Here is a 225,023-nt window from a genome sequence, read left to right as displayed (position 1 = left end):
CCCGTTGAACGAGGCCGGGCGCCTGAGAAATCTGTGGGATCATTCGCTTTTTTGACCCTGTCCGTCTATTTTTTATGCGCTGATGTACGCTGAATCGGGCCTTTAATTCAGACCCACCCTATTTTTTAGTGACACTAAAAACTAACATACTCGTTTAGTGAAGGCATTCACATTATTACCGCCCTGCGAGCGCCGCCACAGGCGGCCGCCCGGCGATGATAAACCGACCGACAGGCACCCAGATTCGCCGGTGCCAGGGATTTAATTGACCAGGATGAGAACCCACTGATGCCACTCTCGCAATCGCGTTACGACTTACCGCGAATTATTTTCGGCGTGCTGTTTATCGCCATCATGATCGTTGCCTGTTTTTGGGTGATCCAACCGTTTATTCTCGGCTTCGCCTGGGCGGGCATGGTGGTGATCGCCACCTGGCCGTTGCTGCTCAAACTGCAAAAGCTGCTGTGGGGCCGTCGCTCGCTGGCGGTGTTGGTCATGACCCTGCTGCTGATCCTGCTGTTCATTCTGCCGATTTCCCTGCTGATCAGCAGCGTGGTGGATAACAGCGCGCCGCTGATCGCCTGGGCCAGTTCACCCGGCAAGCTGCACATTCCCGATCTAGCCTGGCTGCAGTCCGTGCCGATGATCGGCGACAGGCTCTATACCAGCTACCACACATTGGTTAACGCCGGCGGCGCTGCGCTGCTGGCGAAGGTTCAGCCGTACTTCGGTCAAACCGCCACCTGGTTCGTGGCGCAGGCGGCGCATATCGGCCGTCTGCTGCTGCACTGCGCGCTGATGCTGCTGTTCAGCGCCTTGTTGTATGCGCGCGGCGAGCAGGTGGCGCTGGGTATCCGTCACTTTGCGGTACGCCTCGGTTCCAAACGCGGCGATGCGGCGGTGCTACTGGGCGGCCAGGCGATCCGCGCCGTCGCGCTGGGCGTGGTGGTGACGGCGTTGGTGCAGTCGGTGCTGGGCGGCATCGGTCTGGCGGTGAGCGGCATACCAGCCGCCACCCTGCTGACGATGCTGATCTTTATCTGCTGCGTGGCACAATTGGGGCCGCTGTTGGTGCTGGTGCCGGCCATCATCTGGCTGTACTGGCACGGCGACACCACCTGGGGCACCGTACTGCTGGTCTGGAGCTGCGTGGTAGCGACGCTGGATAACGTGCTGCGCCCGGTGCTGATCCGCATGGGCGCCGACCTGCCGCTGCTGCTGATCCTGTCCGGCGTTATCGGCGGTTTGCTGGCCTTCGGTATGATTGGCCTGTTCATCGGCCCGGTGGTATTGGCGGTATCTTATCGCCTGCTGACCGCCTGGATGGATGAAGCGCCAGAGCCGACCACCGCGCCGGAGCAAGTCATCGAAGATCTGGAAAAACGCTAATCCCCCCCTTCCGCCCGCATCGTCGGGCGGAACATTTCACTCAGGTCATTATTCCTACCTCATTCGAGTAATATCTCCGCCAAATATAATGCCGCCCTATATTGATTACGGTACAGCGAATGAAAGGTGCAATGTAAATCCCTGTTTGTTGCAAGCGGCAAAAAGAGATAACTCCCACAAATAAAATGTGATGGCGCTATCGATTAGGATGATTCTTAATGACTAGTCGCGTTCAAAAATCTAGTATTATGACCATCTATTGCTTCAAATCACTGATTTTAAAGCAACCTTTCTGAACAATGTAATGCCATACATGTGAATTGCTGTGTGTAGTCTTTGCCCATCTCCTACGGTGGGCTTTTTTTTATTCTTTTTTCGTCGAATTGATTATTTTACGCGCCGTTATTTACATTCGGAAATAAAAAGGCCGCAGCGTTAACTGCGGCCCGGCGTTAATGCCTCAGCGAGGCCGAGACATTATTTCTTTTTCGACAAATTGATCCAGGTCTGCACCACGGTGTCTGGATTGAGCGACAGGCTGTCGATGCCCTGCTCCATCAGCCACTCGGCGAAGTCTTCATGGTCAGACGGGCCCTGGCCGCAGATGCCGACGTATTTGCCGTGGCGTTTGGCCGCCTGAATCGCCATCGACAGCAGCGCTTTCACCGCCTCGTTGCGCTCGTCGAACAGCTCCGACACCACGCCGGAGTCACGATCCAGCCCCAGCGCCAGCTGGGTCATGTCGTTGGAACCGATAGAGAAGCCGTCGAAGTGCTCGAGGAACTGATCCGCCAACAGCGCATTGGACGGGATCTCGCACATCATGATCACTTTCAGCCCGTTTTCACCGCGCTTCAGCCCCTGACGCGCCAGCTCCGCCACCACCGCTTCCGCCTGGGCCACGGTGCGCACGAACGGCACCATGATTTCGACGTTGGTCAGCCCCATTTCGTTACGCACGCGTTTCACCGCCTCGCACTCCAGCGCGAAGCAATCGCGGAAGCTATCGGCCACGTAACGGCCGGCGCCGCGGAAGCCCAGCATCGGGTTCTCTTCGTGTGGTTCATACTTATCGCCGCCCACCAGGTTGGCGTACTCGTTGGATTTGAAGTCGGACAGGCGCACGATCACACGCTTCGGCCAGAAGGCGGCACCCAGCGTCGCGATCCCTTCTGTCAGGCGGCCAACGTAGAACTCGACCGGGTGGTCGTAACCCTGCATTAACGCGCGAATTTCGTTTTGCAGCGCCGGCGTCTGCTTATCGAACTCCAGCAGCGCGCGCGGGTGCACACCGATCATGCGGTTGATGATAAATTCCAGCCGCGCCAGGCCCACGCCTTCATTTGGCAAACGCGCAAAGTCGAAAGCGCGATCCGGGTTGCCGACGTTCATCATGATCTTCAGCGGCAGATCCGGCAGCTCGGTCACTTCGGAGCTCTGCACGCTGAAATCCAGCATGTCGCTGTAAACGAAGCCGGTGTCGCCTTCCGCACAGGAAACGGTGACTTTCTGGCCGTCTTTCAGCACATCGGTGGCGTGGCCGCAGCCTACCACCGCCGGGATGCCCAACTCACGGGCGATGATCGCCGCGTGACAGGTGCGCCCGCCGCGGTTGGTGACGATCGCGGCGGCCTTCTTCATGATCGGCTCCCAGTCCGGGTCGGTCATGTCGGTCACCAGCACGTCGCCCGGCAGGATGCGATCCATTTCGCTGATGTCGTGGATCACTTTCACCGGACCGGCGCCGATGCGATGACCGATGGCGCGGCCTTCCACCAGCACCGGGCTAGTGCCATTCAGCTGGTAGCGCTCCATGGTTTGTTCGTTGGAGCGAACGGTTTCCGGACGCGCCTGCACGATCAGCAGCTTGCCGGTATGGCCGTCTTTCGCCCATTCGATATCCATCGGGCGGCCGTAATGTTTTTCGATCAGGATCGCCTGCTGCGCCAGCGCCTGCACTTCGTCATCCGTCAGCGAGAAACGGCTGCGCTGCGCTTCCGGCACGTCTTCGATGCGCACCTGCTTACCGTGATCCTGCGACGGTGCGTACACCATGCGGATCTTTTTCGAGCCCAGGTTGCGGCGCACGATCGCCGGCTTGCCTTTTTGCAGCGTCGGTTTGTGCACGTAGAACTCATCCGGGTTCACCGCGCCCTGCACCACCATTTCACCCAGACCGAAGGCGGAGGTGATGAACACCACCTGATCAAAGCCGGACTCGGTATCGATGGTGAACATCACGCCCGAGGAGGCCAGATCCGAGCGCACCATGCGCTGTACGCCCGCCGACAGCGCCACGCCGCGGTGGTCATAGCCCTGGTGCACGCGATAAGAGATGGCGCGGTCATTGAACAGCGAGGCGAACACGTGCTTGATCGCCACCATTACGGCGTCGATGCCCTGCACGTTGAGGAAGGTTTCCTGCTGGCCGGCGAAGGACGCGTCCGGCATGTCTTCCGCCGTGGCGGAGGAGCGCACCGCAAAGGAAGCTTCCGGTTCGCCGTCGGCGAGCTGTTGGTAAGCCTGATGAATTTCACGCTCGAACTCGGCGTGGAACGGCGTGTCGATCACCCATTGGCGGATCTGGGCGCCGGCCTTGGCCAGTTGGGCAACGTCGTCAACGTCGGTCTGATCCAGTAGCTGATAGATGCGCTGGTTAACACCGCTTTGTTCGAGGAAATCGTTAAACGCCTGTGCGGTGGTGGCAAAACCGTTCGGCACGGCCACGCCCAAATCGGAAAGATTGGTGATCATTTCACCGAGGGAGGCGTTTTTGCCGCCGACACGGTCAACGTCGTGCATGCCAAGCTGGTTGTACCAAAGCACATTACGCAAGTCTGGGCCATTGTTGGACATCGAGACAATCCTTATTGCTATCAGTAGGGTAAAGACGGATTTAATTCGCTTGCTTTACGGCGCCGCTAACACGGAGCCGAATCAGACTAGCACACTGATCTGGGGAAAATGGAAAGGTGAATCGATCAACCCACTGAAGAAAGTGGTTTTTAAGAGAATGTCCTAACCGGCTGATTTGGCAGGGAACCGTTCCCAATCGCACGAAAAGCTTAGTTCTCAACAAATTACGTTCTTTTTAAACTTCTGTTTTAATGACCGCGCAAACGCTACCGTTTTTGGTGAAAATAACGGCAAATTTACGTTTCGGGTCGAAAAACCTCGTTGCGCCACAATTTTTACCGCCGGCAAAACGCGCTTTTCTTCACGCGCCGGCGCAAAGCGCTTTACCGTCCCGCCGTCACAATTTTTTCCCTCCCCCCTTTACCGACGGATCGTCCGCGGCCCATGATATTGACAGTGATGACAGCAGGAACACCGTTTTCAGGTAAGGAGCCTCGGGTGGAAAGAAGCGTTTTTTATATTTCGGATGGTACGGCGATCACCGCCGAAGTGTTGGGGCACGCGGTGCTGTCGCAGTTTCCGGTCACGGCGACCACCTTTACCCTGCCGTTCGTCGAAACCGAGGCGCGCGCGCGCGCAGTTCGCCAGCAAATCGATGATATTTATAATCAAACCGGCGTGCGGCCACTGGTGTTTTACTCCATCATCTCGCCGGAAGTGCGCGATGTGATCGTGCAGAGCCAGGGCTTCTGCCAGGATATCGTGCAGGCGCTGGTCGGCCCGCTGCAGGGCGAGCTGGAAGTGGAACCGACGCCGGTGCCGAACCGCACCCACGGCCTGACCGCCAGCAACCTCGGCAAGTACGACGCGCGCATTGCCGCCATCGACTATACCCTGGCGCATGACGACGGCATTTCGCTGCGCAACCTCGATCAGGCGCAGGTGATCCTGCTCGGCGTGTCGCGCTGCGGCAAAACCCCCACCAGCCTTTATCTGGCGATGCAGTTCGGCATTCGCGCCGCCAACTATCCGTTTATCGCCGACGATATGGATAATTTGCACCTGCCGGCCTCGCTGAAACCGTTTCAGCATAAATTATTCGGCCTGACCATCGATCCGGAACGCCTGGCGGCGATCCGTGAAGAGCGGCGTGAAAACAGCCGTTACGCTTCATTACGCCAGTGCCGCATGGAGATCGCCGAGGTCGAGGCGCTGTTCCGCAAAAATCAGATCCGCTACCTCAATACCACCAATTATTCTGTCGAAGAGATTTCCACCAAAATCCTCGACATCCTCGGTATGAGTCGCCGCATGTTCTGATCATTTTCTCGCGGGGCCGCCGTGCCCCGCCGCCTGCCGTTTATTTCAACAGCAGCTGATTTTTTTGTGCTTTTTTTCGCGGTTTTGATCAACAGAACACAATCTCTACGGTTGAATTCAGCGCTTTTTGCGTTATTGTGATCGCCATCACTTCCCGGCACTCCTGCCGCAGAGAAGAACAGTTTCCAGGGAACAACATGCACAAAACAGATGAACTGCGGACCGCGCGCATCGACAGCCTCGTCACGCCGCAAGCGTTGGCAGACAAGCTGCCGATCTCGGCGGCCGTCGCCGACAACGTGACAGCGTCACGAAAACGCATTGAAAAAATCCTCACCGGTGAAGACCGCCGCCTGCTGGTGGTGATCGGCCCCTGCTCCATCCACGATCTCGACGCCGCCGTCGATTACGCTGGCCGGTTGAACGCCCTGCGCGAACGCTACCAGGATCGTCTGGAAATCGTGATGCGTACCTACTTCGAAAAACCGCGTACCGTCGTCGGCTGGAAAGGCCTGATCTCCGATCCGGCGCTGGACGGCACCTTCCAGGTCAACCGCGGCATCGAAATGGCGCGCCGCCTGCTGCTGGAAGTGAACCAGCTCGGCCTGCCGACCGCCACCGAATTCCTGGACATGGTCGTCGGCCAATACATCGCCGATCTCATCAGCTGGGGCGCCATCGGTGCGCGCACCACCGAAAGCCAGATCCACCGTGAAATGGCCTCGGCGCTCTCCTGCCCGGTCGGCTTCAAAAACGGCACCGACGGCAACACCCGCATCGCCATCGACGCCATTCGCGCGGCGCGCGCCGGGCACATGTTCCTGTCGCCGGACAAACATGGCCAGATGACCATTTACCAGACCAGCGGCAACCCGTACGGCCACATCATCATGCGCGGCGGAAAGACGCCGAACTACCACGCCAGCGACATCGCCGCCGCCTGTGACAGCCTGCGCGAGTTCGATCTGCCTGAACACCTGGTGATCGACTTCAGCCACGGCAACTGCCAGAAAATGCACCGTCGCCAGCTGGAAGTGGCCGACAACGTCTGCCAGCAGATCCGCGCCGGCTCCGCCGCCATCACCGGCGTAATGGCGGAAAGCTTCCTGGTGGAAGGCACGCAGAAAATCGTCGCCGGCCAGCCGCTGACCTATGGCCAGTCGATCACCGATCCTTGCCTGAGCTGGTCCGACAGCGAGCAGTTGCTGGCGATGCTGGCGGATGCGGTTGATAGCCGTTTCTAACCCAGTAGAGGCCGGGGCCACGCCCCCGGCTTTATTCCTTCTGCCCCACTCATCTATACTGATTGCAACGCTTTAGCGCCCGCCGAAACGCACTGGGAGCCCCGGCATGATTCACTCTCTGTTATCCATCCCCTGCGTCACGCTGCAGGGCGAGCAAAAAACGCTGGGCGATTTCCCGGCGCGCGCTTACCTGGTGGTCAACACCGCCAGCAAGTGCGGCTTCACCCCGCAATACCGTGGGCTGGAAAATTTGTGGCAATACTATCGCGAACGCGGCCTGGTGGTGCTCGGCTTCCCCTGCAACCAGTTTGGTTCTCAGGAGCCGGGCAGTCCGCTGGAGATCGCCAACTTTTGCAGCCTCAACTACGGCGTCAGTTTCCCGCTGTTCAGCAAGATAGACGTTAACGGTCCCGGCGCGCACCCGCTGTTCAATGAGCTGAAACGCCTGGCACCCGGCATTCTGGGCAGCCGCCGCATCAAGTGGAATTTCACCAAATTCCTGCTCACCGCCGACGGCCAGCGTATCACGCGCTTTGCGCCGATCACTAAGCCCGAGCGTTTGTTTGACCGCATCGAAACCCTGCTGAAATAACGCCCCTTTTTTACGGGCCGAGTGCGCTCGGCCCGCCGCCGGATGTCCGTTCGACAAAAAGGTTCCATCGGTAAGAAAATTTTCCTTGATGTAACCTTTCCTTCACATGATAATGATTCTCAGTTTGATATTAATTACCATTTAATGGTCTGTTTTATAAGCACAATGATGATGGATACTGCCAACACGCCTACCCCCGCCGCCGCGGCCCCGACCGAGCACAGCGCAAACGCGCCGCCCAGCTACGACAGCGCACAGCTGCTCGGCACCGACGGCATCGCGTTCATTACCCATCAGGGCCAGCGCTATCAGCTGCGGCAAACCAAAGCCGGGAAATTGATCCTGACCAAATAACCATAGAACCCTCAAACGCCAGCCACCCCGATCGGTTGATCCAGGCAGCCAGCAAATCTATTGATATGTTTTATTACATACGGAGAGTTGCACCATGCCTCTGACATTTTCCACCCGGCTGCGTTTTTCCGCTTTGAGTCTGGCGATTGCCTGCGCTCTGCCTACGGTGGCCTTGGCACAAAACACCAGCACAACACCCTCTTCCAACGCGGCGCCGGCTAAAAAAGCCAAAGCCGCCGACGAGACCATGACCGTGGTCGCCACCGGCAACCAACGCAGCAGCTTTGAAGCGCCGATGATGGTCACGGTCATCGAAGGCAACTCGCCAGAAAGCCAGACCGCCACCTCGGCCGCCGATATGCTGCGCCGCGTGCCGGGCATCACCGTGAACGGCACCGGGCGCAGCAACGGTCAGGACGTAACGATGCGCGGCTACGGCAAAAACGGCGTGCTGACGCTGGTCGACGGCATCCGCCAGGGGACCGATACCGGCCACATCGGCGGCACCTTCCTCGATCCGGCGCTGGTCAAGCGCATTGAAATCGTGCGCGGTCCCTCTGCGTTGCTGTATGGCAGCGGCGCGCTGGGCGGCGTCATCGCCTACGAGACCGTCGATGCCGCCGATCTGCTGCTGCCGGGCCACGATACCGGGTTCCGCGTCTACGGCACCGCCGGCAGCGGCGATCACAGCCTGGGCATGGGCGCCAGCGCCTACGGCAAGACCGATAACCTCGACGGTTTGCTGTCGTTCGGTACCCGCGACGTCGGTAATCTGCGTCAGGGCAACGGCTTCGATGCGCCTAACGACGAAACCATCAGCAACGTGCTGGCAAAAGGCACCTGGAAAATCGACGACAATCAGTCATTGAGCGGCGATCTGCGCTACTACAACAACAGCGCCCAGGAGCCGAAAAACCCGCAGACGCCGGGCAGCTCGAGCGGCAACCCGATGACCAACCGCTCCACCATCCAGCGTGATGCCGCTCTGAGCTATAAGCTCAAGCCGGTCGGCCAGGATTGGCTGGACGCCACCGCGAAACTGTACACCTCGGAAGTCAAAATCAATGCGCACAACGCCGGTGCGACCGACGAATTCCGCAAGCAGACCACCAACGGCGGCAAGCTGGAAAACCGCACACGTCTGTTCGCCGACAGCTTTGCGTCACACCTGCTGACCTACGGCTCCGAAGTGTATGAACAGAAACAGCAGCCGGGCGGCGCCACTACCAGTTTCCCGCAGGCCAAGATCAACTTCGCCTCCGGCTGGCTGCAGGATGAAATCACGCTGCGCGACATTCCGATCACCGTGCTGGCCGGCACGCGCTACGACGATTACAAAGGCAGCAGCCAGGGCCACGAAGACGTCAAGGCCGACAAATGGTCGTCCCGCGGGGCCCTGAGCTACTCGCCGACCGACTGGCTGATGCTGTTCGGCTCCTATTCCCAGGCCTTCCGCGCCCCGACCATGGGCGAGATGTACAACGATTCGCGTCACTTCCCCGGCAACTATTGGGTGCCTAATCCGAATCTGCGGCCGGAAACCACCAGCACCACCGAAGCCGGTTTCGGCTTGCGCTTCGACGATCTGCTTCTGGCGGATGACAGCCTGCAATTCAAGGCCAGTTACTTCGATACCGACGCCAAAGACTACATCTTCATGTATGTCACTCGCACGCAGACCGCCTCAGCGAATATCTCTCGCGCCAAGATTTGGGGTTGGGACACCTCGCTGAACTACCAGACCAAGTGGTTTAACTGGGATCTGGCCTACAACCGCACACGCGGCAAGGACAAGTCTCGCAATGGCGAATTGAACGCGAAAAGCGGCGATTGGCTGGCCGACATCAGCCCGGATACCGTCACCAGTTCGCTGGACGTGCCGCTGGGCGAAACCGGTTTGTCCGCCGGCTGGGTCGCCACCTTCGCCGAACGCGCCACCCGCGTACAAACGGGGACGCCGGAGCAAGGCGGCTATGGCGTCAACGACTTCTATCTGAGCTACAAGGGCCGCGATCGGCTGCAGGGCATGACCACCACCGTGGTACTGGGCAACGCCTTCGACAAAGAATATTACTCGCCGCAGGGCGTCCCGCAGGATGGCCGCAACGCCAAACTGCTGGTCAGCTACCAGTGGTAATCATTTGACTATCTGGCGGACAACCCGGTTGTCCGCCGTTCGCATTACAGCGCAGGAGAATCCCGCATGAGCAACACCCTATACGAACGCTACCAACAGGCCAAAATCGACCACCCCGGCAAATACGCCCGCGATCTGGCGGCGATCCTTGGCGTCAGCGAAGCGGAGCTGACGCACGCCCGCGTCGGCCACGACACTCGCCGCCTGCAGGCCGACGCGCGCACCCTGCTGACCGAGCTTGAGCAAGTGGGCGTCACCAAATCCATCACCCGCAACAGCTATGCGGTGCATGAGCAGATGGGCCGCTACCGCAACCAGCACCTCAACGGCCACGCCGGGCTGATCCTCAACCCGCGCGAGCTGGATCTGCGCCTGTTCCTCAACCACTGGACCAGCGTTTTCGCTATGAGCGAAACCAACAAACGCGGCGTGCGCCACAGCATCCAGTTCTTCGACCAACAGGGCGATGCGCTGCACAAGGTCTACACCACCGAAGAGACCGATCTGCCGGCCTGGATGGCGCTGGTGGAGCGCCACCTGAGCGAAGAAAACCCGGCGCTGGCGCTGCAACCCGCCGAGGTGAGCACCGCGGATGAAACGACGCAGGATCATGCCAAAATCGACGGTGAATGGCGCGCGATGACCGACGTTCATCAGTTCTTCCAGCTGCTGAGCCGCAATAAGCTCACGCGCCAGCAGGCGTTCCGCGCCGTCGGCGACGATCTGGCCTATCAGGTAGACAACAGCGCGCTCTCGCAGCTGCTGCAAGCGGCGCAGCAGCAGCAAAACGAGATCATGATCTTCGTCGGCAACCGCGGTTGCGTGCAGATCTTCACCGGCCAGATCGAACGTTTGATGCCGCAGGAAGGCTGGATCAACGTGTTCAACCGCCGTTTCACGCTGCACCTGATTGAAGGCGCCATCGCCGAAAGCTGGATCACCCGCAAACCGACCAAGGACGGCATCGTCACCAGCCTGGAGCTGTTCGCCGCCGACGGCACGCAGATTGCGCAGCTGTATGGCCAGCGTACCGAAGGGCAGCCGGAACAAACCCAGTGGCGCGAGCAGGTTGCCGCGCTCGCCGCCAAGGACATCGCCGCATGAAATCTTCCTTGATCCGCCGCCTGACGCTGATGATGACGCTGGCGCTGCCGCTCACCGCGGCGGCGGCGCAGCGCATCGTCTCGATCGGCGGCGACGTGACGGAAATCGCCTTCGCGCTCGGCGCCGGCGACGACGTGATCGCCCGTGACAGCACCAGTCTGCATCCGGAGGCGGTGAAAAAGCTGCCGGACGTCGGCTACATGCGCCAACTGAACGCCGAAGGCATTTTGGCGCTGAAACCGACGCTGGTGCTGACGACCGAGCTGGCGCAGCCGGCGCTGGTGCTCAAACAGTTGGCGGACAGCGGCGTCAAAGTGGTCAGCGTGCCGGGTGACACCACCCTGCAGGCGGTGCCGCAGAAAATCGCTACGATCGCCGCCGCGTTGCAACGCGTTGAGCAAGGCAAACAGCTGAGCGAGCGCTATCAACAGCAGCTGGCGGCGGTCGATACCTCTCCGCTGCCGGTCAAGGTGCTGTTCGTGATGAGCCACGGCGGCATTACGCCGATGGCTGCCGGGCAACACACCGCCGCCGACGCGGTGATCGCCGCCGCCGGACTGAAAAACGCCATGCAGGGCTTTGACCGCTACCGTCCGCTGTCGCAGGAAGGCGTCATCGCCAGCGCGCCGGATCTGTTGCTGGTCACCACCGACGGCGTGCGCACCCTCGGCGGCGAACAGCAGCTGTGGACGCTGCCGGGCCTGGCGTTGACGCCGGCGGGCAAGCAGCGCCGCGTACTGATCGTCGATGACATGGCGCTGCTGGGCTTCGGTCTGGAAACGCCGGCGGCGCTGGCCAAACTGCGCCACGCGGCGGAGCAAAAGTAATGCGCAGTCGCACCTCGCCTCAGTTGGCCATCATCGGCCTGCTGGTGCTGCTGACGTTGCTGGCGCTGGTCGCCGCCAACCTGGGCGCGCTGACGCTGTCGTTTCGCACCCTGTGGCGCGAACCCTTCAGCGACGCCGCCTGGCACATCTGGCTGAACATTCGTCTGCCGCGCGTGCTGCTGGCAGTAGTGATCGGCTGCGCATTGGCAGTGTCCGGCGCGGTGATGCAGGGGCTGTTCCGCAACCCGCTGGCGGATCCGAGCCTTCTGGGCATCAGCAGCGGCGGCGCGCTGTTTGTCGCCCTGTTCATCGTGATGCCGCTGGCGTTGCCGGTGACGATCGCGCTATACGGCCATATGCTGGCGGCGTTCCTCGGCAGCCTGCTGGTATCGCTTTTGATCTACGGCATCAGCCGCAGCGGGCACGGCAATCTGTCGCGGCTGCTGCTGGCGGGCATCGCCATCAACGCCCTGTGCATGGCGGCCATCGGCGTGCTCTCCTACGTCAGCAGCGATCAACAGCTGCGCCAGTTCTCGCTGTGGATGATGGGCAGCCTCAGCCAGTCGCAGTGGCCGACGCTGGCCGTTTCCGCCTCGCTGATCCTGCCTACGGCGCTGCTGACGCTGTTGCAGGCGCGCCGGCTGAATCTGTTGCAGCTGGGGGACGAAGAGGCCCACTACCTCGGGGTGAACGTCCAGCGCGCCAAGCTGCAGCTGCTGTTGCTGAGCGCCCTGCTGATCGGCGCGGCGGTAGCGATGAGCGGCGTGATCGGCTTCGTCGGTCTGGTGGTGCCACATCTGGTGCGCATGCGCCTTGGCGGCGATCACCGCTGGCTACTGCCCTGCTCCGCGCTGGGCGGCGCCTGCCTGCTGCTGGTCAGCGATACGCTGGCGCGCACACTGGTGGCGCCGGCCGAAATGCCGGTAGGCTTGATGACCAGCCTGATCGGCGGTCCTTACTTCTTATGGCTGGTGATGCGCCAGCGGGAGCGAACCGGTGGATAACGCCGCCTGCCTGACAGCCCGAGAGCTGCGTTACAGCCTCGGTACGCGCCGCTTGATCAACGACGTTTCGCTCAGCCTCGCCAGCGGTGAGATGGTGGCGATTATCGGCCCTAACGGCGCCGGCAAATCGACGCTGCTGCGCTTGCTGACCGGCTATCTGACGCCGGACTGCGGCGAATGCCGGCTGCTCGACCGCCCGCTGGAACACTGGGCGCCGCAGCAGTTGGCCAAAGTCCGAGCCGTGATGCGCCAATACAGCGATCTGGCGTTTCCCTTCAGCGTGGAAGAAGTGGTCAGCATGGGGCGATCGCCGCACGGCAAACGCGACGAGCATCAGGCGATCCAACAGGTGATGGAACAAACCGACTGCCTGGCGCTGGCGCAGCGCGATTACCGCCGGTTGTCCGGTGGCGAACAGCAGCGGGTGCAGTTGGCGCGGGTGTTGGCGCAGCTGTGGCAACCGCAACCGTCTCCCGCCTGGCTGTTTCTCGACGAGCCGACCTCGGCGCTGGATCTGTATCACCAGCAGCACACCCTGCGCCTGCTGCGCTCGCTGACACGTCAACAGCCGCTGGGCGTCTGCTGCGTGCTGCACGATCTCAATCTGGCGGCGCTGTACGCCGATCGGATCCTGCTGTTGCATCAGGGACGTCTGGTGGCGAGCGGCACGCCGCAAGAGGTCCTGCAGACGGAGATCCTCACCCGCTGGTATCAGGCCGATCTCGGCGTGGTGCATCATCCCGAAGTGTCTCTGCCGCAGGTCTATCTACGTCAATAACATCAAGGGCGCCATGAGGCGCCCTTTTTCATCTCAACTGGAGCAGGAAATCTCCAGATGTTTGCCCCAATCCGGCGGCAGCGCAGCAAGATCGTCATACTCCGGCGCATCGTCGAACGGCCTCAGCAGAGCCTGATGCAACCGCCGCAAACGGCCCACGTCGTCTTTCTCCGCATCCTCAATCGCCTGCTGCGCCAGATAGTTGCGCAGGATCAGGCGCGGGTTCACCGCCTTCATCGCCCGTTGCCGTTCCGCATCGCTGACCTGTTCCTGTTGCAAGCGCTGACGATACTGTTGATACCAGGCGTCGAACGCCGCACGGTCGATAAACTCGTCGCGCAGCGGCGACTGCGCCTGCTGCTGTTCGGTCTCGCTCAACAAGCGGAACGTGCGGGTATAGTCCCGCCCTTCCTGCGCCATCAGGCTCAACAGACCGGTGAGCACGTCATTATCCTGCGCCGTCGGCGTGAAGAAGCCGAGTTTGGCGCGCATCTGTTCACCGTAGGCGCGCATCAGCGCCGGCTCATACGCCGACAGCGCCTGCTGCAGCTGCTCGGTGGTCATCAACCCAGACAGGGTTTGTGCCAGGCGATGCAGGTTCCACAGCGCCACCGCCGGCTGATTGTCGAAGGCGTAACGCCCCTGGTGATCGGAGTGGTTGCAGATATAGCCGGGCTGGTAGTCGTCCAGGAAGCCATAAGGGCCGTAATCGATGGTGATACCGAGAATCGACATATTGTCGGTGTTCATCACGCCGTGGGCGAAACCGACGGTTTGCCAATGGGCGATTAAACGCGCCGTGCGTTCGACCACGTCGGTAAACCACAGCAGGTAACGCTCAGCCAGATCCTGCAACTGTGGCCAGTGACGGGCGATGACGAAATCCGCCAGCTGCCGCACTTGCTCCGGCTGTTTACGGTAATAAAAGTGTTCGAAGTGGCCGAAGCGCACATGGCTTTCCGCCACTCGCATCAGCATGGCGCCGCGTTCTGGCTGCTCGCGATATACCGGTTGCTGGCTGGTGACGATAGTCAACGCTCGGGTGGTGGGGATCCCCAGATGGTGCAGCGCCTCAGAGGCAAGAAACTCGCGGATAACCGAACGCAGCACCGCGCGGCCATCCCCCATGCGTGAATATGGCGTTAGCCCGGCCCCCTTCAGGTGCCAATCGCGGTGGCTGCCATCCGCCATGACCTGTTCGCCCAGCAAAATGCCGCGGCCATCACCCAGTTGCCCGGCCCACACGCCGAACTGGTGGCCGCTGTACACCTGTGCCAGCGGCTGCATGCCGGGCAGCAGCGATTCTCCCGCCCAAATGGGGGTTTTATCCTGGGTAAACCAGCTTTCATCCAGCCCCAGCTCGCGTGCCAGCGGCTCGCTGTGGTACAGCAGGCGTGCATCCTTGAGCGGTGTCGGGTTCAGGGCGGTGTAGAAACCGGGTAACTGTTGGTAGTAAGCGTTATCGAACTGCGGCATAGGCCCTCCGTTTCAGCGTAGTGTAGAGCCTGAACGGGCGGATTAACACCGAAGGAATGCAGGGAGAACGCATCCGCCTGTCACCAGGGCGGATGCGGGGAGTTTGGCGTTGCCCCTCAGCTGAGGAAACGCGCTTTAACGTCGGCTGACAAACGCAGTTATCAGCATAAAGCGATGGCGAATAACGGCGACGGGATCACGGTAACCTCACCCCGTGCATTATTTACCTCATTGTGTGTAGTTTTTTATATCACTTCTTAATTATTGAACTCGCTGGGCCTCGCCAGCAAAGCTTGCAGATTATCCACACCAACGCTGGGCCATAAAAAACCTTGCAGGCCTAAAACACCGGCGTATCTGAGTTTATTAAAGTACTCTTTTTTCTCTATTCCTCCGACGATTACGCCTTTACATAACAGGTTGATATTCTTTAACAACGAGTCGATGACCACGTCATATCCCTGATGGGTAAACAGCTGCCAGTAAAAACGCTTGTCTATCTTTACATAGTCAAACAAACCATCGTATAGCGCGGTCAACGTGGCTTTACCGGAACCGAAATCATCGAGCCACAGCGAAAACATTTCGCTTAATCGCCGCACGCTCGGGTTGTTCTTCCCGGCCGAAAGATTCGGAAAACTCTCACTGATTTCAAATGCAATAAAAGGATATTGCCCGATCCGTTGACATAACGCCGAATCAGAAAGAATAAGTTCGACGATGGTTTCTTCGATATTGATGGTCAACTGCACGTTGTTACCGGTAAACCAAGCCGCATGCTGCTCCGCAAGTTTCAATTGCTCATTAAATAACTCAATCCTTTGTTCAGACGTCAATAAATTAATCCCAATTTCGGCCGGCATGGCTAAATCACCGTCGAGACTGTTGAAACGGCTCAACATTTCAACCGCCAACAGCCCGCCCTCCATTGAGTAAACAGGTTGCAAAACATAGCTACTAATAAAGTCAGCTTCGAGTTGGATGTTCATTTTAATGCCACAGGATGAATGGCTAGCGTATCATCGTATATCAATATATTTTATCGATCAATCCCTCTGGGATTAATCGGAAATATCAATGTAAATACCCATGAAATATCATTTAATTGATAGATTAAAGCTATACGACAATCGTGAAAGGCGCAAAGAAAAGCAGCCTGACTTATGCCATAGCGACCGCCAAACGCGTTATGTGAAAAGGTATTTGGCTTAAGTTGAATGGATTGGCGGCTAAATTTGACTTATCTCCCTTGTTTTATTTAAGAAAAATCTTAAATAAAGTAAAATAATCTTTCCTCCTTAACGCGGATTTTTCCTACCGTTAACGACGACTGATTAAATTTAATAACGCATCAATTCCGCCCGTTATTCTCGGCATTGAAAATGTAAAAAAGTGCCCATCTTGATTTTCAGAAAATCTGCGCTACGCCCCTGCTAAACGCCGATTTCAGCGATAAAAAAAGGGATGAGCACGCTCATCCCCTTCACCATTCCCACTCCGGCTAACGGATCGTTTCGCTCAGCCATTGCCGCAACTCGGCTAATTCGGCCGCCTGTTGAGGATACTCCGCCATCAGTCGGTCACAGCAGGCGGCGACGGGCTCACTGCGGTACGCGCAGCCCACCAGCATGTCCGCCAACCGCTGCAGCGGAGCGGGATTCAGGCTATCGGTGAACACCTGCGCGCGAACAATCGCCCCCTTCTCCACATCGAAGAACAAGTCTACGCCGCCCCAGACGAAACGCTCGTTAAGCAAGTGGCTGAACGCCGGCGCCTTGCCAAAATTCCATTCCCAACTGCTCTGTTTGGCGAACTGCGCGGCAAAATCGGGCAGATCGGGGAACACGTCCGGCGAAATAATCTCCGGCTCGACCGTCTCGCCATAGTGGGCGAAGAAGGCCTGTACGATGGCGTCGCATACCTGCGCATGGCTGATATCCGGCAAAAACTCCGCCAGATTCGCGACGCGCGAACGCACCGAGGTAATCCCCTTGGCCTGCAGCTTTTTGGGATCCGGATTGAGATAGTCCGCCAACCGTTCCAGATCGGCATTCAGCAGCAGCGTACCGTGATGGAAACCGCGATCCTGCGTTTCTCGATAGGCCGAGCCGGATATTTTGCGCGGCCCGTCGGCGGTTTCCATCACCAGATCGTTACGCCCCGATGCGCTGGCCGCCACGCCCAGCTCCCGCAGCGCTTGCAGAATGATGTCGGTCGAGACGCTCTTGTCGTAGCCCGGCTTGCCGGCCATAAAGGTGAAGCAGGTATTGCCCAGGTCGTGAAATACCGCCCCGCCGCCGCTGCTGCGCCGCGCCAGCCGAATGCCATCCTGCTCCATGCGCCGGGTATTGCACTCTTTCCAGGGGTTCTGCGACTGACCAATCACCACCGTTTCGGCATTGCGCCACAGGAAGAGAATTTTTTGCGTGGTCATTTCGCGGAAGATGCACTCTTCCACTGCCAGGTTGAACCAGGGATCGTAGGAGTCGGAGATCAGTAAACGCAGGCTGTTCATGGCAGGCACCGTTCAAAACACGAGATGCCGCCATGATACACCAAATCAACGGGTTAAGGTTAAATGCGTCGCGCCTGCCAGTACACACGCTTCCAATAGACGTTATCGAGCGAGGAGCGGATCACCCCGCGACTGGTCGAGGCGTGGATAAATTGGTCGTTGGTATCGTATATGCCGACGTGCAGGCCGTTCTCACCGCCGCCGGTTTTGAAAAACACCAGGTCGCCCGGCATCAACTCATCACGCGAAACCTTGGTACCCAGCGAGGTTTGTTCTTCGGTCGAACGCGGCAGCTGCATGTCGAAACGATCGCGGAACGTGCGGTAAACAAAGCCGGAACAATCCACGCCGCCGCGATCCAAGCCGCCGTAACGGTACGGCGTGCCGTACCACTGACGCAGTTGCTCGTTGAGCTGGGCCACCACCACGATAGAGTCCGCCAGGCGGCCGCTCGGCGGCGGCGCATGGCTGCTGCAGCCGGCGAGGATCAAACTGGCTAATAAAAACCACACACGCATCCGCATAATATTCCTTCATTGAACACGCTGCCGCATTATGCCAATCGGCACACCACCACCGCCTGCGAGGCAAAGCCGGCACCACGTAAGGAGAGCGCTATTTGGCGTTAATTTATCTCCCGCACGGGGAAAAAGGCAAGCGCCATGAGGGAGATAATAGCAGGATCGCCGGTTTAGCCCCTATTCCGGCGATTTTGTCTCGGATTTGCTGTTAATCAGCCCGACGCCGAACAGAATAAACAGCGTGCCCAACGTTTTCAGCAGCGTAGCGGACTCGTTAAACCACGGCAGGATCACCGCCGCCAGGTAGACCAGCGCGTAGCTAACGCTCAACAGAGGATAAGCACGATTTAACGGCAGATGGCGCAGCGCGAAAAACCAACACAGCATCGACAGCGCATAGCCGAAGATGCCGCCGCCCACCGCCAGCAGCGGTAGCCAGTAATTGCCGATCAACGCCAACGAGACATCGGCGAACGACATCAGCGGGATCTGCACCATGCCCCACTTCATCAGCAACTGCGCCAGCGTCACCAGCAGTACGCTGGCGGCGCCCCAGGCATAGCCCTTCATGAATGCACGCTCATCAGCAGGATCCCCAGCATAATCGACGCCACGCCGCACCAGTGGCGAGCGGTCGTCGGCTCATGAAACAGCCAGCGCGCCGCCAGCGTCACCATCACGAAGTTAAGGCTGAGCATCGGGTAAGCCAGGCTGAGCGGCAGACGTTGCAGCACATTGAGCCACACCGCCATGCCCAGCCCCAGCAGCAGCACCGCCAGCGCCAGCCAGCGCAGCGTCTGTTTCAGCCGCGCCTCGCCCGCCCGTTCCCAACAGTGCGCCGCCTGTTTCTGGCACAGCTGCCCACCACAGGTGAGCAGACTGACCACTATCACCAACAGAAAACCGATCATGGTTGCTGTTTATACCACATCAGCACCAGGCGGTTCATGCGATCCACCTTGTCTGCGGCAGGCAGTTCCTGCGGCAGCGCTTCGCCACGTGACAGTTGCAGCACCAACGATACGTTCCCCTGCTTACGCGCCTGCGCCAGCCACTGCGGGAAATCGGCATCGCTGATCAGGTGGCCTTTGGCGTCCGGATACTCCAGACCATAGGCCACCTCGCCTTTCTGGCTGTACATCAGCACGTCGCTGCGCTTCAGCTCCCAAGCCAGGCCGGCCGCCAGCCCAACGCTGTCGCTTAGCACGTAACGACTGTCGCCCAGCTCGGCCATCGTGGCGCGGGCGAAGTTTTGCGGCAGTTTGGAATCGGTCACCTGTTGCGGAATGGCGTAACCGATCACCAGGCACAGCAGCACCGGGCAAGCCGCCGCCCAGCGCCATTGGCGGCCGTTATCGCGTGCGGAAACCAATGCGAACAGCAGCCAACCACCGAAGGCGATCAGGCCGAGCACCACTTTCGGCCACTCTTGGGGAGTAAACAGATGCGCTTTCGGCAGCAGACCGGAACTCAACACCACCAGCGCCACGATGCCAATCAGCCCGAACAGGCCGTTCAACCAGGCATTGGCCTTGAACAGCTTGGCGCGCAGCGTGGCGGCATAGTCTTCCGCATAGGCGGTCATCAGCAGCGCCAGCGGCGCCATGCACGGCAGAATGTAGGTCGGCAGCTTGCCTTTGGCGATGCTGAAGAAGATCAACGGCATCATCGCCCAACTCAGCAGGAAGAACAGCTCCGGGCGCTGCACGCGCTCGCGCCAACCTTTGAGCAGCGCGCCGGGCAGCAGCGCCAGCCAAGGCAGCACCGCCGCCAGCAGAACCGGCAGGTAATACCAGAACGGCGCCTTGTGTTGAGCATTATCTTCGGCGAAACGCTGAATATGCTCGACCCAGAAGAAATAATTCCAGAAGTCGGGTTCGCGTTGCGCGATCGCCAGCGCCCACGGCAGGCTGAGCAGCGTCGCGGTCACGATCGCCACCGGGCCATAGCACAGCAGATCCTTGATGCGGCGTTGCTGGATAACGATCGGGATCACCGCGATCACCGGCACCGCCAGTGCCAGGAAGCCCTTGGTCATAAAGCCCATGCCGCAGGCCAAGCCCAGCAGTGCGTAAGCGCCCAGTTTTCCCTTGACCGAGGAGGCCTTCAGCGTCAGGTAATAACTGACCATCGCCGCCGCCAGCCACAGCGAGATCATCGGATCCAGCACGCTGTAGGTGCCGATGCTGAACACCAGCACCATCGACAGGAACATCAGCGCCGCCAGGCTGGCGCGGCGCGCATTGCGCCACATCAGCATCGCCAGCGCGAACACCAGCAGCGCGGTCATGCCGGTGCTGAACACCGAGCCGAAACGCACCGCAAAGTTGTTTTCGCCAAACAGCCACTGGCTGATGTTATTGAACCAGTAACCCGCTACCGGCTTTTCGAAATAACGCAGCCCCAGCAGGTGCGGCACCACCCAATCGCCGCGCTGCAGCATTTCACGACTGATCTCGGCATAACGCGTCTCATCCGGCTGCCACAGCAGGCGGCCGTTAAGCGGGATCAGGTAAACCAGAGCAAAAAAAACGGCCAGCAGAATGGCCCAGGATCCTTTTAGCGCCTTCATGTAACGTCCTTCACATCGGTTTGACAGCCCAGCCAACCTTCGCGGCCGGGGAAAGGAGCACGCTTGATGCGGCCCAACGGCAGTGACGCCAAATCTTGTGGTAACAGCGCGCTAAGCGGACAGAATTCGATGCCCTGCTGCCGTGCGCGTTGCAATAACTGTTCGAACATCGCCGCTTGCGACATGCCTTCCACTTCGGTGTGAATGGTGTACACCGGCACGCCGCGATCGTTCTCGATGGCGCGCAGAATGTAGTCGTTGAAGTCGGCCATGCTGACTTCGCTGCCGATCACTTCGTCGAAGGTCGGCAACGTCACCGGGATCTGCACCGTGCCGTGGCGCCCGTCGCTCAGCACCGGACGGAACGGATGGGTGCCGCGGCAATCGCTGTTGTAATGAAAGCCGAAGCGCTGCTTGACCTCCAGCACGCGCGTATCGGCACGCCAGCCCGCCACGGCGGAGCATTTCACCGGCTGGCCGGTGCAGGCGCTCAGGGCGTCGACGCCCCGCTGCACCTGTTCGGTCAGCTGCGCTTCGCTCCACTTGCCAACCTTGGCCTGCCACCCTTGGTGATCCCAGGCGTGCAGCCCGACTTCATGGCCGGCTTCGGCGGTGCGCTTCATCAGCGGCCCCAGCGCGCGTGAAATGTTGCGCCCCGGCCAGGCGGTACCGGCCAGCAGAATATCCAGCCCATACAGCGAGGCGGCGTTCGAACGCAGCATTTTCCACAGAAATTTCGGACGCAAAAGGCGCCAAAGATGGCGCCCCATGTTGTCCGGTCCCACGCTGAAGAAGAAGCTGGCCTGAATGTCGTACTTGTCGAACAGGTCCAGCAACTGCGGCACCCCTTCACGGGTGCCGCTGAAGGTATCTACATCAACCCGCAGACCGACTTTCTTCATGCACCGTTCCCTTCCTGAACGGTAGTGCGCAAGAAGTAGTCCAGCGTATCGGCGACGGTTTGCTTCATCTCGATGGTCGGCTGCCAGCCCAGCAGGCGGTGAGCGTTCTTGATGCTCGGCGTGCGGTGCTCGACATCCTGGTAACCTTTACCGTAGTAGCTGCTGCTCTCCACGTCCTTGAAGCCGGCAAACGGCGGGAAGCGGTCGCGCAGCGGGTGGTTGTTGAAGCTTTCCAGCAGCATTTCAGCCAGCTCGCGGATGCTCGCTTCGTTGGTCGGGTTGCCGATGTTGACGATCTGGCCGTCGCACAGGCCATCGCGGTTCTCAATGATGCGGAACAGCGCTTCGATGCCGTCGTTGATGTCGGTGAAGCAACGTTTCTGTGCGCCGCCGTCCATCAGTTTGATCGGCGAACCTTCCACCAGGTTGAGGATCAGCTGGGTGATGGCGCGGGAAGACCCGATGCGCGCGGCGTCCAGGTTATCCAGACGCGGCCCCATCCAGTTGAACGGACGGAACAGCGTGAACTTCAGGCCTTCTTTGGCGCCGTAAGCCCAGATCACCCGATCCAGTAGCTGTTTGGAGACCGAGTAGATCCAGCGCTGTTTGTTGATTGGCCCGACGATCAGACGCGAATGGTCTTCGTCGAACTCTTTGTCGTCGCACATGCCGTACACTTCTGAGGTGGACGGGAAGATGATGCGCTTGTTGTATTTCACGCAGTCGCGAACGATCTTCAGGTTCTCTTCGAAGTCAAGCTCGAACACGCGCAGCGGGTTACGGGTGTATTCGATCGGCGTCGCGATCGCCACCAGCGGCAGCACCACGTCGCATTTCTTGATGTGATACTCGATCCACTCGGAGTGGATGCTGATGTCGCCTTCCACGAAGTGGAAACGCGGGTTGTCGAGGAAGCGGCTGATGGCGTCAGAGCCGATATCCAGGCCGTAGATGTCGTAGCGATCGTCACGCAGCAGGCGTTCGGTCAGGTGGTTACCGATGAAGCCGTTAACCCCGAGGATCAGCACGCGAGTACGGCGTTTCATTACGGCATTCGGCTTGGCGGCCAGGCGCACGTCGGTGACGATGCCCATTTCTTGCGCCAGGCGGCTGCCCTGCACGTACAGACCGCTGTCGTTCTGGCCGGCGACGATCTCCAGCGCGCCTTCGCCACAGGCGATGACCAGCGGCGAGGTGCTCAGCACGGTGCCCGGTTGTTTATCATGTTGGGTATCCAGCACGCGGGAGCGCCAGACGATCAGCTTGCGCTGGCCGAGGTAGCTGAATGCGCCCGGGTACGGTTCGGTGACGGCGCGTACCAAGTTGTTGATCTCTTTGGCGGACTTGTGCCACAGGATCTCGCCGTCCGCTGCGGTGCGGCGGCCGAAGTAGCTGGCCTGAGACTCATCCTGCTTGGTGAAGGTGGCGGTGCCGTTCTTCAGTTTCGGCAACTGCTCTTGCAACACGACCTGCGCGGCTTCCAGCACTTTTTTGTGCAGCGTCAGCGCGGTGTCGTTGTCTGCGATGGTCACTTTCTGCTGACCAACGATGTCGCCGGCATCCGGGCGTTTCACCATCATGTGCAGCGTGGCGCCGGTTTCGGTTTCGCCATTCACCAGCGCCCAGTTCACCGGGGCGCGGCCACGGTAGTGCGGCAGCAACGAACCGTGCAGGTTGAAACCGCCCTGCGGCGCCAGCGACAAGATCTCGTCGCTCAGCATGTGGCGGTAGTAGAACGAGAAGATCACGTCCGGCTGCAGTGCGCGGATGCGGTCAACCCATAGCGGGTGATTTACGTCTTCCGGCGCATAGACCGGCAGATCCAATTCGGCGCCCAAACGGGCCACGGAGGAGAAGAAATTGTTCTCACCAGGGTCGTCGGTGTGCGTGAATACGGCCTGCACGTCATAACCCGCCTCAGTCAGCGCTTTCAGACCTGCGCAGCCAATATCGTGGTAAGCAAATACAATAGCTTTCATCATTCTTCTTCCTGAGTATTGTGGTCCTGCTGTGCACCGACCACTTTCTGAACAAAATAGCGAGGACGCGCACGCACGTCGGTATAGATGCGGCCGATGTATTCACCCAGTAGCCCCATGCCAACAAACTGGGCGCCGATAAAGGTGAACAGCACGGCGAAGAGGGTGAACACGCCGCCGGCGGCCCATTCAGGGCCGAGCAGCAGACGCAGCGCAATCAGCACCAGTGCCAATACAAACCCGGACAGCGCCACGATGCTGCCGACCACGCTGAGCAAACGCAGCGGCGTAGTGGTCAGGCAGGTGATCAGGTCGTACATCAGGTTGATCAGCTTCATCAGGCTGTACTTGGAGTCGCCAAACTCACGTTCGGCGTGACGCACGTCGATCTCGGTCGTGCGACGGGCGAAGGTGTTCGCCAGAATCGGGATAAAGGTACTGCGCTCATGGCAGTGCAGCATCGCCTCAACGATATGACGACGGTAGGCACGCAGCATGCAGCCATAGTCCCCCATCGACTTGCCGGTGGCGCGTTGAATCATCATATTGATCACGCGCGAGGCGCTTTTGCGGAACCAGGAGTCTTGACGGTTGGCGCGCACGGTGCCCACCACGTCATAGCCCTCTTCCGCCACGCTGACCAGACGAGGGATCTCCTCCGGCGGGTTCTGCAGATCGGCGTCCAGCGTAATCACCAAATCGCCGGTCACCTGATTGAAACCGGCCATAATGGCCGAGTGCTGGCCATAGTTGCGGTTCAGCAAGACAGCGACCACGTTGCTGTCCGGCTTTTCCGCCGCCGCAGTCAGCATGTCGGCGGAATTGTCGCTGCTGCCATCGTCGACGAGGATGATTTCATAGGGTTGAGATAACTGCTTACAGGCGGCAGTAGTGCGTTCCAGCAACGCCGGCAGGCTTTCCTGCTCGTTGTATACCGGGATGACTATCGACACTTTTTTAATCGGTTCAACGCGAGACACGTAAAGACTCCACAACAGAAGACAAGGCATTGACCACGCGATCCACGTCGGCGTCGGTCATATCAGGGAATAGCGGTAAGGTGCACAGCCGCGCCGAGTTCCACTCGGTATTCGGCAAAGAAAGCTGCGGATAGCGCTCACGGTAGAATTTCTGGGTGTGCGCGGCACGGAAATGCAGCCCGGTGCCGATGCCAACCTCTTTCAGGCGCTCCATCAGTTGGTCGCGATCGAGGCCGCAGCGCTCGGGATCGACGCGCACCATAAACAGGTGCCAGGCGTGGTCATGCGGATAATCCGGCACGCCCAACGGTTGGAACGGCGAGCCTTCCAGCGCGCTCAGGTAGCGCTGCGCCAGCGCCTTGCGACGCGCGTTCAGCTCGGCGAAGCGCGAAAGTTGCACCACGGCGATCGCCGCGTGAATGTCGGACAGATTGTATTTGTACCCCGGTTCCACCACTTCGGCCTGCGGTTTGCGGCCAAGCTGCTGGCGATCGAAGGCATCGACGGCCAGACCGTGGAACTTCAGGCAACGCAGGCGATCCGCCAGCGCATCGTCGTCGGTGGCGATCAGGCCGCCTTCGGCGCAGGTCACGTTTTTGATCGCATGGAAAGAGAAAATCGCCGTGCCGCGCGCGCCGACCCATTCGCCGTTGTAGCGCGTGCCGACCGCGTGGGCGGCGTCTTCGATCAGCGGCAGACCATGGCGTTCGGCCACGGCGCGCAGCGCATCCATCTGCAGGGGGGCACCGGCGTAATGCACCGGAACAATCGCTTTGGTATTCGGGGTGATGGCAGCCTCGACGTCGGCGGCGCTGACCATCAACGTATCGCGGTCAACATCGATCATCACCGGCGTGGCGCCCAGCAGCTCGATCATGTTGAGGGTGGAGACCCAGGTTTGCGAAGGGGTGATGACTTCGTCGCCAGGGCCGACGCCAAGCGCCATTAACGTGATGTGCATGCCCGCCGTGGCGGAACTGACCGCGATGGCGTGCTTACAGCCGAAGGTGGAACAGAAGTCGCTTTCCAGTTGCTGGTTTTGCGGCCCGGTGGTGATCCAACCGGAGCGCAACACTTTCTCTACCGCGGCGATTTCTTCATCGCCGATGGCCGGACGAGAGAAAGGCAAAAATTGATCCATAGTTAACCCCAAACGTATCGAGCTGCTTTTGATGACACTGTAAATCCCTTTCGTTTAACGAATATTAAACGCCAGAGAAGAATCGTTTCCGTGGATTAACTGACAATGTAAGGCCGCAAGCTTAACTAAACCTTAAGACGAGACTCGTCATCAGTGGGAGAACTGATAGGAAGGTGCCGTCATCATTAATTTAAATTTATTATTAAAATCAATTTCTTATATTTATTAATAATTATTTACTTATTTTATTTTTTCCGAATCAAGCGTAGCACGTCATCGACGTTTTTCAAGAAAATCCACGAGAAAATGAGAGGCAGCACAATAATAGCCGATGATTACCCGGCTATTTATATTCACTACGTTTAGTTTTCGTTTACATTTATGCCGCCGGGGCGAATTAAGCCGTGCGGGTCATGATCCAACGCTGGTTCCCCACCCATTGCAGGTGGAAATCCACTTCATAGATCTGCGACAACAGTGCGGGCACCATCACCTCACGGGTGATGCCCTGCGCGACCAACTGCCCAGCGTGCAACAACCAAACCCGATCGGCCTGCTGCAGGGTATGATTCAGATCGTGCGCACACACTAGCGCGCTGCGCCCACTTTGGCAGAATTCGCGCAGCAGGCGATCCAACGCAACCTTTTGCGCCACATCCAGGCTATTGGTCGGTTCATCCAGCAACAACAATCGGCTATGCGGGTTGACGCTGGGCCACACCTGCAGCAATACCGCCGCCAGTCGCACCCGTTGCCATTCTCCGCCGGAAAGCTGCGCCAGCATGCGTGACAGTTTATCCACCAGCTTCAACCGCTGGCACAGATAGAGGATGGCTTGCTCCACCTCGGTTTGCGCCGCGCCGGCAGGCCGGTGCAACGCCAAATACTGAAACACCGGCATGAGCGACACCGGCGGCTGTTGCTGGCTGAGATAACCGCGTCGGTGCGCCAGCTCGTCGCCCGAATAACCGGACAGCGCGCGTCCGTCCAGGCAGACTTCGCCCTGCCCCGGCAGCATGCCCGCCGCCCGGGCCAGCAAGGTGCTCTTCCCTGCGCCATTTGGGCCGATCAGGTGAACCTGCAACCCACCGTCAATCTGTGCCGTAAAAGGCGCCAGGCGCCCCGCCACCCCAACCTCAACGAGTTGCAGCATCCGTATTATCCCGCCAGCGCTTGTTTCACCGCCGCCACCAGCGCCGGATCCTCTGGCGTGGTGTCAGGCGAGAAGCGCTGGATCACCGTGCCGTCGCGTGCGATAAGGAATTTCTCGAAGTTCCACAGAATATCGCCGGTGTGCTTCGGCGCACGCCCTTTGCTGGTCATCCGCGCCAGGAACTCGCTGCCTTCCGGGGCGACAGCTTCCGGCTGGGCGGCAATCAACGCCTGATACAGCGGATGACGGCCTTCGCCGTTCACCTCAATCTTGGCGAACATCGGGAATTGCACGCCGAAGGTTCCGCGGCAAAACGCCAGGATCTCTTCGTTGCTGCCCGGCTCCTGACCCAGAAATTCATTGGACGGGAACCCCAGAACTTCCAGCCCCCGATCGCGATAGGTTTCGTACAGCGCTTCCAGCCCTTCGTACTGCTTGGTCAGGCCGCACTCCGAGGCTACGTTGACCACCAGCAGCACCTTGTCCTGATAGCTCCCCAGCGTGGTGGCCTGATTCTCGATAGTCTGTAACGGCAGATTGTAGATTGGCTTACTCATCGGTTGTCATCCTTTGGTTTTTTAATGGCAGGTGAATAAAGAAAACTACCTTACGCCCTTTGTCCGGGTCAGTAACCAGATAAATAGCGGCGCCCCCAGCGTGGCGGTCACCACGCCGATCGGCAGCTCGGCCGCCAGCAGCGCAACGCGGGCCACCACATCGGCCACCAGCAACACGCCGGCCCCCGCCAGCGCGCAGGCCGGCAACAGATAGCGTTGGTCAGTCAGGCCCGTGAGCCGCAAAATATGCGGGATCACCAGGCCGACGAAGCCGATCACCCCGGCCAGCGCCACGCTGACACCGACCAGCCAGCCGATCGCCAGCACCAGCAGATTGCGCCACAGATGCAGCGACAGCCCGAGCTGTCGCGCCTGCACCTCGCCCAGCGCCATCAGATTGAGCACCCGCCCCTGGCCACACAGCCACAGCAACACCGGCAGCAGCGCCAGCACCAGCCACTTTTGGCGCCAGTCTACGCCGCCGAAGCCGCCCATCATCCAGTACATCAGCTGCCGCAGATCGAGACTGGTACTGAAATAAACGGCCCAGGTCATCAGCGCGCTACACACGATGCCCAGCGCCACGCCGACCAGCAACAACCGCGCATTGGTCAAGCGTCGCCGGCGAGCAAAGCCCAACAGCAAGAAAGTCATCGCCAGCGCACCGACTATCGCGGCGGCGCTCATCAGCGCCACCGGCAACAAACCGTGCCCCAACAACACCGTCAGCACCAGCGCGACACCGGCGCCGTTAGCGACGCCCAGCAGACCGGGCTCCGCCAGCGGGTTTTCAAACAGCGCCTGCATCACCGCGCCCGCCACCGCCAGGGCCGCGCCGACCAGCATCACCGCCAGCGCGCGCGGCAAACGCAGTTGCCAAACGAACAGTTGCGCCCGTTCGCTGAACCATTCTGACGGCCATATCCATTGGTCGCCGGCGCAAAGGCTGAACAGTAAAGCCACCGCCACGCCCAGCGCCAACAGACTGACCTGGCGTTTATCGCAGTAACGTTGATGTTGCAACAGTAAGGTGAAGGTACGGCTGGTTGGCATGGCGCGGCGATTCCCTGCCGGCCGCTGTCGTGGCCGGATAATTGACGTCTGAGTCGAATATTAGGGGGTTAACGCCGCAAGGGGAAGCCTTGCGTAGGCGATGGCGCAGGAAAGCAGCGGCTGGTCCTGCCCGTCATCGCAACGATGATGGCAAAACCAGCCGCCGATAAACTCAGGGATTAACGATGCGGGCCGGCGTTGCCCGGTGGATAAGGCTGACCGCGGGCGTCATCACGGCGGTCATGGTCACCACGATCGTCATGACGGCGGTCGTGGTCGCGATTATCGCGATCGCCGTGGAACGGATTGCCGCTGCGTGCCGGCTGGCGATGTTCATAGCCACGCGGCGGCGAAGGTTGCCAGCGTCCGCCGTCCCAGTACAGACCGCGCGCATTGCGCTCCCCCAGACCTCGGCCCTGGTGCGCATGCCACCACTGCGGTGGGCGCCAGTCGTAGCCATCCCAGTAGTAGCCGCGGCGGTCCTGATCCCCCAGGTGCAGAGAAACGCCCGGCACGTTGATATCGACGGACACATCGGCCTGCGCCGCCAGCGGCAGCAACAGCGGGATACACACCAGCAACAGGATTTTTTTCATTTTACCTTCTCACTCTATTTTTCTTGCTGCAGTGGTTATATCAGCGCATTTATTTAACGACTATCTCATCGATACCTATTTTCAGATCGTTTTCGACGGCCTTACACAATCCCTACACTGTTTGCCGCCGCCTTTAATTATCATAGCCACTGACAAGGCTTAACGAATTGCTGACATCGCTTAAGCGACGCGACAATTATAATTAACCGGATTCCCATCGGAGGATAATAAAATGATTAAACGTATAGGTAGGTTGTTAGCCGTTGTAGCCTTGGCCTCAAGCCTCAGCGCCTGCTGCTGGGGCCCTCACTGGGGCGGCGGCCACCGCGGCGATGGCCCTGGCCATTATTACGGCCGTTACTGAGGAGAGAAAATAGATTCACTCATCAACAATAATAAGATATAAGAATATTCCGCAACTGAGGTTAAATTAATCCCTCCATACCGACTTAACGAACAAATTTAATAGTCGCCTTGAGAATTAGGAATAAACTGAATTTTGTCCCAGAAAAGAAAAAGGCCGCGCAAGCGGCCTTTTTTGATGTCACGTCACTCACCCTTTCGGGCTGGCGTTTTCTACCCGGCTTTTCAGCTTCTGCCCCGGACGGAAGGTCACCACGCGGCGCGCCGTAATCGGAATGTCTTCGCCGGTCTTCGGGTTACGCCCCGGACGTTGGTTCTTGTCACGCAGATCAAAGTTGCCAAAACCCGACAGTTTTACCTGTTCGCCATTCTCAAGGGCCCGACGGACCTCTTCAAAGAACAGTTCCACCAGGTCTTTGGCGTCCCGTTTGCTAAGCCCAAGCTTCTCAAACAGGTGTTCTGACATTTCAGCTTTAGTAAGCGCCATAGGTTCAATCCCTCAAGGATGCTTGGAATCGCTGTTTTAGAGCCTCTACGCATTTTGCAACGGTAGCGGCTATCTCCTCTTCTTCCAGTGTACGAGCGGTATCCTGCAATACCAGACTGATAGCCAGGCTCTTGTCACCTTCTGCCACGCCCTTGCCACGGTACACGTCAAACAAGTTTACGCCAACTACCTGATTTGCGCCAACTTTCTTACACTCGGCCAAAATATCTTCTGCGGGGACGTTTTCAGCCACCACAACAGCGATATCACGGCGGTTTGCCGGGAAGCGCGAAATCTCCCGCGCCTGAGGCACGGCGCGGCTCGCAAGCTTGTTCCACTCCAGTTCAAACACCACGGTGCGGCCGTTAAGATCCAGTTTACGTTCAAGTTCCGGGTGAACCACACCGATGAAACCAACGCGTTCGCCGTGCAAATAAATCGCCGCACTTTGCCCTGGATGCAGGGCCGGATTGGCTTCCGCCCGGAACTGAATTTCGGATAATTTACCGGTCAGCTCGAGGACAGACTCCAGATCCCCTTTTAAATCATAGAAGTCGACGGGCTTGCGCGCCAGATCCCAATGTTCATCGTGCGTATGGCCGGCGATCACGCCTGCCAGCATGACGTCCTGACGGATACCCAGATTTGCCGCACTATCAGGCACAAAGCGCAGGCCGCTTTCGAACAGGCGCAGACGCGTCTGCTGGCGGTTCTGGTTGTACACTACCGCGGACAGCAGGCCGGTCCACAGCGACAGGCGCATGGCCGACATTTCGACCGAAATCGGGCTCGGCAGGATCAGCGCTTCTTCATTCGGATGCAGCAACGCCTGCACTTTCGGATCGACGAAGCTATAGGTGATCGCTTCCTGATAACCGTGATCGACCAGCATGGTCTTCACGCGCTTGAGCGTCAGATCGGCTTCGCGATGCTGGGTCATCACCAGATCGGCACGCACCGGCACATCCGGGATGTTGTCGTAGCCGTAAACACGCGCCACTTCTTCCACCAGATCCTCTTCGATCTCCATATCGAAACGCCAGCTCGGCGCGATCGCTTGCCAGCTGTCGCCCTGCTCGGTCACCTGACAACCCAGGCGGCGCAGAATGTCGCTGACCTGCTCGCTCGGCACCACGTGGCCGATCAGGCGATCCAACTTCTCGCGGCGCAGCGTGATGGTGGCGCGCTTTGGCAATTCGTTTTCATCGGTCACGTCAATAATCGGACCGGCCTGGCCGCCACAGATGTCGAGCAGCAGGCGCGTGGCGCGCTCCATCGCTTTGTACTGCAGCGCCGGATCGACACCGCGCTCATAGCGATGAGAAGCATCGGTGTGCAGGCCGTGACGGCGCGCGCGACCGGTGATCGATAGCGGGCTGAAGAAAGCGCACTCCAGCAGCACGTCCTGGGTTTCCCCGTTGACGCCGGAATGCTCGCCGCCGAAGATGCCGCCCATCGCCAACGCTTTTTGATGATCGGCGATCACTAAGGTGTCGGCGTTCAGTTTGGCTTCGTTACCGTCCAGCAGCGTCAAGGTTTCCCCTTCTTCCGCCATGCGCACCACGATGCCGCCGTCGATGCGGCTCAGATCGAAGGCGTGCATCGGCTGGCCAAGTTCCAACAGCACATAGTTGGTGACGTCGACGACGGCATCGATAGAACGGATACCGCAACGACGCAGTTTTTCACGCATCCACAGCGGGCTTGGCGCCTTGACGTCGATGCCTTTCACCACGCGGCCCAGATAACGCGGGCACGCCTGCGGCGCGTCAACGCGGATCGGCAGCGTGGCGTCGATAGTGGCAGCCACCGGGCTCATATCCGGCTCGGTCAGCGCAACCTGGTTCAGTACGCCCACGTCACGCGCAACGCCGATGATGCCCAGGCAGTCGGCGCGGTTCGGCGTGACGCTGATCTCGATGGTGCTGTCGTTCAGTTTCAGATAGTCGCGGATGTCGGTGCCGATCGGCGCATCCAGCGGCAGCTCAATGATGCCGTCATGATCGTCGGAAATGCCCAGCTCGGAGAATGAGCACAGCATGCCTTCCGAAGGCTCGCCGCGCAGCTTGGCGGCCTTGATTTTGAAGTCGCCCGGCAGCACCGCGCCCACGGTGGCAACCGCCACTTTCAGGCCGGTACGGCAGTTCGGCGCACCGCAGACGATGTCGAGCAAGCGATCGCCGCCCACGTTAACTTTAGTGACGCGCAGTTTATCGGCGTTCGGGTGCTGACCGCACTCGACCACTTCACCCACCACGACGCCGTTAAACGCGCCGGCAACCGGATCCACGCCGTCCACTTCCAAACCGGCCATGGTGATTTGATCGGATAATGCTTCGCTGCTGATGGCCGGGTTTACCCACTCGCGCAACCAGAGTTCACTGAATTTCATGTGATATTCCCGCCTTACTTAAACTGTTTGAGGAAACGCAGATCGTTTTCGAAGAATGCGCGCAGGTCGGTGACGCCGTAACGCAGCATCGTCAGGCGCTCCATGCCCATACCGAAGGCGAAGCCGGAGTAAACTTCCGGATCGATGCCCACGTTGCGCAGCACGTTCGGATGCACCATGCCGCAGCCCAGCACTTCCAGCCATTTGCCGTTCTTGCCCATCACGTCCACTTCAGCGGACGGTTCGGTGAACGGGAAGTAGGACGGACGGAAACGAACCTGCAGATCTTCTTCAAAGAAGTTGTTCAGGAAATCGTGCAGCGTGCCCTTCAGGTTAGTGAAGCTGATGTCTTTATCGACGATCAGCCCTTCCATCTGGTGGAACATCGGGGTGTGGGTCTGATCGTAGTCATTACGATAAACGCGGCCCGGCGCAATGATGCGGATCGGCGGCTGCTGGTTCTTCATGGTGCGGATCTGCACGCCGGAGGTCTGAGTGCGCAGCAGGCGCGTGGCGTCGAACCAGAAAGTATCGTGGTCGGCGCGCGCCGGGTGATGCCCTGGAATGTTCAGCGCGTCGAAGTTATGGTAATCGTCTTCAATCTCCGGGCCGGTGGCAACGGAGAAGCCCAGCTCGCCGAAGAAGGTTTCGATGCGGTCGATGGTGCGGGTCACCGGATGCAAACCGCCATTTTCCATACGACGGCCCGGCAGGGAGACGTCGATGGTTTCAGCCGCCAGACGCGCGTTCAGCGCGGCGCTTTCCAGCGCGTTCTTACGCGCGTTCAGGGCGTCTTGCACCTCTTGCTTGGCCTGGTTGATCACCGCGCCGGCCGCCGGGCGGTCTTCCGCCGGTACGTCGCGCAGAGACTGCATCTGCAAGGTGAAATGACCTTTCTTGCCAAAATATTCGACGCGTACCAAATCTAACGCGGCAACATCCTGGGCATCTTCTACGGCTGCCTTGGCACTGGCAACCAGCTCTGCGAGATGTGGCATTGCTTTCCTCTTCCTCTGGCCGGGATGGCCCTAAGTAATTGTTATCTATTATTCGAACACGCCTTTGAGCAATCTTCAAAGACTTTTCAATGCGTTGTCGGCCGGATGGCTCACCTGCGCGGCACAGGGCCGGCTGAGTACCCGCCGTTCTCACCGCAACGCTTTGCAAGGCGAGCCGATGGCCAAAAACAAAAAAGCCTCCACGAGGGAGGCTTAGGCGCTACTTTTCGTTTCTTTTCTTACGCGCAAAGCCTCCTGAAATCAGGCGCTAAAGTAAAAAAAGAAACGAAAAATAGCTGCGTGCATGATTGCGGTACCTTGTCGATGATTGACCACCAGTGATATAGCGGCGGGCAATGAAAGTCAATATTTGTCGCTGAAAACAAAGATTAAAAGAGGGAGCAAGCTCCCTCTTCTACTGACTTACGCCAGAGCTGCTTTCGCTTTCTCAACCAGTGCGCCGAATGCCACTTTGTCGAAGACTGCGATGTCAGCCAGGATCTTACGGTCAATTTCGATCGACGCTTTTTTCAAGCCGTTGATGAACTTGCTGTAAGACAGGCCGTTCTGACGAGCAGCTGCGTTGATACGTGCAATCCACAGCTGACGGAACTGACGCTTACGTTGACGACGGTCACGGTAAGCATACTGGCCTGCTTTGATTACTGCCTGGAAGGCAACACGATATACGCGCGAACGGGCACCGTAGTAACCTTTCGCCTGCTTCATAATTTTCTTGTGACGTGCGCGTGCAATTACACCACGTTTTACGCGAGCCATATGCTCTCTCCTAAAGTCTTATTCTAAATTCAAAAAAAATGGCTTATGCGTACGGCAGGCACGCGGTAACCAGGACCAGATCGTTTTTAGACACCATGCCTTTCGGACGCAGGTGACGTTTACGCTTGGTTGCTTTTTTGGTCAGAATATGACGCAGGTTGGCATGTTTACGCTTAAAACCACCGCTGCCGGTTTTTTTGAAGCGCTTGGCTGCACCACGTACAGTTTTAATCTTTGGCATTTTAATTAAATCCACTTCGCATTGTTAAACAACGAATCAGTTGGGCGAATAAAACCCACACAGCGCAAGCGCCGCGCGGGTTCCATTACTTGTAAGCCTTACTGTTTCTTCTTAGGAGCGAGCACCATAATCATCTGGCGGCCTTCGATCTTCGTAGGGAAGGATTCGACCACTGCCAGATCCATATCTTCACACAGGTCTTTACGGACGCGGTTAAGCACTTCCATACCGATCTGCTGGTGCGCCATCTCACGCCCACGGAAACGCAGGGTGATTTTGGCTTTATCGCCATCTTCCAGAAAGCGAATCAGGTTGCGTAGTTTGACCTGATAGTCGCCATCATCGGTGCCAGGACGGAATTTGATTTCCTTAACCTGGATAACTTTTTGCTTCTTCTTCTGTTCTTTCGTCGACTTGCTCTTCTCGTAGAGGAATTTGCCGTAATCCATGATTCGGCAAACTGGCGGTTCGGCATTTGGGCTGATTTCTACTAAATCAACGCCCGCTTCCTCAGCTTTTTCAAGAGCTTCATTCAGACTGACAATACCAATCTGCTCGCCATCGACGCCGGTTAGGCGAACTTCTTGCGCGCGAATTTCTCTGTTAATGCGATTAGGACGCGCCGGTTGAACTCGTTTTCCGCCTTTAATACTTTATTCCTCCAGTTGATGAAGACTACGGCTGCGAATCTCTTTCAGCAGCTTGTCTACGACTTCGTTTACGTCCAGGCTTCCCAAGTCTTTGCCACGGCGGGTACGAACGGCAACTTTGCCTGCTTCGACCTCTTTGTCACCGCACACCAACATGTAAGGGACTCGACGTAAAGTATGTTCGCGAATTTTAAAGCCAATCTTCTCATTTCTCAAGTCCGCTTTCACGCGAATACCTGCATCCTGCAGTTTTTTGGTCAATTGCTGGACGTAATCAGACTGGCTATCGGTGATATTCATCACCACCACCTGCACCGGAGCGATCCAGGTCGGGTAGAACCCGGCATATTCTTCGGTAAGGATACCGATGAAGCGTTCCATGGAGCCCAAAATGGCGCGGTGAATCATTACCGGCACGACGCGATCGTTGTTTTCGCCAACGTACGATGCGCCCAAACGGCCCGGCAAGAAGAAATCGAGCTGCACGGTACCACATTGCCATGCGCGATCCAAACAATCATGCAGGGTAAATTCAATTTTCGGTCCGTAGAAGGCGCCCTCACCCGGCTGATATTCAAACGGAATGCCGTTCTCGGTCAGCGCGGCGGCCAGGTCTTCTTCCGCACGGGTCCACATGTCGTCGGTGCCGATGCGTTTTTCCGGACGCGTGGACAGCTTGACGGCAATCTTGTCGAAGCCGAAAGTGCCGTACACGTCATACACCATGCGGATACATTCGTTCACTTCGGCGCGCACCTGCTCTTCGGTACAGAAGATGTGGGCGTCATCCTGCGTGAAGCCGCGCACGCGCATCAGGCCGTGCAGGGAACCCGAAGGCTCGTTGCGGTGGCAGCTGCCGAATTCACCCATGCGCAGCGGCAAATCACGGTACGACTTCAGGCCCTGGTTGAAGATCTGCACGTGACCCGGGCAGTTCATCGGCTTGATGCAGTATTCGCGGTTTTCCGACGCGGTGGTGAACATGGCGTCTTTGTAGTTTTCCCAGTGGCCGGTTTTTTCCCACAGCACGCGGTCCATCATGAACGGACCTTTCACTTCCTGGTACTGATACTCTTTGAGCTTCATGCGCACGAAGGCTTCCAGCTCGCGGAAGATAGTCCAACCGTCGTTGTGCCAGAACACCATACCCGGCGCTTCTTCCTGCATGTGATACAGGTCGAGCTGTTTGCCGATCTTGCGGTGATCGCGCTTGGCCGCTTCTTCCAGACGCTGCAGGTAGGCGTTCAGCTGCTTCTTGTCTGCCCAGGCGGTACCGTAGATACGCTGCAGCATTTTGTTTTTGCTGTCGCCGCGCCAGTAAGCGCCGGAGGTTTTCTGCAGTTTGAAATGGTGGCAGAAACGCATGTTCGGCACGTGCGGGCCGCGGCACATGTCGATGTATTCTTCGTGGTGATACAGGCCCGGACGATCGTCATGGCTGATGTTCTCATCCAGGATCGCCACTTTATAGATTTCGCCGCGCTCAGCGAAGGTGTCACGGGCTTCTTGCCAGCTGACCTTCTTCTTGATGACGTCGTAATCCTTATCGGCCAACTCGTGCATCCGCTTTTCCAGCAGATCCAGGTCTTCCTGCGTCAGGGTGCGGTCGATGTCCACGTCATAATAAAAACCGTTGTCGATCACCGGACCGATCGCCATTTTGGTATCCGGCCACAGCTGCTTGATCGCATGACCCAGCAGGTGCGCGCAGGAGTGGCGCATGATTTCCAGACCGTCTTCATCTTTGATGGTGATGATGGCCAGCTGCGCATCTGATTCGATCAGATCGCCGGCGTCAACCAGCTCGCCGTTGACGCGGCCGGCGATACAGGCTTTCGCCAGGCCAGGGCCGATATCGCGCGCGACATCCATCGGGGAAACGGGGTGGTCGAAATGACGCTGACTTCCGTCAGGAAGGGTAATAACAGGCATTAATAATTCCTTATCTACAGTGGTGACCCACACGACAGATCACATGCAGTACGAAAATTGGATTTTGGGTTTGGTCAGCCAGGTTTCAGATCTCGCCCACAATTGCCAGATTGAAACCTCACTGGGTATACAGAATGGAACGCATACCTTCTCAGCCGCATTCGGCTAAGCGAATAGTATCACTAAAATTGTTCCGGATAAATAAAGTGCAACCGCCCTCACACTTTCGCCTCATTCGATGCCAAAACGCCTTTCAGATAGCTGAGGGTAGCCAACAGACACAGGCCGTAGCCCAACAGTTCGCACCCCTCTTCCACCATGTTTTTCACCACTCGGTTGTAGCCGTCCAGCATCAGCGTTTGCCACAGCGCGCTCATGCCGAACAGGCGTGAAAACACCAGAATGCACAGCAGGCCGGCGCACATCATGCCGTAGCCGGGATGCGTCACGAAATAGGCCAGACCGCGCACCGTGGCCGCAATATGCCGTGCCGCATGCCACAGGCAGGCCAAGGCGACCGCCAGTGCGAACCACACCCAGGCGCCATGCCACAACGCATCGAACGCGAAGTCCATCTCGCGGATCAGCATGCAGAGAAAGAAGCCGCCAACCAGCAGCCAGGCGGAACGCCGTTCAGCCTGTCGCCGGGCCGCGGCGAAAAAACCGCCGGAGATGGCGAGCAGCAACAGTTCCTGTGCCGCTTCGGTCAGCGAGGTTTCATGAACGAAGTTATGCAGCCAGTGCACATCGATAAACACCAGGCCGACCAATGCCGCCATGAAGGCGGCGGAAAGCGCGAATGCGCCGATTTTCCCCAGTAAAAGATGCAGTTCTTGTTTCATAATCACACTCATTATTATTTACAGCGCATCTATGGTATCCACCTGTTCTCAGGGATCGTGGCAATTGGTGCCTAATGCCCTGAGCCACGCGAAAGGTGGTCGTTAATTACGCCGAAACAATAAAAAAACCCCGGCACCTGGGCCGGGGTGGGGCCAGTCTTTCCTGGCTGTCACTTCATCGTCGTCAGTATTCCAGGCTCTCATCCCTCTATCATCGAGACGCGCAAAGGAGCCCGAAGATTACGCCTGCGCAGGTGATACCGCGATACGGCGGGCATTGGTGTTAACGCCCCACAAGCCTGCCAACGCACTGACCACTGCGCCAATCAACAGCGCAAAGAATGACCATAATGCGGCCCGCGACAATTCGTCTGCAGCAGCGGCAGCCTGTTCGCGCGCCTTCTGTTTCAGCTCCACATACTCCTGTTTTGCCTGATTGATTTTTGCTTCGGCGTCATCCAAACGCTGATTAACCAGCTGCGAAGTTTTATTTTTGGCTTCGACCAAATTCTTCACCGTCTGGTCTACTTCCTGCGGCGTCATATCGGTATTTTCTGCCAAGGCCTTTTTCAGGGCGTCTTGATCCACATCTTGCGAGATGGCCTCACCCTGTTTTTTAAGCTTGGCGACCAGTTGATTAATAATGGCGTCGCTATTGTCAGGCTGAAGTGCCAGGGCTTTTACTGCGTCCGCCAAATCAGTTTTGGCCGCATTCAACTGCTGTTGCATGAATTCAGGCTGCAATGACGGGATACCGCTTTTTTTAAGCGCCGTAACCACATCGCCTTGCAGCTGTTCAGGTTCCAAGGTTGTGTCAATGCCCAACTTGTCAAACACTTTACCGCCGGCGTCCGCCAATCCGGATGCCCCTTTGCCAATCGCTGAACCGGCGCCGGAGAGCAAGCTGCCGGAGGTCGAAGCGATAGCGCCCAGCGCATTGCCGGTCGCCTTCACTGCAGACCCGACCAGCATCCCACCCAGTACCGCCGCCACAATCAGTGACGTAGCCCAGACCAGGAAGCCATGAATAAGTCCGTCATTAGCAGCCAAACGCCCAGCAATAAAAGCGCCGGCGGCCAAACTAATAATGATTGAAACAGCGGACCAAATCACTACGGTGGTACCGGCGCCGTTTATCGGATCGTCTGATGTCGGATCCACGATGGAGAATCCAAGACTGGTGCCTAACGTCGACAGCAGCAGTGAAACAGCCAATACGGTGATCACGCCGCCGATGACGCTGCCCCAGGAGATTTTTTTCGCCGCTACCCATTCTTTTGCCACTTCCATAGTAAAACTCCTTTTAAGTTTTCGATTATAAAGAAATGCCAGAAAGCCTTACCATTATAGACTCGCTTCATCAATCAGGCGGTTAAAGGGTGAAAACAGTTAAAAATAATTAATGATAATAACATCAAGAGTGCGTCTACTCTCAGCGGCGATACGCTGACAGACCGTCTTAGCATCACTATTCTTACGCTATCCACCAGTGAACAGGGTCTTAGCGCAAAACATGAACCGGTTACTCGCAGCCCTCATCGTGGCGTGCGCGGCATTGGCGACGTTATATGGGCTGGTGCATTTTGGCGCACGTTCGGTGCCGCGCGCGATTGCGGTCAACGAGGCGCCGCTGGGGTGTGAGGATGAACCTGAGCTCGCCGGCGAGTGCGGCGATGACGATGAGGCTCCCGCCGACGAATTTCGCCGGCCGGCGACGCTGAACGCCCGGGCCGACGGTTAATTAACGTTACGAGCTATCCCCATTGCCGCCAGGCGTACGGCAGGCTAGGCTGTTCAGCTCATGGGCCGCCGTTTGGCGGCTTGAACGTTGCACAGGGAGTCTATTTTATGACGGGTATTTTGCAGTTATTCCAGGCCATCGGACTGGGTTTGGTGCTGCTGTTGCCGCTGGCCAACCCGCTGACCACGGTGGCGTTGCTGCTCGGGTTGTCCGGCAATATGACGCGCGAAGAGCGTAATCAGCAGTCGCTGATGGCCTCGGTTTATGTGTTCTGCATCATGACGGTGGCGTTTTACGCCGGGCAGGTGGTGATGAACACCTTCGGCATTTCGATCCCCGGCCTGCGCATCGCCGGCGGCCTGATCGTCGCCTTCATCGGTTTTCGCATGCTGTTCCCGCAGCAGAGCCCCGAAGACGCGCCGGAGGTGGAGAGCAAGTCGCACGAGCTGCGCCACAAGACGTCGGCCAACATCGCCTTCGTGCCGCTGGCCATGCCGAGCACCGCCGGGCCGGGCACCATCGCGATGATCATCAGCTCGGCATCGAGCGTCAAAGCGAACTCGCTGGGCTTTGAACCCTGGGTGTTGGCCGTGGCGCCGGTCGCCATCTTCCTGACGGTCGCGGTGATCCTGTGGGCCTGCCTGCTCAGTTCCGGCGCCATCATGCGGTTGGTGGGGAAAAGCGGCATCGAGGCGATCTCGCGCCTGATGGGGTTCCTGCTGGTGTGCATGGGCGTTCAGTTCATCATCAACGGCGTGCTGGAGATCATCTCCACCTATACACCGACCGCCTGATCATACAAAACGGGCGCGATCGTCGCGCCCGTTGCCGTTATTTCCCCGCCGGCGCCTGCGCGCCCAAAATGCCCTTGCCTTCCGGCACTTCGGTAAAGCGACTGAGGATCTCGCTGTAGGTCTTGGCCGGATCCAAATCCGGGAACTGCGCCGGATAGATAAACTTCGCCAGATACTCCAGCCCGACGATGTTGTACGGGTGGTTGTAGAAGTTATGGTAGATGCCGTAGAACCGCCCTTCCTTCACCGCCGACACCTGTGAGAACCCTGAGCGCTGCTTCATGCGGTTGAAGGCCTCATCCACCTGCTGCTGCGTCACGCCATAGCCGAACGGCACCGCGGCATTGGTCTTGCTGGCCCACTGCGAGCCGGAAACGATATACGCATCCGGTTTCATACTGATCACTTTTTCCAGCGCCACGTCGCCGGTCGCACCCGGCAGCAGCGCAGAACCGATGTTACGCGCGCCGACCGCTTCGACCAACGCGCCCCAGCCGACGTGCGCATGGGTGAAGCAGCAGGATTCCAGGCCATTCAGACCGGCCTTGGCTTCGAAGAACACCAACGGTTTGGGTGCCACCGCCTGCGTTTTGGCCAGAATGGCCTGATAATGCTGCTGATAATAATCGGTATATTGCTTGGCTTCGCTTTCACGGTTGAGGGTTTCCCCCAACAGCGTCACGCTTTTCGGCGTGTTTTCCACCGGCTTGAGCATGGTATCGATAAACAGCACCGGCACGTTCAGCGCCTTCAGCTTATCCAGCACGCCGGTTTGGCTCAGCGAAGGCTTGGAGCGCAGCTGGGCGATCATCAGATCGGGGCGCTTGGCGATCACGCTCTCCAGATTCACTTCGCCTTTATCGCTGAATCCCATATCGATGATGTTTTTCGCCGCCGGCCATTTGCTCTGCAAGATTTCCCAGGTCGCCGCGTCGCTTTTCTTCAGCAGGTTATTCCAGGCCACCAGCCGGCCGAACGGGTTGGCGCGATCGAGCAGCGCCAGCGTGAGAATGTCGCGCCCGTCCTGCACCACGATGCGTTTCGGCTCCTGCGGGAGGGTGACCGTCTGGCCAGAGGTGTCGGTCAGGGTCAACGGATAGGTAGTGGCCATCGCCGGAGAGGCGAGTAAGGCGGCGCAGACCAGCGCCGGCAAAGTGATTCGACGGTGCACGAAAGACTCCTTAGTCATGAATACATTCAGGAAATACTAATGAGAATGGCTTGCATTATCAAAGATAACGCCCAGCATGCCGGCGATTAATTGCAAAGGGATGTGTAAAGGAAGGATAAGAGGCGCACCGGAGCCGGCGCGCCCAGGGGATCACATCAGGCCGTAGATCAGCGCCGACAGCGCAATCAAGCCCATCACCAGCACGAAGACGTTGCTCGCCGCGCGATATTGGCGCATGGCCGGCACCGCACGCACCGCGTACATCGGCAGGATGAACAGGATCGCCGCAATCAGCGGGCCGCTGATGGTTTCGATGATGTGCAGCGCGCTGGGGTTCCACACCGTCGCCGCCCAGGTGAGCAGGAACAGTGCCACCGCCGAGATGCGGTGCGTCATGCGCGAGCTGAGCGGCTTGCCGACCGCGCGCGTGACGCCATCGATCAGGCTGGTCGCCCCTTCCGTCACCCCCAGCGAGGTGCCGAGATAGGATTTAGCCATTGCCAGCATTGCCATCACCGGGCCGAGATAGGCGATCAGCGGGTTGGAAAACTTGTTGGCCAGCGTGGTCAGCACCGTGATGTTCTGATCTTTCGCCTGCTGCATGTCTTCATGGGACAGGCTCAGCACGCAGCTGAACACGAAAAACAGCACGGTAACGCAGATCAGCACATAGCTGTAGCGCATGATGCGCGCGCAGCGGCGCTCCGCCTTATCGCCATACAGGCTCTTCTGCGTCGAGGCGAAGGAGGAGATGATCGGCGCATGGCTGAAGGAAAACACCATCACCGGCACCGCCAGCCACAGTGAATGCCACAGCCCCGGCGTGTCGAAGCGGGTGGTGGCCAGGCCGTGCACGAAGTTGGCGGTATTCCAGCTCGGCATCAGGTACAGCGAAATACCCATCAGGAACACCAGCAGCGGGAACACCAGCATGCCCATCGCCGCCACGATGCTGTCTTTGCCACGCAGCAGCACCAGATTGAGCACTACGACCACCGCCAGACTCAGCCAGATACGCGGCAGCGGCGCCACGTGGAACTGGTGGATCAGGAAGCTGTCCAGCGCGTTGGTGATCGAAATGCTGTACACCAGCACGATCGGGAAGAACGCCATCAGATACAGCATCATGATGATTTTTCCGGCCAGCACGCCGAAGTGTTCCACCACCACATCGTGAATATTGCCGTCGCGGCTGGAGCCAGAAAGCACGAAGCGGCTGAGCGCGCGGTGCGGCAAATAGGTCAACGGGAAAGCGAACAGCGCCATCAACAGCAGCACCAGCGGGCCGTTCAAACCGGCGTTGATCGGCAAGAACAATGTGCCGGCGCCCACCGCGGTGGCATAGAGACCGAACATCCAGACGGTGTCGGTTTTGTTCCATTTGGCAGGCTGAGCGGCCGTCAGCGTGCCTGAATCGGGAGAAATCGTACTCATGAGACAGTCTACCTTAATCTGCAGCGCCAACGATTGCGCCTAACGGGATATCCTTCTCCGCGAATTTTTTAATAGTAATCAGTGAATTAAAGCGATATTTCATACTTACGCCTGATGAAAGGACGGCAAAGGATAATGAAAAATCCGCTGCGGGTCTATGTTTTATCGGCTGAACGGATGATTTGCGAACAGAAAATGCTGAAAAAACCGGCACGAGCAGGAAAAACTAAGGGCTCCTTGCGGAGCCCTTAAGCGGTTTACTTCTTCGCGTCCGGATGGTCCGGCACCTCGGCGCTGCCCATCTCCTTCTCGTCGCGGATCATCGAGCGGTCTTTACGCACGTCGGCCACGTCGGAGGCGCTCACCGGTTTGGCGCTGTTGCCCCAGCTGGTACGGATGAAGTTCACCACGTCCGCCACCTGCTGATCGTTCAGACGCCAGCCAAACGGCGGCATGGTGATATTGGATACCGCGCCCTGCACCGCCGGCGTGGTGTTGCCGGTCAGCACGATGTGGATCAGCGAGGTCGCGTCCTCGGTCTGCACCACCGGATTGCCCTTCAGCGACGGGAAGGCGCGCTTGTAGCCCACGCCGTCGGTGCGGTGGCAGGCCGCGCAGTTATCAACATACAGGGCCGCGCCGGGCTTGCTGTCATTCCCGCGCCACAGATCCTTGGCCACGCTATCTTCGACCGGCGCCGCCTGCTGCTTGCCGTCTTTCGGCGGCAGCGATTTCAGGTAGCGCGCGATGGCGGTCAGATCGTCGTCGCTCAGGTATTGCAGGCTGTGCTCCACGACGTCGCTCATGCCGCCGAACACGATGGCTTTGTCGTTACGGCCGGTTTTCAGGAACTCGGTCAGCTCGGCTTCGCTCCAGCTGCCCAGGCCGTCCTTGCGGTCGCCGCGCAGGCTGGAAGCCACCCACCCATCGATCGGCGCGTTGCTCCCGGACAGGTAGTCGTCGCTTTCGCTGTTGCTCAACGCTTTCTCCTGCATGGTGATGCTGCGCGGGGTATGGCAGGCGCCGCAGTGGCCCAGGCCTTCCACCAGGTAGCGGCCGCGCTCAATCACCGGATCGGCCTTGGCGTCAGCGACAAAATCCGCCGGCGACGGCGCGAACATGCCGCGCCAGATGCTCAGCGGCCAGCGCATCGACAGCGGCCACGGGATGTCGGAGTCCTTGTTGGCCTGCTCCACCGGCTGCACGCCGTGCATGAAATAGGCATACATGGCGCGCATGTCGTCCTCTTTCACCAGCGCGAACGACGGGTACGGCATCGCCGGGTACAGGGTGCTGCCGTTTTTGGCTACGCCCTTACGCACCGCGTTGTCGAAATCCTCGAAGCTGTAATCGCCGATGCCGGTTTTCTTGTCCGGCGTAATGTTGGTCGAGTAGATGGTGCCGATCGGCGTCTCCATCGCCAGACCGCCGGCGAAGGTTTTGCCGCTCTTGCCGTCGGTGTGGCAAGCCACGCAGTCGCCGGCGCGCGCCAGGTATTCACCGCGCTTGATCAGCTCGCTGCTGACGGTGGCGTCCTGCGCCCAAACGGAAAAACTCACTGCACTGAGAACCAGTGCCGGTACAAATGCTTTCATCGTTCGCCGTCCTTATGCCTGCACCAATGGGCCTGGGTTTTTCAGATACTGCTCGCGAATGGCGCGGGCAGACCAGTAAGCCAATGCCGCCACGGTGCCGGTCGGGTTGTAGCCCAGCCCCTGCGGGAAGGCCGATGCGCCGATCGAGAACACGTTGTGCACGTCCCAGCTCTGCAGATAGCGGTTGACCGCGCTGGTCTTCGGATCCTCGCCCATTACCGCGCCGCCGTTCATGTGGGTGGTCTGGTAGCTGGTGGTGTCGAAGTGGCTGTTGGCGTTTTTCGGGCTGCCGGCGATCAGTTTCGGGTTCATCGCCTTAGCGATCGGCGCCATCTTGTCGTACATGAACTGCGCCATCTTGATGTCGTTTTCCTGCCAGTCGAACGTCATGCGCAGCAGCGGCTGGCCAAAGACGTTCTTGTAGTTGGGATCAAGATCCAGATAGTTGTTGCGGTACGACTGGTGCGCGCCGTGGGCGTCCATCGAGACGTGGTGGGTGTAGGCATCCGCCACCGCCGCTTTCCATTTGCTGCCCCAGGCCGGGGTGCCCGGAGGCGTCGGCAGGCCGGAGATCGGCTTGGTGCCCGCCTGGTTGACCCAGAACGGCGAACCGCCGACGAAGCCTTCTTTAGCGTGGTCGAAGTTATCGGCGTTGAAGTCGTCCACGCCCACGCCGTTGCCGCCGGCGCCGATGAACGGGTTGGTGAACACGTCTTTATCGAAGAACGCCTTGATGGTGGTCATGTTCTGGTAGGCGAAGTTGCGCCCGACCACGCCTTCGCCGGTCACCGGATCGTAAGGCTTGCCGATGCCGGACAGCAGCATCAGGTGCACGTTGTGGAACTGGAACGCGCCCAGGATCACCAGATCGGCCGGCTGTTCAATCTCGCGGCCCTGCGCATCGACGTAGTTCACGCCGGTGGCGCGAGACTTGTCGTCGGTCAGGTTGACCTTCAGCACGTTGGCGTTGGTACGCAGCTCGAAGCGTTTTTCCATGCGCAGCGCCGGCAGAATGTTGACGTTCGGCGAAGCTTTGGAATACATGTAGCAGGCGTAGCCGCTGCAGAAACCGCAGAAGTTGCACGGGCCCATCTGCGCGCCGTACGGGTTGGTGTAAGAGTCCGAGGTGTTGGCGGACGGCAGGTTGTAAGGGTGATAACCCACTTCCAGCGCCGCTTTCTCGAACAGCTGGGCGGAGTAGGTATTTTTCTGCGCCGGCAGCGGGAAGTCGCTGGAGCGATCCGCCGCAAAGCGGTTGCCGCCCTTCTGCGCCACTTTCTGCCCTTTGATGGTCCAGGCGGTGCCGGAGGTGCCGAACACTTTCTCCGCTTTATCGAAGAACGGTTCCAGCTCGTCGTAGGTCACGCCGAAGTCCTGGATGGTCATGTCCTTCGGAATGAAGTTTTTGCCGTAGCGCTCTTCATAGTGGCTGCGCATGCGCAGTTCGATCGGATCGACGCGGAAATGCACGCCCGACCAGTGCAGGCCGGCACCGCCAACGCCGGTGCCCGGCAGGAACGCCGCCAGCTGGCGGTAAGGCACCGCGGTCTGGCTGCTGTTGTGGCGAATGGTGACGGTGCTTTTCGACAGATCCTGGAACAGTTTGCGGCGGATGTTATAGGTTAGCTCGTCGATCACCTGCGGATAAGAACCGTCCGGATAGGTATCGCGCATCGGGCCACGCTCCAACGCCACCACGTTGAGGCCGGCCTCGGTCAGCTCTTTGGCCATGATCGCGCCCACCCAGCCGAAGCCGACGATCACCGCGTCTACTTTTTTCATTACCGTTGCCATGCTTAGCCCCTCTCCCCTCGAATCGAGACCGGCGGGAAGGGATAACGCTCCCCTCGCTCAACCCAGTCCATAAAATCGGCGCGCGCGCCCGGAAAATTAATCAGCTTCCAGCCCACCATGTCTTTGTTACCGCCATGGATCGGATCGCTGAAGAAACCTTCACGGGTGTTTTGCAGCAGATAGGAGAAGAACAGTTTCGACGGCAGCTGCTGGAACTCCGCCTCGCCGGACTCGAACTTTTGCAGCATGGCGTCTTGCTGCGCGCCATCCAGTTCGGCGAAGGGCTTGCCGGCGGTTTTCTTGCTGTAGGCGTCGGCGTCACTGATGCCGAGGTTGTAGATTTGCTTGGGCACCAACGGCAGCTGATAGCCCATTTCCTTCGGCACATCGGGGTTAAACGGCCCTTGCATGTACCAGATGGAGCCGGTGGCGTACGGGGTATTCATCTGGCGATCGATAAACTCCGGCACGCCGGCTTCCAGTGCGCCGGGGCCGCGTTCGTCGGCCGGGATCAGGCGCGCGACGGCGGCCTTGATGAAGGCCCACTCTTCCGGGGTGAAAAAGGTCGGTTGGTAATCGTTCTGCGTTGAAGTGTTCGGGGCCGCGACCGCTGGTGCCGGTGCCGTCAGCGCGCCAACGCCACTGCCACCAATTACCGCCGCAGGAATTAAGGTCATCGATTTCAACAAGAAATCGCGCCGCGAATTGTTGGTTTTATGATTCGACATGTCACATTCCATCCAAAGATAGTCACAACTATTTAACCGCAACCTTGCGATCGATACGGGTTTTTAAAATAATTTGTTACTTATTTGTATATTTATTGAAGGTCAGAATGCGCGCAAAAGCAAAAATGTTACCGGTAACTTATTGAATGAACGTAAAGATTTATCCGCTAACGTAAATTTAACTTTTTGTGCGGTTTTTCTGATAACCGATGAGGAAATAACGAAAAATGAGAGGCAGGTCGCGCTATAAACTAACGCAGGAAACAGAATCGGCCGCGTTTAGCGGCCGATTCAAAGAAGGATGGGGCTACGGCGACATCGCCTGATAAGCGGTGGTCACCTTCCACAAATAGCGCGGTGCCTGCGGCGCCGGGTGCTTTTTCTGGATGTGCTGATAAAACTCATCCGGACTCATCTGATTGATGCGATTGACCGCCACGCGCTTGTCCGAGGAGAAGGTGCGCAACATGGCGCCCGCCCCGTTCACGTACGAAACGATGGTGGCGTAACGCAAAGTCTGTGGGTTGTTGATCCCGGCTAGCTGCTGGCTTTGAAGAATATTGATATAGGCCGTTCCCAGATCAATATTGACCGCCGGATCCTTCAGCTCACGCGAGCTGGGTTGCCCGCTTCGTCCTTTCATGCGATAGGCGTCGCGGCCGGCGGTAGAAGCCTTAAGCTGCATCAATCCCACTGCGTTCGAGGTGCTGACCACGTTCGGGTTAAACCCGGACTCCACCTGAATAATCGCTTTAATCAGCGTTTCGTCAACGCCGTAGTTGCTGGCGGCCTGACGAATGTAATCGTTATAAACAACCGGCGTGCCTGTGCGGTTTACCGGTGCCTGCGGAGGGGGTTTTAACCAACCGCCGCGCGTTGTGCCACTGCCTGAAATATTGCTTGCCGTTTGCGGGTCTTTGGCGCACCCCGACAAAAGTAAAATTGCCGTAAGGCAACCTATTTTTGTTTTCACAGAATCCCTCACTCCTTTCAATGAGTTGCGTAGCATATACAACTTGTAAGGACACCTGCAGTAATTTTTTGGACTAATCTCAAGCTATCCATATACCAAGAGGTGATTTATGAGTCAATCTGCAACAAACTGCTTTGTGGTGACTTTTCGCTATCAGGAAGCGGGATTAACCGACCTGGCGAAGCTGACCGGGCAATTGACGCGCGAAGGTTTTGTCACGTCGGTGACAGACGAAAATGGCGTTCACCATGAGCTCGGCAGCAACAGTTTCGCGTTCATAACCGTGCTGGATCAAGAGGATGTACTGCGCCTGGCGCAGGGGTTCGGGCAGTTGGCATTGGGAAAACAGCCGGAGGTGACGATATGCACCTGTGAGGACTACCTTCAGCGGTTACATACTGATACATAAAATGCTATAACTCCTCGGACGGTATTATTTTTTCAGTTGGAGAAATACCCCGCCGGCGGTGGGCAAGTGACGCTTGACTTCGCTTCAATTGATATTGATAATCATTTTCATTTGAACCAGGAGACGTCATCATGCCATTGATAAGTTGCGCTTTTCGTCGCAGTCGCCCTTCCCGCGCTGCCGCACTGTTACGCCCTTTTACGCTCGCCTGCCTGCTGCTCGGCGCCGCCTTGGTCAGTCAAAACGCGCTGGCGGAAAAAAAGCTGCGCGTGGTGACAACCTTTACCATCATTCAGGACATTGCCCAGAACGTGGCCGGTGACGCCGCCGTGGTGGAATCCATCACCAAGCCGGGTGCCGAGATCCACGACTATCAACCGACCCCGCGCGACATCGTCAAAGCGCAGCACGCCGACCTGATCCTGTGGAACGGCATGAACCTGGAACGCTGGTTCCAGCGCTTCTTCGAAAACATCAAACAGGTGCCGGCGGCGGTCGTGACCGAAGGCATCACCCCGCTGCCGATCCGCGAAGGGCCGTATAACGGCAACCCGAACCCGCATGCCTGGATGTCGCCAAGCAACGCGCTGGTGTACATCGAGAACATTCGCAAAGCCCTGGTGGAGCACGATCCGGCACATGCGGAAACCTATAACCGCAACGCCAAAGCCTACGCAGAGAAAATCGGCGCACTGGACGCCCCACTGCGCGAACGCCTGGCGCGCATTCCGACCGCACAGCGTTGGCTGGTGACCAGCGAAGGCGCTTTCAGCTACCTGGCGCAGGACTATCAGCTGAAAGAAGTCTACCTGTGGCCGATCAACGCCGATGAGCAAGGTTCGCCGCAGCAGGTGCGCCGGGTAATCGACGCGGTGCGCGCCCACCATATTCCGGTGGTGTTCAGCGAAAGCACCATTTCCGACAAGCCGGCCAAGCAGGTAGCGAAAGAAACCGGCGCCAAATATGGCGGAGTGCTCTACGTGGATTCGCTGTCCACCCGCGATGGCCCGGTGCCGACCTATATCGACCTGCTTAACACCACCGTGCAAACCATCGCCAAAGGATTCGATCAATGACCCATGAACCGTTTGTCCGCCCTGAATTGAACGTGGACGACGTCACCGTGACCTACAACAACGGACACACCGCCATTCACAACGCCAGCTTTACCCTGAGCGGCGGTTCGATCTGCGCACTGGTCGGCGTCAACGGCAGCGGTAAATCGACGTTGTTCAAAAGCATCATGGGCCTGGTCAGGCCCACCAGCGGCCGGGTGTCGCTCAGCGACAAACCGGTAGCGGACGCGCTGAAAAAGAACCTGATCGCCTACGTGCCGCAGACCGAGGACGTCGACTGGAACTTCCCGGTGCTGGTGGAAGATGTGGTGATGATGGGCCGCTACGGCAAGATGAATTTCCTGCGCATTCCGTCGCGAGAGGACCGGTTGCGGGTTGACAAGGCGCTGGAGCGGGTCGGCCTCAGCGAGCTGCGCGGTCGGCAGATCGGCGAGCTGTCCGGCGGCCAGAAAAAGCGCGTGTTTCTGGCGCGCGCGCTGGCGCAACAGGGCACCGTGCTGCTGCTGGATGAACCGTTCACCGGCGTGGATGTGAAAACCGAGAATGCCATTATCGAGCTGCTGCGCGCATTGCGCGACGAGGGGCATCTGATCCTGGTCTCCACCCACAACCTCGGCAGCGTGCCGGAGTTTTGCGATCGGGTGATCCTCATCAACCGCACGGTGCTGGCCGCCGGCCCAACCGAAACCACCTTCACGCAGAGCAACCTGGAGCAGGCATTCGGCGGCGTGCTGCGCCATATCAACCTCTCAGGCCCGGATCTGCACGACGACAACGATCCGCGCACCGTTACAGTGTTGACCGACGATGAGCGCCCGGCGGTGTTCTACGGCCACACCAAGAGCGATCCGCCGGCCAACAGCCAGGCCAGGGAGAAACAATCCTGATGCTGGACCTTCTGCTGCAACCTTTCAGTTATAACTACATGGTGAAAGCCATCTGGGTCAGCGCCATCGTCGGCGCCGCCTGCGCGTTCCTGTCCGCCTATCTGATGCTGAAGGGATGGTCGTTGATGGGCGATGCGCTGTCGCACTCGGTGGTGCCCGGCGTGGCCGGCGCCTACGCCCTCGGCCTGCCCTACGCCGCCGGCGCCTTCTTTACCGGCATGCTGGCGGCGCTGGCGATGACGCTGGTGCGCCACATCACCCGCCTGCGCGAAGACGCCATCATCGGCTTCATCTTCTCCACCTTCTTCGCCGTCGGCCTGCTGATCGTGTCGCTCAACCCCACCTCAGTCAACGTACAGTCGATCATCTTCGGCAATATCCTCGGCATCGCCGACGAAGACGTGCTGCAGGTGGAAATCATCATCGGCGTTTCGCTGCTGATCCTGTGTCTGGTGTGGAAAGACCTGCTGGCGGTGTTCTTCGACGAAAGCCACGCGGTATCGATCGGCCTGTCGCCGCTGAAGCTGAAGATCCTGTTCTTCACCCTGCTCAGCGCCTGCACCGTCGCCGCGCTGCAAACCGTCGGCGCCATTTTGGTGATCGCCATGGTGATCACGCCGGGCGCCACCGCCTATCTGCTGACCGACCGCTTCAGCCGGCTGGTGATCATCGCCATCATCATCGGCGCATTGACCAGCGGCATCGGCGCCTACCTGAGTTTCTTCCTCGACGGTGCCACCGGCGGGGTGATCGTCACCCTGCAAACGCTGGTGTTCCTCGCGGCGTTCTTCTTCGCGCCGAAACACGGCCTGTTGGCGTCCCGGCGCCGTGTGGCGCATTCGCAAACCGGAGGCCGCTGATGGACACCCTGTATCAACTGCTCAGCGAACCCTTCGCCTACCCGTTCATGCAGCGGGCGATCGTCGCCGCCATCGTCACCGGCGTAGTGTGCGCCGTGCTCTCCTGCTATCTGGTGCTCAAAGGCTGGTCGCTGATGGGCGACGCCATCTCGCACGCGGTGCTGCCCGGCATCGTGGTGGCGTTCGTGGTCGGCATCCCGCTGGCGATCGGCGCCTTCCTCTCCGGCATCTTTTGCGCGGTAGCCACCGGCTACCTGAAAGAGAACAGCCGGGTGAAAGAAGACACGGTGATGGGCATCGTCTTTTCCGGCATGTTCGCCTTCGGCCTGGTGCTGTTCTCGCGCATCGACACCGACCAACACCTAAGCCACATTCTGTTCGGCAACATGCTGGGCATCACCGACGGCGAGCTGAAGCAAACCCTGCTGATTGCCGGCATCACCCTGGCGGTGGTGTTGCTCAAGCGCAAAGACTTCATGCTGTACTGTTTCGACCCGCACCACGCCCGGGTGATTGGCCTGCCGGTCAAGCTGCTGCACTACGGGCTGCTTTGCCTGCTGGCGATGACCATCGTCGCCTCGCTGCAGGCCGTGGGGGTGATCCTGGTGATCGCCATGCTGATCGCCCCCGGCATCATCGCCTTTATGCTGTGCCGCCGGTTTGATCGCATGCTGATGGTGGCAACGGTGGTGTCGGTGTTCTCTTGCGTGCTCGGCACCCTGATCAGCTTCCACATCGACGGCGCCACCGGGCCCTGTATCGTCATCGTGCAGGCCGTGCTGTTCGTTGTCGCCTTGTTGTACAGCAAGCTGCGCCCGTTACAGGGTAACCAAAACGCCCCGATGGGCAGTTAAACGCCCCTCTGATGCGGCGGTGTGCCCCGCCGCATCCTATTCCTCCGCTGGCTTATTCGTTGTCATCAAGTTGCAATCGGTATTGCGCTTAAATTAATCAATAGGGTATATACTTTGAGCTGGCGAGGCGCTGAAAAAATCGCCGCCTTTGACGCCGGCTGTGCGCCGCGTCGTGTTTTCACCACGGGAAAGACGCTAACCTAATGAATTATCAGGCAGCACAGAGGGGGAAATACCATGTGGCAAGCCGTTAGCCGTCTGTTAAGTGAACATCTTGGCAGCGCAGAGATACGCGAAAGGATTGAACTACCCGGGGGCGACATTCACCCGGCGTGGCGCGTGAGTTACGGTGACAACGAGGTGTTCGTGAAATGCGACGCCCGTGAACAACTGCCGATATTCACCGCCGAGGCCGATCAGCTGGCGTTGCTGGCGCGCAGCAAAAGCGTGCGGGTACCGGAAGTGTATGGCGTCGGCAGCGATCGCGACTACAGCTTCCTGCTGCTGGAGTATCAGCAGTTGAAACCCCTCGACGCCCACGGCGCCTACTGTCTGGGCCAGCAGTTGGCGCACCTGCATCAGTGGAGCGAGCAACCGCAGTTCGGTCTCGACTTCGACAGCGATCTGACCACTACCCCGCAACCCAACGCCTGGCAGCGCCGCTGGTCGGAATTTTTCGCCGAACAGCGCATCGGCTGGCAGCTGCAGCTGGCGGCGGAAAAAGGCATGACCTTCGGCGACATCGACGACATTGTCGATCGGGTGTATCTGCGCTTGCAGCACCACCAGCCGCAGCCTTCGCTGCTGCATGGCAACCTGTGGCCGGGCAACTGCGCGATGACCGCCAACGGGCCGATCCTGTTCGATCCGGCCAGCTACTGGGGCGACCGAGAGTGCGACTTGGCGATGCTACCGCTGTATCCGGAGCTGCCGCCGCAGATCTACGACGGCTATCAGAGCGTGTGGCCGCTGGGGGCCGGATTTATCGAACGCCAGCCGCTGTATCAGCTGTACTACCTGCTCAACCGCAGCAATCTGTTCGGCGGCCAGCATTTGGTGGCTGCCCAACGCGCGGTGGAGACGCTGCTGCAGCCCGAAGCGTCGTAACGTACCGGGGCGCCGTGCGGCGCCCCGATCATGGTTCAGGCCGCGCCGGCCAACTGCCCCAACAGGCGGATCACGAACCAGGCGATCACCGCAATCACGATAGGCAGGATGTACAGCGGGAAGTATTGCAGGAAGATGGTATGGTGCGGCAGCGTAATGCGCTCCTCAAGCTGTTGGCGCGTGTGCCCTTCGCTGCCCTTGGCCTGCTCCAGGATCATCTGGTCTTCCAACCCTTCGCGGATGAACTTGACCTGACGCGACATGCGCGCGCCGGAGGCCTGCAGCGCCAGCCCGACGAAGATCAGAATATAGATGATGATGAACATCAGATTGGCGCCGCTGAACAGGCTTTTATCCACGTCAGGCACCGGTGAGTTGTACCAGAAAAGGTTCAGGAACGGCGTGTTGAAACGCACCATGTCCACCATCACGTGGACAAAATCCAGCATCACTGCGTTGATGCCCTTGGTTTTTTCACTGTGCTGATAGATAAAACCCAGCACGGAAATCAGCGTCGACAGCAACGCCGGGATAAAAACCACCCATCCGAGAATGCGTTTCAAAATGGCGAGACGCCCGGCCTGTTGATACGTCATGTGTTCCCCTTGTTAGCGACGTAACCGAATCGGCTAAGTCTACCTGCTGTTGGCGAAACTCGCCCACCGTTTTCTTCACTCCCTCTGTGCTACAAGCTTAGCCGAATTCGTCGAAATCAAAAACTTAACGGCGCCGACACACTATCATTGAAGGGGTAACGTTATCCATTCGGACAGAGGCCGCCATGATTCGACTGATTATCTTATTGCTGGGCGCCCAGGCGCTGCACGGCCAGCGCCGCCTGCTGGTGCTGTTCGGTTGGCTGTGGATAGCCGCAGGGGCGCTGATGTTGTTCGACATACTGCAGGATGGCCGGTCGGTGCTGGCGCTGGATGCGCTGGCGGTCATCCTGGCGCTGGAGGGGCTGGTGGCGATATCCGCTGCGCTGGTGATCGGCTCTTCGGCCAGCAGGCCGGTGTTGCTGAAGGGATTGGGTTTCGTGTTTATGGCCTTTTTAATGCTGGACGTGCCCGCAGACGATAACATCGTCGCCACCGTGGTGTTTGGCAGCGCGCTGCTGCTTGACGGCGCCGTGCGCATCGCCTCCTCCACGGTGATTCAACACAGTCGATGGAAAGGCGTGGCGCTGGCGGGCGGCGGCGAGATCCTGCTTTCGTTGATGATTTTTGTCGGCTGGCCGGCGCCGCATCGGATGACGGTGCCCTTTTGCCTCGGCGTGATGATGGTGCTTTCCGGCTGGGCCTTATTGCGTATCGCCCGGAGACTGACAAGCTTCTCTCTGAATCAGCACCCCGCGCGGCAGCCACCGCACCCGGAGGATGAGACTGCGCCACTCACGGTGTACGTCTGGACACCGATTGGTGCGGCTAAAGATCCGCGCCGGCGTTACATCGTCGACCGATACATCGCAGCGGTCGACGGCGGCGGCAATATCTCCACCGGTCATGCCGCCCTGGCGCTCGCGCCGGATGTGTATATCAGTCACTACCCGCTCAACGACATCAGCCATTCCGTTCAGGATTTCCGCCAGTTGTTGCATGCCGGCGAGCAGAACAACGTCGACGGGCGTTTCCTGCCCGACCTGCCGGGTGAGATCGCCGCCTGGTGCCCACCGGACAAGAAAATTCAATTCTACCGCTATAACCCGGCGGCGCTGCGCGCATTCTGGCTGCGTTATCGGCAAGACGCCACCTACAATCTGACCCGACGCAACTGCTCCACCACGGTCATCGGCGCGCTCGACAGCGCGTTGGAAGGCGTGCTGGGCGATAAACACCTGTGGCGCCGCTTTCTGTTGCTGGTGTTGGATCCCAATCTGTGGATGCTGGCGGTACTGCGCAGCCGCGGCGAAAGCATGACCTGGACGCCGGGTTTGGTGCTGGACTACGCACGCATGTTGCAACAGGTCACCGAGCGTCAACATCAGCGCTGGTGGCTAAAATTGCGCGAGGCGTGGAATATCCTGCGTTTTGGCAAAAGCCAAACGCGCAGGCAAAGGTTTTAGTCTCGTCACAGGCGATGATAAAGTGTCGGGCACATTCACCCGCGCCGGCAGGAGTTAACCGTTAATGGCTTATTCGCAACGCATTGAAACCGCAATTTTTGATATGGACGGCTTGTTGATCGACTCGGAACCGCTATGGCTGCAGGCCGAGCTGGATATCTTCGGCGCGCTGGGTTTGGATCTGTCCGACCGTCACAAGCTGCCGGACACGCTGGGGTTGCGCATCGATCTGGTGGTGAAGATGTGGTACCAGGCGATGCCGTGGCAAGGGGTTTCGCTCGATGAGGTGTCGGCGCGGATTATCGAGCGCGCCATCGAGCTGGTGCACGAGACGCGCCCGCTGCTGCCGGGCGTTCAGCAGGCGCTGGAGCTGTGCCGCAGCCAGGGGCTGAACATTGGCCTCGCCTCCGCCTCGCCGCTGCACATGCAACAGCAGGTGCTGAAGATGTTCGATCTTGAAGGTTACTTCGATCAGCTGGTTTCCGCCGAATACCTGCCGTACAGCAAACCACACCCTGAGGTCTACCTGATCGCCGCCGAGCGCCTGGGCAGCGATCCGCTGCGCTGCATCACGCTGGAAGACTCCTTTAACGGCATGATCGCCACCAAGGCCGCACGCATGCGTTCCATCGTCATCCCGGCGGCCGAATACCGTCACGATCCGCGCTGGGCGCTGGCGGACCACAAGCTGGAGACCCTGGAACAGCTCACTCCCGCCCACTTTGCCTGACCTGCGGCGCCGGCCATCGGCGCCCTGGCTTTCCGCTCTGCGCCATAAAAGGGATCCGTGCCGCAAAACAAACGAAACATCGTTTCATTATTATTGAATCGGCATGCTGTTGTTATTATGCTGGGTGGCAGGGAAAGCGACGGCCCACGGCGCGTTGTCACTGCCACGCAGCGCGGTTCAAGGCCGCCGCTTCCTCCCGCCACACGCCAAGCCACCGTCTTTTTTCTCATCTTCATGCATCGCCCATCGCCCGCTTTTTGTTCTCGCCAGTCAAAATCGATGATTTGTTACGCAGCACCGTAACAAGCCGTTGTAAAACAGGGAAAAATAAACAATTGGTTACAGGGTAACTGCTTCCACTACTGGGAATTTTCCCATATACTGGATAAATTAACAGTTTACCAGCCGGAATCGCAACAGCATGACCGCGGAAGGACATCTCATTTTCTCTGTCGCTTGCGCGATCTTCGCCAAGAAGGCGGAAGTGACGCCAGAGCTGGCTACCGGCGACTGGTGGCACATCATACCCGCCGCGCTGCTCACCTCGCTGCTGCCGGACATCGATCACCCCAAGTCGGTACTGGGCCAGCGCCTGCGCTGGATCGCCCTGCCCATCGCCCGCGCCTTCGGCCACCGCGGTTTCACCCACAGCCTGCTGGCGATCGCCGGCGGCATGGCGCTGTTTCAGCTGGACGTGCCGCGTAGCTGGCCGATCCCGGCCGACGCGCTGCACGCCATGATCATCGGTTACTTCAGCCATCTGCTGGCCGACATGCTCACGCCCGCCGGCGTGCCGCTGCTGTGGCCGTGCCGCTGGCGTTTTCGCCTGCCCCTGCTCAACTCGCAAAAAGGCAACCAGCTGGAGCGCGTACTGTGTCTGTGCCTGGTGGCGTTTGCCATCTGCTGGCAAGGCGATTTCACCCTGCCGGTGCAATCCTATGTCGAGCAAATCAGAAATATCAGACTCTGATCACAAAAATACGCCCAACCCATCATCTTGATGTATATAAAACAAACAAAAACACACAAAAAGCTATATCAAATTCCATTTGGATATAAGTAGGCCACTCAGCAAACTGTTACGATATTTACATCGCGACATACGTGATGCGTAGTCGTTTTTATAAGAAAGATTATTGGAGACATTGGGGATGAATCTTCCGCTCGTGATTAACGTGCTGGTGTTTGTCGCGCTTCTTTTGCTGCTGGCGCAAACCCGCCACAAGCAATGGAGCCTGGCGAAAAAAGTGCTGGTCGGCCTGGTGGTCGGCGTAGTATTCGGTCTGGGCCTGCAGCTGGTGTACGGCGCCGACAACCCGGTACTGAAAGAATCCATCAGCTGGTTCAACATCGTCGGCAACGGCTATGTGCAACTGCTGCAAATGATCGTCATGCCGCTGGTGTTCGCCTCAATCCTGAGCGCGGTCGCCAAATTGCATAACGCCTCTTCTCTGGGCAAAATCAGCGTCCTGACTATCGGCACGCTGCTGTTCACCACGCTGATCTCGGCGCTGGTGGGCGTGCTGGTCACCAACCTGTTCGGCCTGACCGCCGAAGGCCTTGTGCAGGGCGCACAGGAAAGCGCGCGCCTGACGGCGATCCAGACCAACTACGTGGGTAAACTGGCCGATCTGACCGTGCCGCAGATGGTTCTGTCGTTCATCCCGAAAAACCCGTTCGCCGATCTGACCGGCGCCAGCCCGACGTCGATCATTAGCGTGGTGATTTTCGCCACCTTCCTCGGCGTGGCGTCGCTGCAGCTGCTGAAAGACGACAAGCCGAAAGGCGAGCGCGTGCTGGTGGCTATCGACACCTTGCAGGCCTGGGTGATGAAGCTGGTGCGTCTGGTCATGAAGCTGACGCCGTACGGCGTGCTGGCGCTGATGACCAAAGTGGTCGCCGGTTCCAACATTCACGACATCGTCAAGCTCGGCAGCTTCGTGGTGGCCTCGTACATCGGCCTGGCCATCATGTTCGTGGTGCACGCTGTGCTGCTGGCCTTCACCGGCGTTAACCCGATGAAGTTCTTCCGCAAGGTGTGGCCGGTGATCACCTTCGCCTTCACCAGCCGCTCCAGCGCCGCCAGCATTCCATTGAACGTGGAAGCGCAGACCCGTCGTCTGGGCGTGCCGGAATCCATCGCCAGCTTCTCGGCGTCGTTCGGCGCCACCATCGGCCAGAACGGCTGTGCGGGTCTCTACCCGGCGATGCTGGCGGTGATGGTTGCGCCGACCGTCGGCATCAACCCGCTGGATCCGGTGTGGATCGCCACCCTGGTTGGCATCGTCACCCTCAGCTCCGCCGGTGTGGCGGGCGTGGGCGGCGGCGCCACCTTCGCCGCGCTGATCGTACTGCCGGCGATGGGCTTGCCGGTGACGCTGGTCGCGCTGCTGATCTCGGTCGAACCACTGATCGACATGGGCCGTACCGCGCTAAACGTCAACGGCTCCATGGCGGCAGGCACCATCACCAGCCAGCTGATGAAGCAAACCGACAAAGCCGTGATGGACAGCGAAGACGAAGTCGAATTGGCTCACAGCTAACGCCCTCTCAGATCGAAAAAACCGGGGATTATCCCCGGTTTTTTTATGCCCCGCGTTCGGTCGTTACGGCCGCTCGCCGTTCGCCAGCCGCCGGTTGATATCGGCGATCACATCCGGTAATTGCGCCAGCGTGTCTATCACATAATGCGCGCCCGCCGCGTACAGCTTATCGGCGGCCGCCGTGCGGCGCTGCTCTATTTCCCCTGCCGCCATTTGACGGTACTCCGACCAGGTAGCGCCGAACTCGTTGCCGGACAGCGCCAGCCCGACGCTCCACATCCCGGCGTTCAGCCCTTCGGCAATGCCCGGCACTGCGTCATCCACCTTCACGCAGTGCGCCACCGCATCGATGCCCAGCGCGATGACGTTCTGCAACGCCATCCACGGCCCCGGTCGGCCGCCGGCCGCAAGATCGTCGGTGGCGACCCAATAATCCGGCGCATAGCCGCGCTGCGCGGCGGCCGGCGCCAGCACCTCCATCACCGCGCGCGGATAACCGGAGCAGGAACCGATTTTGATGCCCTGTTCGCGCAGCCCGGCAATCACCTGCGGCACGCCCTCGATGGGATCGGCAAAGTCGATCACTTTGGCGATTTGCAGCGGCATAAACGCCTGATACAGCGCGTCGATATCCTGGTGGCTCATCGAGCGGCCCAGCTTCTGCCGCCAGCGCGCGTCAACCGCCGGCAGTTTGCCCAGCGCCTCGATGTGCTGCCATTTGCCGAGCCCCATCGGAATGCGCGCCTCCGCCAGGCTGATGTCGATATCGAAGGTTTGCTTGAACGCCTCGACAAAAATCTGCGTTGGCGCAAAGGAGCCGAAGTCCACCGTGGTGCCGGCCCAGTCGAGGATCACTGCGTTGATCTGTTTCATGGTTAATCCTTATTGATTCCAGTACATCGCCTGCCCGACGGCCGCCAGCAAGCGTTCGATATCCTGCGGATAAATTTCCCCGATGTTGCCGATGCGGAAACAGTCGCTCTGCGACACTTTGCCGGGATAAATCACGAAGCCTTGCTGCTTCAGGCGCTGATAAAACTCGGCGAAGCGGTAAGTGTCGGCCTTCGGCGAATAGAACGCGGTGATGATCGGCGAGTGCAGCGCATCGTCCAGCAGGGTCTCAAAGCCCAGTTCACGCATGCCCGCCACCAGCCGACGCTGATTGGTCTGATAGCGGTGGTGGCGCGCGGCAATACCGCCCTCGTGTTCCAGCTCTTTCAGCGCCTGCGCGAAGGCCAGCACGGTGTGGGTCGGCGACGTAAAGCGCCATTTGCCGGCCTGGTCTTCCATACAGCGCCACTGGGCATACAGATCCAGCGACAGCGAGCGCGAACGGCCGGCGCATTTCTCCAGCTCGCTGCGGCGGGCGATGACGAAAGCGAAGCCCGGCACGCCCTGAATGCATTTGTTGGCGGAGCTGATCAGAAAATCGATGCCCAGCGCGTCCACATCCAACGGAATGCCGCCGAAGCTGCTCATGGCGTCAACGATAAAGGTTTTACCGTTGCGCGCCGCCAGACCGGCGACCTTCTGCAGCGGGTTGAGCATGCCGGTGGTGGTTTCACAGTGCACCATGGCGATATGGCTGATGCGCGCATCGCTTTTCAGCACCGCCTCCATCGCCGCCACGTCCGGCTCATTGACCTCGCCGCAGTCGAAAGCGTGGTGGTCAATATCCATCAGCCGCGCCATTTCGATCATTCGCGCCCCATAGGCGCCGTTGTTGACGATCAGCAGCTTGTCCTGCGGGCCGATGACCGTGCCCAACACGCCTTCCACCGCAAAACTGCCGCTGCCCTGCAGCAGCACCGCGGTGTAACCGGCGGACGGCGTCGCCAGCGCCACCAACCGTTGGCGGATGCGCTGCACCACGCCCAGGTTGTAATCTTCATCCCAGGTGCAGCTGTCATACAGCATCGCCTCTTTCACCGTTTTCGATGTGGTCAGCGGACCAGGGGTCAACAGCAGGTAGTTACGATCGGACATGTCATTCACCTATTTGGTCTATACCAGATTACGGGCATTGTGGCGGCAAATTCCTTCCCCGGTCAAACGACAAAGCGCGGTGAAACAAAAAATTCATCTGGCTATGTATAATAAGCGCGTGCCGGAATGTCGGGCCGATGCCATAGCGAGATGAAATGAAAGAACATCAGGGCGATATGCCCCATTACCTGCAGATCAAGGATCAGCTTCAGGCGCGCATCACCCGCGGCGCGCTGCAGGCGGGCGACAAGCTGCCTTCGGAGCGCGAGCTGTGCGCCATCTTCTCTACCACCCGCGTTACCATTCGCGAGAGCCTGGCGCAGCTGGAAGCCACCGGCGCCATCTACCGCGCCGATCGCCGCGGCTGGTTCGTCACGCCGGAACGGCTGTGGCTGGATCCGACGCAGAACACCAACTTCCACCGCCTCTGCCAGGAGCAAGGGCGCACGCCGCGCACCGCGCTGCTGTCCGGCGAAAAAACCACGGTGCCGCTCGACGTGATGCAGCCGCTGGCGCTCGAGCCGTTCGATCAGGTGTATCTGCTGCGCCGCGTGCGCTATGCCGACGGCCGCGCCATCTGCTATTGCGAGAACCACTGCCTGCCGCAGCGGGTGCCGGAACTGCTCCGCCACGATCTCAACGGCAGCTTGACCGAGGTTTATCAGCAGCATTACGATTTGATTTACAGCAACATGCACCTGTCGTTCTACCCGACCGCCCTGCCTTACCGCGCCGCCAACGCGCTCGGCGCCATGGTCGGCCTGCCCGCCTTATTGCTGCGCCGCTTGAATTACGATCAGCACGGCCGCATTCTCGATTTCGATATCGAATACTGGCGCCACGACAGCCTGCGCATCGAGGTCGATACGCTTTAATCTCCTGAATATCGGGGCTGCGCCTGCCGCCCCCTTTTCTCTCCCACGCCCAATCCCCGTTGCCGGTAAATATATTTTGCCGCTTTCATTTGTTTGTCATATTCGCCGATTAGCTTGGCCGCATATCTGGTGTATACCAGTTTCGCATTAACCCGCAACAGTGAGGCTGAAGCTATGAAACTTTCTCGTCTGGTCGTGATGACCGCCATCGTACTCGGCTCCGCGCCGGCCTGGGCCGCCGATGCGGTGGTGACCGTCTACTCCGCCGATGGCCTGCACGACGGCGAACACAGCTGGTATCAAACCCAGTTTGACGCCTTCACTCAGGCAACCGGGGTCAAGGTGCAGTACGTCGAAGGCGGTTCCGGCGCCATCGTCGAGCGGCTGTCGAAAGAGCGCAGCAACCCGCAGGCCGACGTGCTGGTGACGCTGCCACCGTTCATCCAGCGCGCCGCCGCGGAAAAACTGCTGCAGGACTTCCCCCCGCAGGATGCGGCGCAGATCGCCAACGCCCAGCCGCAGTTCGTGCCGCTGGTGAACAACTACCTGAGCTTCATCTATAACGCCAAACTGCTGCCGCAGGCGCCCGCCAGCTACCAACAGCTGCTGGACGCGCAGTTCCGCAACAAGCTGCAGTACTCCACGCCGGGCCAGGCGGGTGACGGTACCGCGGTGATGCTGCAGGCGTTCCACAGCTTCGGCAGCAAAGACGCCGGTTTCGACTACCTCGGCAAGCTGCAAAGCAACAACGTCGGCCCTTCGGCCTCCACCGGCAAGCTGACCGCGCTGGTCAATAAAGGGGAGCTGCTGGTGGCCAACGGCGATCTGCAGATGAACCTGGCGCAGATGCGCAGCAACCCGAACGTGAAGGTGTTCTGGCCGGCCGGGCCGGACGGCAAGCGCAGCACGCTGGTGCTGCCTTACTATGTCGGCCTGGTGCAAGGCGCGCCGCAAAGCGCCAACGGCAAAAAACTGATCGACTTCCTGCTGAGCAAAGAAGCGCAGAGCAGCGTCAGCGCCATTTCCTACGGTATGCCGGTGCGTAAGGACGTCACCCCGACCGACGATAACTTCAAGCAGTCGCAGGCGGCGCTGAAAGGCGTGGACATCTGGGCGCCGGACTGGAATCAGGTGGTGAGCAGCCTGTCCGCCGATATCTCCCGCTGGCACCAGGTGACCGAATGACGCTGACGATGCCTTCTACCCTCTCTTCCCGCGCCGAGGCGCGGGATCGCAGCCAGGACATCGCCGGGCCGTCGGGCATTCAGCTCGACCGCGTCAGCGTGTCGTATCGCGGCACCGAGGTGCTGAAACCCCTGACGCTCACCATCGCCCCCGGCGAAGTGCTGGCGCTGATCGGCCCCTCAGGCTCGGGCAAAACCACCGTGCTGCGGGCCATTGCCGGATTCGTGCAGCCGTCTGCCGGGCGTATTGCCATCGGTGACGTCGATGTCACCGACGTGCCGCCCTATGAGCGCGGCCTGGGCATGGTGGTACAGAACTACGCGCTGTTTCCGCATATGCGCGTCGAAGACAATGTGGCGTTCGGCCTGCGCGCGCAAGGCAAGCCGCGCGGCCTCACCGCCGAGCGCGTCGAAGAAGCGCTGGCCATCGTCGGCATGTCCGCCTACGCCAAGCGCTATCCCAGCCAGCTTTCCGGCGGCCAGCAGCAGCGGGTGGCTATCGCCCGCGCCATCGCGGTGCGCCCCAAAGTGCTGTTACTGGATGAGCCGCTGTCGGCGCTGGACGCGCAAATTCGCCACAGCATGGTGGAAGAGATCGCCCGCCTGCACCGCGAACTGCCTGACCTGACCATCCTGTACGTCACCCACGATCAGGGCGAAGCGCTGACGCTGGCGGACAAGATTGGCATCATGCGCGACGGCCACCTGATCGCCCACGGCGAGACCCGCGCGCTTTACCATCATCCCACGAACCGCTTCGCCGCCGAGTTCCTCGGCCGCGCCAACCTGCTGCCGGCCACCGCGCTGGAGACCACTACCGGGCAAGGCATGACCACCGTCAGCTGCGCCGGCAAAGTGATCGGCTGTTTCACCTACGGCGCACAACGCGGCTTCGACAAGCTGCTGTGCATCCGGCCGCAGCATATTGCGCTCGATGCCGACGCCCAGCGCAGCAACAGCCTCATCGGCACGCTGCGCGATATTCACTGGCAGGGGGAACTGACGCACCTGCAGTTCGACGTTCAAGGCCATCCTCTGCGCGTGGTCACCACCCATCGCAGCCGGATGCCGCAGATCGGCGAACGCGTGCCGCTCTATTTCGCCCCCGACGATGCGGTACTGATCGAGGACTGACATGATCGACTCTACGCTTATTCGCCCGGCCCTGCGGCTGCGTTTTCCGCGCCGCCTGTGGATCCTGCTGCCGCTGCTGGTGCTGGCGACGCTGTTTTTCTACCCGTTGGCGCTGATCGTCAAACAGGCATTTACCGACGATCAGGGGCTGTTCAGCGCCGCCGCGCTGCAGCAGGTGTTCGAATCCCGACGCTTTGTCGGCGCCCTGCTCAACACGCTGCAGATTGCGCTACTGGCGACGCTGGGCTGCCTGGTGCTCGGCACCCTGCTGTCGCTGCTGCTGGTGTTCACGCCGTTCCCCGGCAGCCGACCGATCGCCCGGGTGATCGATACCTTTATCGCCATGCCGACCTTCCTGATCACGCTGGCCTTCACCTTTATCTACGGCTCCGCCGGCCTGCTGAACGGCACGCTGATGGCGTCCTTCGGTTTCACCCTGCCGCCGGTAGACTTTCTTTACTCCATCTGGGGGGTGATCCTGGCGGAAATCACCGTGTTTACGCCGCTGGTGATGCGCCCGCTGATGGCAGCATTGTCGCAGATCGATCGCAGCCAGCTCGAGGCCGCCAGCATCCTCGGCGCCCGGCCGGGGCGCGTGGTGCGCCAGGTGATTTTGCCGGCCGCGCTGCCGGCCTTGCTGGCCGGCGGCAGCCTGTGCCTGTTGTTGACCACCAATGAGTTCGGCATCGTGCTGTTTATCGGCGCCAAGGGCGTCACCACTCTGCCGATGATGGTCTACTCCAAAGCGATTCTGGAGTCGGATTACGCCGTCGCCTGCACGATCGCCGTCGTGAATATCGCGCTATCGCTCGGGCTGTTCTCCCTTTACCGCTACGCCGCGGCGCGCGCCGGGCTGAGGAACTGACAATGTTGATTTGGTCCCGCACCGGACGCACCCTGACCTGCACGTTGACGATCACGCTGTTCGCCCTGTTCTTCTGCCTGCCGCTGGCGGTGATCCTGATGTCCAGCCTCAGTGAGCAGTGGAACGGCGTGCTGCCGAGCGGTTTCACCCTCAACCACTTCCGCCAAGCGTTCAGCGGCGCCTCCTGGGACGCGCTGGTCGCCAGCCTGGCTATCGGTTTCAGCGCCAGCCTGTTCGCGCTGCTGTGCGGTACCTGGGCGGCGCTGGCGCTGCGCCACGTGCCTGAACGCGGCCGACAGCTGCTGGGCACGCTGTTTTTCATTCCCAGCGCGGTGCCTTCGGTCTCTATCGGTTTGGGGATGCTGGTGGCGTTCAGCCAGGGGCCGCTGCAGATGAACGGCACCTTCCTGATCGTGCCCGCCGCTCACTTCGTGCTGATTTCCGCCTTTACCTTCGGCAACGTGATGGCCGGGTTGACCCGGCTACCTGGCGACTACGAGAACGTCGCCGCCAGCCTGGGCGCGTCGCCGCTGTTTCGCCTGCGCCACGTCACCCTGCCGATGATCGCCCCCTATATGATCTCCGCCTTCGCGCTCAGCCTGTCGCTGTCGATGGGGGAGCTGGGCGCGACCATGATGATCTACCCGCCGAGTTGGGCGACGCTGCCGGTCACCATTTTTAGCCTGACCGATCGCGGCAGCATCGCCAACGGCGCGACGCTGACCATGATCCTGGTGGCGGCCACGCTGTTGCTGATGTTAGTACTGGAGCGGATTGCTCAGCGGCTGACGCCGGGCGCAAAATAGCAACAAGGCGCTGCCATGGCGGCGCCTTGTTCTTCGAAGCGAAGGGTCAGAACGGGTAGTCGTGATAGCCCTGCTGTTCGGAAATGCGTCGGGCGGCGACGTGCAGCAACGCCACATACTCCTCCCGCGCAGCTTCGGAAAAGCGCAGCGTCGGGAAAGAGATGCTCAGCCCGGCGATCGCTACCCCGAACCTGTCAAAGACCGGTACCGCGATGCAGCGGATCCCCGCTTCTTGCTCTTCGGCATCTTCGCCGTATCCCTGCGCTCGAACCCGATCTAGTACCGGCAACAGTTCGGCGGCGCTGGCCAACGTATGTTCGGTGCTGCGGGTAAACTCAATCTGCGACAGGATCTGCGCCACCTCATCCCGCTCGCGCCAGGCCAGCAGCACTTTACCGATGGCGGTGCTGTGCAGCGGGTTGCGGCGACCGATGCGCGAATACATACGCAGGTTATACATCGCGTCGATCTTGTGGATGTAGACGATGCCATCTTCGTCCAGAGCGCCGAGGTGGATGGTCTCGCGGGTAAGATTCGACAATTCGCGCATCTGCACGTCGGCGCTGCGGATCAGATCGACGTTCTGCAACGATTTGGCGCCCAGCTCGAACAGCTTGAGCGTCAGCGCATACTTTTCCGTCTCGCCCTCCTGTGAAACGTAGCCCAGCGCTTTCATGGTCTGCAGAAAACGGTAGACAGTGCTTTTAGACATCATCACCCGCTGGGACAGTTCGGTAATGCCAATCTCGCGCTCATCGCCGAGCGCCTGCAAAATGCCGAACACTTTCATCACGGATGAGACGGCATCCGGTTGCTTGTCTGAATCTGCGTTAGCCATGGTGCATACCCTACTTAACGGTTTTGTTTCAGGAAATTTAAACAAGGGTTTCAGTATAATCGGAACAGATCGCAGCGCGCAACGCAGCTGAGCGCTAAGCAATTGAAGCCAAATGGATAACCGTTGGCCCGCTCACCGCCGTTTACAATTAAGCGGACAAGGGGCATGCAATCACAGGCGAATATGATTAGCATGATAATACTCCCCTGAATAAATACCGCTGAGACCAACATGCGTCCTTGTTCCGACGGCCTCCCCGTCCCGCAACGCTATGGGGCGATCCTCGCCATCGCCCTCGGCATTACCGTATCCGTGCTCGACGGCGCGATAGCCAACGTGGCGCTGCCCACCATCGCTCGCGATCTCAACGCCAGCCCGGCCAGTTCCATCTGGGTGGTCAACGCCTATCAGTTGGCGATCACCGTCTCTCTGCTGTCGCTGGCGTCGCTCGGCGATCTGGTCGGCTACCGCCGTATCTACCAGGCCGGGTTGCTGGTGTTCAGCATCACCTCACTGTTCTGCGCCCTGTCCGACTCGCTGCTCACGCTGACCATCGCCCGCGTGCTGCAAGGCTTTGGCGCCGCCGCTATCATGAGCGTCAACACCGCGCTGATCCGCATCATCTACCCGCAGCGTTTTCTCGGCCGCGGCATGGGCATCAACTCGCTGATCGTCGCCTGCTCCTCGGCGGCCGGGCCGACGGTGGCGGCGGCGATCCTGTCGGTCGCATCCTGGCAATGGCTATTCGCCATCAACCTGCCGATCGGCATCGTCGCGCTGCTGCTGGGGATGAAATTCCTGCCGGCCAACGGCCAAAAAAGCGATAACCGCCGTTTCGATCCCACCAGCGCCGTGCTGAACGCGCTGACCTTCGGCCTGCTGATCACCGCCATCAGCGGCTTCGCCCAGGGCCAGAGCCTGACGCTGATCTTCAGCGAGATCGCCGCGCTGCTGGCGATTGGCGCGGTGTTCGTGCGCCGTCAGTTACGCCAGGAATTCCCTCTGCTGCCCGTCGACCTGCTGCGCATCCCGATCTTCGCCCTGTCGATGGGCACCTCAATCTGTTCGTTCGCCGCGCAAATGCTGGCGATGGTGTCGTTGCCGTTCTTTCTGCAAAGTGCATTGGGCCGCGACGAGGTGGCGACCGGGCTACTGCTGACGCCGTGGCCGCTGGCGATCGTGGTGATGGCGCCGATCGCCGGCCGGCTGGTGGAGCGCGTGCACGCCGGCCTGCTGGGCTGCATTGGGCTGGCGGTGTTCGCGCTCGGACTGTTCTCTCTGGCGCTGCTGCCGGCGGCGCCGTCGAATATGGACATCATCTGGCGCATGATACTGTGCGGCGCCGGTTTCGGCCTGTTCCAGTCGCCCAACAACCACACCATCATCTCCGCCGCGCCGCGCAACCGCAGCGGCGGCGCCAGCGGCATGCTGGGCACCGCGCGCCTGCTGGGGCAAACCTCGGGGGCTGCGCTGGTGGCGCTGATGTTCAACCTGTTCCCCACATCCGGCACCCACGCTTCACTGATCCTGGCTGGGGTGTTCGCCACCCTGGCGGCGGCCGTCAGCAGCCTGCGCATCACCCAATCGACGGCGCAAGCGGCGCAGCCGAGCCGCGAGGTGAAATAGCGGGTAAACGAACCGGGCTCCCATCGATTGTAAAACCGACGGGGCCAGCACTGACGGACGGCCTGAGCCGGGCCGCGTCGGATGCAATGCCGTGAGCATTGCAAGCCAGGCGTCAGTCTCCGTGCCTCAAGGGGCTTCGGCCTTGTCGTAAACAGGCTAAATAGGCGTCGTCATCCGGATACCAGCCAACAATGTGTTGGCCGTCGTGATCCATCCCCTCGAAGGCTTTCAGTAGGCCGGGGGTGAACATGCGCTTTATCAGATCTTCAGACTGCGCGCTGTCGATTCGACAGTCACAGCGCGTCTCTCCGTCAACCTGAACGAAGTTCTGCAACGAAGCGAGACATCGCGCGTCGAGGTCGCCATGGACATGGATAAACTCCCCCGTTTCTACCAGGGTGAGCGCGGTCAGGTCTCCCCCCACCACGAACGCGCCGTCGTTTCCTGAGCTGCAATAGGCATGGCGTATGCGGACATCGTCACGCACGACCAGTCCGCCCCAGCAAATCAGCGTATCCGCCTGCAGCCGCCCCAGCACGACAATGCCGCCGTCCTCTCGCTGCGGTGACACCGCCAGGCATCCCTCCACGATCACATCGCCGTCCACGATCAGGTAATCGTAATCGTGGCCGTCGTGCTCGTCGGGGAAAAATGCCGGCAGGCGCAGATCGCCTGAATGCCAGCGAATAGCCGGCGGTTCATCATCGTCATCATGCCGGTTCAACAATTCCGCAACCGCATCGGCGACACCGCCAGCCAACTCGGTCAGGCGCGCCGACACCTCATCACCGTTGAGTAAGGGAAGGTGGTTGATTTTCATAGGACCTCAGGGAAAAATGTCATTGCGCCAAAGCATATAACATGCGCTTCCAAAGCCAAACAGGCGGTCGTGACCGGGCCCGATGCGGCTTGCCCTCTCACCGGGTGATCTGGCACCGCGCCAGCCCAGGCTGAGAGGCCGAAAGACGCTGTTTGCAGGTGGGATTCAGGGACTTCGGGCGCTGCTGCAGGGCATTTACGCCCGCAAACTTTGGTAAAGCGCTTTACCCCATTCATCGCCGAATTTCATTGCTGAATCCGCCGCCGCTGAAAAAGCGGTTCAGGCATGCCATAAAAAAACCCCGGCAAGCCGGGGTTTTTCCTTTCATTCAGCCGATTACTTCAGGTACTGGCCGGAACGCAGCGCTTCGATACGCTTGTCGAGCGGCGGGTGCGACATGAACAGCTCGCTGAACGACTTGGATTTGCCGTTGATGCAGAACGCCATCATGCTGCCCGCTTCCTGCGGTTCGTAGCTGGTTTTCAGGCGCTGCAAGGCGGCGATCATCTTCTCGCGGCCTACCAGTTTGGCAGAGCCTGCGTCGGCATAGAACTCGCGGTGACGCGAGAACCACATGGTGATGATGCTCGCCAGGATGCCGAACACCAGTTCCAGCACCATCGACACGGCGAAGTAAATCATCGGGTTGCCGTTGCCTTCCCCTTCGCCATCACCGTCGCGGTTGCCGAGGAAACCGGCGGCGACCTGCGCGATCAGGCGTGAAATGAAGATGACAAAGGTGTTCACGATGCCCTGAATCAGGGTCATGGTCACCATATCGCCGTTGGCGACGTGGCTGATTTCGTGCGCGATGACTGCTTCCGCTTCGTCGCGGCTCATGCTCTGCAGCAGGCCGGTGCTGACGGCGACCAGCGAGGCGTCGCGGCGTGCACCGGTAGCGAAGGCGTTGATGTCCGGCGCGTGGTAGATAGCGACCTGCGGCATGGCGATGCCCGCCTGCTGCGACTGACGGCGTACCGTTTCCAGCAGCCAGTTTTCTGTTTCGTTACGCGGTTGTTCAATCACTTCCCCGCCGACGGAGCGCAGCGCCATCCACTTGGACATCAGCAACGACACGAAAGCGCCGCCGAAGCCGAACAGACCGGCCATGATCATCAGGCCCTGAACGCTACTGGATTGGATTCCTGTCAGGCTGAGCACCAGCCCGAAAACCAACATCACCGCCAGGTTGGTGAGCAGGAACAGAGCTATACGCATCATAAATTGTTTACTTCCTCATAAATGTTAACAAAACGCTGTCTAAGATACCCTAGATCGTATGGGCATCCGTCACAGTTTCAAGAGTCGCGCGTCATTAACCTACTAAAAATACGAAACTTTACAAAAACGGCACGCGACCGGGATTTGGCAAATTGTAAACGATTGTTGCGTAAGGCGGAGGGTTTTTTACCCTAAATTTGTCAGGCGATGCATCAGCCCACCTCCCTTCACCCTGCTGGGAAGCCGGCTTTCGCGTCGCCATAAAAAAACGCACCCGAGGGTGCGTTTTTCATCCTGCCGTAGGCGGCCTTATTTGGCCGGCGTTGGCTGCTGAGCGGGCTGATCTTTTTCCAGATGAGCCAGGTCCAGCGCGATATGCACGGATTCATCCAGGTACGGATCCGGTTCCTGGTAATCCTTCGGCAGATCGTCGAGCGATTTCAGCGGCTTCTTGCCCGCGCGTTCCAGACGCTCGTTGATGCGTTTCAGACGGGTCGCGTCGTCATCGTGGTTCTCTTTCTCGCGCACCGCCAGATTGAGGGACACGATGTTGCGTTTATCCTTCAGCGCCTTGTAATGCGCAATATCCTGCGCGATGTACTGGAACTCTGGATTTTGCGCAATGCGCTGCTGGTGATCTTTCAGCAGTTCCGGCTCGAACGGCGTCATATCGCCGGTCTTGCTGTAGGTCGCCGCATTGATGCTGTCCCACGGCATGGCGTTGTCTTCAAACGCTTCGCCGGTTTCCGCCGGATCGACGCCGGTCGGCATCAGAATGTCCGGCGTCACGCCCTTGCGCTGGGTACTGCCGCCATTGACGCGGTAGAACTTCTGAATGGTGTACTGCACCGAGCCAAGCGCTGGCCACTCAGGGCGCAGCATCTGGTCGTAGATGCGGTTCAGCGAACGGTACTGCTGCACGGTGCCTTTACCGAAGGTCGGTTCGCCGACGATCAGCGCACGGCCGTAATCCTGCATTGCCGCCGCGAAGATCTCGGAGGCGGAGGCGCTGAAGCGATCGACCAGCACCACCAGCGGGCCTTTGTAGTAGGTCACGCCGTCGGTGTCGGCGTCTTCACGCACTTTGCCGTTGTTGTCGCGCACCTGCACCACCGGGCCGCTCGGAATGAACAGGCCGGACAGCGACACCGCTTCAGTCAGCGCGCCGCCGCCGTTGGTGCGCAGATCGATGATCACGCTCTTGACGTTCTGCTTGGCCATCTTCTGCAGCTGCACTTTCACGTCATCGGTCAGACCGACGTAGAAGCCAGGGATGTCGAACACCGCCACCTTCTCTTTGCCGACGGTCTTGATGGTCATTTTCACCGCGCGGTCTTCCAGGCGGATACGCTCGCGGGTCAAGGTGACCACGCGGGTTTTGGTGCCCTTGCCGGCCGGCAGGATCTCAAGGCGCACCTTGCTGCCCTTCGGCCCTTTGATCAACGACACCACGTCGTCCAGGCGCCAGCCGATCACGTCCACCATCGGTTTGCCGGCCTGGCCGACGCCGACGATGCGATCGCCTACGGTGATCGCCTTGCTCTTCGCCGCCGGTCCGCCCGGCACCATCGAGTTGATCAGGGTGTAGTCGTCATCCATCTGCAGCACCGCGCCGATGCCTTCCAGCGACAGGCTCATCTCGGTGTTGAACTGCTCGGTGTTGCGCGGAGACAGATAGTTGGTGTGCGGGTCGATTTCATGCGCAAAGGCATTCATCGCCAGCTGGAAGACGTCTTCACTGTTGCTTTGCGTCAGGCGCTTGATGGCGAACTGATAACGCTTGGTCAGCGTGTCGCGGATTTCTTTGTCGGTCTTGCCGGTCAGCTTGAGGTTCAGCTCGTCATACGTGACTTTCGCATCCCACAGGCTATCCAGCTCGGCCTTGTCTTTCGGCCACGGCGCTTTGCTGCGGTCGAGATCGATAGTGCCGTTGCCGGTGAAGTTCATCGGCTTGTCCAGCAACGACAACGCATAGGTGTAACGCTCAAAGCGGCGTTTCTGCGCCAGATTGAACAGCGCGTAGAAGGTGTCCAGCTTGCCGGTTTTCAGCTCTTCGCCAACCTGATTGCGTTTGCCGGCGAACTGCGCCACGTCGGAGGCCAGCAGCACGTTATGGTTGTAGTCCAGCATGTTCAGGTAGCGATCGAAGATCTTGCCTGAAAACTCCGCATCGAGGGCGAACTGGCGGTAATGAGAGCGAGTGAAGCGCGAGGTGACGCGCTCACTCACCGTAGCGTGCTGGGGTTCCTGTTGCAGTTGGGGCAGTTGGTCGATGCGGATGTTGGCTGTTTCCGCGCCGTAACTGACACCCGCCCACAGCAGCCCTGCAATCGCTGTTAATCTGACGAATTTGTTCATGCCTGGGTTGGCCTCCGTATCAGAACTGCAAGTGTTCTGCGCGCACAATCATCGCCAGACCGGAAGAGAGCTGCACACGTACGCCATCTTTAGCGATTTCGAGTACGGTAGCATCCATCGCGCTCTTGCCTGCTCTGACTTTGATTTCCTGGCCAATTTGCAGTTTAGAGATATCCGTGACTGGCGCATAACGCGGCTGGCTTTCCTCTTTGGCTGCACGAGGTTGGCGAGCGGGCTGTGGGCGAGTTTGTGGGCGCGGCTTGCGGTTTTCCGGCGCGGCTCCGCCTTCGCGACGTGCAGCGGGCTTTTTACCGGCTGGACGCGGACGGCGCGGAGCGGCATCGGCGGATTCGCCGGCGGCTTCACGTTTTTTGGCGTTTTGTTCGGCACGCTGTGCCTGAACGCGCGCTTTGGCTTCTTCAAGCTGCTGGCGAGCATGATCGACATGCTGCTGCTCAAGTTCACCGCACGGATTGCCGTCCAGATCGACGCGCTGTGCGCCAACCTTGACACCGTACAGATAACGCCAGCTTGAGGTATATAGGCGCAGGGCAGAACGCAATTGCGTTTTGCTGAGATTTTCTTCCCCCTGCACGCGCTCTACCAAATCCTGAAAAATACCGATTTTCAGCGGACGAGCTTCGCCTTCGGCGCTAAAGCAGAGCGGAAAACGCTCGGCAAGAAAAGCAATGACTTCTTTACTAGAGTTCAACTTAGGTTGATTTTCCATGAAATTTCCTGATTACAACGGTATTGCCAACAAGCCACAGGCATGAACAGGCGTCATTATAATGACGCCATCGGTAATTGCCACGTTAACCGTCGATCAACTTGCCGCTACAGTCACATATTTCGCACTGTCACACTGTTCCAGTTGCTCACAAAGCCCCGCCACCACTGCTTTCAGGCCCACTTCATCCTGTTCGTCGAAGCGTTGATAAACCGTGCTGTCGATATCCAAAACGCCGATCGCTCGGCCGCCAACCGCCAGCGGCAGCACGATTTCCGCGTTGCTGGCCGCATCGCAGGCGATATGGCCCGGAAACGCATGCACGTCACCGACGCGCTGCACGCGATTTTCCGCCACCGCCGTGCCGCACACGCCCTTGCCCACCGGAATGCGCACGCAGGCAATCTTGCCCTGGAACGGCCCCAGCACCAGCTGGTCGCCCTCCATCAGATAGAAACCGACCCAGTTCACGTCATCCAGACGCTCATTGAGCAACGCGCTGGCGTTGGACAGCGCCGCGATAAAGTTGGTTTCCCCGCCGAGCAACGCGCTCAGGTCACGTTTTAATTCCGCGTAGAATTGTTCTTTTGTCATGTGTTAACCATTGAAACAGTGAAGATGGCCAGAAGCCCAAAGCTTAGGCCCTATAAAATAAGCATTAAATGCGTATAGCCACAAGGTTAATCATCTGTTGCTTCACAAAACCCCGTCGCTCGGGGTATGTTTGCCGCTCAGAATCCCGGTTTACCTCGTTTTACCGTCCGGCGCCCGATCGCCGGTGACGCGGCCGGTTTATTTTTCAGCTACGCTGACACTTCCGGCGGGCTCAAGGGCAGCTACTTGTCAAAAATGAAAATACACGCGATCACCGCTCCCCTTTCCAAAGCGCGTCACCAGCGCTGCTGCGAGTGCGACCTGCTGTTCGTGCTGCCGCCGCTCAGCGGCAATCAGGCCGCCTATTGCCCGCGCTGCAACGCCAAGGTGGTGAACGGCCGCGACTGGTCGATGACGCGTCTGACCGCCATGGCGATCGCCATGCTGCTGCTGATGCCGTTCGCCTTCACCGAACCGCTGATCAGCATTCGTCTGCTCGGCACGCGCATCGACGCCAGTTTGCTGGAGGGCATCTGGCAGATGAGCCGCCAGGGCGATCCGCTCACCGCCAGCATGGTGGCGTTTTGCACCCTCGGCGCCCCGCTGACGCTGGTGCTGTCGCTGCTGTACCTGCGCGTCGGCCATGCGCTCGGCATGAACCTGCGCCCGGTGCTGCTGATGCTGGAGCGGCTCAAAGAGTGGGTAATGCTGGACATTTATCTGATCGGCATGGCGGTGGCGGCGATCAAAGTGCAGGATTACGCCGACATCCAGCCCGGCAGCGCGCTGATCGCTTACCTGTCGCTCACGGTGCTGAGCATCCTGACGCTGATCCACGTCAACCTGGAGCAGCTGTGGGAGCGCTACTATCCGCAGGAACAGCCGGAAGGCCCGCCGACGGCGCTGCACATCTGTCTGTCCTGCCACTATACCGGCTATCCCGACGCGCGCGGCCGCTGCCCGCGTTGCCATGTGCCGATGTGCCATCGCCAGCCCTACAGCCTGCAGAAAACCTGGGCGGCGCTGATCGCCGCGATGATCCTGCTGATACCGGCCAACCTGCTGCCGATTTCCATCATTTACGCCAACGGCACACGGCTGGAAGACACCATTTTCTCCGGCGTGGTCTCATTGGCCACCTCCGGCAACGTGCCGATCGCCGCTATCGTGTTCATCGCCAGCGTGCTGGTGCCCTTCACCAAGGTGATCGTGCTGATCATGCTGTTGCTGAGCATCCACTTCAAAACCTCGCACAGCCTGAAGACGCGCATTCGTCTGCTGCGCCTGGTCACCTGGATCGGCCGTTGGTCGATGCTCGATCTGTTCGTTATCGCCTTGATGATGTCGCTGGTAAATCGCGATCAACTGTTATCTTTTACTATGGGACCGGCCGCGTTTTACTTTGGCTCGGCGGTCATTTTGACTATTCTTGCCGTTGAATGGCTCGATAGCCGATTGATTTGGGATGCACATGCAACAGGAAACGCCGACTACACCGACTGAAGCGCGGGTCAAGAACAAACGCCGCATTTCACCGTTCTGGTTACTGCCGTTCATCGCCCTGCTGATCGCCGGGTGGCTGGTCTATAACAATTTCCAGGAGCGCGGCACCACCGTCACCATCGATTTCCAATCAGCGGCAGGCATCGTCGCCGGCCGCACGCCGGTGCGCTACCAGGGCGTTGAGGTCGGCACGGTGCAAAAAATCAGCCTGAGCAAAGATTTACGCAGCATCGTGGTGGAAGCCAGCATCAAAAGCGATCTGGAAGACTCGCTGCGCGAAGGCACCCAGTTCTGGCTAGTGACGCCCAAGGCCTCGCTGGCCGGGGTATCCGGGCTCGATGCGCTGGTCGGCGGTAACTATATCGGCATGATGCCCGGCAGCGGCAAGGAGCAAACCCACTTCACCGCGCTCGATACCCAGCCGAAGTACCGCCTGAACACCGGCGAACTGATGATTCACCTGCATGCCGACGACCTGGGTTCGCTCAACAGCGGCTCGCTGGTCTATTACCGTAAAATCCCAGTCGGCAAGGTGTATGACTACACCATCAGCGAAGGCAACAAGGGCGTGACCATCGACGTGCTGATCGACCGCCGCTTCGCCAACCTGGTGAAGAGCAACAGCCGCTTCTGGAATGTCTCCGGCTTCAAGGGCGATTTCAGCCTGTCCGGCGCCACGGTGCAAATGGAGAGCCTGGCGGCGCTGGTCAACGGCGCCATCGCCTTCGATTCGCCGGCCGATGGCCAGCAGGCCAAGGGCGATCAAAGCTATACCCTGTATCCGGATCTGGCCCACAGCCAGCGCGGCGTCAATATTTTGCTGGATCTGCCGAGCGGCAACAGCCTGAGTGAAAACCGCACGCCGCTGATGTACCAGGGACTGCAGGTCGGCACCCTGACCAAGCTGACGTTGCAACAGGACAGCAAAGTCATCGGTGAACTGACCATCGATCCTTCGGTGGTCGATCTGATGCGCAGCGGCACCCGCATCGTGATGCGCAGCCCGCGCATCAGCCTCAACGACGCCAAGCTCAGCCAACTGCTGACCGGCACCACGCTGGAACTGGTGCCGGGTGAAGGCGAACCGCAGCAGCGCTTCAACGTGCTGGACAGCAGCGAAACGCTGTTGCAACAGCCGGGTGTGCTGACCGTCACGCTGAATGCGCCGCAAAGCTACGGCATCGACGTCGGGCAGCCGCTGGTGGTGCACGGCGTGAAAGTCGGCCAAATCCTGAGCCGCACCTTGACCGCCGGCGGCGTGGTGTTCACCGCCGCCATCGACGCGCAGTACCGCGGCCTGCTGCATAAAGACAGCAAATTCGTGGTCAACAGCCGTCTCGACGTCAAGCTGGGCATTGACGGTATGGAAGTGCTCGGCGCCAGCGCCCAGGAATGGGTGGACGGCGGCGTGCGCATTATCCCCGGCAGCAAAGGGGAACCAGGCGGCCAGTACCCGCTATACGCCAACAGCGAAAAAGCCGAGGAAGGCATCGTCGGCAACGCCCCTTCTACCACCCTGACCCTCAGCGCCACCAGCCTGCCGGACGTGCAGGCCGGCTCGGTGGTGCTGTACCGCAAATTCCAGGTGGGCGAGATCGTCAACGTCCGGCCGAAGGCCAACGAGTTTGAGGTGGACGTCTACATCAGCCCGGAATACCGCAAGTTGCTGACTCGCGAAAGCATCTTCTGGGCCGAAGGCGGCGCCAAAGTGCAGCTCAACGGCAGCGGCCTGACGGTGCAGGCCTCCCCGCTCAACCGCGCGCTGAAAGGCGCCATCAGCTTCGATAATCTACAGGGCGTGACGCTGAACAAGGGCGCCAACCGCGTGCTCTACGCCAGCGAAACCGCCGCTCGCGCGGTGGGCAGCCAAATCACGCTGAAAACCTACGACGCCAGCAAGCTGTCGGCGGGCATGCCGCTGCGTTACCTCGGCATCGACGTCGGCCAGGTGGAGTCGCTGCAGCTGGCGCCGGAGCGCAACGAAGTGTTGGCTAAAGCGGTGCTGTATCCGGAATACGTGCAGACCTTCGCGCGCCTCGGCAGCCGCTTCTCGATCGTGTCGCCGGAGATCTCCGCCGCCGGCGTCAGCAACCTCGATACCCTGCTCCAGCCTTATATCAACGTGGAGCCGGGGCGCGGCCGCGAGCTGCGCACTTTCGAACTGCAGCAGGCCAGCATCACCGACTCGCGCTATCTCGACGGCCTGAGCGTCGTGCTCGACGCCGCCGAAACCGGCTCGCTGCAGATCGGCACGCCGGTGCTGTTCCGCGGCGTAGAGGTCGGCACCATCACCGGTTTCTACCTCGGCGCCATGTCAGACCGGGTGCACGTCGCGCTGCGCATCAGCAAGAAGTATCAACATCTGGTGCGCAACAACAGCGTGTTCTGGCTGGCTTCGGGTTACAACCTGCAGTTCGGCCTGACCGGCGGCGTGATCAAGAGCGGCACCTTCCAGCAGTTCATCCGCGGCGGTATCGCCTTCGCCACCCCGCCGACTATTCCGCTGGCGCCGAAAGCCACGCCGAACAAGCACTTCCTGCTGAATCCGGAAGAGCCGAAGGACTGGAAAACCTGGGGCACCGCCATTCCGCGCGATTAACTTTCGCGTTTTCCTCAGGGCCCGGCAATGCCGGGCCCTGTTTTTTTCCGCTTTGTGATAAACTCTCGCCCTTGTCTTTATTGCACCCTGAGAGTTCGCCCCGTGGCCAAATCCACCGCCGTTTTTCTGCCCTCCGCTTTCCTCGACGCCACCCGCGCCATCATGCCCGCCGAGCTGGCGATGGACGATTTTATCGCCGCTTGCCAGCGCCCCCTGCGCCGCAGTCTGCGCGTCAACACGCTGAAAATCAGCGTCGCCGACTTCCTGGCGCTGGTGCAGGATTACGACTGGCGATTGGAGCCCATTCCCTGGTGCGCGGAAGGGTTCTGGATCGAGCGCGACGATGAAGAGCTGCGATTAGGCAGCGCCGCCGAACACCTGAGCGGTCTGTTCTATATTCAGGAGGCCAGCTCGATGTTGCCGGTCAGCGCGCTGTTCTCGGGCGACGCGGCGCCTACTCGAGTGCTGGACGTGGCGGCGGCGCCGGGCTCCAAAACCACCCAGATCGCCGCGTTGATGGGCAACCAGGGCGGCATCGTCGCCAACGAATACTCCGCCAGCCGGGTGAAAGTGCTGCACGCCAATATCAGCCGCTGCGGCGTGAAGAACACCGCGCTGACCCATTTCGATGGCCGGGTGTTCGGCGCTGCACTGCCGGAGAGTTTCGACGCCATTCTGCTCGACGCCCCCTGTTCCGGTGAAGGTGTGGTGCGCAAGGATCCGGACGCCATGAGCAACTGGTCGCCGGACAGCGTCGCCGAGATCGCCGCCACCCAGCGCGAGCTGATCGACAGCGCGTTTCATGCGCTGGCACCGGGCGGCGTGATGGTTTATTCCACCTGCACGCTCAATACGCAGGAAAATCAGCAGGTGGTGCGCTGGCTGCTGGATACCTATGGCGACGCAGTCAGCGTCGAGCCGCTGGGTGAGCTATTCCCCGGCGCCGACAAGGCGTTGACCGCCGAAGGCTTCCTGCACGTCTTCCCGCAGATTTACGACAGCGAAGGGTTTTTCGTCGCCCGCCTGCGTAAAAAACACGCCGTGGCGCCGTTGGCGAAGCCGACCTATAAAGTCGGTAAATTCCCGTTCAGCCCGCTATCCGGCAAAGAGGCGGCGCTGGTCGCCCAAGCCGCCGCCGCATCCGGCTTAACCTGGGGCGATGACAGCCGACTGTGGGAGCGCGACAAGGAAATCTGGCTCTTCCCGGCCGAGCTGGAGCCGCTGTTTGGCAAAGTGCGCTTCTCGCGTATCGGCCTCAAGCTGGCGGAGCGCTTCCCGAAAGGTTTCCGTTGGCAGCACGAAGCGGCGATCGCCCTCGCGGGTGCCGGCGGCAAACAGCATTTCGAGCTGGACGCCGCGCTGGCCCAGGAGTGGTATCACGGCCGCGATCTCTACCCTGAGCAGCCGCCGGCGGGCGACGAGTGCATCGTCACCTATCAGGGGCAACCGCTGGGCATCGCCAAACGCATCGGCAGCCGCATAAAGAATAACCTGCCGCGCGAACTGGTGCGCGACGGCGTGCTGGATTTCCACCTGTAAACGATACCGCGCCGGGGAATGAAATTCCCCGGCAATAAAATAACGCTAATAATATTCCCATCGCCGTTCGTTATTATTCTAATCATTTCACTTTATCGGTATACCTCGCCTACAAGCCCCGTCAACCGGGGGAATGAGAATAAAAAGTTTCTCGTTTTCATCAAGACAATTCCCGATTCTTATTCTATTAATTAAAGTGCAGCTAAATGAATACGTTCAACTCACCTCTGGGTGGCGTCTTTGCGGGCTTTCTCTCATACGGCAAGGAATATAAGATGAAAAAAACTCTGATGGCATTGACCTCGGTAGCAACCCTGCTGTGCGCCAACGGCGCGGCTAACGCAGCAGGCACCATTCAAGGCACGTTAGGCGTGACGCTGACCATCGGCGCCGGTTGCGTCGTGGGGGGCGGCAGCAGCAGCGGTTCCGTCAACGACTTCGGCTCCATCAGCTTCGGTACTTACTCTTCACTGGCCAACATCATCGACGCCAGCGCCACCGGCGCAGGGGGGGCCGGTACGCTGTCATTGACCTGCACTACCGGCACAGACTACACGGTGGCGCTGGACAACGGGCTCCATGTCACTTCAGGCACCCAACGCCGCATGGCCAGCACGGCAGGTGCCTTCATCAGCTATAACCTGTACCAGGATGCCGCACGCACCACCGCCTGGGGCAGCGGCGCCAACGCGCGGACCGGCACCGGCACCGGCGCCGCCGTTCCGCTGATCGTGTATGGCCGCGTCCCGGCGGCCGGTTCTACCCCGGCGGCAGACACCTATAACGACACCGTCACGATGACGGTCACCTGGTAACGGTGCGGCGCGCGCTTTGCTGCTGCGGATTATGGGCGTGCAGCCTGTTGGCGCAGGCCGACAGTAAAACCGCGACCCTCGGCGTCAGCGCGACCTTGCTCAGCGCCTGTGAGGCCGGCAGCAGCTCAGGCGGCAATGTCAGCTTCGGCACGCTGAATTTCGGCACGCTGTATTTTCTCAGCACCGCAACCAGCGTCGCCGGGCAACAAAACGCCGGCGCCATTCGGGTGAAATGCACCAACGGCACCAGCTACAGCGTTCTGCTTGGCGGCGGGCAAAGCGGCAATACCGCTGCCCGCTACCTGCAAAGCGCGGCCGGCCAACGGGTGAATTACAACCTGTATACCAACGCCGCCCACAGCACCATTTGGGATAATCTGACGGGCGTGTCACAAACCGCCAACGGTTCGGACAACTGGCTGCCGGTCTATGGCATGATTCCGGCGCAATCCACACCTCCGACAGGCAGCTACACCGATACGGTACAGGTCACGATCAATTGGTAATGACGATGCGCGCTTCAATTTGCGGTTTGCTGTTCTGCCTGCCGCTTTCCCCGGCCCAAAGCGATACCGGCGTCAACGACTTAACCAAAAGCCAGCCGTTCACCGTCAATGCAACCGTGGTTAAAGGCTGCGTATTGGGCAGCGGCGTCAGTGACGTGACCACCTTCGGCACCCTGAACTTCGGCCAGTTGTCCTCACTGAGCAACGCAGTCAGCGTCGTCTCCAGCAGCGGCGCCGGTTCGGTGCTGTTTCGCTGCAACCCGGGGCTGAGCGTCACGCTGGCCCTCGGCGTCGGCAATCACGTGACCGGATCCATCGCCGGCGGCAGAAAATTACAAAACGCTATCACGTCGGAAACGCTGCTGTATCAACTTTATCAAGACAGCAACTACGCCACCCTTTGGGGCGATGGCGCTAACGGCGGCGCGGCGCAGACCGTCGCCGCCACCGGTAGCACGCAAGAAATCAAGGTTTACGCCCGTCTGTTTTCGACCAGTACCCTGCCCACCAGTGGCGTTTACAGCGATACGGTCTTGTTGACGGTCACTTATTAAGTTTTTTTGCAATAAGGATTGAGTTATGCGCATACCCTTCCGTCTGCCGTTAACGGCAGCCTTGCTCCTGGCAAGCCAACAGCACGCCCTGGCCGCGGCTTCCATTCTCATTTGGCCGATCGATCCAGTGATTGAAGATCAACAACAGGCCACCGCGCTGTGGCTTGAAAATCGCGACAGCAAACCGGTCTATATGCAAATTCGCGTGTTGGGTTGGAAGCAAACCGCCGGCAAAGACGATTACAGCAACCAAAGCGACGTGATCGCCAGTCCGCCGGTGGCGTCGATCGCGCCAGGCAAACGCCAGCTGATACGCCTGATCAAACAGTCGGCGCCGGCGGCGGAACAGGAGCGCGCCTATCGCATTTTGGTCGATGAAGTGCCGGTGAAAGAACAATCATCGGATGCCGCCCCCGGCGGTGCAGAGATGGGGCTGAAATTCCAGATGCGCTACTCGGTGCCGCTGTTCGTCAGCGGCAAGGGGATTTGGACCAAACAGGACAGCGAAAAACCGCGCGATTACGCGACCGCCAGCCAACCCAAGCTCAGCTATCGTTTACAGCAGCAAAGCAGCGAACGCTGGCTGGAGGTGCGAAATCAAGGCGCAGTGCATGCCCGAATCTCGAAAGTGACGCTGCAAGGGCGCAGCCTAAATCCCGGCCTGATGGGATACGTGCTGCCCGGTTCACAGATGCGCTTCGCTTTGCCGCCCGCCGGCGGTTTCAGCAGCGGCAAGCTGATGGCCACGGTCAATGACAACAAACAGCCCGTAGCCATTCCGTCTTATTGAGGCCCAGGTGCAGCCGATAGAGAGGCTATCGACGCGGCGTTTCAACCTCAAGCCGCTGGCGTTTGCCATGCTGAGCATGGCGGCCGGCGGCTGGCTGCCGTTTGCGTTCGGCGACGATCTGCCCCCACCGCCCAGTGCCGTCAGCATGCCGGACACCACGCTGTATCTGGAGCCGGTCGTCAACGGGCGCCAAACCGGCAACGTCGTGCCAGTCAACTATCGCGGCGGCCATTACTACATGACGCCCCAGCAACTGCTCGACGCCGGGCTGCCGGTAGCGGATAAACAGGCGAAAGACATCGCCGTCGATCGGCTGGAGAAGGTGGATGTCAGCTACAGCGGCGAGAGCCAGCAGTTGCTGATCAACGTGCCCAACGACTGGTTGCCGCAGCAAACCATCGGCGCCCATTCACCGCTGCAACGCTTGCCGGCGCAAAGCAGCCTGGGTTTGCTGTTTAACTACGACATCTATGCCAGCCAAAGCAACGGCAATGGCCGACCAGGCTACCTGTCGGCGTGGAGCGAACAGCGGCTGTTCGACGGTTTCGGCGTCATCGCCAACACCGGCATCTACCGCAGCGGGTTTAACGGCGGGCCAAACGACGATGGCGGCCGCTATATTCGATACGACAGCTACTGGCGCTTCAACGATGACCAGCGGATGCTGAGTGTGATCGCCGGTGACTTAACCACCGGCTCGCTCCCCTGGAGCAGCGCCGTGCGCATCGGCGGCTTGCAATTGGCGCGCAATTTCGCGGTACGCCCGGATCTTATCACCTATCCGCTACCGCAATTTTCCGGCCAGGCAGCATTGCCCAGCAGCGTCGATTTATACATCAACAGCTATAAAAACAGCACCACCAACATCAATCCCGGGCCGTTTACCCTCAACAGCGTGCCCTACATTAACGGCGCGGGTCAGGCCACGGTCGTCACCACCGACGCCCTCGGCCGTCAGGTCAGCACCACGGTGCCGTTCTACGTGGCCAGCAACCTGCTGCAGACCGGCATGAGCGATTTCAGCATTTCCACCGGTTTGCTGCGGCGCAACTACGGGTTGAATTCTGCCGATTACGGGCAATGGGTAGGCAGCGCCAGTTTACGTTACGGCGTCACTGATTGGTTAACCCTGGAAGGACGCGCCGAAGGCGCAGCCGAATTGGCGGTCGGCGGCGGCGGCGCCGACATTCGCGTCGGACAATGGGGGGTTTTCAACGCGTCCTACAGCGTCAGCCAGGCCGGCGACGAAGCGTTTAACGGTGGCCGGCCGATACAATCCCCCACGTATTATGACCCGCTGACCGGCAGGCCGTTGCAACAGCCGGATCCCCAGCCCGTCTATCGCTACACCGGCAACCACGGCGATCAGAGCAGTTTTGGCTACACCTACAGCAACTCACGCTTCAGCCTCAACGCGCAACGTATCCTGCGCAGCGCCGATTTTGGCGACATTTCCGTGTATAAAAGCGACTACCGTCTGAGCCGCCGCACCGATCAATTGACCGGCAGCGTCAGCCTGGGCCGGCTCGGCAGCCTCGGCGCCGGTTATTTTGACGTACGCGACGCCATCGCCCAACGAACTCGCCTGATGAACCTGTCCTACAGTGTGTCGCTTTGGCGCAACAGCAGCCTGTACGCCTCGCTGAACCGGGAAATCGGCAGCAGCGGTTACAGTGCCCAACTGCAGCTCTCCATTCCGTTCGACAGTTGGGGTACCGCCAGCTTCAGCGCCGCGCGCGACAACAACAACCGCTGGAGCGAACGCGTCAGCTACAGCCGCGCCGCGCCGACTGATGGCGGTTTCGGTTGGAATCTGGCCTACGCCAATAACCCGAGCGGCGGCGATTACCGCCAGGCGGATCTGACCTGGCGCACCCGCAGGCTCGAAGCCCGAGCGGGCGTATACGGTACCCGTGATGAAACCAACCACTGGGGAGAAATCAGCGGTTCGCTGGTGGCGATGAACGGCGGCGTGTACGCCACCAACACCATCAACGATGCCTTTGCGCTGGTGTCCACGCAAGGATACGCCGACATTCCGGTGAGCTATGAGAACCAGCCGATCGGCAAGACCGATGCCCAGGGCTATTTACTGGTGCCGACCGTCACCTCTTACTACCATGCGAAATTCCAGATTGATCCGCTCAGCCTGCCCGCCGACGTCGCGCTGCCGACGGTGGAAAAAACCGTCGCCATTCGCGATCACAGCGGTTTTCTGGTCGAGTTCCCCATCCAACCCATCTCCGCCGCCGACGTCGAACTGGTTGACGAGCAAGGCAAACCGCTGGCCAACGGCAGCCAGGTGGCGGTGGTTGGCGGCCATCAGCAAAGCTATGTCGGTTGGGATGGCATGACCTATATCGACCCGGTGCAACAACACAATCGCCTGAGCGTGATCCCGGCCGACGGCGGCCCGCCGTGCCAGGCGGAATTCAGTCTGGCGAAGCCTCAGGGCATCCAGCGCGTCGGCCCGGTTGTCTGCCGCTAATTCAACGACGGAGAGTCACTATGTTTCGGGGATTGAAAGCCTTATTGTTAACCCTTTCGCTGCTGCTCTGTCAGCGCGCATTCGCCGACTGCGCCACCACCAACGGCACCGTCACCTTACCGGGGAGCAGCTCTTTCGTGGTCTACAATGGGCAGATCAACGCCCAGGGCACCGCCGGCCTCAACTGCACCGGCCTCGGCCTCAATTTGCTCACGCAAAACACCGTCACGGTCAAGATCGCCTCCACCACCAACAATATGGCGGTTGCCAACACCGACGGTTCCGGCGATAAAATCGCTTACCTGATCTACCCCGACGCCAACTACCAATATCCTTACAGCATCGGCCAAACCATCGACTACAGCTCGCTGAACCTGCTGTCGCTGATCCTGATTTCCTCCAACGTCAACTTTCCGCTGTATATCAAAACCACCGCCGGCGCCAACGTGCGCGCAGGCACCTATACCGACAGCATCAACCTGATCTGGAATTACCATATTTGCGGCCTGGGCGTGCTCGGCCTGTGCGTTTGGTGGGACGGCGTCGACAAACCCAGCACGGTCAGCGTCAGCGTCACCATCACCAAAGACTGCCTGATCGGCACCGCGCCCAACGTCAACTTCGGCAGCATGGCGTTGGTCGGGCAGTTCAATCCTGTCAATCAGAGCATCACCCTGACCTGCACCAAAACCGAGGGATACAACACCTATTTCACCAACGGCAATAACCCGGTTTCCGGTTGGCGACGCATGAAAAGCGGTACCAGTAATTTCATGCAGTACCAGATTTACTTGCCTAATACGACGACCGTTTGGGATAGCACCAACAAACAGAGCGGCGCCGGCACCGGCCTGGCGCAAAGCATCCCGTATAAGGCGGCGGTCAATGCGGCGCAGACGGAAGTGGCGGTCGGCAGCTATCAGGACACGCTCAGTTTTGTGGTGGAGTACTAGGCGTTGTGTTTTGCCGGCGTGGAAATTGTTTCCAAAATGTAATTTTTATGTGGCATTTTTTGCTCATTTGGCTATGCTCTTACCAATGGCTAAACTGGTCTAACCTCCTACCACACCATTGAGCAAGGAGTTCCCATGAGCAAAACCGTCGTAAAAATTGGCAGCTTCGAGGTCGATGACGCGCATCTTCACGCCGGCGCCGACCGCACCGGCACCCTGAGCATTCCCTGCAAGTCCGATCCGGATCTGTGCATGCAGCTGGACGGCTGGGATGAACATACCAGCATCCCGGCCATCCTCGACGGCAAACAGTCGCTGCTGTACAAGCAACACTACGATCGGCAAGCGGACGCCTGGGTGATGCGGCTGGCATGAAAATGCATCAGAACTGCTGACGACGCGCTGTTTTCATCGGAAACAGCGCGTTTTTTTATGCGATGGCGATGCCGCGGCCGGCAAAGAAAGGGGCGAAGCGGCTGAGCGGCAGGTGCACCCGCTCCCGCGTCGCCGGGCTGTCGCCCGAAGGATTGTGGAAGATCACGCTTTGCGCATCGGCGGCGGTGATCAGCACCAGATGCCCGCCCCGCTGCGGCGGCGTACTCTCCGGCCGGCGAATGGAGGGATGCACCGAGGCGATAAAGTAGCGGCATTCATGAAGCAGCGCCGGCACCTCGGCGGCCTCTAGCCCCACCTTCACCTCCGCTTGCAGCGCGAACTGCTCGCGCACATACTCGACGAACGGCGCATAAATCAGCCCCTTTATCCGCTCACCTTCGCGTACATAGGCGCCGTAGGGCAGGCTGCGGCGCGCCAGCTCCAGCAGCGGCGGCGCTTCGCCGTCGCGGTGGCCCAGCACCATTTTCAGGCAGGCCATGCCGCACACGTGGTTGGCCCACTCGACGTACTCTGCCCGATCGCGGGCGCCGCTGCGCGCCCAATTTTCGTCTTGCGCCAGCGTCGCGCGGCCGGCGATCAGATCGGCGGCCAGCTCCGGGCTCGCCCACTGGCACTCGTAGGGAACGGCGCGCATAAGATTAAAATTTGTCGACGACTTTGAAATTCATCAGCACCAGCGTCATGTCCGGCGAGAACAGGTCATACTCTTCGAAGAAGCGCTGCAGCTCTTTGCGCCAGTGCGCCAGCGAGCGATCGCCCTCGCCTTCGGCAAAGGCGTGCGCTTCATCAACCTGATCGTAAGTTTTCATTTCCACCGCGGTCAACTCGACTGCGCAAACCGGCTCACCCTTGCCGTCCACCACCAGGAACAGATCGCCGGCCTGTGGGATCCCTTCGCCGTCCAGGTTAGAACAGGTGGCCGTTTTGGTGCCATTGAGGATCAATTGCACGACTTCATCGGCCTGCTGCTCGGTATCGCCGAACGCCCAGCGCTCAAGGTGCTCGTATTTCTGCGGAATTGCCGTCGCCATGATTATACCTTTAGGAAAAATGCATCAATGCAGACAGGATAGTACAACGTATTGCCGGCCGTCTGCATCCGTCCCAAGCGCGACTGCGCGTTTTGCCAGCGCCACTTTTACGCGTTTTTACCTTTCTTCGCTGTGCCTGCCGCGCTGCCGGGCGCATACTGTGAACATTATTCACCCAATGGCGACTGCCAGGCGGTCACATGCAGCAAAATGACATCGATGCTGACGATACCTTCAGCGATTTACTCAACGGCGTCGCGTTAGTGACGCTTGTCCTCATCACCCTCGCCGGCGGGTGGTATTTCAGCTAAAAGGGGCGCAACGTGGCAACAAAACGCATGGGCAACAAGCTCAGTAAAATGGTCGTGGTGCTGCTGCTGATCTGCCTGGCGTTGCTGCTGTTGCGTTGGGCGGCGATCGCCTTCGGTTAATGCCGCGAGACGACACCGGCCGAACGCCGGCGCCCTGTTCATCGCCGCCGTGGCGCGGTCGGCTCCAGCAACTCCTGCAAATAGGCCAAACGCGCCTCCCCCTGAAGCAACCAGCGGCGACACAGCCAATGCTGCGTTTCACCCGTGCGGCTCAGGCGGTAGTACTCCGCCAAGGTTTCGACCCAGTTCATGATGTTTTCTCCTGCTTTTCGACACCGTCAGTATTGAGCGTAAAAACCAGAAGAAATACTGATGGCTTGTTTTTTATGCTTCCTGTTTTAGGCGGCGGGTAGCGAAGCCGCAGTTCAGCTGTTACATTGGGCAAAAATCAACCCACCGAGGTGTAGACCATGACGTTCTCGGAACAGGAGATTAAACCCGTATGGGATGAGGTCGCACGCCTGATCGGCGACGGCGTGATGCAGCTGCGCCATCGCGGTGAAGCGCTGTCGGTGGAAACGCTGGAAAAACATCTGGCGCGGCAGTTGGCGGACAGCAACGATATCGAACGGCGCATCCTACTCGGCGCCGCCATCAACATGCTGAAAGGCGGAAAATGAATCGCCAACCGAAAAGGTTGGCGATTCGACAGAAGCCCGAGGTATGCAAGCCCGGCCTTCTGCGCGCTACTATGTCACGCTAATATGACGTAATTAATAGGAATTGTCGGGTTTTTGCCCAAAACGCCCTATTTTTGTTGCCTGCATTACGCCAACACGAAATCGCCGGCATCCAGCGGCTGCCCCACCACTTTCACCAGGAAGTCGTTGCCGTCAAAGGCGCCGCCCAGGTTGATCGCCACATCGCTGACGTGATTTTGCTCATCGTAGCTCAGCTTCGCCTCGCCCGCCTTGCCGCTGAACTGATCGACGAAGCGGATGCCGTCGGCGCTGCCGGTGTTGAACAACGTCAGATCGATCTTGTCCTCGCCGCGCACGAAGTCGCGGATCCAATCCGGCGCCGCCGCCGTCGACTCATCCGCCGCAAAGTAGACGAAGGTGTCCTTGCCGGCACCGCCCCACAGCTGATCCGCCCCTTTGCCGCCGTACAGCACGTCATCGCCCGCGCCGCCCTTGAGCACGTTATCGGCGGCGTTCCCGACCAGCACATCGTTACCCGACCCGCCGATGGCATTTTCAATCGTCACGCCTGCGGCGATAGACACATTGCCTTTCAGGCCACCGACGTCCGAGAACGCCTTTTCATTCAGGTTGATGCGCTGATTTTGACCGAAGCCGGAGAAGTCGAAGGTGTCGTTGCCGCCGGCATCCCAGGCGGTGAAAATTATCTTGTCCTGCGCGCCGGTGGCGGTGAGGAAGTCGCGATCGGTGTTGGAATTGAATCCGTAAACCGTATCGCCGGTGCGGGTGTTCATGTTGGCACCGTAGAAATGCTGGATCGCCGTGATGTCGTTGAGCAACGGCCCGGAAGAGTACGCGCCTTTAAAGTCCTGCCCGGTGTTACTTTCGCTGAAATAGCTCATCAGGCTGTGCGCGCGGCTGTCCTCAAAGTAGGTCGCGTCTTTAGCGTAGGTGATGCTGACGCCCGGCGCGGCGTTATAGTCGCCCGGATGCTGCAACCCCAGCGCATGGCCGATTTCATGGGTGAAGGTCTGGCGACCGTACTCGTTCTCATGGATCTGGTTGTTGACGAAGGTATGGTTCTTGGCGTTATACCAGGTTTGCCCGGCGACCGAAGGCGAGGTGTCCGGGTTATACGCAAAGGCATAGGAGCCGCGCGAGCTGTAGTCGAACAGGCCGAATTTGATGTTGGCAGCGGCGGTGTTGCTGGTTTCGGTGAAGGTGATGTTAGCCACGTCTGACCATGACTGCAGCGACAGTTTAGCCTGCTCGCGCTGTTCGGCGTTAAAGCTGCTGAAGCCGCTGATGCCCATGCTCGACATGTTGCCCGGCGCCTTTTCCCAGAAGCTGTAGGTCAGAGAGACCGGCGTGTCGGTCACGCCCTTGTCGTGCCAACTGCGATCGCCGCGCACCAGCTCCAGGCCGGCGTTTTCGAACGTTTTCGACGGATGAAGCACGGTAATGGTGTCGTCTTCATCGGGTTTATAAGCGCCCAACAGGGCTAATACGCCTTCGGCCTTAACGGAAGCATTGCTTGATGACATAACCTTATCTCCATATTCGTCAATTCAATCGGGGGGATGCCCCAACTGGCGGATTGCCTGAACGGCAGCGGCCCGGTGTTGAATCAATACGGGGATATCGGTAATGCGGTGGCGCCTTCCCTCGGCACTCTGAATGAGAACGATAATCCCTTAAGAGAAAAGAATAGACACATTTTCGTCGAGTACAGAATTTTCTCAGATAAAGTCCGACTATGCATTTGCGCCATACGAATGATTTTCAAGATAATCATCAGCATTATCACGATGAGCGGAAAAAAGCATAAAAAAACCGGGGCAATCCAACCCCGGTTATCCATAAGAAACTCTGGACTCAGACTAACCAACCGAGCAACAGCGTCGCGCCAATGACCGTGGAAGCGCCGCCAATGCGCGTGGCGATTTGGGCGAATGGCATCAGCCCCATACGGTTCGACGCCGACAGGATCGCCACATCGCCGGTGCCGCCCAGGCCACTGTGACAACAGGTGACGATTGCCGCCTCCACCGGGAACATCTTCAGGTAAGGCGCAATCAGGAAACTGACCAGCCCCATCGACAGCACCACCGAGCCGCAGACCACCACATAACCGACCGAGAACACTGCCACCACGCTTTCCAGCGGCACGTACAGCATGCCCAGACCGATCATCAGCGGCCACACCAGCGCCGTGGAGACGAACTTGTAGAAACTGTGCGCGCCGGTTTCCATCGAGGCCGGGATCACCCGGCAGTACTTGCACAGCACCGCGAACAGGATCATCAGCACCGGGCCGGGAATATGCACGATGTGTTCGAACAGGCCGCCGACGATAAAGAAGGCGCAGATCACCAGCAGCCCGCCGCCCATCAGTTGGAAATCGACGTTGCCGCTTTGCTCCTTGATGGCGAACATCGCGTTCTCCTGCGCCGAACGGATCAGCATGCCGTCGCCGCTCAGCGCCTTGCGCTGCATGCCGATACGCGCCAACACCCCGGCGGTCACGATGGCGAAGATGTTACCCAGCACCGCCGCCGGCGCCAGCTGCGCGACATAGACGTCCGGCGTCGAGCCCAGGATCGCCGAATAGGCCAGCGACAGCGGTAAAATCCCCTCGCCGATGCCGCCACCGATGATTGGCACGATGATGAAGAAGAAGGTGTGATAGAAGGTAAAGCCGAACAGCTTGCCCACCAGCAGCCCGGTGATCACCGCCGTGATCGTACCCACCACCAGCGGCACGAACATGCGAATCATCCCCTGGATCAGGATCACCCGGTTCATGCCGAGAATGCTGCCGACCACCAGACTGGCGATGACGAAATAAAGCAGGTTGGCGTCTTTCATCAGCAGATGGACGGTGCCCATAACGTTGGGCTGGAAGACATTGAAATAGACCAGCACCGAGGGCACCATCAAACACAGAATGGCCGGCCCGCCGATATCGCGCAGCACGGGAATGCTTTTTCCCAACTGAGCCAGCGCAAAGCCCAGCGTCATTATCACTGCCAGGCCGCCGATCATATTTTTCGGCAGGAAGTTGGCATAGGCGGAAATCGCCACGATGGCGCAAATCGTGATAAACAACGCGATCGGTACCGCGCCGATATCCATTTGACGAAGTTGATTAATTAATCCTGAGGATTCGGACGATGCCGTATTTTTATCACAGGCCAGTTCTGCATTTATCTGTTTCATTATTCACCCTGCTGACAAGCGTACAGTACGGTTAGATTCACCTGGCGCAACATCCCGCCATTGCCAAGCAAAAACAAATGATTACGAAAAATCCTATTGTGGATTTCGCTTTTTCTAATAAGAAATAAAACAGTAGACAGCCCTGAAGATATGATAAAAAATAAAAATGCAAAACTAAATTACACCGACGGAATTCAATATTGTGACCCTCCGCCAAGGTTGGTTTTAATTAATTATCGTCAGCATTTTGTAATTAAAGTAAGCAGGTTTAAATTCGCTGCTATGCTATAGGAGGGCGAAAAAGCCCCCTGATTTATTAATAAAGAACCGGAAACGCAGTAGCTGAATCCGGTCAGCTTGATCCGAACCTTAATCCTGCGCGCGGCACCGCTCGGGAAAGAGGCATAATATGACTCATTAAGGAAGTAGAATATGTCTTCACGCGCTGTTACCCCACAAACTCTCGCTCGCTACGGCATCCATCAGGCCGCCGATATCGTCTATAACCCTAGCTATGAATTGCTGTTCGCCGAAGAGACCCGCGCCGACCTGCCGCCGCTGGAACGCGGCACCCTCACCCAACTGGGTGCGGTCAACGTCGCGACCGGTGAGTTCACCGGCCGTTCGCCGAAGGACAAATACATCGTGCGCGACGACACCACGCGCGATACCGTCTGGTGGTCGGACAACGGCACCGGCAAGAACGACAACCAGCCGCTCTCGCCGGAAGTCTGGCAGCATCTGAAGACGCTGGTGGGCAACCAGCTCTCCGGCAAGCGTTTGTTCGTGGTGGACGCGTTCTGCGGCGCCAACGCCGACACGCGCCTGAAAGTGCGCTTCATTACCGAGGTGGCCTGGCAGGCGCACTTCGTGAAAAACATGTTTATTCGCCCGAGCGACGCCGAACTGGCGGACTTCGAGCCGGACTTCGTGGTAATGAACGGCGCCAAATGCACCAACCCGGACTGGCAGCAGCAAGGGCTGCATTCGGAGAACTTCGTCGCCTTCAACCTGACGGAACGCATGCAGCTGATCGGCGGCACCTGGTACGGCGGCGAAATGAAAAAAGGCCTGTTCTCGATCATGAACTACCTGCTGCCGCTGAAGGGCATCGCCTCGATGCACTGCTCGGCCAACGTCGGCGAGCAAGGCGACGTGGCGGTGTTCTTCGGGCTGTCCGGCACCGGCAAAACCACCCTCTCCACCGATCCGAAACGCCAGCTTATCGGCGATGACGAGCACGGCTGGGACGACGACGGCGTGTTCAACTTCGAAGGCGGCTGCTACGCCAAGACCATCAAGCTGTCGCCGCAGGCGGAGCCGGAAATCTATCAGGCGATCCGCCGCGATGCGCTGCTGGAAAACGTCACCGTACGGGCCGACGGCAGCATCGACTTCGACGACGCCAGCAAAACCGAGAACACCCGCGTCTCCTATCCGATTTATCACATCGAGAACATCGTCAAACCGGTGTCCAAAGCCGGCCATGCGCGCAAGATCATCTTCCTGACCGCCGACGCCTTCGGCGTACTGCCGCCGGTATCGCGCCTGACGCCGGAGCAGACCCAATACCACTTCCTGTCCGGCTTCACCGCCAAGCTGGCCGGCACCGAGCGCGGCATCACCGCCCCGACGCCGACCTTCTCCGCCTGCTTCGGCGCCGCGTTCCTGACGCTGCACCCGACGCAATACGCCGAAGTGCTGGTGAAACGCATGGAGGCCGCCGGCGCCCAGGCTTACCTGGTCAACACCGGCTGGAACGGCAGCGGCAAACGTATTTCTATCAAAGATACGCGCGGCATTATCGACGCTATTCTGAATGGCGACATTGAGCAGGCCGAGACCTTCACGCTGCCGATCTTCGGGCTGGCAGTGCCGACCGCACTGCCGGGCGTCGATCCGTCGATTCTCGATCCGCGCAAAACCTACGCCGACGAATCGCTGTGGCAGGAGAAAGCGCAGGATCTGGCCCAGCGCTTTATCGATAACTTCGCCAAATATACCGTCACCCCGGCGGGCGAAAAGCTGGTGAACGCTGGGCCGAAGCTGTAACGCAGACGTTTTGCATCCTGTTGTTCAAGGGCCGATTCGTCGGCCCTTTTTTGTATTCACGCTTCCGCCAGCAAACCCGGCATCACCAGCGCCACCGCCGCCGCGATGCGCTCGTCGATCGCGCTGCCCGGCGGCAACAGTCCCAGCGTCATCTGCCGTAGCGGTTCGGCGATGGTCATCGCCAACAGCAAGTCGCTGGTTTGCGCCCAGTCGCGCGCACGCAGCCAGCCGCACTGCTGCTGGCGCTGCAGCCAGTCCGCCACCGTCGCCCGGCCGCGCTGAATGCCGTTGCGCTGATAGCTGTCCAGCAGCGCCTCGCGCCCCGGAAACTCGCTTTGCAGCAGCCGAAACATCCCTACCGCCTCGGCGCTCAATACCTGCTGCGCGATGGCCTTCAGCCCCTTTTCCAACAGCGGCGCCACCGCCGCCCGTTGCCCGGCATCCTGGGCGAAGGCCGGCTGAAACGCCTCGGTCCAGCCGCTCACCGCCTGCGCGACCAGTTCGTCGCGATTGGCCGCAAAGCGATACAGGGTTTTTTTAGCCACCCCGGCGCGTTTCGCCACCGCGTCCACCGTTGCTGCGGCATAGCCGCCGTCGAGCAGCAACGCCAGCGTCGCTTGCGCCAGCGCGGCGCGCAGCGCCGTTTCCGGCGTGGCCGGCCGGCCGCGAGCGCGCGGCGGTTCTTCATTCGGGTTCGCCATATTTATTCCTCACAAGCATTGACAGACTCAGCATAGCGGCATAGTTTTATTTTGGAAACACAATTCGTTTCAAAAATAAAACAGGAACCCATTATGACACATCCCTCCTTGCTGGCGCCCTGGGGCGTTAACGATATCAACGAGTTGCTCAAACCTGAACCGCTGCGGCTGGAGATGGGGCTGAGTCGCAGCGCTGACGGTTTGCTGACCGTCGCGGTCCGTACCGATCTGCACGGCTGCAAGGGGCGCATGCTGGACTGGTGGTTCACCTTCTTTGAGAACACGCAGCACATCAACTGGTGGCACCCGCACGATCACGTCGAACATCGCGGCTGGGATCGCCATTGGAAAAAAGGGGAAAGCTACGTCGGCGCCAGCATCGAAGCGGTCGAATGGCTGGCGGAACTGCCGCCGGTCGCGGCACGCCTCAAGTTTCACGCCGCCGAGGACTTCTTCGCGCCGCAGCCGCTGCGCCAGGCGCGTGATGCGCAGGCGCTCTCCGCCGCCGTGTGTGCGCGCATCGGCTTCGGCGATCAGGTGGCGTTGGATGACAACGGCGATCCCTGCGACGGCGAGATGCTGCATCTGGCGCGCGATACGCCGTACGGGTGCGTGCTGCGCAGCCGTTTCCTGCTGGGTAAAGCCTGCGCCAACGCCCACGACGAACTCTCGGACGACATCGGGTTTAACCTGATGCGCCACTGCTACAACGAGTTCAGCTATCTGGCACAGTTCCTGCCGTCGCTGTACTATGCCGAAAACGGCCGCGAGCCGGCGCCGTTACTCTGGTAAGCCACCGACGGGGCCTGTTATTTTTTCGCGATGCCGCTATAGTGATTTTCATCGCCATTCCCGCGTTTATGACGGAGAACTCATGGAAAATCCAGGCTATAGCGGCGGCTGCCTGTGCGGACATATTCGCTTTCAGGTGCACGGCCTGCCCGGTAACCCACACAGCTGTTCCTGCGAATTTTGCCGGCGCCACTCCGGTGCACCGACGCTCTGCTGGGTCGAATTTCCGCGTCAGGCCGTCGAGTGGAACGGCCCGGGCGGCATGCCCACGCTCTACCGCTCTTCCCCCTATTCCAGCCGCGCCTTTTGCCCGCGCTGCGGCAGCACGCTGGGGGCGATCGACGACGAGCCGACGGTGGCGTTGAGCACCGGCAGCTTCGATCGGGCCGATCTGCCGGAGCTGCGCCCGGTCTCGCACGCGTTCGCCGATGTTTGCCCCGAATGGTGGCATATCGACGGCATGCGCTGAGCGCCTCACAGTTCCCGCTGAAATCAATTGATTGTTTTGTCGTATAAATTTAGAACTGACGAACAATAATTCAAATGTATGGGAACGGGGATGAATCAACAGACTCTCGACGCGCGCCGTTCGCGTCAGGCGTTGCTAGCCGGCTCGGTTGGCAACTTTATCGAATGGTATGAGTTCGGGGTGTACGGGTTCCTGGCTACCGTCATCGCCGCCAATTTTTTCACGCTGCAGGGTGAAAATGAAGTCACCAGCCTGATCCTCACCTACGCCGCCTTCGCGCTGGCGTTTTTCTGCCGGCCGATCGGCGCGGTGATCTTCGGCCGCATCGGCGATCGCATCGGCCGTCGCCCGACGCTGATTGCGGTTCTGTTGTTGATGACGCTGGCCACCGCACTGATCGGCGTCATGCCGACCTATGCCTCGATCGGCGTCGCCGCCCCGCTGCTGCTGACGCTGCTGCGCATGTTTCAGGGGCTGTTCGCCGGCGGCGAATTCGGCGGCGCCGTATCACTGATGACCGAATTCGCCCCGAAGGGCAAACGCGGGCTGTTCGGCGCCTGGCAATCGTTGACCGTCGCGCTCGGCCTGCTGGCCGGGGCCGGGCTGGTGGCGCTGCTGGCCGCGCTGCTCAGCGTGCAGCAGCTGCATGACTGGGGCTGGCGCATTCCCTTCCTGCTGGCGCTGCCGATGGGCGCTGTGGCGCTGTGGCTGCGGCTCAAGCTCGAAGAGACGCCCACGTTTACCCAGGCGCAACAGGCCGCGGAACACAGCGCCGCACCGCAGGAGGCGAGCTTGGGCGGCGTGGCGAAAACCATATTGATCGGCATCGGCCGCATGATGGGCTGGTCGGCCGCCGGCTATACCTTCCTGGTGGTGATGCCTTCCTATTTGCAAACCTCGTTGCACGCCACCTTCCAGCAGGCGCTGGTGGCGACGGTGCTGGCCAACGTCGGCTTCGCCCTGACCATTCTGCCGGCGGGCATCATCAGCGACAAACTGGGGCGTAAAACGGTGATGCTGACGGCGGTGGCGGCGGTGATCCTGTTCACCTTCCCGCTGCTGCACCTGTTGCAGGATGCGCAGAGTTCACTGTGGGCCAAAGGGCTGGCAGTGATGGTCGCCGGCGCCGTAGTCGGCCTGCTGGCCGGCCCCGGCCCGGCGATGCTGGCGGAGATGTTCCCGACCCGGGTGCGCTATACCGGTTTGGGGCTGGCTTACTCGCTGTCCAATGCGGTGTTTTCCGGCTCGGCCGGGCTGATTATCACCGGCCTCATCAAACAGACCGGTAATATCGACATTCCCGCCTACTACGTGGTCGCCACCTCGGTGGTCAGCCTGTTTGCGCTGATGACGCTGCGCCGCGACGATCATCTGCGCTCACTTAACGAACGTTAATCCTCCGGGGGCACATCGCCCCCTTGCCAACTCGTGACCTCGATCACAAGGCACAAATGTTAACGTTAACTTTTGTGATTAACATCTCATGCGTGATATCTGGCCGCTTCATCCCTTCGCGAGTTAACGTTAACAATAGAGCTAACTTCACTCACCGGGGCCCTACCCATGAACCGCGAAACTAAAAAATATTACGTGCTGCTCAGCGGCCTGCTGTTCTTCTTTTTCTTCACCTGGTCTTCCAGCTTTTCGCTGATCTCGCTGTGGCTGAATCAGAAGATCGGCCTGAAAGGCGCCGAGACCGGCCTGATCTTCTCCGCTATCTCGTTGGTGGCGCTGTGCGCCCAGCCGCTGTACGGGTTTATTCAGGATAAACTTGGGCTGCGCAAACACCTGCTGCAGTTTCTCGGCGTGATGCTGCTGCTGACCGGCCCGTTCTTTATCTACGTTTACGCCCCGCTGCTGGCGAGCAGCCTGCCGCTCGGCGCTTTGGTCGGCGGGGTGTTCATCGGCGCGACCTTCTTCGCCGGTATCGGCGCGCTGGAATCTTATACCGAGCGAGTCAGCCGCATCAGCGGTTTCGAATTCGGCCGCGCCCGCATGTGGGGCTCGCTCGGCTGGGCCAGCGCCACCTTTGTGGCCGGTTTTATCTTCAATATCAATCCGAACATCAATTTCTGGCTGGCCTCCGCCGCCGCCGTGGTGTTCCTGGTGCTGCTCAGCCAGGTACGCGAGCTGAAGCCGAACGCCATGGCCGGCCTGGCGTTCGGCAAACCGGAAAACCTGCGGCTGCAGGACGCGCTGGCGCTGCTGCGCATGCCCGGCTTCTGGGCACTGGTGGTGTTTGTGCTGGGGATCAGCGTATACAACGTTTTCGATCAGCAATTTTCGGTCTACTTCGCTTCACAGTTCGCTTCTCGCGCACAGGGCAACGAGATGTACGGTTTTCTCAACTCGCTGCAGGTCTTCCTCGAGGCCGGCGGCATGTTCCTGGCGCCGCTGCTGGTGAACCGCATCGGCGCCAAACAGGGGCTGTTGCTGGCCGGTGGCGTGATGGCGCTGCGCATGTTCGGTTCCGGCTTAGTCAGCGGCGCCCTGATGATCTCCGCCATGAAACTGCTGCACGCCGTAGAATTGCCAATCCTGCTGATCGCTATCTTCAAATACATCGCGAGCCGCTTTGACAGCCGACTCTCCTCCACACTGTACCTGGTAGGCTTCCAGTTCATCACCCAGGTGATGGCCAGCTTCCTGTCGCCGCTGGCGGGCTACGGTTATGACCGCATCGGCTTTGCCGACACCTATCTGCTGATGGGCTGCGCGGTCGCCGCCACGACGCTTGTCTCCTGTTTCCTGCTGCGCGGCGAACGTTCCGCCAGCGTAGCCCCCTTTCAATCCGCCATTAAATCAAGTGAGTCTGTCCAATGAACACTGCCTTAGCTCAAGCCGACCATGCGGTCGAAGCCCTGCGTGCAGAGCGCCGAGACGATTACTACCCGCAGTTCCATCTCGCGCCGCCCGCCGGCTGGATCAACGATCCCAACGGCCTGATCTGTATTGACGGCGTCTATCATGCCTTCTTCCAGCATCACCCCTATAGCGAACACTGGGGCCCCATGCACTGGGGGCACGCGACCAGCCGCGACCTGATACGCTGGCAGCATCAGCCCATCGCCCTGGCACCCGATGCGCCCTATGACAAAGACGGTTGCTTTTCCGGCTGCGCCGTAGATGACAACGGTGTGCTGACGCTGATTTACACCGGCCACGTGTGGCTGGGCGAACCCGGTGACGACAGCCAGGTGCGGGAAGTGCAATGTCTGGCCACCAGCGAAGACGGCATACGCTTCATCAAACACGGGCCGGTACTGGCCCCGCCGGACGGCATTCAGCATTTTCGCGATCCGAAAGTCTGGTGCGAAAACGGCGAATGGTGGCTGGTGGTCGGCGCCAAAGAAAACGGCCTGGGCCAGGTGCGCCTGTACCGCTCTGCCGACCTGCGCGCCTGGCGCTTCGATCGGGTGCTGGCCGGCGCGCAAACGGCGCATCAGGGCTATATGTGGGAATGCCCGGATTTCTTCCCGCTGGGGGAACAACACCTGTTGCTGTTCTCGCCGCAAGGGCTGGTGGCGCAGGGCTACCGCTACCGCAATCGCTTCCAGAGCGGCTATCTGCTTGGCCACTGGCGGCCTGATAGCGACTTTACGGTGACCCAGCCCTTCTGTGAGTTGGATGCCGGCCACGATTTCTATGCGCCGCAGACCTTCACCGCCGCCGACGGTCGTCGGCTGCTGTTTGCCTGGATGGATATGTGGGAATCACCGATGCCCAGCAAAGCGCACCGCTGGGCCGGCGCCCTCACGCTGCCGCGCGAACTGACGCTGGCCGCCGACGGCAGCGTCCGCATGAGCCCGGCGCGTGAACTGACGGCGCTGCGCCGAGAGTCACACACGTTTTTGGCGCAGACGCTGACCAATCAGCATCTGCCGCTGGCGAACGATATGCAGGAGCTCATCCTGACGTTGAGACCGGCCGACAGCGACGCTGAGCGGTACGGGCTGGCCATTGGGAGTGCGGCGCGGCTGTTCGTCGACAATCAGTCACACCGACTGGTGCTGGAGCGTGTTGATGAACACCCGGCGCTGTGCACCTGCCGCAGTGTGCCGCTACCGGGGGGTGACATCCTGTCGCTGCGGATCTTTATTGACCGCTCATCGCTGGAGATCTTCGTTAATCAGGGACAGGCCTGCCTGACCAGCCGCATCTATCCGACGGCGGGCGATCGCCGTCTCAGCCTGTTCGCCGAAGGCGGCCGGGCGCGGTTCGAGCCCACCACGGGATGGCAGTTGGCAAGCATCTGGGGATAATGGGAATGAGCACCGGGCGCGCAGCAACGCGCCCGGTGTGGCTACAGCGAACCACGCTCCAACAGCGGGCAAGGCACTTTCACCGTATCACGCTGTTCCCGCCGCTCAATCACATGCAACGCCGCAAGGCGGCCCAACTCGTAATGCGGCAGCTGCACCGTCGTCAATGCCGGCAGGAACAGCTCGCCGGTGCCGACCATATTGTCGTAACCCAGCACCGCCACCTGTTGCGGTATTCGCCATCCTTGCGCCAGCAATACCTGATACACCAGAAACGCTATCCGATCGTTTCCGCACACCACGACATCGCAATCGCGCCGTTCTGCTGAGAAATGCCGCTCCAGCAACGCGACGCAGTCGCGATAGCTTTGATCGCCGGCGCTCAGATCGAGATGATACTGCTGCAGCTGTTCAACATCGCGCCCCGCTTCGCGCCAGGCGCGTTCCAGACCGCGGCGGCGCAGGCCCGCCGCCAGCGTATCCGCCGGTAAATGAATGCACAATGGCGCGCGATAGCCTTTGGCGATCAGCGTGCACGTAGCGTCATACTGCCCTTGCTCATCATCAGGAATGTAGCTGGCGATCGCATGCGCCGGGCTGACGCAGTTGGCCAACACCAGCTTTTTGTCCAGCAGTTTGGCCGGTAGCGTCACCTCACGCAGCCCCATCGTGGTGAATATCACCCCATCCGGTCGATGCGCCAACAGCAGATCGACAGTCTGTTCGGCGTTGTCGTCGGCAAACAGGTTGACGACGAAGCTGTTCCAGCCGCGCTCGCGCGCGGTTTTCTCAATCGACAGGATCATTTCCACCGAGAACGGCGTCGTGGCGGTGTCCAGCGCCAGCACGCCGAGCGTCTGTACGCGATTTCCATCACCGCGAATACGCCGCGCCGACAGATCCGGCACGTAGTCCAACTCGTCGATAGCCTGTTTGACGCGGTGATAAGTTTCCGGCCGCAGCTTGCCGGGTTCATTGATGGCGCGGGACACCGTCATCAACGAGACTCCGGCAAGTTTTGCGACGTCTTTCAGCGAAGCCATGCGCCCTTCTTTATGATTAATGGGGAAAAGTGAATAATCCCATAACCGGGCGCAGGACTCTACTCTGCGTTAGCAGGCTGTGATGTTCGCCCACAGGATCGCGCCGTCGGCCGTCAGCGGCGCCACTTCGCCGCCCGCCGCCGTCCACCAGACACCCTCGCGCGCCCGCAGTTCTCCGCCCTCCGGCAGCGACCAAACACCGCTCAGCACATACAGCACGCCCGCCCGGTTGGGTGACAGGGTGACGGGCACCGTGCTGCGCAGCACCTCGGCCGCCTGCCGGCCGCGGCGTGTCATGATGTTGAAATCCTGACTGGCGCCACCCAGCAGCGTCGCTTCCAGCGCCACGTCGCCGGAAAAGGCGAACGGCTCCCCGATACGCGCCAACTGATGGTCGATATGCCCGGCGCTGAACAGCCGCACGCCGTCGCCTTCCAGCAACGTTATCGAACGATCGATGCCCGCAAAGGCGGAAAACGGCCCGTCCTGCGCGATGGTGGCGATACTGGCGCGCCAGTCGAAATCCGGCTCGCCCGGCGGCCAGCTGACGATTTCACGGGTTTCCCCACCGCCGTTGCGCCACGGGCTGACCGGCAGCGCGGCGAAGTTAAAACGGGTCAGGCTCATTACGCCTCCTGCTGAAAGGTTTTCAGCACCTGCAGGAACTCTGCGCTGCTCTGCTGTTGCAGCGCGTGCCGCCCCTGCTCGATCACCTGCCGGCCACCGACGAACACGTCGCGAATTTGCTCCTTGCCGCCGGCGAACAGCCAGCGATTGAGGATCGAGGCGTCCGGCGCCGCCGCCAGATACGGATCGTCGCCGTCCAGCACCAGCCAGTCGGCGCGATAGCCGCTCTGCAACCGGCCGATCGGCGCGCCGCACGCCTGCGCACCGCCCTGCAGCGCCTGCAGGTACAGCACATCGCCCACCGCCGACTGTTCCGGTGTCGTCAGGCGATTGCGACGCTGATCGCGCAGCCGCTGGCCGTATTCAAACCAGCGCAGCTCTTCCACCACGTTGAGCGAAACGTGGCTGTCGGAACCGATGCCCCAGCGCCCCTGCTGCTGCAGGTAAGCGTCGCCAGGGAAAATGCCGTCGCCGAGGTTGGCTTCGGTGGTCAGGCACAGGCCGGCCACCGCGCGGCTGCGCGCCAGCGCTTCCAGCTCGTCGCGATCCAGATGGGTGGCGTGCACCAGACACCAGCGCTGATCGACCGGCAGGTGGTCATACAGCCAGGCCACCGGGCGCTGTCCGCTCCACGCCAGACAGTCGTTCACCTCTTTTTGCTGCTCGGCGATATGAATATGCACCGGCAAGGTGCGATCCGACGCGGCCAAAATCTGCTGCATCTGCCCCAGCTCCACCGCACGCAGCGAGTGGAAGCACAGCCCCTGGTTCTGCAACGGGCGATCCGCCAGCTGACGGGCAATCACCTGCTGCTGATGCAGATAGCTTTCGGCATCCTGGATAAACCGTTTCTGCCCCGGCTGGGCCGGCTGGGCGCCAAAACCGGCGTAGCTGTACAGCACTGGCAGCATAGTCATGCCGATGCCGGCCTGATGCGCGGCCTCGCTGAGGCGGCCGGTCATCTCACCGCGATCGGCGTAAGGCTTGCCGTCGGCGTCGTGATGCAGGTAGTGGAATTCGGCCACCTGGGTATATCCGCCCTTGAGCATTTCGATATACAGTTGACGGGCGACTACCTCCACCTGCTCCGGCGTCAGGCGCTGCACCAGGCGGTACATCAGATCGCGCCAGGTCCAGAAGCTGTCCTGCGGGTTGCCCGCCACTTCCGCCAACCCGGCCATCGCGCGCTGAAAGGCGTGGGAGTGCAGGTTCGGCATGCCCGGCACCGCATCGCCATGCAGCCGAATGCAGCCTTGCGGCTCAGCGTTGGCGGTAACTTGAGTCAGATAACCTTGCGCATCGACGTCCAGCCGGACGTTATGCGCCCAGCCCTCAGGGAGCAAAGCGCGTGGGGCAAAATAAGCAGGCATGGCAGTATTCCACGGTTGATGTAACGGCGAATGAGGCGCGGCGATGGCGCGCATTCAGGAATTTTTGGCGGTCGCCGGCAAGTTTCTGGCGCGACGGTCACTAGTTGTATATACATATACATACGCCGACATCAACAGTAAACTGGTGTTATTATTTTTTTATTTGACGAGGTTAACGTCGTGGCTGAACAACAGACCGTGTTACAACTGGCGGCTGCAATGAGCGATGCCCCCGCCCCGATCTACCAACGGGTCAAACAGGCGATCGTGAATCAAATTCGTGCGGGGCATTGGCAACCGCACCAGCGCGTGCCCTCCGAAAGTGAACTGGTGGCGGAACTGGGCGTCAGCCGCATGACCATCAACCGCGCGTTGCGCGAGCTGACCAGCGAAGGTTTTTTGATCCGCATGCAGGGCGTCGGCACCTTCGTCGCCGAAGCCAAGGCGCATACCGCGCTGCTGGAAGTGCACAACATCGCCGATGAGATCGCCGCGCGCGGTCATCGCCACAGCAGCAAGATCCTCGAGCTGAAGGCCCGCCCGGCCAGCGAGGAAGAGGCGACGGCGCTGGGCATTCAACCCGGCCAACGGCTGTTCTACTCGCAGATCGTGCATTACGAAAATGACGTGCCGGTGCAGGTGGAAGACCGCTGCGTCAACCCGCTGGTGGCGCCGGATTACCTGAAGCAGGATTTCGACCGCGTCACGCCTTACACCTATCTGACGCAGGCCGCGCCGCTGACCGCCGGCGAACACATCGTCGAAGCGGTGATCCCCACCCGGCGCGAAAGCGAGCTGCTGCAGCTGGAAGACCACGAACCCGGCCTGCTGATCCACCGCCGCACCTGGTCCGGCAAAACCGTGGTGACCTCGGCCAGGCTGCTGTACCCCGGCAGCCGTTATCAACTGTTCGGCCGCTTCACCAGCGAAGTCTGATCCCCGGCGGGCGCGCCCTGCGCCCGCATCTCCGCTGTCGATCACATCCTGATAACAAAATCTCTCCCGCCTCTTGTGACATCCCGGTGAATGCGTTAGGTTGTTTTTAATTGTATATACAACCATGTGGGAGCTGCGGCTCCGGCGGAGGAAAGCAATGACGTCTGAGATTCACTGTGACAGCCTGTGGCACGGCGCCGATATCGTCACCATGCGCGACGGCAACTATCACACCCTGACCGACGGCGCGATCGCCGTACGCGACGGCAAGATCGTCTGGATTGGCGAACATGCGGCGCTGCCGCCCGGCCTGATCGCGGACGAAACGGTGAAATTCAACGGCGGCATCATCACCCCCGGCTTTGTTGACTGCCACACTCACCTGGTGTTCGGCGGCAACCGCAGCGGCGAGTTCGAACAGCGGCTGAACGGCGTGAGCTATGCCGACATCGCCGCGCAGGGCGGCGGCATTATCTCCACCGTGAAAGCCACCCGCGAGGCCGACGAAGCGCTGCTGCTGGAGCAGGCGCTGTTCCGCCTGCGTCCGCTGCTGGCGGAAGGCGTCACCTGCGTGGAGATCAAATCCGGCTATGGCCTCAGCCCGGAAAGCGAGCTGAAAATGCTGCGGGTGGCGCGCAAGTTGGGCGAGCTGCTGCCGGTCGAGGTGAAAACCACCTGTCTGGCGGCCCATGCGCTGCCGCCGGAATACGCAAACCGCGCCGACGACTACATCAATCTGGTCTGCGATACCATCATCCCTCAGGCCGCCGCCGCTGGCCTGGCGGATGCGGTTGACGCCTTCTGCGAACACCTGGCGTTCTCACCGGCGCAGGTGGAGCGAGTCTTCGCCGCCGCCGAAGCCGCCGGTTTGCCTGTCAAACTGCACGCCGAGCAACTCTCCGCCCTCGGCGGCAGCACGCTGGCGGCGCGCCATCACGCGCTCTCCGCCGACCATCTCGAATACGCCACCGAGCAAGATGCCCGCGCCATGGGCGACGCCGGCACCGTGGCGGTGCTGCTGCCGGGCGCCTACTACCTGCTGCGCGAAACCCAGTGCCCGCCGGTAGAGCTGTTCCGCAAGCACCACGTGGCGATGGCGATCGCCAGCGACGCCAACCCTGGCACGTCGCCGGCGCTGTCGCTGCGTCTGATGATCAACATGGCCTGCACGCTGTTCCGCCTGACGCCGGAAGAAGCGCTGGCGGGCGTTACCACCCACGCTGCCAAAGCGCTGGGGCTGCAACACAGCCACGGCACGCTGGAAACCGGCAAGGTGGCGGACTTTGTTCACTGGCCGCTGTCGCGGCCGGCGGAACTGGCTTATTGGTTGGGCGGCCAGCTGCCCTGTACGGTGATTTTCCGAGGAGAAGTACGTCAATGACCATTCGCGATCCTTTTAGCTTCCAGACCGGCAGCCTGCCGCTGCTGATCAGCATCCCACACGCCGGCACGCAACTGACGCCGGCGGTCGAGGCCGGGCTGACCGACGATGCCCGCCCGCTGCCCGATACCGACTGGCACATTCCACAGCTGTACGACTTCGCCCGGGCGATGGGCGCCAGCGTACTGGTCGGCAACTATTCGCGCTTCGTCATCGACCTGAATCGCCCGGCGGACGACAAGCCGCTGTACACCACCGCCACCACCGGTCTGTATCCCGATGTGCTGTTCGACGGCCGCCCAAGCTTCCTGCCGGGCAAAGCGCCGACGGACGAAGAACGCGCCGGCTATCTGCAGCAAATTTGGCAACCTTATCATCAGCAGCTGCAGGACGAGTTGGCACGCCTCAAAGCGCGGCACGGCTATGCGCTGCTGTTCGACGCGCACTCCATCGCCTCGGTGATCCCGCGGCTGTTCGACGGCAAACTGCCGGATCTCAACCTCGGCACCAACGGCGGTGAAAGCTGCGCCCAGGCGCTGAGCGATCGGCTGGTCGCCTGCTGCGAGCAGCAACAGCAGTACACCCACGTGCTGAACGGCCGCTTCAAGGGCGGTTACATCACCCGCGCCTACGGCCAACCGCAGCAGCAACAGCATGCGATCCAGCTCGAGCTGGCGCAGGTCAACTACATGTCCGAACAGTATCCTTTCGCGTTCGAACCGCAGCGCGCCGCCTCGCTGCAGCGCCTGCTCAAGCAGATGATTGAAGGCCTGTTGGACAGCGCCGCCAGACTGAACTGATCCCCTTTACAGGCGCCGCCGGGCGCCTGTTCCTCTCCCTGTCCTTAACCGTAACGTCAGCCGCAATCTGCGCGCTATATCAAAGTTTCGCGTGATTCCCTACTGACTGGTCTAAACAGCGCACAAAACAGCGGCCGACGAAAAACGCGCTGCGCCACAATCAGCCGAAAAGCCCGCGCTCATCGTCAGCGCCGGGCGGCGTGTGGCCGAGCTGGCCCGTTTCGAACCATCACTCTGGAGGCCCTATGTCTGTAACACCGTTAAACTGGCGCGCTGCCGGCGCCCTCGCCGAACAATTGCTGGCCGGCTGGCAACGGCGTGGCGAACCCGGCGGCGCCATCACCCTGTTTGACGCCGAACAACTCCGCGCCACCGCCAGTGCCGGCTTGGCCGATCTGGCGCAGAATACCCCCTTCACCGCCGACAGCGTGGTGCGCTACGCCTCAGTGACCAAGCACATCTTCGCCGCGCTGGCGCTGAAGGCCACCGGCCGCGCCATTCGGCTCGATCAGCGCCTGGGCGAACTGCTGCCCACCCTGCAGCCCGCGTTGGCGGACGTTACCGTCGGCCAGGCGCTGGACATGACCGGCGGTCTGCCTGACGTGCGCGAGACGCTCGGTCTGCTGGGCATATCGCTGCATGCCGTCAGCGAGGCGCAGCCGGTGATGCAGTTTGTCGAGGGGCTGGAAAGATTGAACTATGAAGCCGGCAGCGAGATCGCCTACAGCAATACCGGCTATCGGCTGCTGGAGGCCGCGCTGCGCAGCAAAGGGTATGATTTCGACCAACTGGTGCAACAGCACATCGCCCGGCCGCTGCAGGTGCAGATGCAAGCGCCGGAAAGCTGGTTCGACGTGGTGCCAGGGTTGGTGCCGGGTTACTGGCGTGCGGCGCGGGGCTGGCAACACGCCAGCGCCGGTCTGCACCTTTCCGCCTCCGGCAGCCTGACCGGCAGCCTCAACGCCCTCACCCGCTGGCTGCAAACGCTGCTGGCCGACCAGGGCCCCGGCCAGGGCGTGCTGGCGCAACTCGGCGCACCGCGCCGCCTCAATCAGGGTCAGCTCAGCGCCTATGGACTGGGGCTGGCGCAGACGCCGCTAGGCCGCCGCCGCTTGCTCGGCCACGGTGGTTCCCACGCCGGTTACAAAACCTATTTCCTGCTGGCGCCCGATCGCCAGGTCGGCGTTGCGCTGGTGGCCAACCGCGAAGACTGCGACAGTTTCGGGATGGCTTTGCAGGTGATGGCAGCGCTGCTGGGCGAACCTTTGCCGCAGCGCAGCACGGCGATCCCCGACGGTCTCTACGCCACGCTGGCGGAGCCGCACTGGCTGGAGGTCAAAGACGGCAACCTGGCCTATCTGGGCAGCGATGAACCGCTGTATCAGGGCGAAGACGGCTACGCGGTGTCGCTGTCCGCCCATATGCCAATCAAATTGAAGTGGACCGGCGAAGCGGTCGAGGGTGAAGTCGGGCATGTGGCGCGCCGTTTCCTGCCGGTCACGGCCAACGGCGACTGCCTGAAGCATGTGCAGGGGTTGTGGTATCACCCGCACTATCGCACCGCCTTTGAAATTCGCGGCAATCGGGTGCATATTGGCGTCGGCCCGGCGGCGCAGACCGGCACGCTCAGCCCGCTCGGCCAGGGCCGCATGCTGGTGGAGTGCCAGGACGGCCCATGGTTGAAACGCTTTTGCCTCTATTTCCGCGGTTACAACGTGGATCTCATCGCCAACCGCAGCCGGATGCTGACCTTCCGCCGCAGCACCGTCGGCCGCGACTGACGCTCAGCGTGCGCTGCCGGTTCTGACCGCCAGCAGCGCATCCGCCAGCCGCCGCTTGTCGGCGGCGCTGAGATTCACCTGATCCACAGACGCCATAAACGCCGCCCGATCCGCCTCGCCGAGCGGGCCGGTACGCAGTCGCTCCGCCAACCGTTGCAATATCTGGCTGCTCAGCTGCGCGATCTGTGGGCGCACCTGCGCCAACGGGCGCGGCTGCCAGCCGGGCTCCGGGCTCGCCAGCCAGTCGGCGCGATAGCGGTACTGAATCGCCTTGGCGGCGTCCATCTGCGCGGCGATAAAAGGCCGCACCGACGCCGGCTCCAGCCCCAAACGCCCCGCCTCCGCCTGCGCGCTGGCCAACACCTTCGCCTCCTGCGCCAGGTCTTCGATCGGCAAATGCTGCTGCGCCTTGTAACCGGCAACGTCTTTCATCAACGACAGCCGTTGGTTCACCAGCTCGCCGATGGCGGCAGCGCCGTCTGCCAACGCTGGAAAACTGGTCAAACAACAGGCTATCAATAACGCCCTGAACATGGCGCCTCCCTTATGATGCAGTGAAAAGGTCAGGCGCCAAGTTCACCACGTCAGCCCCGCGCCGGCAAATAAAAAAGGCCCCGCCGCAGCGAGGCCCGATGAGACCCAACCGGCGTTAGTCGAACACGCCGTTGATGACGGAGGCCACAATCGCGGTGCTGAGTGCGACCAGCACCAGATCATCGCCGGCGATACGCCACTCATAACCCGGGTACTGCGGCAACTCACGCAGCATCGAGTAAGGCACCACTTTTTTGGCGATGCCCGGCGGCAGCGGTTTACCACGCGCCAGATTCTTGGCGATGCCCGGTGGCAGCGAGCTATAGCCGGTCAGGCCGTAGTTGTGCGCCAGCGAACGGGCGCGGTCGCGCGAAAGGCTGACGGAGACCAGATTATCGTCGTTCCTATAGCCGCCTTTATCTTTATTGCCTTTGTTGCCGTGATTACCGTTGTTGCCATGGTTACCGTTATTGCCGCTGTTGCCATGGCCGTTCCCGTTGCCGTTACCATTGCCGCCTTTGTCGGCCAAGGCCGGGGCGGATGACAACCCCAGCGATGCAATCAGCGCTAACACCGTGAGAGTCGTACGACGTTTGTTCATGTTGTGTATTCCTGCGTGGGTGACTCTGTTGACTATAGCTAGCCTTTTCCAGACAAAGTATAAGGAAAACTCCGAGATAACGGCGCGCTTTTACGGCATTCGCTTTCAAACCTTGTCTCAACGCAAAACGCCTCGAAAATGCCGATGCTTGTCTCAGATTTTTCTTGAAGAAAAATAAGCCTTACGCTAGCGTGGGAAGGTAACAAAAAAGAGTTAGCGTGCTCTTTTTCGTCGCACCTCAAATCTTATTCTTATCATCCATAATGATAATAGCGAACACTTCCCGCCTCTCCGTGCGGGATTCTTTTTCCCGCCGCCGTCGCCCCAATCTGGTGCTTTATGTTGAGATTTGGTTGCCGATAATTTACATTCGCTGTCTGAGAAACCTCAACCTCCCGCGGTGGCCAGGCTGGCAACGGGTGGGCGTTCAGGAGCAAAAGACGTGCAAATGACCCTCATGGAATACATCACTCGACACTTTAACGGCGATCTTCATCGTTACGCGCAGTCGGAAGGCGTCAGCCGTGAACAAATCATTAGTTGGATAAATAATGAATGTCACGTGATCAAAGGCAGGCTGTTTATGCCGGTGAAGCATCTCCCGGCTGAACAAGCACAGTGATGACAAAAAAACCCCGCCAGGCGGGGTTTTCTGTTTCTGATAGCACGGAAAATCAGAAGTTATAGCCGACCACGAGGTAATAACCCCAACCGGTAGACTTGATCGGGCCCTGCGGGGTACCGATATCCGCGCCATCCTGCCACTGGCCGCCGTTATGGAAATAACGCGCCACGAAAGAATAGTGCCAGTGATCGTAGTTCAGCGCCAAAATGTGGCTGGAGGCGATAGAGTTGCTGGTGCGCACCTGTTTGCCGGTGCCGTCAACCCAATGGCTGTCCTTGCCCAGATCGGAACCAAAGTCGAAGTTGGTGAAGCCGATGTAGCTCAGGTTGCCGCCCCACACCTGGGTCAGCGGCACGAAGTATTTCACCTTGAAGCGGTAACCGTCCCAGCTGTTCTCGTTGGCAGCCTGGTAGTTTTCCCACTGGTATTTGGCATAGATGTTCATCGACAGGCTCATCGGCAGGCCGGTGTCGATATCGGTGCCCAGACCCATGTACCAGGTGTTTTGACGACCGTCGGCGTTGTGGCCCAGGTCATAGATGTAGTTGTTGGCGAAGTACCACTCTTTGAACGGACCGAAGCTCAGATCGGTGCCGGTCAGCTTGTCGATGGAGAAGCGCGGTTCAATCTCCATAAACAGCGGGGAGCCTTTGTCCCAGATGCCGCGATCCGGGGTATTGCCCACGCCGAAGAACTTCGGCACGTCAACGTAACCGTAGAAGTCGAACCAGTCTTTCTTGGCGAAGGCTTCGTATTCGAGATACACGTCGTTATTCAGCTGCGGTCCGAAACGGGTGTGGTAGCTGCCCACCACGTTAACGCTCTGGTGCCACCAGTCGGAGACATATTGACTGTCTTTGCTATCAGCCATTGATGATGCACTGTAAGACGCTGCGAGCAGTACACCTGCTGCGAGAGCTATTTTTTTCATTTTATTACCACATGCTTAAAGGGCCATTTCCTGCCCGTTTAGAAAAGATGACAATGAGTCTGCCGACACCTGGCGTTGTCTTCACACAGAAACTCGGATGACGCGCGCATTATAGAAACCACTGACTGTAAGAATCTGTGATCCAGTTACGCATTTCGCGAATAGGTAATCGATTGCGTTCACATTTGTCAAATTATGTTTCATTCAAATTCACATTCGCTGTGATTTTTGTCATGCACATCGATTTTTAGCGCAGTTTTTGAGCCAACTGTCATCAACCGGCAATGAAGAGGAGTACGGCATTCAAGCGGGAAATGCCGGCGAAAACTCGCCGGCGAGAGAGAAGCGGCAGCCGATCACGCTGGCCACATCGAACGACGAATGAGGCTGCAAAAATTACCGCGAACAAAGCTCGGTTCCTTATCCGCCAGCACGTCCGCTTTGACGTTGCCGAAGGTGCTGTCCGGCTTATGTCGAATCCCGTCGTAAAACGCCTGAATAATCGCTTCCTTGAAGTTTGCCCCGCGGGGATGCAACTCCACTACCTGCTCTCGCAGCGCCGCGTCATAGCCCTGGTAATTGATCCCTAACACATCCATCTCTACTCCCGCGGTCACCAGCGCAATCAGCGGGTGCATGTATTCCGGGATCCCCGGCGTGGTGTGTAACGCGATCGCCGTCCATACCCGATCGATATCCTGACGGCTGACCCCGTGCCCGCGTAAAAACTCGGCCGCCGCATCGGCGCCATCCACTTCGAAACGTTTGTCGCAGCTGCAGTGATCGTGCGTCAGTCCCATATCGTGAAACAGGCAGCCGACGTACAGCAGTTCAGGATCGTAAACCAGCTTGCGCTGCTGCCCCGCCAGCGCCGCCCAGTAATACACCCGGCTGGAGTGGTGAAACAGCAGATCTGATTCGGTGTCGCGCACTAACTCGGTCGCCTGACGCGCCATCGCGCTATCCGGCACGCTGATGCCGTTGATGGTTAAACTCATAACTCGATTCTCCCGTTGTCTGGAACCCGGTTAGATTAGGCGTTACACTGAATGTCCTCAATTGCCATTAATCAACGATTAGGGACATCCCCCATCCATCGGGATATCGCATGCCATGAGTAAAACCATCGCTATTCTCGCCGTGCCACAGGTGCAGCTGCTGGACGTTTCCGGTCCGCTGGATGTTTTCGCCGAAGCCAATCTGCAAGCCGGCTATGCCGCCTATCATCTGCAGGTAGTCGGAAAGACGCTGGCGCCGATCGTGTCCTCATCCGGCGTCAAACTCGTGCCGGATCTCGCCATCACCCAATGGCGTGAACAGGCGATCGACACGTTGCTCATCGCCGGTGCACCGGGTATCGCCGACGGCGAAAGCGAAACACGCACGCTGGACTGGCTACGCAGAGTGGTACACCGCACTCGCCGCTACGGCTCGGTGTGCAGTGGCGCTTTTCTGCTGGCGGAGGCCGGCCTGTTGGATGGGCGGCAAATCACCACCCACTGGGCGGTAGCCGATCAATTGTGTCGCCGCTATCCTCAGGTCACGGTGGATAAAGACGCCATTTATGTGCGTGACGGGCGCCTGCAGACTGCCGCTGGCGTGACCTCAGGGCTGGATCTGGCGCTGATAATGGTGGAAGACGATTTAGGGCGTGAGATCGCGCAGCGGGTCGCGGCCCAGCTGGTGATGTTTTTCCGCCGTCCCGGCGGGCAGATGCAATTCAGCTATCGGGAACAGGCGACCCTGGCCGGGCGCTCAATGCTGCAGGAAGTGCAACGCTGGGCGATAGACAATATCGGGTTACCGCACAACGTAGCCAGCCTGGCGGAACGCGCCGGCGTCACCCCGCGGCATTTCAGCAGGCTGTTCGGCAACGAGGTCGGCACCTCTCCCGCTAAATGGCTCGAGGAAGCCCGCATCGCCGAAGCGCGCAGGTTATTGGAACTCGGCGTATTGGCGCCAAAACAGGTGGCGGCGCATTGCGGTTTTTCCAGTGCAGAGCTGATGCGGCGGGCATTTATCCGCCGGCTGGGGGTAACGCCGGCGGACTATCGAAAAATGTTTCTCGGTAAACAACTGCGGCGCGAAAGCTGAGATCAGTTTACCGCCGGCACCGCCTTGGCGATGTTTTCCTGGCGGAACGCCACCTCTTCGCCGTTTTTCACCTCCCAGTTGGCAACCGGAATGTCGGTCTTGGGCGCCGCCGCGACGACCGAACCGTAAATCAGCTTGTCGTCGCGGCGCAAAATATAAACGTCGAGCTGATATTCGTGCCGCAGATTCGCCGTGGTCAGGCGCACGGTATCGCCGCGCTCATAGTGATGCACGTCGATTTCAGGCTGTTGAATAAATTGAATGTCGCTTCTCATCGTCGTCGTTCCTTCAGGCAACATGGCTAGTTAAATTCTAGTTCAACATTGCGCCGACGGCGGATAATTTCCGTTAATTTCCGCGAGTTGCCCGCCAACAGATCAGCGAGCCAAGCGTGACCATCGCTACGCCCTGCCAGAAATTGGCGGTCAGCGAGGTGTGCAACACCAGCGCGGCGAACACCGCCGACAGCACCGGGGTGAAATAAGAGACGGTGGCCAGCAGCGTCATGTTGCCGTGCAAAATGCCAACGTTCCAGGCGGCATACCCCGCCCCCATCGCCACTCCGGCGCACAGCAGCGTTACGGTCACGCCAGCGCTGAACTGCATGCCGCTTTCTGCGCTGAAGGCATACTTCAACCACAGCGCCAGCGCGGTCAGCACGATGAACAGCACCACACCGTTGCTGCCCTGGGCGATCTTCTTGGTCAGGTTGCAATACAGCGCCCAGATCACTGCGCCACTGAACGCCAGCGTATAGCTGAGCGGATTGCTGCGCACGTTGGCCAGCATCTGCGCCGGTGACCAGCCGCCCTCGCCGCTCATGATCCAGCCGATGCCGAACAGCGACAGCAGCAGTCCCGGCAGCAGCCACCATTTCGCCTTTTGGCCGTTGAGCGCCAGCGCCATCAGCACGGTGAAACAGGGCCACAGGTAGTTGATCATGCCCACTTCTATCGCCTGCAGGCGGGTATTGGCGTAGCCGAGCGACAGCGACAGGCAGATCTCGTAGCTGACGAACAGCAGGCTGCCGACGATCAGATAAGGCCGCGGAAAGCTGCGCCATTTCGGCACGCCGAGCGCCACCAGCAAAAACACCGCGCTGACGCTGTAGATCATCGCCGCACCGCCTATCGGCCCCAGCCCTTCGCTGACGCTGCGAATAAGGCCAACCACGCTGCTCCACAGCACAATGGCCAACAAACCGAACAGCGTGGCGCGGGTACGCGAGGGCAAAGCGGGCATAAGACAGGTCCAATGGGTTATTTTTTATCAGGTTTTTCACTCTACTGCCGCACGTGCCAAAAAGAAAGGCGGGATACTCCCGCCTGTGAATTTATTGCTGCGGTTGCCGCTCCAACTGCGGCGGCGGCTGGCGAAAGCGTCGGGTCAGCCAGGCCAAATAGCCGAAGCCCAGTGTCGCCCAGATCAGCCCCATGGTCAGCGAGCTTTTCTCCAGGTTCAGCCACAGCACCCCCACCGTCAGCGCCCCCACCAACGGCAGGAACAGGAAGTTGAAGCGATCTTCCCAGCTTTTGTTGCGCCCTTCGCGAATGAAGAAGTGGCTGATCACCGACAGGTTAACGAAGGTAAAGGCTACCAGCGCACCAAAGTTGATCAGCGCCGTGGCGGTCACCAGATCGAACGACAGCGCTGACAGCGCCACCAGCCCGACCATCAGCACGTTCAGCGCCGGGGTGCGCCATTTGGGGTGGATATAGCCGAAGAATTTCTCCGGGAACACGTTGTCACGCCCCATCACGTACAGCAGGCGCGATACGCTGGCGTGCGACGCCAGGCCGGAGGCCAGCGTGTTGATGAAGGTCACGCACAGGAAGATCGACTGGAACAGCTTGCCGCCGACGTAAAGCGCGATCTCCGGCAGCGCGGCGTCGGGCTGGTGAAAGCGTTGAATGGACGGGAAAAACAGCTGAATGAAGAACGACACGCTGATAAAGATCACCCCGCCGTACAGCGCGGTCAGGAAGATGGCGCGCGGGATCACCTTGGCGGCGTCGGGCGTCTCTTCACACAGCGTGGTGACCGCGTCAAAACCGAGGAACGAGAAGCACAGAATAGTCGCGCCGGTAATGATCGGCAGCAGATGCGCATTCTCGCTGAGGAACGGCCGCAGGCTCCACACCGTGCCCATCCCCTCGCCGTTGTGCAGGCCGCGCACCACCAGATAGATGAACACCAGAATGATCACCACCTGCGCCAATACGAACAGGGTATTGAAGTTGGCCACCAAATTGACGCTTTTCAGGTTGATGGCGGTGATAAGGATAACGAAGCCCACGACCCACACCCAGGGCGGCACTTCCGGGAACAGCGCGGTCAGGTAAATCTTCGCCAGCAGCGTATTGATCATCGGCAGGAACAGATAATCAAGCAGCGATGACCACCCCACCAGAAAACCGACGTGCGGGTTGATCGCCTTCTGCGCATAGGTATAAGCAGAGCCGGCGGTGGGAAACTGGCGCACCAGTTTGCCATAGCTGATGGCGGTGAACAGCACGCCGGCCAGCGCCAGCAGATAGGAGGTCGGCACATGGCCGTCGGTGAGGCCGGAGACGATCCCGAAGGTGTCAAACACCGTCATCGGCGTCAGATAGGCCAGGCCCATCATCACCACCTGCCACAGCTTGAGGGATTTGCGCAGCTGCGGTTTGCCCGCCGGGCCGCCGTCGATGGCTTTAATCGTCATGGCATTTCCCCTCTTGGTCCTCTGCTGTCAACCGTGCAACGTCATTCAGAGAGGCCGCAGGGAAACTGCTGCTCAGGCGGCGGTAAAAACGGGTTGGTATCGCTGTCGGGCGGCCGGCGACCGGCCCGTAGGCACTGCGGCACAGACAAACGTCTGCGCAGGGGGCTGACTGAGTCATGGTTATTTCCTCGTCGGCGTCCTGTACGCCGTGATAGAAGAAATTCTGTACCGCAGCGCGCAGCCTCGCCGGCCACAGGAGAGCCGATGAAATGCGCCGGACGCGCGCGGTAGTCGCAGGGTGAGCGGGATCAGGCGTTTTTCAACATCCACTCGATTTCGGTTTCGGTGATCAGGCGCTCGAACTGCACCAGCTCATCAGTTTTGCAGGCCAGATAGACGTGGCTGAAGCGTTCGCCCAACAATGCATTGAGCACCGGCTGATGTTCGAACTCGTACAGCGCGTCGCTCTGGCGGATCGGGAACGGCAGCCCGTCCTGCTCCAGACCGTTGCCGGTCACCGGCTCAGGCAGCGGCAATGCGGTTTCCAGGCCATAAACGATGCCGGCCAGAATGGTCGCCATCACCAGATAAGGATTGGCGTCGGCGCCCGCCACGCGATACTCCACGCGGTGGTTGTCGCGATCGCCGCAGGGAATGCGCAGCGCCACGGTGCGGTTGTTATGCCCCCAGGAAGCCTGGGTCGGCACATACATGCCAGGCTGGAAGCGGCGGTAGGCGTTGACGTTCGGCGCCAGCAGCGCCATCGAAGACGGCATCAGGGCGATCATGCCCGCCAGCGCCTGTTTCAGCAGCGCCGAATCTTCGCCGTCATCGTCGGCGAACACGTTGTTGCCCTGCGCGTTCAGCATGCTGATGTGCACGTGCATGCCGCTGCCGGCGTGCTCCTCATACGGTTTGGCCATAAAGGTCGCCTGCATATTGTGGTTCTCGGCCACCATGCGCACCAGCCGCTTCAACGCCAGCGCGTGATCGCAGGCCTGCAGCACATCATCAGTATGATGCAGGTTGACCTCGAACTGCCCCGGCGACGCCTCCGCCACCGCGCCGTCCGCCGGAATGTCCTGCAAACGCGCCAGTTCGTCGATCTCGCTCAGCACATCGGCGAAATGGTTCAGGTTATCGACGGAGTACACCTGGCTTTGGGTGTTGCGTTCTTGCGTGCCCGGCGCGCACGGCGGCTGCAGATAGCCTTCCGCGTCGCGTTGACGATCGATGAGATAGAACTCCAACTCTACCGCTACCACGGGGGAAAGCCCGCGCTGACGCAAACGCTGCCACACTCGGTTCAGCACATTGCGCGGTTCAACGTCAAAGGGAGTGCCATCTTCATCCAACATGGTGAGCAGCACCTGCGCGATATATTGCGGGTCCGCCGCCGACGGCGTCAGCGTGCCCGGTACCGGCACGCACACGTGATCCGGCTCGCCCAACTCCTGCCCCAGCCCGGCCTCTTCCACCACGTTGCCGAGAATATCCATCGCAAATACCGATGCCGGGAAGTAACAGCCCTTCTCCAGTTTGTTCAGGCCGCCGACCGGGATGCGTTTGCCGCGGAAGCTGCCGTTCAGATCGGTCAACAGTACGTCGACATGTTGGGTTAACGGATAACGTTCCAGATACTTCTTCACTTCGCGCTGGAACGCGCTACTTCGTCTCTCTTCACTGTGCTGAACAAAGTTTTCCACTTCTACGATGTTGGTCTGCATGGTTCACCCGCCGTTTGTGTTTTGCTGTCGTCGATGTTTATTGACCGTTTTGTTCAATATAATGCCCACAAATGAAACGTAGATGAAACAAATTTGTTTTGCAAGTGTTACTTCTGGTTTGAATATTGCCCAATCGACTGCTAGATTTATAGAATATTGAACGAAATCGGCGGTGGAGAAGCTTATCGTTCATAATTTCGAACGTACCAAGGGGATAGCATGGACAATATATTTAACAGACCAGTCATTGGCGTCGTCATGTGCAGGTATAGGTTAAACGGGCACCTCACACAGACCTTGCAAGAAAAGTACCTGAATGCCGTTATCACCGCCGGCGGCTTGCCGATCGCCCTGCCGCACGCGCTGGCGGAGCCGGAAATGCTGGCAGAACTGCTGCCGCGCCTCGACGGCATTTTGCTGCCGGGCAGCCCCAGTAATGTGCAGCCGCACCTTTATGGTGAAAACGGCGATGAGCCTGACGCCGATCCTGGCCGAGACGCGTTGAGCCTGGCGCTGATCCGCCAGGCATTCGACAGGCGCATTCCCCTTTTCGCCATTTGCCGCGGCATGCAGGAGATGGTGGTCGCCACCCAAGGCACCCTGCATCGCCGCCTGTACGAACTGCCCGAGCTGCTGGAGCATCGTGAAGATCACGACCTGCCGCTGGAACAGCAATACGCCCCCGCCCACGAAGTCATCGTTCAGGAAGGGGGGCTGCTTTCGCAACTGATACCGGATTGCAACAGATTCTGGGTGAACTCGCTGCACGGCCAGGGTGCCAAAACCCTGGGCGCGAGCGTTCGCATCGAGGCGCACGCCGCTGACGGGCTGGTGGAGGCGATCAGCGTGCGCGATCAGCCCTTCGCGCTCGGCGTGCAGTGGCACCCCGAGTGGAACAGCGACGAGTATGCCCTGTCGCGCCTGTTGTTTGATGGTTTCATCACCGCCTGTCGGAACTATCAAAAGGAAAAACGCCCATGAGCGACGTCAGCTTGGCACCGGGAAAACGTCTGTCGCAGATCCGTCAGCAATTGGGGTTGTCGCAGCGCCGGGTCGCCGAACTGTCTGGGTTAACCCACAGCGCCATCAGTACTATCGAGCAAGATAAGGTCAGCCCGGCCATCAGCACGCTGCAAAAGTTGCTGACGGTGTACGGTCTGTCGCTGTCGGCGTTTTTCGCCGAGCCGGAAAAACCGGCTGAGCCGCAGATCGTGATAGACAGCGACGACCTGATCGAGATCGGCAGCCAGGGCGTATCGATGAAGCTGATCCATAACGGCGATCCGAATCGCACGCTGGCAATGATGATCGAGACCTACGAACCGGGCACCACCACCGGCGAGCGCATCAAACACCAAGGGGAAGAGATTGGCACGCTGCTGGAAGGCGAAGTGGTGCTGCAGGTCAACGGCCAGAGCTATCACCTGCTGGCCGGGCAGAGCTACGCCATCAATACCGGCATTCCCCACAGTTTCAGCAACACGTCGGCGCGCATTTGCCGGATTATCAGCGCCCATACGCCGACGACATTCTGATCAACGGAGCCAGGCATGAACTTTCACCATTTGCAGTATTGGCAACAACGGGCGCAGGCCCTGAAGATTGAGCACCAGCTGTTTATCGACGGCCGCTACCAGCCGGCCGCCGCGGGGAAACGTTTCGCCGTCGAAGATCCCGCCGGTCGCCGTGAGCTGGCGCAGGTCGCGCGCGGCGAAGCCGCCGACATCGATCGGGCGGTCAGCGCGGCGCGCGGCGCCTTTGAACGCGGCGACTGGGCCCAGGCCGCGCCGGCGCAGCGCAAAGCCACGCTGCTGCGCTTCGCCGAGCTGATGGAACAGCATCACGAAGAGCTGGCGCTGCTGGAAACGCTGGACACCGGCAAACCCATCCGCCACAGCCTGCGCGACGACGTGCCGGGCGCTATCCGCTGCATCCGCTGGTACGCCGAAGCGATCGATAAGGTGTACGGCGAAATCGCCCCCACCGGTCGCGAGGCGCTGGCGCTGATCGAACGCGAGCCGATCGGCGTGGTCGGCGCCATCGTGCCCTGGAACTTTCCGTTGCTGCTGGCCTGCTGGAAGCTCGGCCCGGCGCTGGCCGCCGGCAACAGCGTGGTGCTCAAACCCTCCGAAAAGTCGCCGCTGAGCGCCATCCTGCTCGGCAAACTGGCGCAACAGGCCGGGCTGCCGGACGGCGTGCTGAACGTGGTGCCCGGCTACGGCCACGACGCCGGCAAGGCGCTGGCGCTGCACCGCGACGTCGACGCCCTCACCTTTACCGGCTCTACGCTGGTGGCGAAACAGCTGATGATTTACGCCGGCGAATCGAACATGAAGCGCGTCTGGCTGGAGGCCGGCGGCAAAAGCGCCAACATCGTCTTCGCCGACTGCCCGGATCTGGATCAAGCCGCCCGCAGCGCCGCCGCCGGCATCTTCTACAATCAGGGGCAGGTGTGCATCGCCGGCACTCGCCTGCTGGTCGAAGCGAGCATTGAGCAAGCATTCCTGCAGGCGCTGCGCAAACACGCGGCGGCCTTCGTGCCCGGCGATCCGCTCGATCCCGACACGGTGATGGGCACGCTGATCGACAGCGGCCACTGCGAGAAAGTGGCCGGCTATATCGTTCGGGGGCTGAGCCAGGGCGCCGCGCTGTTCCTCGACGGGCGCGACCATCCGCAGGGCGACCACGCCGGCTATCTGGGGCCGACCATCCTCACCCGGGTGGACAATGCCATGAGCGTGGCGCGCGATGAAATCTTCGGCCCGGTGCTGGCGGTGACCACCTTCGACGACGAGCAACAGGCGCTGCAGCTGGCCAACGACAGCGACTACGGCCTCGGCGCCGCGGTCTGGACCCGCGATCTGGCGCGCGCGCACCGCATGGCGCGCCAACTGAAGGCCGGCACGGTGTTCGTCAACAACTACAACGACGGCGACATGACCGTGCCGTTCGGCGGCTACAAGCAGAGCGGCAACGGCCGCGACAAATCGCTGCACGCGCTGGACAAATTCACCGAATTGAAAACCACCTGGATCTCGCTGGAATAAGGGCTTATCTCATGACTGAACACGTAAAAAGCTACTATGCGGCCACGGCCAACGCACATCAGCCCTATCCGCAACTGAATGAATCGATCGAATGCGACGTCTGCGTGATCGGCGGCGGCTATACCGGCCTCTCCTCCGCGCTGTTCCTGGTGGAAGCCGGCTATAACGTGGTGGTGCTGGAAGCGGCGCGCATCGGTTTCGGCGCCAGCGGCCGCAACGGCGGCCAGTTGGTCAACTCTTACAGCCGCGACATCGATGTGATTGAAGAGCGTTACGGCGCGGAAAGCGCCCGCCTGCTCGGCAGCATGATGTTCGAAGGCGCGGAGATCATTCGCAGCCGCATCAGCCGCTACGCCATCGACTGCGACTACCGCCCCGGCGGCATCTTCGCCGCCCTGAACAATAAGCAGTTTCATGCGCTGATCGAGCAAAAGCGCAACTGGGAGCGCTACGGCAATACCCAGCTCGAGCTGCTCGATGCGGATCGGGTGCGTCAGGAGGTCGCCAGCGATCGCTACGTCGGCGCGCTGCTCGATCACAGCGGCGGCCACATCCATCCGCTCAATCTGGCGCTGGGCGAGGCCGAGGCGATCCGCCTGCAGGGTGGGCGCATCTTCGAGCAATCGGCGGTGACGAACATTCGCCACGGTGAACCGGCGCTCATCAGCACCGCCAACGGCCAGGTGAAGGCGCGCTTCGTCATCGTCGCCGGCAACGCCTACCTGGGCGATAAGCTGGAGCCGCGGCTGGCCAAGCGCAGCATGCCGTGCGGCACTCAGGTGGTGACCACCGAACCGCTGGCGCCGGAGATCGCGCAGGCGCTGATCCCGCAGAATTACTGCGTGGAGGACTGCAACTACCTGCTGGATTACTACCGCATCACCGCCGATCATCGTCTGCTGTACGGCGGCGGCGTGGTATACGGCGCGCGCGATCCGGACGATATCGATAACCTGATCCGGCCGAAGCTGCTGAAGACCTTCCCACAGCTGAAAGGGGTGCGCATCGACTATCGTTGGACCGGCAACTTCCTGCTGACGCTGTCGCGCATGCCGCAGTTTGGCCGGCTGGAGAATAACGTGTACTACATGCAGGGCTACAGCGGCCACGGCGTGACCTGCACCCATCTGGCGGGCAAGTTGATCGCCGAGCTGATGCGCGGCGACGCCGAACGCTTCGACGCCTTCGCCAAGCTGCCGCACCTGCCGTTCTTCGGTGGACGCAATCTGCAGATCCCGTTCACCGCCATCGGCGCGGCCTACTACACGCTGCGCGACCGCATCGGCGTCTAAAAACAACAGGCCCGGTCATCCTGGCCGGGCCGGTAGGTTAACGCTTAGACGATCTTCGGTTGGCCGTCCGAGGCGGTCGCCCCGCCATCGACCGGAATGTTGGCGCCATTGATAAAGCTGGCGTCGTCGCTGGCCAGAAACGCCATCACCGCCGCCACTTCTTCCGGCTCCGCCGCACGCCCCAGCGCGATGCGCTCATTGAACTTGTCGCGGATCTCCTGCGGCCAGCCGTTGGTCATGTTGGTTTTGACCAGGCTCGGGCAGACCGAGTTGATGCGCACGCCGTCACCGCCGTGATCCAGCGCCATGGCGCGCGTCAGGTTGACCACCGCGCCTTTCGCCGCGCAGTAATAGGCCGCACCCCAGTCGCCACCCAGGCCGGACACCGACGCGGTATTGACGATACAGCCCTTGGTTTTCAGCAGGTGCGGCAAGGCAAATTTGGAACAAAACACCACGCCATCGATATCGACCCCGGCGATGCGACGCCAGTCGTCGATGCTGGTTTCCAGCACGCTGCCCGCCACGTGTACGCCGGCGTTGTTCAGCAGGACGTCGATGCGGCCCAGTTTTTCCGCCACCTCGTTCATCATTTTTTCAACCGCGACGTGATCGGAAACATCGATATGCACCGCCATCGCGCGGCCCTTCGGCAGCGAAGCGGCGACCTTGTCTACCGCTTCCTTGGCCCAGTCGGCCAGCACCACGATGGCGCCCTCGGCGGAGAAACGCCGCGCCGCCGCTTCCCCCATACCATTGCCCGCACCGGTGATAACCACGACTTTATTGTCAAAACGCATGAGACCTCCTCCATGTGAACGTATTTATATAAGTCATACAAATCTCATTACCCCGAGGATAAGACGCCCCTCCCCTGAGAGCCAGTCAAAACGTGCGGTTTATTAACCAAAAGGAGGTATGTCAGTGATTTCAATGCGCTGGATTAACCTTTATCGGATTTTGGCCAACATATTGATGGATAAAATAAAATCACGGTGAGTCACTATTCGTCAGGCGGATTGTCAGCTAGCGGGATTATTGCGGGTAGGCGGTTATGGCTGCTCAGAGATAAGCAATACGAATGAAAAAAGGCAGCCGCCCGCAGGCGGCGGCGACTATTTTTTCTCGATGGGGACAACCAGCAGATCGACGTTCAACTCATTGATCGCCTGACGCGCCGAAGAAACCAGCCGGCTCCAGACATCGTGGTGATGGCCGAAGATCACCAGATCGAACCCTTTCTCTTTCGCAACCCGGTTCAGCTCTTCCGTCAACGCGCCACGGCTGACAATCACCTCTTCGACCGGGTAGGACGACTGCCCTTTGATCGCATTGAGCATATTCTTCACCCGCTCCGAAAAGGTGCGATCGGTGTAGTTGTAATCTCCCACGCCCAGATCGACGTAATAGCCGGCGCGGTGGATGTCGATATAGATCAGGGAAAGTTTGGCATGGAGCGCGGCAGCCAGCCTGGCGCCCTTGCCCAGCAGAAACTCGGCGTCTTCGCTGAGATCCGTGGCGACAACGATATGCTGATAAGCCATGACGGTGGCCCTCCGCGTCAAACCCATGAACAGGATGGCGTTCCTTGCCGCATGTTTCTTATGCACCTTAAGTTTAGCCCAGCGCCGAGCCCTTCGCCTGCGTCAAAATCGTTCCATTTATGGAACGATGTATCCCGACTTCAGGCTCTACCGGATTTCTCTCTTCTCCCTACACTATAGGCAAGTGCTGAGTTTCAGCCTTATCAATCAAAGAAGATACCCACTGACCTCACGACGAGAAAAGGAAAACACCATGAGCACTCCAGCCAACTTCAACGGCCAGCGTCCTGTTATTGATGCCAATGACGCAGTCATGCTCCTGATCGACCACCAGAGCGGCCTGTTCCAGACCGTCGCCGATATGCCGATGACCGAGCTGCGCGCCCGCGCCGCCGCCCTCGCCAGCATCGCTACCCTCAGCAAACTGCCGGTGATCACCACCGCCTCGGTGCCGCAGGGCCCCAACGGCCCGCTGATCCCGGAAATTCACCAGAATGCGCCGCACGCGCAGTACGTCGCCCGTAAAGGGGAAATCAACGCCTGGGACAACCCTGACTTCGTAGCGGCGGTCAAGGCCACCGGCCGCAAGACCCTGATCATCGCCGGCACCATCACCAGCGTCTGCATGGCCTTTCCGTCCATCAGCGCGGTGGCCGAAGGCTATAAGGTCTTTGCGGTGATCGACGCCTCCGGCACCTACTCGAAAATGGCGCAGGAAATCACCCTGGCGCGCGTGGTGCAGGCCGGCGTGGTGCCGATCGACACCGCCGGCGTCGCCTCCGAGCTGCAGGGCAGCTGGAACCGCGCCGACGCTCAGCAATGGGCCGAGGTTTACACCAAAATCTTCCCGGCCTATCAGCTGTTGATCGAGAGCTACCTCAAGGCGCAGGACGTGGTGAAAAACAACGAACTGCTGGACTCGCAGCGTTAAAATCGCGGGCATAAAAAACCCCGGCTAAGGCCGGGGCTATTGATCATGTGCCGGTGGCTTTCCCGGCTGTCATGTTATGGCGTAAGCGTCCATCCAACACTCCAACATTACGCAGCCTAAGCACAACTTTTTCACAACAGAAAAAAAGACTGAAAAGTGGCATTATTATTTATGCGATAATCTGTTTTTCTGTTGCCAATAATAATTAATTATTGGAACGTCATCGAGGAATCGAACCCCAGTCCGCCAACGAATATTTCGCTGCCGCTCTTCCTGCTGAGCTAATGACGTATCGATAAAGACTCCGGGCGAACCCGGAGTTTATTCAGGCTAAAGGTGTTATTTCTTAACTGCTCCGGCTTAAACCCTCATCGCTGTCGTAAGAAACCGCACCTCGACCGAAAATTACAACGCGACCACGTTGCCGGCAGAAGGACCCTTCATACCCTTTTCGATAGTGAACTCAACCTGTTGGCCTTCGTCCAGCGTTTTGAAATCGTTGCTCTGGATAGCAGAGAAGTGTACGAACACGTCTTTACCGCCGTCTGCCGGGGTGATAAAGCCGAAGCCTTTCCCTGCATCAAACCATTTTACCAAACCCGTCATTTTAGTAGACATAGAGATATTTCCTTTCTATTTTTGCGACGCCATAGGGCGATAGAGGTCTGTTTTTATTGGAAACTTATGGGGCACTAGAGAAGAAAATTCGCGGAAGAAGAGGTATCTGGGGGATATCACTAACACTGAGAACTGCTTTACTAAAACTGCTTTCATAAGGTCTGTATGACAAACCGATGACGCTATTTACACACAGCTAATTTATTTAAGCAAGATATATTTTAAATTATATTCATATGGCTCATAAATTTATTATCGCAAAAGGCCGCTGACGCCTGTCGCTACGGGCAGGTAAAAAAAGGTTTCACCCTGCTGGATTATATCGGCGATTCATTATAAAACTAAGGCTAACTCGCTGCTTACAGGCCATTAACCGATGATCGATATGCCAGCCGTGCTCGCCGTTTTCACCGTCTATATCGTTGGCGTGGTGATCCCCGGCCCCAATTTTGTCGCCGTCGCCCACAAAGCCGTTTCCGCGCGCCGCAGCGAGGCTTTCGCTCTGGTGGCGGGCATTGTCTTGGTCAACCTGTTCTGGGCGAGCAGCGCCCTGCTCGGCGTCGGTATAATTTTCGCCTTGTTCCCCTGGTTGGCGCTAGCGGTAAAAGTGGCCGGCGCAGGTTATTTGATTTGGTTCGGTTATCGGCTGATCGCCCATGCAGCTCCCGGCTCAGGGGTTATCGGCGCGGCGGGTGGGGTGAACTCCGGCTTCAGATCGGCATTCTTGCAAGGGGTCGCCACCAACATCGCCAACCCCAAATCCGTCGCCTTTTACGCCGCGGTGTTTTCGTCGGCGGCGCCTGCCCATGTCTCCATGCCCACCTTCGCCGCCATGCTGCTGGAGGTCGCGGTAGTCGCTAGCCTGTGGTATGGCCTGGTGGCGCTGGTGCTGTCGCACGCGCCGATCGCCAGCGCCTACCGACGCAGTAAAGCCTGGATCGATCGCGCCTGCGGCGTGCTGATCATCAGCCTGGGCATCAGGCAGCTCTTCAGCCGATGATCGCGATCCCGAGCCGCTCCAACAGCTGCGCGGCCTGGTGGCTGTCCATTTTGACGCCCTGCAGATCGGTAGTGCGCAAATCCAACTCGCCCAGTTCCGCGTTGCTCAAATCACACTGGGTGACGTCGGCGGCACGCCAGTCGAAACCGGAGAATTCGCCGCCGGACAGATCGGAGCCGCTGAAGCTGGCGCCGAGCACCTGTGCGCCGTGCCAGCGGTTTTCCCACAGCTCGCATTTCTCCAGCACCACCTTGGCGAAGTTGGCATAGCTCAGGTTGCTTTTGGTGATATAGGCGCTGCAAAACCAGGTGCGGCTGGTGATCATGTTCATAAAGCTGGTGCCGCGAAAATCGGCGCCCTGCGCGCGGCATTCGCGGATCTCGATGCCCAACGCGTTGGCATGACGAAAATCGGCCATCGATAAATCACAGCTTTTAAAACTCGCGTCTTTCAGTATCGCGCGGCTGAAGTTGCCGCCCTGTCGGCTGTCGCGATCGTAGAATTGGCAGCCGATAAATTCGGTGCCGGTCAGATCGGCACCCGAAAAATCACACAGCATAAAGCTGCCGTTTTCAATCTTCTCGCCGGTAAAGCGGTTACGTTCGATCTTCTCACCCTTCAGCGCCAGGCTCATTGCAACACCCCTGTTTATTTATACAGTCAGGGCAGCATTTAATCCTATTCCGACAAGGTTGGCAACCGTCGTCGATCAGCGTGCCTCAGCTGCAGGCCGTGCTAACGCCACCTTGACGATGCTGAACGTCCTGATGCTCTCCGCCTGAGCGACGTCAGCAAACAGTTTGGGGTAACGGGAGTTGACCACCCACACCTCGCCATCGCGCAACGCGGCGCCGGTCGGCCCATCCAATCCCGGCGGCGTGGCGACCGCGGCGACATGGGCGCTGGCCCAGCCGTCGGCCGAGGCGAGCAGCGTCACGTCGCCGGACATGCTCCCCTTTTCAGCCGGAAAAGACTGTACGATCACCAATTCGTTGGCGTTTTTGAGCCGCAGCCCGTCCGGCCCTTTCAGCCGATGCGGCAGCCTGATTTCACTTATCGCAGGCGTGTTATCCATCGTCACCTTCCACAGCAGCCCGCGGGTGTAGTCCGACGCAATCAGGTAGCCATCCGGGTGATAGACGATGCCGTTGAGATAAGGCTGTGTGCCCTGCGCAGCGGCGGGTGCGTCGGCGGGCAGCAGAAGCGATGAGCGCACCAGGATCGACACGTGGCGCGTTGCCCGGTCGATCTTGTAAATCTGCGGCTGGAAGCTGTCAGTGACGTAGATATTGCCCTGCGCATCGAGCGTCAGATCGTTGGCCAGCGTCGGCCCACGGCTTAACGATGAGAGATCGTACGTCTGCTGCAGCGCGCCGGTATCGAGATTGAACTCCAGCACCTGCGCCACGCGATTGCGCGTGCCAGGGGCTGAATGGAGGGAAACGCCCACGTCTTCGTTGCATACCAGCACCCGGTTGCGCTCGGTGTCCACCAGCATGCCGGAGGTGGTAATCAGTCCCTTGTCGGTGGAAAACCGCCGATAGCGGCCATCCGGGTAGACCAGGCCCAGCTGGCCACCGCGCAGGGAGGAGATCAGGAACGCACCGGCTCGCGGCTCCCAGGCGATGCCCTCAGGGTAGGCGCCGGCGGGATCCGGCGAAAACTCGATGCGTTGCGTGGCCTGCGCCTGCATAACGACGCCGAGAAGCAGTGTGGCGCCGGCCAGCTGGGTGACGCGCCGGCGGCGCAACAATAAGAAAGACAAGAGACTGAAGCGGAACATGAGCATGACCCTGATGAGGACTCGGATCGCTAGAGTAGGATCGCGCCGCTTACGGCACCAGCCGGGAAAAAGGCAATGCGCCACTAAAAAAATCGCAGTAATCAGCGCAAAAAAAAACCGCCCGATGCGGGCGGTTAAGGTGACGGCGAACCGTTACTTCAGAGCTTCCTGAATGGCGTCGGCCATTGGGCCGATGTGCTTTTCCGCCGCTTTCAGCTGGAAGTCCACGCCGTTGCCGTCGTTGGTATCCGACAGCGTGGCCTTGATCAGTTCCAGCGCCGCCTGCACCGCCACCAGCCGTTTGTGCTGTTCGTCCGTGACCGGTTCGGCGCCCATATTGGCCGGATAGTAATGTTCTAACATCGCGATCTCCTTTTGATGACGTTAACCTCTAACCTACCAGAAAACCGCGCATTTACTAAGGAAACCAAGCCGGGCGCGGCCGAGTGACGATAAATTGCACTATACTGGGCAAACACTCCCCCCTGATACAGGATCATCGCCATGTCATTCCAGGGAAGCTGCCACTGTGGCGCCGTCACCTTCTCCGTAGACGCCGAACTGCCCACCGAAGCCCTCAGCTGTAACTGTTCTATTTGCCGCCGCAAAGGGCTGCTGCTGTCGTTCTTCCCCATCAGCGCTTTCACGCTCAACAGCGGTCAGGACCAGCTCAGCACTTACACTTTCAATCACCACAGGATCCGCCATCAGTTCTGCCGGACCTGCGGTGCCCAGCCCTTCGCCTACGGTACCGCGCCGGACGGCGCCGCGATGTGCGCCGTTAACCTGCGCTGCGTGCCTGACGTCGCGCTGGATGCGTTACAGATCCACAGCTACGACGGGGCCAGCGTCTGAGCGAATCGCGCACTCAGTCGAAGGCGACCCAGCCGGCGTCGGTTTCAGCGGATTGCACGCAGCACGCCACCCACTTCACGCCCAGTGCGCCGGCCTGCACGTCCGGGTACCAGAAGTCGGCCAGGAAGGCCGCGTCGCGCCGATCGGTGGCGTCCATCGCCAGCGCGAAGCGGCGGTAGAGATTCGACCAGGCTTCAAACAACCCCTCCGCATGACCGCCGCCGATGCGATCGTCCGCCAACGCCGGCGCATCGAGATACGGCATGCCGCGCTCCAGGATCCGCACCGGCTCGCCCTGCACTTCGAAGCGTAGCTGATTGGGTTGTTCATCCCACCACTCCAGGCTAGCCTTTTCACCGACGATGCGCACCTTTTGACCGTGCATCGAACCGCAGTTGACCGCCGAACACCACACGGAGCCGACGGCGCCGTTGTGATACTCCATCAGCACATAGGCGTTGTCCTCCAACGGCGCGCGCGACGGCACAAAGCTTTGCCGGCTGCAGATCAACCGCCGGATCTTCAGCTGCGGCGCCATGGTTTCCGCCAGAAACAGCGTGTGGGTCGCCAGATCGCCCAGCACATAGCTGGGGCCGACAAAGTGCGGATCGACCCGCCAGCGAGTGCTGGGATTATCCTGCTCCACCGGCGCGGCGTGAAAGCCGTGAGCGAACTGCATATTCACCAGCCGGATTTCCCCCAGACGGCCATCGGCAATCATCTGCCGGGCCTGTAAAATCATCTGGTGCCCGGCATAGCCGTAGGTCACGCCGATGACTTTGCGCTGCCGCTCGCACAACGCCGCCAGCGCCTGCGCCTCATCGACGCTGAAACACAGCGGCTTCTCGCACACCACGTGCAATCCCGCCTCCAGCGCCGCCCGGCAAATGGCGTAATGGGTGTTGTTCGGCGTGGCGATCGAGACCGCTTCAATGCCGTCCGCCCGCGCGGCTTCGGCGCGGAACATCTCGGCATAATCCGCATAACAACGCTCCGCCACCACGCCCAGGCTCCGACCAAAATCACGCCCGCGTTCGGCGTCAATGTCAAACGCGCCGGCCAACAGAGTAAACGCGCCGTCGCGCAAGGCCGCCGAACGGTGGATGTAACCTATCTGGCTGGTGCCGCCGCCGCCGACCATGCCCCAACGCAACGATCTCGCCAAAGGTTTGCTGCCGTTGATCATCGTGTTTCTCCTGATTAAAAGCCGAGGCCGCGCAAGTAGCGCAAGCTGGCGGTGACGTCCTGCAGGCTGCCCTGCACATTGCGCGGATCGCGCTCCTGCTCGATAGTGATCCAGCCCCGGTATCCGCGCTCGGCCAACAGCGCGCGCAGCTGCGGATAATCGATCGCCCCGCTGCCCAACGGGCACATGACACCCTCGGCGCAGGCGGTGAAAAAATCGACGCCGCGCGCCAGCACCTCGCGGAACACCTGCGGATCGACGTCTTTGAAGTGCAGATAATCAAGACGCTCAAAGTGCTTGCTCAGCCAGGCAGCCGGGTCCAGCCCGGCGTAATACAGATGGCCGGTATCCAGGCACAATCCGGCGGTGTGATGCGGAATGTCCGCCGCCAACCGGTCGATTTCGTCGGCGAACTCGATGCAGCCGCCGGCGTGCGGATGCACCACCGGCCGCACGCCGTATTCCCGCCAGGCCAGTTCGCTGATGCGCGTAATGTGCCCGATCATCCTCTGCCACTCCCCCTGCGACAAACGCGGCGCTAAATCTGAACGCCCGGCGAACCTGGCGCGTTGCGGATTGCCGAAATCGATAATCACCAAGAACGGCGGCGCGGCGCGATCGCCCTCGGTCGGCTCCGCCCTGGGCGCCCGCGAGAGGTTGCGGCATATCCGATGAGTCAGGGCCAGCAGGCGCTCAATGTTCGCCTCGCTGACCAGATCGTCAAAAATCGTACCGGCCACCAGCGACAGGCGATGCTGCTCCAGCGCGGCGCACAGCGCCTCGCTCTGCGTCGGCAGATAGCCCCACGGCCCCAGCTCGATGCTGCGGTAGCCGGCCGCCGACGCTTCTTGCAGAACCGTGGCATAGGGCGGCAAATGGGGGTTGTTAGGATCATCCACGCCCCAACTGCAGGGCGCATTGGCGATAGGCAAAGTCATGGCGACGGCTCCTTTTTTGCGGGGAATGCCGGCAGTATCAAACAAAAATTCCAAAATCATCAATAATGAAAATTTTATTTTTTGATAGAGATCGCGCTATTTTTGATAAATTATTTGATAGTTTTTAATCAAATTCAGGCGGCACCTGGCTGCGCCCTGACCTCGGCAAACACCACTCAGCGGCCGTCAGAGGTTTTCTTTGGTGATCACATCGAAGCGATTAATGATGTGGCGTAATCCCGGTTGTTCATCGGCAGCGAGCAGCGTCTCGACAATCGTGGCGGCCAACTCAGAAATGCGGTGACACAGCAACAGATCCACCGTGCCGTCGAGCAGCGCCATTTCACCGCCCTGCACCGGGCCGTGGCACACCAGCGTGATGTCGCGCTGCCGGCCGCTCTCTCGTAACGCCTGAATAATGCCCTCTACACCGCCGCTCGGCGCGTACAGCGCCGCCAGCTCCGGGTGGTTCGCCAGCAGTTCACGCGTGACCCGGCGCGCCGTTTCCGCGTCCTCGAGGCTGCGCACCGGTTCCAGCACACGCTGGCCGCTCATCTGCTCACGCAGGTAGGAGCGAAAACCGATCTCGCAGGCTTCCTGGCAAGTAAAACGGTTGTCGCCGATGATCACGCCAACATCTCCCTGACGCCGGCACAGACGGTCCACCGCCCAACCGGCGGTGCGGCCCGCTTTTTGATTATCCAGACCGATGTAGCCGGCGCGGCTGGGCACCGATAAATCCGACAGCAGCGCGAAAACGTTGATGCCCGCCTGCGTGGCTTCTTCTACGGCATAGTGGATCAGGGGGTGATCCAGCGCCAACACGCCGATCGCGTCCACCTGGCGGCTCAATTGGCTAATGGCGGCGGCGGTATCGCCGATGGCATTGAGAGAGTGGAAGATGAACTGCGGCGGCTGCCCCGGCTCATGATACGGCGCCGCTTGCACCATCAGTTCATCAGCCAGTTGCGCATAGAAAGAGTGTTCGCGCCGCAGTAGGATGAACCCCATTCTCAGGCGGCGTTCCGGCCTGCCCAGCACCGCCGACAGGCAGTGGGACTTTTCCAACGCGAACCCCAACTTTTTCGCCGCCTCAATCACCCGGCGCTGGGTGGCGGGCCGCACCGACGCGCGTTGGTTGATCACCCGATCGACGGTGGCGATGCCGACCCGCGCCTCTCTGGCGATGGCCGCCATGGTGGTTTTCTTGCCGCTCATGTTCATCTCCATCAACGATTTGATGGAAAAATATCATAGCCGTTGCCGCCCCTGATGTGATGCCGTTCGCGATTAACGGTAGACGGAGAACTTCTTGGTAAGCGGCTTAAGCTGTTCAGTGTCGCCGTAGAGCGCCACCGCCACGAAGTCCAACTGCTCGTAGGGGGTATTGGCGGTGTCGGCGATCTGCTGCTCGGCGGAGTGCGACAGCATGGTGGTGGTGAAGAAGTTGGACAGCACGCCCTCCTCCTTGCACTTGAGGATCAGGTTGCTGAGCTGGCTGCTGTTCTTGGCCTGCAGGATGACGATCGGGTAGTGGCTCATATTGGCGCTGACGCCGTCGAGGCTGCTCGGGTAGTGGTGAAACTCGCGCTGCTCGATAAGATCGGTGATGCCCGCCGTCAGATGGCAGGAGGCGTTAAACAGAGTGGCCGGTTCGTGGTTGCGGTTGAGGATGATGTAGAATTTTTTCTCGTTGTCGCTGTACATACTCTTCTCCTTGAATAGACAACCTTTTTACCCAAGCCAAGGGCGGTTTTCAAGGCGAGATAAGGGCCGCGTCCGGCCCCGTGATGACGTTTCAGCCTCAGATCCCGCCTTCGCCCGGGCCCAGCGGCTTCGCCACCTGATGCAGCACGGTGATGTTCTGCAGGATAGTGCCGCCGTCAATCGGTTTCATCTGGCCGTCGCGATCTTTATAGTGCGTCGGTTTGGCGCCGTGGAAAAACAGGCCAGCGTTAACCTGCACGCCCAGATAGCCTGCGCTGGCCGGCAGGCGCTGCACGTCGGTCCAGGGGTTGGAGACCGGCACATACTGGAAGCCCTCGCCCGTCTTGGCGTATAGCGGGCGCAGCAGCGTGACAAAGGCCATCATCGGCGACAGCGCTTCTTTAAAGATCTGCACCGGCCGATCGACCGTCATCAAGAAACCCTGCGGTTGCTCCTCAACCGTGTCGAGGCTCAGGCTGCTGCTGATATCATCACCCCGGCCGCCATAGCTCCACTCCATCACCGGCGCTCCATTTTCATTCATCATCTCTGACATACACTGCTCCTTATAAATAAAATTGATCGGGCACGCTCGCTGCGTGCCGGAACAGTAAACCGCTGAACGGCCACCCGCGTCCACGCCGGGTGGTACGCTGGCGAACCAAACAACGAGGCGCGCAAAATAAAGCTCGAAATGAATAATTTCTCCGCGTGATAGCGCAGCATTTGAACGACGTCTGTCATGGCGCAGACGCATAGTGAGGGCGTTACCGCCTCTGGAGAGTGTTATGACCGCGATTAAACCGGACGCCATCGACCGCGTCCTTCCCGCCGCTACGCCCTGGCTAGCCGTCATCAACGTGCTGTTCGCCGGCATCGCCGCGGCGCTGCACGTAGGTAAGGCCACCATCGCGCTACCGGCGCTGCAGGCCGAATTCGGCCGTTCGCTCGAAACGCTGAGCTGGGTCATCTCGGCCTTTCCTTTCGTCGGGGTGTTCGGCGGCATCGCCGCCGGGCTGCTGGTGCGCCGCTGGGGCGATCGGCGCCTGCTGGCGGCGGGGTTACTGATCGTCAGCGCCGCCAGCTTTACCGGCGCCACGCTGCACGACTTCAACGGATTGATCGTCAGCCGCTTTGTCGAAGGCCTCGGCTTCGTGATCGTGGTGGTCGCCTCGCCGGCGGTGCTGAACCGCATCGTCGCCCCGGCGCAGCGCAGCCTGGTGTTCGGCATCTGGAGCACCTTCATGCCGGCGGGCATCGCCATTTCATTGTTTTTCGGCCCCCATCTCGCCGGCTGGCAACAGAGTTGGCAGGCCGGTGCGGCGTTGACGCTGCTGGCCGCCCTGCTGCTGCCGCTGACCACGCCCCGACGCGCCGCCAAGACGCACGTTCCGCCGTTGCAGCTGCGGCATGCGCTGGGCGCGATGCTGCGGGCACGCCAACCGCTGTTGCTGGCGCTGATGTTCACCACTTACAACCTGCAGTTTTTCTCGGTGATGACCTTTCTGCCGATCTTCCTGATGCAGCGCATCGGCCTGTCGCTGGCGGCCGCCGGCGGCATCAGCGCAGCGGCGGTGGCGGCGAACATCATCGGCAACCTCGCCGCCGGGTTCTTGCTGTCGCGCGGTCTGCGGGCCGGTAGCCTGCTCGCGGCCACCAGCCTGGTCATCGGCATCTTCGGCATCGGCATTTTCCTGCCGATGACGCCCAACGGCCTGCTGATCCCACTGTGTTTCCTGTTCTGCGCCATCGCTGGCATGCTGCCCGCCACCATTCTGGCCGCCACGCCGGCGGCGACGCCGGAGCCCACGCTGTTGCCGCTGAGCCTGGGGCTGGTGATGCAAGGGAACTATCTCGGCCAGGTGATCGGCCCGGTCGCGCTGAGCGCCATCGTGGCCGCAGCCGGTTGGGTGGCGCCGGCGTGGCTGGTGCTGGCGGCGGCCCTGTTAGGGGTGCTGTTGGCGCTGGCTTTTCTCAGCAGGCGGCATAATGCAGGGTGATAAGCAGAAAAGTCGTTCTGTTTGTTATAAGCGGTGCTGAATTTTCCCTGGTGCAGGTGCCTGCCTATCGCGAAGGATAAGGCCAATGATGATCGAGACCCGACAATGACAATGCGCCAGTGGCCGCGAAATACACCAGCAGGCCGGCAAAGGCGATCAGTAGCGTTTTCTCGATGACACCGAGTCGTTTGTGTTCAGTCATTTGCATACTCCTTCGTGATATCGGACGAAAGGCCGCCCTCCTAAAAACTAGGAAAGCCTGGCGCAGGCGGCAAGCGCGGCTCACAAAATGAAACACAATCGATAAATTTTGTTAATTATTTAGCCCTCTTTCTTTTCTCGCGCCGCCGCCTGTTCACCCTGCAGCGCCCGCCTTTCCCTTAGTAACCCTATGGTATACGCCGTTAAAAATCCCCTACCGGTTAAGCAAAGGTGATGATAGTGTTGTTTTCATTCAGTTCATCTATGCTGAAAATTCATCTTTTGAGGGACGACTATGATGTCTAAAGGCATTTCCAAGGGATTCTTTATTCTGATCCTGTTCATCGTTACCGCCGCCTTTCTCGACGTGCTGGGGCCTTATTACTCCTCAGTGCTGTGGGCGGTTATTCTGGCGGTGATTTTCCATCCGGTGAAAAAGAAGTTGAAGCAGTACGTCGGCGAACGCAACGGCGTAGTGTCGCTGCTGACGGTGGCGCTGATCTGTCTGATCGTGTTCACGCCGTTGGCGATCATCGCCTCATCGCTGGCGATGGAATTCAACGTGATCTACACCAAGCTGCAAACCAACAACAGCCAATTGCCGACCATGCTGGCGGACTTTATGCGTCACCTGCCCGGCTGGGCGCAGCGCTTCCTGGCGGAGCATAACCTCAACAGCGCCGCCGAGATCCAAAAGCAGCTTTCCGACGTGGCGCTCAAGGGCGGGCAATATCTGGCGGGCAGCGTCTTCCTGATCGGCAAAGGCACCTTCAACTTCGTCGTCGGCTTCGGCGTGATGCTCTACCTGCTGTTCTTCCTGCTGAAAGACGGCCCCTATCTGGTGAACCTGGCGCTCGAAGCGCTGCCGCTCTCCCAGCACGTGAAGCACCACCTGTTCGTGAAGTTCGCCGCCGTCTCCCGCGCCACCGTCAAGGGCACGGTGGTGGTCGCCGTGGTGCAAGGTGCGCTCGGCGGGCTGGCATTTTACTTTACCGGCATCGACGGCAGCCTGCTGTGGGGCGCGCTGATGGCGTTCCTGTCGATCATCCCGGCCGTGGGCTCCGCCATCATCTGGGTACCGGCGGTGATCTACTTCTTCGCCACCGGCATGCTGTGGAAAGCCATTTTCCTGGTGGTATTCTTCGTGGTGGTGATCGGCCTGGTGGACAACATTCTGCGCCCACTGCTGGTAGGCAAAGACACCAAAATGCCGGACTACCTGATCCTGATCTCCACCCTGGGCGGCATGGAGATTTACGGCATCAACGGCTTCGTCATCGGTCCCTTGATCGCCGCGCTGTTCATCGCCTGCTGGAACATCCTGTCCGGCCGCGACAGCGAGGAGAACATCGAAGAGATCGACGAAGAATTCATCGAGGAAGGCAAAAATCATCCCGACGCGGCGGCGGAGTAACCCTCTCGCAGCGAATCACACAGGGGCCCAATTGGGCCCCTTTTTTTGTCTGTGGTATCCTTGCCGCGCTTACAAGGAAGAACGGGTTTCGTTATGCTTATTTTTTACGCCACGCTGGCTATCGCCTTCACTCTGCTGTGCCTGTTAGCCTTTATCTATTGCGCCTATCAGCTGTCAAAGCACGGCGACGTCAAGTTTTTGGCCTCGCTTTCCGTGCTGATCTTCGCGCTGCTGGCCTTCTATGCCGCTTATGGTTACGTCAGTACCTGGCTGCAACAGCAGGCGGTCGATGTCCGGCTGTATTAGCGCAGCGGGATGAAAAAGACCTGCTCCGGGTCGCCGTCATCGAGATTGTCAATTTGGCCGCTGGCGACAAACCCGGCGTTCAACAGCAGCCGCTGCATCGGCAGGTTGGAACGATTGGTGGAGGTGAACAGCTTCGGGTGCCGACACTGGGACTTCAACGCCGCAATCAACGCCTGCCCGACGCCCCGGCGGCGATAGCGCTCGCCGACCATCAGCATCTCGACAAAGCCGCAGCCGAAGAAGTGATAGTGCAGCACACCGTAGCCCATCACCACGCCCCGTTCTTCGGCAAGATAGCAGACACTCTGTGCGCACCAGGTGCGGATCTGCGCCGCGCGCTGCGGCTCGTCTTCGGCGACGCTGTCGAGGGCGATCAGGGCTGCGGCATCGGTTTCAGTGGCAAGACGAACAAACATGTTTACCCCTTCATTCTGATGGGTGACGGCGACACCGCTTCAACGAAACGGCAACCGAAGCGGGATAACTTTTACATCCCCGCCGAATTTTGTAATCCTATTATAGAGTTACTAAAACACACGCCAAGGAAGGAAAGTTTTTCCCGATGAGAATACCGCAAATCTCCGCCGCCCTGCTGTTTACCCTGCTGCTGGCGGGCTGCCAGTTCCACAAAACCGTGTTCCCGCCGCCGTATATCGGCACCCCGCAAGAGATCAGCACCTACGAAGTGAAAGGGCTGACATTCGTCACCACCGTCACCTTCAGCGGCCTGTTCGCCGAAGATCTGGTGCGCGAATACGCACAGAAACATCACTATCGCTACTATGTGGTAACGATGCGCAGCAACGGTTTTAAAGATCGGGCCGAGCGCGTGAGCGCGATGATGTATCGGTAATACCAAACAAGTAGCCGGCGCGTTAAACCCAATGATAAAGTGATTTGCGACAAAGAGCTTGCCCGCACCTTAGCCGTAACCTTGTCATCTGCGCGCCAAGACGGGAAATTATCGCTCGTTCTCTCAGGGTAACATTACGATACGCTGCAACGCAGAAAAGGAACCGTTATGCCTTTACTCCCTGCCGTGCACATCGAAACCGAACGGTTGATATTACGTCCTCACAACCTGGCCGATTTCGATGCCTGGTATGCCATGTTTACAGATAAGGAACTGTTCAAATTTATCAGCGCCCCCAATCTTTCACCTGAAGACGGTTGGAATAGACTACTGCGCTATATTGGCCACTGGTCGGTTTTCGGCTATGGGCTGTTCGCCATATTTCGCAAAGTGGACGGACAGTTCCTGGGCGAGACCGGGTTGGCGGATTTTCATCGGGGTCTGGGCAATGACTTCGATGGGAGCCCTGAAGCCGCATGGATTATTGCCCGGGAGGCCCAAGGTCAGGGAGTCGCGCAAGAAGCGGCTGCCGCAGCGCATCAATGGATTGACAGCACGTTATCACCCGCTCAAACAGTTTGCCTTATCGGTGAAAACAATCGGCCTTCCGTTAAAATAGCTCAACATCTGGGTTACCAAATATTTGGCCAATGCGAATACAAAGGCGCATCTTGCTTAAAACTAAGACGGACAATAAAGACTTAAATCTAAATCCACCAGCCGCACAGGCTGGTGGAAGTCACGTGAACACCTAAATTTTTTACTAAAAGATCCCGCTGCAAAACACTGCGTTATCCCAACCCCTTATTTCATCTAGCTGCTTAAGGACGCAGTTGCAACGTGATAATTTGGAACGCATTATGGGCCTCTGCCGTCGGCGGCTTAGGGAAGCGCGAATCGGCAATTGCCTTCATGGCGGCGCGGCAAAGATCCGGATCGCCTCCTTCAGTTCGAACACCGATTGGCATACCGTCCGGCGCCAGCGTGATACGCAATGTGCAACGCTTGCCCGAGTAGGCTTCGGCATCTTTCAAATGGCTTTGAATCACGGCCTGCAACTGGGCGATATAGCGTTCTTTCTCTTTTCCCGGTGCCGGCGCCTTTGGGTCGCCAAGATTGGCGAAAAGATCGTCAACCTTTTTATTTTCCGGATTGCTTTGGCTGGGGGCAGTACTCTTGGCACACCCCGTTAATGCCAGTGCGAACATTCCCGCCAATAATATGGCGGCGCCGGTTTTGTAGCCTGAATGCGTAATTTTCATATCCCTGTCCTTATGGATGATTATCAGCCAAATCAACGTGGTATTTGACAAGACCCCCGGTCAATACTTATACAGAATTCACGTAAAACCGCCAATGACATCAAGCTCTGGCGCGCGGAAAATCGTGAGTAGATGATGATATGAAACCCTAACCCCATCGGCGGGCCGTACGCCTGAAGGCCATGACTTATCGACATCCCTCGGATGGGCAATCATCCCATCAATAAATTAAGAAATTCTTAATTTTTTATCGCATTAAAAGCACTTTTAACGCTAGCAATCTGGAGATTCTGCCTATACTTACTTTCCTGCCATTAAATTCATTTAAGTAACCAGGATGGTAAGTATGAAAAGTAAACGACTCTTTGCCGCGCTTCTTACTGCGACCACGGTGATGTTCATGGCGGGCTGCGCTTCCAATCAGGCGATTAAAACAACGGATGGCAAGACTATTGTCACCGACGGCAAGCCTCAAGTCGATAAAGATACCGGGTTAGTCTCCTACCGAAATGCAGAAACGGGCAAAACGGAACAGATCAATCGAGACCAGATTGCAAACATGAGTGAGTTGGATAACTAAAAGGAGCTTCAAATGAAAAAAGCGCTTGTTCTTCCCGCGATCGCCCTGGTTGCTATCGCCACACTGTCAGGCTGCACACGCACCAGCTACGCTATTCATACCCACGATGGCCGAACGCTCATCAGTGACGGTAAACCGAAAGAAACCTCTGCCGGTTTGCTCGGTTATACCGATGCCAATGGCGTTAAACAGCAAATCAACAAGACGGAAGTCAAAGAGGTTTCAGAGATCCCTCATTAAGGTTCCGATAATCCTAGCCCGCTAAAACCTAGGGAGCCCATGGCTCCCTCCCAACTCAAACACCAACCGTGCCTGCCCGCGTTTAATGAGAACGTCGATAACCACCTGACATTTCAGCAGACAACGTTCTCAGGTTTGCCATACGGATCTCCCCTTTCCCGGCGTCGAACGGCTATAATCCAAGAAGTGGAGTTATTTGATAACGATAAGGAGGGAGTATGTACAAAACTATTTTGGTTCCCGTGGATATTACCGAGCCGGAATTAACACAGCAGGTCATCCCGCATGTCAATGCGCTCGCCAGGCTCGAAGACTCCCACGTCCATTTCCTGGCGGTGATCCCGTCTCGCGCCACCTACGCGGCCTTCGGCTTTGCCGCCACCGCGGCGGTGGAAACCAAAGATGAAACTATTGCGGTAGCGACCGAGGGGCTGGCAAAAGCGGCGAAACAATTCAGCGTTCCCGAGGATAGAGTGACCACCCATGTGGCCGTCGGCGATCCCAAAGATCAGATCCTGGAACTCGCTGATGCGCTTAACGCGGAGATTATTGTGATGGGTTCCAACCGCCCTTCTGCAATGACTTACCTCCTCGGCTCGAATGCCACCGCCGTCGTCCGCCACGCCAATTGCCCGGTGCTGGTCGTGCGTGAATCGGCTAACGTTTGATATCTCTTACTCATTTGAATAATAAAAAACGGGAGCCCTAAGGCTCCCGCTCCCATTCAAGCGCCAAACACGCTTACATGTGTTTAATGATAGCATCGCAAGATTACTAGGCAGCGTTTGAATCTAGAGTGTATGACCAGCGATTTTCAACATTACTGATAACAACATCGATACATGGTCAATGCGATACTATCGGCCATAATCACAGTGACATGCCCCCATGGATTAATACAGCTCGCACTCTAACGAAAGTCCGCTTCTGGCAGAGAACTGCCCATCAGATTGGGATTGGTTCTGTACCGTATCAGGTCTGAACTAATACACTTGAGGGTCCCCCTCAAGCTTTTACTCTTTCTCGAACCCAAACGTCACGCGGTGCCGTTTTAAGTATTTTTTATTCTCCCCAAACAGCCCATCAATTTTTGAGTCCAAGGGAATTTTTAAATCATGAAGCAAACCTGCATATTCTTTCTTGTGCAATAAGCGTCCATTATCATCAAAACTGATCATGCCCCGGTCGAACAATCTGTCCAGATTAGGAATCAGGGGGAATCCGTTGTAAGGGTCAACTTTCTCTTTGTCATTTGAGATAGACCACGAAACAATATGAGAAGCGGTTAGCATTGACTCAAGCGCAATGCCGGTGACCGCGCATTTTCCGCCCCACTTCTTAAATAATTTATCGCGGTAGGGGCCGTGACCAACGCGAGCCTGAATGACGGCTGCTTTAGTGCTTCCTCTCGCCTCTTTTACCGTGGCCGTCTGTTTATTGAAGTCTATTGAAACGTTATCGTTAATAAAACTTGCTATCATTTTTGCTGCAGCCTCGGGTATTTCGCACATGTAAGTCTGCGTACAAAACCCGTTTTCAGCAAAAACTGTTGGCCGACTTAACTCATTAAACACAGTCAGAAATATGTCACTGAACTGCAAAACATCGATCGGGTGCTCTAAAACGGTCAAATCTACTTCTACTCGGGTACCTTCACGCTCCCACTTATCAAAAGATCGATTAGGTGGCCGCGGTGCATCATCAGCATCGGCTGTAGCAGTCGCTACATAGACAATCTCTCGATCCTTATTACAAAAGATGACGTCACCTGCTTTTACATCCTTCACTGTCTCCCAGGAGGCATTACTAAACTTTTTCCCGTGCTTATTCATGCCATATTGTGGAGCCCAGAGGAAATTTTGTTCTTTAACCTCATTAAAACTGCTACCAATATTCACCCAGAAAAAGCTCATTAACACTCCTTGTAGAATTTTATCTCATGCAAAAAAATGCGGCTGCAGGTAGTTTATCGTCCATTTCATTGCAAAGTTTAGACGCAGCTCAACCTTTAGGTCTATACGCTCTAAAGCGCCAAAATGGCCGAGTTTTGATAACCGTTGCAGTTTGAATAATAAAAAACGGGAACCATCAGGCTCCCGTTATCATTTAACGCTAAAACACCATTACATGTGTTTAACGATAGCGTCGCCAAACTCTGAACATTTCAGCAGTTTAGCGCCTTCCATCAGGCGTTCGAAGTCATAGGTCACGGTCTTGGCAGCGATTGCGCCCTCCATGCCTTTAACAATCAGGTCAGCCGCTTCGAACCAACCCATGTGGCGCAACATCATCTCTGCGGACAGGATGATGGAGCCTGGGTTCACTTTGTCCTGGCCGGCGTACTTCGGCGCGGTGCCGTGAGTCGCTTCGAACAGCGCGCAGTCGGAGCCGATGTTGGCGCCCGGCGCGATACCGATGCCGCCAACCTGGGCCGCCAGGGCGTCGGAGATGTAGTCGCCGTTCAGGTTCATACAGGCGATCACGTCGTATTCCGCCGGGCGCAGCAGGATTTGCTGCAGGAAGGCGTCGGCGATCACGTCTTTAACCACGATCTCTTTGCCGGTGTTCGGGTTCTTGATCTTCAGCCATGGGCCGCCGTCGATCAGCTCGCCGCCGAACTCTTCGCGCGCCAGCTCATAGCCCCAATCCTTGAAGGCACCTTCGGTGAACTTCATGATGTTGCCTTTGTGAACCAGGGTCACGGAGTCGCGGTCGTTGGTGATGGCGTATTCGATCGCCGCACGCACCAGACGCTTGGTCCCTTCTTCGGAGCATGGCTTCACGCCGATACCGCACTGCTCTGGGAAGCGGATTTTCTTCACGCCCATTTCGTCGCGCAGGAATTTGATCACTTTGTCCGCTTCGGCGGAGCCGGCTTTCCACTCGATGCCGGCGTAGATGTCTTCGGCGTTTTCGCGGAAGATCACCATGTCGGTCAGCTCAGGCTGTTTCACCGGGCTTGGAGTGCCCTGGTAGTAACGCACCGGGCGCAGGCACACGTACAGGTCCAGCTGCTGGCGCAGGGCCACGTTCAGAGAACGGATGCCGCCGCCGACCGGGGTGGTCAGGGGGCCTTTGATGGCGACGCGGTAGTCGCGGATCAGGTCCAGAGTTTCGTCCGGCAGCCACACGTCTTTACCGTAAACGTGGGTAGATTTTTCGCCGGTGTAGATTTCCATCCAGGAGATTTTACGTTCGCCGTGGTAAGCCTTTTTAACGGCCGCATCAACCACGTGGATCATGGCAGGAGTCACGTCAACGCCAATGCCGTCGCCTTCGATGAACGGGATGATCGGGTTATGAGGAACAACCAGTTTACCCTGGGCGTCAACCGTGATTTTTTTACCTTCTGCCGGAACAACTACTTTGCTTTCCATCAACCTCTCCTTCAAGCGCAATTTTGTTAATGCTTTGTAAGATGCGTGTAGATACTACTTGAATATTCGGTCCGCGCCAATCCGAAACGGATTCGGTTATAATGCGCTTATCATCCGTAATCTCAACTGTTATGAAAAAATTCTCTGTTAGAAATCACAACGTTAAACGATTCAGCAAGCCGAATACCGCCAAACCCGCCGCGCCGAAGGGGCCGCGTCGAATTGTGTTATTCAACAAGCCCTTCGACGTGCTGCCGCAGTTCACCGATGAAGCCGGCCGCGCCACGCTGAAAGAGTACATCCCCTTCCCCGACGTTTACGCCGCCGGGCGTCTGGATCGCGATAGCGAAGGGCTGCTGGTGCTGACCAACGACGGACAGCTGCAGGCGCAGCTCACCCAGCCGGGCAAGCGCACCGGCAAAATCTATTATGTGCAGGTCGAGGGGGCGCCGCAGGAGAGCGATCTGGCGCCATTGCGCAGCGGCGTCACGCTGAAAGACGGCCCGACGCTACCCGCCGGTGTTGAGTTGGTGGCCGAGCCTCAGTGGCTATGGCCGCGCAACCCGCCGATCCGCGAGCGTAAATCCATCCCCACCAGTTGGCTGAAAATAACCCTGTTCGAAGGGCGAAACCGCCAGGTGCGTCGCATGACGGCGCATATCGGGTTCCCTACCCTGCGCCTGATTCGCTACAGTATGGGTAATCTTTCGCTGGGTTCACTGCAGCCTGGTGAATGGAAAAGCATCGATTCCCTGTAGACCGATAACTGATGGAGGCGCCATGAAATCCACGCCGATCGCGCTGCTGCTCGCCGCTCTGGCGGCCCCGTTCGCGGCCCAGGCCGCCAGCTTCGACTGCGCCAAGGCAGCAAACCGCGATGAGCAAGCCATCTGCGCCAACCGCACGCTGAACGATTTGGATGTGCAAATGGCCACCAAGTACCAATTCCTGCGCGGCCTGTTCGCCATGGGCGCGCGTGGCGCGATGCAGGACAGCCAGCAGGCCTGGCTGGCAAAACGCCAGCGGTGCGGCGGCGATACCGCCTGCCTGCTGCAAAGTTATCGCACCCGCATCGCCGAGCTGGACGACATCTACCAGCGCATCGACAAACCGCTGTAAGGAGACCGCATGTTCAAACCGCACGTCACCGTGGCCTGCGTGGTACACGCCGCCGGCAAATTTTTGGTGGTCGAAGAGACCATCAACGGCAAAGCGCTATGGAACCAGCCGGCCGGCCACCTGGAGGCCAACGAGACGCTGGTGCAGGCCGCCGAGCGCGAGCTGTGGGAAGAGACCGGTATCCGCGCCACGCCGCAGGCGTTCCTGCGCCTGCACCAGTGGATAGCGCCGGATCGCACGCCGTTTCTGCGTTTTTGCTTCGTTATCGAGCTGGAACAGCCGCTGCCGACCGAGCCGCACGACAGCGACATCGATCGCTGCCTGTGGCTGAGCGCCGACGAGATTTTGCAGGCGCCCAACCTGCGTTCCGCGCTGGTGGCGGAGAGCATTCGCAGCTACCAGCAGCCGGAGCGCTATCCGCTGTCGCTGGTCGGCAGCTTCGCCTGGCCGTTTTAAGGGCGCCGAGCAGCACAAGATGACCAGTGCGCCGGCGCGGCCAACGTGGTAAAATCCTGCGCTTGTTTTTATCAGCACGGTTCGTGTTCAAGTTCGTGAGATCCCCATGTCAGACAACAGCCAGAAAAAAGTAATCGTCGGTATGTCCGGCGGCGTCGACTCCTCCGTTACCGCCTATCTGTTACAGCAACAGGGCTATCAGGTCGCTGGGCTGTTCATGAAAAACTGGGAAGAAGACGACGACGAAGAGTACTGCTCCGCCGCGACCGATCTGGCCGACGCGCAAGCGGTCTGCGACAAGCTGGGCATCGAACTGCACACGGTGAACTTCGCGGCGGAATACTGGGACAACGTGTTTGAGCTGTTCCTGGAAGAGTACAAGGCCGGCCGCACGCCGAACCCGGACATCCTGTGCAATAAAGAGATCAAATTCAAAGCCTTCCTGGAGTTTGCCGCCGAAGATCTTGGGGCCGATTTTATCGCCACCGGCCACTACGTGCGTCGCCAGGACGTGGACGGCAAGAGCCGCCTGCTGCGCGGCGTCGACGGCAACAAAGATCAGAGCTACTTCCTCTATACCCTGAGCCACGAGCAGGTGGCGCAAAGCCTGTTCCCGGTCGGGGAGTTGGAGAAGCCGGAGGTGCGCCGCATCGCCGAACAACTGGAGCTGGTCACCGCCAAGAAGAAAGACTCCACCGGTATCTGCTTTATCGGCGAACGTAAATTCCGCGACTTCCTCGGCCGCTACCTGCCGGCGCAGCCGGGCCCGATCGTCAGCGTCGACGGCCAGACCGTCGGCGAACACCAGGGCCTGATGTATCACACCCTGGGCCAGCGCAAAGGGCTGGGCATCGGCGGTATGAAAGACAGCAGCGAAGATCCGTGGTACGTGGTGGATAAAGACGTGGCCAACAACGTGCTGGTGGTCGCGCAGGGGCACGATCACCCGCGCCTGATGTCCGTCGGCCTTATCGCGCAGCAGTTGCACTGGGTTGATCGTCTGCCGCTGACCGGCCCGTTCCGCTGTACGGTGAAGACCCGCTATCGCCAGCAGGACATCCCTTGCACCGTGATCCCACTCGACAGCGAACGCATCGAAGTGCGTTTCGACGAGCCGGTCTCCGCCGTCACCCCCGGCCAGTCGGCGGTGTTCTATCAGGGCGAAATCTGCCTCGGCGGCGGCATTATCGAACAGCGCCTGGCATAATTCGTCTGTTGCAAGAAAAACGCTGCGTTTACCGCAGCGTTTTTTTTATTCAAAATTCCACCTGTGCCCCCAGTTCAATCACCCGATTCGGCGGGATTTCGAACAGATCCGGCGCCCTCAGCGCGTTGCGCTGCAACAGCTGAAATACCTTGCCACGCACGCGCAGATACCAGGGGCGCTTGCCCAATACCAGCGTATCGCGCGACATGAAGAACGAGGTCTCGTTCATGGTGAAGCTCATCCCCTCCAGCCCGCAGCGATAAAGGATGTCCGTCACGTTGGGCGTCTCGCGCCAGCCGTAGCTTGCCACCACCCGCCAAAAGCTCGCCGACAGCTGTTCAATCGCCACCCGCTGCACGTTGTGCACGTACGGCATGTCGGTGGTGACGATGGTCAGCAGCACCACACGCTCATGCAACACCTTGTTGTGCTTCAGGTTGTGCAACAATACCAGCGGCACCGCATGCGGTGTGCGCTCCATAAACACCGCGGTGCCCGGCACCCGCTTCGGCGGCGCTTTCTCCAGCGACTCGATCAGCGCGCTCAGCCCTTCCTGATTGTCGCGCAACCGGCGGATCAGGCGCGAACGCTCGGTCTTCCAGGTCAGCATGATCAGCAGAATCGTCAGCCCAAGCGCCACCGGCAGCCAACCGCCGGTCGCCAGCTTGATCAGGTTGGCACCGAACAGCGGTACGTCGATGCACAGCATGACCAGCAGCATCAGCCCGCCCAACGCGCGCGGCCAGCCCCAGTTTTTCACCGCCACAATGCTCAGCAAAATCGACGACAGCAGCATGGTGCCGGTCACCACGATGCCGTAAGCCGACGCCAGGTTGCTGGAGTGTTTGAAACTGATAATCACGATCAGCACCGCTGCGAACAGCAGCCAGTTCACCACCGGAATGTAAATCTGCCCGGATTCCTGATCGGAGGTATAGATGATACGCATCGGCGGCAGGTAGCCCAGCCGCACCGCCTGGCGCGTCAGCGAGAACACGCCGGAGATCACCGCCTGCGAGGCGATCACCGTCGCCAGCGTGGCGATCACCAGCAGCGGGATCAGCGCCCAGGTCGGCGCCAGCAGGAAGAACGGGTTGTTGATCGCCGCCGGATTGGCCAGCAACAGCGCCCCCTGGCCGAAATAATTCAACACCAGCGCCGGTGCCACCAGCGTAAACCACGCCAAACGGATCGGCTTTTTACCGAAGTGGCCCATATCGGCGTACAGCGCTTCGGCACCGGTGACCGACAGCACCACCATGCCCAGCGCAAAGAATGACACCGCCTTGTATTCGAGGAAGAAATTCACCGCCCAGTAAGGGTTCAGCGCCCGCAGCACGCCGGGGTGATGCAGAATACCGCCGATGCCCAGCAGCGCCAGCGTCAGGAACCAGATAACCATCGCCGGGGCGAACAATTTGCCGACGCTGCCGGTGCCGCGTTTTTGGATCGCGAACAACGCGGTCAGCACCAGCAGCGACAGCGGCACGATAAAGCTGTCCAGCTCGGGGGCGATAATCTGCAGCCCCTCGATGGCCGAGAGCACCGAAATGGCCGGAGTGATCACCCCGTCGCCGTAAAAGAAGCTGCCGCCCACCAGCCCGATCAGCACCGCCGCCGGTACCCAGCGTGCATCCAGCTTGCGGATCGCCAGCGACATCAGTGTCAGAATGCCTCCCTCGCCGTCGTTGTCGGCACGCATCACAAAACAAATGTACTTAATTGACACCACCAGCGTCAGCAGCCAGAAAATCAGCGACAAAAAGCCGTAAATCGAGGCCGGCGTCAGGGTGATGCCCTCCTCCGCCGTCAGGCATTCGCGCAAGGTATACAGCGGGCTGGTACCGATATCGCCGTACACCACGCCGATGGCCGCCAGCGTTACCGCCGGCAGTGGCTGCTTGTTTTTTACGTGCATATAGAGGTCTTTATTTAAGGGTTCACGTTGGCAGTATAGATGCAGCCACCGCACTTTATTTGTCGCCGCAACAATAAGTTCGCACCGCCGCGCCGGCGATTTTCGCCGCCTATTTGCGCAGTTCTGCGCCGCACGGCGCATCCGCCTTGCCGCAGGCGTATTAGACGCTGGGTTTACCCTCGATTTTGTGGCATGATCCGCGGCATTCGTTGTCATCGTTGTTACAGCCACGCCCGATCGTTCCCGTTCGCGGCCGCCGCCGTTACCCTGGCGATACACACAACCTTATGCAGTAAGCCATGTACCGTTCACAGCGTTTACAGGAGTATTCGTGGCGAAGAATTATTATGACATCACGCTGGCCATGGCGGGCATCAGCCAGGCGGCGCGTTTGGTTCAGCAGCTGGCCCACGAAGGGCAATGCAATCGCGAAGCCTTTCAGACCTCGCTGAAAAGCCTGCTGCAGATGGACCCGCCCTCCACGCTGGCGGTGTTCGGCGGCGAGGAGCGCAATTTGATGGTCGGCCTCGAAACCCTGATGGGCGTGCTTAACGCCAACAACAAAGGGCCGGGCGCGGAACTGACCCGCTACACCATCAGCCTGATGGTGCTGGAGCGCAAGCTCAACGCCAACAAACAGGCGATGAACACGCTCGGTGAACGCCTCGGCCAACTCGAACGCCAGCTGGCGCACTTCGATCTTGAGTCAGACACCATCATCAGCGCGCTGGCCGGCATTTACGTCGACGTGGTCAGCCCGCTCGGGCCGCGTATCCAGGTAACCGGCTCGCCGGCTATCTTGCAGAACCCGCAGGTGCAGGCCAAGGTTCGCGCCACGCTGCTGGCCGGCATTCGCGCCGCCGTGCTGTGGCAACAGGTTGGCGGCAGCCGCCTGCAGTTAATGTTTTCCCGTAATCGTCTGTTCAAGCAGGCGCAAAATATCGTTGCTCATTGTTAATCGATCCCAGGAGTTGCTACCGATGGAATTATCCTCACTGACCGCCGTTTCCCCCGTTGATGGACGCTACGGTGATAAAGTCAGCGCACTGCGCCCCATTTTCAGCGAATACGGTCTGCTGAAATTCCGCGTACAGGTTGAAGTACGTTGGCTGCAAAAACTGGCCGCCTGCGCAGAAATCAAGGAAGTTCCCGCTTTTGACGCCGACGCAAACGCTTTCCTCGACAAAATCGTCGCTGAATTCAACGAAGAAGACGCTCAGCGTATCAAAACCATCGAGCGCACCACCAACCACGACGTGAAAGCGGTCGAGTATTTCCTGAAGGAAAAAGTGGCGGCGGTGCCTGCGCTGCACGCGGTGTCCGAGTTCATCCACTTCGCCTGCACCTCCGAAGACATCAACAACCTGTCGCACGCGCTGATGCTGCAAAGCGCCCGTCAGGACGTGGTGCTGCCTTACTGGCGTAAAATCATCGATGCGCTGAAAGGGCTGGCGCTGGAATACCGCGATATCCCGCTGCTGTCGCGCACCCATGGCCAGCCGGCGACCCCGTCGACCGTCGGCAAAGAGTTCGCCAACGTGGCTTACCGCATGGAGCGCCAATACCGCCAGCTGGAGCGCGTGGAGATCATGGGTAAAATCAACGGCGCGGTCGGCAACTACAACGCCCACATCGTCGCTTACCCGGAAGTGGACTGGCATCAGTTCAGCGAAGCGTTCGTGACCTCGCTCGGCATCACCTGGAACCCGTACACCACCCAGATCGAGCCGCATGACTACATCGCCGAGCTGTTCGACTGCGTAGCGCGTTTCAACACCATTCTGATCGACTTCGACCGCGACATCTGGGGCTACATCGCCCTGAACCACTTCAAGCAGAAGACCATCGCCGGCGAAATCGGTTCTTCCACCATGCCGCACAAGGTCAACCCGATCGACTTCGAAAACTCCGAAGGCAACCTGGGCCTGGCCAACGCCGTGCTGGGCCACCTGGCGGGCAAACTGCCGGTCTCCCGTTGGCAGCGCGACCTGACCGATTCCACCGTGCTGCGTAACCTGGGCGTGGGCCTGGGCTATGCGCTGATCGCCTACCAGGCCACCCTGAAAGGCATCAGCAAGCTGGAAGTGAATCAGGCACACCTGCTGGACGAACTGGATCACAACTGGGAAGTGCTGGCCGAGCCGATCCAGACCGTGATGCGCCGTTACGGCATCGAGAAGCCTTACGAGAAGCTGAAAGAGCTGACCCGCGGCAAGCGCGTGGACGCTGCCGGCATGCAGGCGTTCATCGATGGCCTGGCGCTGCCGGAAGAAGAGAAAACCCGTCTGAAAGCGATGACCCCTGCCAACTACATCGGCCGCGCCACCACCCTGGTCGACGAGCTGAAGTAAGCGCTTTAGCCCGATAAAAAGGCGGCCCGCGGGCCGCCTTTTTGCTTATTATTCGCCGCGCAACACCTGCAGCCGAGCTATCTGCCGCCCCTGCGCATCGAAGTTGTCCGCGCTAAGCCAGCGCGCCAGCGCCTGTCGTACCGTCGGCCACCGGTCGGCGGTGATGGCGAACCAGTCGGTATCCCGGCTGCGCCCCTTGACGATCACCGCATAGCGGAAGTTACCCTCGTAGCGAAAGCCAAAGCGCAGCGCAGCCTGGCGGGAGGGTGCGTTATGGCTGTCGCACTTCCACTCGCAGCGGCGGTAGCCCAGCGTGTCGAAGGCATAGCGCAGCAGCAGCGCGATAGCCTCGGTGGCGCTGGAGCGCTGTTTCATCAACGGCGACCAGCTGACGTGGCCGATCTCCAGCACGCCATTGGCCTCGTCGATGCGCATCAGCGCCACCGTGCCCACCGGCGCGTCGCTGGCGGCGTCGAACACCGTCAGATTAACCAGCGTCGGGTTGGCTTGCAGCGTTTCCAGATGCTGCAGCATCGCCGCCGGCGTGTCGGGCCGTTCGATAGACAGATAGGTCCAGTCGCGGCCGTCCGGCGCCAGTTGAAACGCCTCGAACAGCGCGGCGTAATCCCGCTGCGGCTCGAGCGGCGCCAGCGAGCAGAAACGCCCGCCGAGCGTCGCGCCGCCCGGACGGCGAGCCGGCTGCCAATCCGGCATCGGTTCGCCAATCGGCTGACCATAACGATTCATTGCCATACACGCCTCCTGCGGTTAACGGGTATAAACGATAAACGAGCTTCTTCTGCCGATTTTGTCGTACAGCGAGCGCGCCGGCGCGTTGTACTCCTGGGTCATCCAGTAGACCCGATCGCTGCCGCGCGTCTCTGCCAATCGGTACGCCTGTTCGAACAGCTTTTCCGACACCTTATGGCCACGCGCCTGCGGCGACACATAGAGATCTTCGATATAACAATAGCCGACTGCGCTCCAGGTGGACGGGTGGAACACCAGGTTCATCAGCCCCAGTAGCTGGCCGTCGGCATCCTCCGCCACCAGCCCGTACACCTGTTCATCCTGCCCCAGGCGTTCGAAGGTGCGATCGGTCACCTGCGGCGCCACATCGGCGCGGTAAAAGTCGAGATAGCCCTGCCAGAGCGCCAGCCATTGCGCTTTGTCGTCGCCATTGATTCTGCGGATAGTCACTTCAGGGTTTGATGGGTTCATAGCGCCTCACGGTGTAAGATATTATTTCCATTAGGGAAATAATCGGATAGCGGCAGAATACACCGCATGGCGGCGGTACAATACGGACCAATTCAAAACGCCGAGCAGACCAATTTTAGCCATCGCTTTCCACCGGCAGCGCGTTGAACACCTGCGCCAGCGTGGCGATAAAGCGCACGATCTCATCCGGCGTATAGGCCGAGAAGCCGAGCACCAACGCCCCGCGCTGCGGTGTGCCGGTGTAGAAGTCCGCCAGGCCGTACAGCCGTATCCCCCTTTCGGCGGCCCCCACTACCAGCCGCCGCTCCGTCGCCGCATCCGCCAACGGGCAAACCAGCTGCAGCCCGCCCTGCGGCAGCGCCGGACGCGTCCAGGCAGCAAGGTGACGATGCACCGCGTCGTACAGCACGTCCAGCCGCGCTTTGTACAGCGTGCGCATATTGCGCAGATGCTCAGCGTAGCCGCCCTCGTGCAGGAAGTGGAACAGCGTCATCTGCGCCAGCGCCGACGTGTAGCCGTCCTGAAACTGCCTGGCGGCGACCAATGGCCGCACCAACTGAGGCGGCGCGATCATGAAACCGATGCGCAGCCCCGGAAACAGCGTCTTGCTGAAGGTGCCGATGTACAGCGTACGCCCGCCGCTGTCCAGTCCCTGCAGCGCCGCCTTGGTTTGCCGGTCGTAGTTGAACTCGGCGTCGTAGTCGTCTTCGATGATCCAGGCCCGGCAGCGCTGCGCCCACTGCAACAGCGCCAGCCGCCGCTCGAGGCTCAGCGAATACCCCAGCGGGTAATGATGGGACGGCGTGATGTAAACGCCCCGCCCGCCGCCCGAAGCCTGCATCAACTGCCCGACGTCCAGCCCTTGTTCATCGATGCCGATCGGCCGCGCCTGCAGCCCCGCCGACTGCACCAGTTTTTTTGCCCCCTGGTAACCCGGCTCTTCGACGAATACCGCATCGCCGGGATCGAACAGCACCTGCGTACACAGCGCCAACGCCTGCTGAGAGCTGGTGACCACGATCACCTGTTCCGCCGTCGCCTTGACGCCCCGCTCCCGCTGCAGATAGTGCGCGATCTCCGCGCGCAGCTCCGGCAGCCCTTGCGGATCGGCATACCCCAATAATCGCTCGCCGTGCCGCCGCAGCGCCTGCTTTTCCTGCTGCAGCCATTGCTCGATGGGGAACGCCCGCAGGTCCGCCAGCGAAGGCGTCAGCGAAGCCTGGCGGCAGGTGTGCGGCGTATGGCTGACCGCCAGCAGCGCCCGGCCGCGATCGCTCAGCTCGCGCTCCGCCAGCCGCGCCTCTTGCCCCGTCGCCGTCGTCAGCAGTTCACGGCCGAGCAGCGTGTCACTACGATAACGCACAAAGCTGCCGCGCCCCACCGTTCGGCTGATGAACCCCTCAGCCTCCAGCCGCGCGTAGGTCTGTTCCACCGTGTCGCGCGCCACCGTCAGCCGGGCAGCCAACGCACGGCTCGGCGGCAGCTTCGCCCGCCAGGGCAGTTCTCCGGCGGCAATCAGTTGCAACAGAGCCTGATGCAGCGCCGAGCGCCGGGTCAGGCCTTGTTGCCGCTGCTGCGCGAAGGCGGCCAGGATTGCCGCGTCATCCGCGTAGGGTGGGTGATCACTCATGGGCAGTCTGTTTCTCCGAGCTTAAGGCGATTGCACACTACTCTACCCCATTTCCCCTCTTGGCGGCGGCAGTTGCGCTGCCCGGCGAAATCCCCTTAAATAAGCCATCGCAATGCGGCTACAGGATTTCCGTCGGCTATGAGCAAGGAGACCAACCAGCGTCTGCTGGACAAACTGCAGCAGGATCTGGCCAGCGCGGGCGCGATGCCGCTGTATTTGCGCTTCAACGCCTCGGTGCGCCAGGCTATCGATCAAGGATTGCTGAATGCGGGGGATTTTTTGCCCAGCGAGCGCCTGTTCACCGAACGGCTCGGCATCTCGCGCATCACGGTACGCAAAGCGTTGGCCTGCCTCGAGCAGGACGGCCTCATCGGCCGTTCACGCGGTTACGGCACCTTTATCCAACTGCAACGGCCCGAACCGAAGCTGTTCTATTCTTTGGCAGACGTCAAAGGATTCTCGAGCGAGGTGTTACAGCAGGGGCGCCGGCCAGATACGCAATGGATCAGCCGCGAGCGGGTACCCGCCAGCGCTGAACTGGCTGAAAAGCTGCAGCTGGCGGCCGGAACGCCGATCTACACACTCAAACGCATTCACTTGATCGATCGGCGGCCGATGTCGGTGGCGGTGTCCTACGTGGTGGTGGCGGCGATTGCCAACGTCGACGAGATCGGCATCTCGCTGTACGACTACTTCCGGCGCAATAACGTCGAAATGGGATCGCTGCGCAGCCAGGTCAGCGCGGCGATGGCCGACGACGACATCCGCCGGACGCTGCAATTATCAGAACCGATGCCGCTGCTGATCGTGCGTCAAACGCTGTTCGACCACAGCAAGAAGCCGATCGAATACAGCGAAAGCTTCTGCCGCAGCGACATGTACGAGTTTACCAGCGAAAGCTGATCCGTTATGCCTCGCCCTGCCGGCGGCGGCGAAAGCGCACGAACGCCTGAACGTAAGCCTCGATATCCAGCGGATTCATCCGTTTTAACTCCGCCAGCAACCCGGCTTCGATCGCTTCTGCGCCATGCAGCGCGCCGCAAATCGCAGTGGCCATCGCACCGATGGTGTCGGTATCGCCGCCCAGGTTGGCGCACAGCACGGCGCACCGGGTAGGGTCGGTTTGCGCCAGCTGCACCATCGCCAGCGCCGCCGGCACCGACTCGATGGTGCTGACCCCGGCGCCGATCAGTTGATACACCCGCTCGGAGGCCTGCTCGGGATCGCTGGCTTCATCCACCACCTGAAACGCCAGCTCGATACGCGCCGCCAACGAGGGGCTGAACGTCGTCTCCTGACGGCGCTGGGCATACTCCGCCACGCCCGGCAGCGCCAGGCGAATCGAGGCCCAGTCCGCGCCCTCCACCGCCCGCGCAACCGCCCAAGCGATCGCGACGGCCCCGGCGACGGCGATGTCAGATTTGTGCGTCGGGCTGGAGGCCAGCCACACCTGCTGACAGAACTCCTCCAGCGGCGCAGACGGCAGCACGCAGCCTAAAGGCGAAATGCGCATCGCCGCACCGTTGGTGATGCCGTTGTTTTCCAACTCGGCGATCGGCGTTCCCGCTTTCTGCTCGCTCAGCGCCAGTTTGGAACTGGGGCCGAGAATGTTCTTGTTGAAGGCGTCAAAACTGTCCACCCAGCGGATCACGTTGCGGGCGATCAACTCTGGCACCACCTCGCCTTTCGCTTCCCGCAGCGCATCGGCCAGCGCTAACGCCATCGCGGTATCGTCGGTATATTGCCCGGCCTTGAAGTAGCAGGCGGCCGAGTTCTCCGCCGGCCCATCAAGGAAACCGTCTATCCAACCGAAATGGCGCTTAACCCGCTCGCGCGGCCACAGCTCGGAAGGCATGCCGAGCGCGTCGCCCAGCATCTGTCCGTAAAGTGCGCCCGCTATGCGTTCTGCCTGGGTTAACTGCTTCATCCGTCGCTCCTGAGAAAATATGCCGATACCTCGATAATACCTTATTAGTACCTTTAAAGCTTATCAAGCGCCCCGGTTCACATTTTGCTTTCGCGACAATGCCTGGCGCGTTTAAGTTGCGTTTAACGTTGCCCCGTCGCTGTTTATCCGACGTTTATCAGAACTTGTCGATAATGTCGGCGAACAAATTGATAACGCTTATTTTAATACATTGCTTCGGTTCTCTTGCGAGCCGGGCGGGTTATACCTACCATAGCCTCAGCACTTTTTGTCAAAATGGTTCAGGTGGCCGCGTTATCCCCTGACACGCCGCAGAGCGTGTTCCCTTTTATCGCGTGGGTGACAGGACGTTCACCCGCACAGTCACAGGAGTTCGCCATGCGAGTACTGGTTGTTGAAGATAATGGTTTGCTGCGCCACCACCTTTCCGTTCAGATGCGCGAGATGGGCCATCAGGTCGACGCGGCCGAAGACGCCAAGGAAGCCGATTATTTCCTGCAGGAACACGCGCCGGATATTGCCATCGTCGATCTCGGCCTGCCGGGCGAAGACGGCCTGAGCCTGATCCGCCGTTGGCGCGCGCACCAGACCAAACTGCCGATCCTGGTGCTGACCGCCCGCGAAAGCTGGCAGGACAAAGTGGCGGTGCTGGAAGCCGGCGCCGACGACTATGTCACCAAGCCGTTCCACCTGGAAGAAGTGATCGCCCGCATGCAGGCGCTGATGCGCCGCAACAGCGGCCTGGCTTCGCAGGTGATCGTGCTGCCCCCGTTCCAGATCGATCTGTCGCGCCGCGAACTGAGCGTCAACGATCGGCAGATCAAGCTGACCGCTTTTGAATACACCATCATCGAGACCCTGATCCGCAACGCCGGCAAGGTGGTGAGCAAGGATTCGTTGATGCTGCAGCTCTACCCGGACGCCGAACTGCGCGAAAGCCACACCATCGACGTGCTGATGGGACGTTTGCGTAAAAAGGTGCAGGCGGAATACCCGCATGAAGTGATCACCACGGTACGTGGCCAGGGTTATCGTTTTGACGCGAAGTGAACATGATGTTCAACAAGAATAAAAAACCGTTTTCGCTGCGCGCCCGCTTCCTGATGGCGACCGCCGGGGTGATCCTGGCGCTGTCGCTCTCTTACGGTTTGGTGGCGGTCGTCGGCTACATCGTCAGCTTCGACAAGACCGCCTTCCGCCTGCTGCGCGGCGAGAGCAACCTGTTCTTCAGCCTGGCGCAGTGGAAAGACAACAAGCTCACCATCGCCATCCCCCCCGATATCGATCTCAACTTCCCGACGCTGGTCTTTATCTACGACGATAAGGGCAACCTGCTCTGGAGCCAGCGCAAAGTGCCGGAGCTGGAGAAGCTGATCAACAAGGAATGGCTGGAAGAGTCCGGCTTCTACGAAATTGACACCGATACCCGCATCAGTAGCGAAGTGCTGGGGGATAACCCCAAGGCACAGGATCAGCTGAAGAATTATGACGATACCGATCAGAACGCGCTGACGCACTCGGTGGCGGTCAACACCTATGCCGCCACGGCGCGGCTGCCGGCGTTGACCATCGTGGTGGTCGACAGCATTCCGCAGGAGCTGCAGCGCTCAGACGTGGTGTGGGAGTGGTTCAGCTACGTGCTGCTGGCCAACCTGCTGCTGGTGGTGCCACTGCTGTGGCTGGCGGCCTACTGGAGCCTACGGCCGATCAAGGCGCTGGTCAATCAGGTGGGCGAACTGGAGAACGGCGAACGCGATCAGTTGGATGAGAACCCGCCCAGCGAACTGCGCGGCCTGGTGCGCAATCTGAACATTCTGGTGCGCAACGAGCGCCAACGCTACACCAAATATCGCACCACCCTGTCGGATCTGACCCACAGCCTGAAAACGCCGCTGGCGGTGCTGCAAAGCACCCTGCGCTCGCTGCGTAGCGGCAAGCAGACCACCATCGAAGAAGCCGAGCCGATCATGCTGGATCAGATCGGGCGCATCTCTCAGCAAATCGGTTACTACCTGCACCGGGCCAGCATCAACTCCGGCCAGACGGTGCTGACGCGCGAGATCCACTCGGTGCCGGCGCTGCTCGACAGCCTGGTGGTGGCGCTGAACAAGGTTTACCAGCGCAAAGGGGTGGTGATCACGCTGGATATCTCGCCGGAAGTGACCTTTATGGGCGAGAAGAACGACTTTATGGAAGTGATGGGCAACGTGTTGGAAAACGCCTGCAAATACTGCCTGGAGTTCGTGGAAATCACCTCGCTGCACTCAGAGAAAAATCTCACCATCGTCATCGACGACGACGGCCCGGGCATCCCGGAAAGCAAGCGCCAGCTGATCTTCCAGCGCGGCCAGCGGGTGGATACCCTGCGCCCCGGCCAGGGCCTTGGCCTGTCGGTGGCGGCGGAGATCATCGAGCAATACGACGGCGAAATCGTCATCAGCGACAGTCCGCTCGGCGGCGCGCGCATGCAGGTCACCTTCGCCCGCCAGCACGACACCCACCACAACGAGTAAATTATGCCGCTGCGGCCCCGATCCACGGGGCCAAACTTCCGTTATAATCGCACTCAGGCTCACTCCTCTATCCTGGAATAGAACATGGATTATCAATTAGATCTGGACTGGAACGATTTTTTGCAACGCTATTGGCAAAAGCGTCCGGTGATTCTGAAGCGCGGCTTCAAAAACTTTATCGATCCGATCTCCCCGGATGAGCTGGCCGGGCTGGCGATGGAAAACGAAGTGGACAGCCGCCTGGTCAGCCACCAGGACGGCCGTTGGCAGGTTGCGCACGGCCCCTTCGAGAGCTTCGATCACCTGAGCGAAAACAACTGGTCGCTGCTGGTGCAGGCGGTGGACCACTGGCATGAGCCTTCCGCCGCGCTGATGCGCCCGTTCCGCCAGTTGCCGGACTGGCGGATGGATGACCTGATGATCTCCTTCTCGGTGCCGGGTGGCGGCGTCGGCCCGCACCTCGATCAGTACGACGTGTTCATCATTCAGGGCACTGGCCGCCGCCGCTGGCGCGTCGGGGAAAAAACGCCGCTGAAACAGCACTGCCCGCACCCGGATCTGCTGCAGGTCGAACCGTTCGACGCCATCATCGACGAAGAGATGGAGCCGGGCGACATTCTCTACATTCCGCCGGGCTTCCCGCATGAAGGCTACGCGCTGGAAAACGCGCTCAATTACTCGGTGGGCTTCCGCGCGCCGAACGGCCGCGAGCTAGTGAGCGGCTTCGCCGATTACGTGCTGGCACGCGAGCTGGGCAGCAAACGCTACGGCGATCCGGACGTTAAACTGCGCGAACACCCGGCGGAGATCCTGCCGCAGGAAGTGGACGCCTTACGGCAGATGATGCTGGATCTGGTGCAACAGCCGGAACACTTCCAGCACTGGTTCGGCGAGTTTATCTCCCAATCGCGCCACGAGCTGGATCTGGCGCCGCCGGAGCCACCGTATCAGGCCGGGGAAATCTACGAACTGCTGCAACAGGGTGAAGCGCTGCAGCGCCTGGGCGGGTTGCGCGTGCTGCGGGTCGGCGATCGCTGCTTCGTCAACGGCGAACTGATCGACACCGACCAGCTGCAGGCCGCAGATGCCCTGTGCCAGCACTTCAGCGTCGACGCCGCCCTGCTCGGCGACGCGGTGGACGACCCGTCATTCCTGGCGCTGCTGACCGCGCTGGTCAACAGCGGCTATTGGTACTTTAACGACTGATTGCGAGTACGCGAACAAGCCACCCTATCGGGTGGCTTTTTTTATGCCTGCCGCGCCTGCGCGCGAAAGCCGGCCAGCGCTTCATTCGCCATGCCCGCCTGCTCCGCCGCCGCGCAAATCTGCCGCCAGGTATTGGCGTCTATCGGTATGCCCTGCTCCAGCCGCGTCGCGCGGTTGGCCTCTTCCCATTCTCCCGGCACCGCGATCGGCTGTTCGCCGCTCGGCGGCGACGCCTTCACCCAGCCGATAAACGCTTCGGCCTCGGCCTGCATTTGCGGGGCGTCGAAGGCCTGAGGATCGAGGATCAGGGTCGTCATGCAGTTGAAGATGGCGTCGCTGTCGGCTTTCAGCGTAGCGTCGTGGGTGGTGCGGCCGCCGGAGAGCGCGCCGCCGAGGATCTCGCACATCGCCGCCAGCGCATAGCCTTTGTGCAAGCCGAACGGCAACAGTGACCCGAACGGCGCTTCGTGCATCACCTTCGGTTCGGTGGTGGGTTGCCCGTGTTCGTCGATCAGATAGCCCGGCGCCACCGACAGCCCTTTGTTATAGGCCACCCGGGTCTTGCCGAAGGCGATGCCGCTGGTGGCGAAATCCAACAGCAGCGGCGTTCGGCCCGGCCGCGGGAAAATGGCGCAGAACGGGTTGGTGCCGAAGCGGCGATCGCTGCCGCCGAACGGCGCCACCATCGGATCGCCCACCACGTTGACGAAGTGAATCGAGATAAAACCGGCGCGGGCACACTGTTCCGCCCAATGGCCGATGCGGCCGATATGGTGCGCATTGTGCAGCGCCACCGCCGCCAGGCCCAGCTTGCCGGCGCGTTCAATGCCCAGCGCCATCGCTTCGCTGGCCACCACCTGACCGAAGCCGCGCGCGCCGTCGAGCGTCAGCACCGCGCCGGCGTCACGCACCACTTCGGCATGTTGATTGAGCTGTAATTGCTCCTGCGCCAACGATGCCATGTAGCTGGGGATCATGCCGACGCCGTGCGAATCGTGCCCGGCCAGGTTGGCCTGCACCAGATGATCGGCCACCAGCTCGGCTTCGCGCGCCGTACTGCCGGCCTGGCGCCAAATTGCCTGAACGAACTGCGTCAAATGCGGGCTGGCGATACGGTATTCGGTGCTCATCATGCGGTCCTTATGCGTGGGGAATGTACCTCCACACTATGGGCAACGCCTTGTTGCGGCAAGCGATTATGCCGATCGCAAGCGTCCCGTTTACCGCGCCCGCTCGGCGGCCAGCGCCGCGATGCGCATGATCACCGCCACCGCTTGCTCCATGCCCTCCAGCGTCACGAACTCGTGCTTGCCGTGGTAGTTGTAGCCACCGGTGAACAGGTTCGGGCACGGCAGGCCGCGAAACGACAGCTGCGCGCCGTCGGTGCCGCCGCGGATCGGTTTCATCACCGGTTCGATGTCGCAGTCGCGCATCGCCTGCTGCGCCAGCGCAATCACGTGCGGGTGCTCCGCCACCTGTTCGCGCATGTTGTAATAGCTGTCTTCGATGCTCACTTCGATATAGCAATCGCGGGGCAGGCCTTTGCCGACCTCGCGAGCGATGTCCACCATCTTGCGCTTACGCGCCTCAAACCCCTCACGCTCGAAGTCGCGCAAGATATAGTGCATTTCGGCGCGCTCCACGCTGCCCTTGATGCTGCTGAGGTGATAAAAGCCCTGGTAGCCTTCGGTGGTCTCCGGCGCTTCGTCCGCCGGCAGTGCCTGATGAATGCGGGTCGCCAGCGACAGCGCGTTGACCATCACGCCCTTGGCGCTGCCGGGGTGCACGCTGTTACCGAGGATTTTGATCGTCACCGAGGCGGCGTTGAAGTTCTCGCACTCCAACTCGCCGACGCCGCCGCCGTCCACGGTATAAGCCCATTCGGCATTGAAGGCCGCCACGTCGAACAGCTGCGCCCCTTTGCCCACCTCCTCGTCCGGGGTGAAGGCCACACGGATGTCGCCGTGCGGGATTTTGCGCGCGCGCAGGCGCACCATGGCGGTGAGGATCTCGGCGATGCCGGCCTTGTCGTCGGCGCCCAGCAGCGTTTTGCCATCGGTGGTGATCAGCGTCTGCCCCAGCATCTGGTGCAGGATCGGGAACATCACCGGCGACAGCACTTCATCACCGATGCCGAGCGCAATGTCGCCGCCGCGATAGTTCTCGACGATCTGCGGATTGACGTGTTTGCCGCTGAAATCCGGCGAAGTATCCAGATGGGCGATAAAACCGACCGCCGGCACCGGCCAGGCGACGTTACCCGGCCAGGTGCCCATCACGCAGCCGTGTTCGCTGAGCGACACCCGCTCGAAGCCGAGCGCGATCATTTCCTGCTGCAACGCACGCGCCAGCTTCAACTGCCCGTCGGTGCTCGGCACATGCTTTACGTTCGCTTTGGACTGGGTGTCGAAAGAGACGTAGTTGAAAAAGCGGTCAAGTAATTTGTCCATGGTAGCGGCCCCTCAGAATATCGCGTTTCATTATGCTGAACCGATCAGGATCAAATATTGCGTCAGGTCATTTTTAACCATAATTCGCCAATATCATTAATCTTTGTGATGATTTCTGAGAGGAATAATGCTGTCATCACAGGGTCATTTGTCGCTATCATGATGAAAAACGCGGCATCTGGGCCGGATCGGCTTTCAATTCCGGCATTCAGCGTCTATCATGCGCGCTCGAAAAATTTCCATTGGCGTAACTGGTTTGAGCTTCATTTGATCAGCGGGCATCCCGCAAGCTCCGGCAGTCTTTTCCAGTTGCGGTTCTATCTGCATTAGCCCACGGGATAGAGTAATACGATAAATGACTGAGACATCCTCTCCGACTCCCCTTGTTGAACTGCATGCCCTGAGCAAAGCGTTCGATGGCAAAACCATCATTGCCGATCTGGATCTGACGATTAATCACGGCGAATTCCTCACCATTCTTGGCCCCTCCGGCTGTGGCAAAACCACGGTGCTGCGCCTGATCGCCGGTCTGGAAGACGCCGATCGGGGCCGCATCGCGCTCGACGGCCAGGACATCACCGCCATTGCGGCCGAACATCGCCACGTCAACACCGTGTTTCAGAGCTACGCTCTGTTTCCGCACATGTCGGTGTTCGACAACGTTGCCTTCGGCCTGCGCATGCAAAAGGTGCCGGCGGCGGAACTGACGCCGCGCGTCGAAGAGGCGCTGCGCATGGTGCAGCTGGATACGTTCGCCAAGCGCCGGCCGGGCCAGCTCTCCGGCGGCCAACAGCAGCGCGTGGCCATCGCCCGCGCGGTGGTCAACAAGCCGAAGGTGCTGCTGCTGGACGAATCGCTGTCGGCGCTGGACTACAAGCTGCGCAAGCAGATGCAGAACGAGCTGAAGGCGCTGCAGCGCAAGCTGGGCATCACCTTCGTGTTCGTCACCCACGATCAGGAAGAAGCGCTGACCATGTCGGACCGCATCGTGGTGATGCGCGAAGGCCGCATCGAGCAGGACGGCACGCCGCGTGAGATCTACGAAGAGCCGAAGAATCTGTTCGTCGCCAGCTTCATCGGCGAGATTAACATCTTCGACGCGGTGGTTTTGGAGCGCCTCGATCCACAGCGGGTGCGCGCCAACGTCGAAGGCCGCGAGTGCGACATCTATGCCGATCTGCCGGTGGAGCCGGGCCAAAAGCTGAAGGTGCTGCTGCGCCCGGAAGATCTGCGGGTGGAAGAAGTGAACGACAGCGCGCAGCACTACGGGCTGATCGGTTACGTGCGTGAGCGCAACTACAAAGGCATGACGCTGGAGTCGGTGGTCGAGCTGGAGAACGGCAAAACGGTGATGGTCAGCGAGTTCTTCAACGAAGACGATCCGGACGTCGATCACTCGCTCAACCAGAAGATGGCGGTGACCTGGGTCGAAAGCTGGGAGGTGGTGCTGGCCGATGAAGAAATCGCGTAAAGTCTTCCAGAATGTGGTGATCGTCGGCGTCGTCGCCTGGCTGCTGTTGTTCGTGTTCATGCCGAACCTGATGATCATCGGCACCAGCTTCCTGACCCGCGACGACGCCAATCTGGTGCAGATGGTGTTCACGCTGGATAACTACCGGCGCTTGTTCGACCCGTTGTACGCCCAGGTGCTGCTGCACTCGCTGAACATGGCGCTGATCGCCACCCTGTGCTGCCTGGTGATCGGCTATCCGTTCGCCTTTATCCTGGCGCGCTTGCCGCAGAAGGTGCGGCCGCTGCTGCTGTTTCTGCTGATCGTGCCCTTCTGGACCAACTCGCTGATCCGCATCTACGGCCTGAAGCTGTTTCTCAGCACCCGCGGCTATCTCAACGACGCGCTGCTGTGGATCGGCGTCATCGACAAGCCGCTGCGCATCATGTACACCTCGGAAGCGGTGATCCTCGGCCTGGTGTATATTCTGCTGCCGTTTATGGTGATGCCGCTCTACTCCAGCATCGAAAAGCTCGATAAATCCTGCCTGGAGGCGGCGCGCGATCTCGGCGCCAGCAAGCTGCAGACCTTTATCCGCATCATCGTGCCGCTGACCATGCCGGGCATTATCGCCGGCTGCCTGCTGGTGGTGCTGCCGGCGATGGGGCTGTTCTTCGTCGCCGATCTGATGGGCGGCGCCAAGAATCTATTGATCGGCAACGTGATTAAAAGCCAGTTCCTCAATATCCGCGACTGGCCGTTCGGCGCGGCCACCAGCATCTGCCTGACGCTGGTGATGGGGCTGTTGCTGCTGGTCTATTACCGGGCCGCCCGCCTGCTGAACAAGAAGGAGGATCTGGCATGATCGGACGTCTGCTACGCGGCGGCTTTATGACGCTGGTATACGCCTATCTGTATATCCCGATCGTCATCCTGATCGTCAACTCCTTCAACGCTTCGCGCTTTGGCATCAACTGGCAAGGATTCACCACCAAGTGGTACGCCACGCTGCTGAATAACGACAGCCTGCTGCAGGCCGCGGGGCACTCGCTGACCATGGCGGTGCTTTCCGCTACCTTCGCCACCCTGATCGGCTCGCTGACCGCGGTGGCGCTGTACCGCTACCGCTTCCGCGGCAAGCCGTTCGTCGGCGGCATGCTGTTCGTGGTGATGATGTCACCGGACATCGTAATGGCCATCTCGCTGCTGGTGCTGTTCATGCTGCTGGGCATTTCGCTCGGCTTCTGGTCGCTGCTGTTCTCGCACATCACCTTCTGCCTGCCGTTCGTGGTAGTGACCGTCTACGCGCGCCTGAAAGGCTTCGACGTGAAGATGCTGGAAGCCGCGCGCGATCTCGGCGCAAGCGAGTTCACCATCCTGCGCAAAATCATCCTGCCGCTGGCGATGCCGGCGGTGGCGGCAGGTTGGCTGCTGAGCTTTACCCTGTCGATGGACGACGTGGTCGTCTCCTCCTTTGTCACCGGGCCGAGCTACGAGATTTTGCCGCTGAAGATCTACTCGATGGTGAAAGTCGGCGTCTCGCCGGAGGTCAACGCGCTGGCCACCATTTTGCTGCTGCTGTCGCTGACGCTGGTGATCGCCAGCCAGTGGGTGATGCGCGATCGCTCGCCCAAGGCAGAATAATCCTTCCCGCCGGGCGCTGCCGCGCCCGGTTGTGATCCCCTTCACAACCGGCACCGGTTGTCACTCAGTGACCATCGGTGCCTATTTCCGCCCCGCCGATTGCAGCGGCGAAAACTTCCCCCTATAACTGAATCCAGGCAAGGTGCCTTATTTTTCTCGCTTTCAGGGAGTTTATTCAGCAACGTCGTCATCCATTAAAATATAAAAAGGAACTGCCATGAAAGGTATTATCGATAATATCTTAAACAAGCTGCAGCTTTTCTCCAAAGCCATGATGGGGCCGATATTTTTCCTGCCGGTAATCGGTCTGATTCTGGCGCTCAGTTCTATTCTTACCAATGCCACATTAATCAATGAACATTCCGCCGTCTTCTCTATCGGTAAAATGATCGGCGATACCTTCTGGCCGTTATTCGGCAATCTCGGGCTGATTTTCTGTATCGGTATTACCTACGGCCTGGCCAAAGACAAGAAAAGCGAAGCGGCGCTGGTCGCGGTGATGTGCTTTATCATGTTCCTCGGCGCCAATTCGTCTTATCTGCAATTCAGCGGCCACGTCGCGGCCAAGATCAACGGTGAGTATTACGGCACCGGGCAAACGGAACTGCTGGGATTTACCGTGGTAGATATGGGCATTTTCCTCGGTCTTATCCTCGGCGTCACGATTGCCTGGGTGCATAACCGCCTGTGCAACGTCGAACTCAACGGCGTGTTCTCGGTCTACGGCGGCGCCAAGCTGGTGCTGATTGCCATGACGCCGATCATCATGCTGTACGCCGTCGCCTTCAGCTACCTGTGGCCGGCTATCTCACAGGGCCTGATCGCGCTTACCGGCTTTATGAAAAGCGCCGGCTCGCTCGGGGTATTCGTCTACGGCTTCTTCGAGAAATTTCTGATCCCCACCGGGCTGCACCACTTTATCTGGTCGCCGTTCCAGCTCACCAGTATCGGCGGTTCGATCGTACAAGACGGCCAGACCGTCTCCGGCTCGCAGGCGATTTTCCTGGCCTACATGCGCGACCCAAGCATCTCGCCGCTGATGAACGAGGCGCTGCGTTTCTCGCAGCAAGGGATGGTGACCATCTTCGGCCTGTCGGGCGCGGCATTGGCTTTCTATCACACCGCCAAACCGGAAAAGAAAATGCTGGCCAAGGCGATTCTGATCCCGGCCATCACCACCTCGATCCTGGTCGGCATCACCGAGCCGATAGAGTTCACCTTCCTGTTTATCTCTCCGCTTCTGTGGGTGATCCACGCCGTGTTGACCGCGCTCTCGCAGGTAGCCTGCAACCTGTTCCAAGTGCGCCCCTGGGGCGCCAGCGGGCTGGTCGAGTTCCTGGCCTACAACCTGCCGCTGCCGGTCTCCCTCACCCGCTGGCCGCTGTATGTGGTCATCGGGCTGGTGCAGTTTGCGGTGTATTACCTGGTGTTCAAAACGCTGGTGCTGAAGCTCAATCTGAAGACGCCGGGCCGTGAAGATGATCAGGACGTCAAACTCTATTCCAAACAGGATTACCGGAACCGTAAAAATACCCCGGACGAGCCAAGCGGCATCATTATTCGCGCGCTGGGTGGCAAGGAAAACATTATTTCCGTCGATAACTGCTTTACCCGGCTGCGGGTGGAATTAAAGGATATGGCGCGGGTGGATGAGGCCGCGTTGAAAAGTACCGGCGCCAAAGGCGTGGTGAAGAATCGCCGTGAAGTGCAGGTGATTTACGGCGTCACGGTCGGCAAGGTCAAAAATCAGGTAGAGAAATATTTAGCGGCACTCTAACGCTTTATTAATGGGAGATATAGAATGAAATTAACCGTTCTCGGCGGCGGCGGCGTGCGTTCCCCGTTCCTCGCCAAATCCATCGCCTATAACGCCCATCGCATCGGCATTACCGAAGTAGTGTTTATGGATACCGATGAGCGCCATCTGGCGATCTACGGCGCCCTCGCGCAGGGCGTATTCCAGCGCATTCGCGGCGACATTGCTTTCAGCCTCAGCAGCGATCCGCGCCAGGCGCTGCAAGACGCCGATTACATCATCACCACCCTGCGCATCGGCGGCGAGGAAGGCCGCATCCATGACGAGCGCATCGCGCTCAATCACCAGTTGCTCGGGCAAGAAACCACCGGCGCCGGCGGCTTCGCCATGGCGATGCGTTCAATTCCGGCGATCCTCGACTATTGCCGCCTGATCGAGCAGCTTTCCTCGCCGGCGGCGGTCTTGTTCAACTTCACCAATCCTTCCGGCATGGTGACCGAGGCGATCATCAAATCCGGCTTCCAGCGCCGGGTCTACGGCATCTGCGACGCCCCCAGCGAGTTTATCCGCGAACTGGCCGAGCTGCTGGACTGCCGCGAAGACCAACTGAGCGTCGACTGCTTCGGCCTCAACCATCTTTCCTGGTTCCGCAATGCGCGCGTCAACGGCGAGCCGGTCACGGAACGGTTGCTGGCGGATCCGCGCCTGTATCGCGATACCTGCATGAAATACTTCTCGCCGGAGCTGGTGGCGCTGTCAGACAATTTGATGCTCAACGAGTATCTCTACTATTACTACTACCGTGAGCAGGCGATCGCCGCCATCGTCGCGGGCGGCGAGACCCGCGGCGAACAAATCGCGGCGATCAACCGCCAAATGCTGTCAGAGTTAGGCGAGCTGGACATCCCCCACCAGTTGGAACACGCCTTCTCTGTCTACTTCAGCCATTATCTGCAGCGCGAAAACTCCTACATGCAGCGCGAGTCCAACCAGGGCAAGGTGAAAAAACGTGAGATGCTGACGCTGCAACAGTTTATCGAGCAGCCGGACAGCGGCGGCTATGCCGGGGTGGCGATCGACATTCTGGAGGCGGTCAACAGCGGCCGGCAAAAACGCGTAGTGGTATCGATGCAAAACCGCGACACGCTCGATTTTCTGCACCCGGAAGACGTGATCGAAATCAGCTGCGAATTGAGCAGCGCCGGGATTCAGCCGGTCAAAATGCGCGATATTCCCGACACCCAGAAAAACCTGATTTCGCAGGTGAAAGAGTACGAACGGCTGGCGGTGGCGGCGATCCTGACCGGCAACCGCCAACTGGCCATCAAGGCGCTGATGGTGCACCCGCTGGTCAACTCCTACTCGCTGGCGAAAACGCTGGTGGAGGAGTACCTGCTGGCCCACCGTCAGTATGCCAGGCACTGGCGCTAAACGGTGCGATGCGGCCGTCAGCGGCCGCGTCGTTCAAACCAGGCGGTGATCACATTCTCGAATCCCAACAGACAGTGGCCGAAAAATGGGTTGGGATAGTAGATATCGTGATCGTATTTTTGCCGATCCTCAAACAGAAAGGTCATATCGGCCTGCTGCGCCAGCGGGCTGTCGCCGTCGCCGCAGAAGGCCGCCAGCAGAATGTGATTACGCTTCACCGCCTCGCTCCAGCTCAGCGCCGAGCCGCTGTTGCCCGACTTTGAAATCACGATCACCATGTCGAAGCGAAAGCGCGTCTCGCGGTCAAGAATGTCGAAATCCGGCCACAGCGACAGGTAACTGTCTACGCCCAGCGTCATAAACTTGTTGTACATATACTGCGCCACCAGCTGTGAAAAACCGCTGCCGTGGATCAGGATCTTGCCGCTGTCGAGCAGATCGAGAAACTGCGCCTGCTGGGCCGGCGGTGCCGCCGACGTAGGGCGTGCCGCCTGGTAGGCCGGCGCCATCGTCAGGTTGAACTTGATGAAATAGACCAGTTCGAGATAGCCGCGAAAGCCCAGCTTTTTAGCCAGCCGCACCAGCGTCGAGGGGGAACTGTAGCAGCGTGCGGACACCGCGCGGATGCCGTCGTCGATGCAGGCGTCCGGGTTGTCGAGAATGCAGTGCAAAATCGTCAGATCCGTCTTGCTGAGCTCCGCCTGGCTGAAGACCTGTTTGAAATTCATCGCCGCCCTCGTTTATTCGCCAAAATTATTGTTTCGCACGCGCTTCACCGCCTGTCCAGCGCGAGACACACAAATTGTGATGCGCTTTAAGCCGCCGAACCCCTTGATTTGCCAACGGGATAACCGCCTTTACCCACCCCGCCCCGGCCCCTATAATGGCCCCTTTCTGGGGTATGGCGCGGCCGAAAACGGCAGCCCATACGGGTTCGGCTCACTACTGCTGAAGGATACGCTGCATGAAAAAGTGGTCACATCTGCTCGCAGCCGGGATGATGGCGCTGAGTTTCTGCTCTGCAAACGCCTCTGACGGCAAGACACTGTACTTCTATAACTGGACTGAATACGTCCCGCCGGGGCTGCTGGAGCAGTTCACCAAGGAAACCGGCATCAAGGTGATCTATTCCACCTATGAATCCAACGAAAGCATGTACGCCAAGCTGAAAACCTACAAAGACGGCGCGTACGATCTGGTGGTGCCTTCCACTTACTTCATCGCCAAGATGAGCAAGGAAGGCATGCTGCAAAAAATCGACAAGAGCAAGCTCAGCCACTTCAAGGATCTCGATCCCACCCTGCTGAACAAGCCGTTCGATCCCAACAACGACTATTCCATTCCTTACATCTGGGGCGCTACTGCTATCGGCGTTAACAGCGACGCGCAAGATCCCTCTACCGTTACCGCCTGGGCCGATCTGTGGCAACCGCAGTACAAGGGCCGCCTGCTGTTGACTGACGACGCACGCGAAGTGTTCCAAATGGCGCTGCTCAAGCTGGGCTATTCCGGTAACACCACCGATCCGAAGGAGATCGAAGCTGCCTACCACGAACTGCAAAAATTGATGCCAAACGTGCTGGCCTTCAACTCCGACAACCCGGGCAACCCGTTTATGGAAGGGGAAGTCAACGTCGGCATGGTGTGGAACGGTTCGGCCTTTGTGGCGCGCCAGGCCGGCACGCCGCTGGAGATCGTCTGGCCGAAGGAAGGCGGGATCTTCTGGATGGACAGCCTGGCCATTCCGGCCAACGCGCGCAACGTCGAAGGGGCGCTGAAGCTGATCGACTTCCTGCTGCGGCCGGAAATCGCGGTGCAGGTGGCGGAGACCATCGGTTACCCGACGCCGAACCTGGCGGCGAAGAAGCTGCTGTCGCCGGAGATCGCCAACGATCCGTCTCTCTACCCGGATAAGACGGTGATTGAGCACGGCGAGTGGCAAAACGACGTCGGCGACGCCAGCACGCTGTACGAAAGCTACTTCCAAAAGTTGAAAGCCGGGCGCTAATACGCCCCGCCATCCCATCAGGGCGCGCAGTGCGCCCTGATGCCTTTCTCAGGGCCTGTCGGCCCGCGCCACCTTGCCCACCAGAAACTTGTGCACAAAACGCGGCACCACTTCACTGGCCAGACCGTAGTGTTTCTCGTCGAACTGGCTTTCCACCTGACTCGGCTCCAGGTTCAGCTCCATCGCATAGGCGCCGCCCAGCCGCGCCTCATGCACGAACCCGGCCGCCGGATAGACGTGGCCGGAAGTGCCGATGGCGACGAAGAAATCGGCCTTGCTCAGCGCCTGGTAGATGTCGTCCATGCCCAGCGGCATCTCGCCGAACCACACCACGTGCGGCCGCAACGGCGCCGGGAACTGGCAGCAATGGCAACGATCGTCGACGCTGAGATCGCCGGGCCATTCGAACACCTGCCCCGACTGGGTGCAGCGCACCTTCAGCAATTCGCCGTGCATATGCAACACCCGCTTGCTGCCGGCGCGCTCATGCAGGTTATCGATGTTTTGCGTGACCAGCAGGAAGTTGTCCCCCAGCCACTCTTCCAGATCCGCCAGCGCGCGGTGCGCGGCGTTCGGGACGATCTCCTCCGTCTGCAGCTGACGGCGGCGTTCGTTATAAAACGCCTGCACCAGCGCCGGATCGCGCTGGAAACCTTCCGGCGTGGCGACGTCCTCCACCCGGTGCTCTTCCCACAGCCCATCCGCGGCGCGGAAGGTGCGAATGCCCGACTCGGCCGAAATGCCGGCCCCGGTCAACACCACCACAAACGGCTTTTTCAGCTCTGCCGCCGCCATGGTGTCACGGTGAAAAATACGTGACCGAAAGCGCTGATGCAGCACATGCTTACTCTTGCGAAACTGACACAGCCGATGGCGAGTGTGCATTAACTCTCTCCTTACTTTTCCCTGTTTACCCTTCTTACTGGACGTTGCGGCGTTGTTGGCTGCATATATTCACGCCTGGCCGCAACGCCCATTACGTTGGGCGAGCCAAATTGAGAAACGCTGCGCCGCGCACGCCGCCGGCGTCGCCATAGCGCGCTTTCTCGATGCGCGGTAGCCGGGCCACCCGCAGCAGGTGAGCCGGCAGCCGCTGCGGCAACGCCTGATAAATGGCGTCGAAGTTCGACAACCCGCCGCCGATCACCACCAAATGCGGATCCAGCACCGTCAGCAGGTTGCCCAGGCAGATCGCCAGCACGTCCATAAAGCGGTCGACGTGGGCCACCGCCTGCGGCTCACCCGCCTGATAATGCGCAATGATCTCGGTGGCAGGCAAGCGCCGGCCATAGAAATGGGCGTACATCCATTCGAAACCGCGGCCCGATATGTAATTTTCGATGCAACCCTGATGGCCGCACCCGCAGGCAACGCGAGGCACATCACGCCCCAGCACCTCGAGCGCGTCCACCGGCAGGCGCAAATGGCCGAACTCGCCGGCGATATAGTTGCGCCCAGGCACCGTCTTGCCGTCGACGATCAGGCCGCCGCCTACGCCGGTGCCGAGGATGATGCCCAGCACCGTCGGGTAGCGGCGGAACTCGTCGTCCCAGGCTTCCGACAGCGCAAAGCAGTTGGCGTCGTTATCGACCCGCACCTCGCGCCCGATCAGCGCCGCCAGATCGCGCGGCAGCGGACGCCCCATCGCCGCCGGCACGTTGGCGGTAAACAGCGTGCCGTCATCGTCGTTGGGCAGGCCCGGAATACCGATGCCGACGCTGCCGCGCCGGCCGCAAAACGCATCCGCCTCCAGGGTCAGATCGCACAGCGTGGCCAGCAGTTGCCGATAATCGTCGCGCGGCGTCGGCACCCGCTTTTGCCAAATGCGCCGCAGGTTGTCGTCGAACACTCCCAGCTCAATCTTGGTGCCGCCCATATCGAAACCGTAGTACATAACCCATCCCCAGGCTAAAAAAACGGGGCGGCATCGCTGCCTCCCCGTGGGTTTTATTGTCCGCTCAGCACCCGCGCCGGATCGATGCGGCTGGCGCGCCTCGCCGGATACCAACTGGCCAGCAGGCTCAGCACGATGGCGGTCGCCAGCACGATCAGCACATCCAGCCAGTGCAGCTCGGAAGGCAGGAAGTCGATGAAGTAGATATCGCCCGACAGGAAGGAATGGCCGACCAGCTTCTCGATGCCCCGGATGATGTTGGTCAGCTGCAGCGAGGCGATCACCCCGATCACCACGCCGCTCAGGCTGCCCAGCAGCCCGGCCAGCAGCCCGTACCAGATGAAGATGGCGCGGATAAAACCGTCTTTGGCGCCCAGGGTGCGCAGCACCGCGATATCGGCGCTTTTGTCTTTCACCGCCATCACCAGCGTGGAGACAATGTTGAAGCAGGCTACGCCGATCACCAGCACCATCGCCAGGTACATGATGGCGCGGATCATCTGGATGTCGCGATACATATAGCCGTACTTGCCGATCCAGCTTTTGATGTAGATATAAGAATTGGTCACTTCGCCGGCGTCGCGCACCAGTTTGTTGGCGGCGAACACGTCGTTCATCTTGAGGGCGATGCCCGTGACGCTGTCACCCATGTCGAGATACTGCTGCGCATCGGCCAGCGGCACCAGCGCCAGGCTGTGATCGAGCTGGCCGCTGAGCTGCAAAATGCCGGTCACATGCAGGCGAATGCGCTTCGGCTGCAGCAGCTTCATTTCCGGGTCGCTGTTGGGGATCATCACCGTGACATAGGCGCCCTGCTTGACGCCCAGCGCGTCGGCCACGCCCTTGCCGAGGATCACCTGCTGCTCGCCGGGCTTGAAGTTGGCCCAGGCGTCGCCCTGCACATACTGCGGCAGCGCGCTCAGCCGGCTCTCCTGCTGCGGATCAACGCCTTTGACTTCCACCGCGCGCAGCTGCGCGCCGTTTTCCATCAGGCCGGTAAAGTTGATGTACGGCGCAGCGGCCACAATGCCCGGCACCTTTTCCACCCGTTGCAGAATCGACGGCCAGCCGCTGAACGGCTGATTGACCGGTTCGAGTTCGCCATGCGGCACCACCGCCAGAATGCGGTTCTTCAGCTCGCGCTCAAAGCCGTTCATCGCGCTCAGGCCGACGATCAGCACCGCCACCCCCAACGCAATGCCAATGGTGGAGATAACCGAGATCAGCGACACCATGCCGCCGCGTTTACGGCCGCGGCTGAAACGCAGGGCCGTCAGGAAGGACAGTGAGGCTCCCGCCATTACTCGGCCCCCATCAGGGTCAGCTGCGCCTGCAGGTGGCCGTCGGCCATTTCCAGCTGGCGGCTCAGACGCTTGGCCAGCTGCAGATCGTGCGTCACCACCAGGAACGCGGTGCCCTGACGCACGTTCAGCTCGCCCAGCAGATCGAAGATGCTGTCCGCAGTGCGTTTATCCAGGTTACCGGTCGGTTCGTCCGCCAGCACCAGCGCCGGGTTGTTGACCAGCGCGCGGGCGATCGCTACGCGCTGACGCTCGCCGCCGGAAAGCTCGGACGGACGGTGTTTGCTGCGCTTTTCCAGCCCGACCGCCGCCAGCATCTCCCGCGCTTTCTCCTGCGCCTGCGCCGGTTTGGCGCCGCCGATCAGCAGCGGCATGGCGGCGTTTTCCAGCGCGGTGAAGTCCGGCAACAGGTGGTGGAACTGATAGATGAAGCCCAACTGGCGGTTGCGCAGCTCAGCCTTGGCCGCCGAAGACATGGCGTTCAGCGATTCGCCCTTGAAAATCACCTCGCCGGAGGTCGGTGAGTCCAACCCGCCCAGCAGGTGCAACAGGGTGCTCTTGCCGGAACCCGAGCTGCCGACGATCGCCATCATTTCGCCCTGCTGCATAGCAAAGCTGACGTTGCGCAGCACGTCGGTGTGCAGGTTGCCTTCCTGATAGGTCTTGCACAGGTTGTCACACTGCAACAAAAGATGGTTACTCATAACGTAAAGCCTCAGCGGGTTGTACGGCGGCAGCGCGCCATGAAGGATAAAGCGTGGACAATAGGGAAACCGCCATCGCCACCACGGCGATGATCGTCACCTGCAGCGGATCGACCGCCACCGGCAGCGAAGCGCCGTCGATCAAGGCGCCGAGGATCGGCATCAGGTTATTCAGGTTGGTGGCCAGCAGCACGCCGAGCAGCGTGCCGAGCAGCGAACCGATGATGCCGGCGCTGGCGCCCTGCACCATGAATACCGACATGATCTGGCGGCGGGTCAGCCCCTGGGTCTGCAGAATGGCAACTTCGCCCTGCTTCTCCATCACCAGCAGGCCGAGCGACGTAATGATGTTAAACGCCGCCACCGCCACGATCAGGCTGAGCAGCAGCCCCATCATGTTCTTCTCCATGCGCACCGCCTGGAACAGCTCGCCCTTGCGATCGCGCCAGTCTTTCCAGACGGTGCCCGCCGGCAGCGCCTGTTGGCTGAGGGTATCGACCGTCAGCGGCTGTTGCAGGAACAGGCGCCAGCCGGTGATGTTGCCGGCCGGGTAACGCATCAGGCGCGAGGCATCCTGTTGGTTGACCAACAGCTGATAGCCGTCCACCTCGCTATTGGCATGGAAGGTGCCGATGAGGGTGAACAGGCGCTGGCTGGGGATGCGGCCCATCGGTGTGAACTGGCTGGCGCTCGGCACCATCACGCGCAGCGAATCGCCGCGCTTGACGCCCAGTTGTCCCGCCAGCTGTTCGCCGATGATGATGTTGTATTGGCCCGGCTGCAGCTGTTGCTGCTTGACGTTGACCAGATAGGGGGTTAGCGGATCGGCCTCGTCGGGATTGACGCCAAGCATCACCCCAACCGCCACGCTGCGGGCGCTTTGCAGCACCACGTCACCGGTGGTCAGCGGCGCAACGCGCGTGACGCCCTGCAGCTTCTGCACCTCGGAGGCCGGCAGCTGCTGCGGGTTGACCGATCCCTGTGGACTGGTGACCAACGCCTGCGGCATCAGGCCGAGGATGTTGTTCTCCAGATCCTTTTCGAAACCGTTCATCACCGACAGCACGGTGACCAACGCCATCACCCCCAGCGTAATGCCGATGGTGGAAAGCCAGGAAACAAACCGCCCGAAGCGGTCTGAGGCTCGCCCGCGCATGTAGCGCAGGCCAATGAATAACGCGACAGGTTGATACATGAAATCCGTTTGATAGCCGTGGCTTAAGCAAAGTGATCATGGATAATAAAGGCTCTCCCTCGTTTAGGGAACACCCGACGGCCTTTTATTGCGTGGCGGCGAAGAGGGAGACGGCGGCAGCTTCGCGCGTTATTTATCCTCAGCCGCAAAAAACAGACGGCATTAACCGGTTAAATAACCGGCAGAAAATTGATGAGCAGCGCTTTTTGCTGTGTCAGTTTGCCGGCCGCTGGGCTACTATAAACAGCATAAAGGCGCTGGGTTATCCGTGCCGGGACGCCATCCAACACATTGATTAAAGATACCTGAATGAGCACTTCCGATAGCCGTAACCGTTCTTCATCCCCTCGTTATTCTCTGCCCGATCGCACGGGCGATCTGCGCCAACTGGGGCAACTGACCGGCGCGGCCTGTGCCGTGGAATGCGCCGAGATCGTAGAACGCCACCCTGGCCCGGTGATGCTGATCGCGCCGGATATGCAAAACGCCCTGCGGCTGCGCGACGAGATCCAGCAGTTCACTGACCAGATGGTGACCACGCTGTCCGACTGGGAAACCCTGCCGTACGACAGCTTCTCGCCGCACCAGGAAATCATCTCAGATCGTTTGTCGAGCCTGTATCACCTGCCGACCATGGCGCGCGGCGTGATCATTCTGCCGGTCAACACCCTGATGCAGCGCGTCTGCCCGCACGAATTCCTGCACGGCCACGCGCTGGTGATGAAGAAAGGCCAGCGCCTGTCGCGCGACAAGCTGCGCGCGCAGTTGGAACAGGCCGGCTACCGCAGCGTCGATCAGGTGATGGAGCACGGCGAATTCGCCACCCGCGGCGCGCTGCTCGATCTTTACACGATGGGCAGCGATGAGCCTTACCGCATCGACTTTTTCGATGACGAAATCGACAGTCTGCGTATCTTCGACGTCGATACCCAGCGCACGCTGAGCGAAGTCGAGGCCATCAATCTGTTGCCGGCCCACGAGTTCCCCACCGACAAGAACGCCATCGAGCTGTTCCGCAGCCAGTGGCGCGAGCAGTTTGAGGTGCGTCGCGACGCCGAACACATCTATCAGCAGGTCAGCAAAAGCGCCTGGCCCGCCGGTATCGAATACTGGCAGCCGCTGTTCTTCAGCCAGCCGCTGCCGTCGCTGTTCAGCTACCTGCCAGGCAATACGCTGATCGTCAACACCGGCGATCTGGAGGGCGCCGCCGAGCGCTTCTGGCAAGACGTCAATCAGCGTTACGAAAGCCGCCGCGTCGATCCGATGCGCCCGCTGTTGGCGCCGGATACGCTGTGGCTGCGCGTTGACGCGCTGTTCGGCGAGCTGAAGGCCTGGCCGCGCATCGCGCTGAAAACCGATGAGCTGCCGGCCAAGGCCGGCAATACCAATCTGGACTACCATACCCTGCCCGATCTGGCGGTGCAGGCGCAGCATAAATCCCCGCTGGATAATCTGCGGCGCTTTATCGAAGGCTTCGACGGCAGCGTGATTTTCTCCGTCGAGAGCGAGGGGCGGCGTGAAACGCTGCAGGATCTGCTCGGCCGCATCAAGCTGGCGCCGGCGCTGATTCAGCGCCTCGAACAGGCGGAAACGGCGGGCCGTTACATGATGGTCGGCGCCGCCGAACACGGCTTCCTCGACGGCCTGCGCCGGCGGGCGCTGATCTGCGAAAGCGATCTGCTCGGCGAGCGCGTCAGCCGCCGCCGGCAGGACAACCGGCGCACCATCAACACCGATACCCTGATCCGCAACCTGGCGGAGCTGCATCCCGGCCAGCCGGTGGTGCACCTGGAACACGGCGTCGGCCGCTACGTCGGCCTGACCACGCTGGAGGCCGGCGGCATCAAGGCCGAGTACCTGATCCTCTCCTACGCCGGTGAGGACAAGCTGTACGTGCCGGTGTCATCGCTGCATCTGATCAGCCGCTACGCCGGCGGCGCGGACGAAAACGCCCCGCTGCACAAACTGGGCGGCGACGCCTGGACGCGCGCGCGGCAGAAAGCCGCCGAGCGGGTGCGCGACGTGGCGGCCGAGCTGCTGGATATTTACGCCCAGCGCGCCGCCAAGGCCGGTTTCGCCTTCAAACACAACCGCGAGCAGTACCAGCTGTTCTGCCAGAGCTTCCCGTTCGAAACCACGCCGGATCAGGAACAGGCGATCAACGCGGTGCTGAGCGACATGTGCCAGCCGCTGGCGATGGACCGCCTGGTGTGCGGCGACGTCGGCTTCGGCAAAACCGAAGTGGCGATGCGCGCCGCCTTCCTGGCGGTGGAAAACGGCAAGCAGGTGGCGGTGCTGGTGCCGACGACGCTGCTGGCGCAGCAGCACTTCGACAACTTCCGCGATCGCTTCGCCACCTGGCCGATCCGCATCGAGATGATGTCGCGCTTCCGCAGCGCCAAAGAGCAGCAACAGGTGCTGGACGACGCGGCCGAAGGCAAAGTGGACATCATCATCGGCACCCACAAACTGCTGCAGAGCGATCTGCACTGGAAGGATTTGGGGTTGCTGATCGTCGATGAAGAGCACCGCTTTGGCGTGCGCCACAAGGAGCGCATCAAGGCGATGCGCGCCGATGTCGATATCCTGACGCTGACCGCCACGCCAATCCCGCGGACGCTGAACATGGCGATGAGCGGCATGCGCGATCTGTCGATCATCGCCACTCCGCCGGCGCGCCGCTTGGCGGTGAAGACCTTCGTGCGCGAATACGACAGCCTGGTGGTGCGCGAGGCGATCCTGCGCGAAGTGCTGCGTGGCGGCCAGGTTTACTACCTTTACAACGACGTGGAAAACATCGAGAAAGCGGCGCAGCGCCTGGCTGAGCTGGTGCCTGAAGCGCGCATCGCCATCGGCCACGGCCAGATGCGTGAACGCGATCTGGAGCGGGTGATGAACGATTTCCACCACCAGCGCTTCAACGTGCTGGTGTGCACCACCATCATCGAAACCGGCATCGATATCCCCAGCGCCAACACCATCATCATCGAGCGGGCCGATCGCTTCGGCCTGGCGCAGCTGCATCAATTGCGCGGCCGCGTCGGGCGGTCGCACCACCAGGCTTACGCCTATCTGCTGACGCCAAACCCGAAAGCCATGGGCACCGACGCCCATAAACGGCTCGAGGCCATCGCGTCGCTGGAAGATCTCGGCGCCGGGTTCGCGCTGGCAACCCACGATCTGGAGATCCGCGGCGCCGGTGAACTGCTGGGTGAAGACCAGAGCGGCCAAATGACCACCGTCGGTTTCTCGCTCTATATGGAACTGCTGGAAAGCGCCGTCGACGCGTTGAAAAACGGTCGCGAACCGTCGTTGGAAGATCTCACCAGCAGCCAGACCGAGGTAGAACTGCGCATGCCGACGCTGCTGCCGGAAGACTTCATTCCCGACGTCAATACCCGTCTGTCACTGTATAAGCGTATCGCCAGCGCGAAGAACGACGGTGAGCTTGACGAGTTGAAGGTCGAACTGATCGACCGCTTCGGCCAGCTGCCGGATGCGGCGCGCAACCTGTTGCAATGCGCGGCGCTGCGCCTGCATGCGCAGAGGCTGGGGATCAAACGCATCGAGAGCAACGAGCGCGGCGGCTTTATCGAGTTCGGCGACAACAACCGCGTTGACCCGGGTTATCTGATCGGCCTGTTGCAGGGCAATCCGCAGGTTTACCGCCTGGACGGCCCGAGTAAGCTGAAGTTCACGCTCGATCTGGCCGATCGCCAGAAACGCCTGACGTTCACCGAAGAGCTGCTGAACGCCTTCCGCGAACACACGCTGGCGGCCTAAGGCAACGCCCCCGTCGCTACAACGGGGGCGGCTTATCCGCGCGGAAAACCGGCGCCCAGCGGCGCCAGCTGCATCACGCGGCTGGTCACCACCCGGTTTTTGCCGCTGCGCTTCGCCTCGTACAACGCTTCGTCGGTCATGGCGATCGCCTTGTCCAACGTCATGCCGGGCAGATACAGCGACACGCCGATGGACATCGTGATGTGCGCTTCGTCGTGTGCATTCAGCAAGAACGTCGAACTTTCCACCGCGCTGCGAATGCGCTCCGCCACCCCGCCGATGACCTGCGGATCGTAGCTGGCGGTGATCACCATAAACTCCTCGCCACCGTAGCGCCCGACGAAGTCCTCGTTACGCACGCTGTTTTGCAGCAGCCGACCGACGCTGGCCAGCAGCACGTCACCGGCCGGATGACCGTAGGTATCGTTGATGCTTTTAAAGTTATCCAAATCGAGGATCATCAACCCGCACGGGCGACGCTCGGCACGCTGCAGCATCAGCTGATAATCGACACTGGCGCGGTTGTTGATGTGGGTCACACTGTCGGTCGTGGCACGCGCACGCATCGCGAAATAGGCGTAGATGTGGCGCTCTTTGAAATTCAGCGCATGATAGCAAATCGCCAGACAGAGCGCGGAGACCGCCTGGTACAGCAACACATCCGGCCACAGCCCGCTCATGTCCACCAGCAGCCACACCACCGCGATGCGATACAGCGCGATAATGCCGATCGTCAGGTAAAACGTCCGGTGGGATTTTTTCAGCCACACCTGCGACAGCAGCAGCGGCGCGATGATCGAGGCGATGAACAGGTTATCGACGGTGAAACCGCCGGTCAGCGCCATGGCGAACAGAAAACTCACCAGTCCGCTGACGCCGCCGCCGAAGAACGTCACCAGTATCATCGGGATCATCGCAAAGCTGTAATGTACCTTATCGGTCAACACCAGCCGATCCTGACTCAAATACAGCACCGCCACCCCGGCCAGCAGGCCGAACACGACGCGCTTCCACAGTGCGGAACGGTAGGAAAACGGGGCATTCTTGCTGAGAACGAAATAGCTTACCGACAGCGTGGCATAGGTGATGCAAGCGTCGCTGTAAAGGGTGGAAATGGACGCAATGTAAGTCATAAATAGTCAGCGCGCTCCTCGGGATCGCCAGGGGTAATGTAAAGACGTTGAATAACGCATCCCTGTCGTCTCCGCTTCGGCGGCGGCCATTTTACACAGTCTATTAATAGAGTAGCAGTTCTATCTTATCGCCAAGCCGTCTATCTCACGATGCTCGCTTCAGGCTACTCTGTCCTTTGTATATCGGGGGAGAAACGCATGAATATCGACGATGAACTGCAGGCGCTCAGCGAACAGGAAGCGACGCTGGCCTTTACCCATTTTGACGCCACCACCGCCTGGGAGCTGGGCGCGGCGCTGAAAACCGCCGCCGAGCGACGCGGCCTGAGCATCGCCATCGAAATCCAACTGGCCGGGCAGACGCTGTTTTATTACGCCATGCCGGGCGCCACGCCGGACATCGCCGACTGGGTGCGGCGCAAGCGCAATCTGGTGAACCATTTTCACAAAAGTTCTTACGCCATCGGCCTGCGTCTGCAGCAGCGGCAAACGTCGCTGGAGGAGCGTTACGGGCTAAGCGTGCGCGACTATTCGGTGCACGGCGGCGCCTTCCCGCTCACCCTGACCGGCCTCGGCTGCGTCGGCAGCATCAGCATTTCCGGCGCGCCGCAGAAGGAAGATCACCAGCTGTTGGTAAGCACTTTAGCCCACTTTCTCGGCTTATCCCTACCCGCTCTGCACTAACCGCCAAAACCTTGATTATTCCTTTCTTTTTCAGCCGCAGAATCTGCGGCTTACTTACCTCTTAACGGCATTTAGCGCCGGATAAAACGACGACTCTCTGATTTCCTGTGCCAAATTGACGCAGGTCTGGTAATCCGCTGAACAAAAGGCGTATGGTATCTGTCACGTGACAAGACGGACCTCATCGGGCCCGCCATTCCTTTCACTTTTGAAGATTTGGTACGCACCGTAGATGAAAACGCATGAAATAAACAAAATTCGCCCCTTCAGCGCGCTGATAGATGCCTGCTGGCGGGAACCTTATAGCCTGGCGCGGTTGCTGAAAGACGCCATCGCCGGGGTGACGGTCGGTATTATCGCCATTCCGCTGGCGATGGCGCTGGCGATCGCCAGCGGCGTGCCGCCGCAGTACGGCCTGTATACCGCCGCCATCGCCGGCATCGTCATCGCCGTCAGCGGCGGTTCGCGCTACAGCGTCTCCGGCCCCACCGCCGCCTTCGTGGTGATCCTCTATCCGGTCTCGCAGCAGTTTGGCCTGGCCGGCTTGCTGGTCGCCACGCTGATCTCCGGGGTATTTCTGCTGCTGATGGGGCTGGCGCGCTTTGGCCGGCTGATCGAATACATTCCGCTGCCGGTGACGCTGGGCTTTACCTCCGGCATTGCCATCACCATCGCCACCATGCAGATCAAGGACTTTTTCGGCCTGCAGCTGGCGCACACGCCGGAAAATTACGTTGGCAAGCTGTACGCCCTGCTGCAGGCGCTGCCAACGCTGGATCTCGGCGATACCCTGATCGGCGCCGTGACGCTGCTGATCCTGATCTTCTGGCCCAAGCTCGGCCTGCGGGTGCCCGGCCACCTGCCGGCGCTGCTGGCGGGCACCGCGCTGATGGGGCTGCTGACGCTGTTTGACCACCCGGTGGCGACCATCGGCTCGCGCTTCAGCTACCTGCTGGCCGATGGCAGCAGCGGCCAGGGCATTCCGCCGATCCTGCCGCAGCTGCTGCTGCCCTGGGATCTGCCGGGCGGCGGCGGGCAGCCGTTCACCCTGAGCTGGCAAACCGTTTCCGCCCTGTTGCCGGCGGCATTTTCGATGGCAATGCTCGGCGCGATCGAGTCGCTGCTGTGCGCAGTGGTGCTCGACGGCATGACCGGTAAGAAACATAACTCGAACAGCGAATTGATCGGCCAAGGCGCGGGCAACATCATCGCGCCGTTCTTCGGCGGCATCACCGCGACCGCCGCAATTGCCCGTTCAGCGGCCAACGTGCGCGCCGGTGCCACCTCACCGGTATCCGCCATCATCCACGCGCTGCTGGTGCTGTTGGCGCTGCTGGTGCTGGCGCCGTGGCTCTCTTATCTGCCGCTGGCGGCGATGGCGGCGCTGCTGTTGATGGTCGCCTGGAACATGAGTGAGGCCCACAAGGTGGTTTACCTGCTGCGCCGGGCGCCGAAGGACGACATTCTGGTACTGCTGCTGTGCATGTCGCTGACGGTGCTGTTCGACATGGTGATCGCCATTACCGTGGGCATCGTGTTGGCGTCGCTGCTGTTTATGCGCCGCATCGCCCGCATGACGCGGCTAAGCGAACTGAGCGCCGATGACGGCCGCCTGGTGCTGCGAGTGAATGGCCCGCTGTTCTTCGCCGCCGCCGAGCGCATCTTTACCGAACTGCTGACGCGCAGCGAAAGTTATCGCACGATCGTGCTGCAATGGGATGCGGTGCCGGTACTCGACGCCGGCGGTCTGAGCGCCCTGCGACGCTTTATCGACGTGTTGCCGGCGGACAAGAAACTGGTGATCACCGACGTGCCGTTCCAGCCGCTGAAAACCCTGGCGCGTGCGCGGGTGCAGCCGATCGAGGGCCGCTTGCAGTTCTATCCGACCCTGCCGGAAGCGCTGGCGGCCACCGGCGCCTAAACGTAAAAAAGCCCGACGAGTCGGGCTTTTTTATGGCGACGAGCGCTTAGTTGCTGGTATCCAGCTCCGGGAAGCTCTTCACCAGGTCGTCGATGGCTTTCATCTGCGCCAGGAACGGCTCCAGCTTGTCCAACGGCAGCGCGGAAGGACCGTCGCACTTGGCGTTTTTCGGATCCGGGTGCGCTTCGAGGAACAGGCCGGCCAGGCCAACTGCCATACCGGCGCGCGCCAACTCGGCCACCTGAGCGCGGCGGCCGCCGGACGCGGCGCCGAACGGGTCGCGAGTCTGCAGCGCGTGAGTCACGTCGAAGATCACCGGATGGCCGCCGGTCACGTTCTTCATCACGTTGATGCCCAGCATGTCGACCACCAGGTTGTCATAGCCAAAGTTGCTGCCGCGATCGCACAGGATCACCTGGTCGTTGCCGCCTTCTTTGAACTTGTCGACGATGTTGCCCATCTGCCCCGGGCTGACGAACTGCGGTTTCTTGACGTTGATTACCGCGCCGGTTTTCGCCATCGCTTCCACCAGATCGGTCTGACGCGCCAGGAAGGCCGGCAGTTGGATCACGTCAACCACTTCGGAAACCGGCTGCGCCTGCGCCACTTCATGCACGTCGGTGATGATTTTCACGCCGAAGGTTTTCTTCAGCTCTTCGAAGATCTTCATCCCTTCTTCCAGGCCCGGACCGCGGTACGAGTGGATGGAAGAACGGTTGGCTTTGTCGAAAGAGGCTTTAAATACGTAAGGAATGCCCAGTTTTTGCGTCACGGTGACGTAGTGCTCGCAGATGCTCATCGCCAGATCGCGCGATTCCAGCACGTTCATACCGCCAAACAGCACAAACGGCAGGTCGTTTGCTACGTCGATATCGCCAATGCTAACCACTTTCTGTTTCATGCTTTCGCCTTTGTTAAGGTTGTAACCGTCCCCTTGCAAACTGCACGGAGTCATTGAATTAATGCAGCGTCACCTGTTTCGGCTCAATCGAGTGGATCTGTACTTTGATCACTTCGCTGACCGGGTCTTCAGGACACTGCTCGACAAAATAGTTGAGATCGGAAATCGCGATGTGGTTGCACTCCAGCTGGGCATAAATCAGCCCGCGGTCGCGGATCTCGTAAGGATCTTCCGGATCGAAGCACAGCACCGTTTCGCTGGTGCGCAGCGCCATTTCCAACTGCTTTTCTTCCATCAGGGCGGCCTTCAGCGTATCCAACATCTTGCGCACCACCATGATGTTCTCCGACTCGTCGAGGTCGTCGTCTTCCAGTTCGGCGCCCAGCCCCAGGTTGCCCTTGATCCACACTTCCAGCTGGTGCTCGCTCAGGGTTTCGCCGTTCAGCGGGTTGATCAGCCACAGCTCTTCGTCCAGCCAATCGGCGCGCAGGATCAGCTGAGTGGGGAAAATCACCGGCAACAGAGGCAGATCCAGCGCGTTGGCGATGTGCAGGAAAATGGTGCCTAGCGAGACCGGCGTGCCCTGCCGCCCTTCCAGCACCTTGTCCAGCCAGATGGCGTCCGACAGGCGGTAAACGCCGCTGGCGCCGCCGAATCCCCAGGTTTTGTAGAACAGTTCGATGAGCGCATCCAGTTGCTGCTCCTGAGTGATATCGACCGGCACCGCCGCACGCGCTTCATCCACCAGCTGTTGCAGCTTGCGCTCCACGTCGGCAGCGGGAAAATCGCGCCGCACCGACTGCGACACCAGGATCACCCCTTCGCTCAGCGGCGAGGTGTTAAATTCAAAATCAGCAATGCTACTCATAGGTATCCCATCAGAAACGGTATTTTCGTCGTGGCAAGTTTAATTATCAGATACAGACAGCCCAACGCCAGCACGAACGCCACGGTTCGCAGCCGCTGACTTTTGGTCTTCTTGCCCAATGCGACGTAGCCAAGCAGGATATAGATAATAACGCCAAACAGCTTCTCGGTCAGCCATGAGTCCATACCCAGCAGCGGATAAAACCCGAACGTCACCACCAGCGCGATGCCGCTGACGAACAGCAGCGTGTCGTTCAGGTGCGGCGCTACCTTGACCCAGCGGCGCCCCATGATCGGCGAGCGGCGCCACTGCCAAAAGAAACGCAGCACAAACAAGGTAATACTGATGGCGACCGTCAGCAAATGGAAATGTTTCAACGCAGTGTATGCAGTCATGATGCTCCCTTAAATGGCCCGGGCGTCGTTATTATGAGTGGCGCTTATCCCGGCCATTGGCCGAGCGTCACGCGGTCGTTGTCGCCGTAATCACGGTGGGTGGCGACAGCGGAAAATCCGGCGGCCTGCAGCAGCGCGCGCACGCTCTCGCCCTGCTGCCAACCATGTTCCAACAGCAGCCAGCCCTGCGGCTGCAAATAATGCGGCGCCTGGCGCACGATGGCGGCCAGATCCGCCAGCCCGTGCTCGGCGGCAACCAGCGCGCTACCGGGTTCAAAGCGCACGTCGCCCTGCGACAAATGCGGATCGGCGGCGTCGATATAGGGCGGATTGCTGGCGATCAGCGCGAAGCGTTGCCCCGCCACCGGCGCAAACCAGCTGCCCTGTAGAAATCGGACGTTGTCGATCTTCAGCTTGTGCGCATTGTGCTGCGCCAGCGCAACCGCCTCCGGCTGCACATCGATGCCGATAGCCGAACAATCCGGGCGCTCACTGGCCAGCGCCAGCGCGATGGCGCCGGTGCCGGTGCCGAGATCGAGGAAATGGCAGGGTTGCGGCGGCAGGCGCGCCAGCGCCAGTTCCACCAGGCATTCGGTATCCGGGCGTGGGATCAGCGTCGCCGGCGAGACCGACAGCGGCAGCGACCAAAACTCGCGCTCGCCCACCAGATAGGCCACCGGCTCACCGCGTTCGCGGCGCGCCAGCAGCGTCTCCAGCTGCTGTTGCTGCGGCGGCGTCAGCAGGGTTTCCCCGAACGCCATCAGGAAGGTTCTGGCCTTGCCGGTCACGAAACCCAACAGGATTTCCGCGTCGCGCCGGGCGCTGTCGCTGTGGGTCAAACGCGCGGCGGCGGCTTTCAGCCAGTATTGATAATCCATCACTCTTGCTCGGCGGACAGCGCAGCCAGCTGATCGGCCTGATACTCCTGCACGATCGGCTGGATCAGCATGTCCAGTTTGCCTTCCATCACTTCGTCCAGACGGTAGAGCGTCAGGTTGATGCGGTGGTCGGTTACCCGCCCCTGCGGGAAGTTGTAGGTGCGGTTGCGGTCGGAACGATCGCCGCTGCCCAGCAGGTTGCGGCGAGTGGACGCCTCGGCCTGCTGGCGCTTGGCCATCTCGGCGGCGCGAATGCGCGCGCCCAGCACCGACATCGCCTTGGCTTTGTTTTTGTGCTGCGAACGTTCGTCCTGGCACTCCACCACGATGCCGGTCGGCAGGTGGGTGATGCGGATCGCCGAGTCGGTGGTGTTAACGTGCTGGCCGCCGGCGCCGGAGGAGCGGAAGGTGTCGATTTTCAGATCGCCCGGGTTGATGTCCGGCAACTCGGCTTCCGGCACTTCCGGCATCACCGCCACGGTACAGGCGGAGGTGTGGATGCGCCCCTGGGATTCGGTTTCCGGCACGCGCTGCACGCGGTGCCCGCCGGATTCAAACTTCAGCTGACCGTACACGCCGTCGCCGGAAACTTTGGCAATCACTTCTTTGAAACCGCCGTGTTCGCCTTCGTTGGCGCTCATCACCTCGACACGCCAGCGGCGGCTTTCCGCATAGCGGCTGTACATGCGGAACAGATCGCCGGCAAAGATCGCCGCCTCATCGCCGCCGGTGCCGGCGCGCACTTCGAGGAAGCAGCTGCGCTCGTCATCCGGATCTTTCGGCAGCAGCAACACCTGCAGCTGCTGCTCCAGCGCTTCACTGGTCGCCCGCGCCTGTTTCAGCTCTTCCTGCGCCATCTCGCGCATTTCCGGATCGTCCAGCATCATTTCCGCCGTCTCCAGATCCTCCTGCACCTGACGCCATTCCAGGAAGCAGCGGCTGACGTCGGTCAGCTGCGCGTATTCTCGCGACAGCGCGCGGAACCGGTCTTGCTCGGCGATGACGCCGGCATCGCCGAGCAGCGCCTGCACTTCTTCATGGCGCTCTTGTAACGCTTCCAGTTTGGCAACAATAGAAGGCTTCATGCGTGGTAATAAACCCTGTTAATAGAGAAAACTAATGCTGATCCAGCCCGAGGCTGTCGCGTAATAACTGCAACCGCTCCACGTCGCCGTCGCCGGCGGCCTGCTGGAGGGATTTGGTAGGGGCATGAATAAGACGGTTGGTCAGTTTATGGGCCAGCTCGTGAATAACCTGCTCCACGTTGGCGCCCTGCGCGATGGCGGCCAGCGCTTTGGCCTCCATTTCCGCGCGAATTTGGTCAGCCTGCGAACGGTAGTCGCGGATGGTTTCCACCGCGCCCTGCGAACGCAGCCAGGCCATGAAGTTGATGCTTTCCTGCTGCACGATCGACTCCGCCTGCACCGCCGCCGCTTTGCGCTGCGCCAGGTTGCTTTGAATGATGGCGTGCAGATCGTCCACGCTGTACAGATAAGCGTTGGCCAGTTTGCCGACTTCCGGCTCGATATCGCGCGGTACGGCGATATCCACCAGCAGCATCGGCTGGTTGCGGCGCGCCTTCAGCGCGCGCTCCACCATCCCCTTACCGATGATCGGCAGCGGGCTGGCGGTGGAGCTGATGATGATGTCGGCGTCCGCCAGGCGTTCGTCGATCTCCGGCAGGGTGATCACTTCTGCGCCCACCTCGTCCGCCAGCAGCTGCGCGCGCTCGCGGGTGCGGTTGGCGATGATCATGTGCCGCACTTTGTGTTCGCGCAGGTGGCGCGCCACCAGCTCGATGGTTTCACCGGCGCCCACCAGCAAGACGTTGAGATCGGCCAGCGATTCGAAGATCTGCCGCGCTAGGGTACAGGCAGCAAACGCTACGGAGACCGCGCTGGCGCCGATTTCGGTTTCGGTGCGCACGCGCTTGGCGACGGAGAAGGATTTCTGGAACAGACGCTCCAACTCGCCGGACAGCGACTGGCCGCGTTGCGACTCGGCGAAGGCCTTTTTCACCTGGCCGAGGATCTGCGGTTCGCCCAATACCAGTGAGTCCAACCCGCTGGCCACCCGCATCAGATGGCTGACCGCGTCGTTGCCCTGATGCCAGTACAGGCTTTTCTTCACCTCTTCCGGGCGCAGGTTGTGATATGCGCACAGCCAGGCGACCAGCTGCTCGTGCATGTGTTCCTGTTGCTCTACGCTGAGGTACAGCTCGGTGCGGTTGCAGGTGGACAACACGACACCGCCCTGCACCAACGGTTGTTGGAGCAAGCTGGTCAGCGCCTCATCGATGGACTCTGGCGAGAAGGTCACCCTTTCACGCAGAGAAACCGGAGCGGTTTTGTGATTTATACCTAACGCCAGCAGGGTCATTGCTTCGAGTAATACTTATCTTGGTACGGGTTCTCGTTGAACGGCATTCTACTTGATGCGCGGGATCAATAAAAGTAACAACCGCATCTTCCGTTCAATCGCTGTCATAGATGACATCAATTAATGAATAAGCAATAAATACAGCGGGATAAATAGTCATAGGCTAGGTTGATTGCTTAAATTTTAGCGCAGTTTGCGATAACGCGCACGCTATTCGGCGTACGCAACGGCGGCGTTTGCGCAACTCCGGCACCGCTTATCGGGCGCGCCTCCCCGCCTTCAGGCGATTGTGTTACGCTTAATGGCGACCCCGACGCGCGTACCGGGTTGGCATTGCGCCGGCAAAAGCGGAAAGATTCAACGCGATGCAGCAAAAAATTGACGCGCCGCCGCCGCCCCGTTAGCGTGAGCGCTGAATCCGGGTTTCGTCGCGCATGCCCGCAAGGACAAAAGGACAAGAGAAAGTTATGCCAATACGCAAAGTTAGTTTGCTCCGTCTGATCCCGCTGGCCAGCCTGGTGCTGGCCGCCTGTACCACCACCAAGCCGACCGGCCCGGCCACCAGCCCGACTTCACCGCAGTGGCGCGCCCATGAGCAGGCAGTGCAACAGCTCAGCACCTATCAGACCCGCGGCTCCTTCGCCTACTTGTCTGATCAGAAAAAAGTCTACGCCCGCTTCTTCTGGCAGCAGTTCTCGCCGGAGCGCTACCGCCTGCTGCTGACCAACCCGCTGGGCAGCACGGAAATGGATCTCAACGTGCAGAAAAACGTGGTGCAGCTGACCGACAACCAGGGCAAACGCTACGTCAGCGACAACCCGGAAGAGATGATCCGCAAGCTGACCGGCATGGCGATCCCGCTGAACAACCTGCGCCAGTGGATGCTCGGCCTGCCGGGCGAAGCCAGCGATTTTGCGCTGGATGACCAATATCGCCTGAGCAAGCTGACCTACCAGCAAGGCGGCCAGACCTGGAAAGTGGATTACCAGGGCTACAGCAACGAGGTGCAGCCGACGCTGCCGAACCGCCTGGAGCTGCAGCAGGGCGACCAGCGCATCAAGCTGAAGATGGATAACTGGACGCTCAAATGATCCGCCAGTGGCCCTCCCCCGCGAAACTCAACCTGTTTTTGTACATCACCGGCCGTCGTGAAGACGGCTATCACCTGCTGCAGACGCTGTTCCAGTTTCTGGACTACGGCGATACCCTGACCATCGACCCTCGCCAGGACGACCGCATTCATCTGCTGACGCCGGTCGACGGCGTTCCAGACGAGCAGAACCTGATCGTGCGCGCCGCCCGCCTGCTGCAGCGCTATTGCGATGAACGCGGCCTGCAAACCGCGCCGCGCGGCGCCGACATCAGCATCGACAAGCGCCTGCCGATGGGCGGCGGTTTGGGCGGCGGTTCCTCCAACGCCGCCACCGTGCTGGTGGCGCTGAACGAACTGTGGCGCTGCGGTCTTGGCGACGACCAACTGGCAGCGCTGGGGCTCAGCCTCGGCGCCGACGTGCCGGTGTTCGTGCGCGGCCACGCCGCCTTCGCCGAAGGCATCGGCGAGCGCCTGCAGCCGGCCGAGCCGCAGGAAAAATGGTATCTGGTGGCGCATCCTGGCGTCGGCATCCCGACGCCGGTTATCTTCGGCGACCCCGAATTAAAAAGAAACACCCCGGTTCGCTCCTTAAGTGAGCTGTTGCAGGCGCCGTACGCAAATGATTGCGAACCGATCGCAAGAAAACGTTTTCGCGAGGTTGAACAGCTTCTTTCATGGCTGTTAGAATACGCCCCGTCACGCCTGACTGGCACAGGTGCTTGTGTGTTTGCTGAATTCGACACAGAAATCGCCGCCCGTCAGGTGTTAAATCAAGCCCCGGAGTGGTTGTGTGGTTTTGTAGCGCGCGGCGTTAACGTCTCCCCACTACATCGCATTCGTTCCGGGCGGTTTGAGTCGTAGCTCAACGTTTCGCTGCGCAGGGTCATGCACACCTGGCCCTGTTATCCCTGCGCTGCCTGCGGTCTCAATTTTAGTTTTACATACCCGTATGTATATTGCGCCGGCGTCGCCAACTGCCCCTTGGCGATGTCGTATGACAATATCTTCTCTGGACGCAAGCCTGAGGTTCTTCTCGTGCCTGATATGAAGCTTTTTGCTGGTAACGCCACCCCGGAACTAGCACAACGTATTGCCAACCGTTTGTACACCAGCCTTGGTGACGCCGCTGTAGGTCGTTTTAGCGACGGCGAAGTGAGCGTGCAAATCAACGAAAATGTACGCGGCGGTGATATTTTCATCATCCAGTCCACCTGTGCCCCGACCAACGACAACCTGATGGAACTGGTTGTGATGGTCGACGCCCTGCGTCGCGCCTCCGCAGGTCGTATTACCGCCGTTATCCCTTACTTCGGCTATGCCCGCCAGGATCGCCGCGTGCGTTCCGCGCGTGTACCCATCACCGCCAAGGTGGTTGCCGATTTCCTCTCCAGCGTAGGGGTTGACCGCGTTCTGACGGTGGATCTGCATGCTGAGCAGATTCAAGGCTTCTTCGACGTACCGGTAGACAACGTGTTCGGCAGCCCGATCCTGCTGGAAGACATGCTGCAGCAGAACCTGGAAAACCCGATCGTGGTTTCCCCGGACATCGGCGGCGTAGTGCGTGCTCGCGCCATCGCCAAACTGCTGAACGACACCGACATGGCCATCATCGACAAACGCCGCCCGCGCGCGAACGTTTCTCAGGTGATGCACATCATCGGTGACGTGGCAGGCCGCGACTGCGTGCTGGTCGACGACATGATCGACACCGGCGGTACCTTGTGTAAAGCGGCTGAAGCGTTGAAAGAACGCGGTGCCAAGCGCGTATTCGCCTACGCGACGCACCCGATCTTCTCCGGCAACGCCGTGGACAACATCAAGAACTCGGTGATTGATGAAGTGATCGTCTGCGATACCATTCCGCTGTCGCCGGAAATCAAGGCACTGAAAAACGTTCGCACTCTGACCCTGTCCGGCATGCTGGCTGAAGCCATCCGCCGCATCAGCAACGAAGAGTCGATCTCTGCGATGTTCGAGCATTGATTCGTCGTCTTTCCGGTGCGGCGCCCACCATGCCGGAAAGATAGCGAGCCCGACAGCAGAAAAAGAAAAACCCGTTGGTGCGTGAGCAACAACGGGTTTTCTACTCGTAGTCCAACATGACCTCAGACCTTAATGCACGGCAGATATTCCCTTGCCCTGCTCTTGCTTCCCTTCTGATTTTTTAATCAATGCGACGAACGATGTTGGTCGTTACGGCACCGTTTATCAAAGTGTTTTACCCACCAGTAGCGATCCGCCACCTGCTCGCGGCCGCCTATACGCGCGCCCACCAGCCATAACAGCGCGCCGACGAAGATACTCATGATGGCGCCGTGGGCGAAAAATTGCGGTAAATTGAACTGGGAAACTTCAGCAATAATGGAGTATCCAACGCCGCCGATCATCACGACCAGCCCCAGCCCCATAAAAAAGTTGCCCATTCTGTCCGCGCTTCTACGTTTCATATGCCACCTCCATGATTGCCATGTGCCAACCGGGATAACGCTGCAACTTGTTAACCCACTTTGATAAGTTAAGTATAGTCCTTGTTATGGCAAGGGGATTGCGGAGGCGATCACAAATGGTAAAGAATTATTGACACTTCTTAACACGCCACTGAAAATTAGCAGACAAATTGAATGATTCAGCTAATGAATCATTCGTCTTTCTTACCAACGCCGAAGGCAGAGATCGGATTTTGTCATTCACCGCCCCGACAGGTAGACTAAGGCCCTTTCCATTACCCTGATCATAGTGAATCTCCCAGTGAGCAGTATTAAATTGATAGTCGGCCTGGCCAACCCGGGCGCGGAATACGCCCAGACACGCCACAACGCCGGCGCCTGGTACGTCGATCTGCTGGCACAGCGCCACAATCAGCAGTTGAAAGAAGAGAGCAAGTTCTTCGGCTACACCGCCCGTTTGAATCTGGCAGGCAACGACGTGCGCCTGCTGGTGCCGACCACCTTCATGAACCTGAGCGGCAAAGCGGTGCTGGCGATGGCCAATTTCTACCGCATCGAACCCAACGAGATCCTGGTGGCGCACGACGAGCTGGATCTGCCGCCCGGCGTGGCAAAAATCAAGCTCGGCGGCGGCAACGGCGGCCACAACGGCCTGAAAGACATCCAAAACAAGTTCGGCAATAACCCGAACTTCTACCGCCTGCGCATCGGCATCGGCCATCCGGGCGACAAGAACAAGGTGGTGGGCTTCGTGCTCGGCAAGCCGCCGGCCAGCGAGCAGAAGATGATTGACGAAGCGATCGACGAGTCGCTGCGCTGCACCGAGATGCTGATGAAGGACGGGCTGGAAAAAACCGTTCAGCGCCTGCACAGCTTCAAGGCGCAGGCCTGAACTTTGCCGCAGCGGGCGCCCTGCCCGCTGCCGGCTTTTAGCCGCGCGGGTTGAAGGTCTCCTCGCTCACGCGGCGGTCATCGGCGGCGAACCCCTCTTCCGCCACGTAATACTGCGGATCGTCCAGTTCATGGCTGCAAAACGGCCCGGCGCGCTTGAGCAGGCGCACGCAGTCACCGCTCAGGTGGCGCAGACGAATGCTTTTCCCCGCCGCCAGATAACGCGCCGTCAGCTTATCGATCGCCTCTACGCCGCTGGAATCCATCACCCGGGTGCCAGCAAAGTCCAGCACCACGTTCTGCGGATCGCCTTGCGGCTCGAACAGCTCGGCAAAAGCCGCGGCCGAGCCGAAGAACAGCGGACCATCGAGCCGATACACCGCCACGTCGCCCGTCACCTGCCGCTGGCGCACGCGGATGCGTGCCTGCTGCCAGGCGAACACCAGCGCCGAGATAATCACCCCGCTGATCACCGCCACCGCCAGATCGGTAAAGATGGTGATCAACGTGACGGCGATCATCACCAGCGCGTCCGCCTTCGGCATACGGCGCAAACGGCGCAGCGAACTCCACTCGAAAGTGTTGTAACACACCACCAGCATCACCCCGGCCAGCGCCGCCACTGGCAGCAGGCCGATATAGCGCGACAGGCTAACCACAAATAAAATCAGCAGGATAGCGCCCACAGTGCCGGAGATGCGCCCGCGCCCGCCCGAGGTGAAGTTGATGATCGACTGGCCGATCATCGCACAACCGGCGAAGCAGCCGAACAGGCCGCACACCGCGTTACCGGCGCCCTGCGCGATACTCTCGCGGTTGCCGTTCCCCTTCTTGCCGCCCATTTCATCCAGCACCGTCATGGTCAGCAGCGATTCAATCAAACCGACCAGGGCAATCACTACTGCATAGGGTAGCACCACCCGCACCATCTCCAGGGTAAACGGCGCCGTCGGCAGGCTGAAGTGCGGCAGCGCGCCGGAAATGTCCGCCAGATCGCCCACCCGCAGCGTATGCAGATTGAGGCCGATCGCCAACGCCGAGACCACCAGCAGCGCCGCCAGCGAAGACGGAATGGCTTTGGTCAGGCGCGGGAACAGCACCACCACCGCAATCGCCAGCGCCACCAGGCCGTACATCAGCGGGCCCTGCCCGGCGATCATCTTCAACTGCGCCAGCATGATGACGATCGCCAGACCGTTGACGAAGCCGTGGATCGCCGGCAGCGGCACCAGACGAATGAACTTGCCCAGCCGAAAGGCCCCGATCAGGATTTGAATCCCCCCGGCAAACAGCGTGGCCCACAGTACGTAACCCATGCCGTACTGCGCCGCCAGGCTCATCAGCACCACCACAATGGAACCTGCGGCGCCGGAAACCATGCCCGGCTTGCCGCCGAACAGCGCCGTGACCAGGCCGATAATAAACGCGGTATGCAAACCGACGATCGGCGAAAGACCGGCGACCAGCGAAAAGCCGACCGCCTCGGGGATCATCGAAACCGCCACCACAAAGCCCGCCAGGACTTCATTTTTAACGTCCGCGATCCTGACGTTACTCAGGTTAAACATGCATTATTCACTTATGACAGATGACATCATCTCCCCGCGTAGCGGGTATGGGGTACCGCAAGGGGCGGCAGACTGCAGGCGGGCACAGCTCAGGGTGGCGTAGGCAAGAAATACATCCGGCGCGTTTCCTGTCGGTTAATCGGAACGGCCAGTATGGGTAAATGTGATCCAAATCTCAATCAAAAACCGGTCGCCCGCGCTGCACTCGCCCCAGCCAAGCAAGTCTGATCGAGATAAACGCCCATTACGTGTATAATGGCGGCATTATTTTGCCCTTTATGCAGTTGGTTAAATATAACCGACTGATAGTTAAGATATTTAAGGTGATTACAACATGGGATTCAAATGCGGTATCGTCGGCCTGCCTAACGTAGGCAAATCCACCCTGTTCAACGCGTTGACCAAAGCGGGCATTGAAGCAGCCAACTTCCCGTTCTGCACCATTGAACCGAACACCGGTGTGGTGCCGATGCCCGATCCGCGTCTGGATAAGCTGGCCGAGATCGTCAAGCCGCAGCGCATTCTGCCGACCACCATGGAATTCGTCGACATCGCCGGCCTGGTGAAAGGCGCGTCCAAGGGTGAAGGCCTGGGCAACCAGTTCCTGACCAACATCCGCGAAACCGAAGCCATCGGCCACGTGGTGCGCTGCTTCGAGAACGACAACATCATCCACGTCAACAACAAGGTCGATCCGGCCGAAGACATCGACGTGATCAACACCGAGCTGGCGCTGTCTGACCTGGACACCTGCGAGCGCGCCATCCACCGCGTGCAGAAGAAAGCCAAAGGCGGCGACAAAGACGCCAAAGCCGAGCTGGCGGCGCTGGAGAAATGTCTGCCGCACCTGGAAAACGCCGGCATGCTGCGCGCACTGGATCTGACCGATGAAGACAAGGCGGCGATCAAATACCTGAGCTTCCTGACGCTGAAGCCGACCATGTACATCGCCAACGTCAACGAAGACGGCTTCGAGAACAACCCGTACCTGGACACCGTGCGTAAAATCGCCGACGCCGAAGGCTCCGTGGTGGTTGCCGTGTGCGCCGCCGTGGAATCCGACATCGCCGAGCTGGAAGACGAAGAGCGCGACGAGTTCATGGCCGAACTGGGCCTGGAAGAGCCGGGTCTGAACCGCGTGATCCGCGCCGGTTATGAACTGCTGAACCTGCAAACCTACTTCACCGCCGGCGTGAAAGAAGTGCGCGCCTGGACCATCCCGGTGGGCGCCACCGCCCCGCAGGCGGCCGGCAAGATCCACACCGACTTCGAGAAAGGCTTTATCCGCGCCCAAACCATCTCCTATGACGATTTCATCACCTACAAGGGTGAGCAAGGCGCCAAAGAAGCCGGCAAAATGCGCTCCGAAGGTAAAGACTACATCGTCAAAGACGGCGACGTAATGAACTTCTTGTTTAACGTCTAAGCCTCTCTCCGCAGCGCTTTTCTGCGCTGCCGGAAACGGAAAAATCCACGCTTCGGCGTGGATTTTTTTTGTCTCCAGGGCCTGCGTTTTGGCAACCAGGACGCTGTCTCACCCTCCCGGTTCTTTCCCACTGAACGATCTTCGCCGTACGTTTTATTGCGCCCTTCATGACGGCATTATCCGCATCGCTGCACGAAAAATGGCTCTCGTGTTGATACTTTGTCCTACAGGAAAAAGCTTGTCATCTTCCGTTGCAGTCTTATAATGAGTGTTTACTCACTTATTAAAGGAGCCTCAAAGTGGCCCGTCCCCGCAGTGAAGAAAAGCAGCAGGCGCTCTTGCAGGCCGCCACCGACATTTTTGCCGAACAAGGATTAGCGGCGCCCACATCGGCCATCGCCAGGAAGGCTGGCGTCTCGGAGGGTACGCTGTTCCGCTACTTTGAAAATAAGGACGTACTGCTGAGCGCAGTCTGCGACTACCTGCTTGATGAAATGGAGTGCCTGCTGACGCAAAGCTTACAGGGCGTTTTGCCGGGTAAAGATCACATGCAGGCCGCCTGGGATGCCTACATTGACTGGGCGCTCGCCAATCCCGCCGCGTATGCGACAGGAAACAAATTGATGGTCTCCGGCAAGTTATCCAGCGCGCAGAGGGAAAGAAGCGTACGGTTCGGTGATATTTCCCAACTGGGTATTCCGTTGGTCCAGGGGCTGGATTTACCGCAGTCGAGCGAGTTTCAGGGCATGATCTGCACGGTAATGGCCAATGGCGTTATCGATATGGCCGTTCAAAAACCTCACCTGCTGGATATTTACAAACGCGCAGGTTATGAAGCCATGATGCGAGCCATTGAGCTTCCTGACGTTCATACAGCCATCTAGCTTCTTTTTTTAATTATATAATGAGTGCGTACTCACGCATTAAAAAGACACGACAATCATGCCACTCGTTTCAAAACTAAAAATGCTGCGAACACGGGCCTATCCAAGGCTCCGCCGACTCATATTCGTTTCTCTTATTCTCAGCGTGTCTTTGATCCTCTGCGCTTGCGCAACCGCACCTGCATCAGACCGTTTGTCAGGAACCCAGCATGTTCCAACAACATGGCGGGCCTCCCTGCCTGGCTCAGCGCACGTGTCTGTGTGGAATGCATGGCCCCCCGCCCGAAATGAATCCGGCGCCCGGCGCTTGCGCGCTCCGGCCGGCAAGCCCAGTCACGTAGAGAATGAGCGCGCAGCAAAAACGCCAGTTGCGCGCGCAAATTTGGAGTGCGTTCAAGCGTTATGGAATGACGCCCGCAAACTGGTTGCGACAGAGGCTGCGGCCCTCTATTACGCCTCGCGTACCTGCCGGCGACAACACGCGTTCTCTACCCAAAGCGCGCCATTGCCTGAATCCTTCGAATGGGCGATACAAACGCCCCCTCGCCGGGCGTCTCAATCTGCTCAGAAGGAAGTCGCCGGTCGTGGCAAGACCGCTGCCGATGGAAGCGGGATCAACCGCCACACAACCAAGCATTCGGTTCCCTGGACGTTGGATCTATCGCGCGTGGATACCGATCCCGGTGAAAGTGTGGCGGGTTGGCAGGCTGAACCGCATGAGCATCATAGCCGCGTGCGATCGACAGTGCGGAAGTGGATACGGCGTCTGTTCACTTCGTCAGAGCGAGCAATGCTTCAACGCCAGGCTGAACCGCTGCAGGACAGCGCCGTATTCGTTTGAAATTCAATACAGAGCAATACATCGCCGCGCCGCTGGCGACAGGTTCGACAAATCATTCACCTTATGGGTTCTCCCGATGACACAACTGATAGCTAAAAACACGCGTCCCCGCTTTTGGTCTTTGCGGACCCTGCATGCAGCCGTGCTGGCGATGCCGATTGCCGCCGCCTTATCGGCCTGCGATACGCCGGCGGACAAGGTTGCCCCACCGGCAGATAAACCGACGCTGACAGTGACCCTGACAACGCCGGCAAGACAGTCCCTTTCCCGCACCGTCACGGCCAATGGCTCTGTTGCGGCCTGGCAAGAGGCGATCATCAGCCCGGAAGCCAATGGGCTGCGCGTGCAAAAACTGTTGGTGCAGGAAGGGGATGTGGTGCGCCAGGGCCAACCGCTGGCGGAATTTACACGCGACTCCGTGATGAATGACTGGCTGCTGGCGAAAGCCGATCTCAACGAAGCGAAAGCAGTCGCGTTGAATGCGCAAGCGGATGGAAAACGCGCGCGATTGCTGCGCGGTGTCGGCAGCCTGAGTGAACAGGATATCCAAAAACTGTTAACCCAGGAAAAGACGGCGCAGGCGCGTCTGGAGTCGGCGAAAGCACGCATGGCGGCCCAGCAGTTGCGACTGGACCAGACGATATTGCGCGCCCCCGATGACGGCATCATCTCCGCGCGATCGGCCACGATCGGTTCAGTTCCTATGCAAAGCACTGAAATGTTCCGCCTGATCCGCCAGGGAAAATTTGAATGGCGAGCGGAATTGTCGGCGCAGCAGCTGGAACAAATCCAACCGGGGCAAAAAGCGCAGATCGCTTCACCTGGCGGTAACACCTGGGAAGGCGTCGTACGCCTGGCCGCCCCCACCGTCAATTCAACCTCGCGCCGTGGGATTGCCTATGTGGACATCCTCCCATCGACAGCGAAGAACGCCTCTCCCATTCGGCCCGGCACGTATGCCAGCGGTCTGATTACGGTCGGCGATCGGCAAGGGCTGACCGTGCCGCAATCCGCCGTCGTGGCGCGCGACGGTTTTCACCTGGTGTTCACCGTAGATGACGAGATGCGTGCACATCCGCTTAAAGTCGCGGTAGGCCGTCTGGTGAATGACCAGCAGGAGATCCTGTCCGGTCTTCAAGGCGCGGAACGCATCGTCGCCAGCGGCGGCGTATTCCTCAATGAGGGCGATAAAGTCCAATTGGCCAACACCACCGATGCTTCCCACTCATCGGAAGCGCGCTAAGAGGCCCATCATGAATATCTCTACCTGGTCCATTCGCAACCCCATTCCGTCTATCTTGCTCTTTGTCATCTTGAGCGTTGCCGGCTTTTATTCTTTCAAATTGATGAAGATCCAGAGCTTCCCGGACATGGATGTGCCTACGGTGACCGTGTCCGCTTCTCTTCCGGGCGCTGCGCCGCCCCAGCTCGAAACGGAGGTGGCGCGCAAGCTGGAGGACACCGTCTCTTCGGTGCAGGGATTGAAGAACTTGCGTACCACGATCCAGGACGGGCTGGTCGATATCTCAGCGGAGTTTCGTCTGGAAAAACCCGTTCAGGAAGCGGTGGATGAAGTCCGGTCAGCCGTGCAAAGCATTCGCACCGAGTTGCCGACGGATTTACGTGATCCTATCGTTCGCAAGCTCAACATCACGGGCAAACCTATCCTGGCCTTTTCCATCAGCGCCAGCAAGATGGATGAGAATGAGCTGTCCTGGTTCGTGGACAATACCCTGTCGCGGCGTCTGAGAGGCGTCGCCGGCGTAGGGTCGGTCACCCGTGTGGGCGGCGTGAACCGCGAGATCCAAGTCGAACTCGATCCGGTCAAACTGGAGGCGATTGGCGCCACCGCTGCCGAGGTTTCCCGCCAGTTGCGCGATGTACAGATGGACGCGACGGGCGGGCGAGTCGATCTGGGGCGGGGAAAACAGCCGCTGCGTTTGGTCGCCCGCGTCAAGAACGTGGATGAACTAGCCGCGGTGGAACTGTCGTTGCCCGGCGGGCAACGTTTTCGCCTGGACGACGTGGCGACGCTGAAAGACACCATTGCGGAACGCAGTTCACTTGCGCTACTCAACGGCAAGAAGGTGGTGGGCTTTGAGATCACGCGCGCCAAAGGCGCCGGTGAAGTCGAGGTCGGCAACAAGGTGGAGAAAGTTCTGGCGCAGTTGCGCACGGAGCGGCCTGATTTGCACATCACGCAGGTCTTCGACTTTGTACGGCCTGTGCAAGAGGAGTTCGACGCCTCCATGCACATGATCTATGAAGGCGCCATTCTCGCTATCCTGGTGGTCTTCATGTTTCTGCGCGATATCCGGGCGACGCTGATCTCGGCGGCGGCGTTGCCCCTGTCGATTTTACCGGCCTTCATCGGTATGGACATGATGGGCTTTTCGCTCAGTATCGTCACGCTGCTGGCGCTGTCGCTGGTGATTGGCCTGTTGGTGGATGATGCCATCGTCGAAGTGGAGAACATCGAACGCCACATCGGCATGGGTAAACCGCCGTACCAGGCCGCGATGGATGCCGCATCGGAAATCGGCCTGGCCGTCGTCGCCACGACATTTGCCTTGATCGCCGTTTTCCTGCCGACGGCCTTCATGTCCGGCGTTGCCGGAAGATTCTTCACGCAGTTTGGATGGACGGCGGCGCTGGCGGTGTTTGCCTCGCTGGTTGTGGCGCGCTTGCTGACGCCAATGATGGCCGCCTACCTGATGAAGCCGCATACGCGCCCTCAGCGCGATCCTGTCTGGATGGCGCTCTACCTGCGCGCCTGCCGGTGGACGCTGCGGCACCGCGGGCTCACCCTGGCGCTGGCCGGCGGGTTCTTTATTGGCTCTCTGATGCTTATTCCTCTGCTGCCCCAGGGCTTTTTCCCTGCAGATGACAACTCCCAGACGCAGGTGACGTTGGAACTGCCGCCAGGGAGCACGCTGGAACAAACCCAGGCCATGGCAGAACTCGCTCGGCATCGCCTGGCGCCCATCCCACATATCCGTAACATCTATACCACCATCGGTGGCGGTGCAACGGGCGGCGATGTCATGGCTTCCGATGGGAAAACCGATGTTCGCATGGCAACGCTGACGGTGTTGTTGGATGCGCGTCAAGCGCGCCCGAAGAAGCAGGTCATCGAAGGCGAGATACGCACGGCAATGGCAGCACTTCCGGGGGTGCGCAGCAAAGTGGGGTTTGGCGGCTCAGGTGAAAAATACCAGTTGGTGTTGGCCGGCGATGATCCCCAGCTGCTGGCTAAGGCGGCCGATGCCGTATTAAGCGATCTGCGGCAGCTCCCCGGCCTCGGTAACATTACCTCCAGTGCCGGGCTGGCGCGCAGCGAAATCCTCCTGCAACCCAATTTCGCCAAAGCGGCCGATCTTGGGGTATCGGGCGTCGCTATTGCCGATACTTTGCGTATTGCGACCGTAGGCGACTACGATCAGTTCCTGTCAAAATTCAACGTGGAGCAGCGCCAGATCCCGATCGTCGTCAAGCTGTCAAAAGACATCCGTGAGGATATGGGATTACTTGAACGTTTGACCGTACCCGGTGCCAGAGGCCCGGTGCTGCTCAATCAGATCGTCAACATTGAGCAAGGCAGTGGACCGGCGCAGATCAGTCGCATCAATCGCACGCGCAGCGTGACCCTTGACGTAGAACTGTCGGGCACCCAACTCGGGGATCTGGCCGCTCAGGTGGCGAAGCTGCCGTCAATCCAGAATCTGCCGGTCGGCGTGCACCAGGTTGTGCAGGGTGATGACGAAATGATGAAGGAACTGTTTGCCGGTTTCGGCACGGCTATGGTCGCCGGGATCCTGGCCATCTATATCGTGCTGGTTCTGCTGTTCAAAGACTTCTTCCAACCGATCACCATCCTGGCCGCGCTCCCACTGTCATTGGGCGGCGCATTCGTTGGGTTACTGTTGGCGGGGCAGTCTTTCTCGATGTCATCCCTGATCGGGTTAATCATGTTGATGGGGATTGCGACCAAAAACTCGATACTGCTGGTCGATTATGCGATCGAGTCACGTCGCGGCCACATCGGTCCGAATGGCGAAGTGCTCAATAAACCCATGAGCCGAACGGAAGCGCTGATTGATGCCTGCCACAAACGTTCCCGCCCCGTCATCATGACCACGTTAGCGATGGGGGCAGGCATGTTGCCTGTGGCTCTGGGTTTCGGCAGTGCCGACCCCAGCTTCCGCAGCCCGATGGCGGTGGCCGTCATCGGAGGATTGATTACATCCACCGTGCTGAGCCTGCTGGTTATCCCTGTCGTTTATACCCTGATTGACGATCTTGAAAACTGGCTGCGCAAGTTGCCTAGCCTGCTGGCACGCAGCAAGAATCTGAGTGGTAGGAAAAAAGCCGGGTTTTCCATGCTTTTCGTGGTTCTGCTGTATTGGCTTGCCTTCCCTGTCATTCCGTTCCTCGACATCCCCTACAAGATTGTCGTTGTCTCTACGCTTGTTGTGGTCGGTGAAACCTTGTTTGTCATTGCCATCGCCCTGCTGGGCAAAGAGTATTGGGGCCAGATCAAACACTGGTTGCGGCAGAAGGTCTTTAAGCGAAAAGGCTAAGCGCTGATAACGGTTCGCGGTGGCGAAAAGCGTTTTGCCGCCGCCGCTCCCCCATCAACTTCCCTCCCACGCCGAAGGCCGATTCTCGCTGCGCCACTTCTCGCCTGCCGCCGTCCCCGGCGCCGGCGGTTTTAATCCGTCAATCGTCCACAGCGAGAACGGCGTTTCGTCCACGTGCAGTTCCCAGCGCAACCCGCGGGCGGCGATGTAGGGGTGCAGGATGCGGGTGCAGGCCGCCAGGAATTGCTGCTGCTCTGCGTCGTTGTCCATGGCGCGCGCGATATGGTCGATGGTCACCCGCACGAAATCATCGGCCGGTTCGCCGCCGAGATAGGCCGAACCTGGCGGCAGCGCGTGGAAGAACACGTTGACGTAAAAGCGCGGCAAAAAGTCCTGATACAGGGCAGTGACCTTCTGCGCAATCGCGCGTTTATCGGCGGCGCTGAAGGCCGGCTCAGGGTGGTAAATCTGCCACAGTGGCATCGCGTTGTCTCCTAGGGTTTCCGGCCGGCGCTCAGGCCATCAGCCGCTGTTAATGATAAACTCCAATAATAAGAGTAATAACTCCAATTATTGAAGTTATCAAGCCGAGGCGATAACATTCTCGGCAATCAGGCGGCAAGCGGAGGTAAAGCAACGTGAAAGCAAAAGGGTTTGAAGGCATGACGTGCTCGGTGGCGCACGTGCTGTCGGCATTGGGCGATCGCTGGGGCGCTATTCTCATGCGCGATCTGCTGCTGGGGCTCTCGCGCTATGACGATCTGCGCCACTCGACCGGCATCACCAACAATACGCTGGCCGACCGGCTCAAGGCCCTGGAAAGCCACGGCCTTATCGAAAAGCGGCAATACCAAACGCGCCCCGCTCGTTATGAGTATCTGCCGACGGAGAAGGGAAAAGATCTCGGGCTGCTGGTGATGGCGATGATTCAGATTGGCGACAAATGGAATCTGTCCGAGCTGGCCGGGCCGCCGCTGCGCGTGGTTGACCGCGTAACCGGCCACCCCGCCACCCTGCGCGCGGTGGATGCCGTGACCGGCGAATCGCTGCCGGCGCAAAACCTGGCGCTGGCGGCCGGGCCGGGCGCCGACGAAATGACGCAATGGCGGCTGGCCGTCGGCCAAGCCCCTTCGTTGTGATCTACAGCAGCGCAATCATTTTCAGCAATTCCACCCGATTGCGGATGCCGAACTTCTTGCCGGCATTGTTGAGGTGCGAATAAACGGTTTTCGGGTGCAAATTCAGTCGCCGCGCGGTCAGGCGGATATCTTCCGTACGGGCCGTTTCACACAGCACCGCCGCCTCGCCGGGCGTGATCGCCGCCGCCTGATGCCTGTTCAGCGCGCGCCGTTCGCCCGCCTTTTCCCGGCGGCTCAGCGCCGCGCAGGTCTCCCGCACCACCTGCAACGCTTCCCGTTTGTGCAAAATCGCATCCGGCTGCGCCGCCGCGATAAATGCCAGGATCAGCGGCGAAGTCTTATCGACGAAGAACAATATCCGGACATTTTTATATTCAGCGCGGCAAAGGTGAATAAACGTCAAATAGGCTTCGAACCGATAAATTTCATGGGGAAAATCCATGATAATTAAATCAGGCGCCGGGCTTATATTTTTAATAATATTAATATTGGGAGAGGATAAGGTTATCACCCCACCGCCCAATAAAGTTTTCATACCTAACCGGCACAACGACGAACCGTCGATATAAATCACTCTCACTTTAATTCTCCTTATCAGCATGAAAACATGCTTCCACACCTCAGGCGGCTTGTCGCTGCTCTTTTTTGGGGTAATTCGCCTGCAAAGCACACCGATATAAAACATCTTGATAACATGTTTTTCAAATAATCACGCAACAGCCAGTGCATTGATTAATACGCAAAAAAGGCATGAATGTTTCAAAATATTTCATTCACAAAAACTGACAACTCAATAAAAACGCAACGTAATGATATAGATCTATTTTCTATTTCTCAGGACATAAGCATAAATGAAAGAAAATGTAACAATCAACACCCTCGCCTTATTGTCTTATTCAAAACATCTATAGGGAAAATTCTTAGTTTGCTAGGATGAAAATCCATGTTTGCCGACGCGTTTAAAAAACAATTGCGCAACATGATTAACCAACAACCGTACGACAGTAATTTATTACTGCCAGGAAAGCTTTTCTCCAAAGTAAATTAAAGGGCATTTCACATGAATGTTAAATTAGTCGCATTATCCATGCTGGCTCTCTCCGGCGCCTGTGCGGCCGCTTCGTCCAATACGGTGCAATTTAAAGGCGAAGTCAGCACGCAAACCTGTTCGGTGAATATTAACGGCAACCAATCCAACCCGGTCGTTCTGCTGCCGACCGTCGCCGCCAGCAAGCTCGCCGCCAAAGGCGCCACCGCCGGCGACACCACCTTCACCGTCAACGTGACCGGCTGTGCGGCGGCAACCAGCGATACGGCGATCAAAACCGTGCTGGCGGGCAACAACCCAACCACCAACGGCAACCTGGGCAACGCGGGCGATGCGGCCAAAGTGTCCATCCAACTGCTGGACAGCGACGCCACCACGCCGCTGTCGTTCGCCAGCGGTTCGACCGTCACTACCTCTGCGATGACGCTGGCGAAAGACGCCACCTCCACCTCGCAGAACCTGGTGGCCCGCTACTACGCGGAAGACACCGGCGTGGCGGCCGGTTCGGTGATCGCCACCGCACAGTTCGCCATTAGCTATAAATAAGCCGGCGTCAGGCGCCATACCTGTTGATGCCAGCGCCGCCCTTAGCCAGGCGGCGCTGAATAACTCGCTCCCTTTATCGGTTCACGTTTATGCCGCAGATAACCCGCTCCGCCCACCGATGGGCCGCCCTGTCGCTTTGCCTGATAAGTTTTGCCGCTACCCACGCGTCGGCCAGCGTGACGCTGCTCGGCAACCGAGTGATCTACCCCGCCGAGGCACGGGAAAAAACGCTGCAGTTCACCAACGACGACGGCACCCCGGCGCTGATGCAGATCTGGCTCGACATCAATAACCCCAAATCCACGCCGGAAAACGCCGATGCGCCCTTTGTCGCCTCGCCGCAAATCTTCCGCATGAATCCGCACAGCGGGCAGATGGTGCGGCTGTCGTTCGTCGGCCAGCCGCTGCCGCGCGATCGCGAATCGCTGTTCTACCTCAACTTCCTGCAGGTGCCCGCGGTGCGCCAGACGGACAGCGACAAGAACAAACTGCTGCTGGTGGTCACCAATCGGCTGAAGGTGTTCTATCGCCCCGCCGGGCTGTCCGGTGACGCCAACCACGTTATCGATCGGCTCAGCCTGCGCCAGGCCGGCAACGCGCTGCACGTCGACAACCCGACCGGCTACTACGCCAACGTCAGCCAGGCCGCGATCCTCAGCGGCGCGAAACGCACCGTGATCCCGCAGGCGGATCTGATCCCGCCGTTTTCGCAGGCCAGCTGGCCGGTGAACGGGGAGGTGCGGCAGGTCGCACTGCGCGTCATCAATGACTATGGGGTGGAAATCACACGCACCCTGAACGTCGCGCGCTGAAACCAGACAGGGAGGTTTTCATGTTCGATGCTCGCAAGGCGACGCCGCTGCCCGCACGCTGGTATTGCGCGCTGCTGGCGCTGCCACTGGGCTGCGCCGCCGCCGATGGCTACACCTTCGATCCCGCGCTGCTACGCGGCAGCGTGCTGAGCAACAGCGCCCTGAGTCAATTCAACCAACAGGACGCCGTCGCCCCCGGCAGCTATCAGATCGATCTGTACCTCAACGGCCAGTTTCTCGAGCGCGATCAAATTCGCTTCGTGCGTGAAGGCAAGCAGGTACTGCCCTGTTTCGATCGGCCGCAGCTGACGCGCTTCGGGCTGAAAAATCCGCCGATGCCCCAAACAGCATGCCTGCTACCCGGCCGGGATTTGAAGGACATTACGGTGAACGCCGATATCTCGCGGCTGCGGCTGGATCTGAGCATTCCGCAGGCGCTGTTGAACGGCCAGCCGCGCGGCAGCGTCAATCCCGCCAGCCTGGACAGCGGCGAATCGATGGCCTTCGTCAATTACAACCTCAACCAGTACCACGTCAGCTACCGACAGGGGCAAACCCGCGATCTCGACTCGACCTACGCCAACCTGAACGGCGGGTTCAACCTCGGGCTATGGCGCTACCGCCAGCAGTCCAGCTACCGCTACGATCGGGAGTTCGGCGGCCACCTGGACACCAGCCGCCGCTACGTGCAGCGCGCGATCTTGCCCTGGCGCAGCGAAATGCTGTTGGGCGAAGGCTTTACCGACGGGCACTTCTTCTCCGGCCTGGGCTTTCGCGGCATTCAGCTCAGTTCAGACGACCGCATGCTGCCGGATTCACAGCGCGGCTATGCGCCGGTGGTGCGCGGCGTGGCAAAAAGTAATGCGCGAGTGACGGTGCTGCAGGGCAAAAGCACGCTGTATGAAACCACCGTCGCGCCGGGGCCGTTCGCCATCAACGATCTGTACGCCACCAACTACGCCGGCGATCTCACCGTGGTGGTGACGGAAGCCGACGGCAGCGTCAGCACCTTCACCGTGCCGTTCGCCGCGGTGCCGGAATCCATCCGCCCCGGCCAGTCGCGCTACTCCGCGATCGTCGGCCGTTCCCGCTACGTCGGCGACAACGATCTGTTCAGCGAAGTGACCTGGCAGCACGGCCTGACCAACGCCCTGACCTTCAACCTCGGCAACCAGCTGGCGGACGGCTACCAGGCGATGATGCTGGGCGGCGTGTACAGCAGCTGGCTGGGCGCCTTCGGCATGGATACCACCTATTCCCACGCCAGCCTGCCGGACGGCGGCGCCTCCGGCTGGATGCTGCACCTCTCTTACAGCCGAACCTTCAGCCCGACGGACACCACCTTATCCATCGCCGGCTACCGCTACTCTACTGAAGGCTTTCGCGATCTCAGCGACGTGCTCGGCGTACGGCGCGCCGCCACTACCGGCCAAAACTGGCAGTCCGACTCCTACCGCCAGCGTTCGCGTTTCGAGGTGGCCGTCAATCAGGGAATGGGGGCATTCGGCAGCCTGACGATGTCCGGCTCGACCCAGGACTACCGCGATCAGCGCGGCCGCGACAATCAGCTCCAACTGGGCTGGGGAAAAACCTTCGGCAACGGCGTGGCGCTTAACCTCTCCGTCACGCGCACCCGCAGCCTGGGCGACAGCAGCGGCGACTACCGCGGCTACGGGCCACTGGATAACGTCTACAGCGCGCCGCTGACACAGAACACGCAAACCGTCACCGCCCTGTCGCTGAGCTTCCCGCTCGGACGTTCATCATCCGCCCCCAGCGTCTCGCTGTTGGCCAACCACAGCCAGGGTCAGGGCGGCAACTATCAGGCTGCGCTGTCGGGCAGCGTCGGCGACGAGCAGCCGGTCAGCTACGGCCTGAACTTCACCACCGACGACGATCGCCAACAAAGCATCTGGGGCGGCAACCTGCAAACCCGCCTGCCTTACGCCAACGTCACCGGCTCGTTCTCCACCGCGCGCCAGTACCGACAAGGCTCCCTGTCGCTGCAGGGCGCCGTGGTGGCGCACCGCGGCGGCGTGACATTAGGACCGTATGTCGGCGATACCTTCGCCCTGATCGATGCGCCCGGCGCCAGCGGCGCACGGGTGATGGACGGCCAGGGCGCGCGCGTCGATAGCTTCGGCTACGCCCTGGCGCCGTCGCTAGTGCCCTATCACTACAACACCGTCGCGCTGAACCCCGAAGGCATGAACGACAAAGCGGAACTGGAAGACGGCCAGCGCCGCGTCGCCCCGTACGCCGGCGCCACGGTGCGCCTGCACTTCAACACCGTGCGCGGCCAGGCGCTGCTGATCACCGCGCAGCGGCCCGATAACGCACCGATCCCGATGGGCGCCAACGTCCTTGACGCGGCAGGCAACAGCGTGGGCATGGTCGGCCAGGCCAATCAGGTGTATCTGCGCAGCGACCGGAATGCCGGTGTGCTGACGCTGAACTGGGGCGACGCGCCCAGCCAACAGTGCATGCTGCATTACCGCTTGCCCGCCGGGGAAGACGGACCGATTCAGCGGCTCAGCGCCCCATGTCGCTAGCCCATTAAACTTATTCTCAGGAGAGACGATGAAACGTATTGCTTACCCGATCGCCGCCCTGGCGCTGCTTGCTCTGTCGCTGTTCGGCGCGCCCGCCGCGCTGGCCCAATGCACCCGAGTCGCCCCCTGGATCGATTCCGGTTGCGATCCCTGCGGGGTGGGCACGGCGCTGGGCCGGGTCAATCTGACCAGCACTTACCTGCAGCCCGTCGGTACGCCGCTCGGCACCAGCGTGTTCGATCTTACGTCCGGCACGCGCTATCCCGATCCCAACAAGGTGTTGTATGAATGCGACGCTAGCGATGCGGGGCAGATCTATGAAGTTTTCGCCACCAACGGCGACGATCGCGTCGGCGGCTATTACGATCTTGGGGCCCAGGACGGCAACCCCAACTACTACGCCACCTATTTCCCCTATGTCGGCATCCGTCTGACCCACCTGGATTCCGGCAAGGTTTTTACCCGCTACTGGCAGTCGGCGCCGATTACCCGCTACGCCACCGTCGGCAGCAAAATTCAGATCCGGGTGAAAGACTTCAGCGCCATCCGTGCCGACCTGATCCGCATCAGTTCGCTGCCGGGTGCGGGCGCCAGCAACTACTGTGGCTACAGCGCCGGCAACCCGCTAGTGGGCATGGCATCGACCACCGGCAATTCGAACTATACCTGCACGCAGCCGAACGGCTATGTCACCTTTCAGGGGCCCGGCATCGCCTCGGATCCTATCGGCAGCGACTCCGCCACCAACTACGCCACCTGGGGCACCGGGCGGTGGAACGCGATGGGCATGGGCACCGCACCGATCTCCTCATTGACCTATACCGCCACCTGCGTGGCGCGCAACGTCACGCCGCTGGTGATCCTGCCGACCCTCTCCGTCAGCCAGCTGACCGCCGGGCAAACCTCACAGGCGCAGTTCACCCTCAATATCGAATGTGACAACGCCGCCGTGTCCGGCGTCAGCAGCAACAATACCGCCCTCGGCCTGCAGGTGCCGTATGAAAGCTATGTCGCGGCGCAGCGGCTCGGGTTAGTCAGCGCCAACGGCGGCGTGAGCTACCTGCTCTCCAGCGGCTACGGCACCGACAGCAGCGTCGCCACCGGCGTGGGTATCGCGCTCGCCAACGCCGGCAACGGCGCGCCGATGAACTTCGTCGGCTGGGCGCGCTGCAGCGCCGGGCAATGCCCGCAAGGTAATGACGCCGGCTGGTACCCAGTGCTTAACGGCGCCAGCGGCGGGGGCAGCACCGCGGCGGGGTTTACCCACTACACCACCCAACTCACTGCCACGCTCGCCCGGCTGCCCGGGCAGACCGTCACCGCGGGCAAAGTGGACGCCAGGGCCTACGTCTGGGTTAAGGTGCAATGATGAGAAAGAAATATCTGACGATGGGATACGCCCTGTTGCTGACGCTGGCGACCATGGGCGCGCAGGCGGGCATCATCGCCTCCGCCACGCGGGTGATCTTTCACGAGGGCGAGACGGAAAAAACCCTGATGCTGCTCAACACCAACGGCTATCCGATCGTAGCGCAAACCTGGGTCGATAACGGCGACGTCAACGCCGCCCCCGAACTGTCCCGTGCGCCGTTTGTCACCCTGCCCAGCGTATTCGCCCTGCCGCCTTCCGCGCTGAAAGGGCTGCGGATCCTGTTTGCCGGCGCGAGCCTGCCCACCGACAGGGAGTCGGTGTTCTGGCTTAACCTGTATGAGATCCCGCCCAGCCGGCCGATCACGCCGCCGCAGGCGTCGCGCGTGACGATGGCGATGAACACGCAGATGAAAATCTTCTACCGCCCCAAAGCGCTGAAGGGTAACGCCGACAACGCGGCCGAGGCCGCTTCGTTCACGCTGCAAAAATCACCGCGTGGCTATCTGCTGCGCTGTCACAACCGGTCGGCGTTTTATCTCTCCTTCGCTCGCATCGCCGTGCAAACCGACAGGCGCGATGCCCCGGTGCGGCAAGAAAGCGACATGATGACCGCGCCATTCAGCACGCGGGATTATCACCTCGACGGCGTTGCGGCGTCGGGGCTCCCCTCTCAGATCACCGTTCAGGCCACTCTCATCAACGACCAAGGCCAACAGATCGTCAAGTCATACACAGCAAACCCATAACGATAAAAAGCAGCACATTTTTTTAAGTACAGGAAATAGGGAAAATGAGTCTAAGCAGATTCCAGCTACAGTTTCACCTGGAGAAACAGGCCAACATCATCAGGCAAACACCGGCATTTCACGCCGCCATCGTCAAACACGGGGAGTTATTAAAAGAGACCTACAAGAAACATCCGCTGTTTTATAAAATCATCTTCAGGAACAGCCGGTTCATCATTTGCTCCACTATCCTGTCCATTTATTACCACCAGCCCGCCGCCGGGCTGAAAGACATCAAAGCCTTTTTTAAAGGGAAAAATTTGATCAGCGAGAACTCCCTGGACTCCTTTCTGTTTTTTTTGCGGGTCGGCCGTAGACTGGAGGTCAAACCCTGCGAACATGACAAACGCCAGCTGCGCTATAAACCTACGCCGCACGCGCTGGCGGAAACCCAGGCGCTGATCGCCTCAATGGCGTTGCCCTATCAGGCGCTGGCGCCACAGATGCCCATCGCGACGCTGCTGGCGGCGCCCGACTTTCTGCCCACCTTTTTCGCCGCCTACGGGCAGCTGATGCTCAAGGAGATCTACCTGATCGATCTGGTGCCGCAATCCGGACTGTTTATCAGCAAGGACGCCGGCCACATGGTGCTGCTGATGCTGCATATCGAAAGCATCCGGCAGGACTCCCCCTTTCTGCTGCTCTCCTCGGCGAAAATCGCCAAGTCGTGCTCCGTCTCACGCGCGCACGTGAATCGCATTCTGCAGGCGGCGGAAAAATCCGGCCTGCTGACCACCACCAATAACGTGGTGATCGAACTCAACAGCTCGTTCTTTATCATGGCGGAGCGCTACTTCAGCCTCTATTTCGCGATGGTCGAATGCGGGCTTGAATGGGTTTGGCAAAACTGGCAAGAAGGCCAGACAGCAAAACCGTAAGTTGACGCCAAGACTAAATCGTCACATGCCAAGAGGTGAAATACTCACAAGACAGGCAATACAGTGTAAAAATCATCCTATAGAGAAATAGCGGTTCTACCTTATAAGAACCGCTATAAAGCCTCAATATGCTCTTATTCTCAAAGCATCGGCAGTTTCAATCCAAACCTTTTCGCGGCAGCAACGGCTTGCTCATAGCCAGCATCGGCATGGCGCATCACGCCGGAACCGCAGTCGTTGACCAACACCCGAGCAAGCCGCCGGTCAGCCTCCTCACTGCCATCGCACACGATCACCATTCCCGAATGCTGCGAATATCCCATCCCCACACCGCCACCATGATGCAAACTCACCCAGGTAGCGCCGCCCGCAGTATTGAGCAATGCATTCAGCAACGGCCAATCGGAAACGGCATCGGTTCCATCCTTCATGCTTTCGGTTTCACGATTGGGGCTGGCGACGGAGCCAGTATCCAGATGATCTCGGCCGATAACAACCGGCGCGCTAAGCTCCCCTCTACGCACCATCTCGTTGAAAGCCAGGCCTGCCAGATGACGCTCGCCCAACCCCAACCAACAGATACGCGCCGGCAATCCCTGGAAAGCAATGCGCTCACGCGCCATATCCAGCCAACGATGGATATGCTGGTTTTCAGGAAACAGCGCTTTAACCTTGGCGTCCGTTTTGTAGATATCTTCCGGATCGCCAGATAACGCCACCCAGCGAAACGGCCCTTTGCCCTCGCAAAACAGGGGGCGAATATAAGCCGGTACGAAGCCAGGAAAATCGAAAGCATTTTCCACGCCCATATCGCGTGCGACCTGGCGAATATTGTTACCGTAATCAACAGCCGGCACACCCATGTCAACGAAATCAAGCATTGCCTGCACATGAATGGCGCAGCTAGCGGCTGCGGCGTCAGCCAACCTGGCATGCTGCCCCGGATCGCGTTGCGCTGCTTTCCACTGCGCCACGCTCCATCCCACCGGCAAATAACCGTGGATCAGGTCGTGCGCAGACGTCTGATCGGTAACCAGATCGGGTCGGATACCGCCTGCATGCGCGCGTTTGACCAGTTCAGGTAACACCTCTGCGGCATTGCCTAGCAGGCCTATAGAAACCGCCTGTCCGGCCGCCGTGTGCTCCTTGATCAAGGCGATAGCTTCATCCAGATCTTTTGCCTGTTTATCGAGATAGCGCGTACGCAAACGAAAATCCAGGCTACTCTGCTGACACTCTATATTCAACGAAACCGCGCCGGCCAATGTCGCTGCTAACGGTTGCGCCCCGCCCATCCCCCCCAGCCCGGCGGTGAGGATCCAGCGTCCGGTCAGATCCCCGCCATAGTGCTGGCGGCCTGCTTCGGCAAACGTTTCAAACGTACCCTGCACAATGCCCTGGCTACCGATGTAGATCCAACTACCGGCAGTCATTTGCCCGTACATGAACAATCCCTTGCGATCAAGCTCGCTGAAGTGTTCCCAATTGGCCCACTGTGGAACCAAATTAGAATTGGCGATTAACACTCGGGGAGCATCAGTATGGGTGCGGAATACTCCAACCGGTTTTCCGGATTGAACCAACAGAGTTTCGTCTTCATTGAGCTCTTTAAGTGAGGCCAAAATCTGATCGTAACATTGCCAATTGCGCGCAGCGCGACCGATACCGCCATACACAACCAGCCCTTGCGGGTTTTCGGCGACGTCGGGATCCAGATTATTTTGAATCATGCGATAGGCCGCCTCGGTCAGCCAATTTTTGCAGGTCAATTCGTTGCCCCTAGGGGCACAAATATTCCGGGTGGAATCGAAACGAGGATCGAGAGTATTCGTCATGGTTTGTCTCCTTCAACATGACAGACATCATGGTTCGCCAGCCTGGTCAGGCAGGCTACAGAAAGGCGTACCGCTCACATTAAAACGCCCGTTGAAAACGCCGCCGAGAGCTAAAAGGAACCGTACAATCAACGACGCATTTATTGACGAGCCCATTCGCATCACTCCCGCCATAAAGCGGCAATTGCGAGGGGTCAAGGGAAGTGCCGGGCAGCAAAGCGCTGACGTGAATATCGTGTTCAAGTCGGGCGCGCGTACTCATAGCCCAGAGGACATCACGCTCCGAATAAGGGTCAACATCCTCATCCACCAGTAACACATTTTTGAGTGATGGCACCTCGCCGAGCAATCTCTTAGCTGCGTCGATAACGCGCAGGTCATCACCGCAAGCGCGTTTAGCGACTTGCAATACGGTAAACAAGTGACCGCCGCCGGAAGGCAGAGCCGCGACGCGACAAAACAGCCTCTCAAGTCCCTCTGTTTTTAGTCGGGCGAGCAGCGAACACTCTTGGCCTAAACCAAGTAAAATGGATTGCTCCACACCAGGACCCGACAGCGTCTGATATATCGCCCCGGCGCGGTGACTTACCGCCTGAACCTCCAGTGTTGTGGCCATACCACATGGCGAGCGATAACCCAGATACTCAGGTAAGGTAAAACCGGCCACCTCCGCTGTCTCCGGTTCTTTTTCCGCACCCAACATCCCTTCTATAACGATCTCGGCATGGGCGATATATCGCCCCGTATTGGCGTAACATGGCGCAACCTCCACCGCATTGCCGCGCAGAGCCCCCGCAACGCCTAACTCGTCGCTACCGTAAGAAAGACAAGGCCGAGTCAATACCGAAGCCAGATAAATGGCAGGATCAAGCCCGATATTGACGGAAATAGGCAGTTGCTCTCCGCGCGCCAGATGTGCCGAAAGCATACGTTGCAAGTGACCACGAGAGTCAATCGCCACCACTACCGAATCCTCTTTGAAGGTAATTCGGTGGTAAGAACAATTCGCGGCTCCGGTTCGATTATCGCGTGCATAGATCAACCCCAACGTCACCGTCGGCCCAGGATCATCTTGCAGATAACGTAGGATCGGCAACAAAGCCAGGATTTCAGCAGGCTTACGCACGTTGTGAAAGTTGCGTTCCTCCCCGCCCAGTAATCTGGGCGCTATCGGCCTACTCGCCGCCTGCAGCAACAACTGAGCATTTGATATGTCTGCGGAATAACGTCCGAAGGGATCCAAAAACAACCTACAACGGCGACGATTGCCAAACATCCCCATCAAAACGGGAAACTCGCCCCGTGTTGGTCGTCGATAAAGCCGTAACGGTTGCTCATCGGCAAACCAGGAACCGCCAGGCTGGCGATAGGCATCGAGAAAATCTTCAATCATCTCCACCTCGGGAGAAATCGATCTCTCCACCGGGGTAATCTCATCCCCTGCTTGCCGCAACAACGCCAAGGCAGAGCGCAAGTCATTAGGCAATAGCATTTGACTCCTCCCTCATCCCATCCGGGAAGTACAGCGAGAAGCCAAGACGATCCCCAACGCAGACAGCAGCGCCGCCATGCCAGCCAACGCAATAGACAACGTGTAACTCTGATACAGGTCATACAGCCAACCGGCGGCGCTACCCCCGCCAACGGCGGCGATCCCCACGGCGATATACAATGCCCCCAGAATGGCGCCCAGATTGGCGGTGCCGAACCATGTACTGGCCACTGCCGGGTACAGCGCAATACAGCCGCCGTTGGCCGCGCCGAACAGCAGCGCGAAAATCGCCAGCGCGGTAAAGCTGTGCGCCACACTCCAAAAACCGCATAACAGGGCCAAACTCAACGTGACGATAACCAAAAAACGCCGCGCGCCCATACGGTCGCCTATCCGCCCCAAAACCAGACGGCCGCCGATATTGCCCACGCCGATCAAACCGATGAGCAGATTGGCCTGCGTTGCATTTAGCCCCTGTTGTTGTGCATAAGGATTAATATGAACCAACGCCAGGAACAGTCCGATAGAGCCGAAAAATATCGCGATAAAAAACCACCAAAACTGAGCCTGTCTCGCCGCTTCTCGCAACGTAACGCTACCGTTAAACGCGGAACCCGGTATTGATGCCACCTCTACGGGACGAAGCCCATCGGGATATTCTCCCACGTCCTCTGGCCTGCCTCGCAAGACGAAGGCGGCAGATAATCCCAGCGCAGCGATAGCGACGGCGTAAACTTGTAGGGTGCTTTGCCAGGACAAATGCTGCATCAACCCACCAGCCACCATCGGCCCCACCAGCGTTCCCAAACCGGTGCCAGCCAGCGCTAAGCCGGAAGCCGAACTTCGATGAACGACGAACCAGCGTTGAATGGTTGAAACCGCCGGCACGTAAACCAACCCGACTCCCCCGCCAACCAACAGGCAAAACGTGAACAAAAACGCCGTCAGTGTCGACGCCAGCAGGCTACTGCCCAAAAAGCCTAGGGAAAGCAGTAAAATACCGATGCCGGTTACCGTCCTTACTGAAGTACGATCGCTCCAGGCACCGGAAAATACGCCGACGACGTAGTAAATTAACGCCGTCAACGAGAATATTGAGGCGGTAGAGAAACGCCCCGCGTCAAAATTCGCCTGTAATGCAGTAAAAAATGCGCCAAATGAATAGGCCGCACCGAAAATAACCGCCAGCAAAAGATGAACGGCGCCTACCATGTACCAACCGCGGAATTTCCTTTCCTTGATCATCACAGCCTCCTTTTTATTTAATAATTGACGCCGACAACGACCGAATGCTCGCCGCTCACATCCACTTCAATAAGCGATTGCACCGAGATCCCCGTCGCCTCGAACACGCGCCTGGCTCCACCATAATTGCGTTTTTCCACCACGCATAAGATGCCTGATACATCAGCCCCTGCTTTCCGCACTGCACAAACCAACCCCACCAATGTTCCGCCAGTGCTGATGAGATCGTCCACGATATAAACGTTATCGCCGGGCTCCACGCCGTTCAAAAAGAGGCTGCCGCCGGTATATTCGCAATCGAAATCAACCTGAACCTGTCCTTCAAGACCGGATGGGTACCAGCGGGCAATGCCGTATGGCAGGCCTGAAAGCAGCGAAACGGCAGCCAATAAACCGCCTCCTTTGTCTTCTTCCCCCACCAACTTGGTACCAGGTGGAAATTGCGCCGCATCGCAGACTCGCCTGGCTGCTTCACGCAAGAGTTCAGCCGGGGTTGCCGGGATCTGTTCCGTCAGAGCATTCAGCAGAAATCGCCGCCCTTGAATCTCCACCAAAGGCTGCCGATCAAAAGACGCCTTGAGGATGTCCTCTTGCCCACTCTCAGCCGGCACCTGCACGCGAAGGCGATCGGCATCGGCGACAGCGTCAAAAAAGGTTTGGAGTCGCACAGGGTCCTTACGGCGCGCGGACCGGGAGACGCCAGAACAGACATCAATGGCCGTGGGGAAGCAGTGCTGAATCAGATGGCTGACATTGCCGGTATGCAGTCCGCCCGCAACAATTACCGGCCGCACAAATGTTTTGTTTTTCAACAAACTCCAATCGAATGGCTTTCCAGAACCGCCGCTCAGCCCCTCGACCTGTGTGTCCAATAGGTATGCACTAACCTGATAGTCGTTTATCCTGTCCAGAGCCAAAGTGCTTTCGAGATGGAAACTTTTAATGACCGGGACATCAAATGCCTGGCAATACTCATTCGTTTCGTCACCCTGAAGCTGAATCGCTGCCAGGCCGCAATAACATATAATGTTTTGCACCCATTCCCTGGGTTCATTGACAAACACGCCGACCACCTGAGTAAAAGGCGGCAATCGTTCAATGATCGAACGGGCTTCGTCGGGCGAAACCTGACGTGGACTTTGTGAAAAAATGAACCCCAATGCATTGGCCCCCGCGTTTAATGCCGCCAGAGCATCCTCATGGTGTGTGATGCCGCAGACTTTTACTCTCGTTCTCATTCATCGTCTCCTTGAATCGTTTAAGAACCTGATACGCCCGCCCGTTATCCAATACTTGCCGTACGAGTTTCGCCGCCTCGCCAAAGGAGTGCGTTTTTCCAGCCAACACCAGCGCCGTCGCTGCGCTCACTATAGTCGCGTTGCGATGGGCACCCCGCTCGCCGTTAAGCACTGCCAGGCAGATTTTCGCGTTACGCTCCGCAGACCCCCCTCGCAGCGCCCGTAATTCACAGGCTGGAACTTCAAAATCATCCGGTTGCACAGAAAACCGACTTACGCATCCATCACTTACACACAGGACCTGGGTTTCTCCCAGGCAGCTGACTTCATCCAAATCTCCTGCACCATGTACGATAAAAGCCGTCACCCCGCCCAACCTCACCAGCGCCTCAGCCATGGGATACAAAAGCGAAGCATGCGCAACGCCTATCAGTTGGTGCGTCACGTTAGCGGGATGAACCAGCGGCCCACTCAGATTAAACAGGCTACGAACCCCCAAAGCTCGCCGTACGACAGTCAGCCGTTCAGGAAACGCATACCAAGACGAAGTAGAGAGAAACGCGAAGTTGCTCGTTGCCAACGACCGCCGCAGCCATGCTTCATCACCCTTGCGCGAAACATCAATTCCCAATGCCGACATCATATCGCTGCTGCCGCTGACGCTGGTTACGCGACTATTTCCATGCTTGATCACTGGCACACCGGCCGCGGCCACAACCAAGGCTGCCGTGGTGGAAATATTGAAGGTCCCGCTCCGGTCTCCTCCGGTACCACCGATATTCAACGTAAGCGGCAAACCGCTTGCCAATGGCCGGCAACGTGCCGCTATTGCGTCAACCGCACCGGCGATCTCGTCAGCGGACTCGCCCTTTTGTGCCATGGCGACGAGCAACGCGCCGATCTGCATATCATCCAATTGCTGTTCCAGCATGGCCTGAACCAGATCTCGGGTCTGTTCCCGGCTCAAGCTAAGCCGTTTTTCAACCAAGATTTGCAAGACGTTTCTGAATCGCTCTTCCAGCGGTTTTATCGACAGCGTTGCGCTCATGTCTCCTCCAATCCCGCCCGCAAGAGATTCATAACCTCAGTCAAACTCTGAATACGGCCAAATACATAACCGATGTTCTCAAGCGCAGCCTCATGTCGCACATGACGCGTCCCCGCGACGCACTCGCGCGGCACGATGACGCGATAATCTAATTGCATGGCGTCCTGAGCAGTTGCACGCACACAAACATCCGTGGCAACACCGGTCAGAACGACGGTATCGACTCCCATCCCGCGCAGCAAAAGATCCAGATCGGTGGCGAAGAACGCACTGTAACGGCGTTTGATTAATACATGATCGCCAACCTGTGGGGACAAGTCTGCGATGATCTCAACGCCACGGCTTCCCTCGAGGCAATGAAGTATCTCGCCGTAGTCAAGCTCCCGGCCGAAGTCCACACGGTTGGCACGGTGACTTTCCTGGGTATAGATCACCGGGATGCCCGCGCCGCGCGCAAAGCTCAACAAAACTTGAAGCGACGCGATAATCGCCCTCCCTCCTTCGCAAGGAACAGGACCACCTTCATCCAGAAAGTCGTATTGCATGTCGATCACCAAAACGGCAAATCGACGTGTCCGATTGGGGGGCAGAGTTGTTTTTTGACGTTGCATCTTTCTCTCCATGAATGACCGCACGGTGCCGATATTCGGCCTGAGTCAGGCGAAATATTTCGTGGCGATCTCTTGCAATGCGCGATGGCTTTCGCGCACGGGTTCCAATTCATCCAAATGATCGAACCCCATGACATGCAACACACCGAATCCGCCAGACAGCGATTGCATTTCTTCTATGCGTTCACGAACCGTCTCCGGCGATCCAAGGAGCCAGCAATGCTTGGCGCAATACTCGACGGTGACTTCACTGTCGGGGACATCCGGGTGATGTTTGAACAAACCAAGCGCCTTGTTACCGGCGATCATCGGCAAGTAATCCTCACGAAAGTAGCGTCCCATTTCGCCTTCGACAGCAAGCCGCCATGCTTGCGCATCTGTGTCGGCGATCAGAATAGGACGACTGACACGCCATGTATCCCTGGCCGGCGGAACCCTTCCATTCAATGCGGCGCCCTCTTCAACAACTTGCCAATGGGTATGGAGATACTGAGGCGTAAAACAAAAGCTGATAGGGATCCAGCCATTACGACCGGCAATCTTCAACGTCGAGGATGAAGGTGAAAGACCGGTCACGCCTACTGGCGGATGGGGTGATTGATAGGGCTTAAGGTGATAACCGGAGGTTTTATCCCACTGATCCGCCGGCCGACGCGCTGTCCAATACTTACCTTTAAATTCGAATGGCCCATCGCTATTCCAAAATCGCATCATGATCGCTATCGATTCTGCCGTCATCTCCCGATGCACACCCGACTTATGATCTATGTCGAACATGTCGAGATCCAAAGTGGTACCGCTGGCGCCAATTCCCACCATTAATCGCCCCTTAGATATATGATCCAGCCAACAAATGCGGTGAGCCAACTCGGCTGGATGATGAAACGGCAGCATAAAGGCGCCCGGCGCCAATTTTATGCGTTCAGTCTGCAAAAGGGCTTGAGCGATGAGCAAATCTGGAGAAGGGCACGGTTCAGCCGGCATCGTATAATGCTCGCCAATCCAGGCCTCATCGAAACCGATTTTGTCCAAAAACCTCAAGGTATCAAGATCGTGGTAATGCCCATCGTGCAACGAGCGATAACGCGGATGTGCCGGCATTAAAAATGCGCCAAGTTTCATGTTCGATTATCTCCTTGAAGCGTAAAATCCCGATTAGCACGTGATATACGGCAAATTGATATTCAACCCATCAATTTCATTCAAATTAAAAATGAATTAATGCTTAGATATTATTAAATCGTAAAATTAAACACCAAAAAAAGTTAACCACGAAAAGTTAAGATGATTATTGAACATTGCTTTTCCCTTAAGTATATAGTTGTATAGACAAGGCAGTGGCAACACGGAATTGCTTAATTTGTGATCAATAACAAATTCATAACAATTCGTCATGCAGAAAAAAAGACATTACTGGTTCAAAAAAAGAGGCAAAGTGAAGTGTGCAAAAGCGTGACAAAAAATGGCTAACCACACTGTTAAATAAAGAAAAAACAAACATCCCCGCGTGAATGATTGTGAGAAATATGAAACATTTTCCCCAACTTGGTTTATTAACAGAAGCAAACAACCAAATGAAATAATTAGAATGATACGTATTTTTAATTATATGGCATTCGAATGATTAAACAAAACTGCATTTGCAAATATTATGAATTATATTTTCATTTGCGCTTTACCCATTTAGTATGGGAAAGGCATTTTCACCAAACATCAATATAATAAATACCCATGGAGAAATATCTTGCAAAATAAACTCCCCATCCTCGCGGGCATAGCCACAATTATCGGCACCTTCTTCGCTGGTTATTCTGCCTTTTCATCTTCAACGGAAACACGCAGTCAGTTCGTTAATGGCAGCGCGAATACGACGATTGGTAGTAATAGCGGAAATATCACCATCACCAACACACCTGGTGAAAAGGCGCCTCAGCTAGTGCTGAATCGGCCGATACCATTAATTGCTCAACCCAATATGGGTAACTTGTTGGAACCCACCAAACATATTTGCCAGCTCATCGCCGGCACACAGGTCGCATTGACGGGTAAAAGCGCTGCAATGGACATCGGCAATGCGGAATGGAAAGAAATCGCCATTATTACCGGCGAATGTGCGGGTCAGCGTGGCTGGATCACCTCAACTGCGCTCACCTACCAATAATCGAGTGATATTGCCCCCTTCATTCCGCTATCGGAGCCGACACTCACCGCGCCCGCAATACCCGATCGATCAATCCCCAGGCCGCCGCTTCGTCGGCGGTCATAAAGCGATCGCGATCCAACACCCGCTCCACTTCCTCTTCGTTCAGGCCGCAATGTTGGGCATACAGCCGGATCACCCGCACTTTGGTGCGCTTCATCTCTTCGGCGTGGATCAAGATGTCGGACGCCTGCCCCTGAAAGCCGCCCAGCGGCTGGTGCACGTGCAGGCTGGCGTTGGGCAGCGCCATGCGGTGCCCCGGTTCGCCGGCCATCAGCAGGAATGAGCCCATCGAACGCGCGGTGCCCATGCACAGCGTATGCACCGGCGCGCGGATATACTGCATGGTGTCGTAAATCGCCAGCCCGCTGGTGATCGCCCCACCCGGCGAGTTGATGTACAGGTGGATCGGTTTTTCCGGGTTTTCCGCCTCCAGAAACAGCAACTGGGCACACAGCATTTCGGCCACGTCGTCATTGACCTCACCGTTAAGGAACACGATCCGGTCGCGCAGCAGGCGCGAATAAATATCAAAGGAACGTTCTCCCCGGCTGGTCTGCTCCACCACCATCGGGACGAGCATCATCTTCTCACGCATCGGTGAACTCCTGGGTTGGCAACAAAGAGAAATGTGTTTAACGCGTCAGGCGGCGCGCATCATCATCGTCGGGCCGTCGTTGACGGCGTCGAGCCGGTGGATCACCCGCAACAGGCTGCCGCCGCCGGCATCCGGCACGATCTGCAGGGTGACGACGCTTTCGAGAAACGGCGGCTGGTCGTCGCGCAGGCGATAGCTCACTGCTTCGCCCGGCGTGGTGGCCAACGGCTCGGCCTGCGCCAGATCCCCCGGCGGCAGCCACTGCTCGCGCAGTTCGGGAATACTGAGCGCCCGCCACACTTTTTCCGGCGGCGCCTCGAGCGCATACTCCAATACCAGCCGATCGCGCGGCGGCGGCTCAACCCGTTTATTCATTGATCCATATCCTTCAGCAAGGTTTGCAGCGCGTCGATGCGCGCCGGCCAATAGGCGCGGTACTTCGCCAGCCACTGGGCGATCTGCGCCAGCCCGTCCGGGTCGACCTGATAATTGACGCAGCGCCCCTGCTTCGCCTCACGCACCAGCCCGGCATTGCGCAGCACCGCCAGGTGTTGCGACATCGCCGACTGGCTGATGGGCAGCCCTTCGCGCAGCGCGCTGGCATTCATGCTGCCGGCGGCGAGTTTGTCGAAGATGGTGCGGCGGGTCGGATCGGCCAACGCCTTGAAGATGTCATTTTCGTTCATATAAATACATTAGTATTCACTTATGTATTATGCAACCGAGTAAGGCATTTTTTGCTGCAAAAGAAACTCCGCGCTGCAGCGCGGAGTGAATGGACGAGGCATGATCGCGTTTATGAACGGATCGGGATCACCAGCACGTCGATATTCAGCTGGTTGATGGCGTTGCGGGTGGAAGAAAACAGATTGCTCCACAGATCGTGGTGATGGCCGAACACCAGCAGATCGATGTTCTTGTCCACGACTGCCGTGCGCAGTTCGTCAACGAAGCCGCCGCGCCCGATAATCACTTCCGCGATCGGGTAGTTGACGTTTTGCGTGGTAGGTTCCAGCTCTTTGCGGATCTTCTCTTCGAACGGCACGCCGTCATAGCTGCGCTCCGAAAAGCCGATCGCCGCGTGGTAGGTGTCGTAGTGGACGTCCACATAGATCAGCGAGAGTTTGGCCTGCAGCGCCTCCGCCAGCCGCGCCCCCTTTTCGACCAGCCGTTTGCCGTCATCGCTCAGATCGGTGGCGATGACAATATGGTGGTAACACATAGCGCCTCCTGTCATGGACTCGGTAGAGCCGAGGCTCCGATATCACGTCAGGGCATATCGTTATGGTTAATTTTAGTTCAGAAATGGCGCGTACGACGGGTGGCGATGCGGTGGGAAAGCCCCGTTGCCGGGGCTGAAGGTAAAAATTACTTCTCGCGCTGCGCCTCAAACCAGACGTTGCACAACGACAGGATCAGCGTGTTGGCGTCTTTCACCAGCACGTTATCGCCGGGCACCCCATCGGTGCCCTGATCGGTGATGCCTTTGATGGTGGTATCCGCATGCTGAATGGCCACGCGTTCGACCGACGGCGTGCTGATGCCCAGCATCGGGAAATCGATGTAGGAGCTGCTGCCGGAATTGTCCTCGACAAACTCCTGCGCTTCTACGGTGCTGACGGTGGCCCCTTCGCTTTTCAGCGCCGTGCCGTTCCAGCTGAATGCATCCGCCTTATAGCTGATTTTGCCGCCGATCAGGCTCTGCGCCTGCTGTTGATCCCAGCAGCCGGTGGTCTGGGTCGGCACGATCTTGCTGACGCGCCAGTTGCCCAGCAGCTGTTTAGGGATCGGTCCGGTATCGCTCTCCGCCGCCCGAACCTGAGTCGCCGAGACGCAGGCCAACACCACCAGCGGCAGCAGCGCCTTGCTCCAAGTGTTCAATCGCATTGTCTATTCCTTCGTTTCAGTACCCAGTCTGCCCTTGCGGGCCAACGGCTATCATAATAAGCCCGTCGATTCGCCGTCAAAGCAATCCGCACCGCGCCGGGCAGCGGCCGCTCATAGCTAATCGCTATGAGTCATAGTGAATCAGTATTTTGTTTTAGCCCAGCGATTACCTACAGTCACTGCCACTATTCTGCCCGCCAAAATTAGCAGGCAATGTTGACAAGGACCCTGGGAAAATGACATTTACGCTGAAAAACCTCACCCTGGCGCTGGCCGCCGCCGGCACGCTGCTGCTAACCGCCTGCGGCCCGACCGCACAGGACGATCACCACATCAAGGTCGGCATCAGCGCCGGCATCGATCAGTCGCTGTGGGCGGTGGTGCAGAAAGTGGCCAAGCAGAAATACGATCTGGACGTGGAGGTGGTGACCTTCAACGATTACGTGCTGCCGAACGAAGCGCTGAACAACGGCGATCTGGACGTCAACGCCTTTCAACACAAACCGTATCTGGACAAGCAGATGCAGGAGCGCGGCTACAAGCTGGCGGCGGTAGGCAACACCTTCGTCTACCCGATCGCCGGCTATTCGAAGAAGATAACCGCACTCAGCCAACTGCCGGACGGCGCGCAGGTGGCGGTGCCGAACGATCCGACCAACCTGGGCCGCTCGCTGCTGCTGTTGCAAAAACAGGGGCTGATTACTCTGAAAGACGGCGTCGGCCTGCTGCCGACCGCGCTGGACATCGTCAGCAACCCGAAAAAGCTGAAGATCGTCGAGATTGAAGCGCCGCAGCTGCCGCGCGCGCTGGACGACCAACAGGTGACGCTGGCGATCATCAACACCAACTATTCCAGCCAGATCGGTCTGTCGCCGGCGAAGGACGGGCTGTTTGTCGAGGACAAAAACTCGCCTTATGTCAACATCTTCGCCAGCCGCATCGACAACAAAGACAGCGAGAAAGTGAAGGATCTGGTCAAGGCCTATCAGACCGATGAAGTGGCGGCCAGCGCCACCGAAATCTACAAGGGCGACGCCGTCAAAGGCTGGTAATGCCTCGCGTAGGGCCCGTGGCGCCCGGCCACGGGCCCTGCCAACCTCAGCCGCGCTGGATGGAAACGCCGCCGTCCACCAGCATCGCGGTGCCGGTGACGAATGAGGACGCGTCAGACGCCAGATACAGCGCCGCCTGCGCGATCTCCTCCGGCATCGCCAGCCGCTTCAGCGCGTGCAGTTCGGCCACCTGTGCCAGCGCCTCCGGGGTATTGCTCATCTGCCGCCCCATCGCCGTATCGGTGCCGCCCGGCAGCAGCGCGTTCACCCGAATGCCGCGCCCGCCGAACTCCACCGCCAGCGCCTGCGTCAGGCCGATCAGCCCCGATTTGCCGGCCGCATAGGCCGCCGTGCCGGGAAACGCCGCGGTGTGGCCAACGAAGGTGGAGGTGAAGATCACCGAGCCTGCGCCGCGCGCCAACATGGCGGGGATTTGATATTTGGCGCCGTAGTAGGCGCTGGACAGGTTGGTTTCCAACACCTCGCGCCACGCTGAGGCGGTGAGCGCCAGCGATGGCCCCAGCGGCCCCAAGGTGCCGGCGTTGTTGAAAGCGATATCCAGCCCGCCGAACTCATCGACCGCCGCCGCCGTCAGCCGTTCGGCGAAGGCTTCGTCACGCACGTCGCCCGCCACCGCGAGCGCCCGGCCGCCCTCGCGCCGAATGTCCTCCACCAGCGCCGCCAACAGCGGCTCACGCCGCGCGCCCAACACCAGCGCAGCTCCCTGCCGGGCGAACAGCAGCGCCGCTGCTCTGCCAATCCCCGAACTGGCGCCACCGATCACCGCCACCTTGCCGTTCAATGCGTTCATCGCTCATCCTCACGCGGTTTAAAGATCCTCAGTGTGAGGCAAGATTCGGCGCCGCGCTGGCCGCAAGCGGACATGCAATTGGCGCATGAAAAAGGCGCTGCAAGCAGCGCCCCGGCAACGCGAACCTGGCGGTTAACTCACGGCCTGGCCGCGTATTTCCCCTGATTGGCCGGCGTCACCAGCTCGAACGGGATCCAGTAATACGGCTCGAGTTTTTCACCGTTAATCATGCGCTGCGCCACATCGACCGAGGCCTTGCCCTGGCCAACCGCGTCCTGGAACACCGTGACCTGCATCTTGCCGGAGGCCAGCGCCTTGAGGCCGTCCGGCGTGGCGTCGATGCCGCCGATCAGCACTTTCTGGTCCACCTTGCCCGCCTGCTGCAGCGCCATGATCGCGCCGATCGCCATCTCGTCGTTGTTGGCGGCGACGATGTCGATCGCTTCGCCGTTGGTCAGCCAGTTCATCATCAGATCCATGCCTTCACTGCGTGAATAGTTGGCGCTCTGTTTCTGCACCACCTTCATTTTCGGGTATTTGGCCACCACCTGCTCCACGTCTTTGGTGCGCTGCAGCGCGCCGGCGTCGGTCAGGTTGCCGATCATTACCGCCACGTTGCCCTGATAGTTGGCCAGCCGCGCCAGCTCTTCCATCTGCAGCGTGCCGGACTCCCGCTCGTCGGAGCCGACGAACACCACGCCCTGCGGCAGTTTGGCGTCGCCCGGCGTGCGGTTCACGTACACCAGCGGCACGCCGGCGGCCTGGACCATTTTGGTCATGACCGGGGTGCTGGCCGAGTTGACCGGATCGACGATAATCGCGTCCACCCCGGCGCTGATAAAGCTCTGCACCTGATCGGTCTGGCGGCCGACGTCGCCGCGCGCGTCTTCGAACTGTACGGTAATGCCGCGCGCCTTAGCCTCCTTGTCGATCGCCTGGCGGATAATGGTGAGGAAGTTCTGGTCAAAATAGGCCATCGATACGCCGATGGTTTGCGCCCATGCCGGCGCGGAAGCGCACAGCGCCACCGCCAGCCACAGCCCTTTCAGAAAGTTCATGATGTGTCCCCCGGGTAAAAAAACGCCGCCGGCCCACCTTGGCGCCGGCGGCAATTCACGGCAATCAGTGTTTTTTGCGGTTGCGCCGCATGTCGATAGACACGGCGGCGACGATAATCACGCCTTTGATGATGTCCTGAATGTAAGAATCGACGCCGATAAAGGTGAAGCCGCTTTTGATAAGGCCGAGGATCACCGCGCCGATCAGCGTGCCGGTGATGCGCCCGACGCCGCCCATCAGGCTGCTGCCGCCGATCACCGCCGCGGCGATGGCGTCCAGCTCGTAGGACATCCCCATGCTCGACTGGCCGCTGCTGACGCGCGCCGCCAACACCACGCCCGCCAACCCCGCCAGGCCGCCGGCGATGGTGTAAACCGTCACCAGGTACTTATTGACGTTGATGCCGGAGACCCGCGCCGAGGTCATGTTGCCGCCGATGGCGTAGATGTATTTGCCGTAGCGGGTGTGTTTGAGCGCGATGTGGAAGATCACTGCAATCACCAGGAAGATGATCACCGGCATCGCGCCCTGGCCGATTGACGTGAAGCCGTCCGACAGGAAGCTGACCGGGTTCCCCTTGGTGTAGTACTGCGCCAGGCCGCGCGCCGATACCATCATCCCCAGCGTGGCGATGAACGGCGGAATGCCGGTGCGGGTGATCAGGAAGCCGTTGATAAAGCCGCAGACGATGCCCACCCCAATCCCGGCGCCGATCGGGATCGCCGCCGGCAGATCGAGCAACCCCGGATACATCGGCGAGATGCTGTCCGAGGTCTGCGCCAGGCTGGCCGCCACCACCGCGGTCAGCGCAATCAGCGAGCCGGAGGAGAGATCGATGCCGGTGGTGATGATCACCTGGGTGACGCCCACCGCGATGATGCCGATGATCGCCACCTGCAGTACGATCAGCAGCAGGCGGTTCGGGTTCAGCAGGAACGACTGACCGCGCATGTACCAGCCGAGGATTTCGAAGATCAGCGCGATGCCGATCATCACGATGAAGATACCGGTGTCCTTCGGCATTTTGCCGCTCAGCCCGGAGAACAGCCCTCCCTTGCCCGTTGAATCGGCGGAGAGCGGCTTCTCAATCTTTACGTTACTCATGATGTTCACCCTTCGTTATTCTGAAGCCAGCGCCAGGATCTTCTCCTGGTCCGCGTCGTCTTTGTCCAAAATGCCGGTAATGCGGCCGCCGTGCATCACCATCACCCGATCGCTCATGCCGAGGATCTCCGGCAGCTCGGAGGAGACCAGAATGATGGC

Annotated in this window: 220 protein-coding genes, 1 other RNA gene, 1 pseudogene and 1 other annotated feature (2 of these 223 running past the window's edge); of the genes and pseudogenes, 106 read left to right on the top strand and 116 right to left on the bottom strand. The window is 59.6% G+C overall.

Annotation, left to right across the window (positions count from 1 at the left end):
- Nucleotides 1-43: the start of a D-2-hydroxyglutarate dehydrogenase YdiJ gene (gene ydiJ, locus ACJ8J4_RS01715; protein ID WP_149570921.1), read on the bottom strand. It extends 3,014 nt beyond the left edge of the window; only the first 43 of its 3,057 coding nucleotides appear in the window; it begins with the start codon at nt 41-43; the stop codon falls past the left edge of the window.
- A gap of 245 nt (nt 44-288) precedes the next feature.
- Between ydiJ and ydiK the strand changes: the two genes are divergently transcribed.
- Nucleotides 289-1,389 (top strand): AI-2E family transporter YdiK, encoded by a 1,101-nt coding sequence (gene ydiK / locus ACJ8J4_RS01710; RefSeq protein WP_442515975.1) that lies wholly within the window; start codon nt 289-291, stop codon nt 1,387-1,389.
- 258 nt (nt 1,390-1,647) lie between these two features.
- Nucleotides 1,648-1,757, top strand: an RNA gene (gene rprA / locus ACJ8J4_RS01705) — antisense sRNA RprA.
- A gap of 109 nt (nt 1,758-1,866) precedes the next feature.
- On the opposite strand, the gene ppsA is transcribed toward rprA, so the two are convergent.
- On the bottom strand, nt 1,867-4,245 hold the full coding sequence (gene ppsA / locus ACJ8J4_RS01700) for a phosphoenolpyruvate synthase (protein WP_149570920.1): 2,379 nt from the start codon (nt 4,243-4,245) through the stop codon (nt 1,867-1,869).
- 459 nt (nt 4,246-4,704) lie between these two features.
- On the opposite strand from ppsA, the gene ppsR reads away from it, so the two are divergent.
- The 9 genes from ppsR to ACJ8J4_RS01655 all read left to right on the top strand — a co-directional run bounded on the left by ppsR (nt 4,705) and on the right by ACJ8J4_RS01655 (nt 13,605).
- Entirely contained in the window at nt 4,705-5,565 is an 861-nt protein-coding gene (gene ppsR, locus ACJ8J4_RS01695; protein ID WP_161781785.1) for a posphoenolpyruvate synthetase regulatory kinase/phosphorylase PpsR, read from the top strand.
- A 197-nt stretch (nt 5,566-5,762) separates the two neighbouring features.
- Nucleotides 5,763-6,809: a 3-deoxy-7-phosphoheptulonate synthase gene (locus tag ACJ8J4_RS01690; RefSeq protein ID WP_004931381.1), complete on the top strand. Its 1,047-nt coding sequence runs from the start codon at nt 5,763-5,765 to the stop codon at nt 6,807-6,809.
- A 106-nt stretch (nt 6,810-6,915) separates the two neighbouring features.
- Complete coding sequence (locus tag ACJ8J4_RS01685; RefSeq protein ID WP_025302639.1) at nt 6,916-7,401, top strand: glutathione peroxidase; 486 nt, start codon at nt 6,916-6,918, stop codon at nt 7,399-7,401.
- A 171-nt stretch (nt 7,402-7,572) separates the two neighbouring features.
- Nucleotides 7,573-7,755, top strand: a complete 183-nt coding sequence (gene hemP / locus ACJ8J4_RS01680) for a hemin uptake protein HemP (protein ID WP_043141213.1) — start codon at nt 7,573-7,575, stop codon at nt 7,753-7,755.
- A 94-nt stretch (nt 7,756-7,849) separates the two neighbouring features.
- Nucleotides 7,850-9,892: a TonB-dependent hemoglobin/transferrin/lactoferrin family receptor gene (locus tag ACJ8J4_RS01675; RefSeq protein ID WP_043141123.1), complete on the top strand. Its 2,043-nt coding sequence runs from the start codon at nt 7,850-7,852 to the stop codon at nt 9,890-9,892.
- 66 nt (nt 9,893-9,958) lie between these two features.
- The gene (locus ACJ8J4_RS01670; protein WP_025302636.1) at nt 9,959-10,996 is read left to right on the top strand and encodes a hemin-degrading factor; all 1,038 of its coding nucleotides are present in this window, start codon (nt 9,959-9,961) and stop codon (nt 10,994-10,996) included.
- A complete protein-coding gene (locus ACJ8J4_RS01665) occupies nt 10,993-11,823 on the top strand; it encodes a heme/hemin ABC transporter substrate-binding protein (RefSeq protein ID WP_089180833.1) in 831 nt (276 codons plus the stop codon). The genes ACJ8J4_RS01670 and ACJ8J4_RS01665 overlap by 4 nt, the downstream gene beginning before the upstream one ends.
- Nucleotides 11,823-12,827, top strand: a complete 1,005-nt coding sequence (locus ACJ8J4_RS01660) for a FecCD family ABC transporter permease (RefSeq protein ID WP_025302634.1) — start codon at nt 11,823-11,825, stop codon at nt 12,825-12,827. Before ACJ8J4_RS01665 ends, ACJ8J4_RS01660 begins: the two co-directional genes overlap by 1 nt.
- Complete coding sequence (locus ACJ8J4_RS01655; RefSeq protein ID WP_025302633.1) at nt 12,820-13,605, top strand: heme ABC transporter ATP-binding protein; 786 nt, start codon at nt 12,820-12,822, stop codon at nt 13,603-13,605. Before ACJ8J4_RS01660 ends, ACJ8J4_RS01655 begins: the two co-directional genes overlap by 8 nt.
- Before the next feature lie 33 nt (nt 13,606-13,638).
- On the opposite strand, the gene ACJ8J4_RS01650 is transcribed toward ACJ8J4_RS01655, so the two are convergent.
- From ACJ8J4_RS01650 to ACJ8J4_RS01530, 25 genes are all read right to left on the bottom strand, one after another.
- The gene (locus ACJ8J4_RS01650) at nt 13,639-15,081 is read right to left on the bottom strand and encodes a protein adenylyltransferase SelO (RefSeq protein ID WP_060432953.1); all 1,443 of its coding nucleotides are present in this window, start codon (nt 15,079-15,081) and stop codon (nt 13,639-13,641) included.
- Between the two features lie 257 nt (nt 15,082-15,338).
- Nucleotides 15,339-16,070 carry an EAL domain-containing protein gene (locus tag ACJ8J4_RS01645; RefSeq protein WP_043143424.1) on the bottom strand — a complete coding sequence of 244 codons (732 nt, stop codon included), beginning with the start codon at nt 16,068-16,070 and terminating at the stop codon, nt 15,339-15,341.
- A 512-nt stretch (nt 16,071-16,582) separates the two neighbouring features.
- Nucleotides 16,583-17,596, bottom strand: coding sequence for a lipoate--protein ligase A (locus tag ACJ8J4_RS01640; protein ID WP_025302630.1), 1,014 nt, complete (start codon nt 17,594-17,596; stop codon nt 16,583-16,585).
- A 59-nt stretch (nt 17,597-17,655) separates the two neighbouring features.
- On the bottom strand, nt 17,656-18,120 hold the full coding sequence (locus tag ACJ8J4_RS01635; RefSeq protein WP_016927954.1) for an NlpC/P60 family protein: 465 nt from the start codon (nt 18,118-18,120) through the stop codon (nt 17,656-17,658).
- Between the two features lie 174 nt (nt 18,121-18,294).
- A complete protein-coding gene (arnF, locus tag ACJ8J4_RS01630; RefSeq protein ID WP_049205166.1) occupies nt 18,295-18,687 on the bottom strand; it encodes a 4-amino-4-deoxy-L-arabinose-phosphoundecaprenol flippase subunit ArnF in 393 nt (130 codons plus the stop codon).
- Nucleotides 18,684-19,028 (bottom strand): 4-amino-4-deoxy-L-arabinose-phosphoundecaprenol flippase subunit ArnE, encoded by a 345-nt coding sequence (gene arnE / locus ACJ8J4_RS01625; protein ID WP_025302628.1) that lies wholly within the window; start codon nt 19,026-19,028, stop codon nt 18,684-18,686. The genes arnF and arnE overlap by 4 nt, the downstream gene beginning before the upstream one ends.
- Nucleotides 19,025-20,689 (bottom strand): lipid IV(A) 4-amino-4-deoxy-L-arabinosyltransferase, encoded by a 1,665-nt coding sequence (arnT, locus tag ACJ8J4_RS01620; RefSeq protein ID WP_025302627.1) that lies wholly within the window; start codon nt 20,687-20,689, stop codon nt 19,025-19,027. The genes arnE and arnT overlap by 4 nt, the downstream gene beginning before the upstream one ends.
- Nucleotides 20,686-21,591, bottom strand: coding sequence for a 4-deoxy-4-formamido-L-arabinose-phosphoundecaprenol deformylase (arnD, locus tag ACJ8J4_RS01615; RefSeq protein ID WP_025302626.1), 906 nt, complete (start codon nt 21,589-21,591; stop codon nt 20,686-20,688). The genes arnT and arnD overlap by 4 nt, the downstream gene beginning before the upstream one ends.
- Nucleotides 21,588-23,570: a bifunctional UDP-4-amino-4-deoxy-L-arabinose formyltransferase/UDP-glucuronic acid oxidase ArnA gene (arnA, locus tag ACJ8J4_RS01610; RefSeq protein WP_197835661.1), complete on the bottom strand. Its 1,983-nt coding sequence runs from the start codon at nt 23,568-23,570 to the stop codon at nt 21,588-21,590. Before arnA ends, arnD begins: the two co-directional genes overlap by 4 nt.
- Nucleotides 23,570-24,550 carry an undecaprenyl-phosphate 4-deoxy-4-formamido-L-arabinose transferase gene (arnC, locus tag ACJ8J4_RS01605; RefSeq protein WP_025302624.1) on the bottom strand — a complete coding sequence of 327 codons (981 nt, stop codon included), beginning with the start codon at nt 24,548-24,550 and terminating at the stop codon, nt 23,570-23,572. The genes arnA and arnC overlap by 1 nt, the downstream gene beginning before the upstream one ends.
- Nucleotides 24,537-25,691, bottom strand: a complete 1,155-nt coding sequence (gene arnB / locus ACJ8J4_RS01600) for a UDP-4-amino-4-deoxy-L-arabinose aminotransferase (RefSeq protein WP_025302623.1) — start codon at nt 25,689-25,691, stop codon at nt 24,537-24,539. The genes arnC and arnB overlap by 14 nt, the downstream gene beginning before the upstream one ends.
- Before the next feature lie 397 nt (nt 25,692-26,088).
- Nucleotides 26,089-26,844 carry a vitamin B12 ABC transporter ATP-binding protein BtuD gene (gene btuD / locus ACJ8J4_RS01595; protein WP_049205168.1) on the bottom strand — a complete coding sequence of 252 codons (756 nt, stop codon included), beginning with the start codon at nt 26,842-26,844 and terminating at the stop codon, nt 26,089-26,091.
- A 5-nt stretch (nt 26,845-26,849) separates the two neighbouring features.
- Entirely contained in the window at nt 26,850-27,401 is a 552-nt protein-coding gene (locus tag ACJ8J4_RS01590; RefSeq protein WP_025302621.1) for a glutathione peroxidase, read from the bottom strand.
- A 45-nt stretch (nt 27,402-27,446) separates the two neighbouring features.
- Nucleotides 27,447-28,454, bottom strand: coding sequence for a vitamin B12 ABC transporter permease BtuC (btuC, locus tag ACJ8J4_RS01585; RefSeq protein ID WP_025302620.1), 1,008 nt, complete (start codon nt 28,452-28,454; stop codon nt 27,447-27,449).
- Nucleotides 28,455-28,633: 179 nt separating this feature from the next.
- The gene (locus ACJ8J4_RS01580; protein ID WP_025302619.1) at nt 28,634-29,050 is read right to left on the bottom strand and encodes a DUF2502 domain-containing protein; all 417 of its coding nucleotides are present in this window, start codon (nt 29,048-29,050) and stop codon (nt 28,634-28,636) included.
- A gap of 553 nt (nt 29,051-29,603) precedes the next feature.
- Entirely contained in the window at nt 29,604-29,900 is a 297-nt protein-coding gene (gene ihfA / locus ACJ8J4_RS01575; protein ID WP_004931414.1) for an integration host factor subunit alpha, read from the bottom strand.
- Nucleotides 29,901-29,904: 4 nt separating this feature from the next.
- Complete coding sequence (pheT, locus tag ACJ8J4_RS01570; protein WP_025302618.1) at nt 29,905-32,292, bottom strand: phenylalanine--tRNA ligase subunit beta; 2,388 nt, start codon at nt 32,290-32,292, stop codon at nt 29,905-29,907.
- A gap of 14 nt (nt 32,293-32,306) precedes the next feature.
- Entirely contained in the window at nt 32,307-33,290 is a 984-nt protein-coding gene (pheS, locus tag ACJ8J4_RS01565) for a phenylalanine--tRNA ligase subunit alpha (RefSeq protein ID WP_043143373.1), read from the bottom strand.
- A gap of 187 nt (nt 33,291-33,477) precedes the next feature.
- Nucleotides 33,478-33,600 (bottom strand) — a sequence feature (Phe leader region).
- Nucleotides 33,552-33,596 (bottom strand): pheST operon leader peptide PheM, encoded by a 45-nt coding sequence (gene pheM, locus ACJ8J4_RS01560; RefSeq protein WP_121626058.1) that lies wholly within the window; start codon nt 33,594-33,596, stop codon nt 33,552-33,554. Its footprint overlaps the feature before it by 45 nt.
- A gap of 113 nt (nt 33,601-33,713) precedes the next feature.
- Nucleotides 33,714-34,070, bottom strand: coding sequence for a 50S ribosomal protein L20 (rplT, locus tag ACJ8J4_RS01555; protein WP_004931417.1), 357 nt, complete (start codon nt 34,068-34,070; stop codon nt 33,714-33,716).
- A 43-nt stretch (nt 34,071-34,113) separates the two neighbouring features.
- Nucleotides 34,114-34,311 (bottom strand): 50S ribosomal protein L35, encoded by a 198-nt coding sequence (gene rpmI, locus ACJ8J4_RS01550; protein ID WP_004931418.1) that lies wholly within the window; start codon nt 34,309-34,311, stop codon nt 34,114-34,116.
- Between the two features lie 98 nt (nt 34,312-34,409).
- Nucleotides 34,410-34,961, bottom strand: a complete 552-nt coding sequence (infC, locus tag ACJ8J4_RS01545; RefSeq protein WP_048233542.1) for a translation initiation factor IF-3 — start codon at nt 34,959-34,961, stop codon at nt 34,410-34,412.
- A gap of 3 nt (nt 34,962-34,964) precedes the next feature.
- Nucleotides 34,965-36,893 carry a threonine--tRNA ligase gene (thrS, locus tag ACJ8J4_RS01540; RefSeq protein ID WP_004931421.1) on the bottom strand — a complete coding sequence of 643 codons (1,929 nt, stop codon included), beginning with the start codon at nt 36,891-36,893 and terminating at the stop codon, nt 34,965-34,967.
- Nucleotides 36,894-37,111: 218 nt separating this feature from the next.
- Nucleotides 37,112-37,735 carry a hypothetical protein gene (locus ACJ8J4_RS01535; RefSeq protein WP_025302616.1) on the bottom strand — a complete coding sequence of 208 codons (624 nt, stop codon included), beginning with the start codon at nt 37,733-37,735 and terminating at the stop codon, nt 37,112-37,114.
- 240 nt (nt 37,736-37,975) lie between these two features.
- The gene (locus ACJ8J4_RS01530; RefSeq protein ID WP_197835534.1) at nt 37,976-39,025 is read right to left on the bottom strand and encodes a YrzE family protein; all 1,050 of its coding nucleotides are present in this window, start codon (nt 39,023-39,025) and stop codon (nt 37,976-37,978) included.
- Between the two features lie 223 nt (nt 39,026-39,248).
- Here ACJ8J4_RS01530 and ACJ8J4_RS01525 point away from each other — a divergent pair, with 223 nt between their 5' ends.
- Entirely contained in the window at nt 39,249-39,476 is a 228-nt protein-coding gene (locus tag ACJ8J4_RS01525) for a hypothetical protein (RefSeq protein WP_025302614.1), read from the top strand.
- Nucleotides 39,477-39,583: 107 nt separating this feature from the next.
- Nucleotides 39,584-40,270 carry a MarC family NAAT transporter gene (locus ACJ8J4_RS01520; protein WP_025302613.1) on the top strand — a complete coding sequence of 229 codons (687 nt, stop codon included), beginning with the start codon at nt 39,584-39,586 and terminating at the stop codon, nt 40,268-40,270.
- Nucleotides 40,271-40,307: 37 nt separating this feature from the next.
- Here ACJ8J4_RS01520 and ACJ8J4_RS01515 read toward each other — a convergent pair whose 3' ends face one another.
- The 6 genes from ACJ8J4_RS01515 to ACJ8J4_RS01490 form a co-directional block, all read right to left on the bottom strand.
- Nucleotides 40,308-41,441, bottom strand: coding sequence for an ABC transporter substrate-binding protein (locus ACJ8J4_RS01515; protein ID WP_025302612.1), 1,134 nt, complete (start codon nt 41,439-41,441; stop codon nt 40,308-40,310).
- Between the two features lie 150 nt (nt 41,442-41,591).
- The gene (locus tag ACJ8J4_RS01510) at nt 41,592-42,875 is read right to left on the bottom strand and encodes a serine/threonine protein kinase (RefSeq protein WP_043143391.1); all 1,284 of its coding nucleotides are present in this window, start codon (nt 42,873-42,875) and stop codon (nt 41,592-41,594) included.
- A gap of 257 nt (nt 42,876-43,132) precedes the next feature.
- Nucleotides 43,133-44,470 (bottom strand): c-type cytochrome, encoded by a 1,338-nt coding sequence (locus ACJ8J4_RS01505; RefSeq protein WP_060447252.1) that lies wholly within the window; start codon nt 44,468-44,470, stop codon nt 43,133-43,135.
- A gap of 12 nt (nt 44,471-44,482) precedes the next feature.
- Nucleotides 44,483-46,264 (bottom strand): GMC family oxidoreductase, encoded by a 1,782-nt coding sequence (locus tag ACJ8J4_RS01500; RefSeq protein WP_025302609.1) that lies wholly within the window; start codon nt 46,262-46,264, stop codon nt 44,483-44,485.
- A 2-nt stretch (nt 46,265-46,266) separates the two neighbouring features.
- A complete protein-coding gene (locus ACJ8J4_RS01495) occupies nt 46,267-46,992 on the bottom strand; it encodes a gluconate 2-dehydrogenase subunit 3 family protein (RefSeq protein ID WP_049295472.1) in 726 nt (241 codons plus the stop codon).
- A gap of 307 nt (nt 46,993-47,299) precedes the next feature.
- On the bottom strand, nt 47,300-47,965 hold the full coding sequence (locus ACJ8J4_RS01490; protein ID WP_049295470.1) for a transglycosylase SLT domain-containing protein: 666 nt from the start codon (nt 47,963-47,965) through the stop codon (nt 47,300-47,302).
- Nucleotides 47,966-48,074: 109 nt separating this feature from the next.
- On the opposite strand from ACJ8J4_RS01490, the gene ghoS reads away from it, so the two are divergent.
- The 6 genes from ghoS (at nt 48,075) to ACJ8J4_RS01460 (ending at nt 53,158) form a co-directional block, all read left to right on the top strand.
- Nucleotides 48,075-48,374 carry a type V toxin-antitoxin system endoribonuclease antitoxin GhoS gene (gene ghoS, locus ACJ8J4_RS01485; protein WP_099817357.1) on the top strand — a complete coding sequence of 100 codons (300 nt, stop codon included), beginning with the start codon at nt 48,075-48,077 and terminating at the stop codon, nt 48,372-48,374.
- A gap of 131 nt (nt 48,375-48,505) precedes the next feature.
- On the top strand, nt 48,506-49,450 hold the full coding sequence (locus ACJ8J4_RS01480) for a metal ABC transporter substrate-binding protein (protein ID WP_099817356.1): 945 nt from the start codon (nt 48,506-48,508) through the stop codon (nt 49,448-49,450).
- A complete protein-coding gene (locus tag ACJ8J4_RS01475; protein WP_043143367.1) occupies nt 49,447-50,337 on the top strand; it encodes a manganese/iron ABC transporter ATP-binding protein in 891 nt (296 codons plus the stop codon). Before ACJ8J4_RS01480 ends, ACJ8J4_RS01475 begins: the two co-directional genes overlap by 4 nt.
- Nucleotides 50,337-51,197, top strand: a complete 861-nt coding sequence (gene yfeC, locus ACJ8J4_RS01470) for an iron/manganese ABC transporter permease subunit YfeC (protein WP_015377686.1) — start codon at nt 50,337-50,339, stop codon at nt 51,195-51,197. The genes ACJ8J4_RS01475 and yfeC overlap by 1 nt, the downstream gene beginning before the upstream one ends.
- Nucleotides 51,197-52,051 (top strand): metal ABC transporter permease, encoded by an 855-nt coding sequence (locus ACJ8J4_RS01465; RefSeq protein WP_025302603.1) that lies wholly within the window; start codon nt 51,197-51,199, stop codon nt 52,049-52,051. The genes yfeC and ACJ8J4_RS01465 overlap by 1 nt, the downstream gene beginning before the upstream one ends.
- A gap of 237 nt (nt 52,052-52,288) precedes the next feature.
- The gene (locus ACJ8J4_RS01460) at nt 52,289-53,158 is read left to right on the top strand and encodes a fructosamine kinase family protein (RefSeq protein WP_089180829.1); all 870 of its coding nucleotides are present in this window, start codon (nt 52,289-52,291) and stop codon (nt 53,156-53,158) included.
- 35 nt (nt 53,159-53,193) lie between these two features.
- Here ACJ8J4_RS01460 and ACJ8J4_RS01455 read toward each other — a convergent pair whose 3' ends face one another.
- A complete protein-coding gene (locus ACJ8J4_RS01455; RefSeq protein WP_025302601.1) occupies nt 53,194-53,754 on the bottom strand; it encodes a YniB family protein in 561 nt (186 codons plus the stop codon).
- Between the two features lie 185 nt (nt 53,755-53,939).
- Between ACJ8J4_RS01455 and ACJ8J4_RS01450 the strand changes: the two genes are divergently transcribed.
- From ACJ8J4_RS01450 to ACJ8J4_RS01435, 4 genes are all read left to right on the top strand, one after another.
- On the top strand, nt 53,940-55,220 hold the full coding sequence (locus ACJ8J4_RS01450) for an HdeD family acid-resistance protein (RefSeq protein ID WP_025302600.1): 1,281 nt from the start codon (nt 53,940-53,942) through the stop codon (nt 55,218-55,220).
- A gap of 64 nt (nt 55,221-55,284) precedes the next feature.
- A complete protein-coding gene (hxpB, locus tag ACJ8J4_RS01445) occupies nt 55,285-55,950 on the top strand; it encodes a hexitol phosphatase HxpB (RefSeq protein ID WP_043143363.1) in 666 nt (221 codons plus the stop codon).
- A 421-nt stretch (nt 55,951-56,371) separates the two neighbouring features.
- Nucleotides 56,372-56,920 (top strand): metal-dependent hydrolase, encoded by a 549-nt coding sequence (locus tag ACJ8J4_RS01440; protein WP_004931456.1) that lies wholly within the window; start codon nt 56,372-56,374, stop codon nt 56,918-56,920.
- Between the two features lie 181 nt (nt 56,921-57,101).
- The gene (locus ACJ8J4_RS01435) at nt 57,102-58,493 is read left to right on the top strand and encodes an L-cystine transporter (RefSeq protein WP_025302598.1); all 1,392 of its coding nucleotides are present in this window, start codon (nt 57,102-57,104) and stop codon (nt 58,491-58,493) included.
- A 63-nt stretch (nt 58,494-58,556) separates the two neighbouring features.
- Here the strand turns inward: ACJ8J4_RS01435 and phnX are convergent, their stop codons facing one another.
- Both phnX and phnW read right to left on the bottom strand, forming a co-directional pair.
- The gene (gene phnX, locus ACJ8J4_RS01430; protein WP_025302597.1) at nt 58,557-59,366 is read right to left on the bottom strand and encodes a phosphonoacetaldehyde hydrolase; all 810 of its coding nucleotides are present in this window, start codon (nt 59,364-59,366) and stop codon (nt 58,557-58,559) included.
- A gap of 9 nt (nt 59,367-59,375) precedes the next feature.
- Entirely contained in the window at nt 59,376-60,479 is a 1,104-nt protein-coding gene (gene phnW, locus ACJ8J4_RS01425; RefSeq protein ID WP_049209394.1) for a 2-aminoethylphosphonate--pyruvate transaminase, read from the bottom strand.
- Nucleotides 60,480-60,634: 155 nt separating this feature from the next.
- Between phnW and phnR the strand changes: the two genes are divergently transcribed.
- The 5 genes from phnR to ACJ8J4_RS01400 all read left to right on the top strand — a co-directional run bounded on the left by phnR (nt 60,635) and on the right by ACJ8J4_RS01400 (nt 65,343).
- Nucleotides 60,635-61,354, top strand: coding sequence for a phosphonate utilization transcriptional regulator PhnR (gene phnR, locus ACJ8J4_RS01420; protein WP_033633223.1), 720 nt, complete (start codon nt 60,635-60,637; stop codon nt 61,352-61,354).
- A 174-nt stretch (nt 61,355-61,528) separates the two neighbouring features.
- Nucleotides 61,529-62,539, top strand: a complete 1,011-nt coding sequence (locus tag ACJ8J4_RS01415) for a 2-aminoethylphosphonate ABC transporter substrate-binding protein (protein WP_197835530.1) — start codon at nt 61,529-61,531, stop codon at nt 62,537-62,539.
- A 2-nt stretch (nt 62,540-62,541) separates the two neighbouring features.
- Complete coding sequence (gene phnT, locus ACJ8J4_RS01410) at nt 62,542-63,672, top strand: 2-aminoethylphosphonate ABC transport system ATP-binding subunit PhnT (RefSeq protein ID WP_376783368.1); 1,131 nt, start codon at nt 62,542-62,544, stop codon at nt 63,670-63,672.
- Between the two features lies 1 nt (nt 63,673).
- Nucleotides 63,674-64,537: a 2-aminoethylphosphonate ABC transporter permease subunit gene (gene phnU / locus ACJ8J4_RS01405; protein WP_197835528.1), complete on the top strand. Its 864-nt coding sequence runs from the start codon at nt 63,674-63,676 to the stop codon at nt 64,535-64,537.
- Nucleotides 64,538-64,539: 2 nt separating this feature from the next.
- Entirely contained in the window at nt 64,540-65,343 is an 804-nt protein-coding gene (locus ACJ8J4_RS01400) for an ABC transporter permease (RefSeq protein WP_025302592.1), read from the top strand.
- A gap of 46 nt (nt 65,344-65,389) precedes the next feature.
- Here the strand turns inward: ACJ8J4_RS01400 and kdgR are convergent, their stop codons facing one another.
- Nucleotides 65,390-66,181 carry a DNA-binding transcriptional regulator KdgR gene (gene kdgR, locus ACJ8J4_RS01395; protein WP_025302591.1) on the bottom strand — a complete coding sequence of 264 codons (792 nt, stop codon included), beginning with the start codon at nt 66,179-66,181 and terminating at the stop codon, nt 65,390-65,392.
- A gap of 231 nt (nt 66,182-66,412) precedes the next feature.
- On the opposite strand from kdgR, the gene ACJ8J4_RS01390 reads away from it, so the two are divergent.
- Nucleotides 66,413-67,807: an MFS transporter gene (locus ACJ8J4_RS01390; RefSeq protein WP_025302590.1), complete on the top strand. Its 1,395-nt coding sequence runs from the start codon at nt 66,413-66,415 to the stop codon at nt 67,805-67,807.
- A 112-nt stretch (nt 67,808-67,919) separates the two neighbouring features.
- On the opposite strand, the gene ACJ8J4_RS01385 is transcribed toward ACJ8J4_RS01390, so the two are convergent.
- The 5 genes from ACJ8J4_RS01385 to ACJ8J4_RS01365 all read right to left on the bottom strand — a co-directional run bounded on the left by ACJ8J4_RS01385 (nt 67,920) and on the right by ACJ8J4_RS01365 (nt 73,530).
- Nucleotides 67,920-68,627, bottom strand: coding sequence for a hypothetical protein (locus ACJ8J4_RS01385; RefSeq protein ID WP_049204069.1), 708 nt, complete (start codon nt 68,625-68,627; stop codon nt 67,920-67,922).
- A gap of 336 nt (nt 68,628-68,963) precedes the next feature.
- Nucleotides 68,964-69,848 (bottom strand): protease HtpX, encoded by an 885-nt coding sequence (gene htpX / locus ACJ8J4_RS01380; RefSeq protein ID WP_016927998.1) that lies wholly within the window; start codon nt 69,846-69,848, stop codon nt 68,964-68,966.
- A 309-nt stretch (nt 69,849-70,157) separates the two neighbouring features.
- A complete protein-coding gene (gene prc, locus ACJ8J4_RS01375; RefSeq protein WP_164067565.1) occupies nt 70,158-72,206 on the bottom strand; it encodes a carboxy terminal-processing peptidase in 2,049 nt (682 codons plus the stop codon).
- 19 nt (nt 72,207-72,225) lie between these two features.
- Nucleotides 72,226-72,936 carry an RNA chaperone ProQ gene (gene proQ / locus ACJ8J4_RS01370; protein ID WP_004931497.1) on the bottom strand — a complete coding sequence of 237 codons (711 nt, stop codon included), beginning with the start codon at nt 72,934-72,936 and terminating at the stop codon, nt 72,226-72,228.
- Between the two features lie 96 nt (nt 72,937-73,032).
- A complete protein-coding gene (locus ACJ8J4_RS01365; protein ID WP_025302587.1) occupies nt 73,033-73,530 on the bottom strand; it encodes a GAF domain-containing protein in 498 nt (165 codons plus the stop codon).
- A 255-nt stretch (nt 73,531-73,785) separates the two neighbouring features.
- Here ACJ8J4_RS01365 and yebS point away from each other — a divergent pair, with 255 nt between their 5' ends.
- The 10 genes from yebS to ACJ8J4_RS01315 all read left to right on the top strand — a co-directional run bounded on the left by yebS (nt 73,786) and on the right by ACJ8J4_RS01315 (nt 85,652).
- The gene (gene yebS / locus ACJ8J4_RS01360) at nt 73,786-75,033 is read left to right on the top strand and encodes a membrane integrity lipid transport subunit YebS (RefSeq protein ID WP_025302586.1); all 1,248 of its coding nucleotides are present in this window, start codon (nt 73,786-73,788) and stop codon (nt 75,031-75,033) included.
- A complete protein-coding gene (locus tag ACJ8J4_RS01355) occupies nt 75,002-77,632 on the top strand; it encodes a PqiB family protein (RefSeq protein WP_025302585.1) in 2,631 nt (876 codons plus the stop codon). Before yebS ends, ACJ8J4_RS01355 begins: the two co-directional genes overlap by 32 nt.
- A gap of 102 nt (nt 77,633-77,734) precedes the next feature.
- Complete coding sequence (gene rsmF, locus ACJ8J4_RS01350) at nt 77,735-79,171, top strand: 16S rRNA (cytosine(1407)-C(5))-methyltransferase RsmF (protein ID WP_142590455.1); 1,437 nt, start codon at nt 77,735-77,737, stop codon at nt 79,169-79,171.
- 275 nt (nt 79,172-79,446) lie between these two features.
- Nucleotides 79,447-79,986 (top strand): Csu type fimbrial protein, encoded by a 540-nt coding sequence (locus tag ACJ8J4_RS01345; RefSeq protein WP_016928005.1) that lies wholly within the window; start codon nt 79,447-79,449, stop codon nt 79,984-79,986.
- Nucleotides 79,987-79,988: 2 nt separating this feature from the next.
- Nucleotides 79,989-80,492 carry a Csu type fimbrial protein gene (locus ACJ8J4_RS01340; RefSeq protein WP_025302583.1) on the top strand — a complete coding sequence of 168 codons (504 nt, stop codon included), beginning with the start codon at nt 79,989-79,991 and terminating at the stop codon, nt 80,490-80,492.
- A 5-nt stretch (nt 80,493-80,497) separates the two neighbouring features.
- Nucleotides 80,498-81,046 carry a Csu type fimbrial protein gene (locus ACJ8J4_RS01335; RefSeq protein WP_168186800.1) on the top strand — a complete coding sequence of 183 codons (549 nt, stop codon included), beginning with the start codon at nt 80,498-80,500 and terminating at the stop codon, nt 81,044-81,046.
- Nucleotides 81,047-81,071: 25 nt separating this feature from the next.
- A complete protein-coding gene (locus ACJ8J4_RS01330) occupies nt 81,072-81,836 on the top strand; it encodes a fimbrial biogenesis chaperone (protein ID WP_142590456.1) in 765 nt (254 codons plus the stop codon).
- 67 nt (nt 81,837-81,903) lie between these two features.
- A complete protein-coding gene (locus ACJ8J4_RS01325) occupies nt 81,904-84,324 on the top strand; it encodes a fimbria/pilus outer membrane usher protein (protein WP_236689692.1) in 2,421 nt (806 codons plus the stop codon).
- Between the two features lie 20 nt (nt 84,325-84,344).
- The gene (locus ACJ8J4_RS01320) at nt 84,345-85,277 is read left to right on the top strand and encodes a Csu type fimbrial protein (protein WP_025302579.1); all 933 of its coding nucleotides are present in this window, start codon (nt 84,345-84,347) and stop codon (nt 85,275-85,277) included.
- A gap of 135 nt (nt 85,278-85,412) precedes the next feature.
- A complete protein-coding gene (locus ACJ8J4_RS01315) occupies nt 85,413-85,652 on the top strand; it encodes a DUF1480 family protein (protein ID WP_025302578.1) in 240 nt (79 codons plus the stop codon).
- Between the two features lie 55 nt (nt 85,653-85,707).
- Here ACJ8J4_RS01315 and ACJ8J4_RS01310 read toward each other — a convergent pair whose 3' ends face one another.
- Both ACJ8J4_RS01310 and ACJ8J4_RS01305 read right to left on the bottom strand, forming a co-directional pair.
- Nucleotides 85,708-86,307 carry a C39 family peptidase gene (locus tag ACJ8J4_RS01310; protein ID WP_025302577.1) on the bottom strand — a complete coding sequence of 200 codons (600 nt, stop codon included), beginning with the start codon at nt 86,305-86,307 and terminating at the stop codon, nt 85,708-85,710.
- Nucleotides 86,308-86,311: 4 nt separating this feature from the next.
- Nucleotides 86,312-86,704 carry an ASCH domain-containing protein gene (locus ACJ8J4_RS01305; protein WP_004931522.1) on the bottom strand — a complete coding sequence of 131 codons (393 nt, stop codon included), beginning with the start codon at nt 86,702-86,704 and terminating at the stop codon, nt 86,312-86,314.
- 338 nt (nt 86,705-87,042) lie between these two features.
- On the opposite strand from ACJ8J4_RS01305, the gene yniD reads away from it, so the two are divergent.
- Nucleotides 87,043-87,135, top strand: coding sequence for a small membrane protein YniD (gene yniD / locus ACJ8J4_RS01300; RefSeq protein WP_016928013.1), 93 nt, complete (start codon nt 87,043-87,045; stop codon nt 87,133-87,135).
- A gap of 38 nt (nt 87,136-87,173) precedes the next feature.
- Here the strand turns inward: yniD and ACJ8J4_RS01295 are convergent, their stop codons facing one another.
- Complete coding sequence (locus ACJ8J4_RS01295) at nt 87,174-87,326, bottom strand: hypothetical protein (protein ID WP_162837925.1); 153 nt, start codon at nt 87,324-87,326, stop codon at nt 87,174-87,176.
- A 159-nt stretch (nt 87,327-87,485) separates the two neighbouring features.
- Here ACJ8J4_RS01295 and ACJ8J4_RS01290 point away from each other — a divergent pair, with 159 nt between their 5' ends.
- Complete coding sequence (locus ACJ8J4_RS01290) at nt 87,486-87,695, top strand: hypothetical protein (protein WP_004931526.1); 210 nt, start codon at nt 87,486-87,488, stop codon at nt 87,693-87,695.
- A 146-nt stretch (nt 87,696-87,841) separates the two neighbouring features.
- On the opposite strand, the gene ACJ8J4_RS01285 is transcribed toward ACJ8J4_RS01290, so the two are convergent.
- The gene (locus ACJ8J4_RS01285; RefSeq protein WP_025302576.1) at nt 87,842-89,260 is read right to left on the bottom strand and encodes a serralysin family metalloprotease; all 1,419 of its coding nucleotides are present in this window, start codon (nt 89,258-89,260) and stop codon (nt 87,842-87,844) included.
- 331 nt (nt 89,261-89,591) lie between these two features.
- Nucleotides 89,592-90,935 (bottom strand): 2-hydroxycarboxylate transporter family protein, encoded by a 1,344-nt coding sequence (locus tag ACJ8J4_RS01280; RefSeq protein WP_049295452.1) that lies wholly within the window; start codon nt 90,933-90,935, stop codon nt 89,592-89,594.
- A 432-nt stretch (nt 90,936-91,367) separates the two neighbouring features.
- Here ACJ8J4_RS01280 and pckA point away from each other — a divergent pair, with 432 nt between their 5' ends.
- On the top strand, nt 91,368-92,987 hold the full coding sequence (gene pckA / locus ACJ8J4_RS01275; RefSeq protein ID WP_164067569.1) for a phosphoenolpyruvate carboxykinase (ATP): 1,620 nt from the start codon (nt 91,368-91,370) through the stop codon (nt 92,985-92,987).
- A 56-nt stretch (nt 92,988-93,043) separates the two neighbouring features.
- On the opposite strand, the gene ACJ8J4_RS01270 is transcribed toward pckA, so the two are convergent.
- Nucleotides 93,044-93,688, bottom strand: a complete 645-nt coding sequence (locus tag ACJ8J4_RS01270) for a TetR/AcrR family transcriptional regulator (RefSeq protein WP_164067571.1) — start codon at nt 93,686-93,688, stop codon at nt 93,044-93,046.
- Nucleotides 93,689-93,781: 93 nt separating this feature from the next.
- On the opposite strand from ACJ8J4_RS01270, the gene ACJ8J4_RS01265 reads away from it, so the two are divergent.
- From ACJ8J4_RS01265 to ACJ8J4_RS01245, 5 genes are all read left to right on the top strand, one after another.
- Complete coding sequence (locus ACJ8J4_RS01265; RefSeq protein WP_025302572.1) at nt 93,782-94,480, top strand: DAPG hydrolase family protein; 699 nt, start codon at nt 93,782-93,784, stop codon at nt 94,478-94,480.
- 82 nt (nt 94,481-94,562) lie between these two features.
- The gene (locus ACJ8J4_RS01260) at nt 94,563-94,949 is read left to right on the top strand and encodes a GFA family protein (RefSeq protein ID WP_025302571.1); all 387 of its coding nucleotides are present in this window, start codon (nt 94,563-94,565) and stop codon (nt 94,947-94,949) included.
- A 90-nt stretch (nt 94,950-95,039) separates the two neighbouring features.
- The gene (locus tag ACJ8J4_RS01255) at nt 95,040-96,344 is read left to right on the top strand and encodes an MFS transporter (protein ID WP_025302570.1); all 1,305 of its coding nucleotides are present in this window, start codon (nt 95,040-95,042) and stop codon (nt 96,342-96,344) included.
- 168 nt (nt 96,345-96,512) lie between these two features.
- On the top strand, nt 96,513-97,772 hold the full coding sequence (locus ACJ8J4_RS01250; protein WP_025302569.1) for an MFS transporter: 1,260 nt from the start codon (nt 96,513-96,515) through the stop codon (nt 97,770-97,772).
- The gene (locus tag ACJ8J4_RS01245; protein WP_164062572.1) at nt 97,769-99,211 is read left to right on the top strand and encodes a glycoside hydrolase family 32 protein; all 1,443 of its coding nucleotides are present in this window, start codon (nt 97,769-97,771) and stop codon (nt 99,209-99,211) included. The genes ACJ8J4_RS01250 and ACJ8J4_RS01245 overlap by 4 nt, the downstream gene beginning before the upstream one ends.
- Nucleotides 99,212-99,252: 41 nt before the next feature.
- Here the strand turns inward: ACJ8J4_RS01245 and ACJ8J4_RS01240 are convergent, their stop codons facing one another.
- The 3 genes from ACJ8J4_RS01240 to ACJ8J4_RS01230 all read right to left on the bottom strand — a co-directional run bounded on the left by ACJ8J4_RS01240 (nt 99,253) and on the right by ACJ8J4_RS01230 (nt 102,251).
- Nucleotides 99,253-100,254, bottom strand: a complete 1,002-nt coding sequence (locus ACJ8J4_RS01240) for a LacI family DNA-binding transcriptional regulator (protein WP_164062574.1) — start codon at nt 100,252-100,254, stop codon at nt 99,253-99,255.
- A gap of 69 nt (nt 100,255-100,323) precedes the next feature.
- On the bottom strand, nt 100,324-100,881 hold the full coding sequence (locus tag ACJ8J4_RS01235) for a HutD/Ves family protein (RefSeq protein ID WP_025302566.1): 558 nt from the start codon (nt 100,879-100,881) through the stop codon (nt 100,324-100,326).
- Nucleotides 100,881-102,251: a formimidoylglutamate deiminase gene (locus tag ACJ8J4_RS01230; protein ID WP_025302565.1), complete on the bottom strand. Its 1,371-nt coding sequence runs from the start codon at nt 102,249-102,251 to the stop codon at nt 100,881-100,883. Before ACJ8J4_RS01230 ends, ACJ8J4_RS01235 begins: the two co-directional genes overlap by 1 nt.
- A 180-nt stretch (nt 102,252-102,431) precedes the next feature.
- Here ACJ8J4_RS01230 and hutC point away from each other — a divergent pair, with 180 nt between their 5' ends.
- The 4 genes from hutC to ACJ8J4_RS01210 all read left to right on the top strand — a co-directional run bounded on the left by hutC (nt 102,432) and on the right by ACJ8J4_RS01210 (nt 107,149).
- Nucleotides 102,432-103,187 (top strand): histidine utilization repressor, encoded by a 756-nt coding sequence (hutC, locus tag ACJ8J4_RS01225; protein WP_025302564.1) that lies wholly within the window; start codon nt 102,432-102,434, stop codon nt 103,185-103,187.
- 157 nt (nt 103,188-103,344) lie between these two features.
- Entirely contained in the window at nt 103,345-104,568 is a 1,224-nt protein-coding gene (gene hutI, locus ACJ8J4_RS01220; RefSeq protein ID WP_043141410.1) for an imidazolonepropionase, read from the top strand.
- Nucleotides 104,565-105,368, top strand: a complete 804-nt coding sequence (gene hutG, locus ACJ8J4_RS01215) for an N-formylglutamate deformylase (RefSeq protein ID WP_025302562.1) — start codon at nt 104,565-104,567, stop codon at nt 105,366-105,368. The genes hutI and hutG overlap by 4 nt, the downstream gene beginning before the upstream one ends.
- A 245-nt stretch (nt 105,369-105,613) precedes the next feature.
- On the top strand, nt 105,614-107,149 hold the full coding sequence (locus tag ACJ8J4_RS01210; protein ID WP_164067581.1) for a serine hydrolase domain-containing protein: 1,536 nt from the start codon (nt 105,614-105,616) through the stop codon (nt 107,147-107,149).
- Between the two features lie 3 nt (nt 107,150-107,152).
- Here ACJ8J4_RS01210 and ACJ8J4_RS01205 read toward each other — a convergent pair whose 3' ends face one another.
- Together ACJ8J4_RS01205 and ACJ8J4_RS01200 are read right to left on the bottom strand one after the other, a co-directional pair.
- Nucleotides 107,153-107,683, bottom strand: coding sequence for a chorismate mutase (locus ACJ8J4_RS01205; protein WP_043141419.1), 531 nt, complete (start codon nt 107,681-107,683; stop codon nt 107,153-107,155).
- Nucleotides 107,684-107,798: 115 nt separating this feature from the next.
- Entirely contained in the window at nt 107,799-108,284 is a 486-nt protein-coding gene (locus tag ACJ8J4_RS01200; RefSeq protein WP_025302560.1) for an anti-virulence regulator CigR family protein, read from the bottom strand.
- A gap of 442 nt (nt 108,285-108,726) precedes the next feature.
- Here ACJ8J4_RS01200 and ACJ8J4_RS01195 point away from each other — a divergent pair, with 442 nt between their 5' ends.
- Nucleotides 108,727-108,906: a hypothetical protein gene (locus tag ACJ8J4_RS01195; RefSeq protein ID WP_025302559.1), complete on the top strand. Its 180-nt coding sequence runs from the start codon at nt 108,727-108,729 to the stop codon at nt 108,904-108,906.
- A 52-nt stretch (nt 108,907-108,958) separates the two neighbouring features.
- Here the strand turns inward: ACJ8J4_RS01195 and ACJ8J4_RS01190 are convergent, their stop codons facing one another.
- On the bottom strand, nt 108,959-109,840 hold the full coding sequence (locus tag ACJ8J4_RS01190; RefSeq protein ID WP_004941293.1) for a nucleoside-specific channel-forming protein Tsx: 882 nt from the start codon (nt 109,838-109,840) through the stop codon (nt 108,959-108,961).
- A gap of 356 nt (nt 109,841-110,196) precedes the next feature.
- Nucleotides 110,197-110,838, bottom strand: coding sequence for an HD domain-containing protein (locus ACJ8J4_RS01185; RefSeq protein ID WP_025302558.1), 642 nt, complete (start codon nt 110,836-110,838; stop codon nt 110,197-110,199).
- 115 nt (nt 110,839-110,953) lie between these two features.
- Here ACJ8J4_RS01185 and ACJ8J4_RS01180 point away from each other — a divergent pair, with 115 nt between their 5' ends.
- Complete coding sequence (locus ACJ8J4_RS01180) at nt 110,954-111,934, top strand: GlxA family transcriptional regulator (RefSeq protein ID WP_049209164.1); 981 nt, start codon at nt 110,954-110,956, stop codon at nt 111,932-111,934.
- Nucleotides 111,935-111,936: 2 nt separating this feature from the next.
- On the opposite strand, the gene ACJ8J4_RS01175 is transcribed toward ACJ8J4_RS01180, so the two are convergent.
- From ACJ8J4_RS01175 to ACJ8J4_RS01160, 4 genes are all read right to left on the bottom strand, one after another.
- The gene (locus ACJ8J4_RS01175; RefSeq protein ID WP_025302556.1) at nt 111,937-112,209 is read right to left on the bottom strand and encodes a hypothetical protein; all 273 of its coding nucleotides are present in this window, start codon (nt 112,207-112,209) and stop codon (nt 111,937-111,939) included.
- Nucleotides 112,210-112,282: 73 nt separating this feature from the next.
- Nucleotides 112,283-113,176 (bottom strand): aromatic amino acid DMT transporter YddG, encoded by an 894-nt coding sequence (yddG, locus tag ACJ8J4_RS01170; RefSeq protein WP_025302555.1) that lies wholly within the window; start codon nt 113,174-113,176, stop codon nt 112,283-112,285.
- 91 nt (nt 113,177-113,267) lie between these two features.
- Nucleotides 113,268-114,638, bottom strand: coding sequence for an APC family permease (locus tag ACJ8J4_RS01165; RefSeq protein ID WP_264383921.1), 1,371 nt, complete (start codon nt 114,636-114,638; stop codon nt 113,268-113,270).
- Between the two features lie 308 nt (nt 114,639-114,946).
- Nucleotides 114,947-116,365 (bottom strand): glutamine synthetase family protein, encoded by a 1,419-nt coding sequence (locus ACJ8J4_RS01160; protein WP_197835524.1) that lies wholly within the window; start codon nt 116,363-116,365, stop codon nt 114,947-114,949.
- 219 nt (nt 116,366-116,584) lie between these two features.
- On the opposite strand from ACJ8J4_RS01160, the gene puuD reads away from it, so the two are divergent.
- From puuD to ACJ8J4_RS01140, 4 genes are read left to right on the top strand one after another with little or no spacing between them, the layout of a single operon-like run.
- Complete coding sequence (puuD, locus tag ACJ8J4_RS01155) at nt 116,585-117,346, top strand: gamma-glutamyl-gamma-aminobutyrate hydrolase (RefSeq protein WP_025302552.1); 762 nt, start codon at nt 116,585-116,587, stop codon at nt 117,344-117,346.
- Complete coding sequence (puuR, locus tag ACJ8J4_RS01150; protein ID WP_016928041.1) at nt 117,343-117,900, top strand: HTH-type transcriptional regulator PuuR; 558 nt, start codon at nt 117,343-117,345, stop codon at nt 117,898-117,900. Before puuD ends, puuR begins: the two co-directional genes overlap by 4 nt.
- Before the next feature lie 15 nt (nt 117,901-117,915).
- Complete coding sequence (puuC, locus tag ACJ8J4_RS01145; protein ID WP_442515974.1) at nt 117,916-119,412, top strand: aldehyde dehydrogenase PuuC; 1,497 nt, start codon at nt 117,916-117,918, stop codon at nt 119,410-119,412.
- A gap of 11 nt (nt 119,413-119,423) precedes the next feature.
- The gene (locus ACJ8J4_RS01140) at nt 119,424-120,704 is read left to right on the top strand and encodes an NAD(P)/FAD-dependent oxidoreductase (RefSeq protein WP_025302550.1); all 1,281 of its coding nucleotides are present in this window, start codon (nt 119,424-119,426) and stop codon (nt 120,702-120,704) included.
- 44 nt (nt 120,705-120,748) lie between these two features.
- On the opposite strand, the gene ACJ8J4_RS01135 is transcribed toward ACJ8J4_RS01140, so the two are convergent.
- Together ACJ8J4_RS01135 and ACJ8J4_RS01130 are read right to left on the bottom strand one after the other, a co-directional pair.
- Nucleotides 120,749-121,504: an SDR family NAD(P)-dependent oxidoreductase gene (locus ACJ8J4_RS01135; RefSeq protein WP_016928044.1), complete on the bottom strand. Its 756-nt coding sequence runs from the start codon at nt 121,502-121,504 to the stop codon at nt 120,749-120,751.
- Nucleotides 121,505-121,819: 315 nt separating this feature from the next.
- On the bottom strand, nt 121,820-122,248 hold the full coding sequence (locus ACJ8J4_RS01130) for a universal stress protein (protein WP_025302548.1): 429 nt from the start codon (nt 122,246-122,248) through the stop codon (nt 121,820-121,822).
- Nucleotides 122,249-122,501: 253 nt separating this feature from the next.
- Here ACJ8J4_RS01130 and ACJ8J4_RS01125 point away from each other — a divergent pair, with 253 nt between their 5' ends.
- On the top strand, nt 122,502-123,179 hold the full coding sequence (locus tag ACJ8J4_RS01125) for an isochorismatase family protein (protein WP_016928046.1): 678 nt from the start codon (nt 122,502-122,504) through the stop codon (nt 123,177-123,179).
- Between the two features lie 213 nt (nt 123,180-123,392).
- Here ACJ8J4_RS01125 and ACJ8J4_RS01120 read toward each other — a convergent pair.
- Nucleotides 123,393-123,470 (bottom strand): annotated as a pseudogene (locus tag ACJ8J4_RS01120).
- A 114-nt stretch (nt 123,471-123,584) separates the two neighbouring features.
- Complete coding sequence (cspE, locus tag ACJ8J4_RS01115; protein WP_025302547.1) at nt 123,585-123,797, bottom strand: transcription antiterminator/RNA stability regulator CspE; 213 nt, start codon at nt 123,795-123,797, stop codon at nt 123,585-123,587.
- Nucleotides 123,798-124,173: 376 nt separating this feature from the next.
- Here cspE and ACJ8J4_RS01110 point away from each other — a divergent pair, with 376 nt between their 5' ends.
- Nucleotides 124,174-124,797 (top strand): LysE family translocator, encoded by a 624-nt coding sequence (locus ACJ8J4_RS01110; RefSeq protein WP_043141429.1) that lies wholly within the window; start codon nt 124,174-124,176, stop codon nt 124,795-124,797.
- Here ACJ8J4_RS01110 and ACJ8J4_RS01105 read toward each other — a convergent pair.
- From ACJ8J4_RS01105 to ACJ8J4_RS01095, 3 genes are all read right to left on the bottom strand, one after another.
- Nucleotides 124,787-125,431 (bottom strand): Qnr family pentapeptide repeat protein, encoded by a 645-nt coding sequence (locus tag ACJ8J4_RS01105; RefSeq protein ID WP_025302545.1) that lies wholly within the window; start codon nt 125,429-125,431, stop codon nt 124,787-124,789. The genes ACJ8J4_RS01110 and ACJ8J4_RS01105 overlap by 11 nt on opposite strands.
- A 75-nt stretch (nt 125,432-125,506) precedes the next feature.
- Nucleotides 125,507-126,580, bottom strand: coding sequence for an SMP-30/gluconolactonase/LRE family protein (locus ACJ8J4_RS01100; protein WP_197835522.1), 1,074 nt, complete (start codon nt 126,578-126,580; stop codon nt 125,507-125,509).
- A 153-nt stretch (nt 126,581-126,733) separates the two neighbouring features.
- On the bottom strand, nt 126,734-126,943 hold the full coding sequence (locus ACJ8J4_RS01095) for a hypothetical protein (protein ID WP_004941260.1): 210 nt from the start codon (nt 126,941-126,943) through the stop codon (nt 126,734-126,736).
- 141 nt (nt 126,944-127,084) lie between these two features.
- Between ACJ8J4_RS01095 and ACJ8J4_RS01090 the strand changes: the two genes are divergently transcribed.
- Complete coding sequence (locus ACJ8J4_RS01090) at nt 127,085-127,435, top strand: GFA family protein (RefSeq protein ID WP_043141436.1); 351 nt, start codon at nt 127,085-127,087, stop codon at nt 127,433-127,435.
- A 13-nt stretch (nt 127,436-127,448) separates the two neighbouring features.
- Here ACJ8J4_RS01090 and ACJ8J4_RS01085 read toward each other — a convergent pair whose 3' ends face one another.
- The 5 genes from ACJ8J4_RS01085 to ACJ8J4_RS01065 all read right to left on the bottom strand — a co-directional run bounded on the left by ACJ8J4_RS01085 (nt 127,449) and on the right by ACJ8J4_RS01065 (nt 131,822).
- Nucleotides 127,449-128,621, bottom strand: a complete 1,173-nt coding sequence (locus ACJ8J4_RS01085) for a Gfo/Idh/MocA family protein (RefSeq protein ID WP_142590470.1) — start codon at nt 128,619-128,621, stop codon at nt 127,449-127,451.
- Between the two features lie 14 nt (nt 128,622-128,635).
- Complete coding sequence (locus ACJ8J4_RS01080; protein WP_142590471.1) at nt 128,636-129,559, bottom strand: TIM barrel protein; 924 nt, start codon at nt 129,557-129,559, stop codon at nt 128,636-128,638.
- A gap of 186 nt (nt 129,560-129,745) precedes the next feature.
- Nucleotides 129,746-130,777: a LacI family DNA-binding transcriptional regulator gene (locus tag ACJ8J4_RS01075; protein WP_038629231.1), complete on the bottom strand. Its 1,032-nt coding sequence runs from the start codon at nt 130,775-130,777 to the stop codon at nt 129,746-129,748.
- 72 nt (nt 130,778-130,849) lie between these two features.
- Nucleotides 130,850-131,266, bottom strand: a complete 417-nt coding sequence (locus ACJ8J4_RS01070) for a DUF2000 domain-containing protein (protein WP_004941246.1) — start codon at nt 131,264-131,266, stop codon at nt 130,850-130,852.
- A gap of 97 nt (nt 131,267-131,363) precedes the next feature.
- On the bottom strand, nt 131,364-131,822 hold the full coding sequence (locus tag ACJ8J4_RS01065) for a hypothetical protein (RefSeq protein WP_151428450.1): 459 nt from the start codon (nt 131,820-131,822) through the stop codon (nt 131,364-131,366).
- Nucleotides 131,823-132,054: 232 nt separating this feature from the next.
- On the opposite strand from ACJ8J4_RS01065, the gene ACJ8J4_RS01060 reads away from it, so the two are divergent.
- The gene (locus ACJ8J4_RS01060; protein WP_151428449.1) at nt 132,055-133,266 is read left to right on the top strand and encodes an MFS transporter; all 1,212 of its coding nucleotides are present in this window, start codon (nt 132,055-132,057) and stop codon (nt 133,264-133,266) included.
- A 64-nt stretch (nt 133,267-133,330) separates the two neighbouring features.
- Here ACJ8J4_RS01060 and ACJ8J4_RS01055 read toward each other — a convergent pair whose 3' ends face one another.
- Nucleotides 133,331-133,468 carry a hypothetical protein gene (locus tag ACJ8J4_RS01055; protein ID WP_162837928.1) on the bottom strand — a complete coding sequence of 46 codons (138 nt, stop codon included), beginning with the start codon at nt 133,466-133,468 and terminating at the stop codon, nt 133,331-133,333.
- 294 nt (nt 133,469-133,762) lie between these two features.
- Between ACJ8J4_RS01055 and ACJ8J4_RS01050 the strand changes: the two genes are divergently transcribed.
- Both ACJ8J4_RS01050 and ACJ8J4_RS01045 read left to right on the top strand, forming a co-directional pair.
- Entirely contained in the window at nt 133,763-134,881 is a 1,119-nt protein-coding gene (locus tag ACJ8J4_RS01050) for an AI-2E family transporter (RefSeq protein WP_025302537.1), read from the top strand.
- A gap of 93 nt (nt 134,882-134,974) precedes the next feature.
- Nucleotides 134,975-135,187 carry a hypothetical protein gene (locus tag ACJ8J4_RS01045; protein WP_063989619.1) on the top strand — a complete coding sequence of 71 codons (213 nt, stop codon included), beginning with the start codon at nt 134,975-134,977 and terminating at the stop codon, nt 135,185-135,187.
- Here ACJ8J4_RS01045 and ACJ8J4_RS01040 read toward each other — a convergent pair.
- Nucleotides 135,184-135,603: a GNAT family N-acetyltransferase gene (locus ACJ8J4_RS01040; protein ID WP_264383920.1), complete on the bottom strand. Its 420-nt coding sequence runs from the start codon at nt 135,601-135,603 to the stop codon at nt 135,184-135,186. The two genes, ACJ8J4_RS01045 and ACJ8J4_RS01040, sit on opposite strands and share 4 nt — an antisense overlap.
- A gap of 146 nt (nt 135,604-135,749) precedes the next feature.
- On the opposite strand from ACJ8J4_RS01040, the gene ACJ8J4_RS01035 reads away from it, so the two are divergent.
- Both ACJ8J4_RS01035 and ACJ8J4_RS01030 read left to right on the top strand, forming a co-directional pair.
- Nucleotides 135,750-136,040 (top strand): hypothetical protein, encoded by a 291-nt coding sequence (locus tag ACJ8J4_RS01035; RefSeq protein ID WP_025302534.1) that lies wholly within the window; start codon nt 135,750-135,752, stop codon nt 136,038-136,040.
- A 168-nt stretch (nt 136,041-136,208) separates the two neighbouring features.
- Entirely contained in the window at nt 136,209-136,745 is a 537-nt protein-coding gene (locus tag ACJ8J4_RS01030; protein WP_025302533.1) for a GNAT family N-acetyltransferase, read from the top strand.
- A 116-nt stretch (nt 136,746-136,861) separates the two neighbouring features.
- Here ACJ8J4_RS01030 and tolA read toward each other — a convergent pair whose 3' ends face one another.
- Nucleotides 136,862-137,302 (bottom strand): cell envelope integrity protein TolA, encoded by a 441-nt coding sequence (gene tolA, locus ACJ8J4_RS01025; RefSeq protein WP_043141467.1) that lies wholly within the window; start codon nt 137,300-137,302, stop codon nt 136,862-136,864.
- Nucleotides 137,303-137,648: 346 nt separating this feature from the next.
- Here tolA and ACJ8J4_RS01020 point away from each other — a divergent pair, with 346 nt between their 5' ends.
- The 3 genes from ACJ8J4_RS01020 (at nt 137,649) to uspF (ending at nt 138,790) form a co-directional block, all read left to right on the top strand.
- Complete coding sequence (locus ACJ8J4_RS01020; protein ID WP_019454814.1) at nt 137,649-137,882, top strand: YgdI/YgdR family lipoprotein; 234 nt, start codon at nt 137,649-137,651, stop codon at nt 137,880-137,882.
- A gap of 12 nt (nt 137,883-137,894) precedes the next feature.
- Nucleotides 137,895-138,122: a YgdI/YgdR family lipoprotein gene (locus ACJ8J4_RS01015; RefSeq protein WP_025302531.1), complete on the top strand. Its 228-nt coding sequence runs from the start codon at nt 137,895-137,897 to the stop codon at nt 138,120-138,122.
- Between the two features lie 218 nt (nt 138,123-138,340).
- A complete protein-coding gene (uspF, locus tag ACJ8J4_RS01010; protein ID WP_049204198.1) occupies nt 138,341-138,790 on the top strand; it encodes a universal stress protein UspF in 450 nt (149 codons plus the stop codon).
- Between the two features lie 345 nt (nt 138,791-139,135).
- Here the strand turns inward: uspF and ACJ8J4_RS01005 are convergent, their stop codons facing one another.
- Together ACJ8J4_RS01005 and icd are read right to left on the bottom strand one after the other, a co-directional pair.
- On the bottom strand, nt 139,136-140,035 hold the full coding sequence (locus tag ACJ8J4_RS01005) for an HNH endonuclease (RefSeq protein ID WP_025302529.1): 900 nt from the start codon (nt 140,033-140,035) through the stop codon (nt 139,136-139,138).
- A gap of 210 nt (nt 140,036-140,245) precedes the next feature.
- Nucleotides 140,246-141,499, bottom strand: a complete 1,254-nt coding sequence (icd, locus tag ACJ8J4_RS01000; protein WP_015377612.1) for an NADP-dependent isocitrate dehydrogenase — start codon at nt 141,497-141,499, stop codon at nt 140,246-140,248.
- Between the two features lie 131 nt (nt 141,500-141,630).
- Here icd and rluE point away from each other — a divergent pair, with 131 nt between their 5' ends.
- The 4 genes from rluE to mnmA all read left to right on the top strand — a co-directional run bounded on the left by rluE (nt 141,631) and on the right by mnmA (nt 144,281).
- The gene (rluE, locus tag ACJ8J4_RS00995) at nt 141,631-142,257 is read left to right on the top strand and encodes a 23S rRNA pseudouridine(2457) synthase RluE (protein ID WP_060447273.1); all 627 of its coding nucleotides are present in this window, start codon (nt 141,631-141,633) and stop codon (nt 142,255-142,257) included.
- A 22-nt stretch (nt 142,258-142,279) separates the two neighbouring features.
- Nucleotides 142,280-142,618, top strand: a complete 339-nt coding sequence (locus ACJ8J4_RS00990) for a lysozyme inhibitor LprI family protein (protein WP_197835520.1) — start codon at nt 142,280-142,282, stop codon at nt 142,616-142,618.
- Nucleotides 142,619-142,627: 9 nt separating this feature from the next.
- Complete coding sequence (locus tag ACJ8J4_RS00985) at nt 142,628-143,074, top strand: NUDIX hydrolase (protein ID WP_049204196.1); 447 nt, start codon at nt 142,628-142,630, stop codon at nt 143,072-143,074.
- Between the two features lie 106 nt (nt 143,075-143,180).
- Complete coding sequence (mnmA, locus tag ACJ8J4_RS00980) at nt 143,181-144,281, top strand: tRNA 2-thiouridine(34) synthase MnmA (RefSeq protein WP_049295431.1); 1,101 nt, start codon at nt 143,181-143,183, stop codon at nt 144,279-144,281.
- A gap of 49 nt (nt 144,282-144,330) precedes the next feature.
- Here the strand turns inward: mnmA and kup are convergent, their stop codons facing one another.
- Complete coding sequence (gene kup / locus ACJ8J4_RS00975; protein ID WP_016928067.1) at nt 144,331-146,199, bottom strand: low affinity potassium transporter Kup; 1,869 nt, start codon at nt 146,197-146,199, stop codon at nt 144,331-144,333.
- A gap of 331 nt (nt 146,200-146,530) precedes the next feature.
- Here kup and hflD point away from each other — a divergent pair, with 331 nt between their 5' ends.
- Both hflD and purB read left to right on the top strand, forming a co-directional pair.
- Nucleotides 146,531-147,157: a high frequency lysogenization protein HflD gene (hflD, locus tag ACJ8J4_RS00970; RefSeq protein ID WP_025302523.1), complete on the top strand. Its 627-nt coding sequence runs from the start codon at nt 146,531-146,533 to the stop codon at nt 147,155-147,157.
- Between the two features lie 22 nt (nt 147,158-147,179).
- The gene (purB, locus tag ACJ8J4_RS00965; protein ID WP_033652066.1) at nt 147,180-148,550 is read left to right on the top strand and encodes an adenylosuccinate lyase; all 1,371 of its coding nucleotides are present in this window, start codon (nt 147,180-147,182) and stop codon (nt 148,548-148,550) included.
- A 48-nt stretch (nt 148,551-148,598) separates the two neighbouring features.
- On the opposite strand, the gene ACJ8J4_RS00960 is transcribed toward purB, so the two are convergent.
- From ACJ8J4_RS00960 to pdxR, 3 genes are all read right to left on the bottom strand, one after another.
- On the bottom strand, nt 148,599-149,303 hold the full coding sequence (locus ACJ8J4_RS00960) for a GNAT family N-acetyltransferase (protein WP_025302521.1): 705 nt from the start codon (nt 149,301-149,303) through the stop codon (nt 148,599-148,601).
- 15 nt (nt 149,304-149,318) lie between these two features.
- Complete coding sequence (locus ACJ8J4_RS00955) at nt 149,319-149,771, bottom strand: GNAT family N-acetyltransferase (protein ID WP_043141490.1); 453 nt, start codon at nt 149,769-149,771, stop codon at nt 149,319-149,321.
- A 115-nt stretch (nt 149,772-149,886) separates the two neighbouring features.
- Complete coding sequence (pdxR, locus tag ACJ8J4_RS00950; RefSeq protein WP_197835518.1) at nt 149,887-151,401, bottom strand: MocR-like pyridoxine biosynthesis transcription factor PdxR; 1,515 nt, start codon at nt 151,399-151,401, stop codon at nt 149,887-149,889.
- Nucleotides 151,402-151,539: 138 nt separating this feature from the next.
- Here pdxR and ACJ8J4_RS00945 point away from each other — a divergent pair, with 138 nt between their 5' ends.
- Complete coding sequence (locus tag ACJ8J4_RS00945) at nt 151,540-152,304, top strand: GntR family transcriptional regulator (RefSeq protein WP_197835516.1); 765 nt, start codon at nt 151,540-151,542, stop codon at nt 152,302-152,304.
- A 4-nt stretch (nt 152,305-152,308) separates the two neighbouring features.
- Here the strand turns inward: ACJ8J4_RS00945 and ACJ8J4_RS00940 are convergent, their stop codons facing one another.
- Nucleotides 152,309-153,328, bottom strand: coding sequence for an ADP-ribosylglycohydrolase family protein (locus ACJ8J4_RS00940; protein WP_025302514.1), 1,020 nt, complete (start codon nt 153,326-153,328; stop codon nt 152,309-152,311).
- Nucleotides 153,329-153,706: 378 nt separating this feature from the next.
- Between ACJ8J4_RS00940 and phoP the strand changes: the two genes are divergently transcribed.
- From phoP to ACJ8J4_RS00925, 3 genes are all read left to right on the top strand, one after another.
- Complete coding sequence (gene phoP / locus ACJ8J4_RS00935) at nt 153,707-154,378, top strand: two-component system response regulator PhoP (protein ID WP_025302513.1); 672 nt, start codon at nt 153,707-153,709, stop codon at nt 154,376-154,378.
- 5 nt (nt 154,379-154,383) lie between these two features.
- Nucleotides 154,384-155,841, top strand: coding sequence for a two-component system sensor histidine kinase PhoQ (phoQ, locus tag ACJ8J4_RS00930; RefSeq protein WP_025160271.1), 1,458 nt, complete (start codon nt 154,384-154,386; stop codon nt 155,839-155,841).
- A gap of 84 nt (nt 155,842-155,925) precedes the next feature.
- Nucleotides 155,926-157,047 carry a ribosomal protein uL16 3-hydroxylase gene (locus tag ACJ8J4_RS00925; protein ID WP_004941161.1) on the top strand — a complete coding sequence of 374 codons (1,122 nt, stop codon included), beginning with the start codon at nt 155,926-155,928 and terminating at the stop codon, nt 157,045-157,047.
- Between the two features lie 41 nt (nt 157,048-157,088).
- On the opposite strand, the gene ACJ8J4_RS00920 is transcribed toward ACJ8J4_RS00925, so the two are convergent.
- Together ACJ8J4_RS00920 and pepT are read right to left on the bottom strand one after the other, a co-directional pair.
- On the bottom strand, nt 157,089-158,177 hold the full coding sequence (locus ACJ8J4_RS00920) for a malate/lactate/ureidoglycolate dehydrogenase (protein ID WP_197835657.1): 1,089 nt from the start codon (nt 158,175-158,177) through the stop codon (nt 157,089-157,091).
- Nucleotides 158,178-158,267: 90 nt separating this feature from the next.
- Nucleotides 158,268-159,497, bottom strand: coding sequence for a peptidase T (gene pepT, locus ACJ8J4_RS00915; protein ID WP_004941154.1), 1,230 nt, complete (start codon nt 159,495-159,497; stop codon nt 158,268-158,270).
- 57 nt (nt 159,498-159,554) lie between these two features.
- On the opposite strand from pepT, the gene ACJ8J4_RS00910 reads away from it, so the two are divergent.
- The 6 genes from ACJ8J4_RS00910 to ACJ8J4_RS00885 all read left to right on the top strand — a co-directional run bounded on the left by ACJ8J4_RS00910 (nt 159,555) and on the right by ACJ8J4_RS00885 (nt 165,778).
- Complete coding sequence (locus ACJ8J4_RS00910) at nt 159,555-159,827, top strand: hypothetical protein (RefSeq protein ID WP_145956978.1); 273 nt, start codon at nt 159,555-159,557, stop codon at nt 159,825-159,827.
- 25 nt (nt 159,828-159,852) lie between these two features.
- Nucleotides 159,853-160,968, top strand: coding sequence for a spermidine/putrescine ABC transporter ATP-binding protein PotA (gene potA, locus ACJ8J4_RS00905; protein ID WP_197835511.1), 1,116 nt, complete (start codon nt 159,853-159,855; stop codon nt 160,966-160,968).
- Nucleotides 160,952-161,812, top strand: coding sequence for a spermidine/putrescine ABC transporter permease PotB (potB, locus tag ACJ8J4_RS00900; RefSeq protein ID WP_025302510.1), 861 nt, complete (start codon nt 160,952-160,954; stop codon nt 161,810-161,812). Before potA ends, potB begins: the two co-directional genes overlap by 17 nt.
- Entirely contained in the window at nt 161,809-162,591 is a 783-nt protein-coding gene (potC, locus tag ACJ8J4_RS00895; RefSeq protein WP_025302509.1) for a spermidine/putrescine ABC transporter permease PotC, read from the top strand. Before potB ends, potC begins: the two co-directional genes overlap by 4 nt.
- 217 nt (nt 162,592-162,808) lie before the next feature.
- On the top strand, nt 162,809-164,368 hold the full coding sequence (locus ACJ8J4_RS00890) for a PTS transporter subunit EIIC (RefSeq protein ID WP_025302508.1): 1,560 nt from the start codon (nt 162,809-162,811) through the stop codon (nt 164,366-164,368).
- Between the two features lie 24 nt (nt 164,369-164,392).
- Nucleotides 164,393-165,778 (top strand): family 4 glycosyl hydrolase, encoded by a 1,386-nt coding sequence (locus ACJ8J4_RS00885; RefSeq protein WP_197835510.1) that lies wholly within the window; start codon nt 164,393-164,395, stop codon nt 165,776-165,778.
- 17 nt (nt 165,779-165,795) lie between these two features.
- Here ACJ8J4_RS00885 and ACJ8J4_RS00880 read toward each other — a convergent pair whose 3' ends face one another.
- On the bottom strand, nt 165,796-166,506 hold the full coding sequence (locus ACJ8J4_RS00880; RefSeq protein WP_049295425.1) for a MurR/RpiR family transcriptional regulator: 711 nt from the start codon (nt 166,504-166,506) through the stop codon (nt 165,796-165,798).
- Nucleotides 166,507-166,742: 236 nt separating this feature from the next.
- Here ACJ8J4_RS00880 and potD point away from each other — a divergent pair, with 236 nt between their 5' ends.
- Nucleotides 166,743-167,786 carry a spermidine/putrescine ABC transporter substrate-binding protein PotD gene (potD, locus tag ACJ8J4_RS00875; RefSeq protein ID WP_049207158.1) on the top strand — a complete coding sequence of 348 codons (1,044 nt, stop codon included), beginning with the start codon at nt 166,743-166,745 and terminating at the stop codon, nt 167,784-167,786.
- A 48-nt stretch (nt 167,787-167,834) separates the two neighbouring features.
- Here potD and cobB read toward each other — a convergent pair whose 3' ends face one another.
- From cobB to lolC, 5 genes are all read right to left on the bottom strand, one after another.
- Nucleotides 167,835-168,671, bottom strand: a complete 837-nt coding sequence (cobB, locus tag ACJ8J4_RS00870; RefSeq protein ID WP_016928086.1) for a Sir2 family NAD+-dependent deacetylase — start codon at nt 168,669-168,671, stop codon at nt 167,835-167,837.
- Nucleotides 168,672-168,762: 91 nt separating this feature from the next.
- Nucleotides 168,763-169,680: an N-acetylglucosamine kinase gene (gene nagK, locus ACJ8J4_RS00865; protein WP_043141509.1), complete on the bottom strand. Its 918-nt coding sequence runs from the start codon at nt 169,678-169,680 to the stop codon at nt 168,763-168,765.
- 53 nt (nt 169,681-169,733) lie between these two features.
- Nucleotides 169,734-170,981, bottom strand: coding sequence for a lipoprotein-releasing ABC transporter permease subunit LolE (gene lolE, locus ACJ8J4_RS00860; RefSeq protein WP_025302503.1), 1,248 nt, complete (start codon nt 170,979-170,981; stop codon nt 169,734-169,736).
- A complete protein-coding gene (gene lolD, locus ACJ8J4_RS00855; protein WP_004941120.1) occupies nt 170,981-171,685 on the bottom strand; it encodes a lipoprotein-releasing ABC transporter ATP-binding protein LolD in 705 nt (234 codons plus the stop codon). Before lolD ends, lolE begins: the two co-directional genes overlap by 1 nt.
- The gene (gene lolC / locus ACJ8J4_RS00850; protein WP_004941116.1) at nt 171,678-172,880 is read right to left on the bottom strand and encodes a lipoprotein-releasing ABC transporter permease subunit LolC; all 1,203 of its coding nucleotides are present in this window, start codon (nt 172,878-172,880) and stop codon (nt 171,678-171,680) included. Before lolC ends, lolD begins: the two co-directional genes overlap by 8 nt.
- Before the next feature lie 38 nt (nt 172,881-172,918).
- Between lolC and ACJ8J4_RS00845 the strand changes: the two genes are divergently transcribed.
- Together ACJ8J4_RS00845 and mfd are read left to right on the top strand one after the other, a co-directional pair.
- Nucleotides 172,919-173,179 carry a hypothetical protein gene (locus tag ACJ8J4_RS00845; protein ID WP_016928090.1) on the top strand — a complete coding sequence of 87 codons (261 nt, stop codon included), beginning with the start codon at nt 172,919-172,921 and terminating at the stop codon, nt 173,177-173,179.
- 10 nt (nt 173,180-173,189) lie between these two features.
- Nucleotides 173,190-176,663 (top strand): transcription-repair coupling factor, encoded by a 3,474-nt coding sequence (gene mfd, locus ACJ8J4_RS00840; protein ID WP_197835509.1) that lies wholly within the window; start codon nt 173,190-173,192, stop codon nt 176,661-176,663.
- Nucleotides 176,664-176,695: 32 nt separating this feature from the next.
- Here mfd and ACJ8J4_RS00835 read toward each other — a convergent pair whose 3' ends face one another.
- The gene (locus ACJ8J4_RS00835) at nt 176,696-177,796 is read right to left on the bottom strand and encodes a GGDEF domain-containing protein (RefSeq protein ID WP_043141520.1); all 1,101 of its coding nucleotides are present in this window, start codon (nt 177,794-177,796) and stop codon (nt 176,696-176,698) included.
- A 198-nt stretch (nt 177,797-177,994) separates the two neighbouring features.
- On the opposite strand from ACJ8J4_RS00835, the gene ACJ8J4_RS00830 reads away from it, so the two are divergent.
- Together ACJ8J4_RS00830 and dauA are read left to right on the top strand one after the other, a co-directional pair.
- Entirely contained in the window at nt 177,995-178,480 is a 486-nt protein-coding gene (locus tag ACJ8J4_RS00830) for a heme-degrading domain-containing protein (protein WP_025302499.1), read from the top strand.
- Nucleotides 178,481-178,712: 232 nt separating this feature from the next.
- The gene (gene dauA, locus ACJ8J4_RS00825) at nt 178,713-180,401 is read left to right on the top strand and encodes a C4-dicarboxylic acid transporter DauA (protein ID WP_043141525.1); all 1,689 of its coding nucleotides are present in this window, start codon (nt 178,713-178,715) and stop codon (nt 180,399-180,401) included.
- Between the two features lie 46 nt (nt 180,402-180,447).
- On the opposite strand, the gene kdsA is transcribed toward dauA, so the two are convergent.
- The 6 genes from kdsA to hemA are packed head-to-tail and all read right to left on the bottom strand — an operon-like array spanning nt 180,448 to nt 185,822.
- Nucleotides 180,448-181,302, bottom strand: a complete 855-nt coding sequence (gene kdsA / locus ACJ8J4_RS00820) for a 3-deoxy-8-phosphooctulonate synthase (protein WP_141997833.1) — start codon at nt 181,300-181,302, stop codon at nt 180,448-180,450.
- 58 nt (nt 181,303-181,360) lie between these two features.
- The gene (sirB1, locus tag ACJ8J4_RS00815; RefSeq protein ID WP_016928096.1) at nt 181,361-182,170 is read right to left on the bottom strand and encodes an invasion regulator SirB1; all 810 of its coding nucleotides are present in this window, start codon (nt 182,168-182,170) and stop codon (nt 181,361-181,363) included.
- On the bottom strand, nt 182,167-182,568 hold the full coding sequence (locus tag ACJ8J4_RS00810; protein ID WP_170310367.1) for a SirB2 family protein: 402 nt from the start codon (nt 182,566-182,568) through the stop codon (nt 182,167-182,169). Before ACJ8J4_RS00810 ends, sirB1 begins: the two co-directional genes overlap by 4 nt.
- Nucleotides 182,569-182,609: 41 nt before the next feature.
- Entirely contained in the window at nt 182,610-183,443 is an 834-nt protein-coding gene (gene prmC, locus ACJ8J4_RS00805; RefSeq protein ID WP_025302495.1) for a peptide chain release factor N(5)-glutamine methyltransferase, read from the bottom strand.
- Entirely contained in the window at nt 183,443-184,528 is a 1,086-nt protein-coding gene (gene prfA / locus ACJ8J4_RS00800; RefSeq protein WP_016928099.1) for a peptide chain release factor 1, read from the bottom strand. The genes prmC and prfA overlap by 1 nt, the downstream gene beginning before the upstream one ends.
- 31 nt (nt 184,529-184,559) lie before the next feature.
- The gene (gene hemA, locus ACJ8J4_RS00795; protein ID WP_025302494.1) at nt 184,560-185,822 is read right to left on the bottom strand and encodes a glutamyl-tRNA reductase; all 1,263 of its coding nucleotides are present in this window, start codon (nt 185,820-185,822) and stop codon (nt 184,560-184,562) included.
- Between the two features lie 467 nt (nt 185,823-186,289).
- On the opposite strand from hemA, the gene lolB reads away from it, so the two are divergent.
- The 3 genes from lolB to prs all read left to right on the top strand — a co-directional run bounded on the left by lolB (nt 186,290) and on the right by prs (nt 188,898).
- Nucleotides 186,290-186,913 (top strand): lipoprotein insertase outer membrane protein LolB, encoded by a 624-nt coding sequence (lolB, locus tag ACJ8J4_RS00790; protein WP_025302493.1) that lies wholly within the window; start codon nt 186,290-186,292, stop codon nt 186,911-186,913.
- Complete coding sequence (ispE, locus tag ACJ8J4_RS00785; RefSeq protein WP_049207164.1) at nt 186,910-187,776, top strand: 4-(cytidine 5'-diphospho)-2-C-methyl-D-erythritol kinase; 867 nt, start codon at nt 186,910-186,912, stop codon at nt 187,774-187,776. Before lolB ends, ispE begins: the two co-directional genes overlap by 4 nt.
- Nucleotides 187,777-187,950: 174 nt before the next feature.
- Nucleotides 187,951-188,898, top strand: coding sequence for a ribose-phosphate diphosphokinase (prs, locus tag ACJ8J4_RS00780; RefSeq protein ID WP_004941061.1), 948 nt, complete (start codon nt 187,951-187,953; stop codon nt 188,896-188,898).
- A 185-nt stretch (nt 188,899-189,083) separates the two neighbouring features.
- Here the strand turns inward: prs and ychH are convergent, their stop codons facing one another.
- Entirely contained in the window at nt 189,084-189,362 is a 279-nt protein-coding gene (ychH, locus tag ACJ8J4_RS00775; RefSeq protein WP_025302491.1) for a stress-induced protein YchH, read from the bottom strand.
- A 301-nt stretch (nt 189,363-189,663) separates the two neighbouring features.
- Between ychH and pth the strand changes: the two genes are divergently transcribed.
- Entirely contained in the window at nt 189,664-190,254 is a 591-nt protein-coding gene (gene pth / locus ACJ8J4_RS00770) for an aminoacyl-tRNA hydrolase (protein ID WP_004941053.1), read from the top strand.
- A gap of 37 nt (nt 190,255-190,291) precedes the next feature.
- Here the strand turns inward: pth and ACJ8J4_RS00765 are convergent, their stop codons facing one another.
- A complete protein-coding gene (locus ACJ8J4_RS00765; protein WP_049204147.1) occupies nt 190,292-191,821 on the bottom strand; it encodes a SulP family inorganic anion transporter in 1,530 nt (509 codons plus the stop codon).
- A 334-nt stretch (nt 191,822-192,155) separates the two neighbouring features.
- Here ACJ8J4_RS00765 and ychF point away from each other — a divergent pair, with 334 nt between their 5' ends.
- From ychF to ACJ8J4_RS00745, 4 genes are all read left to right on the top strand, one after another.
- Nucleotides 192,156-193,247 carry a redox-regulated ATPase YchF gene (gene ychF, locus ACJ8J4_RS00760; RefSeq protein WP_025302489.1) on the top strand — a complete coding sequence of 364 codons (1,092 nt, stop codon included), beginning with the start codon at nt 192,156-192,158 and terminating at the stop codon, nt 193,245-193,247.
- A gap of 299 nt (nt 193,248-193,546) precedes the next feature.
- Nucleotides 193,547-194,131, top strand: a complete 585-nt coding sequence (locus tag ACJ8J4_RS00755) for a TetR/AcrR family transcriptional regulator (RefSeq protein ID WP_025302488.1) — start codon at nt 193,547-193,549, stop codon at nt 194,129-194,131.
- A gap of 917 nt (nt 194,132-195,048) precedes the next feature.
- Nucleotides 195,049-196,215, top strand: coding sequence for an efflux RND transporter periplasmic adaptor subunit (locus ACJ8J4_RS00750; protein ID WP_237651454.1), 1,167 nt, complete (start codon nt 195,049-195,051; stop codon nt 196,213-196,215).
- Between the two features lie 10 nt (nt 196,216-196,225).
- Complete coding sequence (locus ACJ8J4_RS00745) at nt 196,226-199,552, top strand: efflux RND transporter permease subunit (protein WP_197835508.1); 3,327 nt, start codon at nt 196,226-196,228, stop codon at nt 199,550-199,552.
- A gap of 54 nt (nt 199,553-199,606) precedes the next feature.
- Here the strand turns inward: ACJ8J4_RS00745 and ACJ8J4_RS00740 are convergent, their stop codons facing one another.
- Nucleotides 199,607-200,035: a tautomerase family protein gene (locus ACJ8J4_RS00740; RefSeq protein WP_043141542.1), complete on the bottom strand. Its 429-nt coding sequence runs from the start codon at nt 200,033-200,035 to the stop codon at nt 199,607-199,609.
- Between the two features lie 155 nt (nt 200,036-200,190).
- On the opposite strand from ACJ8J4_RS00740, the gene ACJ8J4_RS00735 reads away from it, so the two are divergent.
- Nucleotides 200,191-200,691 (top strand): winged helix-turn-helix transcriptional regulator, encoded by a 501-nt coding sequence (locus ACJ8J4_RS00735; RefSeq protein WP_089195784.1) that lies wholly within the window; start codon nt 200,191-200,193, stop codon nt 200,689-200,691.
- Nucleotide 200,692: 1 nt separating this feature from the next.
- Here the strand turns inward: ACJ8J4_RS00735 and ACJ8J4_RS00730 are convergent, their stop codons facing one another.
- Entirely contained in the window at nt 200,693-201,376 is a 684-nt protein-coding gene (locus tag ACJ8J4_RS00730) for a helix-turn-helix transcriptional regulator (RefSeq protein WP_230203365.1), read from the bottom strand.
- A 375-nt stretch (nt 201,377-201,751) separates the two neighbouring features.
- Between ACJ8J4_RS00730 and ACJ8J4_RS00725 the strand changes: the two genes are divergently transcribed.
- The 6 genes from ACJ8J4_RS00725 (at nt 201,752) to ACJ8J4_RS00700 (ending at nt 208,684) form a co-directional block, all read left to right on the top strand.
- Nucleotides 201,752-202,285 (top strand): fimbrial protein, encoded by a 534-nt coding sequence (locus tag ACJ8J4_RS00725; RefSeq protein ID WP_033640638.1) that lies wholly within the window; start codon nt 201,752-201,754, stop codon nt 202,283-202,285.
- 89 nt (nt 202,286-202,374) lie between these two features.
- On the top strand, nt 202,375-203,097 hold the full coding sequence (locus tag ACJ8J4_RS00720) for a fimbrial biogenesis chaperone (RefSeq protein ID WP_099817295.1): 723 nt from the start codon (nt 202,375-202,377) through the stop codon (nt 203,095-203,097).
- A gap of 20 nt (nt 203,098-203,117) precedes the next feature.
- Entirely contained in the window at nt 203,118-205,649 is a 2,532-nt protein-coding gene (locus ACJ8J4_RS00715) for a fimbria/pilus outer membrane usher protein (RefSeq protein ID WP_197835506.1), read from the top strand.
- 28 nt (nt 205,650-205,677) lie between these two features.
- Complete coding sequence (locus ACJ8J4_RS00710) at nt 205,678-207,018, top strand: fimbrial protein (protein ID WP_038629212.1); 1,341 nt, start codon at nt 205,678-205,680, stop codon at nt 207,016-207,018.
- Nucleotides 207,018-207,767, top strand: coding sequence for a fimbrial biogenesis chaperone (locus ACJ8J4_RS00705; RefSeq protein WP_197835504.1), 750 nt, complete (start codon nt 207,018-207,020; stop codon nt 207,765-207,767). Before ACJ8J4_RS00710 ends, ACJ8J4_RS00705 begins: the two co-directional genes overlap by 1 nt.
- Before the next feature lie 44 nt (nt 207,768-207,811).
- Nucleotides 207,812-208,684 carry a hypothetical protein gene (locus tag ACJ8J4_RS00700; RefSeq protein WP_197835502.1) on the top strand — a complete coding sequence of 291 codons (873 nt, stop codon included), beginning with the start codon at nt 207,812-207,814 and terminating at the stop codon, nt 208,682-208,684.
- Between the two features lie 140 nt (nt 208,685-208,824).
- On the opposite strand, the gene hutU is transcribed toward ACJ8J4_RS00700, so the two are convergent.
- The 7 genes from hutU to ACJ8J4_RS00665 form a co-directional block, all read right to left on the bottom strand.
- A complete protein-coding gene (gene hutU, locus ACJ8J4_RS00695; protein ID WP_147823380.1) occupies nt 208,825-210,519 on the bottom strand; it encodes a urocanate hydratase in 1,695 nt (564 codons plus the stop codon).
- Between the two features lie 79 nt (nt 210,520-210,598).
- Entirely contained in the window at nt 210,599-212,011 is a 1,413-nt protein-coding gene (locus tag ACJ8J4_RS00690; protein WP_060447299.1) for a UbiD family decarboxylase, read from the bottom strand.
- Nucleotides 212,012-212,023: 12 nt separating this feature from the next.
- The gene (locus tag ACJ8J4_RS00685) at nt 212,024-213,256 is read right to left on the bottom strand and encodes an MFS transporter (protein ID WP_049204159.1); all 1,233 of its coding nucleotides are present in this window, start codon (nt 213,254-213,256) and stop codon (nt 212,024-212,026) included.
- A 17-nt stretch (nt 213,257-213,273) separates the two neighbouring features.
- A complete protein-coding gene (locus tag ACJ8J4_RS00680) occupies nt 213,274-214,494 on the bottom strand; it encodes a hypothetical protein (RefSeq protein WP_141997795.1) in 1,221 nt (406 codons plus the stop codon).
- A complete protein-coding gene (gene trpD, locus ACJ8J4_RS00675; RefSeq protein WP_197835500.1) occupies nt 214,454-215,542 on the bottom strand; it encodes an anthranilate phosphoribosyltransferase in 1,089 nt (362 codons plus the stop codon). Before trpD ends, ACJ8J4_RS00680 begins: the two co-directional genes overlap by 41 nt.
- Nucleotides 215,539-216,153, bottom strand: a complete 615-nt coding sequence (locus ACJ8J4_RS00670; protein WP_197835498.1) for a cysteine hydrolase family protein — start codon at nt 216,151-216,153, stop codon at nt 215,539-215,541. Before ACJ8J4_RS00670 ends, trpD begins: the two co-directional genes overlap by 4 nt.
- A gap of 45 nt (nt 216,154-216,198) precedes the next feature.
- Complete coding sequence (locus tag ACJ8J4_RS00665) at nt 216,199-217,275, bottom strand: LLM class flavin-dependent oxidoreductase (RefSeq protein ID WP_049204163.1); 1,077 nt, start codon at nt 217,273-217,275, stop codon at nt 216,199-216,201.
- Between the two features lie 622 nt (nt 217,276-217,897).
- On the opposite strand from ACJ8J4_RS00665, the gene ACJ8J4_RS00660 reads away from it, so the two are divergent.
- A complete protein-coding gene (locus tag ACJ8J4_RS00660) occupies nt 217,898-218,314 on the top strand; it encodes a hypothetical protein (RefSeq protein WP_049204164.1) in 417 nt (138 codons plus the stop codon).
- A 43-nt stretch (nt 218,315-218,357) separates the two neighbouring features.
- Here ACJ8J4_RS00660 and ACJ8J4_RS00655 read toward each other — a convergent pair whose 3' ends face one another.
- The 5 genes from ACJ8J4_RS00655 to ACJ8J4_RS00635 form a co-directional block, all read right to left on the bottom strand.
- Nucleotides 218,358-218,951, bottom strand: coding sequence for an ATP-dependent Clp protease proteolytic subunit (locus ACJ8J4_RS00655; RefSeq protein ID WP_193402503.1), 594 nt, complete (start codon nt 218,949-218,951; stop codon nt 218,358-218,360).
- Nucleotides 218,952-218,996: 45 nt separating this feature from the next.
- Complete coding sequence (locus ACJ8J4_RS00650; protein WP_025302474.1) at nt 218,997-219,326, bottom strand: SRPBCC family protein; 330 nt, start codon at nt 219,324-219,326, stop codon at nt 218,997-218,999.
- Nucleotides 219,323-219,637, bottom strand: a complete 315-nt coding sequence (locus tag ACJ8J4_RS00645) for an ArsR/SmtB family transcription factor (RefSeq protein ID WP_148876593.1) — start codon at nt 219,635-219,637, stop codon at nt 219,323-219,325. Before ACJ8J4_RS00645 ends, ACJ8J4_RS00650 begins: the two co-directional genes overlap by 4 nt.
- 110 nt (nt 219,638-219,747) lie before the next feature.
- Complete coding sequence (locus ACJ8J4_RS00640; RefSeq protein ID WP_049209213.1) at nt 219,748-220,173, bottom strand: universal stress protein; 426 nt, start codon at nt 220,171-220,173, stop codon at nt 219,748-219,750.
- Nucleotides 220,174-220,319: 146 nt separating this feature from the next.
- On the bottom strand, nt 220,320-220,838 hold the full coding sequence (locus tag ACJ8J4_RS00635) for a hypothetical protein (protein ID WP_089180784.1): 519 nt from the start codon (nt 220,836-220,838) through the stop codon (nt 220,320-220,322).
- A gap of 236 nt (nt 220,839-221,074) precedes the next feature.
- Here ACJ8J4_RS00635 and metQ point away from each other — a divergent pair, with 236 nt between their 5' ends.
- Nucleotides 221,075-221,890: a methionine ABC transporter substrate-binding lipoprotein MetQ gene (metQ, locus tag ACJ8J4_RS00630; RefSeq protein ID WP_043141591.1), complete on the top strand. Its 816-nt coding sequence runs from the start codon at nt 221,075-221,077 to the stop codon at nt 221,888-221,890.
- Between the two features lie 46 nt (nt 221,891-221,936).
- On the opposite strand, the gene ACJ8J4_RS00625 is transcribed toward metQ, so the two are convergent.
- The 4 genes from ACJ8J4_RS00625 to ACJ8J4_RS00610 form a co-directional block, all read right to left on the bottom strand.
- Nucleotides 221,937-222,701: an SDR family oxidoreductase gene (locus ACJ8J4_RS00625; protein ID WP_141969390.1), complete on the bottom strand. Its 765-nt coding sequence runs from the start codon at nt 222,699-222,701 to the stop codon at nt 221,937-221,939.
- Between the two features lie 137 nt (nt 222,702-222,838).
- Nucleotides 222,839-223,759, bottom strand: coding sequence for a substrate-binding domain-containing protein (locus ACJ8J4_RS00620; RefSeq protein ID WP_197835496.1), 921 nt, complete (start codon nt 223,757-223,759; stop codon nt 222,839-222,841).
- Nucleotides 223,760-223,823: 64 nt separating this feature from the next.
- Nucleotides 223,824-224,864, bottom strand: coding sequence for an ABC transporter permease (locus ACJ8J4_RS00615; RefSeq protein WP_197835494.1), 1,041 nt, complete (start codon nt 224,862-224,864; stop codon nt 223,824-223,826).
- 15 nt (nt 224,865-224,879) lie between these two features.
- Nucleotides 224,880-225,023, bottom strand: the end of a protein-coding gene (locus ACJ8J4_RS00610) for a sugar ABC transporter ATP-binding protein (RefSeq protein WP_025302466.1). It continues 1,341 nt past the right edge of the window; only the last 144 of its 1,485 coding nucleotides appear in the window; its start codon lies off the right edge, out of view; the stop codon is at nt 224,880-224,882.

Source organism: Serratia sp. CY47280 (assembly GCF_052168655.1).
GTDB classification, from domain to species: Bacteria; Pseudomonadota; Gammaproteobacteria; order Enterobacterales; family Enterobacteriaceae; genus Serratia; species Serratia bockelmannii.
Note: the sequence above shows the minus strand (reverse complement) of the source record. Positions and strands in the feature narration are given on the sequence as shown.

Excerpts from the sequence above, each read along its gene's own strand:
- ydiK (WP_442515975.1), top strand. The coding sequence starts at position 289 with ATGCCACTCTCGCAATCGCGTTACGACTTACCGCGAATTATTTTCGGC.
- ppsA (WP_149570920.1), bottom strand. The coding sequence starts at position 4,245 with ATGTCCAACAATGGCCCAGACTTGCGTAATGTGCTTTGGTACAACCAG.
- ppsR (WP_161781785.1), top strand. The coding sequence starts at position 4,705 with ATGACAGCAGGAACACCGTTTTCAGGTAAGGAGCCTCGGGTGGAAAGA.
- ACJ8J4_RS01690 (WP_004931381.1), top strand. The coding sequence starts at position 5,763 with ATGCACAAAACAGATGAACTGCGGACCGCGCGCATCGACAGCCTCGTC.
- ACJ8J4_RS01685 (WP_025302639.1), top strand. The coding sequence starts at position 6,916 with ATGATTCACTCTCTGTTATCCATCCCCTGCGTCACGCTGCAGGGCGAG.
- hemP (WP_043141213.1), top strand. The coding sequence starts at position 7,573 with ATGGATACTGCCAACACGCCTACCCCCGCCGCCGCGGCCCCGACCGAG.
- ACJ8J4_RS01675 (WP_043141123.1), top strand. The coding sequence starts at position 7,850 with ATGCCTCTGACATTTTCCACCCGGCTGCGTTTTTCCGCTTTGAGTCTG.
- ACJ8J4_RS01670 (WP_025302636.1), top strand. The coding sequence starts at position 9,959 with ATGAGCAACACCCTATACGAACGCTACCAACAGGCCAAAATCGACCAC.
- ACJ8J4_RS01665 (WP_089180833.1), top strand. The coding sequence starts at position 10,993 with ATGAAATCTTCCTTGATCCGCCGCCTGACGCTGATGATGACGCTGGCG.
- ACJ8J4_RS01660 (WP_025302634.1), top strand. The coding sequence starts at position 11,823 with ATGCGCAGTCGCACCTCGCCTCAGTTGGCCATCATCGGCCTGCTGGTG.
- ACJ8J4_RS01650 (WP_060432953.1), bottom strand. The coding sequence starts at position 15,081 with ATGCCGCAGTTCGATAACGCTTACTACCAACAGTTACCCGGTTTCTAC.
- ACJ8J4_RS01645 (WP_043143424.1), bottom strand. The coding sequence starts at position 16,070 with ATGAACATCCAACTCGAAGCTGACTTTATTAGTAGCTATGTTTTGCAA.
- ACJ8J4_RS01640 (WP_025302630.1), bottom strand. The coding sequence starts at position 17,596 with ATGAACAGCCTGCGTTTACTGATCTCCGACTCCTACGATCCCTGGTTC.
- ACJ8J4_RS01635 (WP_016927954.1), bottom strand. The coding sequence starts at position 18,120 with ATGCGGATGCGTGTGTGGTTTTTATTAGCCAGTTTGATCCTCGCCGGC.
- arnF (WP_049205166.1), bottom strand. The coding sequence starts at position 18,687 with ATGAAGGGCTATGCCTGGGGCGCCGCCAGCGTACTGCTGGTGACGCTG.
- arnE (WP_025302628.1), bottom strand. The coding sequence starts at position 19,028 with ATGATCGGTTTTCTGTTGGTGATAGTGGTCAGTCTGCTCACCTGTGGT.
- arnT (WP_025302627.1), bottom strand. The coding sequence starts at position 20,689 with ATGAAGGCGCTAAAAGGATCCTGGGCCATTCTGCTGGCCGTTTTTTTT.
- arnD (WP_025302626.1), bottom strand. The coding sequence starts at position 21,591 with ATGAAGAAAGTCGGTCTGCGGGTTGATGTAGATACCTTCAGCGGCACC.
- arnA (WP_197835661.1), bottom strand. The coding sequence starts at position 23,570 with ATGAAAGCTATTGTATTTGCTTACCACGATATTGGCTGCGCAGGTCTG.
- arnB (WP_025302623.1), bottom strand. The coding sequence starts at position 25,691 with ATGGATCAATTTTTGCCTTTCTCTCGTCCGGCCATCGGCGATGAAGAA.
- btuD (WP_049205168.1), bottom strand. The coding sequence starts at position 26,844 with ATGCTGCAACTCGTTGAGGTTGGGGTGGCGGGGCGCCTGGCGCCTTTT.
- ACJ8J4_RS01590 (WP_025302621.1), bottom strand. The coding sequence starts at position 27,401 with ATGAGTAAGCCAATCTACAATCTGCCGTTACAGACTATCGAGAATCAG.
- btuC (WP_025302620.1), bottom strand. The coding sequence starts at position 28,454 with ATGCCAACCAGCCGTACCTTCACCTTACTGTTGCAACATCAACGTTAC.
- ACJ8J4_RS01580 (WP_025302619.1), bottom strand. The coding sequence starts at position 29,050 with ATGAAAAAAATCCTGTTGCTGGTGTGTATCCCGCTGTTGCTGCCGCTG.
- ihfA (WP_004931414.1), bottom strand. The coding sequence starts at position 29,900 with ATGGCGCTTACTAAAGCTGAAATGTCAGAACACCTGTTTGAGAAGCTT.
- pheT (WP_025302618.1), bottom strand. The coding sequence starts at position 32,292 with ATGAAATTCAGTGAACTCTGGTTGCGCGAGTGGGTAAACCCGGCCATC.
- pheS (WP_043143373.1), bottom strand. The coding sequence starts at position 33,290 with ATGCCACATCTCGCAGAGCTGGTTGCCAGTGCCAAGGCAGCCGTAGAA.
- rplT (WP_004931417.1), bottom strand. The coding sequence starts at position 34,070 with ATGGCTCGCGTAAAACGTGGTGTAATTGCACGCGCACGTCACAAGAAA.
- rpmI (WP_004931418.1), bottom strand. The coding sequence starts at position 34,311 with ATGCCAAAGATTAAAACTGTACGTGGTGCAGCCAAGCGCTTCAAAAAA.
- thrS (WP_004931421.1), bottom strand. The coding sequence starts at position 36,893 with ATGCCTGTTATTACCCTTCCTGACGGAAGTCAGCGTCATTTCGACCAC.
- ACJ8J4_RS01535 (WP_025302616.1), bottom strand. The coding sequence starts at position 37,735 with ATGAAACAAGAACTGCATCTTTTACTGGGGAAAATCGGCGCATTCGCG.
- ACJ8J4_RS01530 (WP_197835534.1), bottom strand. The coding sequence starts at position 39,025 with ATGGAAGTGGCAAAAGAATGGGTAGCGGCGAAAAAAATCTCCTGGGGC.
- ACJ8J4_RS01525 (WP_025302614.1), top strand. The coding sequence starts at position 39,249 with ATGAACCGGTTACTCGCAGCCCTCATCGTGGCGTGCGCGGCATTGGCG.
- ACJ8J4_RS01520 (WP_025302613.1), top strand. The coding sequence starts at position 39,584 with ATGACGGGTATTTTGCAGTTATTCCAGGCCATCGGACTGGGTTTGGTG.
- ACJ8J4_RS01510 (WP_043143391.1), bottom strand. The coding sequence starts at position 42,875 with ATGAGTACGATTTCTCCCGATTCAGGCACGCTGACGGCCGCTCAGCCT.
- ACJ8J4_RS01505 (WP_060447252.1), bottom strand. The coding sequence starts at position 44,470 with ATGAAAGCATTTGTACCGGCACTGGTTCTCAGTGCAGTGAGTTTTTCC.
- ACJ8J4_RS01500 (WP_025302609.1), bottom strand. The coding sequence starts at position 46,264 with ATGGCAACGGTAATGAAAAAAGTAGACGCGGTGATCGTCGGCTTCGGC.
- ACJ8J4_RS01495 (WP_049295472.1), bottom strand. The coding sequence starts at position 46,992 with ATGTCGAATCATAAAACCAACAATTCGCGGCGCGATTTCTTGTTGAAA.
- ghoS (WP_099817357.1), top strand. The coding sequence starts at position 48,075 with ATGAGTCAATCTGCAACAAACTGCTTTGTGGTGACTTTTCGCTATCAG.
- ACJ8J4_RS01480 (WP_099817356.1), top strand. The coding sequence starts at position 48,506 with ATGCCATTGATAAGTTGCGCTTTTCGTCGCAGTCGCCCTTCCCGCGCT.
- ACJ8J4_RS01475 (WP_043143367.1), top strand. The coding sequence starts at position 49,447 with ATGACCCATGAACCGTTTGTCCGCCCTGAATTGAACGTGGACGACGTC.
- yfeC (WP_015377686.1), top strand. The coding sequence starts at position 50,337 with ATGCTGGACCTTCTGCTGCAACCTTTCAGTTATAACTACATGGTGAAA.
- ACJ8J4_RS01465 (WP_025302603.1), top strand. The coding sequence starts at position 51,197 with ATGGACACCCTGTATCAACTGCTCAGCGAACCCTTCGCCTACCCGTTC.
- ACJ8J4_RS01460 (WP_089180829.1), top strand. The coding sequence starts at position 52,289 with ATGTGGCAAGCCGTTAGCCGTCTGTTAAGTGAACATCTTGGCAGCGCA.
- ACJ8J4_RS01455 (WP_025302601.1), bottom strand. The coding sequence starts at position 53,754 with ATGACGTATCAACAGGCCGGGCGTCTCGCCATTTTGAAACGCATTCTC.
- ACJ8J4_RS01450 (WP_025302600.1), top strand. The coding sequence starts at position 53,940 with ATGATTCGACTGATTATCTTATTGCTGGGCGCCCAGGCGCTGCACGGC.
- hxpB (WP_043143363.1), top strand. The coding sequence starts at position 55,285 with ATGGCTTATTCGCAACGCATTGAAACCGCAATTTTTGATATGGACGGC.
- ACJ8J4_RS01440 (WP_004931456.1), top strand. The coding sequence starts at position 56,372 with ATGACCGCGGAAGGACATCTCATTTTCTCTGTCGCTTGCGCGATCTTC.
- ACJ8J4_RS01435 (WP_025302598.1), top strand. The coding sequence starts at position 57,102 with ATGAATCTTCCGCTCGTGATTAACGTGCTGGTGTTTGTCGCGCTTCTT.
- phnX (WP_025302597.1), bottom strand. The coding sequence starts at position 59,366 with ATGAAACAGATCAACGCAGTGATCCTCGACTGGGCCGGCACCACGGTG.
- phnW (WP_049209394.1), bottom strand. The coding sequence starts at position 60,479 with ATGTCCGATCGTAACTACCTGCTGTTGACCCCTGGTCCGCTGACCACA.
- phnR (WP_033633223.1), top strand. The coding sequence starts at position 60,635 with ATGAAAGAACATCAGGGCGATATGCCCCATTACCTGCAGATCAAGGAT.
- ACJ8J4_RS01415 (WP_197835530.1), top strand. The coding sequence starts at position 61,529 with ATGAAACTTTCTCGTCTGGTCGTGATGACCGCCATCGTACTCGGCTCC.
- phnU (WP_197835528.1), top strand. The coding sequence starts at position 63,674 with ATGATCGACTCTACGCTTATTCGCCCGGCCCTGCGGCTGCGTTTTCCG.
- ACJ8J4_RS01400 (WP_025302592.1), top strand. The coding sequence starts at position 64,540 with ATGTTGATTTGGTCCCGCACCGGACGCACCCTGACCTGCACGTTGACG.
- kdgR (WP_025302591.1), bottom strand. The coding sequence starts at position 66,181 with ATGGCTAACGCAGATTCAGACAAGCAACCGGATGCCGTCTCATCCGTG.
- ACJ8J4_RS01390 (WP_025302590.1), top strand. The coding sequence starts at position 66,413 with ATGCGTCCTTGTTCCGACGGCCTCCCCGTCCCGCAACGCTATGGGGCG.
- ACJ8J4_RS01385 (WP_049204069.1), bottom strand. The coding sequence starts at position 68,627 with ATGAAAATCAACCACCTTCCCTTACTCAACGGTGATGAGGTGTCGGCG.
- htpX (WP_016927998.1), bottom strand. The coding sequence starts at position 69,848 with ATGATGCGTATAGCTCTGTTCCTGCTCACCAACCTGGCGGTGATGTTG.
- prc (WP_164067565.1), bottom strand. The coding sequence starts at position 72,206 with ATGAACAAATTCGTCAGATTAACAGCGATTGCAGGGCTGCTGTGGGCG.
- proQ (WP_004931497.1), bottom strand. The coding sequence starts at position 72,936 with ATGGAAAATCAACCTAAGTTGAACTCTAGTAAAGAAGTCATTGCTTTT.
- ACJ8J4_RS01365 (WP_025302587.1), bottom strand. The coding sequence starts at position 73,530 with ATGACAAAAGAACAATTCTACGCGGAATTAAAACGTGACCTGAGCGCG.
- yebS (WP_025302586.1), top strand. The coding sequence starts at position 73,786 with ATGAAAATACACGCGATCACCGCTCCCCTTTCCAAAGCGCGTCACCAG.
- ACJ8J4_RS01355 (WP_025302585.1), top strand. The coding sequence starts at position 75,002 with ATGCAACAGGAAACGCCGACTACACCGACTGAAGCGCGGGTCAAGAAC.
- ACJ8J4_RS01345 (WP_016928005.1), top strand. The coding sequence starts at position 79,447 with ATGAAAAAAACTCTGATGGCATTGACCTCGGTAGCAACCCTGCTGTGC.
- ACJ8J4_RS01335 (WP_168186800.1), top strand. The coding sequence starts at position 80,498 with ATGCGCGCTTCAATTTGCGGTTTGCTGTTCTGCCTGCCGCTTTCCCCG.
- ACJ8J4_RS01330 (WP_142590456.1), top strand. The coding sequence starts at position 81,072 with ATGCGCATACCCTTCCGTCTGCCGTTAACGGCAGCCTTGCTCCTGGCA.
- ACJ8J4_RS01325 (WP_236689692.1), top strand. The coding sequence starts at position 81,904 with ATGCTGAGCATGGCGGCCGGCGGCTGGCTGCCGTTTGCGTTCGGCGAC.
- ACJ8J4_RS01320 (WP_025302579.1), top strand. The coding sequence starts at position 84,345 with ATGTTTCGGGGATTGAAAGCCTTATTGTTAACCCTTTCGCTGCTGCTC.
- ACJ8J4_RS01315 (WP_025302578.1), top strand. The coding sequence starts at position 85,413 with ATGAGCAAAACCGTCGTAAAAATTGGCAGCTTCGAGGTCGATGACGCG.
- ACJ8J4_RS01310 (WP_025302577.1), bottom strand. The coding sequence starts at position 86,307 with ATGCGCGCCGTTCCCTACGAGTGCCAGTGGGCGAGCCCGGAGCTGGCC.
- ACJ8J4_RS01305 (WP_004931522.1), bottom strand. The coding sequence starts at position 86,704 with ATGGCGACGGCAATTCCGCAGAAATACGAGCACCTTGAGCGCTGGGCG.
- yniD (WP_016928013.1), top strand. The coding sequence starts at position 87,043 with ATGGGCAACAAGCTCAGTAAAATGGTCGTGGTGCTGCTGCTGATCTGC.
- ACJ8J4_RS01295 (WP_162837925.1), bottom strand. The coding sequence starts at position 87,326 with ATGAACTGGGTCGAAACCTTGGCGGAGTACTACCGCCTGAGCCGCACG.
- ACJ8J4_RS01290 (WP_004931526.1), top strand. The coding sequence starts at position 87,486 with ATGACGTTCTCGGAACAGGAGATTAAACCCGTATGGGATGAGGTCGCA.
- ACJ8J4_RS01285 (WP_025302576.1), bottom strand. The coding sequence starts at position 89,260 with ATGTCATCAAGCAATGCTTCCGTTAAGGCCGAAGGCGTATTAGCCCTG.
- ACJ8J4_RS01280 (WP_049295452.1), bottom strand. The coding sequence starts at position 90,935 with ATGAAACAGATAAATGCAGAACTGGCCTGTGATAAAAATACGGCATCG.
- pckA (WP_164067569.1), top strand. The coding sequence starts at position 91,368 with ATGTCTTCACGCGCTGTTACCCCACAAACTCTCGCTCGCTACGGCATC.
- ACJ8J4_RS01270 (WP_164067571.1), bottom strand. The coding sequence starts at position 93,688 with ATGGCGAACCCGAATGAAGAACCGCCGCGCGCTCGCGGCCGGCCGGCC.
- ACJ8J4_RS01265 (WP_025302572.1), top strand. The coding sequence starts at position 93,782 with ATGACACATCCCTCCTTGCTGGCGCCCTGGGGCGTTAACGATATCAAC.
- ACJ8J4_RS01260 (WP_025302571.1), top strand. The coding sequence starts at position 94,563 with ATGGAAAATCCAGGCTATAGCGGCGGCTGCCTGTGCGGACATATTCGC.
- ACJ8J4_RS01255 (WP_025302570.1), top strand. The coding sequence starts at position 95,040 with ATGAATCAACAGACTCTCGACGCGCGCCGTTCGCGTCAGGCGTTGCTA.
- ACJ8J4_RS01250 (WP_025302569.1), top strand. The coding sequence starts at position 96,513 with ATGAACCGCGAAACTAAAAAATATTACGTGCTGCTCAGCGGCCTGCTG.
- ACJ8J4_RS01245 (WP_164062572.1), top strand. The coding sequence starts at position 97,769 with ATGAACACTGCCTTAGCTCAAGCCGACCATGCGGTCGAAGCCCTGCGT.
- ACJ8J4_RS01240 (WP_164062574.1), bottom strand. The coding sequence starts at position 100,254 with ATGGCTTCGCTGAAAGACGTCGCAAAACTTGCCGGAGTCTCGTTGATG.
- ACJ8J4_RS01235 (WP_025302566.1), bottom strand. The coding sequence starts at position 100,881 with ATGAGCCTGACCCGTTTTAACTTCGCCGCGCTGCCGGTCAGCCCGTGG.
- ACJ8J4_RS01230 (WP_025302565.1), bottom strand. The coding sequence starts at position 102,251 with ATGCCTGCTTATTTTGCCCCACGCGCTTTGCTCCCTGAGGGCTGGGCG.
- hutI (WP_043141410.1), top strand. The coding sequence starts at position 103,345 with ATGACGTCTGAGATTCACTGTGACAGCCTGTGGCACGGCGCCGATATC.
- hutG (WP_025302562.1), top strand. The coding sequence starts at position 104,565 with ATGACCATTCGCGATCCTTTTAGCTTCCAGACCGGCAGCCTGCCGCTG.
- ACJ8J4_RS01210 (WP_164067581.1), top strand. The coding sequence starts at position 105,614 with ATGTCTGTAACACCGTTAAACTGGCGCGCTGCCGGCGCCCTCGCCGAA.
- ACJ8J4_RS01205 (WP_043141419.1), bottom strand. The coding sequence starts at position 107,683 with ATGTTCAGGGCGTTATTGATAGCCTGTTGTTTGACCAGTTTTCCAGCG.
- ACJ8J4_RS01200 (WP_025302560.1), bottom strand. The coding sequence starts at position 108,284 with ATGAACAAACGTCGTACGACTCTCACGGTGTTAGCGCTGATTGCATCG.
- ACJ8J4_RS01190 (WP_004941293.1), bottom strand. The coding sequence starts at position 109,840 with ATGAAAAAAATAGCTCTCGCAGCAGGTGTACTGCTCGCAGCGTCTTAC.
- ACJ8J4_RS01185 (WP_025302558.1), bottom strand. The coding sequence starts at position 110,838 with ATGAGTTTAACCATCAACGGCATCAGCGTGCCGGATAGCGCGATGGCG.
- ACJ8J4_RS01180 (WP_049209164.1), top strand. The coding sequence starts at position 110,954 with ATGAGTAAAACCATCGCTATTCTCGCCGTGCCACAGGTGCAGCTGCTG.
- ACJ8J4_RS01175 (WP_025302556.1), bottom strand. The coding sequence starts at position 112,209 with ATGAGAAGCGACATTCAATTTATTCAACAGCCTGAAATCGACGTGCAT.
- yddG (WP_025302555.1), bottom strand. The coding sequence starts at position 113,176 with ATGCCCGCTTTGCCCTCGCGTACCCGCGCCACGCTGTTCGGTTTGTTG.
- ACJ8J4_RS01165 (WP_264383921.1), bottom strand. The coding sequence starts at position 114,638 with ATGACGATTAAAGCCATCGACGGCGGCCCGGCGGGCAAACCGCAGCTG.
- ACJ8J4_RS01160 (WP_197835524.1), bottom strand. The coding sequence starts at position 116,365 with ATGCAGACCAACATCGTAGAAGTGGAAAACTTTGTTCAGCACAGTGAA.
- puuD (WP_025302552.1), top strand. The coding sequence starts at position 116,585 with ATGGACAATATATTTAACAGACCAGTCATTGGCGTCGTCATGTGCAGG.
- puuR (WP_016928041.1), top strand. The coding sequence starts at position 117,343 with ATGAGCGACGTCAGCTTGGCACCGGGAAAACGTCTGTCGCAGATCCGT.
- puuC (WP_442515974.1), top strand. The coding sequence starts at position 117,916 with ATGAACTTTCACCATTTGCAGTATTGGCAACAACGGGCGCAGGCCCTG.
- ACJ8J4_RS01140 (WP_025302550.1), top strand. The coding sequence starts at position 119,424 with ATGACTGAACACGTAAAAAGCTACTATGCGGCCACGGCCAACGCACAT.
- ACJ8J4_RS01135 (WP_016928044.1), bottom strand. The coding sequence starts at position 121,504 with ATGCGTTTTGACAATAAAGTCGTGGTTATCACCGGTGCGGGCAATGGT.
- ACJ8J4_RS01130 (WP_025302548.1), bottom strand. The coding sequence starts at position 122,248 with ATGGCTTATCAGCATATCGTTGTCGCCACGGATCTCAGCGAAGACGCC.
- ACJ8J4_RS01125 (WP_016928046.1), top strand. The coding sequence starts at position 122,502 with ATGAGCACTCCAGCCAACTTCAACGGCCAGCGTCCTGTTATTGATGCC.
- cspE (WP_025302547.1), bottom strand. The coding sequence starts at position 123,797 with ATGTCTACTAAAATGACGGGTTTGGTAAAATGGTTTGATGCAGGGAAA.
- ACJ8J4_RS01110 (WP_043141429.1), top strand. The coding sequence starts at position 124,174 with ATGATCGATATGCCAGCCGTGCTCGCCGTTTTCACCGTCTATATCGTT.
- ACJ8J4_RS01105 (WP_025302545.1), bottom strand. The coding sequence starts at position 125,431 with ATGAGCCTGGCGCTGAAGGGTGAGAAGATCGAACGTAACCGCTTTACC.
- ACJ8J4_RS01100 (WP_197835522.1), bottom strand. The coding sequence starts at position 126,580 with ATGTTCCGCTTCAGTCTCTTGTCTTTCTTATTGTTGCGCCGCCGGCGC.
- ACJ8J4_RS01095 (WP_004941260.1), bottom strand. The coding sequence starts at position 126,943 with ATGTTAGAACATTACTATCCGGCCAATATGGGCGCCGAACCGGTCACG.
- ACJ8J4_RS01090 (WP_043141436.1), top strand. The coding sequence starts at position 127,085 with ATGTCATTCCAGGGAAGCTGCCACTGTGGCGCCGTCACCTTCTCCGTA.
- ACJ8J4_RS01085 (WP_142590470.1), bottom strand. The coding sequence starts at position 128,621 with ATGATCAACGGCAGCAAACCTTTGGCGAGATCGTTGCGTTGGGGCATG.
- ACJ8J4_RS01080 (WP_142590471.1), bottom strand. The coding sequence starts at position 129,559 with ATGACTTTGCCTATCGCCAATGCGCCCTGCAGTTGGGGCGTGGATGAT.
- ACJ8J4_RS01075 (WP_038629231.1), bottom strand. The coding sequence starts at position 130,777 with ATGAGCGGCAAGAAAACCACCATGGCGGCCATCGCCAGAGAGGCGCGG.
- ACJ8J4_RS01070 (WP_004941246.1), bottom strand. The coding sequence starts at position 131,266 with ATGTACAGCGACAACGAGAAAAAATTCTACATCATCCTCAACCGCAAC.
- ACJ8J4_RS01065 (WP_151428450.1), bottom strand. The coding sequence starts at position 131,822 with ATGTCAGAGATGATGAATGAAAATGGAGCGCCGGTGATGGAGTGGAGC.
- ACJ8J4_RS01060 (WP_151428449.1), top strand. The coding sequence starts at position 132,055 with ATGACCGCGATTAAACCGGACGCCATCGACCGCGTCCTTCCCGCCGCT.
- ACJ8J4_RS01055 (WP_162837928.1), bottom strand. The coding sequence starts at position 133,468 with ATGACTGAACACAAACGACTCGGTGTCATCGAGAAAACGCTACTGATC.
- ACJ8J4_RS01050 (WP_025302537.1), top strand. The coding sequence starts at position 133,763 with ATGATGTCTAAAGGCATTTCCAAGGGATTCTTTATTCTGATCCTGTTC.
- ACJ8J4_RS01045 (WP_063989619.1), top strand. The coding sequence starts at position 134,975 with ATGCTTATTTTTTACGCCACGCTGGCTATCGCCTTCACTCTGCTGTGC.
- ACJ8J4_RS01040 (WP_264383920.1), bottom strand. The coding sequence starts at position 135,603 with ATGTTTGTTCGTCTTGCCACTGAAACCGATGCCGCAGCCCTGATCGCC.
- ACJ8J4_RS01035 (WP_025302534.1), top strand. The coding sequence starts at position 135,750 with ATGAGAATACCGCAAATCTCCGCCGCCCTGCTGTTTACCCTGCTGCTG.
- ACJ8J4_RS01030 (WP_025302533.1), top strand. The coding sequence starts at position 136,209 with ATGCCTTTACTCCCTGCCGTGCACATCGAAACCGAACGGTTGATATTA.
- tolA (WP_043141467.1), bottom strand. The coding sequence starts at position 137,302 with ATGAAAATTACGCATTCAGGCTACAAAACCGGCGCCGCCATATTATTG.
- ACJ8J4_RS01020 (WP_019454814.1), top strand. The coding sequence starts at position 137,649 with ATGAAAAGTAAACGACTCTTTGCCGCGCTTCTTACTGCGACCACGGTG.
- ACJ8J4_RS01015 (WP_025302531.1), top strand. The coding sequence starts at position 137,895 with ATGAAAAAAGCGCTTGTTCTTCCCGCGATCGCCCTGGTTGCTATCGCC.
- uspF (WP_049204198.1), top strand. The coding sequence starts at position 138,341 with ATGTACAAAACTATTTTGGTTCCCGTGGATATTACCGAGCCGGAATTA.
- ACJ8J4_RS01005 (WP_025302529.1), bottom strand. The coding sequence starts at position 140,035 with ATGAGCTTTTTCTGGGTGAATATTGGTAGCAGTTTTAATGAGGTTAAA.
- icd (WP_015377612.1), bottom strand. The coding sequence starts at position 141,499 with ATGGAAAGCAAAGTAGTTGTTCCGGCAGAAGGTAAAAAAATCACGGTT.
- rluE (WP_060447273.1), top strand. The coding sequence starts at position 141,631 with ATGAAAAAATTCTCTGTTAGAAATCACAACGTTAAACGATTCAGCAAG.
- ACJ8J4_RS00990 (WP_197835520.1), top strand. The coding sequence starts at position 142,280 with ATGAAATCCACGCCGATCGCGCTGCTGCTCGCCGCTCTGGCGGCCCCG.
- ACJ8J4_RS00985 (WP_049204196.1), top strand. The coding sequence starts at position 142,628 with ATGTTCAAACCGCACGTCACCGTGGCCTGCGTGGTACACGCCGCCGGC.
- mnmA (WP_049295431.1), top strand. The coding sequence starts at position 143,181 with ATGTCAGACAACAGCCAGAAAAAAGTAATCGTCGGTATGTCCGGCGGC.
- kup (WP_016928067.1), bottom strand. The coding sequence starts at position 146,199 with ATGCACGTAAAAAACAAGCAGCCACTGCCGGCGGTAACGCTGGCGGCC.
- purB (WP_033652066.1), top strand. The coding sequence starts at position 147,180 with ATGGAATTATCCTCACTGACCGCCGTTTCCCCCGTTGATGGACGCTAC.
- ACJ8J4_RS00960 (WP_025302521.1), bottom strand. The coding sequence starts at position 149,303 with ATGGCAATGAATCGTTATGGTCAGCCGATTGGCGAACCGATGCCGGAT.
- ACJ8J4_RS00955 (WP_043141490.1), bottom strand. The coding sequence starts at position 149,771 with ATGAACCCATCAAACCCTGAAGTGACTATCCGCAGAATCAATGGCGAC.
- pdxR (WP_197835518.1), bottom strand. The coding sequence starts at position 151,401 with ATGAGTGATCACCCACCCTACGCGGATGACGCGGCAATCCTGGCCGCC.
- ACJ8J4_RS00945 (WP_197835516.1), top strand. The coding sequence starts at position 151,540 with ATGAGCAAGGAGACCAACCAGCGTCTGCTGGACAAACTGCAGCAGGAT.
- ACJ8J4_RS00940 (WP_025302514.1), bottom strand. The coding sequence starts at position 153,328 with ATGAAGCAGTTAACCCAGGCAGAACGCATAGCGGGCGCACTTTACGGA.
- phoP (WP_025302513.1), top strand. The coding sequence starts at position 153,707 with ATGCGAGTACTGGTTGTTGAAGATAATGGTTTGCTGCGCCACCACCTT.
- phoQ (WP_025160271.1), top strand. The coding sequence starts at position 154,384 with ATGTTCAACAAGAATAAAAAACCGTTTTCGCTGCGCGCCCGCTTCCTG.
- ACJ8J4_RS00925 (WP_004941161.1), top strand. The coding sequence starts at position 155,926 with ATGGATTATCAATTAGATCTGGACTGGAACGATTTTTTGCAACGCTAT.
- ACJ8J4_RS00920 (WP_197835657.1), bottom strand. The coding sequence starts at position 158,177 with ATGAGCACCGAATACCGTATCGCCAGCCCGCATTTGACGCAGTTCGTT.
- pepT (WP_004941154.1), bottom strand. The coding sequence starts at position 159,497 with ATGGACAAATTACTTGACCGCTTTTTCAACTACGTCTCTTTCGACACC.
- potA (WP_197835511.1), top strand. The coding sequence starts at position 159,853 with ATGACTGAGACATCCTCTCCGACTCCCCTTGTTGAACTGCATGCCCTG.
- potB (WP_025302510.1), top strand. The coding sequence starts at position 160,952 with ATGAAGAAATCGCGTAAAGTCTTCCAGAATGTGGTGATCGTCGGCGTC.
- potC (WP_025302509.1), top strand. The coding sequence starts at position 161,809 with ATGATCGGACGTCTGCTACGCGGCGGCTTTATGACGCTGGTATACGCC.
- ACJ8J4_RS00890 (WP_025302508.1), top strand. The coding sequence starts at position 162,809 with ATGAAAGGTATTATCGATAATATCTTAAACAAGCTGCAGCTTTTCTCC.
- ACJ8J4_RS00885 (WP_197835510.1), top strand. The coding sequence starts at position 164,393 with ATGAAATTAACCGTTCTCGGCGGCGGCGGCGTGCGTTCCCCGTTCCTC.
- ACJ8J4_RS00880 (WP_049295425.1), bottom strand. The coding sequence starts at position 166,506 with ATGAATTTCAAACAGGTCTTCAGCCAGGCGGAGCTCAGCAAGACGGAT.
- potD (WP_049207158.1), top strand. The coding sequence starts at position 166,743 with ATGAAAAAGTGGTCACATCTGCTCGCAGCCGGGATGATGGCGCTGAGT.
- cobB (WP_016928086.1), bottom strand. The coding sequence starts at position 168,671 with ATGCACACTCGCCATCGGCTGTGTCAGTTTCGCAAGAGTAAGCATGTG.
- nagK (WP_043141509.1), bottom strand. The coding sequence starts at position 169,680 with ATGTACTACGGTTTCGATATGGGCGGCACCAAGATTGAGCTGGGAGTG.
- lolE (WP_025302503.1), bottom strand. The coding sequence starts at position 170,981 with ATGGCGGGAGCCTCACTGTCCTTCCTGACGGCCCTGCGTTTCAGCCGC.
- lolD (WP_004941120.1), bottom strand. The coding sequence starts at position 171,685 with ATGAGTAACCATCTTTTGTTGCAGTGTGACAACCTGTGCAAGACCTAT.
- lolC (WP_004941116.1), bottom strand. The coding sequence starts at position 172,880 with ATGTATCAACCTGTCGCGTTATTCATTGGCCTGCGCTACATGCGCGGG.
- ACJ8J4_RS00845 (WP_016928090.1), top strand. The coding sequence starts at position 172,919 with ATGGATAATAAAGGCTCTCCCTCGTTTAGGGAACACCCGACGGCCTTT.
- mfd (WP_197835509.1), top strand. The coding sequence starts at position 173,190 with ATGAGCACTTCCGATAGCCGTAACCGTTCTTCATCCCCTCGTTATTCT.
- ACJ8J4_RS00835 (WP_043141520.1), bottom strand. The coding sequence starts at position 177,796 with ATGACTTACATTGCGTCCATTTCCACCCTTTACAGCGACGCTTGCATC.
- ACJ8J4_RS00830 (WP_025302499.1), top strand. The coding sequence starts at position 177,995 with ATGAATATCGACGATGAACTGCAGGCGCTCAGCGAACAGGAAGCGACG.
- dauA (WP_043141525.1), top strand. The coding sequence starts at position 178,713 with ATGAAAACGCATGAAATAAACAAAATTCGCCCCTTCAGCGCGCTGATA.
- kdsA (WP_141997833.1), bottom strand. The coding sequence starts at position 181,302 with ATGAAACAGAAAGTGGTTAGCATTGGCGATATCGACGTAGCAAACGAC.
- sirB1 (WP_016928096.1), bottom strand. The coding sequence starts at position 182,170 with ATGAGTAGCATTGCTGATTTTGAATTTAACACCTCGCCGCTGAGCGAA.
- prmC (WP_025302495.1), bottom strand. The coding sequence starts at position 183,443 with ATGGATTATCAATACTGGCTGAAAGCCGCCGCCGCGCGTTTGACCCAC.
- prfA (WP_016928099.1), bottom strand. The coding sequence starts at position 184,528 with ATGAAGCCTTCTATTGTTGCCAAACTGGAAGCGTTACAAGAGCGCCAT.
- hemA (WP_025302494.1), bottom strand. The coding sequence starts at position 185,822 with ATGACCCTGCTGGCGTTAGGTATAAATCACAAAACCGCTCCGGTTTCT.
- lolB (WP_025302493.1), top strand. The coding sequence starts at position 186,290 with ATGCCAATACGCAAAGTTAGTTTGCTCCGTCTGATCCCGCTGGCCAGC.
- ispE (WP_049207164.1), top strand. The coding sequence starts at position 186,910 with ATGATCCGCCAGTGGCCCTCCCCCGCGAAACTCAACCTGTTTTTGTAC.
- ychH (WP_025302491.1), bottom strand. The coding sequence starts at position 189,362 with ATGAAACGTAGAAGCGCGGACAGAATGGGCAACTTTTTTATGGGGCTG.
- ACJ8J4_RS00765 (WP_049204147.1), bottom strand. The coding sequence starts at position 191,821 with ATGTTTAACCTGAGTAACGTCAGGATCGCGGACGTTAAAAATGAAGTC.
- ychF (WP_025302489.1), top strand. The coding sequence starts at position 192,156 with ATGGGATTCAAATGCGGTATCGTCGGCCTGCCTAACGTAGGCAAATCC.
- ACJ8J4_RS00750 (WP_237651454.1), top strand. The coding sequence starts at position 195,049 with ATGACACAACTGATAGCTAAAAACACGCGTCCCCGCTTTTGGTCTTTG.
- ACJ8J4_RS00745 (WP_197835508.1), top strand. The coding sequence starts at position 196,226 with ATGAATATCTCTACCTGGTCCATTCGCAACCCCATTCCGTCTATCTTG.
- ACJ8J4_RS00740 (WP_043141542.1), bottom strand. The coding sequence starts at position 200,035 with ATGCCACTGTGGCAGATTTACCACCCTGAGCCGGCCTTCAGCGCCGCC.
- ACJ8J4_RS00730 (WP_230203365.1), bottom strand. The coding sequence starts at position 201,376 with ATGTTTTATATCGGTGTGCTTTGCAGGCGAATTACCCCAAAAAAGAGC.
- ACJ8J4_RS00725 (WP_033640638.1), top strand. The coding sequence starts at position 201,752 with ATGAATGTTAAATTAGTCGCATTATCCATGCTGGCTCTCTCCGGCGCC.
- ACJ8J4_RS00720 (WP_099817295.1), top strand. The coding sequence starts at position 202,375 with ATGCCGCAGATAACCCGCTCCGCCCACCGATGGGCCGCCCTGTCGCTT.
- ACJ8J4_RS00715 (WP_197835506.1), top strand. The coding sequence starts at position 203,118 with ATGTTCGATGCTCGCAAGGCGACGCCGCTGCCCGCACGCTGGTATTGC.
- ACJ8J4_RS00710 (WP_038629212.1), top strand. The coding sequence starts at position 205,678 with ATGAAACGTATTGCTTACCCGATCGCCGCCCTGGCGCTGCTTGCTCTG.
- ACJ8J4_RS00705 (WP_197835504.1), top strand. The coding sequence starts at position 207,018 with ATGAGAAAGAAATATCTGACGATGGGATACGCCCTGTTGCTGACGCTG.
- ACJ8J4_RS00700 (WP_197835502.1), top strand. The coding sequence starts at position 207,812 with ATGAGTCTAAGCAGATTCCAGCTACAGTTTCACCTGGAGAAACAGGCC.
- hutU (WP_147823380.1), bottom strand. The coding sequence starts at position 210,519 with ATGACGAATACTCTCGATCCTCGTTTCGATTCCACCCGGAATATTTGT.
- ACJ8J4_RS00690 (WP_060447299.1), bottom strand. The coding sequence starts at position 212,011 with ATGCTATTGCCTAATGACTTGCGCTCTGCCTTGGCGTTGTTGCGGCAA.
- ACJ8J4_RS00685 (WP_049204159.1), bottom strand. The coding sequence starts at position 213,256 with ATGATCAAGGAAAGGAAATTCCGCGGTTGGTACATGGTAGGCGCCGTT.
- ACJ8J4_RS00680 (WP_141997795.1), bottom strand. The coding sequence starts at position 214,494 with ATGAGAACGAGAGTAAAAGTCTGCGGCATCACACACCATGAGGATGCT.
- trpD (WP_197835500.1), bottom strand. The coding sequence starts at position 215,542 with ATGAGCGCAACGCTGTCGATAAAACCGCTGGAAGAGCGATTCAGAAAC.
- ACJ8J4_RS00670 (WP_197835498.1), bottom strand. The coding sequence starts at position 216,153 with ATGCAACGTCAAAAAACAACTCTGCCCCCCAATCGGACACGTCGATTT.
- ACJ8J4_RS00665 (WP_049204163.1), bottom strand. The coding sequence starts at position 217,275 with ATGAAACTTGGCGCATTTTTAATGCCGGCACATCCGCGTTATCGCTCG.
- ACJ8J4_RS00655 (WP_193402503.1), bottom strand. The coding sequence starts at position 218,951 with ATGCGTGAGAAGATGATGCTCGTCCCGATGGTGGTGGAGCAGACCAGC.
- ACJ8J4_RS00650 (WP_025302474.1), bottom strand. The coding sequence starts at position 219,326 with ATGAATAAACGGGTTGAGCCGCCGCCGCGCGATCGGCTGGTATTGGAG.
- ACJ8J4_RS00645 (WP_148876593.1), bottom strand. The coding sequence starts at position 219,637 with ATGAACGAAAATGACATCTTCAAGGCGTTGGCCGATCCGACCCGCCGC.
- ACJ8J4_RS00640 (WP_049209213.1), bottom strand. The coding sequence starts at position 220,173 with ATGTGTTACCACCATATTGTCATCGCCACCGATCTGAGCGATGACGGC.
- ACJ8J4_RS00635 (WP_089180784.1), bottom strand. The coding sequence starts at position 220,838 with ATGCGATTGAACACTTGGAGCAAGGCGCTGCTGCCGCTGGTGGTGTTG.
- metQ (WP_043141591.1), top strand. The coding sequence starts at position 221,075 with ATGACATTTACGCTGAAAAACCTCACCCTGGCGCTGGCCGCCGCCGGC.
- ACJ8J4_RS00625 (WP_141969390.1), bottom strand. The coding sequence starts at position 222,701 with ATGAACGCATTGAACGGCAAGGTGGCGGTGATCGGTGGCGCCAGTTCG.
- ACJ8J4_RS00620 (WP_197835496.1), bottom strand. The coding sequence starts at position 223,759 with ATGAACTTTCTGAAAGGGCTGTGGCTGGCGGTGGCGCTGTGCGCTTCC.
- ACJ8J4_RS00615 (WP_197835494.1), bottom strand. The coding sequence starts at position 224,864 with ATGAGTAACGTAAAGATTGAGAAGCCGCTCTCCGCCGATTCAACGGGC.